This is a genomic window from Ruegeria sp. ABD4_443, from assembly GCF_056160865.1.
In genome coordinates, this window is the sequence record NZ_JBSWYA010000003.1 from 1 (window position 1) to 230686 (window position 230686).

Annotated in this window: 204 protein-coding genes and 2 pseudogenes (1 of these 206 cut by a window edge); 82 read left to right on the top strand and 124 right to left on the bottom strand. The window is 61.3% G+C overall.

What is annotated here, in order from left to right:
* Together ACXAG8_RS07170 and ACXAG8_RS07175 are read right to left on the bottom strand one after the other, a co-directional pair.
* Positions 1-403, bottom strand: a 403-nt coding sequence (locus ACXAG8_RS07170; protein WP_475223133.1) for an RNA polymerase sigma factor, incomplete at its 3' end; no start/stop codon positions are given.
* A 72-nt stretch (positions 404-475) separates the two neighbouring features.
* Entirely contained in the window at positions 476-2056 is a 1581-nt protein-coding gene (locus ACXAG8_RS07175; RefSeq protein WP_475223134.1) for an FMN-binding glutamate synthase family protein, read from the bottom strand.
* Between the two features lie 315 nt (positions 2057-2371).
* Between ACXAG8_RS07175 and ACXAG8_RS07180 the strand changes: the two genes are divergently transcribed.
* Both ACXAG8_RS07180 and crcB read left to right on the top strand, forming a co-directional pair.
* Positions 2372-2740 carry a fluoride efflux transporter FluC gene (locus tag ACXAG8_RS07180; RefSeq protein WP_475223135.1) on the top strand — a complete coding sequence of 123 codons (369 nt, stop codon included), beginning with the start codon at positions 2372-2374 and terminating at the stop codon, positions 2738-2740.
* Positions 2737-3099 carry a fluoride efflux transporter CrcB gene (crcB, locus tag ACXAG8_RS07185; RefSeq protein ID WP_475223136.1) on the top strand — a complete coding sequence of 121 codons (363 nt, stop codon included), beginning with the start codon at positions 2737-2739 and terminating at the stop codon, positions 3097-3099. The genes ACXAG8_RS07180 and crcB overlap by 4 nt, the downstream gene beginning before the upstream one ends.
* Here the strand turns inward: crcB and ACXAG8_RS07190 are convergent.
* The 6 genes from ACXAG8_RS07190 to ACXAG8_RS07215 are packed head-to-tail and all read right to left on the bottom strand — an operon-like array spanning position 3096 to position 9618.
* Positions 3096-4625, bottom strand: coding sequence for a DHA2 family efflux MFS transporter permease subunit (locus ACXAG8_RS07190; RefSeq protein ID WP_475223137.1), 1530 nt, complete (start codon positions 4623-4625; stop codon positions 3096-3098). The two genes, crcB and ACXAG8_RS07190, sit on opposite strands and share 4 nt — an antisense overlap.
* Positions 4622-5608: an HlyD family secretion protein gene (locus ACXAG8_RS07195; protein ID WP_475223138.1), complete on the bottom strand. Its 987-nt coding sequence runs from the start codon at positions 5606-5608 to the stop codon at positions 4622-4624. Before ACXAG8_RS07195 ends, ACXAG8_RS07190 begins: the two co-directional genes overlap by 4 nt.
* Positions 5609-5641: 33 nt before the next feature.
* The gene (locus tag ACXAG8_RS07200; protein ID WP_475223139.1) at positions 5642-5968 is read right to left on the bottom strand and encodes a cytochrome o ubiquinol oxidase subunit IV; all 327 of its coding nucleotides are present in this window, start codon (positions 5966-5968) and stop codon (positions 5642-5644) included.
* A complete protein-coding gene (locus ACXAG8_RS07205) occupies positions 5961-6593 on the bottom strand; it encodes a cytochrome c oxidase subunit 3 (protein WP_475223140.1) in 633 nt (210 codons plus the stop codon). The genes ACXAG8_RS07200 and ACXAG8_RS07205 overlap by 8 nt, the downstream gene beginning before the upstream one ends.
* A complete protein-coding gene (locus tag ACXAG8_RS07210; protein ID WP_475223141.1) occupies positions 6590-8680 on the bottom strand; it encodes a cbb3-type cytochrome c oxidase subunit I in 2091 nt (696 codons plus the stop codon). Before ACXAG8_RS07210 ends, ACXAG8_RS07205 begins: the two co-directional genes overlap by 4 nt.
* Entirely contained in the window at positions 8677-9618 is a 942-nt protein-coding gene (locus ACXAG8_RS07215) for a cytochrome ubiquinol oxidase subunit II family protein (RefSeq protein ID WP_475223142.1), read from the bottom strand. Before ACXAG8_RS07215 ends, ACXAG8_RS07210 begins: the two co-directional genes overlap by 4 nt.
* A gap of 163 nt (positions 9619-9781) precedes the next feature.
* On the opposite strand from ACXAG8_RS07215, the gene ACXAG8_RS07220 reads away from it, so the two are divergent.
* The 8 genes from ACXAG8_RS07220 (at position 9782) to ACXAG8_RS07255 (ending at position 20787) form a co-directional block, all read left to right on the top strand.
* A complete protein-coding gene (locus tag ACXAG8_RS07220; RefSeq protein WP_475223143.1) occupies positions 9782-11017 on the top strand; it encodes a lytic murein transglycosylase in 1236 nt (411 codons plus the stop codon).
* Between the two features lie 395 nt (positions 11018-11412).
* Complete coding sequence (locus ACXAG8_RS07225) at positions 11413-13041, top strand: peptide ABC transporter substrate-binding protein (protein ID WP_475223145.1); 1629 nt, start codon at positions 11413-11415, stop codon at positions 13039-13041.
* Positions 13042-13106: 65 nt separating this feature from the next.
* Complete coding sequence (gene oppB, locus ACXAG8_RS07230) at positions 13107-14030, top strand: oligopeptide ABC transporter permease OppB (protein WP_475223146.1); 924 nt, start codon at positions 13107-13109, stop codon at positions 14028-14030.
* An 11-nt stretch (positions 14031-14041) separates the two neighbouring features.
* Complete coding sequence (locus ACXAG8_RS07235) at positions 14042-14971, top strand: ABC transporter permease subunit (protein WP_475223147.1); 930 nt, start codon at positions 14042-14044, stop codon at positions 14969-14971.
* A 1-nt stretch (position 14972) separates the two neighbouring features.
* Complete coding sequence (locus tag ACXAG8_RS07240; protein ID WP_475223148.1) at positions 14973-16778, top strand: ABC transporter ATP-binding protein; 1806 nt, start codon at positions 14973-14975, stop codon at positions 16776-16778.
* A 304-nt stretch (positions 16779-17082) separates the two neighbouring features.
* Positions 17083-17976, top strand: a complete 894-nt coding sequence (galU, locus tag ACXAG8_RS07245) for a UTP--glucose-1-phosphate uridylyltransferase GalU (protein WP_475223149.1) — start codon at positions 17083-17085, stop codon at positions 17974-17976.
* Positions 17977-18047: 71 nt separating this feature from the next.
* The gene (locus tag ACXAG8_RS07250) at positions 18048-19484 is read left to right on the top strand and encodes a mannose-1-phosphate guanylyltransferase/mannose-6-phosphate isomerase (RefSeq protein WP_475223150.1); all 1437 of its coding nucleotides are present in this window, start codon (positions 18048-18050) and stop codon (positions 19482-19484) included.
* Positions 19485-19704: 220 nt separating this feature from the next.
* Positions 19705-20787: a DUF2793 domain-containing protein gene (locus ACXAG8_RS07255; RefSeq protein WP_475223151.1), complete on the top strand. Its 1083-nt coding sequence runs from the start codon at positions 19705-19707 to the stop codon at positions 20785-20787.
* A 35-nt stretch (positions 20788-20822) separates the two neighbouring features.
* Here the strand turns inward: ACXAG8_RS07255 and fcl are convergent, their stop codons facing one another.
* A complete protein-coding gene (fcl, locus tag ACXAG8_RS07260) occupies positions 20823-21800 on the bottom strand; it encodes a GDP-L-fucose synthase (protein WP_475223152.1) in 978 nt (325 codons plus the stop codon).
* Between the two features lie 10 nt (positions 21801-21810).
* Positions 21811-22935, bottom strand: a complete 1125-nt coding sequence (gene gmd / locus ACXAG8_RS07265; RefSeq protein ID WP_475223153.1) for a GDP-mannose 4,6-dehydratase — start codon at positions 22933-22935, stop codon at positions 21811-21813.
* A gap of 160 nt (positions 22936-23095) precedes the next feature.
* On the opposite strand from gmd, the gene ACXAG8_RS07270 reads away from it, so the two are divergent.
* Positions 23096-24400, top strand: a complete 1305-nt coding sequence (locus ACXAG8_RS07270; RefSeq protein WP_475223154.1) for a UDP-glucose dehydrogenase family protein — start codon at positions 23096-23098, stop codon at positions 24398-24400.
* Positions 24401-24422: 22 nt separating this feature from the next.
* On the opposite strand, the gene ACXAG8_RS07275 is transcribed toward ACXAG8_RS07270, so the two are convergent.
* Together ACXAG8_RS07275 and ACXAG8_RS07280 are read right to left on the bottom strand one after the other, a co-directional pair.
* Entirely contained in the window at positions 24423-25502 is a 1080-nt protein-coding gene (locus ACXAG8_RS07275; protein ID WP_475223520.1) for a helix-turn-helix domain-containing protein, read from the bottom strand.
* Positions 25503-25532: 30 nt separating this feature from the next.
* Entirely contained in the window at positions 25533-26213 is a 681-nt protein-coding gene (locus ACXAG8_RS07280) for a GntR family transcriptional regulator (RefSeq protein ID WP_475223521.1), read from the bottom strand.
* Positions 26214-26354: 141 nt separating this feature from the next.
* On the opposite strand from ACXAG8_RS07280, the gene ACXAG8_RS07285 reads away from it, so the two are divergent.
* Positions 26355-27371, top strand: a complete 1017-nt coding sequence (locus tag ACXAG8_RS07285; RefSeq protein WP_475223155.1) for an Ldh family oxidoreductase — start codon at positions 26355-26357, stop codon at positions 27369-27371.
* 19 nt (positions 27372-27390) lie between these two features.
* On the opposite strand, the gene ACXAG8_RS07290 is transcribed toward ACXAG8_RS07285, so the two are convergent.
* The 5 genes from ACXAG8_RS07290 to ACXAG8_RS07310 form a co-directional block, all read right to left on the bottom strand.
* The gene (locus ACXAG8_RS07290) at positions 27391-28629 is read right to left on the bottom strand and encodes an NAD(P)/FAD-dependent oxidoreductase (RefSeq protein WP_475223522.1); all 1239 of its coding nucleotides are present in this window, start codon (positions 28627-28629) and stop codon (positions 27391-27393) included.
* Positions 28629-29561 carry a 4-hydroxyproline epimerase gene (locus tag ACXAG8_RS07295; protein ID WP_475223156.1) on the bottom strand — a complete coding sequence of 311 codons (933 nt, stop codon included), beginning with the start codon at positions 29559-29561 and terminating at the stop codon, positions 28629-28631. The genes ACXAG8_RS07290 and ACXAG8_RS07295 overlap by 1 nt, the downstream gene beginning before the upstream one ends.
* Positions 29552-30511 carry a dihydrodipicolinate synthase family protein gene (locus tag ACXAG8_RS07300; protein ID WP_475223157.1) on the bottom strand — a complete coding sequence of 320 codons (960 nt, stop codon included), beginning with the start codon at positions 30509-30511 and terminating at the stop codon, positions 29552-29554. The genes ACXAG8_RS07295 and ACXAG8_RS07300 overlap by 10 nt, the downstream gene beginning before the upstream one ends.
* Before the next feature lie 152 nt (positions 30512-30663).
* Positions 30664-31722, bottom strand: coding sequence for an ABC transporter ATP-binding protein (locus ACXAG8_RS07305; protein ID WP_475223158.1), 1059 nt, complete (start codon positions 31720-31722; stop codon positions 30664-30666).
* Positions 31719-32513: an IclR family transcriptional regulator gene (locus tag ACXAG8_RS07310; protein ID WP_475223159.1), complete on the bottom strand. Its 795-nt coding sequence runs from the start codon at positions 32511-32513 to the stop codon at positions 31719-31721. Before ACXAG8_RS07310 ends, ACXAG8_RS07305 begins: the two co-directional genes overlap by 4 nt.
* Before the next feature lie 140 nt (positions 32514-32653).
* Between ACXAG8_RS07310 and ACXAG8_RS07315 the strand changes: the two genes are divergently transcribed.
* The 9 genes from ACXAG8_RS07315 to ACXAG8_RS07355 all read left to right on the top strand — a co-directional run bounded on the left by ACXAG8_RS07315 (position 32654) and on the right by ACXAG8_RS07355 (position 42256).
* The gene (locus ACXAG8_RS07315) at positions 32654-33913 is read left to right on the top strand and encodes an ABC transporter substrate-binding protein (protein WP_475223160.1); all 1260 of its coding nucleotides are present in this window, start codon (positions 32654-32656) and stop codon (positions 33911-33913) included.
* A 98-nt stretch (positions 33914-34011) separates the two neighbouring features.
* Complete coding sequence (locus tag ACXAG8_RS07320) at positions 34012-34935, top strand: carbohydrate ABC transporter permease (RefSeq protein WP_475223161.1); 924 nt, start codon at positions 34012-34014, stop codon at positions 34933-34935.
* Position 34936: 1 nt separating this feature from the next.
* Positions 34937-35785, top strand: a complete 849-nt coding sequence (locus tag ACXAG8_RS07325) for a carbohydrate ABC transporter permease (RefSeq protein ID WP_475223162.1) — start codon at positions 34937-34939, stop codon at positions 35783-35785.
* Positions 35786-35807: 22 nt separating this feature from the next.
* Positions 35808-37148 carry an alpha-galactosidase gene (gene melA, locus ACXAG8_RS07330; protein WP_475223163.1) on the top strand — a complete coding sequence of 447 codons (1341 nt, stop codon included), beginning with the start codon at positions 35808-35810 and terminating at the stop codon, positions 37146-37148.
* A 67-nt stretch (positions 37149-37215) separates the two neighbouring features.
* A complete protein-coding gene (locus tag ACXAG8_RS07335; RefSeq protein WP_475223523.1) occupies positions 37216-37983 on the top strand; it encodes an SDR family NAD(P)-dependent oxidoreductase in 768 nt (255 codons plus the stop codon).
* A gap of 4 nt (positions 37984-37987) precedes the next feature.
* A complete protein-coding gene (locus tag ACXAG8_RS07340) occupies positions 37988-38881 on the top strand; it encodes a 2-dehydro-3-deoxygalactonokinase (RefSeq protein WP_475223164.1) in 894 nt (297 codons plus the stop codon).
* Positions 38878-39483: a 2-dehydro-3-deoxy-6-phosphogalactonate aldolase gene (locus ACXAG8_RS07345; RefSeq protein WP_475223165.1), complete on the top strand. Its 606-nt coding sequence runs from the start codon at positions 38878-38880 to the stop codon at positions 39481-39483. The genes ACXAG8_RS07340 and ACXAG8_RS07345 overlap by 4 nt, the downstream gene beginning before the upstream one ends.
* On the top strand, positions 39480-40340 hold the full coding sequence (locus tag ACXAG8_RS07350) for an SMP-30/gluconolactonase/LRE family protein (protein ID WP_475223166.1): 861 nt from the start codon (positions 39480-39482) through the stop codon (positions 40338-40340). The genes ACXAG8_RS07345 and ACXAG8_RS07350 overlap by 4 nt, the downstream gene beginning before the upstream one ends.
* Positions 40337-42256 (top strand): beta-galactosidase, encoded by a 1920-nt coding sequence (locus tag ACXAG8_RS07355; protein WP_475223167.1) that lies wholly within the window; start codon positions 40337-40339, stop codon positions 42254-42256. Before ACXAG8_RS07350 ends, ACXAG8_RS07355 begins: the two co-directional genes overlap by 4 nt.
* A gap of 30 nt (positions 42257-42286) precedes the next feature.
* Here the strand turns inward: ACXAG8_RS07355 and ACXAG8_RS07360 are convergent, their stop codons facing one another.
* From ACXAG8_RS07360 to ACXAG8_RS07400, 9 genes are all read right to left on the bottom strand, one after another.
* Complete coding sequence (locus tag ACXAG8_RS07360; protein ID WP_475223168.1) at positions 42287-43561, bottom strand: ABC transporter permease; 1275 nt, start codon at positions 43559-43561, stop codon at positions 42287-42289.
* Positions 43558-44478: an ABC transporter permease gene (locus ACXAG8_RS07365; protein ID WP_475223169.1), complete on the bottom strand. Its 921-nt coding sequence runs from the start codon at positions 44476-44478 to the stop codon at positions 43558-43560. The genes ACXAG8_RS07360 and ACXAG8_RS07365 overlap by 4 nt, the downstream gene beginning before the upstream one ends.
* 11 nt (positions 44479-44489) lie before the next feature.
* Positions 44490-45602 carry an ABC transporter ATP-binding protein gene (locus ACXAG8_RS07370; RefSeq protein WP_475223170.1) on the bottom strand — a complete coding sequence of 371 codons (1113 nt, stop codon included), beginning with the start codon at positions 45600-45602 and terminating at the stop codon, positions 44490-44492.
* A gap of 117 nt (positions 45603-45719) precedes the next feature.
* Positions 45720-46724, bottom strand: coding sequence for an extracellular solute-binding protein (locus ACXAG8_RS07375; RefSeq protein ID WP_475223171.1), 1005 nt, complete (start codon positions 46722-46724; stop codon positions 45720-45722).
* Between the two features lie 327 nt (positions 46725-47051).
* Positions 47052-48140: an ABC transporter ATP-binding protein gene (locus tag ACXAG8_RS07380; RefSeq protein WP_475223172.1), complete on the bottom strand. Its 1089-nt coding sequence runs from the start codon at positions 48138-48140 to the stop codon at positions 47052-47054.
* A 3-nt stretch (positions 48141-48143) separates the two neighbouring features.
* Positions 48144-49799 (bottom strand): alpha-glucosidase, encoded by a 1656-nt coding sequence (locus ACXAG8_RS07385; protein ID WP_475223173.1) that lies wholly within the window; start codon positions 49797-49799, stop codon positions 48144-48146.
* Positions 49800-49808: 9 nt separating this feature from the next.
* Positions 49809-50957: a carbohydrate ABC transporter permease gene (locus ACXAG8_RS07390; protein WP_475223174.1), complete on the bottom strand. Its 1149-nt coding sequence runs from the start codon at positions 50955-50957 to the stop codon at positions 49809-49811.
* A gap of 4 nt (positions 50958-50961) precedes the next feature.
* Complete coding sequence (locus tag ACXAG8_RS07395; RefSeq protein WP_475223175.1) at positions 50962-51969, bottom strand: carbohydrate ABC transporter permease; 1008 nt, start codon at positions 51967-51969, stop codon at positions 50962-50964.
* Between the two features lie 64 nt (positions 51970-52033).
* Complete coding sequence (locus ACXAG8_RS07400) at positions 52034-53302, bottom strand: ABC transporter substrate-binding protein (RefSeq protein WP_475223176.1); 1269 nt, start codon at positions 53300-53302, stop codon at positions 52034-52036.
* 232 nt (positions 53303-53534) lie between these two features.
* On the opposite strand from ACXAG8_RS07400, the gene ACXAG8_RS07405 reads away from it, so the two are divergent.
* The 4 genes and pseudogenes from ACXAG8_RS07405 (at position 53535) to ACXAG8_RS07420 (ending at position 57864) form a co-directional block, all read left to right on the top strand.
* Complete coding sequence (locus tag ACXAG8_RS07405; protein ID WP_475223177.1) at positions 53535-54566, top strand: LacI family DNA-binding transcriptional regulator; 1032 nt, start codon at positions 53535-53537, stop codon at positions 54564-54566.
* Between the two features lie 2 nt (positions 54567-54568).
* Positions 54569-55867 (top strand): annotated as a pseudogene (locus ACXAG8_RS07410) (GH1 family beta-glucosidase); the annotation flags it as partial.
* A 48-nt stretch (positions 55868-55915) separates the two neighbouring features.
* Entirely contained in the window at positions 55916-56896 is a 981-nt protein-coding gene (locus tag ACXAG8_RS07415; protein WP_475223524.1) for a glucokinase, read from the top strand.
* A gap of 41 nt (positions 56897-56937) precedes the next feature.
* On the top strand, positions 56938-57864 hold the full coding sequence (locus ACXAG8_RS07420; protein WP_475223178.1) for a carbohydrate kinase family protein: 927 nt from the start codon (positions 56938-56940) through the stop codon (positions 57862-57864).
* Positions 57865-57879: 15 nt separating this feature from the next.
* Here ACXAG8_RS07420 and ACXAG8_RS07425 read toward each other — a convergent pair whose 3' ends face one another.
* From ACXAG8_RS07425 to ACXAG8_RS07485, 13 genes are all read right to left on the bottom strand, one after another.
* The gene (locus ACXAG8_RS07425) at positions 57880-59820 is read right to left on the bottom strand and encodes a vWA domain-containing protein (protein ID WP_475223180.1); all 1941 of its coding nucleotides are present in this window, start codon (positions 59818-59820) and stop codon (positions 57880-57882) included.
* A gap of 11 nt (positions 59821-59831) precedes the next feature.
* Positions 59832-61187, bottom strand: a complete 1356-nt coding sequence (locus ACXAG8_RS07430; RefSeq protein WP_475223182.1) for a serine/threonine-protein kinase — start codon at positions 61185-61187, stop codon at positions 59832-59834.
* An 8-nt stretch (positions 61188-61195) separates the two neighbouring features.
* Positions 61196-61456 (bottom strand): hypothetical protein, encoded by a 261-nt coding sequence (locus ACXAG8_RS07435; RefSeq protein WP_475223183.1) that lies wholly within the window; start codon positions 61454-61456, stop codon positions 61196-61198.
* Positions 61457-61473: 17 nt separating this feature from the next.
* Complete coding sequence (locus ACXAG8_RS07440; protein WP_475223184.1) at positions 61474-63108, bottom strand: formylglycine-generating enzyme family protein; 1635 nt, start codon at positions 63106-63108, stop codon at positions 61474-61476.
* Positions 63101-64294 (bottom strand): ABC transporter permease family protein, encoded by a 1194-nt coding sequence (locus ACXAG8_RS07445; protein WP_475223185.1) that lies wholly within the window; start codon positions 64292-64294, stop codon positions 63101-63103. The genes ACXAG8_RS07440 and ACXAG8_RS07445 overlap by 8 nt, the downstream gene beginning before the upstream one ends.
* Positions 64291-65031 carry an ATP-binding cassette domain-containing protein gene (locus tag ACXAG8_RS07450; protein WP_475223186.1) on the bottom strand — a complete coding sequence of 247 codons (741 nt, stop codon included), beginning with the start codon at positions 65029-65031 and terminating at the stop codon, positions 64291-64293. The genes ACXAG8_RS07445 and ACXAG8_RS07450 overlap by 4 nt, the downstream gene beginning before the upstream one ends.
* A complete protein-coding gene (locus tag ACXAG8_RS07455) occupies positions 65012-66181 on the bottom strand; it encodes a trypsin-like peptidase domain-containing protein (protein WP_475223187.1) in 1170 nt (389 codons plus the stop codon). The genes ACXAG8_RS07450 and ACXAG8_RS07455 overlap by 20 nt, the downstream gene beginning before the upstream one ends.
* A gap of 92 nt (positions 66182-66273) precedes the next feature.
* Positions 66274-67368, bottom strand: a complete 1095-nt coding sequence (locus tag ACXAG8_RS07460; protein ID WP_475223188.1) for a serine/threonine protein kinase — start codon at positions 67366-67368, stop codon at positions 66274-66276.
* Between the two features lie 8 nt (positions 67369-67376).
* A complete protein-coding gene (locus tag ACXAG8_RS07465; protein WP_475223189.1) occupies positions 67377-68576 on the bottom strand; it encodes a PP2C family protein-serine/threonine phosphatase in 1200 nt (399 codons plus the stop codon).
* Positions 68577-68583: 7 nt separating this feature from the next.
* Positions 68584-69201 (bottom strand): FHA domain-containing protein, encoded by a 618-nt coding sequence (locus ACXAG8_RS07470; protein WP_475223191.1) that lies wholly within the window; start codon positions 69199-69201, stop codon positions 68584-68586.
* 32 nt (positions 69202-69233) lie between these two features.
* On the bottom strand, positions 69234-70772 hold the full coding sequence (locus tag ACXAG8_RS07475) for an FHA domain-containing protein (protein WP_475223192.1): 1539 nt from the start codon (positions 70770-70772) through the stop codon (positions 69234-69236).
* 76 nt (positions 70773-70848) lie between these two features.
* Positions 70849-71316 carry a hypothetical protein gene (locus ACXAG8_RS07480; protein ID WP_475223193.1) on the bottom strand — a complete coding sequence of 156 codons (468 nt, stop codon included), beginning with the start codon at positions 71314-71316 and terminating at the stop codon, positions 70849-70851.
* Positions 71317-71374: 58 nt separating this feature from the next.
* Complete coding sequence (locus tag ACXAG8_RS07485) at positions 71375-72079, bottom strand: hypothetical protein (RefSeq protein WP_475223194.1); 705 nt, start codon at positions 72077-72079, stop codon at positions 71375-71377.
* A 349-nt stretch (positions 72080-72428) separates the two neighbouring features.
* On the opposite strand from ACXAG8_RS07485, the gene ACXAG8_RS07490 reads away from it, so the two are divergent.
* Positions 72429-72794, top strand: coding sequence for a hypothetical protein (locus ACXAG8_RS07490; RefSeq protein ID WP_475223195.1), 366 nt, complete (start codon positions 72429-72431; stop codon positions 72792-72794).
* On the top strand, positions 72791-73558 hold the full coding sequence (locus tag ACXAG8_RS07495; RefSeq protein ID WP_475223196.1) for an FHA domain-containing protein: 768 nt from the start codon (positions 72791-72793) through the stop codon (positions 73556-73558). The genes ACXAG8_RS07490 and ACXAG8_RS07495 overlap by 4 nt, the downstream gene beginning before the upstream one ends.
* Positions 73559-73639: 81 nt before the next feature.
* Here the strand turns inward: ACXAG8_RS07495 and ACXAG8_RS07500 are convergent, their stop codons facing one another.
* Entirely contained in the window at positions 73640-75253 is a 1614-nt protein-coding gene (locus ACXAG8_RS07500; RefSeq protein ID WP_475223197.1) for an arylsulfatase, read from the bottom strand.
* A 405-nt stretch (positions 75254-75658) separates the two neighbouring features.
* Between ACXAG8_RS07500 and ACXAG8_RS07505 the strand changes: the two genes are divergently transcribed.
* The gene (locus ACXAG8_RS07505; protein ID WP_475223198.1) at positions 75659-76582 is read left to right on the top strand and encodes an SMP-30/gluconolactonase/LRE family protein; all 924 of its coding nucleotides are present in this window, start codon (positions 75659-75661) and stop codon (positions 76580-76582) included.
* Positions 76583-76708: 126 nt separating this feature from the next.
* A complete protein-coding gene (locus ACXAG8_RS07510; protein WP_475223199.1) occupies positions 76709-79891 on the top strand; it encodes an ATP-binding protein in 3183 nt (1060 codons plus the stop codon).
* A 20-nt stretch (positions 79892-79911) separates the two neighbouring features.
* Here ACXAG8_RS07510 and ACXAG8_RS07515 read toward each other — a convergent pair whose 3' ends face one another.
* The 9 genes from ACXAG8_RS07515 to ACXAG8_RS07555 form a co-directional block, all read right to left on the bottom strand.
* Positions 79912-81309, bottom strand: coding sequence for a hypothetical protein (locus tag ACXAG8_RS07515; protein WP_475223200.1), 1398 nt, complete (start codon positions 81307-81309; stop codon positions 79912-79914).
* Positions 81306-82022 (bottom strand): hypothetical protein, encoded by a 717-nt coding sequence (locus ACXAG8_RS07520; RefSeq protein WP_475223201.1) that lies wholly within the window; start codon positions 82020-82022, stop codon positions 81306-81308. The genes ACXAG8_RS07515 and ACXAG8_RS07520 overlap by 4 nt, the downstream gene beginning before the upstream one ends.
* 4 nt (positions 82023-82026) lie before the next feature.
* Entirely contained in the window at positions 82027-83040 is a 1014-nt protein-coding gene (locus ACXAG8_RS07525) for a catalase (protein ID WP_475223202.1), read from the bottom strand.
* Positions 83041-83173: 133 nt separating this feature from the next.
* Positions 83174-84223 (bottom strand): patatin-like phospholipase family protein, encoded by a 1050-nt coding sequence (locus ACXAG8_RS07530; protein ID WP_475223203.1) that lies wholly within the window; start codon positions 84221-84223, stop codon positions 83174-83176.
* A gap of 168 nt (positions 84224-84391) precedes the next feature.
* Positions 84392-85327, bottom strand: a complete 936-nt coding sequence (locus tag ACXAG8_RS07535) for a sulfotransferase family protein (protein ID WP_475223204.1) — start codon at positions 85325-85327, stop codon at positions 84392-84394.
* A 66-nt stretch (positions 85328-85393) separates the two neighbouring features.
* Positions 85394-86569, bottom strand: coding sequence for a glycosyltransferase (locus ACXAG8_RS07540; protein WP_475223205.1), 1176 nt, complete (start codon positions 86567-86569; stop codon positions 85394-85396).
* Positions 86570-86596: 27 nt separating this feature from the next.
* Complete coding sequence (locus ACXAG8_RS07545; protein ID WP_475223206.1) at positions 86597-87685, bottom strand: glycosyltransferase; 1089 nt, start codon at positions 87683-87685, stop codon at positions 86597-86599.
* 2 nt (positions 87686-87687) lie between these two features.
* The gene (locus ACXAG8_RS07550) at positions 87688-88425 is read right to left on the bottom strand and encodes a sulfotransferase family 2 domain-containing protein (protein WP_475223207.1); all 738 of its coding nucleotides are present in this window, start codon (positions 88423-88425) and stop codon (positions 87688-87690) included.
* A 76-nt stretch (positions 88426-88501) separates the two neighbouring features.
* On the bottom strand, positions 88502-90016 hold the full coding sequence (locus ACXAG8_RS07555; protein WP_475223208.1) for a lipopolysaccharide biosynthesis protein: 1515 nt from the start codon (positions 90014-90016) through the stop codon (positions 88502-88504).
* Between the two features lie 420 nt (positions 90017-90436).
* Between ACXAG8_RS07555 and ACXAG8_RS07560 the strand changes: the two genes are divergently transcribed.
* The 3 genes from ACXAG8_RS07560 to ACXAG8_RS07570 all read left to right on the top strand — a co-directional run bounded on the left by ACXAG8_RS07560 (position 90437) and on the right by ACXAG8_RS07570 (position 95216).
* Positions 90437-93577, top strand: coding sequence for a glycosyltransferase (locus tag ACXAG8_RS07560; protein WP_475223209.1), 3141 nt, complete (start codon positions 90437-90439; stop codon positions 93575-93577).
* Between the two features lie 182 nt (positions 93578-93759).
* Positions 93760-94011, top strand: coding sequence for a hypothetical protein (locus tag ACXAG8_RS07565; protein WP_475223210.1), 252 nt, complete (start codon positions 93760-93762; stop codon positions 94009-94011).
* A 125-nt stretch (positions 94012-94136) separates the two neighbouring features.
* Positions 94137-95216 (top strand): glycosyltransferase family 2 protein, encoded by a 1080-nt coding sequence (locus ACXAG8_RS07570; protein ID WP_475223211.1) that lies wholly within the window; start codon positions 94137-94139, stop codon positions 95214-95216.
* Here ACXAG8_RS07570 and ACXAG8_RS07575 read toward each other — a convergent pair.
* The 3 genes from ACXAG8_RS07575 to ACXAG8_RS07585 form a co-directional block, all read right to left on the bottom strand.
* Complete coding sequence (locus ACXAG8_RS07575; RefSeq protein WP_475223212.1) at positions 95199-96458, bottom strand: glycosyltransferase family 2 protein; 1260 nt, start codon at positions 96456-96458, stop codon at positions 95199-95201. The two genes, ACXAG8_RS07570 and ACXAG8_RS07575, sit on opposite strands and share 18 nt — an antisense overlap.
* Before the next feature lie 129 nt (positions 96459-96587).
* Complete coding sequence (locus ACXAG8_RS07580; RefSeq protein ID WP_475223213.1) at positions 96588-97304, bottom strand: sugar transferase; 717 nt, start codon at positions 97302-97304, stop codon at positions 96588-96590.
* Positions 97305-97670: 366 nt separating this feature from the next.
* A complete protein-coding gene (locus ACXAG8_RS07585; protein WP_475223214.1) occupies positions 97671-97886 on the bottom strand; it encodes a hypothetical protein in 216 nt (71 codons plus the stop codon).
* A 57-nt stretch (positions 97887-97943) separates the two neighbouring features.
* Here ACXAG8_RS07585 and ACXAG8_RS07590 point away from each other — a divergent pair, with 57 nt between their 5' ends.
* Positions 97944-99005: a glycosyltransferase gene (locus ACXAG8_RS07590; protein WP_475223215.1), complete on the top strand. Its 1062-nt coding sequence runs from the start codon at positions 97944-97946 to the stop codon at positions 99003-99005.
* Here the strand turns inward: ACXAG8_RS07590 and ACXAG8_RS07595 are convergent, their stop codons facing one another.
* The 10 genes from ACXAG8_RS07595 to ACXAG8_RS07640 all read right to left on the bottom strand — a co-directional run bounded on the left by ACXAG8_RS07595 (position 99006) and on the right by ACXAG8_RS07640 (position 108864).
* Positions 99006-100382, bottom strand: a complete 1377-nt coding sequence (locus ACXAG8_RS07595) for a polysaccharide biosynthesis/export family protein (protein ID WP_475223216.1) — start codon at positions 100380-100382, stop codon at positions 99006-99008.
* On the bottom strand, positions 100375-102585 hold the full coding sequence (locus ACXAG8_RS07600; protein WP_475223217.1) for a Wzz/FepE/Etk N-terminal domain-containing protein: 2211 nt from the start codon (positions 102583-102585) through the stop codon (positions 100375-100377). Before ACXAG8_RS07600 ends, ACXAG8_RS07595 begins: the two co-directional genes overlap by 8 nt.
* Positions 102582-103877 carry an O-antigen ligase family protein gene (locus tag ACXAG8_RS07605; protein ID WP_475223218.1) on the bottom strand — a complete coding sequence of 432 codons (1296 nt, stop codon included), beginning with the start codon at positions 103875-103877 and terminating at the stop codon, positions 102582-102584. The genes ACXAG8_RS07600 and ACXAG8_RS07605 overlap by 4 nt, the downstream gene beginning before the upstream one ends.
* Positions 103878-104072: 195 nt before the next feature.
* Positions 104073-104804 carry a family 16 glycosylhydrolase gene (locus ACXAG8_RS07610; protein WP_475223219.1) on the bottom strand — a complete coding sequence of 244 codons (732 nt, stop codon included), beginning with the start codon at positions 104802-104804 and terminating at the stop codon, positions 104073-104075.
* Between the two features lie 211 nt (positions 104805-105015).
* On the bottom strand, positions 105016-106128 hold the full coding sequence (locus ACXAG8_RS07615; RefSeq protein WP_475223220.1) for an energy transducer TonB family protein: 1113 nt from the start codon (positions 106126-106128) through the stop codon (positions 105016-105018).
* Positions 106125-106502, bottom strand: coding sequence for an ExbD/TolR family protein (locus ACXAG8_RS07620; protein ID WP_475223221.1), 378 nt, complete (start codon positions 106500-106502; stop codon positions 106125-106127). The genes ACXAG8_RS07615 and ACXAG8_RS07620 overlap by 4 nt, the downstream gene beginning before the upstream one ends.
* 4 nt (positions 106503-106506) lie before the next feature.
* Positions 106507-106833 (bottom strand): ExbD/TolR family protein, encoded by a 327-nt coding sequence (locus ACXAG8_RS07625; protein WP_475223222.1) that lies wholly within the window; start codon positions 106831-106833, stop codon positions 106507-106509.
* Positions 106834-106864: 31 nt separating this feature from the next.
* Entirely contained in the window at positions 106865-107530 is a 666-nt protein-coding gene (locus ACXAG8_RS07630; RefSeq protein ID WP_475223223.1) for a MotA/TolQ/ExbB proton channel family protein, read from the bottom strand.
* Positions 107527-107961: a hypothetical protein gene (locus ACXAG8_RS07635; protein WP_475223224.1), complete on the bottom strand. Its 435-nt coding sequence runs from the start codon at positions 107959-107961 to the stop codon at positions 107527-107529. Before ACXAG8_RS07635 ends, ACXAG8_RS07630 begins: the two co-directional genes overlap by 4 nt.
* A 246-nt stretch (positions 107962-108207) precedes the next feature.
* Entirely contained in the window at positions 108208-108864 is a 657-nt protein-coding gene (locus ACXAG8_RS07640; RefSeq protein ID WP_475223225.1) for a GntR family transcriptional regulator, read from the bottom strand.
* Between the two features lie 138 nt (positions 108865-109002).
* Here ACXAG8_RS07640 and dctP point away from each other — a divergent pair, with 138 nt between their 5' ends.
* The 5 genes from dctP (at position 109003) to ACXAG8_RS07665 (ending at position 114711) form a co-directional block, all read left to right on the top strand.
* Positions 109003-109989, top strand: coding sequence for a TRAP transporter substrate-binding protein DctP (gene dctP, locus ACXAG8_RS07645; protein ID WP_475223226.1), 987 nt, complete (start codon positions 109003-109005; stop codon positions 109987-109989).
* Positions 109990-110071: 82 nt separating this feature from the next.
* Entirely contained in the window at positions 110072-110614 is a 543-nt protein-coding gene (locus ACXAG8_RS07650) for a TRAP transporter small permease (RefSeq protein WP_475223227.1), read from the top strand.
* A 5-nt stretch (positions 110615-110619) separates the two neighbouring features.
* Complete coding sequence (locus tag ACXAG8_RS07655) at positions 110620-111936, top strand: TRAP transporter large permease (protein WP_475223228.1); 1317 nt, start codon at positions 110620-110622, stop codon at positions 111934-111936.
* A complete protein-coding gene (locus ACXAG8_RS07660; protein WP_475223229.1) occupies positions 111933-113192 on the top strand; it encodes a malonyl-CoA decarboxylase in 1260 nt (419 codons plus the stop codon). Before ACXAG8_RS07655 ends, ACXAG8_RS07660 begins: the two co-directional genes overlap by 4 nt.
* 4 nt (positions 113193-113196) lie before the next feature.
* Complete coding sequence (locus tag ACXAG8_RS07665; protein WP_475223230.1) at positions 113197-114711, top strand: malonate--CoA ligase; 1515 nt, start codon at positions 113197-113199, stop codon at positions 114709-114711.
* 138 nt (positions 114712-114849) lie between these two features.
* Here the strand turns inward: ACXAG8_RS07665 and ACXAG8_RS07670 are convergent, their stop codons facing one another.
* From ACXAG8_RS07670 to ACXAG8_RS07690, 5 genes are all read right to left on the bottom strand, one after another.
* Entirely contained in the window at positions 114850-116358 is a 1509-nt protein-coding gene (locus ACXAG8_RS07670; RefSeq protein ID WP_475223231.1) for an aldehyde dehydrogenase (NADP(+)), read from the bottom strand.
* A 3-nt stretch (positions 116359-116361) separates the two neighbouring features.
* Positions 116362-117156: an NAD-dependent epimerase/dehydratase family protein gene (locus ACXAG8_RS07675; RefSeq protein ID WP_475223232.1), complete on the bottom strand. Its 795-nt coding sequence runs from the start codon at positions 117154-117156 to the stop codon at positions 116362-116364.
* A 12-nt stretch (positions 117157-117168) separates the two neighbouring features.
* Complete coding sequence (locus tag ACXAG8_RS07680; RefSeq protein WP_475223233.1) at positions 117169-118446, bottom strand: TRAP transporter large permease; 1278 nt, start codon at positions 118444-118446, stop codon at positions 117169-117171.
* On the bottom strand, positions 118447-118962 hold the full coding sequence (locus ACXAG8_RS07685; protein WP_475223234.1) for a TRAP transporter small permease: 516 nt from the start codon (positions 118960-118962) through the stop codon (positions 118447-118449).
* A 63-nt stretch (positions 118963-119025) separates the two neighbouring features.
* Entirely contained in the window at positions 119026-120000 is a 975-nt protein-coding gene (locus ACXAG8_RS07690) for a TRAP transporter substrate-binding protein (protein WP_475223235.1), read from the bottom strand.
* Positions 120001-120154: 154 nt separating this feature from the next.
* On the opposite strand from ACXAG8_RS07690, the gene ACXAG8_RS07695 reads away from it, so the two are divergent.
* The 4 genes from ACXAG8_RS07695 (at position 120155) to ACXAG8_RS07710 (ending at position 123863) form a co-directional block, all read left to right on the top strand.
* Positions 120155-120886, top strand: coding sequence for a FadR/GntR family transcriptional regulator (locus ACXAG8_RS07695; protein ID WP_475223237.1), 732 nt, complete (start codon positions 120155-120157; stop codon positions 120884-120886).
* A gap of 78 nt (positions 120887-120964) precedes the next feature.
* Positions 120965-121870, top strand: coding sequence for a 5-dehydro-4-deoxyglucarate dehydratase (gene kdgD / locus ACXAG8_RS07700; protein WP_475223238.1), 906 nt, complete (start codon positions 120965-120967; stop codon positions 121868-121870).
* Positions 121867-123003 (top strand): mandelate racemase/muconate lactonizing enzyme family protein, encoded by a 1137-nt coding sequence (locus ACXAG8_RS07705; protein WP_475223239.1) that lies wholly within the window; start codon positions 121867-121869, stop codon positions 123001-123003. The genes kdgD and ACXAG8_RS07705 overlap by 4 nt, the downstream gene beginning before the upstream one ends.
* Positions 123000-123863 carry an amidohydrolase family protein gene (locus ACXAG8_RS07710; protein WP_475223240.1) on the top strand — a complete coding sequence of 288 codons (864 nt, stop codon included), beginning with the start codon at positions 123000-123002 and terminating at the stop codon, positions 123861-123863. Before ACXAG8_RS07705 ends, ACXAG8_RS07710 begins: the two co-directional genes overlap by 4 nt.
* 24 nt (positions 123864-123887) lie before the next feature.
* On the opposite strand, the gene ACXAG8_RS07715 is transcribed toward ACXAG8_RS07710, so the two are convergent.
* The 5 genes from ACXAG8_RS07715 to ACXAG8_RS07735 form a co-directional block, all read right to left on the bottom strand.
* A complete protein-coding gene (locus ACXAG8_RS07715) occupies positions 123888-124916 on the bottom strand; it encodes an endonuclease/exonuclease/phosphatase family protein (protein ID WP_475223525.1) in 1029 nt (342 codons plus the stop codon).
* Positions 124916-125962 (bottom strand): ABC transporter ATP-binding protein, encoded by a 1047-nt coding sequence (locus ACXAG8_RS07720; protein ID WP_475223241.1) that lies wholly within the window; start codon positions 125960-125962, stop codon positions 124916-124918. Before ACXAG8_RS07720 ends, ACXAG8_RS07715 begins: the two co-directional genes overlap by 1 nt.
* Before the next feature lie 11 nt (positions 125963-125973).
* Entirely contained in the window at positions 125974-126867 is an 894-nt protein-coding gene (locus ACXAG8_RS07725) for an ABC transporter permease subunit (protein ID WP_475223242.1), read from the bottom strand.
* An 11-nt stretch (positions 126868-126878) separates the two neighbouring features.
* Positions 126879-127760 (bottom strand): ABC transporter permease subunit, encoded by an 882-nt coding sequence (locus ACXAG8_RS07730; protein WP_475223243.1) that lies wholly within the window; start codon positions 127758-127760, stop codon positions 126879-126881.
* Positions 127761-127831: 71 nt separating this feature from the next.
* Positions 127832-129136: an extracellular solute-binding protein gene (locus ACXAG8_RS07735; RefSeq protein ID WP_475223244.1), complete on the bottom strand. Its 1305-nt coding sequence runs from the start codon at positions 129134-129136 to the stop codon at positions 127832-127834.
* Positions 129137-129352: 216 nt separating this feature from the next.
* Between ACXAG8_RS07735 and ACXAG8_RS07740 the strand changes: the two genes are divergently transcribed.
* Entirely contained in the window at positions 129353-130366 is a 1014-nt protein-coding gene (locus ACXAG8_RS07740) for a LacI family DNA-binding transcriptional regulator (RefSeq protein WP_475223245.1), read from the top strand.
* Between the two features lie 74 nt (positions 130367-130440).
* Here the strand turns inward: ACXAG8_RS07740 and ACXAG8_RS07745 are convergent, their stop codons facing one another.
* Positions 130441-131475 carry an aldo/keto reductase gene (locus tag ACXAG8_RS07745; protein ID WP_475223246.1) on the bottom strand — a complete coding sequence of 345 codons (1035 nt, stop codon included), beginning with the start codon at positions 131473-131475 and terminating at the stop codon, positions 130441-130443.
* A 170-nt stretch (positions 131476-131645) separates the two neighbouring features.
* On the opposite strand from ACXAG8_RS07745, the gene ACXAG8_RS07750 reads away from it, so the two are divergent.
* Positions 131646-132551 carry an AraC family transcriptional regulator gene (locus tag ACXAG8_RS07750; protein WP_475223247.1) on the top strand — a complete coding sequence of 302 codons (906 nt, stop codon included), beginning with the start codon at positions 131646-131648 and terminating at the stop codon, positions 132549-132551.
* 185 nt (positions 132552-132736) lie between these two features.
* On the opposite strand, the gene ACXAG8_RS07755 is transcribed toward ACXAG8_RS07750, so the two are convergent.
* The 6 genes and pseudogenes from ACXAG8_RS07755 to chvE form a co-directional block, all read right to left on the bottom strand.
* Positions 132737-133654, bottom strand: coding sequence for a dihydrodipicolinate synthase family protein (locus ACXAG8_RS07755; RefSeq protein WP_475223248.1), 918 nt, complete (start codon positions 133652-133654; stop codon positions 132737-132739).
* Entirely contained in the window at positions 133647-134594 is a 948-nt protein-coding gene (locus ACXAG8_RS07760) for a Gfo/Idh/MocA family protein (RefSeq protein WP_475223249.1), read from the bottom strand. The genes ACXAG8_RS07755 and ACXAG8_RS07760 overlap by 8 nt, the downstream gene beginning before the upstream one ends.
* Positions 134594-136336, bottom strand: a complete 1743-nt coding sequence (gene araD, locus ACXAG8_RS07765) for an L-arabinonate dehydratase (RefSeq protein WP_475223250.1) — start codon at positions 136334-136336, stop codon at positions 134594-134596. The genes ACXAG8_RS07760 and araD overlap by 1 nt, the downstream gene beginning before the upstream one ends.
* Position 136337: 1 nt before the next feature.
* Positions 136338-137573, bottom strand: coding sequence for a multiple monosaccharide ABC transporter permease (gene mmsB, locus ACXAG8_RS07770; protein ID WP_475223251.1), 1236 nt, complete (start codon positions 137571-137573; stop codon positions 136338-136340).
* Positions 137573-139036 (bottom strand): annotated as a pseudogene (gene mmsA, locus ACXAG8_RS07775) (multiple monosaccharide ABC transporter ATP-binding protein); the annotation flags it as partial. The gene mmsB and the pseudogene mmsA, both read right to left, overlap by 1 nt.
* A gap of 146 nt (positions 139037-139182) precedes the next feature.
* Positions 139183-140229, bottom strand: coding sequence for a multiple monosaccharide ABC transporter substrate-binding protein (gene chvE / locus ACXAG8_RS07780; protein ID WP_475223252.1), 1047 nt, complete (start codon positions 140227-140229; stop codon positions 139183-139185).
* Between the two features lie 125 nt (positions 140230-140354).
* Between chvE and ACXAG8_RS07785 the strand changes: the two genes are divergently transcribed.
* On the top strand, positions 140355-141272 hold the full coding sequence (locus ACXAG8_RS07785) for a LysR family transcriptional regulator (RefSeq protein ID WP_475223253.1): 918 nt from the start codon (positions 140355-140357) through the stop codon (positions 141270-141272).
* A gap of 243 nt (positions 141273-141515) precedes the next feature.
* On the opposite strand, the gene ACXAG8_RS07790 is transcribed toward ACXAG8_RS07785, so the two are convergent.
* The gene (locus ACXAG8_RS07790) at positions 141516-142775 is read right to left on the bottom strand and encodes a replication initiation protein (RefSeq protein ID WP_475223254.1); all 1260 of its coding nucleotides are present in this window, start codon (positions 142773-142775) and stop codon (positions 141516-141518) included.
* 580 nt (positions 142776-143355) lie between these two features.
* Between ACXAG8_RS07790 and ACXAG8_RS07795 the strand changes: the two genes are divergently transcribed.
* On the top strand, positions 143356-144741 hold the full coding sequence (locus tag ACXAG8_RS07795) for an AAA family ATPase (protein ID WP_475223255.1): 1386 nt from the start codon (positions 143356-143358) through the stop codon (positions 144739-144741).
* Complete coding sequence (locus ACXAG8_RS07800; RefSeq protein ID WP_475223256.1) at positions 144734-145801, top strand: ParB/RepB/Spo0J family partition protein; 1068 nt, start codon at positions 144734-144736, stop codon at positions 145799-145801. The genes ACXAG8_RS07795 and ACXAG8_RS07800 overlap by 8 nt, the downstream gene beginning before the upstream one ends.
* 189 nt (positions 145802-145990) lie before the next feature.
* Here ACXAG8_RS07800 and ACXAG8_RS07805 read toward each other — a convergent pair whose 3' ends face one another.
* Together ACXAG8_RS07805 and ACXAG8_RS07810 are read right to left on the bottom strand one after the other, a co-directional pair.
* Positions 145991-146635 (bottom strand): carboxymuconolactone decarboxylase family protein, encoded by a 645-nt coding sequence (locus ACXAG8_RS07805; RefSeq protein ID WP_475223257.1) that lies wholly within the window; start codon positions 146633-146635, stop codon positions 145991-145993.
* Positions 146636-146683: 48 nt separating this feature from the next.
* Positions 146684-147463 (bottom strand): DeoR/GlpR family DNA-binding transcription regulator, encoded by a 780-nt coding sequence (locus ACXAG8_RS07810; RefSeq protein ID WP_475223258.1) that lies wholly within the window; start codon positions 147461-147463, stop codon positions 146684-146686.
* Between the two features lie 165 nt (positions 147464-147628).
* Between ACXAG8_RS07810 and ACXAG8_RS07815 the strand changes: the two genes are divergently transcribed.
* From ACXAG8_RS07815 to ACXAG8_RS07840, 6 genes are read left to right on the top strand one after another with little or no spacing between them, the layout of a single operon-like run.
* Entirely contained in the window at positions 147629-148597 is a 969-nt protein-coding gene (locus tag ACXAG8_RS07815; RefSeq protein ID WP_475223259.1) for an ABC transporter substrate-binding protein, read from the top strand.
* Positions 148594-150300 carry an ABC transporter permease gene (locus ACXAG8_RS07820; protein ID WP_475223261.1) on the top strand — a complete coding sequence of 569 codons (1707 nt, stop codon included), beginning with the start codon at positions 148594-148596 and terminating at the stop codon, positions 150298-150300. The genes ACXAG8_RS07815 and ACXAG8_RS07820 overlap by 4 nt, the downstream gene beginning before the upstream one ends.
* Entirely contained in the window at positions 150288-151331 is a 1044-nt protein-coding gene (locus ACXAG8_RS07825; protein ID WP_475223262.1) for an ABC transporter ATP-binding protein, read from the top strand. Before ACXAG8_RS07820 ends, ACXAG8_RS07825 begins: the two co-directional genes overlap by 13 nt.
* Before the next feature lie 15 nt (positions 151332-151346).
* Complete coding sequence (locus ACXAG8_RS07830) at positions 151347-152417, top strand: MBL fold metallo-hydrolase (protein WP_475223264.1); 1071 nt, start codon at positions 151347-151349, stop codon at positions 152415-152417.
* Positions 152414-152971, top strand: coding sequence for a histidine phosphatase family protein (locus tag ACXAG8_RS07835; protein ID WP_475223265.1), 558 nt, complete (start codon positions 152414-152416; stop codon positions 152969-152971). Before ACXAG8_RS07830 ends, ACXAG8_RS07835 begins: the two co-directional genes overlap by 4 nt.
* Positions 152964-153434 (top strand): phosphatase domain-containing protein, encoded by a 471-nt coding sequence (locus tag ACXAG8_RS07840; protein ID WP_475223267.1) that lies wholly within the window; start codon positions 152964-152966, stop codon positions 153432-153434. Before ACXAG8_RS07835 ends, ACXAG8_RS07840 begins: the two co-directional genes overlap by 8 nt.
* A gap of 98 nt (positions 153435-153532) precedes the next feature.
* Here ACXAG8_RS07840 and ACXAG8_RS07845 read toward each other — a convergent pair whose 3' ends face one another.
* The 5 genes from ACXAG8_RS07845 to ACXAG8_RS07865 form a co-directional block, all read right to left on the bottom strand.
* Positions 153533-154576 (bottom strand): L-idonate 5-dehydrogenase, encoded by a 1044-nt coding sequence (locus ACXAG8_RS07845; protein ID WP_475223268.1) that lies wholly within the window; start codon positions 154574-154576, stop codon positions 153533-153535.
* A 9-nt stretch (positions 154577-154585) separates the two neighbouring features.
* On the bottom strand, positions 154586-155863 hold the full coding sequence (locus tag ACXAG8_RS07850; protein WP_475223270.1) for a TRAP transporter large permease: 1278 nt from the start codon (positions 155861-155863) through the stop codon (positions 154586-154588).
* 3 nt (positions 155864-155866) lie between these two features.
* Positions 155867-156346: a TRAP transporter small permease gene (locus tag ACXAG8_RS07855; protein WP_475223272.1), complete on the bottom strand. Its 480-nt coding sequence runs from the start codon at positions 156344-156346 to the stop codon at positions 155867-155869.
* Positions 156347-156444: 98 nt separating this feature from the next.
* On the bottom strand, positions 156445-157416 hold the full coding sequence (locus ACXAG8_RS07860; protein WP_475223273.1) for a TRAP transporter substrate-binding protein: 972 nt from the start codon (positions 157414-157416) through the stop codon (positions 156445-156447).
* A complete protein-coding gene (locus tag ACXAG8_RS07865; protein WP_475223274.1) occupies positions 157413-158171 on the bottom strand; it encodes a GntR family transcriptional regulator in 759 nt (252 codons plus the stop codon). Before ACXAG8_RS07865 ends, ACXAG8_RS07860 begins: the two co-directional genes overlap by 4 nt.
* Positions 158172-158270: 99 nt before the next feature.
* Between ACXAG8_RS07865 and uxuA the strand changes: the two genes are divergently transcribed.
* Both uxuA and ACXAG8_RS07875 read left to right on the top strand, forming a co-directional pair.
* Positions 158271-159479: a mannonate dehydratase gene (gene uxuA / locus ACXAG8_RS07870; RefSeq protein WP_475223275.1), complete on the top strand. Its 1209-nt coding sequence runs from the start codon at positions 158271-158273 to the stop codon at positions 159477-159479.
* The gene (locus ACXAG8_RS07875) at positions 159476-160951 is read left to right on the top strand and encodes a mannitol dehydrogenase family protein (protein WP_475223276.1); all 1476 of its coding nucleotides are present in this window, start codon (positions 159476-159478) and stop codon (positions 160949-160951) included. Before uxuA ends, ACXAG8_RS07875 begins: the two co-directional genes overlap by 4 nt.
* Before the next feature lie 31 nt (positions 160952-160982).
* On the opposite strand, the gene ACXAG8_RS07880 is transcribed toward ACXAG8_RS07875, so the two are convergent.
* Positions 160983-161915, bottom strand: coding sequence for a LysR family transcriptional regulator (locus ACXAG8_RS07880; RefSeq protein ID WP_475223278.1), 933 nt, complete (start codon positions 161913-161915; stop codon positions 160983-160985).
* Between the two features lie 86 nt (positions 161916-162001).
* Here ACXAG8_RS07880 and ACXAG8_RS07885 point away from each other — a divergent pair, with 86 nt between their 5' ends.
* Positions 162002-162418 carry a RidA family protein gene (locus ACXAG8_RS07885; RefSeq protein WP_475223279.1) on the top strand — a complete coding sequence of 139 codons (417 nt, stop codon included), beginning with the start codon at positions 162002-162004 and terminating at the stop codon, positions 162416-162418.
* Between the two features lie 47 nt (positions 162419-162465).
* Here ACXAG8_RS07885 and ACXAG8_RS07890 read toward each other — a convergent pair whose 3' ends face one another.
* Positions 162466-163710 (bottom strand): ribulose-bisphosphate carboxylase large subunit family protein, encoded by a 1245-nt coding sequence (locus ACXAG8_RS07890; protein WP_475223281.1) that lies wholly within the window; start codon positions 163708-163710, stop codon positions 162466-162468.
* On the bottom strand, positions 163707-165056 hold the full coding sequence (locus ACXAG8_RS07895; RefSeq protein ID WP_475223282.1) for a four-carbon acid sugar kinase family protein: 1350 nt from the start codon (positions 165054-165056) through the stop codon (positions 163707-163709). Before ACXAG8_RS07895 ends, ACXAG8_RS07890 begins: the two co-directional genes overlap by 4 nt.
* 133 nt (positions 165057-165189) lie before the next feature.
* Between ACXAG8_RS07895 and nanR the strand changes: the two genes are divergently transcribed.
* A complete protein-coding gene (gene nanR / locus ACXAG8_RS07900) occupies positions 165190-165930 on the top strand; it encodes a transcriptional regulator NanR (RefSeq protein WP_475223283.1) in 741 nt (246 codons plus the stop codon).
* Between the two features lie 87 nt (positions 165931-166017).
* Positions 166018-167910: a D-apionate lactonase family protein gene (locus ACXAG8_RS07905; protein WP_475223284.1), complete on the top strand. Its 1893-nt coding sequence runs from the start codon at positions 166018-166020 to the stop codon at positions 167908-167910.
* A gap of 89 nt (positions 167911-167999) precedes the next feature.
* Here ACXAG8_RS07905 and ACXAG8_RS07910 read toward each other — a convergent pair whose 3' ends face one another.
* The 11 genes from ACXAG8_RS07910 to phnD all read right to left on the bottom strand — a co-directional run bounded on the left by ACXAG8_RS07910 (position 168000) and on the right by phnD (position 178913).
* The gene (locus ACXAG8_RS07910) at positions 168000-169052 is read right to left on the bottom strand and encodes an ABC transporter permease (protein WP_475223285.1); all 1053 of its coding nucleotides are present in this window, start codon (positions 169050-169052) and stop codon (positions 168000-168002) included.
* Positions 169049-170584: a sugar ABC transporter ATP-binding protein gene (locus ACXAG8_RS07915; RefSeq protein WP_475223286.1), complete on the bottom strand. Its 1536-nt coding sequence runs from the start codon at positions 170582-170584 to the stop codon at positions 169049-169051. Before ACXAG8_RS07915 ends, ACXAG8_RS07910 begins: the two co-directional genes overlap by 4 nt.
* Positions 170581-171225, bottom strand: coding sequence for a DUF2291 family protein (locus ACXAG8_RS07920; protein WP_475223287.1), 645 nt, complete (start codon positions 171223-171225; stop codon positions 170581-170583). Before ACXAG8_RS07920 ends, ACXAG8_RS07915 begins: the two co-directional genes overlap by 4 nt.
* Before the next feature lie 75 nt (positions 171226-171300).
* Positions 171301-172227, bottom strand: a complete 927-nt coding sequence (locus ACXAG8_RS07925; RefSeq protein ID WP_475223289.1) for a substrate-binding domain-containing protein — start codon at positions 172225-172227, stop codon at positions 171301-171303.
* Between the two features lie 84 nt (positions 172228-172311).
* Positions 172312-173334, bottom strand: coding sequence for a Gfo/Idh/MocA family protein (locus ACXAG8_RS07930; RefSeq protein WP_475223291.1), 1023 nt, complete (start codon positions 173332-173334; stop codon positions 172312-172314).
* 3 nt (positions 173335-173337) lie between these two features.
* Entirely contained in the window at positions 173338-174174 is an 837-nt protein-coding gene (locus ACXAG8_RS07935) for a phosphogluconate dehydrogenase C-terminal domain-containing protein (RefSeq protein WP_475223292.1), read from the bottom strand.
* Between the two features lie 304 nt (positions 174175-174478).
* A complete protein-coding gene (locus tag ACXAG8_RS07940; RefSeq protein WP_475223293.1) occupies positions 174479-175381 on the bottom strand; it encodes an HAD-IIA family hydrolase in 903 nt (300 codons plus the stop codon).
* A gap of 56 nt (positions 175382-175437) precedes the next feature.
* Positions 175438-176247 carry a phosphonate ABC transporter, permease protein PhnE gene (gene phnE, locus ACXAG8_RS07945; RefSeq protein WP_475223294.1) on the bottom strand — a complete coding sequence of 270 codons (810 nt, stop codon included), beginning with the start codon at positions 176245-176247 and terminating at the stop codon, positions 175438-175440.
* Entirely contained in the window at positions 176247-177041 is a 795-nt protein-coding gene (gene phnE, locus ACXAG8_RS07950) for a phosphonate ABC transporter, permease protein PhnE (RefSeq protein WP_475223296.1), read from the bottom strand. Before phnE (ACXAG8_RS07950) ends, phnE (ACXAG8_RS07945) begins: the two co-directional genes overlap by 1 nt.
* Positions 177038-177811 carry a phosphonate ABC transporter ATP-binding protein gene (phnC, locus tag ACXAG8_RS07955; RefSeq protein ID WP_475223298.1) on the bottom strand — a complete coding sequence of 258 codons (774 nt, stop codon included), beginning with the start codon at positions 177809-177811 and terminating at the stop codon, positions 177038-177040. Before phnC ends, phnE (ACXAG8_RS07950) begins: the two co-directional genes overlap by 4 nt.
* A 121-nt stretch (positions 177812-177932) precedes the next feature.
* Entirely contained in the window at positions 177933-178913 is a 981-nt protein-coding gene (gene phnD, locus ACXAG8_RS07960) for a phosphate/phosphite/phosphonate ABC transporter substrate-binding protein (protein ID WP_475223299.1), read from the bottom strand.
* 255 nt (positions 178914-179168) lie between these two features.
* Between phnD and ACXAG8_RS07965 the strand changes: the two genes are divergently transcribed.
* The gene (locus tag ACXAG8_RS07965; RefSeq protein WP_475223300.1) at positions 179169-179897 is read left to right on the top strand and encodes a response regulator transcription factor; all 729 of its coding nucleotides are present in this window, start codon (positions 179169-179171) and stop codon (positions 179895-179897) included.
* Positions 179897-182389, top strand: coding sequence for an ATP-binding protein (locus ACXAG8_RS07970; protein WP_475223301.1), 2493 nt, complete (start codon positions 179897-179899; stop codon positions 182387-182389). The genes ACXAG8_RS07965 and ACXAG8_RS07970 overlap by 1 nt, the downstream gene beginning before the upstream one ends.
* A 37-nt stretch (positions 182390-182426) precedes the next feature.
* Here ACXAG8_RS07970 and ACXAG8_RS07975 read toward each other — a convergent pair whose 3' ends face one another.
* On the bottom strand, positions 182427-183332 hold the full coding sequence (locus ACXAG8_RS07975; protein WP_475223302.1) for a LysR family transcriptional regulator: 906 nt from the start codon (positions 183330-183332) through the stop codon (positions 182427-182429).
* A 108-nt stretch (positions 183333-183440) separates the two neighbouring features.
* Between ACXAG8_RS07975 and ACXAG8_RS07980 the strand changes: the two genes are divergently transcribed.
* Positions 183441-184148, top strand: a complete 708-nt coding sequence (locus ACXAG8_RS07980) for an NAD(P)H-dependent oxidoreductase (protein ID WP_475223303.1) — start codon at positions 183441-183443, stop codon at positions 184146-184148.
* A gap of 113 nt (positions 184149-184261) precedes the next feature.
* Here ACXAG8_RS07980 and ACXAG8_RS07985 read toward each other — a convergent pair whose 3' ends face one another.
* Entirely contained in the window at positions 184262-185329 is a 1068-nt protein-coding gene (locus ACXAG8_RS07985; RefSeq protein ID WP_475223526.1) for an ABC transporter ATP-binding protein, read from the bottom strand.
* A 131-nt stretch (positions 185330-185460) separates the two neighbouring features.
* On the opposite strand from ACXAG8_RS07985, the gene ACXAG8_RS07990 reads away from it, so the two are divergent.
* From ACXAG8_RS07990 to ACXAG8_RS08030, 9 genes are all read left to right on the top strand, one after another.
* Positions 185461-186162 carry a GntR family transcriptional regulator gene (locus ACXAG8_RS07990; protein WP_475223304.1) on the top strand — a complete coding sequence of 234 codons (702 nt, stop codon included), beginning with the start codon at positions 185461-185463 and terminating at the stop codon, positions 186160-186162.
* Positions 186159-187076 carry an alpha/beta hydrolase gene (locus ACXAG8_RS07995; RefSeq protein WP_475223305.1) on the top strand — a complete coding sequence of 306 codons (918 nt, stop codon included), beginning with the start codon at positions 186159-186161 and terminating at the stop codon, positions 187074-187076. The genes ACXAG8_RS07990 and ACXAG8_RS07995 overlap by 4 nt, the downstream gene beginning before the upstream one ends.
* A gap of 19 nt (positions 187077-187095) precedes the next feature.
* A complete protein-coding gene (locus tag ACXAG8_RS08000) occupies positions 187096-188310 on the top strand; it encodes an ABC transporter substrate-binding protein (RefSeq protein WP_475223306.1) in 1215 nt (404 codons plus the stop codon).
* A gap of 69 nt (positions 188311-188379) precedes the next feature.
* Positions 188380-189297: a carbohydrate ABC transporter permease gene (locus ACXAG8_RS08005; protein WP_475223307.1), complete on the top strand. Its 918-nt coding sequence runs from the start codon at positions 188380-188382 to the stop codon at positions 189295-189297.
* Positions 189297-190130, top strand: a complete 834-nt coding sequence (locus tag ACXAG8_RS08010; protein WP_475223308.1) for a carbohydrate ABC transporter permease — start codon at positions 189297-189299, stop codon at positions 190128-190130. Before ACXAG8_RS08005 ends, ACXAG8_RS08010 begins: the two co-directional genes overlap by 1 nt.
* Before the next feature lie 16 nt (positions 190131-190146).
* Positions 190147-191034: a sugar phosphate isomerase/epimerase family protein gene (locus tag ACXAG8_RS08015; protein WP_475223309.1), complete on the top strand. Its 888-nt coding sequence runs from the start codon at positions 190147-190149 to the stop codon at positions 191032-191034.
* Positions 191031-192026, top strand: coding sequence for a Gfo/Idh/MocA family protein (locus ACXAG8_RS08020; RefSeq protein WP_475223310.1), 996 nt, complete (start codon positions 191031-191033; stop codon positions 192024-192026). The genes ACXAG8_RS08015 and ACXAG8_RS08020 overlap by 4 nt, the downstream gene beginning before the upstream one ends.
* A 14-nt stretch (positions 192027-192040) precedes the next feature.
* Positions 192041-193153: a mannitol dehydrogenase family protein gene (locus tag ACXAG8_RS08025; protein ID WP_475223311.1), complete on the top strand. Its 1113-nt coding sequence runs from the start codon at positions 192041-192043 to the stop codon at positions 193151-193153.
* An 89-nt stretch (positions 193154-193242) separates the two neighbouring features.
* Complete coding sequence (locus tag ACXAG8_RS08030; RefSeq protein WP_475223312.1) at positions 193243-193854, top strand: NAD(P)H-dependent oxidoreductase; 612 nt, start codon at positions 193243-193245, stop codon at positions 193852-193854.
* A 153-nt stretch (positions 193855-194007) separates the two neighbouring features.
* Here the strand turns inward: ACXAG8_RS08030 and ACXAG8_RS08035 are convergent, their stop codons facing one another.
* From ACXAG8_RS08035 to pobA, 7 genes are read right to left on the bottom strand one after another with little or no spacing between them, the layout of a single operon-like run.
* The gene (locus tag ACXAG8_RS08035) at positions 194008-195078 is read right to left on the bottom strand and encodes a 3-carboxy-cis,cis-muconate cycloisomerase (protein ID WP_475223313.1); all 1071 of its coding nucleotides are present in this window, start codon (positions 195076-195078) and stop codon (positions 194008-194010) included.
* A 32-nt stretch (positions 195079-195110) separates the two neighbouring features.
* Positions 195111-195950: a 3-oxoadipate:acetyl-CoA acetyltransferase gene (locus tag ACXAG8_RS08040; protein ID WP_475223314.1), complete on the bottom strand. Its 840-nt coding sequence runs from the start codon at positions 195948-195950 to the stop codon at positions 195111-195113.
* Positions 195951-196007: 57 nt separating this feature from the next.
* On the bottom strand, positions 196008-196628 hold the full coding sequence (gene pcaG, locus ACXAG8_RS08045) for a protocatechuate 3,4-dioxygenase subunit alpha (RefSeq protein ID WP_475223315.1): 621 nt from the start codon (positions 196626-196628) through the stop codon (positions 196008-196010).
* A 3-nt stretch (positions 196629-196631) separates the two neighbouring features.
* Positions 196632-197360: a protocatechuate 3,4-dioxygenase subunit beta gene (pcaH, locus tag ACXAG8_RS08050; RefSeq protein WP_475223316.1), complete on the bottom strand. Its 729-nt coding sequence runs from the start codon at positions 197358-197360 to the stop codon at positions 196632-196634.
* A gap of 50 nt (positions 197361-197410) precedes the next feature.
* Positions 197411-197788 (bottom strand): 4-carboxymuconolactone decarboxylase, encoded by a 378-nt coding sequence (gene pcaC, locus ACXAG8_RS08055; protein ID WP_475223317.1) that lies wholly within the window; start codon positions 197786-197788, stop codon positions 197411-197413.
* Positions 197788-198570 carry a 3-oxoadipate enol-lactonase gene (gene pcaD, locus ACXAG8_RS08060; RefSeq protein ID WP_475223318.1) on the bottom strand — a complete coding sequence of 261 codons (783 nt, stop codon included), beginning with the start codon at positions 198568-198570 and terminating at the stop codon, positions 197788-197790. Before pcaD ends, pcaC begins: the two co-directional genes overlap by 1 nt.
* Complete coding sequence (gene pobA, locus ACXAG8_RS08065) at positions 198570-199739, bottom strand: 4-hydroxybenzoate 3-monooxygenase (protein WP_475223319.1); 1170 nt, start codon at positions 199737-199739, stop codon at positions 198570-198572. The genes pcaD and pobA overlap by 1 nt, the downstream gene beginning before the upstream one ends.
* Before the next feature lie 99 nt (positions 199740-199838).
* On the opposite strand from pobA, the gene pcaQ reads away from it, so the two are divergent.
* Positions 199839-200759 (top strand): pca operon transcription factor PcaQ, encoded by a 921-nt coding sequence (pcaQ, locus tag ACXAG8_RS08070; protein WP_475223320.1) that lies wholly within the window; start codon positions 199839-199841, stop codon positions 200757-200759.
* On the opposite strand, the gene ACXAG8_RS08075 is transcribed toward pcaQ, so the two are convergent.
* The 12 genes from ACXAG8_RS08075 to ACXAG8_RS08130 all read right to left on the bottom strand — a co-directional run bounded on the left by ACXAG8_RS08075 (position 200756) and on the right by ACXAG8_RS08130 (position 212832).
* Positions 200756-202039 (bottom strand): flavin-dependent oxidoreductase, encoded by a 1284-nt coding sequence (locus tag ACXAG8_RS08075; RefSeq protein ID WP_475223321.1) that lies wholly within the window; start codon positions 202037-202039, stop codon positions 200756-200758. The genes pcaQ and ACXAG8_RS08075 overlap by 4 nt on opposite strands.
* A 71-nt stretch (positions 202040-202110) precedes the next feature.
* Positions 202111-203640 (bottom strand): acyl-CoA dehydrogenase family protein, encoded by a 1530-nt coding sequence (locus ACXAG8_RS08080; RefSeq protein WP_475223323.1) that lies wholly within the window; start codon positions 203638-203640, stop codon positions 202111-202113.
* A 50-nt stretch (positions 203641-203690) separates the two neighbouring features.
* Positions 203691-204560, bottom strand: coding sequence for an alpha/beta fold hydrolase (locus ACXAG8_RS08085; protein WP_475223326.1), 870 nt, complete (start codon positions 204558-204560; stop codon positions 203691-203693).
* A gap of 42 nt (positions 204561-204602) precedes the next feature.
* Positions 204603-205067, bottom strand: a complete 465-nt coding sequence (locus ACXAG8_RS08090) for a DUF3237 domain-containing protein (RefSeq protein WP_475223328.1) — start codon at positions 205065-205067, stop codon at positions 204603-204605.
* Positions 205067-205942, bottom strand: a complete 876-nt coding sequence (locus ACXAG8_RS08095; protein WP_475223332.1) for an amidohydrolase family protein — start codon at positions 205940-205942, stop codon at positions 205067-205069. Before ACXAG8_RS08095 ends, ACXAG8_RS08090 begins: the two co-directional genes overlap by 1 nt.
* Before the next feature lie 15 nt (positions 205943-205957).
* Complete coding sequence (locus ACXAG8_RS08100) at positions 205958-207775, bottom strand: feruloyl-CoA synthase (RefSeq protein WP_475223333.1); 1818 nt, start codon at positions 207773-207775, stop codon at positions 205958-205960.
* Between the two features lie 2 nt (positions 207776-207777).
* On the bottom strand, positions 207778-208260 hold the full coding sequence (locus ACXAG8_RS08105) for a MarR family winged helix-turn-helix transcriptional regulator (RefSeq protein WP_475223334.1): 483 nt from the start codon (positions 208258-208260) through the stop codon (positions 207778-207780).
* A gap of 4 nt (positions 208261-208264) precedes the next feature.
* Positions 208265-209032, bottom strand: a complete 768-nt coding sequence (locus ACXAG8_RS08110; RefSeq protein WP_475223335.1) for a crotonase/enoyl-CoA hydratase family protein — start codon at positions 209030-209032, stop codon at positions 208265-208267.
* Between the two features lie 10 nt (positions 209033-209042).
* On the bottom strand, positions 209043-209807 hold the full coding sequence (locus tag ACXAG8_RS08115; protein ID WP_475223336.1) for an SDR family NAD(P)-dependent oxidoreductase: 765 nt from the start codon (positions 209805-209807) through the stop codon (positions 209043-209045).
* A gap of 90 nt (positions 209808-209897) precedes the next feature.
* Complete coding sequence (locus tag ACXAG8_RS08120) at positions 209898-211211, bottom strand: TRAP transporter large permease (protein WP_475223337.1); 1314 nt, start codon at positions 211209-211211, stop codon at positions 209898-209900.
* Positions 211208-211792 carry a TRAP transporter small permease gene (locus tag ACXAG8_RS08125; RefSeq protein ID WP_475223338.1) on the bottom strand — a complete coding sequence of 195 codons (585 nt, stop codon included), beginning with the start codon at positions 211790-211792 and terminating at the stop codon, positions 211208-211210. Before ACXAG8_RS08125 ends, ACXAG8_RS08120 begins: the two co-directional genes overlap by 4 nt.
* Positions 211793-211851: 59 nt before the next feature.
* A complete protein-coding gene (locus tag ACXAG8_RS08130) occupies positions 211852-212832 on the bottom strand; it encodes a TRAP transporter substrate-binding protein (protein WP_475223339.1) in 981 nt (326 codons plus the stop codon).
* A 660-nt stretch (positions 212833-213492) separates the two neighbouring features.
* Between ACXAG8_RS08130 and ACXAG8_RS08135 the strand changes: the two genes are divergently transcribed.
* The 7 genes from ACXAG8_RS08135 (at position 213493) to ACXAG8_RS08165 (ending at position 221287) form a co-directional block, all read left to right on the top strand.
* The gene (locus tag ACXAG8_RS08135) at positions 213493-213822 is read left to right on the top strand and encodes a helix-turn-helix transcriptional regulator (RefSeq protein WP_475223340.1); all 330 of its coding nucleotides are present in this window, start codon (positions 213493-213495) and stop codon (positions 213820-213822) included.
* Between the two features lies 1 nt (position 213823).
* Positions 213824-215107, top strand: coding sequence for a HipA domain-containing protein (locus ACXAG8_RS08140; RefSeq protein ID WP_475223341.1), 1284 nt, complete (start codon positions 213824-213826; stop codon positions 215105-215107).
* A 160-nt stretch (positions 215108-215267) separates the two neighbouring features.
* Positions 215268-217211: a TonB-dependent receptor domain-containing protein gene (locus ACXAG8_RS08145; RefSeq protein WP_475223342.1), complete on the top strand. Its 1944-nt coding sequence runs from the start codon at positions 215268-215270 to the stop codon at positions 217209-217211.
* Between the two features lie 149 nt (positions 217212-217360).
* Positions 217361-218779, top strand: coding sequence for a circularly permuted type 2 ATP-grasp protein (locus ACXAG8_RS08150; protein ID WP_475223343.1), 1419 nt, complete (start codon positions 217361-217363; stop codon positions 218777-218779).
* 3 nt (positions 218780-218782) lie between these two features.
* Positions 218783-219724, top strand: a complete 942-nt coding sequence (locus ACXAG8_RS08155) for an alpha-E domain-containing protein (RefSeq protein WP_475223344.1) — start codon at positions 218783-218785, stop codon at positions 219722-219724.
* Between the two features lie 3 nt (positions 219725-219727).
* Positions 219728-220525 carry a transglutaminase family protein gene (locus tag ACXAG8_RS08160; protein WP_475223345.1) on the top strand — a complete coding sequence of 266 codons (798 nt, stop codon included), beginning with the start codon at positions 219728-219730 and terminating at the stop codon, positions 220523-220525.
* Between the two features lie 12 nt (positions 220526-220537).
* Positions 220538-221287, top strand: coding sequence for a proteasome-type protease (locus ACXAG8_RS08165; RefSeq protein WP_475223346.1), 750 nt, complete (start codon positions 220538-220540; stop codon positions 221285-221287).
* Positions 221288-221397: 110 nt separating this feature from the next.
* Here the strand turns inward: ACXAG8_RS08165 and ACXAG8_RS08170 are convergent, their stop codons facing one another.
* Positions 221398-223911, bottom strand: a complete 2514-nt coding sequence (locus ACXAG8_RS08170) for a cation:proton antiporter (protein ID WP_475223347.1) — start codon at positions 223909-223911, stop codon at positions 221398-221400.
* Positions 223912-224035: 124 nt separating this feature from the next.
* Positions 224036-226216 carry a Tex family protein gene (locus ACXAG8_RS08175; RefSeq protein WP_475223348.1) on the bottom strand — a complete coding sequence of 727 codons (2181 nt, stop codon included), beginning with the start codon at positions 226214-226216 and terminating at the stop codon, positions 224036-224038.
* 176 nt (positions 226217-226392) lie between these two features.
* Here ACXAG8_RS08175 and ACXAG8_RS08180 point away from each other — a divergent pair, with 176 nt between their 5' ends.
* The 4 genes from ACXAG8_RS08180 to ACXAG8_RS08195 form a co-directional block, all read left to right on the top strand.
* A complete protein-coding gene (locus ACXAG8_RS08180) occupies positions 226393-227859 on the top strand; it encodes a DUF4153 domain-containing protein (RefSeq protein ID WP_475223349.1) in 1467 nt (488 codons plus the stop codon).
* Positions 227837-228514, top strand: a complete 678-nt coding sequence (locus ACXAG8_RS08185) for a response regulator transcription factor (RefSeq protein ID WP_475223350.1) — start codon at positions 227837-227839, stop codon at positions 228512-228514. Before ACXAG8_RS08180 ends, ACXAG8_RS08185 begins: the two co-directional genes overlap by 23 nt.
* Positions 228502-229470: a HAMP domain-containing sensor histidine kinase gene (locus tag ACXAG8_RS08190; RefSeq protein WP_475223352.1), complete on the top strand. Its 969-nt coding sequence runs from the start codon at positions 228502-228504 to the stop codon at positions 229468-229470. The genes ACXAG8_RS08185 and ACXAG8_RS08190 overlap by 13 nt, the downstream gene beginning before the upstream one ends.
* A 211-nt stretch (positions 229471-229681) precedes the next feature.
* Positions 229682-230686 carry the 5' end (the start) of an NADP-dependent isocitrate dehydrogenase gene (locus ACXAG8_RS08195; protein ID WP_475223354.1) on the top strand. The gene runs 1209 nt beyond the window's last position, so 1005 of the gene's 2214 nt are visible here — the first part of the coding sequence; the start codon lies at positions 229682-229684; its stop codon lies off the right edge, out of view.

A 230686-nucleotide genomic window follows, 5' to 3' on the forward strand; every position in this document is an offset into this window, starting at 1 on the left:
CCAGGGTCTGGCGCAGGTCGTCCGGCAGATCATTCATGGCCTGTTGCAGCCAGTCCAAGGCCGCCGCCGCCTCGGCCTGTTCGGACCGGCGCATCAGCTCCACGTCGCCCCAGCCCCTGGCGGCACGGTCGTGACTGGCCTGCCGCCGCCGGGCATCCTCGGCGGCATTTACCACCACGCGGTACAGCCATGTGGTGAATTTCGACCGCGCCTGAAAGCCTGTGATCTTAGCCGGCAGGGCGGCACAGATATCCTGGGTCAGGTCCTCGGCCGCCTCGGCCCGCCCGGTCAGCCGGAAGGCAAGGCGAAACACACGGTCGTAATGCCGTGCCAACAGGGTTGCAAAGGCCTCTGCATCCCCGCCCGCGGCCGATCTGGCCAAATCTTCATCCGAAGTCGTCATTCGCATCTCGGTATATAAGACGCGAGCCACTTCCCGATCCTTGGCCGAACCAGAGAAAAATTATGCGCCCCGTCAGAAATGTTTCGCCGAGGCTGCTTGCCAATCGGCCGCAAAGGCCGCCGGGACGGCATCGCCCAGCAGCGATTTGTCGTCGATAAGGGTGTAGAGCTCGGCATAAGAATGCTCTTTCTCGTCCGACGTACGGCGGCGAATGTCGGCAGGTTCAAGCTTGGAAACCGCGTCCTTGCCCATCGCGCCCAGGATCTCGCGAAAGCTTTCAACCGTTGCGGCGTGATAGCGCGCCACGCGAACGCGTTTCCGCGGCACGTTCACGGCCCGGCCCCGGATCGGGTCCTGCGTGGCCACGCCCGAGGGGCACCGGTTGGTGTTGCAATGCAACGCCTGGATGCAGCCAACGGCAAACATCATCGCCCGCGCCGCGTTGCACATATCTGCCCCCAGCGCACATTTTTCGATCATGTCATACCCGGACGCCACCTTGCCCGCACAGATGATCCGTATCTTGTCGCGCAGCCCCACGCCGCGCAGGCAGTTGTTGACGAAAATCAGCGCCTCGTTCAGGGGCATGCCCAAACGGTTGGTGAATTCCACCGGCGCCGCACCAGTGCCGCCTTCGGCCCCGTCAATGGTTATGAAATCCGGCAGAATACCGGTTTCCAGCATGGCCTTGCAGATCGCCATAAACTCGGACGGGCGACCGATGCACAGTTTGAAACCGACAGGCTTGCCGTCGGACAAGCTGCGCAGGTGCTGGACGAAATGCATCAACCCGGTCGGGCCATCAAAGGCCGAATGGGTCGGTGGCGAGATCACATCCTCATGCACGGGCACGCCGCGAATTTCGGCTATTTCTTCATCAACCTTGGCGGCAGGCAGCACCCCGCCATGTGACGGCTTGGCCCCTTGCGAAAGCTTGATCTCGATTGCCTTGACCACATCCTTTTTTGCCTTTTCGGCAAACAGGGTCTCATCGAAACCGCCTTGGGCTGTCCGGCAGCCAAAATACCCGGTTCCGATTTGCCAGATGATATCTCCGCCTTCGGCCAGGTGGTGCGGGGACAGGCCGCCTTCGCCGGTGTTATGCGCAAAACCCCCATCCTTGGCCCCGCCGTTCAACGCCTTGATCGCATTGGCGCTGAGGGCGCCAAAGCTCATGGCCGAGACATTCAGCCGCGAGGCCAGGTAAGGTTGCTGGCATTGCGGCCCGCCCAGCAGAACGCGAATTTCTGAATCGGGGACATGTTTGGGCGCCAGTGAATGATTGACCCGGTGATACCCGCAGGCCGTGATGTCATACTGGGTTCCAAACGCCTGCGTATCCTGCTGGCCCTTTGCGCGCGAATAGACCAATGCCCGGATAATCCGGTTATAGGGCCTGCCGCTTTCGTTGGTTTCCACGAAATATTGCCGGATTTCAGGGCTGACAAATTCGAGCATGTACCGGAAATGGCCCAGCACAGGATAGTTGTTCAGCACGTTGTGCTTGGTGGTCAGCACATCATAAAGACCGATTACCGCGTAGGGCACCAGAACAACCAGCAACCAATAGGCCGGAGACCACAGGTAGCCAAGCAACAAGGTCAGCGGCAGGCCGATATATGTCACGATGTAATAAAGCCTGCGAACGATCATAGTCGGTCCCCCTGGGTTGCGCGGTTCCGCGCGGCCTTTGGTTCTGGTTTGCGCCCCCAATTCACCCCAAGACCGGTTTTGGGTCGGGCCAGCGCGCCGGTTGCCATGCAATCGTTGAATGGGTTGGCCTGGAATTGCAAGCTTTTGAACCGCTTAGACCGCGCACGCGCGGATATGTGAACCCCGGCCGATCTGCCAACAGGATGGCTGCGCGCTTGATCAGGGCCATCGCTGCCTGTATTCCAAGGGCGACACGGTCAACGCGGGATCAACACCTTGGCGATAACGGCACCGGCTTTTGCCAGAGGGTCCCTGATGTATCTGGCCGTTTTTGTCGGGGGCGCCGCCGGGTCACTGCTGCGCGAGGCCTTCTCGGTCCCGATCCCCGGGTTTGCGGTCCTGACCTCGACCTTTGGCATCAATGTCGTGGCCTGTTTCATCCTTGGCTGGCTTTATGCAATCCGGCACCGGGTGCATGCCCATGTCTTGCATTTTGGCGCGGTTGGGTTTTGCGGCGGGCTGTCCACCTTTTCGTCCTTTGTGGCCGAGCTGGAGCGCATTGCGGCCTCGGCGGATTGGATCGTGGTGGTTGCCCTGTTCGCCGAAATTGCCGTGGGACTGGGCGCGGCGATCATTGGCGAAGCCATCGGACGCCGCAATCACCGGCGGAATGCACCGCCATGACCGAGATGTATCTGCACGCTATGTTCGGCCTGGGCGGAGGGCTAGGCGCTGTCCTGCGGCATTGGCTGGCCCTGCGGGTCGTTCACGACCTGCCCTTTGCCACGTTGCTGGTGAACGTTTTGGGCAGCCTGGCGCTGGGGGTATGGATCGGCTATCTCGGCGGGTCGGCCGAGATGGGCGAAGAGGAAAAGCGCCTGGTCTTTGGCTTTTGCGGCGGCTTCACCACGTTTTCAAGTTTCGCCTACCAATCCCTGCAACTGCATCGCGAACGCACCATCGCGCTGGCTGCGGGGAACATCCTGCTCAGCCTTGTGCTGTGCTGGCTGGCCTTGTGGCTGGGGCTGTTCCTGACAGGCTAATGCGCCGGCACCCCTGCCTGCGTACCCGGTTCGGGGGCGCGGCAGAACAACAGCAGCGGAATGGTCGCCAGCGCCAAAAGCCCCAGGTTGTTGAACACGGTCAGATAGGAAATCAACTCTGCCTGCCTTGATATCTCTTGTGCCAGGATCGATGCACCCTCGGCGCTGTCCGGCGTCAGGCCCAACGGGCTGAGATAGCTTTGGGCGGCGGGGTTATAGGGCGTCACGTTCCGGGTCAGGTCGGCCGTGTTGATCTGTAACCCGCGCACGACCCAGGTGCCAACCACCGAAATCCCGATCGACGATCCCAGTTGGCGGGTCACGTTGAACAGGCCCGATGCCTCGTCCTGCCGGACCTTGCTGATACTTTCAAAAGCCAGGATGGACATCGGCACAAAGACCAGACCCATTCCCAACCCGCTGACGGCACCGGGCCAGGCAAGCTGCCAGAAACTGGCGTTCATGTTCAAGGTGCCCAGCATGAAATTGCTGACCGCGATCAGGAACAGGCCAATCCCCGCCAGCAAGCGGGGATCAAAACGCGACACCAGCACCGAACCCGTCAGGACCATGGACAGCCCGGCGGCAAACCCGCGCGGAATGAACAGGTGACCCGATGCAATGACCGGATAGTCCAGAAGGTTCTGCACAAAGGTCGGGAAAATCGCGATGGTTCCGAACAGGGACATCGCAAACCCGGCGATGATCAGATTCGACAGGGCAAAGTTGCGATCCGCGAACAGGCGCAGATCAACAACCGGGGATTTGGTCATCAGGCCGTGCACGACAAAGGCAAAGGCCCCAAGGACGGCGGCAATCACGGCAACCTGGATGACATGCGATGACAGCCAATCCATGGTTTCGCCCTGATCCAGAACGAATTGCAAACAGCCGATTCCGATGGCCAGAAAAGCCAGACCTTTCCAGTCGATGCGGATGTCTTCGGTCTTGTCATCCGGCAACTCTCCGGCCAGCAGCAGCAGGGCCAGCGCCGCGACGGGAATGTTGACGAAAAACACCATCCGCCACGAGAAATACTCGGTCAGGATCGCGCCCACGGTGGGGCCCAGCACCGGGGCCACCACCACACCCAGGCCGAAAATGGCCATCGCCTGCCCCCTCTTTTCGCGCGGAAAGGAATCAAACAGGATGGATTGCGACAGCGGAATGAGGAAAGCGCCGAACATGCCTTGCGCCAGCCGGAAGGCAACGATGGTCTCCAGGCTCCAGGACAGGCCGCACATGACCGACATGACGGCAAATCCGGTGACCGCCGTCAGGATCAGCCGCCGACGCCCGACCCGCCGGGCGACAAAGCCGGTCAGGGGCATGACCACCACAGCAGACACGATATAGCTGGTCAGAATCCAAGTGGCCTGATCCGTCGTCGCCCCAAAGGCCGCCTGAATATGCGGCAGCGCCACGTTGACGATGGTGCTGTCCAGAACCTCGAGAATGGCGCTGAGCACCACGGCAACCACGATGACCGGATTGACCCGGCCTGATGCGGCTGCGGCCTGCGTCATTGTCCGGCCTGCGGTGTCGCGGTCGTGTCCACGGTGACCTTGCTGCTGCCACCGACACGCAGCGCGGCATCCGTGGCATCAAGCCGGATGCGCACCGCAAAGCGGCGCGTGACCTTGACCCAGTTCCCGCTGGAATTCTCGGACGGCAGCAACGAGAACGTGTCCCCCGACCCCCGCCCGATCGATGCGACCTGCCCGGTCAGGGTCAGACCGGGCAGCATGTCCACATTGATCTTGACGGGTTGGCCCGGACGAATTCTGGGCAGCGCGGTTTCCTTGAAATTCGCATCGACCCACCAATCATCCGACTCGACGATGGAAAATTGCGGGGCATTGGCCGAGACCGACGAACCGGGGCGCAGCGTCAGGTTGGCGATCCAGCCATCGGCCGTCGCATAGACCTTGGTCCAGGCCAGATCCGCCTCGGCGATGCGCAGCTGCGCGCGGGACGACAGAACCGCATCCTGCTTGGCCGCAAGACCGCTTTGCAGGGCCAGCAGGTTGGATTGGTTCGTAATCAGCCGGGCCGAGGCCTCGGCGAAATCGGACGCGGTCTGGTCCAGCGAGGCCTGCGCCAAATCCCCGTCCGAGAACAGTGCGCGGGCACGTTCCAGGTTCGAATTGGCGGTGTCAAAGGCCGATTGCGCGCTGTCCACGGCCGCCTGGGCGGATGTTATCCCCGTCCCATAGGATTCGGCCTGTTGAATGGCGCTGTCCAGGTCAGCGCGTGCCTGATCAACGGCGGCGCTGAACTGCGTATCGTCGATGGTGAACAAAAGCTCTCCGGCTTTGACGGGCTGGTTCTCGGATACCAGAACCTGCGATACCTGCCCGGTCACCTGAGCGGCGACATAGATGATATTTGCACCGACATAGGCGTCCTTGGTCGACGGAAAGCGTTCCTCGTGCCGCCAACACAGGAACAGCGCGGCGCCAATACCGGCCAGCAGGGCGACAGCAGCAAGGCCTTTGAGCGATTTCATCCTAAACCTCGTATTTCTTCCCGCCGCGGGGCGTTACATGACGTGCATATGCATCCGGTGGGCCAGGTTGCCCAATATCCAAACGGTTCCGCAAATGATGATCAGCAGCACCAGCGTCGAGAACAGGACCAGGTCCAGGTCTTCACGGCTGCTGCGCCGCCGGTCGATATGCAGAAAATAAACCAGCTGCACCACAAGCTGCGCCAGACCCAACAGGCCGATGGCCAGGTAGACACCCGGCGTTTCGATCCCGAACCGATACGCAATCGCGAACACCGCCAGGGTCAGACCCAGCGAGCCGCCATAGCCGATCAGGTACCGGCGCCGTTCACGCCGGTGCATCTCGGACCGTCTATCCATAGGCCAAACCTCCGAAATAAACGATGGTGATGATACCGATCCAGATCAGATCGAGGAAATGCCAGAACAGCGCCAGCCGCACGACGCGCGAGAGGACCCGGTCCGTCATCCCCATGACCCGCAGTTGAATACCCAGAACAATCAGCCACAAACACCCGGCGGCCACGTGCAGCCCGTGCAACGGCACCAGCCCGAAAAAGGCCGAAAGAAAGCCGCTGCGTTGCGGCACGCCCCCCTTTTCGGCCATCGCCATGAAATCGCGCACCTCCAGCACAAGAAAGCTGAGCCCCAGAACAAGCGTCACCGCGAACCAGAACACGATGCGCGCACGCGGCAGGTTGTATTTCAACGCCAGCATTGCAAGCCCGACGGTCAGGCTGCTGGTCAGCAGGATAAGGGTCTGGGCAAAAACGCTGTGAAGATCGAACAGCTCATGCGGGCCCGGACCGCCCGCCTGGGCGTCGATCATGGTGATATAGATGGCAAACATCAGCCCGAAATAGACCAGGTCGCTCATCAGAAAGACCCAGAAGCCGAAGGTTACGACCTCGGTCGCCTTGTGCGCGCTGGCGTGGCGTTCGCCCAGGTTGATCCCCGGATAGCTGTGTGTCGGCGCCCGCTTCATGTCGCTGGCTCCAGGTCGGGGCGGGCCAGACCGCGGTTGCGCGACGTTGTTTCGTCGTCGCGGTCGATTGCTGGCGCCTGGTGAACCTGCTCAAGCCAGGCTTCGTGTGCCTTGCGTACCTCTTCGGCGGGGATGGTCAGTTCGGTACTGCTGTCAAAGCTCCAGAGTATGACCGCCAAAATGATCAGGACGCTGGCAAGGATGGCCAGCCACCAGATCCACCAGACCAGCGCGAACATCCAGACCCCGCTGAGAACGCACAGGATGAACCCGATGCCCGTATTGCGGGGAATGTCTATGTCCTCATAGGCGTCTGGGCTGGGATAGGCGACGCCGTGTTCCTTTGCCGCAGCGAAATCATCCCGGTCCGAAACGCGCGGAATGATCGCGAAATTATACGCAGGCGGCGGCGCCGGGATCGACCATTCCAGCGTTCTTCCGTCCCACGGGTCGCCGGCTGGCACGCGCGTCCGGTCCCGGTCCCGGATCGAGACCCACAGTTGCACCAGGACCGACAAGAGCGCCCCCAGAACCACCAGCGCACCGACCAGTGCGACAATCATATAGGGGTGAAAATCGGGGTCTTCCCAGCTGAACGACCGGCGCGGCATGCCCAGCAGCCCGACGAAATAAAGGGGCAGGAATGTCAGCATGAACCCCAAGGTCCACAGCGCCACGCTGACCCGGCCCCAGCCTTCGTTAAGGCGAAACCCAAAGGCCTTGGGAAACCAGTAATTATATGCGGCCAGCAGCCCGAACAGCACGCCGGGCAACAGGACATTGTGGAAATGCGCCACCAGGAACAACGTGTTGTGAACCTGGTAATCCACCGTCGGATTGGCCAGGATCACCCCGCTTAGCCCCCCGATGACAAACAGCATCAAAAAGGCCAACCCGTACAGCATCGGCACCGAGAACCGGATGCGCCCCCGCCAGAGCGTCGCCATCCAGTCATAGACCTTTACCCCTGTCGGGATTGCGATCAGCATCGTTGCGATGCCGAAAACCGCGTTGATCAGGGCGCTTTGGCCCATGGTAAAGAAATGGTGCAGCCAGACCGTAAAGGACAGGATGGCGATCGACATCGTCGCAATCACCAGCGAGTTGTAGCCGTAGAGGCGCTTGGCGGAAAAGGTCGCGAAGACCTCGGAATAGATGCCATAGGCCGGCAGGACCAACAAATAGACCTCGGGGTGGCCGAACAGCCAGAACAGGTTGGCATAATTCATCATATTGCCGCCCAGGTCATTGGTGAAAAAGTGGAAATCCAAATAGCGGTCGGCGGCCAGCAACAAGGCCGCAACCCCCAGAGGCGGCATCGCAAACACGATCAGGATCGAGCTGCAGATGATCGTCCAGCAATACATGGGCAACCGCATGAACGTCATGCCCGGCGCCCGCAGCTTATAGATCGTGACCGCAAAATTGATGCCGGTCAGCGTGGTGCCGATGCCCGACACCACGATGGCCCAGATCCAGTAATCAGGCCCCACACCGGGGTTGAACGCAGCCCCCGTATAGGGCGGATAGGCGGTCCAGCCGCCGGTCGAGAACTCGCCCACCACCAGCGACACCATCAGCATCATGCCAGCGGACACCGTCAGCCCCAGGCTGATCTGGTTCATGACGGGAAAGGCGACATCACGCGCGCCGATCATCAGCGGCACGACGTAATTGGCGATACCAAAGACAAAGGGGACGGCCACGAAAAAGATCATGATCGTACCATGCGTGCTGAACAGCTCGGCAAAATGTTCGGCGGCCAGGAAACCGTCGCCCGGCCCCGCGGCCTGTTGCGCGCGCATCACGACACCTTCCAGCACGCCCCGCGCCAGCATCACCACGGCAAAGACAACGTACATGATACCGATTTTCTTGTGATCCGCGCTGGTCAGCCAATCGCGCCACAGCGGCCCCCACAGGCGAAACCAGCTTAGCAACGCGACAACGACCACGACGCCGACAACGACCACTGCCGCCGCGGCATTGGCGACGATCTCATTTGCGCCCGGATGCCGGATCAACGCGGCGACCGGGAAGGCATCCCAGGTCAGACGGCCAAAGAAACCTTGGTCCTGGGGGATCATTCGCCCGCCTCCTGTCCGGTTGCCGTTTTGCCGAAACCCGCCGTGCCCGGCTGATCGTGAACGGCCAGAGCCGTGCCGCTGTGGTACCGGCCGAGGATCGTGTGAAACAGATCGCCGTCATCCAGCCTGAAATACAGGGCAGTGTCCGGCATCTTTTCTGTCCCCAAAGCGGCCTGAACCTCGGCCCGGTCGGTCCGCATGGCAAGGGTCCGATATGTGTCAGGGTCCAGAAGGATACCATTTGCCCGCACGGTATCGACCCAACCGTCGAAATCGTCCTGCGTCATGGCCCGTGTTTCGAATTTCTGTCCGGTAAACCCGCGCCCGTTATATTGCGTGTTCTCACCCTGCATCACACCCGGCGTGTCGGCCACAAGGTGCAATTGCGTGGTCATCCCCGGCATCGCATAGATCTGGCCCGCCAGTGCCGGGATCATGAATGACTGCATGACCGTATCGGTGGTCAGCGTCAGGGCAACCTGTCGGCCCACGGGCATGCCCATTTCACCGACACTGGCAATTCCCAGGTCCGGGTAAATGAACAGCCATTTCCAGTCCAACCCGACAACCTGCACCTGAACGGCAGGCCCTTCACCAAACGGCGCGGCATAGGGATCAAGTCGATGCGTGGCCTTCCACAGATAGAATGACAAAACCACCACGATCGCCACGGGCACACCCCACATCAGAAATTCCAGCGGGGCGGAAAAATCCCAGTTCGGCGCATATGTGGCGGCACTGTTCCTGCGGCGGCGATACCGCCACGCAATCAGCGGCACCAGCACAAGAACAGGGATAACGGCGATCAGGATCAGCCAGGTCGCCCGCAGCATATGGGTTTTCTGAACAGCCGCGATCGGGCCCTGCGGGTCCATAAAGCTGTCGCTGGCGCCCATGACCGGGCCTGACACGGCCAGCGCCACAAGCGCAGCCAGCATCGGCACTGACCATTTGGACCTGTGGTTTCTTGCCAAGGTTACCCGTCCTTCGATGCCATCTGTCTTATCCAACTATCAACAGTGCCTGAAAAACCTCAAGGCTTTTCCCACCCCCGGGTCGCACGCGGTTGACTTGGCCGCGCGGGCGCGTGACTTTGCAGCGATGCGTATGATCCTGATCACCCTTGGCCTGATCTTGATGGCCAACGCCGCGCCCGCGCAAAGCCGGGCAGATGTCGAACAGCAATTCCAGGACTGGCTGGCCCGCACGATCTGGCCGCAAGCCCGCGCCAGGGGCGTTTCGCGCGCGACCTTCGACAAGGCCTTTGCCGGGGTTTCCGTGAACTGGGACCTGCCGGATCTTGTCCCGCCCGGAAGCACAGCCAAAACACCCCGGAAACAACGCCAGGCCGAATTCGGTGCGCCGGGGCGGTATTTCAACGCAGGCTCTGTGCAAGGGGCGACATCGGTTGGCCGCAAGATGGCCAGCAAGCACGCCAAAACCCTGGCACGGGTCGAAACGGATACCGGTGTGCCTGGCCGCATCATCCTTGCCATCTGGGGCCGCGAAAGCGGTTACGGGCAGGTGCCGATCCGCCATGATGCATTCGAAGTATTGGCAACCAAGGGGTTCATGAGCACACGCGCCGCATATTTCCAGGATGAACTGATCGCCGCACTGGAAATCGCCGAGGCCGGTCACCTGGGTGGGCGCGCCATGAAAAGCAGCTGGGCCGGGGCCCTGGGCCAACCGCAATTCATGCCCTCAAGCTTTTTGTCCTTTGCCGCGGATGGCGACCGCGATGGCCGGGCGGATATCTGGAATTCCCAAGATGACACGATTGCCTCGATCGGGAACTACCTGGCCCGGCATGGCTGGGTCGCGGGGCGTGACTGGGGGTTCGAAGTGCGGGTGCCGGCCAATGTCTCTTGCGCGTTGGAAGGCCCCGACCAGGGCCGCCCGATCCGCGAATGGGCCGAAATGGGCCTTGCCCGCGTGTCCGGCAAACCCTTTCCTGCACATGAACGCAACGGCAAGGGGTTCCTGATGATGCCCGCCGGGCGGAACGGGCCCGCATTCGTGGTGACGCCCAATTTCTATGTCCTCAAGGAATATAACAAAAGCGACCTTTATGCCTTGTTCGTGGGTCATGTCGGCGACCGGATTCAGTATGGCGTCGGCGATTTCGCCGGGCGCTGGGGCAAGGTCGGCGGGCTGTACCGGTCGGACATCGCCGCGATGCAACGCGCGCTGGAACAGCAAGGGCATGACGTCGGCGGGGCCGATGGGCTGCCCGGCTTCAAGACCCGCCGCTCGATCGGGCGCTGGCAGGAAGCCACCGGCCAGCCGGCAACCTGCTTTCCCGAGGCGGCCATGAAAGCCCATCTGGTGCCCTGACGAAACAGCCGCTTTCAAGGGCGATTCGGGCCGCGACGCCCGACCCGACCTGGAAACCGTGCGCGTGCAGCATTGTAAAATTGTTACAGAGCGGCGGCCGGTCCTAACAAAATTTCGGTGACGTCGCGGCGCAAAGATCGAATCTACCTTTGGTTGCTAAAATGACAACCAAGCCTTTAACCGTAGACAAAATAGTGCCACGCTCGCTGCCAGTGAAAGACACCTTTCGCGACCACTTCACCGAATGCACTTTAAAAGGCTGCTCTGCAGTGTTCCGTCCAAATGGCAATTCCAGTCCCTGACCTCGCCGGTTTCCGGCGGGATTTCGGGCGCGTTGCCTTTGTGGCCTGACCCTTTCGATGTGCAGTTTCGGTGCAAAAAATGGGAGTAGAAAAATGAACACATATATTCGCAATACGCTGGCGGGGCTGTTGTCCTCGACCATGATCACCGGCGCGGCCTTCGCCGCCGGGACACATCCCGAAACCGGCGAGGCGCTGGCGGATGACCAGACCTTCACCTATCGCATCCTGGACGAACACAGCTCGGTCGACCCGCAGGTGGTCGAAGATGTTTCGGGCGCGGAGATTGTACGCGACCTGTTCGAAGGCCTGATGAACCAGGACGAAGACGGCAACCTGGTTCCCGGTGTCGCAACCGGCTTTACGACCAATGACGCCAAAAATGTCTATACGTTCACACTGCGCGATGACGCCAAATGGTCCAACGGTGACCCGGTGACCGCGGGCGATTTCGTCTTTGCCTGGAAACGCGCCGTCGATCCCGAACTGTCCTCGCCCTATGCCTGGTTCATGGAGTTGATGTCGATCGAGAACGCGGCCGACATCATTGCCGGAAACGCATCGGTTGACGATCTGGGCGTCAAGGCCATCGACGACAAGACGCTTGAGGTCACGCTCAGCGCGCCGCTGCCCTATTTTCCGCAGATGACCACCCATTCGACGACCTTCCCTGCCCCGCAGAAAGTGATCGAAGAATTTGGCGATGCCTGGACCAAGCCTGAGAACATCGTATCAAACGGTGCCTATGTATTGACCGAGCATCTGCCGCAGGAACGTTCGGTCCGCGAACGCAACGAAATGTACTGGGACAACGACAACACCATCGTCGACAAGGTCGTGGCGCTGGTCATCAACGATGAGAACGTCGCCCTGACCCGCTATCTGGCCGGCGAGCTTGACCGGACCGAAGTACCTGCCGGGCAGTACCCGCGCCTCAAGGAAGAACACCCCAACGAGGCGATCAGCTTCCCGCGGCTGTGCAACTATTACTATACGTTCAACCTGTCCGACGGCGGCCCCGAGGCGTTCAAGGACCCGAATGTCCGTCAGGCCCTGTCGCTGGCGGTTGACCGGGCGATCATCACCGAAAAGGTGATGGCAGGCGGCCAGCCCGAGGCCTATACCTTTGCCCCCGAGGCAACCGCTGGCTTTACCGTTCCGGATGTCGAAATGGCGTCGATGAGCCAGGCCGAGCGGGACGAGCTAGCCAAGGAACTGCTGGCCGAGGCCGGATATGGACCCGACAATCCGCTGAGCTTTGAAATGGTTTACAACACCTCGGAAAACCACAAGAAGGTTGCCGTGGCGCTGAGCCAGATGTGGAAACAGAAACTGGGCGTGCAGGCCGAACTGGCCAACATGGAATGGAAAGTGTTCCTGGAAGAACGCGGCAACCAGAACTTTGACCTGGCCCGTGGCGCATGGTGCGGCGACTATAACGAAGCCTCGACCTTCCTGGACCTGCTGCAATCGGACTCGGGCTATAACGACGGCAAATTCGCCAACCCCCGCGTCGACGAATTGCTGGCCGAAGCCAAGACGTCGGATGATCCCGCCCCGCTTTATACCGAGGTCGAGCGTATCATCGCGCAGGAAACCCCTGTGATCCCGATCTATCACTATGCCGGTGTCTATATGATGGACAGCGATGTGGGGAACTGGCCGGTGAACAATGTCGAGCAGAACTGGTACTCGAAGAACCTGTACAAGCTTGCCGAATAATCCACTTTGACACGCGCCCGCCCCAAGACCGTCTTGGGGCGGGCCAATAGACATGGGGGCATGTCATGCTTGCCTACAGTTTGCGGCGCTTGCTGGCCGCCATTCCGACGATCCTGTTGCTGATTGTCGCCTGCTTTTTTCTGATGCATTTTGCGCCCGGCGGGCCATTCACCTCGGAACGGCCCCTGCCGCCGCAGGTTCTGGCCAATATCGAGGCGCGGTACGGCCTGGACCAACCGCTGTGGAAACAGCTTTGGGACTACCTGTACAATATCGTGGTGCATTTCGATTTTGGCCCGTCCTTCAAGTTCAAGGACCGCGACGTCAATGACATCATCGCGCAAGGTTTCCCGATCTCACTGACCTATGGCTCTTTGTCGTTCCTATTCGCGACGGCTGTCGGTGTCAGCCTGGGGATCGCCGCAGCAATCCGCCACAATACCTGGATCGACTATTTTGCCGTCGGCCTGGGGATCGCCGCGCAGGCGCTGCCGAATTTCATCATGGGTCCGATCCTGATCCTGACTTTTACCCTGTGGCTGGGTTGGCTGCCGGGCGGCGGCTGGAACGGGGGGCAGTGGCAATACCTGGTCATGCCGGTGATCGCGCTTGCGACATCCTATATGGGGTCCATCGCGCGGATCACCCGGTCGTCGATGCTTGAGGTTCTGAACTCGAACTTCATCCGCACTGCACGCGCCAAGGGTCTGCCGACCAGAACCGTGATCTGGCGCCATGCGCTAAAGCCCACATTGCTGCCCGTTGTGTCCTATCTGGGTCCGGTTTTTGTCTACGTGCTGACCGGCTCGGTCTTTGTGGACATCTATTTTTCGACCGGCGGCCTGGGTCAGGCCTATGTCGGCTCGGCCCTGTCCCGAGACTATGCGGTGCTGCTGGGGGTCACGATCCTTTATGGCGTGCTGACCGTTCTGGTGAACCTGCTGACCGACCTGGCCTATGCCTGGTTCGATCCGAAAATCCGATACTGAGGGGCAGGCCAATGCTTGGAAAATCACAAAAAGCCGCCCATCTGGCCGAGGACATCACCGATTTCACGGTCATTCAGGGGCGTTCACTGTGGCAGGACGCGCGCATGCGTTTTGTCCGCAACAAGGCCGCGATGGCCAGCGTCTTTATCTTGGCGCTGATCGTTCTGTTCACCATCATCGGTCCGTATTTCGCGGCCTGGAGCAACGAAGAGATTGATTGGAACATCATGGGCGACGTGCGCGGAATGGGCATGCCCTCGGTGGAAACCGGGCATTATTTCGGCGTCGACGATCTGGGGCGCGACCTTTACAGCCGGGTTATACAGGCGACGACGACCTCGTTGTTGGTAGGCCTGATCGGGGCCGCAACGGCGCTGATCGTCGGCACCTGCTATGGCATCGCTGCCGGTTATATCGGCGGGCGCACCGACAGCGTCATGATGCGCTTTGTCGATATCCTGCTGGCGATTCCGGCAACGCTGGTGATCATCCTGCTGCTGGTCGTGGCGGGACGGTCCTTCTTCATGCTGTTCATCGCGCTTGGTGCGGTGGGCTGGCTGACCATGGCCCGGATCGTGCGCGGGCAGACCTTGACCCTGAAAAACCGCGAGTTCATCGAGGCCGCGCGCGCCGCGGGTGTCAGTGAGTTTACCATCATGTACCGCCACATCCTGCCCAACCTGCTGGGCGTTGTCATCGTCTATGCCTCGCTTCTGGTGCCCGAGATGATCCTGACTGAAAGCTTCATCTCGTTCCTCGGCCTCGGGATTTCCGAACCCTACACCTCGCTTGGTCGGCTGATCGCCGAAGGGGCCGGCACCATGAGCTATGGCACGCTGTGGCAGCTGCTGTTCCCGCTGTCATTCTATGTCACCATCATCATCACGATGTTCTTCATCGGCGATGGCTTGCGTGACGCTTTGGACCCGAAGGATCGCTGATATGAGTTTGTTCTCCGTCAAGGACCTGAGCGTCCAGTTCGACACCCCCGATGGCGTGGTCGAGGCCGTCAAGGGCATCAGTTTCGATATCAATCCCGGCGAATGCCTTGGTATCGTGGGCGAAAGCGGGTCAGGCAAAAGCCAGACCTTCATGGCCGCCATGGGCTTGCTGCCATCGGCGGGTCGCGCGTCTGGTTCGGCCATGCTGAACGGCAGGGAAATCCTGAACCTGCCTGTCGGCAAGCTGAACAAGATCCGCGGCTCGGATGTGGGCATGATCTTTCAGGACCCGCTGACCGCCCTGACCCCGCATCTGCGGATCGGGCAACAGATGCGCGAAGTGCTGCAGGTTCACGAAGGGCTGCAGGGTACGGCCGCGCGGGCGCGATGCCTGGACTGGCTGAACCGTGTGCGCATCCCCGAGGCCGCGCGTCGTCTGGATCAATACCCGCACGAACTGTCGGGCGGAATGCGCCAACGGGTGATGATCGCAATGTCGATGCTGTGCAACCCCAAGCTGCTGATTGCCGACGAACCCACGACCGCGCTGGACGTAACCGTTCAGGCCGACATCCTGGACCTGATGGTGACCCTGCAACAGGACGAAGGCACGGCGATTGCGCTGATCACCCATGACATGGGCGTTGTCGCCCGCATGTGCGACCGCATTCAGGTCATGCGCAAAGGCGCCTTTGTCGAAGCCGGTGACACGCGGGAGATCTTCCGCTCGCCGCAGCACGACTATACCCGGACGCTGCTGGATGCGATGCCGCGGATTGATGCGGGCGACGCGCCAAAGCCCGTGGATGCGGGCGACGAACCGCTGCTGAAGGTCGAAGACGTCAAGGTTCAGTTCCCCATCCATGTGCCGGGCGGGTTGTTCGGGCGCACGGTTCCGCTGCGGGCCGTGGATGGCGTCAGCTTTGACATCCGCAAGGGCGAAACGCTGGGCGTCGTGGGCGAATCCGGGTGCGGCAAGTCCACACTGGCCCGTGCCGTGCTGCAACTGATCGAACCCAGCGCGGGGAATGTCAGCTGGCTGGGCAACCCGATTGTCGGGCTGAAACGGGCCGAGCTGAACAAGTACCGCAAGGACTTGCAGATCGTGTTCCAGGACCCGTTGGCCAGCCTTGACCCACGCATGACCATCTCGGCCTCGATCGCGGAACCGCTCAAGACCTACCGCCCCGACCTGACCGAGCGCGAGCGCAAGGCGCAGGTGACCCAGATGATGGAAAGGGTCGGCCTGGATGCCGCAATGATCAACCGGTACCCGCATGAATTGTCGGGCGGCCAGAACCAGCGCGTCGGGATCGCCCGCGCGATGATCAACAAGCCGCGGCTGATCATCTGCGATGAGGCGGTTTCCGCCCTGGACGTGTCCATTCAGGCGCAGATCGTGGAATTGCTGCGCGAGCTTCAGCAGGAATTTGGGCTGTCGATGATCTTTATCAGCCACGACCTGTCGGTCGTTCGCGCCGTATCGAACCGGATCATGGTTCTGTACCTGGGCCGAATCGTCGAGCTGGGCGACGGTGAGGTGATCTGTTCCGACCCGGTTCATCCTTATACACGGTCGCTGATCTCGGCCGTTCCGATCCCGGACCCCGATGTCGAACGCAGCCGCCAGCGGCTGAAGCTGCCGGGCGAGTTGCCTTCGCCCATGGACCCAAAGGCGGCATTGCGGTTCCTGCCCAGCCGGCTGGCAGCCGGGCAGGACGATTATGTACCGCAACTGGATCAGGTCGCGCCCGGCCATTTTGTCGCCGAACACGACCCGCTGGACGAGATTCTGAATCGCCCCTGACCAAATGCCCCCGACCGCAGTCGCGGTTCGGGGGCCAGTTTGCCGCGACGTGGCCGACCCAGAATGACAGGCGCAAACCCGCCGACAGGTCGGCCCAACGCCGGAACCTGCCCGAAACCCGTGCAGGCTGGCGGATCATTGCCCCAAAGGGGCCGACGGGTTTTGACTTCACCCCGACAAAATGCCAATTTTCAATGCGTTCGGACCAGGGAAATTCTGTAACATTGATTGATGCGGCAACGCCGCATATGAAAAACCTGAAAGCACCGCAATTTCCGGACGAAATACGAATTTGAGAGGTCACATGTCACGCAAGGTCACCAAGGCAATTTTCCCGGTTGCGGGTTTGGGCACACGGTTCCTTCCAGCAACCAAATCGGTCCCCAAAGAGATCATGACCCTGGTCGACCGGCCATTGGTACAATACGCCATCGACGAGGCCCGCGCCGCCGGCATCACCGAGTTCATTTTTGTCACCTCGCGCGGGAAATCGGCGCTTGAGGATTATTTCGACCACAACCTGGTGCTGGAGCAGGAGCTCAAGAACAAGGGCAAGGACCAACTGCTTGAGACACTGAACGCGACGAATATGGAAAGCGGCGCCATTGCCTATATCCGCCAGCACAAGGCCCTGGGCCTGGGCCATGCGGTGTGGTGTGCGCGGCGCCTGATCGGCGACGAGCCATTTGCCGTCATGCTGCCTGACGATGTCATTGCCGCCGACAAGCCCTGCCTACAGCAGATGATCGAAGCCTATGAGGAAACCGGTGGCAACATGGTTGCCGCGATGGAGGTGCCCCCGGAAAAGACCAGCTCGTACGGGGTTCTGGACGTGGGCGACAATGTCGGCACCGTGGTCCGCACCAAGGGCATGGTCGAGAAACCTCAACCCGAGGATGCCCCGTCGAACCTGGCCGTTATCGGGCGCTATGTCCTGGGCCCGTCGGTCCTTTACAACCTTAATCAGATGAAAAAGGGCAGCGGCGGGGAAATCCAGCTGACCGACGCGATTGCCGAAGATATCGGAAACGGCGTGCCCGTATTCGGATACCGATTCAAGGGCCAACGCTTTGACTGCGGGTCGAAATCCGGATTCCTGCGCGCCACGGTCGCCTTTGCACTGGCCCGCGATGACCTGCGCGACGACCTGAAAGAGTACCTGCATGATATTGTTGCAACGGACCACGCCGCACAATGAGCGAAGGTGCTTCACCTTTCCGGTGATCATTGCGATATGCTGAGACAGGGCATCCAAAGAGCAAAAGCATAATGAGCAACATTTATCCTGTCATTCTCTGCGGTGGGTCGGGCACCCGCCTGTGGCCGCTGTCGCGCAAAAGCTATCCCAAGCAGTTCGTGCCGCTGATCGGTGAAACCAGCCTGTTGCAGGATTGCGCCGAGCGGATGCAGGGGCCGTCTGATGCGCCCTATGCCAAGCCGTTGATCCTGACCAATGAAGCGTTCCGGTTCATTGTTACGGAACAGCTGACTGCAATCGGTGTGAACCCCGGCCCGATCCTGATCGAGCCTGACGGGCGCAACACTGCGCCCGCCGTGCTGGCCGCCGCAGTATACCTGTCGGAGAAAGACCCTGACGCGATCATGCTGGTTGCGCCGTCCGATCACGTCGTGCCGGACAAATCCGCCTTTCACGACGCCGTGGCGCGCGGCAGCCAGGCTATCGCGGAACGGGGCGACCTTGTGACTTTCGGCATTACCCCGGATCGTCCCGAAACCGGGTACGGGTATCTCAAGCTGCGCCATGCACCGGATCAGACCGGAGCCGCCGTCCCGCTGGACCGGTTCGTCGAAAAGCCCGACCTGGACCACGCAAAATCCATGGTCGCCGACCAGAGCTATCTGTGGAATTCCGGCATCTTCCTTTTCGCCGTGCGCGACATCATCGCCGCGTTCAAGGCCCATGCCCAGCCGTTGATGGCTCCGGTCAGCGCAGCCGTTACCAAGGCCGAAGCCGACCTGGGGTTCTTGCGCCTGGACCCTGCCGCCTGGAACGATGTCGATGACATCTCGATCGACTACGCGGTGATGGAAAAGGCCGACAACCTTAGTGTCGTGCCCTATGCAGCGGGCTGGTCGGATGTGGGCAGTTGGTCCGCCGTCCAGGAGCTCAGCCATCCCGACGCCAACGGGGTCGCCGAAACCGGAGAGGTCACGACCATAGATTGCAGCAACGTGCTGGTGCGTTCGGAATCCCCCGCGCAAGAGGTCGTGGCGATGGGTCTGGAAAACGTCATTGCTGTGGCCATGCCGGACGCTGTGCTGGTGGCCAGCATGGACAAAGCGCAGGACGTCAAACAGGCCGTAACCGCGTTGAAAGCCAAGGGTGCAAAACAGGCTGAATCACTGCCTGTCGATCACCGTCCCTGGGGCTGGTTCGAAAGCCTGGTCGTCGGTGAACGGTTCCAGGTCAAGCGCATCCATGTCCATCCCGGCGCGTCACTGAGCCTGCAGTCGCACCACCACCGGTCCGAGCACTGGATCGTTGTGGAAGGCACCGCAAAAGTCACGATCGACGATGACGTCCGGCTGGTTTCGGAAAATCAATCCGTCTATATCCCGCTGGGCGCGGTGCACCGGATGGAAAACCCCGGCAAGGTTCCGATGGTCCTGATCGAGGTCCAGACCGGCACCTATCTGGGCGAGGATGACATCATCCGATACGAGGATATCTATGCCCGCAAGTGATGGCTGGATCAGGGCGCTGCCCTGACGCCCGAGAATCACTCTGCGCCCGATGGCGGTCCCAGATTTTATCCAATACCGGAACAAGCGGATCATTGTTGCCCGCTAGGAAACCATACCTTTCCAAAAAATTTATCGGGTGTTCTGCCTCTTCAGGCGGGATTCAGGGCCGTGACGGCAGGGTGGCGCGCAACGACATTGTCGGACCGACAGCCACAGGAGGATGCCCGTGTCACAAAGCTCACCCCGATTGAACCTGCCGTTTCTACAGCCTGCACAGGCCCAGAAACACGTCACCCATAACGAGGCTTTGCGCCAGATCGACCTGGTCACGCAGCTGAGCCTGTCCAGCCTGAACGCCACGACCCCACCCCCGGCACCGGAAGAGGGCGAGACCCACGCGCTTGGCGCCGCACCAACCGGCGATTGGGAAGGCCGGGCCGGTCACTTGGCGGCCTGGCTGGAAACCGCCTGGCATTTCGTGACGCCGGGCATTGGCTGGCGCGCCTGGGATCAGTCCTCGGGGCAGATGAAACTGTGGGATGGGGGGGCGTGGATCGACCCGCCGGTCGAAACCCAGAACCTGGACGGAATCGGCATCGCAACCAACCATGACAGCACCAATCGCCTGTCCGTGCGCAGCCCGGCCACGCTGCTGAGCCATGAGGGCGGCGGCCACCAGTTGAAGATCAACAAGGCCAATGATGCCGAAACCGCCGCGTTGCTGTTTCAATCCAACTGGACCGGGCATGCCGAAATGGGCCTGGCGGGTGGCACCGGGTTTTCCATCAAGGTTTCGCCGGATGGGGGCAACTGGACCGAGGCGCTGACCCTTGATCCCACAACCGGACATGCAGGCGGTGCGGCGGTTCAGGTCAGCGCCGACGACACCACGCCCGGCCGGTTGATGCGCGCCGATTACGGCTATGGCCCCGGCAATGTTTTGGGGGCGGTTTCTCAGTCCGGCGGCGTTCCAACGGGGGCCGTCATCGAACGCGGCACCAACAGTAACGGCGATTTCCTGCGCTTTGCCGATGGAACCCAGATCTGCATCGCTTCGCTGAGCGCAGTCACATGCACACTCACCGAAGGCGCGCTTTATGCAAGTTCTTCAATTTCTTGGAGTTTTCCTACCAGCTTTGCGCCCGGTTCGACCCCTTGCATCAGCGGCAATGGGGGTGGTCTGGCCCGTTTCCTAAGCGCAGGCACACCCACCGAAACAAGCGGCAGCCTCAAGGTGCTTTGCGCCACATCCGACGCAACCGCCCTGGCCCCTTCGGTGGTCGCGATTGGCCGCTGGTTCTGACCTTTTCGTGACCATCCGGGCCCGCGTCCGGGTGGTCACTTGGCGCGCAATGCGTCGTCCGCCTGTTCCAGGAACCACGCATAGGTCTGGCGAATCCCGTCCTCAAGCCCGATGCTTGCACGCCAGCCCATATCGGCCAGCCGGGACACATCCATCAGCTTGCGCATCGTGCCGTCCGGCTTGCTGGTGTCCTGCGTAATACGGCCCGTATACCCGGTCGCGGCTGCGACCATCGCGGCCAGTTCAGCAATTGAGACATCCGTACCGCAGCCAACATTGATATGGCTGAGCATCGGCTGCGTGTTCGCGTCATACACGTCCCGCGGCAGGTCCAGAACAAACAGCGACGCCTGGGCCATGTCGTCCACATGCAGAAATTCGCGGCGCGGTTTGCCAGTGCCCCAGATCACGACCTCGTCCAACCCGTCGCGCTTTGCCTCGTGGAACCGGCGGATCATCGCGGGCAGGACATGGCTGTTTTCGGGGTGGAAATTGTCACCCGGCCCGTACAGGTTGGTCGGCATGACCGAGCGGTAATCGACCCCATGTTGCCGGTTATAGCTTTCGCACAGCTTGATACCGGCGATCTTGGCAACCGCGTATGGCTCGTTTGTGGGCTCTAACACGCCGGTCAGCAAGGCGTCTTCGGACATCGGTTGCGCCACGGCGCGCGGATAGATGCAGGAACTGCCAAGCTGTAGCAGGTGCCGCACGCCCGCCTCGAACGCCTGATGGATAACGTTACATTCGATCATCAGGTTTTTGTAAATGAAATCCGCCGGGTAGGTGTTGTTTGCATGGATCCCGCCAACCTTTGCCGCCGCCAAGATGACGACATCGGGACGCTCGGCCTGAAGGAAGTCACGAACCGCGGATTGGTCGGTCAGGTCCAGTTCGGCATGGGTGCGGGTGATCAGTTGCAGCGCCTCGCCCTGATCCTTGCGGGCCTGCAACCGGCGCAGGATCGCCCCGCCGACCATGCCGCGATGCCCTGCAACGTAGATCTTGCGCATGTCGCTCTCCTCAGCCGTTTTCGAGACTGACGGGCAATTCAAAGCCATGCTCTTTGAGCAGCGCATGGCGTTTGGCGGTTTTAAGGTCTTCCAGAACCATTTCCGCGCACATTTCCTGCACGGTCAGTTCCGGCTCCCAGCCCAGCTTGGTCTTGGCGTTACTGGGGTCACCCAGCAAGGTTTCCACCTCGGCGGGGCGGAAATATTGCGGGTCGATCCGCATGATGACATCACCGGGCTTGAGCGCGGGCGCATTGTCGCCCTCTACCGCTGTCACGGTGGCGATTTCGTCCACGCCCTGGCCGGTGAATTCCAACGCGACCCCAAGTTCAGCAGCCGACCATTCGATGAACTGGCGGACCGAATATTGTTTTCCGGTGGCGATCACGAAATCTTCGGGATTGTCCTGCTGCAACATAAGCCATTGCATTCGCACGTAATCTTTCGCGTGACCCCAATCCCGAAGACTGTCGATATTACCCATGTACAGGCAGTCTTCCAACCCTTGCGCAATATTGGCCAGCCCGCGTGTGATCTTGCGGGTCACAAAGGTTTCGCCCCGGCGCGGGCTTTCGTGATTGAACAGGATACCGTTGCAGGCATACATCCCGTAGGCTTCGCGGTAATTCACGGTGATCCAGTAGGAATAGAGCTTGGCCACCGCATAGGGCGAGCGCGGATAGAACGGCGTGGTCTCGCGCTGTGGGGTTTCCTGAACCAGACCATACAATTCCGAGGTCGAGGCCTGGTAGAACCGTGTCTTTTTCTCAAGCCCCAGGAACCGGATCGCCTCAAGCAGGCGCAAGGTGCCGATCGCGTCCACATCCGCCGTGTATTCGGGCGACTCAAAGCTGACGGCAACATGCGACTGTGCACCCAGGTTGTAGACCTCGTCGGGCTGCACTTCCTGGATGATCCGGGTCAGGTTGGATGTGTCGCTGAGATCACCGTAATGCAGGCGCAGTTTCGGGTTGGGCTCGTGCGGGTCCTGATAGATGTGGTCGATCCGCTGCGTATTGAACGATGACGCGCGGCGTTTGATGCCATGAACCTCATAACCTTTTGCCAGCAGGAATTCCGCCAGGTACGATCCGTCCTGGCCTGTGATGCCGGTTATCAACGCTGTCTTGGTCATGAATGTGTTCCGTCAAATCCAAATTGCCCGTTTGTCGTCCCAAAAACAGCAAGAATCCATGGAATGCAACCCAAGGACACTCTGAGGCATTGAAACCGGCCGAAGTTTCTTCGAATGTATGCGCGCCACGGGCGGTAATTAGTAACAAGGATTTTGAAGTATGCGAATTGCAATGATCGGCACCGGATATGTGGGCCTGGTCTCGGGCGTTTGTTTTTCCGATTTCGGACATGACGTGGTCTGCGTCGACAAGGCTGCCAACAAGATCGAGATGCTGCAGGCCGGTGAGGTTCCGATTTACGAACCCGGCCTTGATGTTCTGATGGCCAAGAACGTGGCCGCGGGACGGTTGAGCTTTACCACTGACCTGGCCGGTGCTGTTGACGGGGCCGATGCGGTGTTCATCGCGGTGGGCACGCCGACGCGGCGCGGCGACGGGCATGCCGACCTGACCTATGTCATGGCCGCGGCCGAGGAAATCGCACGGGCCATCACCGGCTATACCGTGGTCGTGACCAAATCGACCGTTCCGGTCGGAACCAACCGCAAGGTGCACGCGGCCGTTGCCGGGGCCAACCCGCAGGCGGCGTTCGACGTTGCCTCGAACCCTGAATTCCTGCGCGAAGGTGCAGCGATTGACGATTTCATGCGCCCCGACCGGGTTGTCGTTGGCGTCGAAAGCGACCGCGCGGCCGAGGTGATGGCCGAAATCTATCGCCCGCTTTATTTGCGGGACTTCCCGATCCTGACCACGGATCTGGAAAGCGCCGAGATGATCAAATACGCCGCCAATGCATTTCTGGCCACTAAGATCACCTTCATCAACGAAATCGCGGGCCTGTGCGAACGGGTCGGCGGCGACGTCAAGGAAGTGGCCCGCGGCATCGGGCTGGACGGGCGCATCGGCAACAAGTTCCTGCATGCGGGCCCCGGCTATGGCGGATCGTGTTTCCCCAAGGACACCGCCGCCCTGGCCAGGATCGGGCAGGAACATGCCCATCCCATGCAGATCACCGAGACCGTCATCCGCGTGAATGATGCGGTCAAGACCCGGATGATCGAGAAAATCCGCGACGCCTGCGAGGACAGCTTCAACGGCAAGACCGTTGCGATCCTTGGGGTCACGTTCAAACCGAACACCGACGACATGCGCGACGCGCCATCCCTGACCATCGTTCCGGCGCTGGTGGGGGGCGGGGCAAAGGTCCGCGTCGTGGACCCGCAGGGCAAGTCCGAGGGCGAGGCGCTGTTGCCCGGCGTGGAATGGGCGCAAGACCCCTATTCTGCCGCCAAGGATGCCGATGTCGTCGTCCTGCTGACGGAATGGAACGAATTCCGGGCGCTGAACCTGGCCGATCTGGCCGAAGCGATGAAAGCCCCGCGGATGGTTGATTTGCGCAACGTCTATTCCGAAGGGGCCGTTCTGAAGGCGGGGTTCGAATCCTATGTGGGCGTCGGGCGCTGATCGCACCCGGCAGACCGCCGTGTCATAGCGCGGCGGTCCACACCCTGTAACGTCCCTGCCCCGTGACCTCGCGGATCAGGCCGCGCTGCGTGAAAAGATCAAGGTTTCTTTGAACAGCAGCGCGCGAGGCGCCTGTCAGGTCCTGCGCAAGCGGGGCCGACACCATTGGCCAGGCGGCCAGGACATCAATCAAAACCGGCGGCGTGCGCCCGCTTAGTCCGGCGGTTGCGGCGCGCGCCTGCCTGTCCCAGGCGCTGACCCGGTCAAGATGCAGCAAGGCCGACAGCGCCGCCTGCCCCGCGCCCTGCACCCAGGCCGCCAGCCTGTCGGACGGATCGCCCGTTCCGCGCAGCGCACCGGGCCCCGACAGGGCCAGCGGCATGAACAAGGCCCCGCCGCGACCCATGCTTGCGGCATGCCGCGCGGCGATGATGGCCGCTTCGGTATCCCGCCCGTCGCCCTGGGACACCGCCCGCCAGGCATGAAAGGCCATCGCAGCCTGTGTAACCGGATGGAGGGCCTCGCCATGGCCCATGACCTCGGCAAGATCGGCCACCGCTTCGGGGACATCTTCGATCCCTTGCGCCTGTCGGTCCAGAAACGCGGTCAGGCCCGTTGTCCACCCGCCAGCCGAGGGCGCGGCCCCCGTCGTCAACCTGCGCACGGCCCAGCCCGCCCGGAACAGGGCCTGCACATCATCGCTGGTGGCCCCGATACGCAGCCCGGTCCACAGGGCCAGACGATCGACACCGATCCGGTCACCGGTCCACCAGCCCAGATCGGACACGTCCATCAGCGCCAGCCTGTGCCGCCACCCTTCGGGACCTGCGCGCAATCGCTCGTCCAAGGCCCCGAACGTCACCGCCAGCTCAGCCAGTTCGCCCGACAGACCCGATTGCGCCGCGTGCCAGTCCCGCGGGTCGAACAGCACGCCGCGCTCGGCCCGCGGGCCGGGCGGAAGGTAGACATCGGCGGCGTCTTCATCCTCGGGCGGCAGGAACCACAGATCATCGTCTTCGGGCGGCTCGGCATCATAGATGCTTGGCGGTGTCGCCTCAAAGTCTTCGTGATCCGTATCCGGCGGTTCGCGCTTGGGTTTCATATCCGGCATTCTTCGGGCATTCGTGCCGGTTCACAAGCCCTTTCCCGCGCGGTTCGAGGAAACCAATTCCAGCAATTGTTCTTTCGTGCGACCGATATGACGTGCCAGCAAGTCACAGGCCTCATCCGCCAAGCCGGACCGCGCCAGGCGCAGCAATTCTTTGTGTTCTTCGCTGGCAGGCTGGCGCTGTTTCATCACGCTCAGGTGCATGCGCACATACCTGTCAGACAGAAGATTGACCCGATGCAGCAGATCATTAGTCAATCCGCGCCCCGCTGCCGCATAAAGCGCCATGTGAAAACGGTGGTTCAACGCCCCCCATTTGCCCACGTCGCCCGTTTCATACGAGCGTTCCATCTGGTGCAGGACCTTTTCGCACAGCGCGACATCCTCGGGTGTCATCACGGCGATGGACCGGCGGAACAGATCGACCTCGATCAGCGCGCGCAGGTCGAAAATCTCGGCGATTTCGGCCAGCGAATGTTCGGTGACCGTCGCGCCTCGGTGGTTGCTCAGCTGAACCAGACCTTCGGCGTCCAGCTTCCTGAGTGCCTCGCGCACCGGCATGCGCGACACATCGTATTCCTCGGCCAGGGCCTCTTGCCGGATCACCTCGCCCTCGGGCAGGTCGCCGCTTAGAATCCGTTCGCGCAGGTCGCTTGCGATGACGTCAGGAAGGCTCTGACGGGAAATTTTTCGGGGTGTTGCCAAGGTCGGGTCCGCCGTTTGTATCTTGGATACAAATATCCGCCACAGGGTGTATTTCCAACCCGTTTCGGCACGCACGGGGTTGCGTTTGGCGCGGGTTCCTCGCTAGGCATTGGCTGTGGCGGCACCCGACAGGAGCAAGGCATGAGCAAGACGGTCAGGTTGACACCAGACGAGATCAGGCAGTTGTGCCTGCAGGTCCTGGACCACTGCGGGTACGGCCAGGACCACGCCGCGGCAATTGCACAGATGCTGACCACCTGCCAGATGGATGATTGCCAGTCCCACGGCCTGTTTCGGTTGTTCATGTGCGCGCAGACCATGCAGGCGGGCCAGATTGACGGCCATGCCCGGCCGGTCCTGACCGCCTCTGACAATGCCGTTGTCCGGGTCGATGCGCAGGGCGGCATGTCCCTGCTGGCGGCCCGCATGGGTCTGCCGGTGCTGATCGAAAAGGCCCAAACCCACGGCATCGCTGCGCTGGCGATCAACCGCTGCTTCCACTTTTCGGCCCTGTGGCCCGAGGTCGAAAGCCTGGCCGCCGAAGGGCTGGCCGCAATGGCAATGGTGCCCAGCCACGCCTGGGTCGCCCCGGCCGGAGGCACCCGTGGCAGCCTTGGCACCAACCCGCTGGCCTTTAGCTGGCCCAGGAAGTCCGGCGACCCGTTCACCTTTGACTTTGCAACCAGCGCCTTCGCGCGCGGCGAAATCGAACTGTACCAACGCGCGGGCAAGCCCCTGCCCGACGGCGTGGCCATCGACCGGGACGGCAACCCGACGACGGACCCGCAGGCCGCCTTGGACGGAGCGATGCTGACCTTTGGCGGGTACAAGGGATCGGCGCTGTCGATCATGATCGAACTTATGGCCGGTCCGTTGATTGATGACCTGACCAGCCTTGAAAGCATGGAATTTGCCAAAGGCGCAGGCGGCGCGCCTTATCACGGTCAGATCATCCTTGCCTTTGATCCGCAGGCCCTTGGCGGTGGGCCGTCCGATGCCGGTGACGCGCGCGCCGAGCGGTTGTTTTCCGACATCCTGACCCAGGGCGCCCGCCTGCCATCGCAACGCCGCTATGTGGCCCGTGCGCGCAATGTTGAACGCGGCTATGCCGAGGTTTCGGCCCAATTGCACGCAGACCTGCTGGCGCTGCTCGGTTAGGCCACGCCACACAAAGGCGTCAGAAACGGCTTGCCGAAAAGGCCTCGGTCGGAATTGGCGGGGTTTCCCGGTCCATCAGGGCACCGACCAGTTCGGCTGTTCCCGCCGATTGGGTCAGCCCCACATGGCCGTGCCCAAAGGCATAAACGACATTCGACGTCTTGGGCGAGGCCCCGATCACCGGCATGCTGTCCGGCAGCGACGGCCGGAACCCCATCCACTGTGTCCCGCCGCCGGTGTCCAGACCGGGCAGGAACTGCGCGGCCTTGTCCAGCAACGTATCCGCCCGCTTGTAATTCGGGGGCAGATGCAGCCCGCCCAGCTCGACCGCGCCGCCGACACGAACGCCCCCGTTTATCCGGCTGATCACGAACCCATGGTTGGGAAGCGACAGGTGCAATTTCAGGTCGAACGCGCCTTGGGGAAGCGTGGTGTTGTAACCGCGCTCGGTCTCAAGCGGGATAGGGTCACCCAATGTCCGCGCCAGGTGGTGCGACCAGGCCCCGGCGCAGACGACGACCTTGGGCGCATGCGTGACCGTGCCCTGCATGTGGATGTCTACGCCGTCGCCGGATGGTTTCAGGCCCAGGATGTCCTGTTTTTCGATCTGGCCACCACGGTCGGTGAAGACCTGCGCCAAATGCCCCACCCACCGTTTCGGGTCTGTCGTGTTCAGCCAGTTGGGGGTGAAACCTGCATGGGTGAACCGGGGGCTGAGCCCGGGCTGAACCTCGGCAATCGCCTGCGGTGATTCGAGCAGGTCAAAGGCGATGCCATGGTCCTTGCGCACCTTCCAGGCCGGAAGGCTGGCGCGGTATTCGGCAGCGCCTTCGTAAAGCTGCAATTGCCCGTCCCGCTGCAACAACGCCTCGCCTTCGACCGAGGCCGCTTGCCGTTCAAGCGCGGCGCTCGTCAGCTGCATCAAGTCGGCTTGTGCAGTCAGGCTGCGCCGATACCTGTCGCTGCGGCTGGCCCGCCAGAACCGCAACATCCAGGGCGCGATCTTCAGCGCATAGGCCGGGGGAACCGACAGGGGCCCCAGCGGGTCCACCAACCATTTTGGCGCCTTGCGCATGATCCCGGGCGTCGCCAGCGGTTCGATCTCGGAAAAAGCAAAGGCCCCGGCATTTCCCGCCGAGGCCTGCGCCGCGACACCTTCGCGGTCCAGTATGCACACGTCATGCCCGCGGCGCTGCAACTCCAGCGCGACGCTGACACCGATCACTCCGGCGCCGATGACCACGATTTTGTCCTGCATCACAGCTCAATCCCCGTTCGGAAGGGATCATCGGGCCCAAATATCAATCGCGTATCCGCCATGACATGGGCCTGCCCGGTGATCGACGGGATCACCCCGCCGTTTCGCCCCGGACGATAGGACAAGCGATAGGAACTGCCAATAACACTATAGACGTCGATATCCGTATCCGGGTCCAGCCGCCCATCCGCCGCCAGACAGGCCAACCGTGCGGAGCTGCCTGTCCCACAGGGCGAGCGGTCATAGGTATCATCGGGGCACAGCACAAAGCTGCGGCCCTGTGCGCCGCTGATTGCGAGGGGGTCTTGTAAAATGATGTGATCCACCGGCGCTGCGCCGGTTTTGTCGCCCGCCTGCCCGATCACGGCCTTGCGCACTGCGATGGCCATTTCGGTCAGTGGCCGGATGTTTTCCGGCCTGACGGCAATCGGGCTGGGCTCGACGATAAAGAACCAGTTGCCGCCATAGGCGATGTCCCCGGTCACCTGTCCATAGCCCGGCACATCCACCGTCACCGCAGGCGCGATCCGCCGGCTTTCGATATTGGTAACCGTCACCGTGGTTGCGTCATGCAACCGAACCGTCACGACACCGGCCGGGGTTTCGATACGGTGCGCGCCGATGCCGATCCGCCCCAGATGCGCCAGGGTCACGGCCAAACCGATCGTGCCGTGACCGCACATCCCCAGCACCGCATCGGCGTCAAAATAGATCACCCCGGCCACGCAGCTTTGGTCTTGGGGTGTCACCAGCAGGGCCGCGACCATCGCCACCTGCCCGCGCGGCTCGCCCAGGACCGAGCGGCAGAAATCCTGGTGATCAGCCGCAAGGCGGGCGGCGCGATCCGCCAGCGACCCGCTGCCAAGGTTTGGAGCACCCTCCAGGATGACCCGCGTGGGCTCGCCCCCGGTGTGGCTGTCGATCACATGCATTCGGCAATCACCCCGCCTTGCTGTGACCAATCGGCGAACCAGTCCCGGAACAGGGCATATTGCTGTTCGCAATAGGTCCGCTGGGCCGCGGTCAGCGCGTCCGTTTCATTGAAATGCAACCGGTATTCCTGCTCTCCGTTCAGCACCAACAGGTGCTTGTAATACAGAACCAGATCCGGCCCCTCGTCAAAGCTGGAAAGGACATGGATTGCCTCGGTCAGTTCCTGCGCACGCAGGCGGGCCTCGGCATGGCCTTGCGCCGCTTTGCGCGACAGCGCAGCCAGCAACAGCGCCTGTTGCGGAAGCGCGGTTCCGATCCCCGTGATCGACCCCGTGGCACCGCAATTGACGATGCCGTGATAGACCTCGGTATCCACACCGACCATCAACGTGACCTGATCGTCCTGGCTGGTGATGTTCTCGGCGGCATAGCGCAGATCATCCTTGCCGCCGAATTCCTTGAACCCGATCAGGTTGGGATGCTCTGCCCGCAGCGCAAAGAACAGGTCAGCACGGGTCGAAAAGCCGTAATAGGGGCTGTTGTAAATAATCGCAGGCACATCGGGTGCCGCCGACAGGATCGCCTTGAAATGGTTGCGCTGCGCGATTGGCGACGCACCACGGGACAAAACGCGCGGGATCACCATCAGGCCAACGGCCCCGGCCCTTTGCGCATGTGCCGCATGGGCCACGGCAGAGGCAGTGTTGACCGCACCGGTTCCGACGACGACCGGTAGACCCGCGCCAATCAGCCGATCCACGCCTTCCATCCGCTGCGCATCGGTCAACAGCGGCCAATCGCCCATTGATCCGCAATAGACAACGGCCGACATGCCCGCATCCACCAATTCGCGCCCCTTGCGAACCAAGGCTTCGTAATCGGGTAGCCGATCTGCGGTGCATGGGGTCATGAGCGCGGGCATGGTGCCGGAAAAAACGCTTGTCTGCATCCTGTAAATCCTTCTGAAGCCACCGCTGTCCGGGGCGGTTGATGTCCCTGTGACAGGATTTATCGGATATTGGATACAAAATCCAGAACAAGTAACCACACCATAGCCCGCCGGGTCGCTGGCGGCTGGCACTTCCTTGCGGCGCCTCGGGCTTAGCGTAATCTTTGACCGGTTTCAGGGTCGAAAAGCAGCGCCCGTTCCGGAGCGAAGGCGACCCCGATCCTTTCACCCTGCCTGCTGCGCTGGTCGTCGCGCTCTTCGACGATCAGCTTCTCGCCACTTGGCGTCAGCAGATAGCTATAGGATACGCCCCCAAGCGCCTCGGTCAGATCTACCGTGCAGGTGTCTGCCGACCGGTCGACCTGAATATGCTCGGGCCGGATGCCCAGTGTCACCTTGGCCACTCCCGAGGGCACAGGGGCCGCTACCGTCATGGGCTGAGTGAACGCGGGATGCGACACCTTGCCATCGACGATGTCGCAGTCCAGAAAATTCATCGCAGGCGAGCCTATGAACCCGGCCACAAACCGGTTGTCCGGGTCGCGGTACAAGTCCATCGGGGCGCCGACCTGCTCGATCCGACCATCGCGCAGTACGACGATCTTGTCGGCCATGGTCATCGCCTCGACCTGATCGTGGGTCACATAGATCATCGTCGCGCCGATTTCCTGGTGCAGACGCGCGATTTCGACCCGCATTTCGACGCGCAGCTCTGCATCGAGGTTCGACAGGGGTTCGTCGAACAGGAAAACCTCGGGGCCCCTGACGATCGCCCGCCCGATGGCCACCCGCTGACGCTGACCGCCCGACAGGGCCTTGGGCTTGCGGCCCAGATAAGGGTCCAGTTTGAGGATGGCCGAAGCCTGCTGAACCTTGCTTTCGATCTCGGCCTTGGGCACGCCGTTCATCCGCAGGCCAAAACCCATGTTTTCCGCCACCGTCATATGCGGATACAGCGCGTAGGTCTGGAAAACCATCGCGACGCCACGCTTGGCCGGGTCCAGATGCGTCACCTCGCGCGGACCAATGTGGATTTCACCTTCCGAGGTTTCCTCGAGCCCGGCAATCATGCGCAGCAAGGTCGACTTGCCACAGCCCGAAGGGCCCACGAACACGCAGAATTCACCGTCTTCGATCTGAAGGTCGATCCCGTGTATGACTTGGGTCTGCGCATAGCGCTTGATCGCGCCGTCTAGGGTTACGCCTGTCATTGTGCCGTTGTCCTGTCCTTTTGGCCTTCGGGAAACCGCCATGCCTGGGCTTCGCCGCCGATGCGCTCTGCCGCGCGCTGAACCAGAGGCACCCATGCCTCCAACTGGTCAAAATCCATGCGACCCGTCGATCCGGTGACCGAGATTGCACCCAAAAGCCGCCCGCCTGCTGTCAGGATCGGGCAGGCAATGCAGATGATGCCCGGTTCATGTTCCTCGTTATCGACCGCATAGCCGCGCGCGCGGATGCGACCCAAATCCGCCATCAGCGCGTCCTGGCTGGCCAGCGTCCGGTCGGTAAAGCGGTGAAAGCTTTGCTGGGAAATCGCCTTTTGCAGGCTGGTTTCGTCCAGATGGGCCAGCATCGCCTTGCCCACCCCAGTGCAATAGGCCGGGCCGACCTTTCCGGCCTCGGAAAACATCTCGACAGGTTTGCGGGCGTTCCGTTTGTCTACGTAAAGGACCTGGCTGGCGTCCAGCTGTGCCAGGTGAACGGTTTCACCGGTTTCCATGCTGAGCATATCCAGAATCGGCCGCGCAACCGGCGCAAGCGAGCTTTGCGTCCAGGCAGAATGGGCCAGGCGCACCAATCGCAAGCCGGGCGCATAGGTCTGACGATCGGGGTCATAGCATAGCATCCCCTGGTTGGTCAGGGATTGCAGAAACCGGTACAGCGACGCCTTGGGAAAGCTGCTGCCATCCAGCAGCTCGCCAAAGCGCACGGGCCGACCGAACGCCGCGACCTGTTCAAGCACGTCGCATGCCTTGCCTATTGTTCCGTCACCAGCCACGGATGCGCGATCTCCTCCACTTACCCTGCGCCATTGGCACGAGGGTCTTGACAAGACTAACCGAGTCGATGTGTAGTTTTCAATATATAAAACTCAGTTTCATTATTTGGAACCTGAGATGGAAGCTAAGGGAGGAAACCATGCATTCCATGTTCAAGCGCACGGCGGCGGCGTTGGCTGCCAGTGTGGCACTTGCCGTTCCGGCCTCGGCCGAACTGACGGGCGAGCTGCGCATCTTTCTGGACACATCGAACCCCGCGCCCCGCGCGACGATGGAGGCGATGATCGAACGGTTCCAGGCCCAGCACCCGGACCTGGCCATAGAAACCACCGTGATCGACCGCGAGGCCTATAAGACCCAGATCCGCAACTTTCTGACGGCAGATACGCCCGATGTGGCCACCTGGTATGCCGCCAATCGCATGAAACCCTATGTCGAAGCGGGACTGTTCGAGGACGTATCGGACCTGTGGGCCGAACCCGAGATCGCCGAAAACCTGGCCTCGACCAAGGGCGCAATGACCATCGACGGCAAACAATGGGGCGTTCCCTATACCTACTACCAGTGGGGCGTTTACTATCGCAAAGACATCTTTGACGAGCTGGGCCTGACCGAACCGACCACCTGGGAAGAAGAGCTGGCGAACTGCCAGAAGATCGTCGATTCAGGCCGCGCCTGCTATACTATCGGGACCAAGTTCCTGTGGACCGCCGGTGGCTGGTTCGACTACCTGAACATGCGCACCAACGGGTTCGAGTTTCACAATCAACTCGCCAATGGCGAAATCAGCTGGGAAGACGACCGGGTCAAGCAGACCTTCGCCAACTGGAAACAGCTGATCGACATGGGCGCTTTCATCGACAACCACCAGACCTATAGCTGGCAAGAGGCGCTGCCCTTCATGGTAAAAGGCGACGCCGCGGCTTACCTGATGGGCAATTTCGCCGTTGCACCGCTGCGCGATGCCGGGCTGACCGACGACCAGCTGGATTTCTATCAGTTCGTGGCGATCAACCCCGATGTCGCATTGGCCGAAGACGCCCCGACCGACACGTTCCACATCCCGGCCAATGCCGCAAACAAGGAAGCGGCGCGCGAATTCCTGCGCTTTGTGGTCTCGGCGGATGAACAGACCGAGATCAACAATGGCGCAAATCTCGGCCAGTTGCCGGTCAACGCAAAATCGGCGGTAGATGACGACAAGTTCCTGCAACAGGGCTTTGCCATGTTGTCATCCAACAGCCCCGGAGGCGTCGCCCAGTTCTGGGACCGCGACGCCCCGGCAGAAATGGCCAAGGCATCGATGGAGGGGTTCCAGGAATTCATGGTCAAACCCGACAATCTGGACCGCATCCTGGCCAAGCTGGAACGCGCCCGCGAGCGCATCTACGACAACTGATCCGGTCAGGCCGGGCCCCTGCCCGGCCTGCACCTCAACCTGCGCAAGGCGGGTGCCAACCCGTCTTGCTCCTTTGACCCGAACCCCGAGTTTTACGCATGTCAGCCGTCGACACCCCCGATCACGAGAGCTGGTTCCACCGCAACCAACAGCGCATCGCCCCGTGGCTGTTTCTTGCGCCCGGCCTGCTGTTTTTCATGGTCTATGTGATCATCCCGGTGTTTCAGTCCTTCAACCTGTCGCTTTATGAATGGGACGGGCTGGGTACGGCCGAATATGTCGGCATGCGTAATTACGAAGACCTGTATTGGGAATGGGTCGACCGGGATGCCTTCTTTACCTCGCTCAAGAACAACCTGATCTGGCTGGTGCTCTATCTCGCCGCAATCCCCGCGGGCCTGTTCATCGCCCTGTTCCTGAACCAGACCGTCTGGGGCATTCGCCTTTATAAATCCCTGTTCTTCTTTCCCTTCGTCATCTCTCAGGTGGTGGTCGGCCTGGTCTTCACCTGGTTCTACGACCCCACATTCGGTCTGTTGAACGAGTTTCTGGGCCTGTTCGGGCTGGGCCCGCTGAACGTTTTGGGCGATGAACGCTTTGTGACCTATGGCATCATCTTTGCCGGCCTCTGGCCACAAACCGCCTATTGCATGATCCTGTACCTGACCGGCCTGAACGCCGTTGATCCCGAACAGATCGAGGCCGGACGGCTGGACGGTGCCAAGGGGGCGCGGATGCTGTGGCACATCATCCTGCCGCAACTGCGCCCGGCCACCTTTATCGCCTTTGTCGTCACCATCATCGGCGCGCTGCGGTCCTTTGACCTGATCTCGATCATGACGCAGGGCGGCCCGTTCGGATCGTCCCGCGTGCTGGCCTATTACATGTTCGAGGTTGCACTGTCCGAATACGGTTTCCGCATGGGATACGGCGCGGCCATTGCCGTGATCCTGTTCCTGATCATGCTGTGTTTCATCGCCTACTTCCTGTGGTCGATGTACCGCGAAGAACGGGGGCACTAAGATGTTTCCCAAACCCATCGAAAAACAACCGCGCGCGGCACAGATCACCTATCAGGCGATGCTGCCCATTGCCCTGCTGCTGTGGCTTGGCCCACTGCTGGCGGTTGCGCTGTTTTCGGTCAAACCCGAGGCCGATTTCACCAATGCGAACTATTGGGGGATGCCGTCCAGCTTTGAGGGTGCGTTCAACTATGGCCAGGTCTTCTTCAACTCGGACATGCCGCGATACCTGTTGAACTCATTCCTGATCACGGTCCCAACGGTGATCGGCGCAGTAGCGCTCAGCTGCATGACAGGCTTTGCCCTGGGCATCTACAAATTCAAATCGAACTTGTGGATCTTTTTCATGTTCGTCGCGGGCAATTTCGTGCCGTTCCAGATCCTGATGGTGCCCGTGCGCGACCTGACCCTGCACCTGGGCCTTTACAACACCAAGACCGGGCTGGTCCTGTTCCACATCGCCTTCCAGACCGGGTTTTGCACGCTGTTCATGCGCAACTTCATCCGTGCCCTGCCCTTTGAACTGATCGAGGCCGCCCGGGTCGAGGGCATCAGCGAATGGCGCATCTTCTGGTACGTGGTCCTGCCCCTGATGAAACCCGCAATCGCGGCGCTCAGCGTGCTGATCTTCACCTTCATCTGGAACGATTACTTCTGGGCCGTGGTCCTGACCCAGGGTGCCGAAAGCCAGCCCGTCACGGCAGGCATCACCAGCTTCAACGCCCAGTTCCGCGCCGCCTATCAATTGATGAGCGCCGGGTCCATCGTCGCCGCCCTGCCGCCGGTGGCCATGTTCTTCCTGATGCAGAAACACTTTATCGCGGGCCTGACGCTCGGAGCAGTCAAGTGACACCAAACCAGAGAACCACGACATGACCAAGATCACCTTCATCGGGGCGGGCTCCACGATCTTCATGCAGAACATCGTGGGGGATGCCTTGCTGACCCCCTCGCTGGCCAACAGCCATTTCGCCCTGATGGATATCGACCCCCAGCGGCTGGCCGAAAGCGAAACGGTTGCCCGCTCCATGATCCGCACCGTCGGAACCGGAGCATCAGTAACCACCCATACCGACCGCCGCGCAGCGTTGGACGGCGCGGATTTCGTGGTTACCGCCTTTCAGATCGGCGGGTACAAGCCCTGCACGGTCACCGATTTCGACATCCCCAAACAATACGGCCTGCGCCAGACCATCGCCGATACGCTTGGCGTGGGCGGTATCATGCGCGGCCTGCGCACGGTGCCGGTGCTGTGGGACGTGGCGCAGGACATGATGCAGCTCTGTCCGAACGCGACCCTGCTGCAATATGTCAACCCGATGGCCATAAACACCTGGTCCCTGGCCGAGCAATTTCCCGCCCTCAAGCAGGTTGGCCTGTGCCACTCGGTCCAGAATACGGTCCAGGAACTGGCCCATGATCTGGACCTGCCCAAAGGTGACATCCGATACAAGGTCGCGGGCGTGAACCACGTCGCCTTCTTTTTGCGACTGGAACACCAGGGCCGTGACCTCTACCCCGCGCTCCGGCAGGGCTATGCCAGCGGACAGCTTCCGAAACCGCCCCTGCTGATGCCGCGCTGCGCAAACAAAGTCCGGTACGAGGTGATGGATCACCTGGGCTATTTCTGCACCGAAAGCTCGGAACATCTGGCCGAATATGTCCCCTGGTTCATCAAAAACGGGCGCGACGACCTGATCGAACACTTCAGCATTCCGCTCGATGAATACCCCACCCGCTGCGAAGAACAGGTCGCTGGTTGGAAAGAACAGGCCAAAACCCTGACAGATGGCCGCAAGATCGACGTCACCCGCAGCCACGAATTTGCCGCCGACCTGATGAACGCCATCGTCACTGACACGCCCTATGTGGCCTATGGGAACCTGCCCAATACCGGGCAGATCCCGCAACTGCCCCTGGGTGCCGCGGTCGAAACGCCCTGCCTGGTTGATGCCAATGGCATCCAGCCTTCGGTCATCACCGACATTCCGCCGCAACTGGTCGCGCTGATGCGCAGCCAGATCAACGTGCAGGAACTGACCGTGCGCGCCCTGACCCAGCAGACCCCCGAACACATCTACCACGCCGCCATGATGGACCCCCACACCGCGGCCGAACTGGATTTGCGCCAGATCCAAAGCCTCGTCACCGACCTGCTGAATGCCCATTCCGACTGGCTGCCGGACTGGTGCCGCCCACCCCGCGCCGCCTGATCTTCATCTTTTCAAAAATACTCAAAAACGACCCCCAAAACCGCCCAAGACCGAGAAAGGCCCGATGATGGACCCGATTGCCAGATTTCCCGACCTCGACGGCGCCTCCGTCTATATCACCGGCGGAGGCTCGGGCGTCGGGGCCGCGCTGACCGACGGTTTCTTGGCGCAGGGCGCGCAGGTCGCCTTTATCGGGCGCTCGGACGCAAGCGGATTTGTCGAAGATATGCGCGAAAAACACGGGCGCGCGCCCCTGTTCCTGCAGGGCGACATGACCGATACCGATGTTTTGCACGCAACGATGACCAAGGCCGCCCAGACCCACGGCCCGCTGACCGTCCTGATCAACAATGCCGCCAACGACCAGCGCCACTCTCTGCAAGACACCACAACCGCATTCTGGGACCAGATGATCGAGGTCAACCTCAAGGCCTATTTCTTTGCCTGCCAGGAAGCCGCAAGGCAGATGGGCGGCACCGGCGGCGCGATCGTCAATTTCAGCTCGGTCAGCTACATGATGGGCAATGCGGGATACCCGGTCTATACAACCGCCAATGCGGGAATCACGGGCATGACCCGGTCGCTGGCCCGCGAACTGGGACCAAACAACATCCGGGTCAACGCGCTGGCGCCCGGCTGGGTCCTGACGCAAAAACAAATGGATAAATGGGCCACGCCCGAAGACCTGGCCGCGCATCTGGACCGGCAATGCCTCAAGGAACACCTGGCCCCTGCCGATATGGTCGAACCGACCCTGTTCCTGGCATCGCGCGCCAGCCGGGCAATGACGGGCCAGTGCATGGTGGTCGATGGCGGCGTCGTGGTGACGGGGTGACAAGATGAATACGGAATGGATCGCGGTTGACTGGGGCACGTCCCACCTGCGCGCATGGGCGATGCAGGGCGAAACCGTGTTGCACCACGCCCGGTCCGAGGCGGGCATGTCCCGCGTAAATCGCGACGGGTTCCAATCGGCGCTGCTGTCCCTGGTCGAAGACTGGCTTGGCCCGGCCCCGGTGGATGTGGTTGCCTGCGGCATGGTCGGCGCACGCCAGGGCTGGGTCGAGGCCCCCTATTCCGCCGTTCCCTGCACCGCGCTGCCCGTTTGCCCGGTCCGGGTCCCGGGTACCGACCCCCGCATTCGCGCCTTTGTCGTGCCCGGATTGAAACAGAACGACCCCGCCGATGTCATGCGCGGCGAGGAAACCCAGATCGCCGGGTTCCTTTCCCCGCGCCCGCATTGGGACGGGGTCATCTGCCTGCCCGGAACACATACCAAATGGGTTCAGGTCAGCGCGGGCGAGGTCATAAGCTTTCGAACCTTCATGACGGGCGAGATGTTCGACCTTTTGTGCGGGCAATCCGTGCTGAAACATTCCGTCGGCGAGGGCTGGGACGAGGCGGCCTTTGCCGAGGCGGTCGCCGACACGCTGTCGCGGCCCGAAAACCTTGCCGCGCGCCTGTTTGGTATCCGGGCCGCAGACCTGCTTCGGGGTCAGGATGCAGGCCATGCGCGGGCCCGGCTGTCCGGACTGCTGCTTGGCGCCGAACTGGCGGCCACGCGGCCCTATTGGCTGGGTCAGCAAATCGCCATCATCGGATCCCCTGACCTGTCGGCGGCCTATGCCGCGGCACTGAAACAACAGGGCGCGTTTTGCGAGATCGCCGACGCCACACAGACAACACTGGCGGGGTTGTCACAGGCCCGAAACCTGACGAGGCAAACCACATGAGCCGACCTGTAATTGCCATTCTGCGCGGCCTGCGCCCGACCGAGGCCGAACCGATTGGCCGCGTTCTGCTGGATGCAGGCATCGACCGGATCGAAGTTCCGCTGAATTCGCCTGATCCGCTGGACAGCATCGCGGCCCTGGCCTCGGCCTTTGGTGACCGCGCCCTGATCGGCGCGGGAACCGTCCTGTCCGCGCAACAGGTCGATCAGGTGGCCCAGGCAGGCGGCAGGCTGATCGTTTCGCCGAACTGCGATACAAAGGTCATCGGACGCTCGGTCGCGCTGAACCTGCAAAGCTGGCCCGGCATATTCACCCCGACCGAGGCCTTTACCGCCCTGTCTGCCGGGGCGACCGGCCTGAAGCTGTTTCCGGGGTCCATGGCCGGTCCGGCGGGGCTTGCCGCCCTTCGGGCGGTCCTGCCGCAGGGCACGCAGGTCTATGCGGTTGGCGGCGCGGGCCCCGAAAACTTTGACAGCTGGATCAAGGCGGGCGCGGACGGGTTCGGGATCGGCTCGGCCCTGTTCAAACCTGGCATGACCCCGCCCGAGGTGGCCGAGCGCGCCCGGCGGATCGTGGCGGCCTTTGACGCGGCGACAGCATGAGCCGGGTATTTGACAACCGCCCCTGTGCGTTGGGCGAAGGCCCGTTGTGGCATCCCGAACGCAATCAGCTGTTCTGGTTCGACATAATCGACAAACGCCTGATGACCCGCCAGGAGGACCAGCCGCATAGCTGGCAGTTCGACGAACATGTCTCGGCCGCCGGGTGGGTCGATCACGATACGCTTTTGATTGCCTCGGAAACCGCCCTGTGGCGGTTCGACCTGATCCACGGCAAGAAAGACCGCCTGGTCTTGCTTGAGGCGGACAATCCCGTCACCCGCTCGAATGACGGTCGCGCCGACCCTTGGGGCGGTTTCTGGATCGGAACAATGGGCAAACAGGCGGAACCGGGCGCCGGGGGCATTTATCGGTATTGGCGCGGCGAACTGCGGAAAATCGTGGCCGATGTCACGATCTCGAACGCGATCTGTTTTGCCCCGGACCGATCAACCGCCTTTTTCTGCGACACCGTTACCGGACAGGTCCGGCGGTGGGGCCTGAACGCCGACACCGGCTGGCCCGAAGGTGACAGCACTGTATTCCTGGACCTGCGCGGCGAGGGTCTTAACCCCGACGGCGCAGTGGTCGATGCCGCAGGCAACATCTGGATTGCGCAATGGGGCGCCGCCCGGGTCGCGGCCTATGGTCCGGACGGGCGTTTCCTGCACGCGGTGGAATTTGACGCGGCCCATACATCCTGCCCGGCCTTCGGCGGTGATGCGCTGACAACGCTGTTCTGCACCACCGCGCGTCAGGGGCTGGACACGGCCACGGTCGAAAAACATCCCACCAATGGCATGACCTTTGCTGCGGACAATGCAGGCCGGGGTCAGCCGGAACACAGGGTCATCCTATGAAACCCGCGCTTGGCGTCTGCTACTATCCCGAACACTGGCCCGAAACGATGTGGGCCGATGATGCCGCGCGCATGGTGCAGGCCGGCCTCAGCTGGGTGCGTATCGCCGAATTCAGCTGGAGCAGGATGGAACCCGCGCCCGGCGATCTGCAATTGGACTGGCTGGACCGCGCGATCCAGACATTGGGCGCCGCGGGGCTGAAGGTCGTGCTGGGCACGCCGACCGCGACGCCGCCGCGCTGGATGCTGGACAGGCATCCCGACATGCTGGCGGTGGACGAGCAGGGCCATGTCCGCAAATTCGGATCCCGCAGGCATTACTGTTTCAGCCATACCGGCTATGTTCAGGAATGTGTGCGCATCGCCGGGATCATGGCAAAACGCTATGGCCGCAATCCGCATGTTGCCGCATGGCAGATCGACAACGAATATGGTTGCCACGAAACCACCGTCAGTTACAGCGCACCGGCCTTGCAGGCCTTTCGCCAATGGCTGGCGGCACGGTATGGCAGCATCGGCGCGCTGAATGCCGCCTGGGGCAATGTTTTCTGGTCCATGGACTATGATGATTTTGACCAGATCGACCTGCCGAACCAGACCGTGACCGAACCGAACCCGGCCCATGTCCTGGCCTTTCGGCGTTTCAGTTCCGATCAGGTCGTGGCCTTCAACAAGGCACAAGCGGATGTCCTGCGCCCCCTGACCGACGCGCCTTTGCTGCACAATTACATGGGCCGCATCCTGGATTTCGACCATTTCGAGGTCGGTGCGGATCTGGATATCGCCACCTGGGACAGCTATCCGATTGGGTTCCTCTCGGACCGGCTCGAAGCGGACGAGGTCCACAAAACCGCCTTTCTACAACAGGGCGACCCGGACATGCAGGCGTTTCATCACGACCTGTACCGGGCTGTCGGCCGGGGCCGGTGGTGGGTGATGGAACAACAGCCCGGCCCGGTGAACTGGGCCCCCTATAACCCGGCCCCTCTTCCCGGCATGGTCCGGCTCTGGTCGATCGAGGCGGTGGCCCATGGGGCCGAGGTTGTCAGCTATTTCCGGTGGCGGCAGGCGCCCTTTGCGCAGGAACAGATGCATGCGGGGCTGTTGACGCCCGACAACCGGCCCGCCCCGGCGCTGTCCGAGGCGCGCCAGACGGCAGATGACCTGAAACAGCTGGGCGAGGTGAACCAGGCGCGCGCGCCGGTGGCAATCGTGTTCGACTATGCCTCGGACTGGGCCTGGGCGACACAGCCCCAGGGCGCAGGGTTTGACTATTTCCGGCTGGTATTTTCCGCCTATCGGGCCGTGCGGCGCGCCGGGCTTTCGGTGGATTTCATCCCGCCGGGCGACATTGCCACCTGCGGCCATGACCTGATCCTAGCGCCCGGATTGGCCACGATTGACCCCGCATGGAACGACCCGCTGGCGCAAGGGAACAAACTGGCCATCCTGGGCCCGCGCAGTGGCGCAATCACCAATGATTTCCAGATACCCGAACAGGGCCGTCCGGGTCTGACCGGGCTGGACTGCCATGTCGACCTGGTCGAGACCCTGCCCCCCCATATTTCCCGCCCGGTCAATGGCGGCGGTTCGGCGCGGCACTGGATCGACCGCATCTCTGGCAATGCGCCTGACCTGTTGACCTTTGACGATGGGGCAGCCGCCCTGAAAGGCGTCGACGGTCTTTGGTATCTGGCCGGGTTTCCCGATGACGACCTGTGGGACCGGGTCATCGCATTGGCGGCAGAGGCCACTGGCACCGAGGTGAACCCCATGCCGCCCGGACTGCGCCGACGCCAGACCGAACGCCATACGTTCCTGATCAATTACAATGCCGGTCCCGTTGACTGGAACGGGTACCGCATTGGCGGCTGTGATGCCGAAATCATCCGGCACGATCCAACCGATAATGGCTGAGGCCGCCGGGGGCCTGCGCAGGGTGCCGGGCTAGTCGCCACCCTGCAGGCTGTTGGGGTCGAATACGCCCCCGAAACCGCCATTCCCGGCGGGCGCGTCATCCGTCCCGGGCGTGGCGTCATCGCTTTCGTTACCGTCATTGCCCAGCGTGTTGGGCGCAAACACATTGCCAAAGCCGCTGTTGTTCGACGGTTTTGGGGTCGTGGGCTGTGTCGCGCCCTGTTCTGCCTCCTGGGCTTCGCGCTGCTTGCGCTGTTCTTCACGCTGCTTGCGCAATTCCTGAATGCGCTGCTCTGCCTCCAGTCGCTTTTGCTCTTTCACATTGGCGATGCATTGCTGTGGATTATAGGCGGTCGCCGTCCCAACCACGGTGATCGTGGCCACCGCGAACACTACCAGCAAAACAGCGGCCATGTTGCCCGCGAAAAAGCTGGGCAGGCGGACCTTTCCGGCCAGTTCCTCGACCGTTGCCTTTTGGCGGGCCGCCGCAACCAGTTCCTGCCGCTTGAGCTTGGCTTCGTTCAGCAGGGCAAAGAAGACGGTCAACGCAACGATGATGAAGGCCAGCGCCGAGATTGCGGGCGTGATGCCGTACCGAACCTTCTGCGCCAGCTCGATCGTCAGGGTTGGGTATTCGCCGAAGGTAAAGGTCGTGGTGTTGTAGTTCTCGAACGAAGCCAGAAAGGCCAGCACCGCGGCGCTTGCAATCGCCGGACGCATGAACGGCAGCAGGATCTTGCGGAAAGCCTGAGCATGGGTCGCACCCAGATCCAGTGCAGCTTCGGTCAGGGCGATGTCGTAACGCTGCAACCGGGCCACCAGGACCAGCATGCAATAGCTGGCGATAAAGGTGGATTGGCCGATCACCGTCAGGAATATACCGTTCGACAGCACGCTGTCCGCGCCCAGCCCCAGCATCCGGTTGATCCGGTCCCAGAAGACCAGTGTCGAGATCCCCAGCACCACGCCGGGGATCAGGATCGGCGCAATGATGATCGTGTAATAGGTCGCGCGCAGCCTGGGCCAGACCTGGGTCAGCATCAGCGCCCCCGCCAGCCCCATGGCCACCGACAGGACAACCGTCCCCGCGCCGATGATCAACGAGTTCTTGATACCGTTCAGGATGCGCTGATCCTGAAACAGCTCAGCAAACCACTGGAAGGTCAGGCATTCCCACGGCGTCATGCGCGGAAAGGCCGATGAGTTGAACGCGGTCACCGACATGATGACCAGCGGGCCCAGCAGATAGGCAAAGAATATCGCGAGATAGACCCAGATGCTCAGCCTGAGAAAGGACATGTTCATTTCCCGATGTCCCCCATGTTCACCTTGAACAGGCGCATCATGGCCAGCACGAACAGGATGCAGGTCACCAAAAGGACGATGGCGTAGGCGGCCCCCTGCGGCCAGTCGTTATTGTCGTTGAACTGCTGATAGATCAGCTGCGTGAACCACAAGGATGACGGACCGCCCAGGATCTGCGGTGCAGCCAGAGCGCCGGCCGACAGCATGAACACCATGGTACAGCCCGAACTGATCCCCGGCTTGGCATAGGGGATGACAACGCGCCAGTGAATCCGCCACCACGGCGCACCCAGATCCCGCGCGGCCTCGATCTGGTTGTGATCAAGGCTTTCGATCACGTTGTAGATCGGGAAGATCATCAGCAGGATATAGGCATAGCCCAGACCCGCATAAAGCGCGATGTCGTTGCGGATAAAGTCGAACGGCGTATCCCAGATACCCAGCCCGACGAAAATCGTGTTCAACACCCCTGTTTCACCAAAGATGATGCGCAACGCAAAGGCGCGCAGGATCTCATTGATCCAGTAAGGGATGATCAGCATCATCGCGAAAATGCGGATGTGGTTGCCCTTGGACTGACCCAGGTAATAGGCGATCGGGTAACACAGGATCAGGTTGAAGACCGTCACGCAGACCGCCGCGACCAGCGTGCGAAAGAAAACCCGCAGGTCGACGGAATTATAGTCCTGGCTGCCGCCTTCGGGGCCATAGACCAGGTATTGGTAATTCTCCAGAGTATAGACATCCTTGGGGCCCCCGATCTCGGGGGGCGGCAGGTTGGGGCGGAAAGAAAAATCCAGCATCGACAATTGCGGCAGGATGATCAGACCGATGGTCCAAAACAGGACCAAAAGCAGGATCGTCAGCCCCATGCCCGTGCCGTTGCGGTTGAAGAACTCTTTAAGGAAGCCTGGCATGTCCGGCCCCCCTATTCCGCCGCCAGCTCACCCGCAGGAACCGCGACCGCATTGCGGGTCTGGTATTCCAGCGTGATGGTCTGGCCGGTGTGATCCTGGAAGGACTGGCCGGTATTGGGCAGCGACACCTTGATCTCTTTGCCGCCCGCATCTTCGGTGAAGATATTGAACACGTTGCCTTCGAATTCTTCGTGTTTCACCCGCGCGTCGATGCAGTGATCGCCCGACATGCCATCCGTCGCGACCGTCAGCGCCTCGGGGCGGACGAACATCATCGCCTCGTCGCCTTCGCGCAGTTTGCCCTGGTTCGCCGTGGAAATGCGCGCGGCCAGGTCCCCGGACCGGCCGGTCGCGATCAGAACCTCTGACCCCGACACCCGCTTGACCGTACCGCGAAAGACGTTGTTTTCGCCCACAAACGAAGCCGCAAAGGCGGTTGCGGGGTCGTTATTGATTGTCTTGCCATCCGCAATCTGGTCGATCACCCCGGCCCGCATCACGGCAATGTTGTCCGAAATGGTCAGGGCCTCGCCCTGATCGTGGGGGATGTAGATAAAGGTGATCCCGACGCGTTGCTGAATTTCACGCAGTTCCGTCCGCATGTGCTGGCGCAGCTTGAGATCCAGCGCCGACAGCGGTTCATCCAGCAGCAGAACGTCCGGTTCGGCGCATAAGGCACGGGCAATTGCCACCCGCTGACGCTGACCGCCCGACAATTCGCTGGGCAGTTTGTCGCCCTGTCCCGGCAGGGCAATCATGTCCAGCAATTCATCCGCGCGTTTGCGTCGCTGAACCGCCGAGGTCCCCTTGATCTCCATCGAGAACGTGATGTTTTCCCAGACCTTCATCAATGGAAACAGCGCCAGGTTCTGGAATATCAGCGCCGTCGGGCGCTTGTTCGGCCCGATCCCCTTCATGTCCTTGCCGCCGATCAGGACGTTGCCTTCGCTGGGTTCCAGAAAACCCGAAACCGCGCGCAGGATGGTGGTCTTGCCACATCCGGACGGGCCAAGAAACGAAAAAAAATCGCCCCCGTTGATGTTCACATTGGCATCGCGCACGGCGACAAAATCACCAAAGCGAATCCAAAGGTTCTGAAGATCGACACCGATCCCTGCGCTCATGTCTGGTTCTCCCTGCGGTACGGTGGGAAACCGTACTCTTGTTCTATCCGTCGCACCGGGGATTGGCGCGCGGTGGCGTGACCCCCCGCGCCTTCGCGAGGGGTCGGTTCAAGGCGATCAGGCGCTTTTGAACTTGTTGACGAACTCTGTCCGGATCTCGGCATACCAGGGTGCCTCGGCCGGCCACGGGTTCAGGTTGGCCAGCGAGTCGCCCGGATAGGCCTCGGCAAAGTTCCTTTTGTAGGTGTCGCCGGAATACTGGTCGGCGCCCAGAACGGGCGAGTTGTACCCGTGGCTGTCGATCGCGACACCGGCCGGCTTGGCCTGATAGGCAAAATCGATAAAGGCATAGACCTGTTCGATATTGGTGGCACCAGTCGGCATCGACATGCCGTCCACCCAGGCCATCGCGCCTTCGACCGGGGCCTGGTAATGCACCGGCTCGCCCGCGGCTTTCAGCGCCAGCGGCGGGCCATCCCATGTCTGGCCCACGATAACGCCTTCGTTCAGCAGACCGTTCTTCTGCGTATCGGCGTCGTTCCAGATCAGCTTGATGCGGTCCTTGCGCGCGATGCACCAATCGGCAATCTGGCCCCAGACCTTGCGCATGGTGTCTTCGTCGCCATACGCGGCCCAGACCGAGCCCGCCTCCATCTCGCCCGCACGTTCCATATACAGACCCGCACCCAGCATCATCGAATGCGCGCGCCCCATGGTCTTGCCGGCGTTTGCCTCGGACCACACATCGCCATAGGACGGCGCGTCGCCTTCGGGCAGCCACAGGTCGGTGCGATAGGCGATCCCTTCGGTGCCCCAGATATGCGGCAGCCAATGCACGCCGCTGTCGCCAAAGTTCCACGCATCGGTGCCGATGGCGGCCATTGCCGGGTTCACCAGCTCAATCGGAACCTTGTTCATGTCAAACGGCTGCAACAGTTCCAGCGGGCCCCACTGAAGCGACCGGTTGTTGGTCGGCGAAACGATATCGAACCCCTGACCCTTGGTCGCCTTCATCTTGTTGATGATCTCTTCGTTCGACCCGATACCGGTATAGTTCACCTTGATCCCGGTCAGGGTCGTGAACTCTTCCAGGAAGCTGGGCGGCAGGTAATCCGACCACATCAGGATGTTGATCTCACCCGAGGACGCCAGGGCCGACTTGCTGTAAAGCGGCGCAGCCAGCGCGGCGGCACCCGCACCCTTGAGGACCGTTCGTCATGATAGAGTTTTACGGTTTAACATCTGACTTTCTCCCGATTCTGGACTGAGTAGGTCTTCTTTTTATGTGAATCAGAGTTTCACGACGGAAATATCCGCCCAATAGGGACAGTTTTCAGTTTTCTTGAGTCCAGTTTGAGAATTGTCTATGTTCAGAGACCGGCAAGGCCCTTGTTTTCAGGGCCGGCGCGACCGTGGCAGTGTCTGGCCCGAAAGAAGACAGCCCGAAAATCAGGGGCGCATGGATTGTCCATTGCTGAAAAGATGGACTTTTTCCGGTGCCGCAGCGACCGAAACGGTCTGCCCCCGCAGGTTTCGCTGAATGCCGGGCAGCTTGGCGATGACCGCCTCGGCCGCGTCGTCCTTTTCCTTGGCGAAATACAGCAGCGTGACCTCGCCCAGGGCTTCGGTGAAATCGACACATCCCTGAAAGACCGGGGCATCCTCGGTCAAAACGAAATCTTCGGGCCGAATGCCGACATTCACCGACCGGCCCTGATCCTCGGGCTTGGTGGGGATCGTTGAAACGGCAACCCCGCCCCCGTCCAGCTGGACAGTGGTCTGCGGCCCGGTCTGGGTGACCTTTCCGGGCAGCAGGTTCATGGACGGCGAGCCGATGAACTGCGCGACGAATTCGTTGTCGGGTGTCTCGTACAGCTCAAGCGGCGTGCCGACCTGGGCGATACCCTTGTTGGCCAGCACGACGATACGGCTGGCCAGGGTCATCGCTTCGACCTGATCATGCGTCACATAGATCATGGTGCTGTCTGGCATCGCCTCTTTCAGCCGCGCAATCTCGATCCGGGTGGCAACCCTGAGCGCCGCGTCCAGGTTCGAAAGCGGTTCGTCGAACAAATATACCTTGGGGTCGCGCACGATGGCCCGGCCAATGGCCACGCGCTGTCGCTGACCACCGGACAGCGCCTTGGGCAGGCGATCCAGAAACGGTTCAAGCTGCAGGATCTGCGCCGCCCGCTCGACCGCGGCATCAATCTCGGCCGCGGGGACCTTGGCGATCTTGAGCGCAAAGGCCATGTTTTCGCGCACGGTCATATGCGGGTACAGGGCGTAGGACTGGAAAACCATCGCAATGCCGCGCTGTGCAGGCGGAACATCGTTCATGACCTGCCCTTCGATTTCCAGCGTCCCGCCCGAGATCTTTTCAAGACCGGCAATCATGCGCAGCAACGTGGACTTGCCACATCCTGACGGGCCCACAAAGACGATCAGTTCCCCGGTTTTGATGTCCAGGTTGATATCCTTGAGAACCTTGACCGGCCCATAGGTCTTGGCGACATCCGTAAGCTTGAGTTCCGACATGTCTTACCCCTTTTCCGTGACCATCAGACAGAACCCGGCCCGCCCAAGCGTCACCGATCCGGTGCCCGCGACACCGCCCAATTCCAGACCCACAGGGCGCCAGTCCCCGTCGGGCAGCGTGATCTCGGCCGTGCCCGGACCCATGTTGAAGGCGCAGAATACCTGCTCGGCCCCGTCATCGCGAACAAAACTCAGGATCGGGCCGGTTTGTTCCATCTGCGTCTGCGTGCCGTGCCGCAACGCCCCATGCGCCCTGCGCAAGGCAATCGCGGCCCGATAGTGATGCAGAACAGATTGCGGGTCCGCTTCCAGCCGGTCCACCGCCTGTTCGGCCTGAACCGGACTGACCGGCAGCCATGATTCCGCAGTGCTAAAGCCCGATTGCGCGTCCTGGGTCGTCCAGACCATCGGTGTCCGGCAACCATCCCGGCCCTTGAACTCGGGCCAGAATTCAATGCCATAGGGGTCTTGCAGACGCTCGAAGGGGACTTCGGCCTCGGGCAGGCCCAGCTCCTCTCCCTGATACAGACAGGCAGACCCGCGCAGGCACATCATCAGCACCGCATGCAGACGGATCGCGGCGTCGTCCAGCCCCCAGCGGGAGGCGTGGCGCGGGACGTCGTGGTTGGAAAACGCCCAACAGGGCCAGGCATCGCCTGCCTTTTCCTCAAGCTGATCGAAAACCTGTTTGGCATATTGCGCAGTCAGGGCCCGCTTTTCCAGAAACTCGAACGCATAGCACATGTGCATGCGCTTATCGCCCGAGGTGTATTGGCCCATGATCTCGAGCCCGCGCTGTGCATCGCCGACCTCGCCCAAACAGGCACGACCTTCATATTGATCGGTCAGCGCGCGCAGGCGTTCAAGAAAGGCGATATTTTCAGGCTGGCTTTTGGAATACAGGTGGTCCTGATGGTTATACGGATTGACCATCGGCGCGATCGACGCATTGCGCCGATCCAGCGGAAGCGCCGGGTTGTCGCGCAGCTGCCGGTCGTGGAAGTAGAAATTGATCGTGTCCAGGCGGAACCCGTCCACACCCAAGTCCAGCCAGAACCGCGCTGCGTCCAGCAGGGCGTCCTGAACCTCGGGACAGTGAAAATTCAGGTCGGGCTGCGAGGTCAGGAAGTTGTGCAGGTAGTATTGCTGCCTGCGCGCGTCCCATTGCCAGGCCGAACCGCCGAAAATCGACAGCCAGTTATTGGGCGGCGTTCCATCGGGTTTCGGGTCGGCCCAGACATACCAGTCGGCCTTGGGGTTTTCGCGGTTGGCGCGGCTTTCGGCAAACCAGGGATGCTGGTCCGAGCTGTGAGACAGGACAAGGTCGATCATAACCTTGAGGCCCAGGTCATACGCCCGGTCCAGCAGCGCCTGGAAATCCGACATGTCCCCGAACATCGGATCGACCGCGCGGTAATCGCTGACGTCATATCCGAAGTCTTTCATCGGCGACTGAAAGAAGGGCGATATCCAGATCGCATCCACCCCAAGCGAGGCCACGTAGGGCAGCCGTTCGGTGATGCCGGCCAGATCGCCGATACCATCGCCGTTGCTGTCCTGAAAACTGCGCGGATAGATCTGATAGATCACGCCGCCATGCCACCAGTCAGCCGTTGCCCTGGTCGCACCTTTGAGGTCTGCGTTATGCTGCACGTTCATCGTACGCCTTTATTTTACCGATCCGGCCAGCAATCCGCGGACCAGATATTTCTGCATTGCAAAGAACACGGCCAGCGGCACCGCAATCGAAACGAAAGCGGCCGTGGCTAGGATTTCCCAATTGCCGCCGCGCGTTCCCAGCAACTCGACGATGCGGTTGGTCATCACGGTTGTCTGGCCGGATGCGTCGATCAGGAACACCTTGGCAACCAGCAGGTCGTTCCAGGTCCAGAGGAACTGAAAGATCGCAAAGGATGCCAGTGCCGGAAAGCTGAGCGGCAGGATCAGTTTGGTAAAGATCTGGAACTCGGTCGCGCCATCCACGCGCGCGTTCTCGATCAGGTCGCGGGGCAGCCCTGCCATATAGTTGCGCAACAGGTAGATGGCCAGCGGCATGCCAAAGCCGGTATGCGCCATCCAGACCCCGAGATAGCCTTTGCCGATCCCGATATTGAGGTGAAATTTGAGCAGCGGGATCAGGGCCAGTTGCAAGGGAACAACCAGCAGCCCGACCACCGCTGCAATCAGCAGGGCTCGGCCCGGGAAATCCATCCATGCCAGGGCATAGGCCGCGAATGCGGCGACAAGGATCGGAATGATCGTTGCCGGGACTGTTACCGTGAGTGTATTGAAAAAGGCCTTGCCCATGCTGTCGGTGCTGTCTTCGGCCAGCAGCACCTTGTGATAATTCGCCAACGTGAATTCTGGCGGCAGCTCTGCCGTCACAAACACGCGCGCGCCGCGCTTGCCCGTGAACTCTTCGGGGTTTTCCATCCGGTAATTGCCCTGCGCATCAACCGTGATCGTACCGCCCCGGCGCAGCTCGGCTGTCTGGCCCGGCTCGAACGCGTCAATGGCGCGCGAGTTGATCCCCCACTTGGAAATGATCGCGCTGGAATCCGCGTCGAAAAGGGTGCCTTCGATGACGTAGACCCCGTTTTCCAGCTGTTGCGTGTCCGGCGCGGCGCTGCGCAGGGTCAGGTTCTGTTCCGACGGGAACAGCGACCGCCACCAGCCGCTGGTCGCGATCTGGTCAGCCGTACGGAACGACGAGATCAGCAAGCCCAGCGTCGGCACGACCCACAGCACGACCAGAAAGATGACCGACGCATGGACGACCCATCGGAGGGCCGGTTTGGTTCCTGCGATATCACTCATGCCTCTACTCCATCTCCTTGCGCGCGTTGCGCACGTTCCAGACAAGGATCGGGGCCACCAGCAGCATGATGACCATGGCCGAGGCCGAACCCACGCCCCAGTCATTGGCGCGGAACAGCTTGTCATACATGTAGTTGGCAAGAACCTGGGTTTCCCATTGCCCGTTGGTCATGGCAAAAACGATATCGAACACCTTGAGAACGGTGATGGTGATTGTCGTCCAGACGACCAGAATGGTGGTCTTGATCTGCGGCACCTTGATCCTGAAGAAAATCTGGAACGGGTTGGCGCCGTCCAGCACGGCGGCCTCGATTGTCTCTTCGGGGATGCCGCGCAGGGCCGCCGAAAGGATCACCATGGCAAATCCCGTTTGAATCCAGACCAGCACGATCATCAGGAAAAAGTTGTTCCAGAAAGGAATCGTCAGCCAGGTCTGCGGATCGGTGCCGCCAAAAAAGATGTACAGCGCGTTCAGCATGCCGATCTGGTCCTGTTCGGCGGGGCGCGTGTCATAGACCAGCTTCCAGATCACCGACGCGCCCACGAACGAGATCGCCATCGGCATAAAGATCAGGGATTTGGCCAGATTGCCCCAGCGAATGCGGTCGGTCAGTTGCGCCACCAGCAGGCCAAAGGCGGTCGACATGGCGGGAACCACGATCAGCCACAGCATGTTGTTGCGCATTGCTTCCCAGAATTTCGGCTCGTTCGCCATCTGGATGTAATTGTCCAGACCGGCCCAGGTATATCCGCCACCCGGCACCCGATCTGTCAGCGACAGGCGCAGCGTTTCAACAACCGGATACGCCAGGTACAGCCCCAGCGCGGCCATAGCCGGAAACAGGAACAGCCAGGGCCGGATCATGTTCGCGCGGTTGATGTTGCGGCCCGCATTCGGCCCGCGGGGCGGGAACAGAACTTTGTCCAGTATCTGATTTGACAGGTAGAAATAGCCAACGCAGGCCGAAACGCCGATGGCGATGGTCAGCAGGCCCTGTATTGCCGGATGCATGCCGCTCTCCCTTGCGACGGTGTCGCGGGCAACCCGCCGAAGCGGATTGCCCTGCGATCAGTGATCAGTTCAGCGCATCCCAGGATGCCTGAATTTCGTCCGCGACGTCCTGGGCCGATTTGCCGCCCGAATAGTCGACCATGCCGGTCCAGAACGTGCCAGCACCAACGCCGCCCGGCATCAGGTCAGACCCGTCAAAGCGGAACGTCGTTGCACCCAGAAGGATGTCGTTCATCTTTTTCAGGGTCGGGTCCGAGAAGACCGATGTATCGACGCCCTTATGCGGTGTCAGGAAGCCGGTCAGCGCCATCCAGATTTCATGCGCCTCGGGGGTTTCCAGATAGGCAATCAGGTCATGCGCGGCGGGGCTGTCATTGGTGATCGCCCAGACCGTACCCGCGCCCAGAACCGGGCTTCCCAGATCCTTGCCTTCGTAAGCCGGAAAGTAAAAGAAATCGGCATCTTCGCCAACAACCGCGCCTTCGGGAAAGAAGGACGGAATGAACGATGCCTGACGGTGCATGTAGCATTGCGGAGGCGAGCTGAACATGCCCTTGGGGCTGTCGCGGAAATCGGTCGTCGCAACGGCACCGGCACCACCGGCCACGTAATCGTCATTGCGCGCAAAGGCGCCGAATTCCTCGATCGCGGCCACGACCTTGGGGTCGTTGAATTTCAGTTCATTGGCAACCCAGGCGTCATAATCCTGCGGCGATTGGGTGCGCAGCATCATGTCCTCGACCCAGTCGGTCGCGGGCCAGCCGGTTGCACCACCCGAACCCAGCCCGATGCACCAGGGCGTTTCGCCATCCGCGACGATCTGGTCGGTCAGCGCCTTCAGCTCTTCCATGGTGGTGGGAACTTCGTATCCGGCATCCTCGAAATTCTCGGGGACGTACCAGACCAGCGATTTCACATCGACCTTGTAGAAGAACCCGTACAGATTGTCCTGCCCGTCGGGGCCCGCAAAGGTGCCCAGATCAACCCAGGACTGCCCGGCCGCGTAATTGTCGCGCACCCAATCCGCCGTTCCGTCCGCCAGCGGCGTCAGGAAACCGCCCTTGGCCATGTCCGAAGCCAGACCCGGCTGCGGGAAGATCGCGATGTTGGGCGCGGACCCGGCCTCGGCATCAATGCGGATCTGCTGCTCGAAACTGTCGGACCCGACATAGGCATATTCATGGCCCGTCGCGGCGGCAAACCCATCCAGAACGGCCTCGACGTTTTCCTGGTCCGGACCAAGCCACGGTCCAAATACGGTCACCTTGTCGGCCTGCGCCGAGCCCGCCATCAGGGCGAACACCGCCGCACCTGCATAGAGCGAGTGTTTCATGAAATTTCCTCCCACTGTATCCGCGCCATCTGAGACTCAGTTTTCAAAGCGCTTTGAATAAGAGAATTTATCCGCTAACATCCACCCCCTGTCAACATCCAGTTTTCTGGATTAACAGAAAATGCCTATTTTTTATGACCAAGGCGATGATTTTCTAAAACGGGTTGACGGATTTCAAATTTGCCCACAAAACAAACATTATGACCAAGTTTGAAGGCGCTTTGAAAGCAGGATGAACCTAAAGCAGCTCTCTGAAACCCTTGGCCTGTCGCAAACCACGGTCAGCCGCGCCCTGAACGGCTATCCCGAGGTGAACGAGGCCACCCGTGAACGGGTGCAGGCCGCGGCGCGCAAGCACGGGTACCGCCCAAACAGCCGCGCCAAGGGGTTGGCGACGGGGCGTTCGATGGTGATCGGTCACGTGATTCCCAGCTCGTCCCAGCATGAAATGGTGAACCCGGTTTTTGGTGATTTCGTTGCAGGCGCGGCACGGACATATGCCGAAAACGGCTATGACATGATCTTTACCCGGTCCGATGATTCCTCGATCGCGGACGCCTATCGCAACCTGTTTCAGCGCGGCGCCGTTGACGGGGTGGTTCTGCAGGGCCCCAAGGTCGACGAGCCGCGAATCGAGGTCCTGAACCGCATGGGCGTGCCGTTCATCGTGCATGGACGCTCGACCAGGGCGCAGGTTCCCTATGACTGGGTCGATGTGAACAATACCCGGTCGTTCCTGCGCGCCACCCGGTTGCTGACGGAACTGGGGCACCGGCGCATCGCGCTGATCAACGGGCTGGAGGACATGGATTTTGCTCAGCGCCGCCGGGCCGGGTATGTCGAGGCCCTGCAACATGCAGGGCTGTCCCCGTCCACCGACCTGATGCGCAGCGATGAGATGACCGAGGTTTACGGCCATCACGCCACGCGCGACATGCTGCAACTGGACGACCCGCCCACGGCAATTCTGACGTCCTCCATGATCTCGGCCATCGGCGTGCGCCGTGCCATCGCCGAAGCCGGCCTGACGATGGGCCGGGATGTGTCGGTTATTGCCCATGACGACGACCTGTCTTACCTCAAGAACGGGCAGGATGTTCCGATTTTTACCGCAACACGGTCCTCGGTCCGCCAGGCCGGCGAGATCGCCGCCCAGATGCTGATCAACCGGATCAAGTCGCCGGACGCGCCCCCGCAAACTAGATTGCTTGAGGCGGAACTGGTAGTTGGCGGATCAACCGGCCCCGCGCCCAACAGGTTTTGAAAATGAAATATACCCGCGCTGATTTTCCCAAGGATTTCCTCTTTGGCGTTGCAACCTCTGCCTACCAGATCGAAGGCCACGCCCAGGGGGGGGCCGGGCAAACCCACTGGGACAGTTTTGCAGCCTCGCCCGGGAATGTCGTTCGAAACGAGAATGGCGACCTGGCCTGTGATCACCTGAACCGGTTCGAACAGGATTTCGACCTGGTCCGCTCGGCGGGGTTTGATTGCTACCGCTTCTCGACAAGCTGGGCCCGGGTCCTGCCCGAGGGCCGCGGACAGGTCAACCAAGAGGGGCTGGATTACTATGACCGCCTTGCGGACGCATTGCTGGACCGCGGCATCCGCCCCTGCGCGACCCTGTATCACTGGGAAATGCCGTCCCCGCTGGCCGATCTGGGCGGCTGGCGGAACCGCGACGTCGCCGATTGGTTTGCCGATTTCACCGAGATCGTCATGGGCCGGATCGGCGACAGGATGTACAGCGTCGCACCGATCAACGAGCCGTGGTGCGTCAGCTGGCTGAGCCATTTCGAAGGCCACCATGCGCCGGGGCTGCGCGATATCCGGGCAGCGGCACGGGCCATGCACCATGTCCTTTTGGCCCATGGCAGGGCCACGCAGGCGATGCGCGGGCTGGGCATGACAAACCTTGGCGCGGTGTTCAACCTGGAATGGTCCGAACCCGCCGATGACACCCCCGAGGCGCAGCAGGCGGCCGAACGGTATGATGGTATCTACAACCGGTTCTTTCTGGGCGGCGTGTTCAAGAAAGCCTACCCGGAAACCGTCCTGCAAGGGCTGGAAGAACACTTGCCGCAGGGTTGGCAGGATGATTTCGACACGATTGGCACACCGGTCGACTGGTGCGGGCTGAACTATTACACACGCAAGCTTATCGCTGCATCCGACACCGCGTGGCCCAGCCTGAAAGAGGTTCCCGGGCCGCTGCCCAAGACCCAGATGGGCTGGGAAATCGAACCCGGCGCCCTAACCCGGTTCCTGACCCGCACCGCGCAGGAATACACAGGCGATCTGCCGATCTTTGTCACCGAAAACGGCATGGCCAGCCCCGAGCGCCAGCAAGATGATGACCGGATCGATTATTTGAACCAGCATTTCGACGCGGTTCAAAAGGCGATGGCGCAGGGCGTTCCGGTCAGCGGTTATTTTATCTGGTCGCTGCTGGACAATTACGAATGGGCCTTTGGCTACGAAAAGCGTTTCGGGCTGGTCGATGTTGATTTCGACACGCTGGAACGGCGACCCAAAGCGTCGTTCAACGCGCTGAAATCCTCCCTGGCGCAGGGCGAAGCCGTGGCATTGCCGCTGGCCCAACCTGCGGGCGCCATGCATGACCATTGGAACCTTGTGGCCGATATCGGCGGAACCAATACACGTCTGGGCGTTGTCACCAACGGCGAACTGACCGAGCTGCGCAAACACCCCACGGGACAGCTGCACAATCTGCTGGACGCCTTCCACAGCCTGCGCGACGAGATCGGCACCGATCCCCGCGCGGTCGTTGTTGCTGGGGCAGGCCCGGTTCGACAGGGCACGATCCGGCTGACCAATGCTCAGCTTGATCTGTCCGAGACCGACATTGCCAAGGCCACCGGCGCAAGCCAAACCTTTGTGATCAACGACTTTACCGCCGCGGCCTGGTCTGTCGCCGAGATCACCGCAGCAGAGGTTGACGTCCTGCAAGGGGCCGCCGAACCGGGTGTCGGCACCCGCCTGGTGGTCGGGCCGGGAACCGGGCTTGGCGTTGGGGCGCTTTTGTATTCAGAGGGGCATTATCACACCGTTTCCGGCGAGGGCGGGCATCTGGGTCTGTCCCCCCGCAACCGCGACGAGGTCGACATTTTCGACGCCGCAAAACGGATCGCCCCCAAAGCGTTCTTTGGCGACAGCCTGACGCTTGAGGCCGAAATGTTCCTCAGCGGAACCGGCCTGCCTGTACTGTATCAGGCGGTTGGCTTGGCTGCCGGTCAATCCGATATTCAGCAGCGCTCGGCGCGCGACATCCTTCAGGACGCCCGCACCGGCACGGACGAAACGGCCATTCGAACCGCGCGTATCTTTGCAACGCATCTGGGTGCTGTCATGGGTGATCTGGCGGTGACGATCATGCCTGCTGGCGGGGTCTTCCTTGTGGGCGGCGTTGCCAAAAAGAACCCCTGGTTGTTCGATGACGGCTTTCTGGACGCCTTCAACAATGGGGGCCGGTTTTCCGATTTGCGCCGGTCAATGGACCTGTACATCTCGAAACAGGCAGAATTTGGCATTGTTGGCGCTAACAATTTCTGCAAAAATGCGCTCGAACGGTAGAATACCACCTGACGCGCATTTTTCGGATAAAGGAATCCGCGATGATCCTCTGCTGCGGAGAGGCCCTGATTGACATGATTGCCGCGCCCACGGTCACGGGGACCGAGGGGTTCGTACCCCATCCGGGCGGCGCGTTGTTGAACACGGCAATTGCACTGGGAAGGCTGGGCGCCCCGGTCGGCCTTCTGACCGGCATTTCCAGCGATATGTTCGGCCAGCAACTGGACAGCGCGTTGCAGGCCAGCCATGTTGATACCAGCCACGTCATCCGCTCTGACCGTCCGACCACGCTGGCCTTTGTCCAACTGCGCGACGGGCATGCCAGTTACAGCTTCGTTGACGAAAACTCGGCCGGGCGAATGCTGCAACCCGATGACATGCCGGACCAGTTGCCCGCGGTCTCTGCCCTGTATTTCGGCGGCATAAGCCTGGCTTGCGAACCCTGCGCCGACGCTTATGCCGCTCTTTTGGACCGGCACGGGCAGGATCGCGCGGTCATGCTGGACCCCAATATCCGGCCCGGTTTTATCAAGGACCAGGCCCGGTATCGCACCCGCCTGAACCGCATGATCGCACTGGCCGATATCGTCAAGGTTTCGGATGAAGATCTGGACTGGATCATTCCGGGCCCCGAGCCGCTGGAAGACAAGGTGCCCGCGCTGCTTCAGGCCGGGCCGTCCGTCGTGATCATCACCAAGGGCAGCAAGGGCGCCACGGGGTACATGGCCAGCGGCGAACAGGTTTCGATCGCGGTCCAACCGGTCACTGTTGTCGATACGGTTGGTGCCGGGGACACGTTCAACGCCGGCGTTCTGGCCGAACTGGAGCGCGCCGGGCATCTGACCAAGCCCGCGCTGCGCGCCCTGCCCGCCGACGGGTTGAGGGCCGCGCTTGAGATGGGCGCGCGCGTCGCCGCGGTTACCGTGTCACGCGCCGGGGCCAACCCGCCCTGGGCGCACGAGCTGTAACAGAGCGACCCGCCCCTAGGGCAGGTCGTCCAGCAACATCGGATACAGCAGGTTGGCCGCCTGCGGACCCGCCCCAAGGTAATCAACCCACTGATCGGTGGCCTCGTTATACCGCCGATAGCGTTCAATCTTGTCATACAGCCTGTTCACGATCGTCTGCTGCTCGGGGATGGGCAACCGGACCCAATCGTCTTCGGTAATCGACATGATCTGCGACTTGTAGGGCAATCCTGACAGGTATTCATCCAGAGCCACCGCGCTGGCCAGGCTGGGGTCCGATTGGCGGGACACCTTGTCGGGCCTGCGGCTCATATCTGCCGCCACGCCCAACACCTGGGCAAAGAACTGATCCGGGTTCACCACGTTGCGCTCGGCCTGTTCGACGATAATGCGCAATGCCTCTTCGAGGTTGCTGAGGTCAGCCTTTGAGATCAGCAGCCGAACCGACAAGGGTTTGAGCCCGGTCCGGTCGAAATCGCGGTCGGCGACATAGGCTTCGAACAGGTCGGGCGCGCGCGCGCCTTCGGTCTTGCCCAGATAGGCCAGCTGCATGGTTCGGCTGGCCGTGTTCAGCCCGCTGAACTGGTCGGCCTCTTCTTCGACGATGTCATCCTCGTTCAGCAATTCATCCCCGCCGCTGCCGCGATAATCCGAGGTCTGCTGTGCAATGAACTGCCCAAGCTTGCGCGCCGTTTCCCGGTAGATCGAGGGGTCGCCATTTTCGATGGGAAAATACAAGGGCGTCGAGTTCGGGAATTCGGTCAGCTTTCTGTATGCGCTCTCGGCCGAGGAATGATCCTTGGTCCCGCGCTGGGTGCGCAGGTGCATCACCGCCAGCGCCCCGCCGATGCGTTCGCGCACCAGGCGGTTCAGGCTTTCGGCGCTCAGCCCGGTGGCCGACAGCTCATCGTCGAATTCCCGTGGCCCGGCATCGGTGACAAGCACGATGAACCGGCTGCCGAAATCCGACCAATCCATGTTCTGCAACGCGTATTCGACACCCTTATAGGCATCTTCGCGGAAATTCTTGCTGGTGGTTTCAGCTTCTTGCATGTGGTCGATGCCGTTCAGGAACGCCTTGGCATCCAGCCCCTGTTGCAGGTCCACGAAAATGCGCGCGTCATATTCGAGGCCGGGCGCGGCTTCGAGGTTGTCGCGGTATCCCACCAGGCCAAAGCTGACGGCATTCGCGGCATCCGAACCAGCCGCTTCGCGATACACTTCCTCCAGCGCGTCGCGGGTGGCGCGGATATACGGCTCCATCGAAATGGTCGTGTCCACCACGAACACCACGGCCGTTTTCAGATCCGCCGGGTCCTGCCCTTTTGGCGGTTTCGGCAGGTTCGGCGCGTTGGCGCTGGCCACGGCAACCTGCAAAAGGTTGACGAAAGGACCGATGTCAAACACGGCCTCTTCGGTGGACAGGATCGGCATGACATAAAGGTTCTGGCGCTGGTCGATGGTTTCACGCGGGCCAAGCGCGATGACCGTTTCCGAGGTGCCGCCCTCTTGTTCCGCCCTCAGCGCCTCATCCCGCGCGGCCCTGGCCAGCTCAGAGGGGTTTTCGCTTTCGATGATGTCATAGATCGGGTCGATGTCGTTGAAAAACAGCACCCGCCCCACATTGTCGCTGCCTTCCAGCGTGGCAACGATGTTCTGGTTCCAGTCGACGGCGGCCGCTTCGGGTATCCACATCAGTGCCTCGCCCTGATCATCAGGTCCAATCTCCATCCAGCCATCGGCGCGATCATAGACAAAGAACACCTGCAGCGGAGACAGCGCCTGCACCGTGTCGCTGCCCTGGGCCTCGGATTTTGCTTCGGTTCGTTCGCGGATCAGGACCCTTTGAAACAGGCTCTGCTTGCCTTCGATGGGCATGGGCGACCGGGTTTGCGCCCAGGCCGGGGCCACAAGCGCCACCAATACGGCGATGACGGGTATAACACGCTGCAACATCTGCGGTCTCCTCACTCGTCCAAACGGTTCAGGGCGGTCCGGGCCGTGTCAGACCCAAGATCCGCCGCTTTCTGATAATACCGGCGCGCCGCCGAAGGGTCGGGCCGGTCGAACGGGGACCGCGCGGTGTCATGGGTTTCGGGGTCATACATCTCGGCGATCAGTATGTTGGCGTCCATCCGGTCCTGATCCGACATCGCCGGGTCGTTGCTGATGGCGATCAGCGCCCCAAGGGCCGCGCTCAGGTTCTTTGTGCCACCGGCCTGGATCTGCCCGCGGGCCGCGCCCAGCGGATCATCGGCGGCCAGGGTTTCGCGCGCGTCTGTCACCGACTGGTCAACCGGGACCGACGCACCACCCGCCTGGGTCAGGAAATACCAGGCGCCACCCGCGATGACCGCCAGCCCGACAACCCCGGCGGCAACCAGGGGCATCATGCCCGTGCCAGACCCCGTGTCCGTGCCCGGCTGCTGCGTCCCGCCCGGCTTGGGTGCCTTGGGTTCGGGCGCGCCCGGTTTCGCCTTGACCGGAGCCTTGGCCAGCGCGTCATGGAACAGCGCCGGCAGGTCGCGCGGGCGGTCCTTGGGATTGGCCTTGAGCAAAAGCTCCAATGCCATTTTCAAACCCGGCCCGATCTTGGGGTCAGTGATTTTGACATCCGATTTACGGTCCTCGACCGCGGCGAACCCTTTCCCCTCGCCCGGCAGTTCCAGACCGGCGGTGCGCATCAGGACCAGCCCCAGCGCATAGGCATCGGTTGCGGCGGAAACCTCGTTGCCGAACAGCCCCAGCTGTTCCGGCGCGCAATACCGCAGCTTGCCCGCGAAACTGTCGCCGATTATCGACTTGTCGGTGCCCACACTATCCGAGGCCAGGCCGAAATCGATGAACTTGGCCTGGTTGATGTCCTCGTGCGAAATCATCACGTTGTCGGGGGCGACGTCGCGATGGACAATGCCCAGTTTGTGAATGGCCTCAAGACCTTGGGACAGGCGCAGCCCCAGCTTCAGCACATCCTCGGACGACAACCGGGCACCTTTCTTGAGGTAATGCGCCAGCGAATGGCCCGGCACGAACTCCATCACCAGAAACAGGCGCCCGTCCTTGTCCAGCATCGAGGTTTCGAACCGCACAACAGCATCGCTGCGGACCGTGCGCAGCAGGTTGGCCTCGCGGCGGAACAGGTCAACGGCCTTTTTGTTCTTGGCAAAGGCCGGTGTCATCACCTTGATCGCCACGTCATGACCGCTGGCCCGGTTCAACCCGCGAAAGGTCGCGCCCATGCCGCCCTCGCCCAAAAGCGACTTGATCTCATAGGTGTCCTGCAAAACGCTGCCGGGACGCAGCCCAAGTACGGAATGTTCCATTGCCGCTGTCACCTCCGGCTTTTCAGGCTGATTGCGCTGTGTTTGGAAAAGGTCCGGATATCCATGATCTGGAAACAGATCCCGGCAAAGACCAGCGAAGACGCGATCCCGAACACAACTGTCAAAAACGCCGCGATGATGGTCATCGTATCCGGCCCCAGCGGCGGCAGACGCAGCATCGAAACGGCGGCGAAACAGAAGAAAATGATCGAGATAGCGGTGGTTATCCACACCAGCACCTCAAGCGACTTGTTCAACACTTCACGCATAACTCAACCTTTCCAACTCAATTCTCGGCAAACGACAGGGCGAGGTCCTGAAAATCGTCTGCAATCTCATCCAGATCCGAATACCCCGCCACGCTGCGGGCGCCGATATGGTCCTGCAACAGGGCCAGACAGGACGCGCGCTCGCGCCCGCGCCCGGATTCGGCGGGGTAGATAAAATCGATCTGCTTGCGCAGCAGAACGGGTGAATACTGATCGACCAGACCTTCGATCAGGTTGGCATATTCAACCACGTCGGCCTTGGCCTTTTCTTCGATCTCCTGCAACTTGGCGGCCGCTTCGCGCCGCGCCGCCAGCACCTCGTTCAGCAGGTCCTGGTCACCCGCCGCGCGGGCCTCTTGTTCCAGCAGGTCAAGGTCGTGCTGGATCGTCAGCATCGAGATCAGCGCGTTCAGATAGCGCCGCAACGCCTGCCCGCAGACCAGAACGCCCGAGGTCAGGATCAGGCGGATTGACTGGTCGCGCTGCGCGTTGCGTTCCACCATCCCGCGGTTCAGCGTTTCCTTGATCACGGCCAGCCGTGTGCGGGTCAGCTCCGACAGCGCCTCGTCTGACATGTCGTCCAGCAACGCCATGGCCTCTTGCTCGCTGGCGGCATTGGCCAGGGCGTCGTCCGGGCGCGCCAGCTGGTCCAGCCCATCCTTCAGCGCCTGGTCCTGGTCAGGCGAGGTGATCGCCAGCCCCTGAAGAACCAGCCGCGTGCCGGTGAACCTGTCTGCCGAAGACGTGTTGGACAGGATGTCAAAGGGGGGCACCTCGAACCGGGTCGAGGATGAAATGTCCTGCAACGGGGTGCGGGCATCACCGCCGCGCTTGACGAACCCGCCGGCCTGCCCATGCAGTCGGCCATGACGAACCAGCGCAAACGGGTCCCCGACGATTTCCGCCGCATTGCCAAGCATGTCGTGCAGCCCCAGCGGGTTGGGGCGCAATGACCCGATCACCTGCAGCTTGCCCCCGGTCGAAGAGGTGCCGCCATGGGCGATATATTCATCCTGCGGCGTGCCCTCGGGGACCGGCGGCAGGGGCGCCCGGAATAGCGCCTGATCGACGGCAAGGCCGCCACGCGCGGAATATTCCCACTCTTCCTCGGTTGGCAGGCGCAGATAGGACCGCGTGTCGCCAACCCGCGGCAGCGCGTCGGGTGCGTTCTGCATCAGCCACAACGTATAGGCCTCGGCAAACCGCTGGTAATCCAGCCGCGTCTGGCCAACCGCCGGCACAAAGGCGCGGCGGCGCGGTTCCTTTTCCGGGCAGGCATCGCCCATGACCACGTCCCATTGGGCCTGCGCCAACTCGTATTTGGCCATGTAGAAATAACCGCGCGCGCCGCCGTCCTCATCCGCGAAGGCGCCCGATACAAAGGCACGGCGCAAGCCATTCAGATAGGGTTGATCGCTTCCCTCCTGCCCCAGCACGACCGAAACGTCACCGATCACGCCGTCGGTATTGGGCGTGGCCACCTTGCGAAAGGTCATCCCCCCGCCGCAAGGCATCGGCAGGTTCAGATCGCCCTCTGCCGGTTGCGGGTTGAAATACTTCTCGCGCCACGAAATGTCCTGGGCCTGGGCCACAGCGCCCGTCACCAGCAGCCCCAGCAGGGGCACCGCCTTGAACCAGGTGTATCTAGGCATGGGTCAGCACCTCCTGAGGGTCAACATTTCGCACCGCAACCACCGCCCAAACAGCAGCCGTAACCGCCGTGACCGCCCCCAGAACCAGGGTGGCCAGAATGTCACCGGCATATAGCCGGGCAACCGATTCACCGGGGACCGAGTCGAACACGGCGTTGATCGCGACCAGAAACGGCAGGATCAGGATCACGGTTGCCGCGACCCCGACCAGAACCAGGGCCAGGCTCTGGACCACGGGTATCAGGCAGCGTTGCCGGTCGGGCATGGTCAGCATGGAATACAGGCTGAAAATCACGCGTTGCCGTTCGACCATGCCGCGCAGGTTCGCCGACATCGCGGCCCAGAACCCGAACATGGCCAACGCCGCGATTGCGGTGAACAGGATATTGAGGTTGCGCCGGAACGACAGCAACAGCGCCGCATTCTCGGCGCGCGGGCGTGACTGAACCCCCAGGTCCGACAGATGCGCCGCCAAGTTGCCGATATCGTCCAGAGACCGTGCATACAGCCGGAAACTGGCATAGCTTTCAGGTTCGGCCACGGGTTCGGTCCAGTTGGCAGGCGTCGCGGACAGGTCGTCCCGGAACCGTTCGACCGCCAGCAAGTCGGGGACCGACAGGAAAACAGCCGCGCGCGGCCAGATCTCGGCGGGAACGACACCGATCACCTGCAGGTCGCGGCGCGCATTTTCGCGCTGACCGTCCACTTCGCGCCCGATGATCATGTCAAGCGTATCCCCGGCCCCGGCAGACAGGTCCTGCGCCAGCGCATCCGAAATCCAGACCTGACCGGGTGCGACGGGCGCGCCACCTATCAGCGGGTCGCCTGCCGCGGACGGGATCAGCGGCACGGCGCGTTCCAGCTTGCGGCTGGCCTCGTTGCGCACCGCATTGGCCGAGGTATTGATGGACCGCGTCGCAGGGACGACAAAGCCGACATCCTGCCGAACGCCAAGCGCGGCAAAGAACGCAGCATCATGCGCCCCGGCCCCAATGGCCAGGATCTCTCGGTTCGAGGGGTCCTCGATCAGCCTGCCCACCATCGTTCCGATGACGCCGTTCTTAAGCGCCAGAACGATCAGCAACGGGCCCAACACGCCCGCCAGCGCCGCGATGAAACACAGCGCGGCCTGCCAGTCATGGCGCAGCTCCCGCAGGGCAAGAGTGACCGGAATGCGCATCATCATGCCACCCGCGCCGCGGCGCGGCCCTTGGTCGAAAAGATCGAATAGGATTGCCCCTGGTGGTTGAGGATGCGGTGATCCGCACGCGGCGTATGCGCAAATTCCCCCGATTGGGCCTGATGGCTGGCCAGAACCACGGCCGACCCGGCCTCGGCCGCCAGATGCACGATCAGGGCCTCGACCTCGACCACATTGGCCGGGTCCAGCGCCGAAACCGGTTCGTCCAGCAGCAAGACGGCGGGCCGCCCCAGCAAGGCCCGCGCAACCGACACGCGCTGACGCTGACCCACCGAAAGCTGGCCGGGTTTGCGCGCCCTGAAGTCCCCCAGACCCATGGCGCGGATCAGGTGATCCTGCCATTCGGCATCCACCTGTTGACCGGCAACACGCACTGGCAGTTCGATATTTTCCTGCAAGGACAGGTACGGCACCAGCGTATTGGTCTGCAGAACAAACCCCATCCGGTCCGGGCCCGCATAATCAGCGCGCGGCGTGTCCCCGGTAACGGCGACCCCGGCAATCTCGTGCCGGGTATCGGGAAACGCCGCCACGGGCAGCGCCCCGGCAATCAACCCCAGAGCGGTGCTTTTGCCGGCGCCGCTGACGGCGTCCAGAACGATGGTTTCCCCGGCATGCAGGTCCAGTTCCTCGATCACGACGAAAAAGCCCGGCGCCCGTTCAATGCCAAGGTTCCGGATCGCAATCACGTTGCGCGACCTGTCAGGGGCGGCTGAGGACAAGAGCAACCCCTCCCAATTCGACCTTCGACTTGGTGTTGATCTGCACCGGCACGTTCGGCTCGATCCGCTTGCCGTCGACTTTCGTGCCGTTCGACGACCCTAGATCCGTCAGCATGATCTTGCGATCCGTCAGGGACAGGCTGGCGTGGCGGCGGCTGAGATTGCGGTCCGTGACCGTCAGCGCGTTTTCCCCGGCCCGGCCGATGGTGACGCCCGATTGCAGCTGGGCGGCGCTGAACTGTGCCGAGACCGACCCCATGGACGCCGCTAGTATGGCGCGCCCCTTGGGCTTGGCAACGGCGGCACCGCCACCGGATTTGCGGACGCCATCGCCCCCGCGCGACCGGGACGCCACATAATACATCCCGCCAATCACCAACGCACCTGCCCCACACAGGACGGCCAAAATGACCCAGATCCCGCCATCTGACGGCTGCGGTGGCCCAGAGCCCGGATTCTCGGGGTCGCATGTTTCCTTGTGCGCGCTGAACGGCACGCCCGCATCCCGCAGGAACCCGGCAATCGGGTTGGCCGACGACGCCCAGAAGGTGTTGTTCGTAGGTGTCCGGCCATCCGAGCTCCAGACCGAGATGACGGTATTGATCCCCAGGACCGACCCGCAGAAATCAATCAGCGGCCCGCCCGAATTGCCCTGGTTGACCGAGGCCGTATGCTGCACGATCTCAAGCGTCCGCCCGGTTTCGTTGAAGGACCCCGGTGCGACCTTGCTGATCGCGCCCTGCGTCAGCGTGGTTTCGAAATAGGCAAGCTTGTCGCGCCGTTCGTTGATCTGGTCGGACGATCCCGGATAGCCAAGCGCCGCGACCTGCTCGCCCTTCAGCGGCTTGCCTTCGCGCAGAACCAGGATGCCCGGTTCGTGCCCATCCGCATCCAGCGGCTCGATCCGCAGCACCGCAAGGTCCAGTTCACGCGATGTATGCAGAACCTTGGCGGCATAAAAGAATATCTGGTTGTCGCGCTTGAACCCGACCTGGATTTCATGACCGCCGTCAATAACGTGATAGTTGGTTATATAGTAATATCCCCGCCCATCGGGCAGCGGCGACAGGACAAAACCCGACCCGGTGGCGAATCCGCCCCCCAGCTCGACCAGGGTGCGCCCCATGGCGCCATCGGCGCGTTCAACCACCTGCGGCTGAATCTGTGCCCAGGCGGCAGAGCCCCATGGCGACAACAGGCAAGCAAGAACAACAAAAAGGGATCGGATCAAACGCAAACTACTTACCTCACGGTTCCCAATGCAATTACGGACAGGGCGACGACCAGTATGAACAACAGGACAAGGATCACCGCCCCCGACTTTTTCCACGACCGCTGCTTGCGGCCACCGGTACGGCTGACGGGGCCTGCGGTCTTGCCGACAGCGCCCCCTGACGAGGGCTTTACCGTGGCCTGCAAGTCGATGCCGACCATGCGGGCGAAATCCCGCGCCGACTGTATCCGGTCGCGGGGCAGCAACCGGCATCCTTTGTCGATGGCGTTCAGCAAGGCATCGTCATATTCGGCCTGGACACGGTTACGCGCCAGATTCTGCCGGATCGGCACATAAGGGTCACGACCGGTGGACTTGTGTTCGTTCCAGCGTTCTTCCGCGTCCGGCGGTCGGCTTTGCGATACAAGTTCGTACAACACCACCGATAGCGCGAAAAGGTCGCTCCAGGGCCCCATGCGGACACCGGCGGGCAAGCGCAGCCTGTCGGGCGGGAATTGTTCGATCGCCGCCCATTGTCGGGAATAGGCGACCGGCAGCCCCTTGGACTTGCCCATCAGGCGCGCGGCACCGAAATCAATCAGGATCGGCTGGCCGTCCTTGCGGATCATGATATTCGCCGGTTTCATGTCGCAGTGGACAATGCCGACCTCATGCACCGCTTTCAGCGCGCTGAGCATGGATTGCAGAAGGGTCATGACCAGGTCCTGCGGCACATGCCCCCGTGCGTCGATCATCCGCCCCATCATCCGGTTCAACGGATCGCCATGGATGTATTCCATGACACAATAGGCCGTCTTGTGCTTGCGAAACGCCGCGCGCACCTTGATCAGACCCTGCTGGCGCGGCAGGTCACACAGCAGATTGGCCTCGGTCAGAAACGCTTCGAGACCTGTATGGAACAGGTTCTTTCCCTCGGGCGATGCGACCACCGTATTGTCGTCGTGACGGTTGGCATACCCAGACGGGAAATACTCTTTTATCGCAAAAACCTCGCCCGATTTCTTGTGCCGGGACCGATAGGTTATCCCGAAACCGCCCTGTCCCAGCACATCGCCAAGAACGTAGCCGGCAAAGGTCTCTCCTTTGGGCAGTTGGTCGGTCACGGGCGGGCTTACCTTTCCTCTTCCAATTGTTCCGGGGGCGTTTCCCCGGTGGGTTCTTCAGGTTCGACCGGGTCTTGTGGTTGTTCGGGTTCGGTGGCGGGCGGTTCCGAAACCTCCGGCTCCGGGGCCGGTTCCTCGCCGGTTTCGGGCGGGGTCACGGGGTCCTCTTCGGGGGTTACGGGCTGATCCCCGTCGTCCTGCGGTTCGGGCTGGACCGGTTCGTCGACAGTGCTGTCGCCGATACTTTGTTCGGCCTGCGGCTGGGGCGCGGGGGCGGTCTGCGCCTGCGCGTCGGGCTGTTCCGGCGGCGGATCATCGGGCTTGAACGACGCAAAGGCCGCCGCAACCGCAGCCAGCCCGCCAAGCGCGACTGCCACGTATTTCAGCGTCTTCTTTCCATTCCCGGCTTCGGTAAACGCCCACTGGCTGCCGCGCATAAGACTGCTCATGCCGTCCTGCATATGGGCGTAGACGATAACCGTGGTGTTGTCCTGCCGGGGCTTGCCCTTTGCCTCGACCGCGTTCAGCAGGTCCGATGCGACGCCCCGCATATCGCGGGTCTTGCCGCTTTGCAGAATGGCCGCGATCTCGGATTGCGACAGGGTATCCAGACCGTCCGAACATGACAGCACCAGGTCGCCGGGCTTGAGGCTGACAGAGTTGACATCGACCAGCGACAGGGCCTCGCCCATCAAAGCCGAACGCAATGCGTTGCGCCGCGGGTTGTTGTCTGCCTCTTCCTGCGTGATCTTTCCGGCGGCAACCATCTGCAGCAACTCGCCATAAAGCGAGTGATCCGCATTCAGACGCCTGATCCGGCCTTCGCGCAGCAGGAACAGGCTGCTGTCACCGACAGAGACCCAAACCAGCCGGTCACCCAGTTTCAGCGCGGCAACAAGCGTACAGCCCATGCCCTTGAGGTCGGGCTGGGTCGAGATACGCTGCCGCAACGCGTCATTCGCCGCGGCCAGTGCCTCTTGCAGCCGGTCGCGGGGGCGCGGCGCTGTCGAGCCGCTGACGAAATGTTCCTTGAACGCCGCAAGGGCAAGGTTCGATGCAACCTCGCCTCCGGCATGACCGCCCATCCCATCCGCCAGCAGCATCAGAATATCGGATTTCGGGTCCCGCTCATTCTGATAAACGATCTCAAGCGCGTCTTCCTGGTTATCACGTTGACCCTGGCTTTGTTTGCCACTGATGATTGTCATCTTGGTTTCAGTCGCCCGAGCTTTCGGCCAGTTCAGACCAGTCGAAATCTTCGTTGCAGAACGCAACGAAACGTACGTGCGTCTGCTTTGACAGCTCGATCAGCGCATAGTTTTCCAGCGGCATCGTGGTCGCCACGATCTGCCCATTTATGCGGCTGATATTGCGGCCCGTTCCCGGAGCGGCAAAAAACACGCGGTTGGCGTCGTCAAAGATGATCCGCAAATGATCCTTGCCGGACACCATCTTGTCGCCGAAATCCAGCGAAACACGTTCATCCGCATCACGGCCCAGCGTGTTCATCCCCGACCCCAGGTTGACGGACTGACCCAGGCCCGGCCCCTTGACCACAACAAGCCAACCGGTGATCGGGTCAACCATCGGGTCGAACTCGGCCTTGTCAGTAAAGTTCTTGGACATGCCGCCGTGATAGATCTGGGTCTTTTCGGTTTCGACATATTCCGTCGGTGCCTCACTGAAAGACGAACCACCCATGGCATGGGTCGCCTCATTGTCCGACGGAGAGATGCTTTCGGTGAAACCTTCATCCGCACCAAAATCCAGATCATCGTTCAGCTCTTCTTCGTCCTTGTCGAACAGCCAGCTTGTCTTGTTGTCATTGCCCATGTCGTTACCTTTCCTGTCGTTACGGTCGCGGGTCAGGCCCGGACCAGTTTCAGGCGTACGGACCCAAGGCCCAAAGTGTCACCCACGTTGATCTTCTGCGCGCCCTTGATCTTGCGATCATTGACCAGTGTTCCGTTCAGACTGTCCAGGTCAGTCACCGTGAAGCGGCCATCGGGCGTTCCGTTCAGTTCGGCGTGAACCCGCGATACACCGCCATCCGGGATCACCACCGCATTCGTACCAGACCGTCCCAGCGTCGCCGTCCCGGCCGGGACCGCAAAACGGTGCCCGTTATCCACCCGTACAAGGTAAGCCAAAGGCGGCGCTGCGCTGACCTGCGTATGGATGTCGTCATCCTGACGCAGCACCGATTCAGGCGACCCCGGTTCATCGTCGAACAGATCCTGGTCACCGTCCAGTTCATCACCATCCGAACGTCCGCCCCGCCGCGACAGCAGCAGAACCAACAGCAACAGCAGCAAAGCCGCAACACCGGCGCCGATGTAAACATACATCGCCGGCAGACCCAGGATCATGTTTTCGGCATCTTCTTCCGGCTCCGCCGCATCCTGCGGATCTTCCTCGGCCGGGGGCACATTGGCCGGTTGGAACTCGGCCACATAGCTTTCGGTTTGGGTCCGGCCCGGCTGACCGATAACCGGTTCGATCATGTCAATCGTGATACGCGCAGGCGCCGGATCACCAACCGGAACGATCAGGCCCGACCCCTTGACCGACTTGGCATAGGAGCTGATGAATTCCGAAACCACCGAAGACGCGGTGGTCGGGCTTTGAAGATAGACCTCTTCCATCAACCCCTTTTGCGGGTCGGTCAGCCGTTTCAGCACGTCAATGCCGCGGGTCGTCCGCGCATTGCCCTGCGCCCGCCAGAACATGCCAAGCGCGGAAACCGACACGCCGGCCTCTTCCGCGGCGGCGGTGATTTCCTCGACAGTGGCCAGACCTTCTTCGTCACCATCGGTAATCAGGATCAGGTTCTTCAGCAGCGCATCATCCTGCTGGCTCAGCAACTCGATCGCACGGGTCGCGTTGGCAACCAGGCGCGTGTTGCGTTCCTTGATGTCCAGCGATTTCACCACATCCTGCGCCGCGGCATGGTTGGTCGAAAATGGCGAAAGCTCGACAATGTCGTTGCCAAACCCATAGATGGCGACCTTTTCCTCCGATGGCAGGTTCGACACAACCTGGCTGATCAGGTCGCGTTCACGGGTCCAGCTGCGCTTGCGGCCGCTGGCATCGCCCACCGACAGATCGATCAGAACCATGGTCGCCGACAGGGTCACGTCACCGGGCAGTTCATCCACCGATTTGACGAAATCGAAATCGGCCTTTTTCTCGCCCAGCGGGCGGAACCGCATGTCACCGCGTTCATTCCCCGAAGGGACACGCACCAGACAGCTGTCTTCGGGGGCTGGGGCCGGCGGGGCACAATCCAGAATGGCAAGCCCCGTCGCCGGGGCGCGGGTTGCCGAATCCTGTGCCTGTGCGCCGGTGGCAACAAGCAACGCGGCCGCCACCGCAATTATTCTGCGTGAAATACGATTGGTCACGATCCCAAGACCCCCCTCAGGCTGGACGTCCCGGCCGCCGCATGCGTCGACAGGCGCCGACCGGACGTAAAGTTACTTAGATTGACAGGGCGCGATATGCGGCCTTGATCCGGTTCAGCTCGGACCGGGCGACCGACGGATCGGTGCCGCTGGCCACGTCGCTTTCAAGCGCGCCAAGCTGCTTGTCCAGGGCATTGACCTGCGCCAGCTTGGCCGGGTCGGATGCCGAAGCGGCCCGCGCCTTGGCGCCCTGGGCCTTGACCTCGGCGATCTGCGAGCGCAGCGCATTGATCTGCTGCTGATTGGCGTTCTTCTGCGCCGCCAACTGGGCGTTGCGCTGTTCCGCCGCCTGGTTCTGGGCGATGATGGCGTTGGCCTGGGCCTTGTTGTTGGCAATCTGGCGGTCGTATTCGCCCGAATTCAGGTTGTTGATATTGTCGAACAGGGTCGCCGTCGTCGGGTCTGTCGACCCGGTACAGGCGGCCACGGCCACAAGGGCTGCAAAAGCGACGGGTTTGGAAAAACGCGTAAGATCATAAGTCATTGGCACACACTATATTTAGAAAACCCGCACTGTCGGAAACAGCGCGGGTCGAGGAAAATCAAAGCAGGTTAATCGAGGCGCGGGTCCTGGCCAGGCGGTTCTTGTTGCTGACCGCGGCCTGGGTTGCGCCACCAAGACCGGGCTGGCCCTTGCCGGATGCGGTCTTCAACTCGCCAATGGTCTTGTCCATGTTCTGTTCGCTGCGCTTGAGCTCGCCCGAAACAACCTGACGGTTCGATTTGATGGCCTTGACCCGCGTATTATAGGCCGATTGCGAGATCTGCTGACCGTCAAGCTGACGGCGCAGCGATTTCAGTTCGGCATCCTGCGAACGCAGAACCGAACGCAGATTGGCCTCGACCGAGTTCAGCTGTTTGCTGACATTGGACAGGTTGGCCAGAACCGCCTTGCTGTTGACGATTTCAACATTCTTGGCGGCCGCTTTCTTGCCGACCTGGTTGCCGCCGATCCCACCGATCAGGCCACCCGCGGCGGCACCAGCAGCACAATCGCTGCCCCCACCGCCCAGCAACAGGGCAACGCCGCATCCAACAGCTGCACCGGCCAGCGCACCCTGCACGGTGTTGTTGACGATGATGTCTTTGGAAACCTGGTCCAGACTGCGGACCTGTTTTTCAAGCTGCTTTTCCTGTTGGGTCTTCCCGGCAACCGAGGACGTAGAGGCAGATGAAAAGGATTCTTCGGTACATGCCGACAAAACCAGGGTAAAAATTGCGAACAAAGAAAGCGCGGCAGAACGCATTAAACTACTCCGTAATAACAAATGTTCTTCGTGTTTGATTATTGATTCACATACTTTTTATTTTCAATCAACGATTCGCATTGGTCCGAATGTACTGAAAATTTCGCCGGGCATCCGCCTTAAAGCCCGATTTTACGATTTAGTCCTCATGTCGGGAGGAGTTATGAAAATACCTTTTGAATTCAGAGACAAACTGTCCCTGGCCAATGACCTTATGCAATTTGCAGCCCATATTGCGGCAGGTTTCGGCGCCCTAATGGCTTTCCTTGGGCTTTCGTCGAACCTGGTAAACAATTCTCGCAGTTCCGTCCTGAATGTTGACGTAAATTCACTATCTCTTCCGATGCGGATGACCCTGCTGATGCTGATTGCCGCAGCATTGGGTTGGGGGATGGGCGCGCTGGTTGCGTGGCTCAGCCGGTCCCGGAACGAGGCCAAGGGGTTTGCCGCCTATGTCATCGCGATCATGTGGGGCGGATTGATGGTCGGCGCGGCGGATTGGCTGGCCGTCGACCCCCGCAGGCAGATCCTGTCAGAGGTCATGCTGTACACGATTGCGGGCACGGGTTTTGCGCTTTGGGTGGCCGGTATCCACCTGCGTGGCGCCCGGTCGGACGGGCCGCGCGCATTACGCATTCGGTGCGATGCGCTTTTGTTTTTCACAGGTGGCTGCGGCCTGTTCATGGTCCTGACACTGCTGGGGGCAAGCCAATGAAGATCGGAGGACCCCTGGGCGAACAGAACGCCGCCCGGCTGCTGAGCGCCGCGGCGCTGCTGGACCTGATGTTCATCGGGTTTTTGCAATCGGCCATCCAACCCACGCTTAAGCTGGAACTGGGTTTGCGCCAAACCGGGCTGGCGCTGCCTGCCGCGCTGTATCTGCTGCTGCTGCTGTGTTACTGGCTGCTGTGCGAGGGCCTTTTGGGCGGGCACAGCTTTGGCCGTTTCGTGATGCGGCTGCAAATGCGCGACAAGCAGGGGCGCCCGGTTTCCGCGGTGCGGCGGTCGACACGGGCCTTGAAAAAGGTGCTGTCGCTGGGCCTGACCGGCCTGAACCCAAATGCGGCCGCGCCGTATGACAAGGCTGCCGGTGTCGTCTGGTACAGCCCGATTGCCCCCGGCCGGGCCAAACCGATCGGGATGTGGCGGCTTGCCGTGATGACCGGCGCCGACAAGGGTAAATTCGTCGAGTTTGGCAAGGTGCCGGGCCTCCAATCCTCGCAGCAGATCAGGATCGGCCGGGAACAGGGATGGGCGGACCTGGTACTGAGCCGCAGCGAAAAGGCATCGGGACGCCATTGTGTCCTGCGGGTTGAACGAAACGGCGACCTGATGATCCGCGATACGGGCACCGATGGCAAAGGATCCTCGAACGGGACCTCGGTCGGGCGCAAACGCGTGAAACCAGGGCAATGGGTGCCGCTTGGCCCCGAAGGCCGCTTTGAAGTGGCCGGAACGACCCTGAAAGTCCTGCGATGACCCCGTCAACGCCAACCGTCGCATGAAAACGGGGCCCGCAAGGGCCCCGCCATGGGATTGGTCACGTTTTGACGGAACGGATCAGGGATTGCCCGGCGTCGCCGTCAGCTTCTCCATCACCTTGTCCAGGCTGAACGAGGCCGCCTCTTGCCGGGGCGGGTATTCCTGGAAGGTTTGCAGGAACTGACCCACATATTGCTGGGCAGGAACCAGCATATAGGCCCGGTCCAGCAGCCAGTCGTAATAGGTGTTCGACGTGCGATACGCGCGCTCATAAGGATCGCGACGCAGGTTAAAGATCAGCGGCACGCGCAACGGTGTCAGCGGCTCCATCCACGCGCGGAACGTACCCCAGGCTTTCTGTTCCAGGAACGTGATTTTCCAGTCGTTGAACCGAAGCGCGGCAAGGTCCCCGTCATCGGTGAAATAGAAGATTTCGTTGCGGGGGCTTTCCGCCGTTTCGCCGGTCAGCATCGGCAGAATGTTGTAGCCGTCCAGATGCACCTTGTAATCACGGCCGCCGCCAACCTCGGCAACGGAAACACCGGTCAGCAGGTCTTCTTTGACCGTGTCGTTCCCGGCAACCGCCAGGAAGGTCGGGAACCAGTCCATATGGTGCACGATCTCGTTCGACACGGTATCTTCCGCGATCTTGCCGGGCCAGCGGACCATGGCCGGAACACGCCACGCGCCTTCCCATTGGGTGTTCTTTTCACCCCAGAACGGGGTCATGGCGGCATCTGGCCAGGTGTTCATATGCGGGCCATTATCGGTCGAGTAGAAGACCAGCGTGTTGTCGGCGATCCCCAGTTCGTCAAGCACGGCAAGGAATTCGCCGATATGCAGGTCATGTTCGACCATACCGGCAGAATATTCGTCCAGGTGACGGCCCGCGATTTCGTCCGCCTGGGTCCGCATTTCATCCTTGACGTGGGTGCGGAAATGCATCCGGGTCCCGGACCACCAGACAAACCACGGATTGCCCTCCTCTTCCTGGCGCTTGATGAAATCAATCGCCGCGGCAACCGTTTCGTCATCGACGGTTTCCATGCGCTTCTTGGTCAGGGGGCCGGTATCTTCGATCTCGCCACCGGCAAAAGACTTGATCACGCCGCGCGGTCCAAAGTTCTCGCGAAATTCCGGGCTGGCCGGATAATCCTCATTCTCGGGCTCTTCCTCGGCGTTCAGGTGGTAGAGATTGCCAAAGAATTCATCGAAACCGTGATTGGTCGGCAGGTGTTCATCCCGGTCGCCCAGGTGGTTCTTGCCGAACTGACCGGTTGCATAGCCCTGCGCCTTGAGCATGCCCGCAATGGTCGGGTCCTCGACCTGCATGCCTTCTTCGGCTCCGGGCAGTCCCACCTTGCTGAGGCCGGTCCGGAACACCGATTGGCCGGTGATAAAGGACGACCGTCCCGCGGTACAGGATTGTTCGCCGTAATAATCGGTGAAAATCATGCCTTCATCGGCGATCCGGTCGATATTGGGCGTTTCATACCCCATCAGACCCATCGTATAGGCCGAGATGTTGGACTGGCCGATATCATCGCCCCAGATCACAAGGATGTTCGGCTTGTCAGCGCCATCCCCGTCGGTCTGTGCAACGGCCGGTGCGGCCAGCGCGACGACGGCGGACACCGTGGCGATGCGGCGCAAATTGCGCCCCAGATCACCAAGCGTTCGGTATTTGGACATTATCATTCCCTCCTAGTTGCTTTCTTCAAATATTCTGGTGTGGCGGCGGCAGGCGTCTATGCGCCGGGTTCGTGGCCAAGTACCGCTGTCAGCTTCTTCGTGGCAGACGACACTGATGTGACGCGCCTCTGGCTGGGGTCGAAATTTGCAACCCGTTCGCTAAAAACCTGTGAACACAAAAACACTTCAACCGGCAGAAATCAAATCGTTTAACGTTAATCCCGCCCGACCATTGCCGTGGGGGCAAGACAGCATGTTTGCCCATGGCCCGCACACAGACGAGTGTTGCCCGATGGCGCGATAGGAACTAGTTTCGCGCGCAGGCTCGGCCCGCATGTCGAGAGGCCGGGTCACACGTTTCGATACTGAAACCAAGAAATTTTCATCACGCAGGGGGACACCGAAATGTCATTGGAGCTTAACGAAGTCTGTAACGGCCTGGGGTTCCCCGAAGGTCCGGTGGCAATGGATGACGGATCGGTCCTGTTTGTCGACATCAAGGAACAGACCCTTGCACGGCTGGGCACGGACGGCCAGGTCGCGGTTGTGGCGCATATCCCCGGTGGGCCGAACGGCGTGGCCATCGGACCGGACGGGGCGGCCTATGTCTGCAACAATGGCGGTGTCTACAGCTTTGTTCCCTATGGGCCGGACGGCATCATCGTCCCCGCGCCGATCAGGCCCAATTACAAGGGCGGTTCCGTGCACCGTGTCGACCTGTCGACCGGCGCGGTCACGCAGCTTTTCGACAGCTATGACGGCAAGCGGCTGATTGCGCCCGACGATATCGTTTTCGATGCGGATGGCGGGTTCTGGTTTACCGATACCGGCATCGAAGACGAGGAATCCACGCGCTATGGCGGTCTCTACTATGCCACGATCGACGGGCAGACGCTGAAAAAGGCGGCCACGATCCCGATGCCGAACGGTGTCGGCCTGTCGCCGGATGGCAAGACCGTCTATGTGTCCGACACCGTCTATGGCCGTCTGTGGGCGATGGAGATCACGGCCCCCGGCGAGGTCAAGCCCGGCCCGATCCCCGGCATGCCCGGAAACGTGGTGCAAACCCTGCCCGGCTATCAATGGCTGGACAGCCTGAAGGTCGAACAGGACGGGCGCATCTGCGTGGGCACGATCTTTAACGGCGGGATCACGGTATTCAGCCCGGACGGAACCGTCGAACATGTCGAGGTCCCGGACCTGTTTACCACCAACATGTGCTTTGGCGGCGATGATATGCGCGACCTGTGGATCACGGCATCCAGCACCGGCAAAATCTACAAGACCCGGTGGCCCCGGCCCGGCCTGAAACTGGAATTCACCGCCTGACCGGGCGCGGGTTCAACCCATGCGGGAAAATGGCGTGACATTTTGGTTGCCTTTTGATCAAACTATTGCAGCCCCTTGCCTGCCAGAGGTGGCGGGGCAAATCTCGGTCATGTAAAACTGCTGAAAATGGGGGAAAATCGGGATATCACCACGCACCAACCGTCACATCTGGGGCAACGGCGCCAGGTGGCGGTTCTGTTTGCGGATATGGTCGATTACACCGCGATCGTTTCCGAGCTTGGCGAGGAAAAATCTCTCGACTTCATCCGAATGGTCTATGACACGCTGACCCGAACGGTCGAGGCCCATGGCGGCACGGTGCGTGACTTTGCCGGTGACAGCATCATGGCCCTGTTCGGCATCCCCGAAGCGCTGGAGGACCCGGCCCTGCGGGCCTGTCGCGCCGCGCTGGCAATTCACGCCGCCTTTGCCGAGGCCGCAGACGAGATCGACGCCCGGTTCGGCGTCCGCCCGCAAGTGCGGATCGGGATAAGTTCGGGCACGGTTCTGATGGCCGCCGTTCAGGGCGAAGGCAGCCCCGCCACCGCCGTGGGCAGCACGGTGAACCTGGCCTCGCGGATCGAAAGCCTGGCGCAGGCGGGCAGCACGTTGATCTGCGACACCACCCGGCGGCTTGTCGAATGGGTGACCGACCTGCGCTTTTTCGGCGAACACCAGATCAAGGGCCTGACCAAGCCACACAAGCTGTGGCAATTGCAATCCATCCGCAATGCCGCCACCCGGTTCGACGCCTCGCTTGCCCGTGGGCTGAGCAGCTATGTGGGCCGGGTGCCGGAACTCAGGCTGATGTCCGACACGCTGCACCAGCCGCGGGACCTGTCGGTCATCGACCTGGTGGCAGAGCCGGGGCTGGGCAAGACGCGCCTGGTGTTCGAGTTCCTGCAAAGGGTGACGCCCGAGGATGCCGACGTCCTGTCGGGCTATTGTTTCGCCGACAGGCAACAGGTGCCCTTTTTGCCATTCCTCGAAATCGTCCGCGCCGCGTTTCGCATCCGCGAGGATGACGATCCGGCGGAAATCTCGCGCAAACTGGGCAAGGGCCTGCATGGCGCGGGGCTGGGATCGGTCGAAAACCTTGGCCTGTTGCACAACCTTCTGGGGCTGGCACCACCCGACGGCGCGCTGGACGGTATGGACGGTGTTCTGATCGGCCTGCACACGCGCGAATTGCTGCCCGCCCTGCTAAAGGCCAAGTGCAGCCAGGACAAGGTGATCCTGCTGATCGAAGACGCCCATTGGCTGGACCGCGCCTCGGAAGATCTGTTGCGCAGCATCATCGAAAGCGGTGAACACGCGAACCTGCTGATCATCCAGACCCGCCGCCCCGAATACGTTCCGGCCTGGCTGGACGCCCCGTGCGTGACGACGATTGCGCTTAACCCGCTGGGGCCGGATGACATCGGCTATCTTGCGCAGACGCGGCTGGGGGTCGATGCCCTGCCCGACGCGCTGTTGGACCAGTTGACCGAACGGGCCGGGGGCAACCCGCTTTTTGGCGAGGAAATCCTGAGTTTCCTGCTGGATCAGGGCGCCCTGCGGGTCGATGCGGGCCAGGTCGCATACGACGCGGAAATTGCGGGCCGCGAATTGCCCGTCAGCATGCAGGGTTTGCTGGCCTCAAGACTGGAACGGCTGCTGCCCGAAGACCGCCGCATCCTGCAGGCCGCCGCCGTGATCGGGCGTCGGTTTGATCCGGGCCTGCTGTCCCATCTGGTCGAAGACGCCGATCAGACCGGCGCAGCGCTGGACCGGTTGCAATCGCAGGATGTCATCTACCGCGAGCCCAACACGTCGGACTATCTGTTCAAGCATGTTCTGCTGCGCGATTCGGTCTATCAAAGCCTTGTGTCCTCGCAACGGGAAAAGCTGCACCTGGACATTGCCGAGACCCTTGAGAACCGAAACGCAAACCGCCTGCAGGAAGCCGCGGAAACGCTGGCCTATCACTATGGGCACACCGATCGCACCGACAAGGCGTTTGCCTATAACACGATGGCCGGTGAACGCAGCCTGGGCATCTATTCCCTGGACGAGGCCAACAGGTATTTCGAAACCGCGCTTGACCTGTACCAAGGCGCACCCGACTGCGCGACAAACACGCAATTCACGGCGTTTCTGTCCAACTATGCGCTGTGTTCGAACCTGTCGCTGCGCGTGCTGAAGCTGATCGCGCTTGCCGATACGGTTCGCCCCATTCTGGACGAGGTCGGCGACAGCCGCCACCATGCGCTGTACCTGCATCACTATGTGTCCTGCCTAGTGTGCAACGGCAAATACCGCGAGGCCGACCGGGTGCAGACCCGGCTGACCGAGATGGCCGAACGGCTTGGCGACCCCGAGGCGCTGGCCTATGCCATGATCAATGAACTGTCGGTGTCGATCTATTATTCCCCGATCACCAACGAAGCCTTCGAAGCCAAGAAGATCAAGATCGAGGCCGCCCTGAGCAAGATCGACGACGCCTATATCCAGAATTTCTATCACGCCACCGTCGGCTGGAACGAACTGACGCGCGGCCGGGTGGCCAATGCGCACAAAGCCTCGGACCGCATGATTGCCATCGGCACCACCAATAATGATGCCCGTTCGCTGGGCTATGGCACCGCGATGAAGGCGCTTATCGCGATGGTGACCGACGACCACGAACTTGCGCTGAAGATGGCCCAGGAGGCACAGCGCGCGTCGCGGGTCGAGTTCGAGCTGGCCATCGCCGAAGCCGCCCGTGTCGGGTCGCTTGTGCCGCTGGGCAAGCCCGGCGCGCTTGAGACCGTGAAACGGCATGTGCAAAGCTGCGATGCAAAGGGCTGGACCCTGTTCACCATCGGGCCGGAAACGATGCTGGGCGTGGCCTATGCCATGAACGGGCAGATCGCCGAAGGATTGCAGCAGATCCGCACCGTGATCGAACGACGTGACGCCGAAGGCACGCAGGTGTCTGCGGATTGGGGCCGGCTGTTCCTGTGCGAGATGCATCTTGCCATTCTCTCGGGCGAGGGCGGCGGCTCGGTCGCTGTGCTGCTGCGCAATTTACGTTCCATCCTGCGGATCATGATCTCTGGTGAAAAAGAGCTGGTGGCGATGCTGGAGCAGGTGCGGGAAAACCCGCAATTCGACTCGGACGGGCATTACAACGCGCGCTGCGACATGATCATGGGCCTGCTGTGCAAAGCCCGCAAACGCAATGACCAGGCGGTCGAATACCTGACCAAGGCGCGCACGGTTGTCGAAATGGCTGGCCATTCGCCGATGCTGGCGCGGATCGATTCCGCGTTGTCCGAACTGCGCTGAACCCGGTCCCGCCGCGCGGGTCAGGTGGTCAGCCCGGACAGGTACCTGATCGCGGCGATACTGGGCAGGAACGTATACGCCCCGCCCCGCGCCCGTATCAGCCGCGGCAAACCATCCAGCCGGATTTCACGCCCGTCGGGCAGGTTCAACTCGAACCAGCTGGTTTCCGGCGTATTCGCCCCCAAAAGCGGATCGTTCGATCCGGTGATCCGCGGATCATGCAGGCCGAGGTTGATCCAGTCGCACATCACCGCTTCGAACTGCGCCCCGATATTGGCGCCGATAAAGCTTCCCAGCAATCCGCGTTCCTGATCATCGGGGTTTGCCGGGTCGAAATCCGGCCCATAGGACATCCCCCGCCGCACCAGCCTGCGGGTATAATTCGCGATCCGCTGCACAATCGGCCCGCCACGCGGGTTTCCCCGCCGCAGATGAGACCCCGCCGGACAGCGGGAACTGTGGGTGTAATCGAAATTGGTCAGCGAAACCGGTTCGTCGGGAAATTGCGCATCCGGCGACAGCTCGTATGGCACGCCGTTGCGCCAACGCCCGCACATCTGCGCGGCCACCACTTCACGCAGGGCACCGCGCATGTCCAGCCCCGGGCCGATGCGGTCCAGCCTTGCCGGGTCAGCCAGCAAGTCCCGGTCGGGATGCCCCAGCAACAGGTCGGCAGACCGGTCCAGGTACGCCTCGAAACCCGCCGCGTCCTGCGCCAGCACACGAAACGCATTGAACGATCCGTTGAACCCCAGGTCATGCGGCGACGGCACACGAAACGTCACCCCTTCTTGCCGGGTCGGATAGCCCAGCAAAGCGGTGCCCAGCGGGTCCATCGGTTCGTCGACACCGGCCTGGTCCGGGTCGATGATATGTTTGAACCGGGGCTGGGAAATCCCGTCAACATAGCCGAAAAACACCTTGCCATCCGGCAGGTTGCGCCCGTTGCGCACGCCCAGAACGGTAAAGGCCCGCGCCACCTGCTCCTGGGCCCGGTCCAGCGGCGCCTCGGTATCGGAATGGACCGAGGCGATCAGGTGCACGCGCTCGGGGCGGTCAAAGGGGGCGGGCCATGTTTCAGGGGCGCTGTCGCCGAAATCCCCGATCTTCATCGCGCGGGCCGTCATGCCCTGCACGAATTCCGTCGGAAAGGTCGCAAGATGTTCGGCTGGCGTCCCAAGGGCGCGCAGACCCTGAAACGTGATGCCTATGTTGAAACAGACCTCGGGCCGGATCGACCATGTCACATCCCGCGTGATGGCCGGGACATCCGCGCCGGTGCCGTCGACCGCAGCGGCCAGGAACGCGCGCGCGGCGGTCCGGTCGCTGACCTCAAGCACCAGGTGCCGGACAAAGTTGCGGCGATACCCCCGCAGGATATTCCCCTGAATGTCGGAAAGATTGAATTCTGTACTCACCAGCCCTGCCCGAATTTGCGGCGCACCTGCGCGGCCGAGACCCCCGGATAGGCGCGATAACCCCCACCCAATGAAATATTGCGATTGGCATGCAGCTGCAGGATGAACTCGCGCGGCAACGACCCCAGCATATGTGGCGGATCGTTCGGCGCGCGCCCCTTGGCGGCATCCTGCAACCCAAACAGATCGGTCGGGAAATCAGGCGCCTGAAACAGGTCATGCGCATGCACCCAGTCGATGAATTCCTCGACGTTTTGTTCCGTCGGAATCAGATGTTCCGCGTCGTCCACCAGCGAGATCACATCGTTGAAAACGCTGCCGATGGTGGTGATGAAGTCCCTGATATAATTGCTGAAATCCCCATCATAGACCGAAATCATGCAGATATTGTTGTCGATCAGCAAAAACCGCGCGAAATGCACGGTGCCGACATTGTCGAGCCCCGCAAAGATCTCGTCGACATTCTGGGCGATTGCCAGCGTCGCCCGCGCGCGCCCCGCCGGCGACGGATCCTTGAGAGGCATGATCAGGTTCATCATGCGCTGAACGTTCTCGCTGGGCTGCGGTGACGGCCGCGGCCCGCCGGGCAGTTTCGGTTTCGGGTCGCGCCATATCCAGTAGGGCACGACGATGTAACGCGACAAGAAAATGAACCAGCCTCGTTCCTGCAGGCTGTTCACATAGCGGTTGAGCCAACTGTCCCTGTTTGTCATCTTCTCATTCCTGCGAGAACGGGCACGGCGTACCGCCCCGCCAAGTACTTGAAACCTTGTACACATCGGTGCGGATCTGCAGCACCGGATCGTCTGACGCCTCGATCCCGTCGGTCAGCAGCCCGGGGTTGAAGCTCAGCTTTTCGGACTGGGCGTCCTGGTCTGCGGGCACGGCATCCAGCGTCAGGGTGCCCATCATGATGCGCTTGCGATGCGGTGGCCAGGGGCGGGTTGAATCGTTGAAGTCGTCGCCCACCTCGCCAATCATCATCATCAGCGAAAAGCGCGCGGGCTCGGATGCCAGGCGGGTCTTCAACTCGTCCTGCAAAAAGTCATCCTCGGGCGGGGCCGCAGGGTCGGTGCGCAGAACCCCGGCAATGGGCTGCCAGCTGAACCGCACCCAGCGGCGCATGCCGTCCGGGTCGGTCACGATGAACGTATGCACCGCATGATAGGCCGCCCGCACATAGCTGACCGGAGCCCCGATCGTGGCCGCCTGCAACACGCCCAGCTGGGCAAAGGGATTGCGATCCGCGAATTCGATGGCCCCGTCATCGGGGCTGATGGTTTCATTGGGATAGGGGTCGCGCTTGGGCAGGATCAACTGCAACAGGTTCACGATCTTTTGCCAGGGCGTTTCACCGGTATAAAGCTTGGGCTTGGCCGCATGGGCAAAGTCCAGAAAGGCCTCGGGCGTCGGGGCAAAGAACTCGGGCAGGGTCATGGCGATCAGGTCGGTGTCACGGTCCGGGGACAGGTGAAACCGTACCGCCAGCCCGCGCACGTCAGACCACCCGTCATGCACCGCCGCACAGCCCGACCCGTTCGAGAACCGGACAATGACATCGGTGCGCGCGGCGCTGAAATGTTCGGCCACGCAGAAATTCGCGGCAATCGGCGACGGCTCGAAATAGCCGGTCGCACTGATCCCTATGGTATGTACGGGACGTCGGTTTATGTCGCCGTCCGGGCGGCGCAGCACATCCACCAGCTTCTCGGCCATGCCGGGCTTACCCATGCCACCCCCTCGTCTGCGTTAACAGTTTGTTAATAACTTTTAAAACAACCTTAAGCACTTGGGCAACAAAGGCAACAAAGACCTTACATGGGGTCGGGTTGGTCGTGATTTTTCCCGGCGCCTGCCGCCATGGTTACCATTTGGTCAGCAAGTCGATTGCGCGCGCCCATTCGCCACTGTCACGGGTGGTCACGAACGCCTCGTCCATCAGGTCGTATGAGGCCGGTTTATGCGTCGCAAGGCCCACGACCTTGGGCAGGGGCGGGTTCAGGCGCACCAGCCTGTCCTTGAGGACCAGACGCGCCATCCAATACTGGTTCTCCGCCGATGTGGTCAGCAACAGCTCGATCAGCGCGCCCTTGGTGGCCGCCGACGTGATGCCAAACCATTTCAGCAGCCCCCAGTCATCGGGATCGCGGATCATTTCTTCGGAAATATCGGTCGGCTGCTGGCCGGTGCCGATGGAAATCGCTTCGACCTGATCCAGCCCCGCCGCCCGTTTCGAGGCAATCGCCACATTGATCCCGTTCAGGACCGGGTTGTTGGCAAAGGTACCGCCATCGGCAAAATACCCGTAATCGACACCGTCCGCGACAACGAGATGCGGCGGGAAATAGGTCGGTGCGGCCGAGCTTGCCATGGCCACGTCCAGCAGTTTAACCGCGCTCATGTCCAGCCACGCCTCGTGGCCCAGGTCCTGGTTCGTAATGGTAAAGGGGGCCCAGCCCTGCCCGTCATTGCGATGCAGGCAGACGGTGTTCACCGCCAGAACCAGATCAGGTGACAACGACCCGACCCTGCGGTCACCGACGATGGAATGGCCGATCTCGGCCAGACCCGAGGCATTATATTGCGACGCGGTAATGCCCGGACCGCCGCCCAGCTTGAATTTGCGCAGCACCCCGTCAAGGGCTCGGTCGACGACCGTCCGCTCGTTTTCGCGGAAAATCCGGTCGGCATCATCGCGGTAATTGGCGACCAGACCATCGATCAAGGCGCCCATATCCTTGCCCTGAGACCGCCCATCGGCCATGGCAACCGCAATCAGCCCACCGGTGGATGTGCCGGCGAAACCATCGGCCTTGTCCAGCATCCCGGTTTCCTGATGAAGGTGCTGAAGGATCAGACACGTGAGATATCCCCTGATCCCGCCCCCATCGCAGGACACCAGTTTGAAGGTCATCCGACAATTCCCATTCCGTTGCAATCCGTGACGGCACTGCCGTCTGCTTGGCCTTCACATATACAGATTCCATGCGCCAAGGGAACGCGGCCCGGTGTTCGAATTCAGGATCGTTGCCGATCTGCTGACCCCGTTCAGAACAAGGGCGAAAACCGCCCGGCAGGGCCGTTATTGGGTAAACCCCGGCCAGATCCGGGCAAGGTCCTTGCCAAGCAGGTCAGACAGGCCCGCATTGCGGTCGGAAAGGTGCCGGTTGAGAAATTCCCGCGTGCCCGCGCGCATGTCCGAAGGTGGCCGGTCCTGCGTCAGAACACGGTTCTGGACAAGCCGGTACCAGCGTTCATAGGCCGCGTTGGCTGCCCTGGCCCACCGCCCGGCCTGACCGCCGAAATGGTATGAATACCGATGCCGCGCCAGCACCCGCCCGACCCGGTTCAAGGCAAGCAACGTCTTTTCGCGGGATGGATAGGTCGTCCGGTTATGCCAGGTTTCGACCGTTTCCAACGGCAATGGCGGCACCCCGAGAAAGGCGGTGACGTGGTCCACCGTCTGTTGCTGACGCGACCGGAACTCTTCGAACAGAACCACATGCACCCGGTCGGGCCCAAGCGCGGACAGGTATTGCCGCAGCGGCGGCGCATAGGTCGATCCCAGCATGATCGACGGCTCAGAACTCAGCGCCTGTTCGAACGGCACGCAGGTGCGCCCGCTGCGCACCAGGTGCCAATATTGCGAAAAGGCTCTTTCGACCGGGTCGCGCAGAACAAAGATCATCCTGGCCTCGGGCGCCAGGGCCCGGATGCGGAACGCAGCCACATCCGACATCAGGTAGGTGGTCGTATCCTCGCCGACCAGACAGCCCGGCGGCGCCTCTGCAAACCGGTCGCCATACCACGCCTGAAACGCCGGGTCCGCCGGATCACGCCAGACCAGGTCCGCGTCATTCATCGTCAGGAAATCGGCATGCGCCACCGGATCATCGGCGTCAAAGAAATAGACCTCGTTCCTGGCCATCCAGACCTGGGGATGCTGGTCCAGAACCTGGTGCAGCGATGTCGTCCCGCATTTGGGGGCTCCGCCGATGATGAAATCGGGCACCTTCATCCGTTGAATGCTCCTTTGTCCTGCATAGGGGCGCTGCGGCCCCGAACCGGGCCCCGCCGTCGTGGATCAGCCCGCTGACCGGGTGTCAGGCTGGGCTGCGATCTCAGCACAGCGCGCCAAAAAGGCCACGTTCTGTGTGTCCTCGTTGAACTCTTGCTCGACCTTTTCGCGCGCCGCCCGCACCAGCCGCGCGGTCCGGTCCGGGTCCTGCAGCAAGGTGCGCAAATTGTGATACAGCCCTTCGGCATCCCGCTCGTCGCTCAGCATTCCGGTCTTTGCGTGGGTCACAAGCTCGGGTATCCCCGAATGCCGCGTGGTGCAGACCGGAGTGCCAAGCGCCATCGCCTCCATCAGGGTCACGGGAATGCCTTCCTGATCCCCATCCTGCGCGGTCTGGCTGGGCGCAAGAACCACATCTGCCTGCTGCATCCGGGCCAGCGCATCATGATGCGGCAAGGCGCCCAGAAACTGCACCCGGTCCTGCAACCCTGACCGGCGCACTTTGTCCCTCAGGTCATCTGCAAGCGGGCCATCACCGCCGATGTCATACCGCCAATCGACCTCGGGCGCACGGTCGCGCAACAGGGCCAGGGCCGCAAGCGCGCAATCCAGCCCCTTTTTCTCGACCAGTCGGCACACGCTGAACATCTGTACCGGCGCGCCGACAGGGGACGGTGAAAACGGATAGTCGGCAACCGGAATCCCCAGGTGGCGCGTTTCGACACGGGCCGCCGGTGCGCCACATTCGACAAGCTGCCGCGCGAATTGGGCATTGACGGTGACATGCAGATCGCCCTCGGCAAACAGGTCGCGATACAAGGCCATCGCGTTATTCTGATACTCTACACTGACATCGCGACCATGGAACACAGTCACCAGCGGCTGACGCCGGGCCCAGCCCGTCTTGGCCCGTGCCACCTCGACCGCACGATACCCGAAATGGGTGACAACCACATCGGCATCAATCTGGCGGCGCCATGACCGGCGGTCCAGCCGAGACCCAAGGCGATGCGACAGGCGGTATGGCAGAGTATTCAGAATTGGCGGCCGGGGCGGTGGCCAGGTCACGACGCGCAGGTCCTTCAGTGCCTCAGCCTGGCGCGCCGACAGGGGCACATCGCGGTCAAAGGTTTTGCAGGCCACTGTTACCTCGTGACCTTGCCCAATGGCATGGACCACCTGAGTGGTCACAAAGGTCTGGGACAGGGTCGGAAAGGTGGATACACAAAAGCAGATCTTCACGGGTAGGGGCTCCTCAATAGGTCTGCGTCAGGCCGAAGGCTGGCCATTGAACCGGGCCCGCGCCCGATCAAGCACTGCGAGGAAGTCCGCGTGCTGGCGCCCGAAATCCAGCGCGGGCCGCCGGGCATATTCCAGCGCCTGCCTGCTGAGCGTGTCATAGGCCATGGCATCCGACCACAAGCCCCGCAGCGCCGCGACCCAATCACCGATGGGCGCATCATGGGCCAGCACAATCCCGCCCGGCCCGATTGCCTGTGGCAGACCACCGCGGTCGGACCCGATCACCGGGATGCCGCTGCAATGCGCCTCGGATGCGACGCGGCCCCAGGCCTCTTGCCACTGGCTGGGGGCCAGCAACACCTTGGTCCGCCCATAGACCAATGACATATCGGTCGTGCGGCGCATGAACGTGACATTGGGCAGCGCCTTGATCTCGTCCGTGGTGCGGGCCAAAAGATCGTCCGGCAGCGTCCAGGCCTCGACAAAAAGAAACGGAATATCCGGGCAGGCCCGCGCCATCTCGCGGGCGATTTCGTATCCCTTGACGGGATGGATGTTGATCAGCGTGGCGTATTCGCGGGTGGACTGAAAGCTGTAGGCGTCGAATTGGATTGTTGGGGTGATCACGGCGCAGTCGATACCATAGGCCGCGCGATAGGTTTCGGCGGTAAAGTCGGAATTGGCGATGAAACTGGCGCCCGGAATGGCGCTGACATCGCCTTCGTTTTCCTCGAACTCGACATTGCGCAGATACAGGACCACCGGATAGCCCAACCGGGAAAACGCCTGCCCCAAAGCGGCGGACTTGCGGGTCTGGATGACGACAACATCGGGGCGAAACCGCGCGGCGGCGGCGGCCACCCGGTCCGGGTCGGCCGGGTCCCAGCTGCGCATGACTTCGTAGCCCTGGCTGCGGTCCACACTGAACGGCCTGCCCGTCAGCTTACGCTGCGCCCTCATGCGCAGGCCAAAGACACCACGGCCCGACAGCCCGCAATAGACCGCGCACTCATGCCCCTGACGGATGCTCTGCCGTATCAGATGGTCGGTGCTGTTCTGGGTGCCGCCGCTCGCCTCGGGCAGCCAGCCATTTCCGCCGGCAAACAGGATACGCATCTTCACCCCCTTACCACATGGGGCGTTTGCACGGCCTTGCGGGCAGGTGCCGGGTCCCAGCTTTTGCAGACCTGGTCGAACAGAACCGTATCAGAGGCATATAGTCCGCGGATCTGGTCCTGCTGCGCCTGCGTCAGGTCGGACCGCCTTGTGCGCGGCCCCGTGGTCCGGTTTGCGTGCACCAGGGCACCGGGTGCAAGGCCCGCCACCCGGGTCAGCCCTTCAGCCATGCGTTGAAACGGGATAAGCGTGTCGACCATCACCTTGTCGCGGTCGCAGATATAGTCCGACTGGCGGCGAAAGTGGAAAAACCGCATCACCGTATGCCGATAGGCGTCATCGGCGCCCATCCGCCCGACGAAGGCGTCAATCGGCTGAACCCCGATCATCCGGGCGGCGAACCTGCGGTCGGTTTCATTACGCCCCCCGGCCTTCAGATAGTCGAAGGCCGACAGGAAGCGGTCCACCGGGTCACGCAGGATCGCGATTTTGGGAAGCTTTTGCCAGGCCTGCGGGCAGGCTGTGCTGATCTCGTGCCAGGTCCGATGCCGAACACGGTAGCCAAACAGCGCATCTTCGACCGAGGTGCCCGCGTTCTTGGGAATATGCACCAGCACGAGGCCCCGCCGCAGGTACACCTGTTCAAGACCCGGATCGGTCCGCGGGCCGGACCGCGCGATCATCAGGTCCGGCGCAAGCCACCAGCCGACCGAAGTGCCGATCTGTCTTACCTGGCGCATGGCGACTCCTCGGGGGGTTGGGCCTCGGCGCAACGGCCGAGGGGATGGGCGAGGCGGGAAAGGCAACCGCGTTCGATCATGCCGCCCCCTTCGTTCTGCCCCGGCGCAGGGTTTCGACCCCCTGCACACAAAGCTGCCATGCGGTCGCCAGGACCGCGCGCCCAAAGGGGCAAAGCGCCAGAACCCCGGCGAAAACCGCATAGCTGAGGCTGAGACCGCCCAGCAGTTGCACTGCCGCGGGGCCAGACAGGATCGGCCGCAGGATCACCACCGCCCCATAGGCGACAAGACCCGCACAGAACAGCGGCAGGATACGGCTGCGAACGGTCCCCGGCCCGACCGGCCCTTTTCGGCTGACGAGAAACCACAGGGGAAACAGTTTGAGCATCGTGACACCGGCATAGGTCAGGGCCAGCTCGCGGACCCCGAACCGAACGCCCCAGACAAAGGCCGCGCAGGTCACGATGGCGGAAGCCAACCCCCACCACGCCATTTCGGTCGTACGTCCCTGGCTGACGAACAGCCACCCGGTCGGATTGGCCAGCGGCTGCGCCAGCGCCGCAAGTCCCAGCGCGGCAAATATCGGCGCGCTGTCGGCCCATTGCTGGCCCAGCAGAAACGGAACCGCCGTATCCGCCAGCCCCGTCATCGCGGCCACACCGGGCAGGATCGCCAGTTGCATCAGGCCGAAGACGCGGAAAAACGCATGCGCATAGCGGTGCGGTTCATCCTGCAATCGGGACAGCACCGGCACCATGACCTGCGACAAGGGCTGCGCCACCCGGTTCAGCGGAAACAGGATCAGCTTATAGGCGCGGTCATAAAACCCCAACGCCGCACCGCCCCAGAACCGGCCGATCAGGATGTTGTCCAGGTTGCGCGACAGGAAATTGGCCAGCTTGAACCCGGTCACCCCGGCGCCAAACCCCAGCAGATCGCCGGTACCGACTGCGATTTCGGGGCGCGCGGGTCTCCAGTCGATCCATGTCCAGACCATCACGGTACCCACACCTGCGCCCACCAGCGTTCCGGCGACCAGCGCCCACGGCGTAGGCGAGATCAGCGCCCACAGGATCGACCCGCCCAGCGTGCAAACGGCAACGGCCCCCGCATAGATGGCGATTTTGCCAAACGCCATCCGGCGGTTGAGCAGCGCAAAATGCTGCGCCCCGAGGGCCGTCAGGATCATGTTCAGGGCCAATGCCCTGACCAGCCAGGTCAGGCTTGGCTGATGGTAGAACAGGGCAATCAGCGGCGCCGCCAGAAACAGGACAAGCGTCAGGGCGGCGGCAAGTCCCAGGTTGATCCAGAACAGGGTGTTAAGCTGTCCATATGTCAGCGTCTTTCGCTGGATAACCGCCTGCAACAGCCCCATTTCCTGGAAAATCGTCAGAAAGGCGATAACCGGGCCGATCATGGCAACCATGCCGAAATCGGCCGGAACAAGCAGGCGCGACAGGATCAGGACCGAGCCGATCTGGCAGGCCACCGCAACGGCCTGGCCAAGCCCCGCATAAAGGCTGCCGCGCATGGCGCTGCCGCCATAGCTTGCGCGGGCCACGCTTTCGACCAGTTCTTGAGAGTCGCGCATTGTCATGATGTCCGGATTCCAGGTCATTCGACAAAGTGAAGAATACATAGAGTACAGCCATCCACCCGCGCTTAGCAGTTGCAGCATCCATTTCAGCAACTTCCCGCCACACGTGTATGGGTCCAAGCGGCAAAAATCCTCTCGTTGCACGTAAATGATGCAAAACCTGATCGTGAACGCCGCGCATGACAGAGTTTTGAAACCGCCGCGATTTTCCCCGGATCGACGGATTTTTGCTCATTTGCCATTTCGGTACGGCTTGGTTCCGCCGGTTGTGCCGCGCGCATTTTGACAACCGGTGGTGTCGCGTCCTAGCTGCTGACGACAGGCGCCTCTGCAACGGGATGTCCGGGATATGACCACATATGCGACGCGAGCCGAAGGGCCAAACGGACGCACCCAGAACTGCGGTTCAGGGCGATGACGCATATCCTGTACCTTGCCCATGATCTGGACGACAGCGCCATCTGGCGGCGGGTCACCATGTTGCAAACCGGCAAAGCGACGGTTTCTGTCGCGGGGTTCCGGCGCCGCTCCGGCCCGCTGCCGGGACCGGCACGGGTGCTTGGGCAGACCCATAACGCACAGATGACGCAACGCGCGCTTTCGGTTCTGAAACAGAGGTTTCGCCTGCGCCCCGCCGCCTTTGACGCGCCTGCCCCGGATGTGATCCTGTGCCGCAACCTTGAGATGCTGGCCCTTGCCGTCCCGCTTTACCGTACGCTGTCACGGGACCGTCCGGTCTCGCTTGTTTACGAGGTTCTGGACATTCATCGCCTGATGGTCGGACCCTCGCCCATATCGCGGGCCTTGCGTGGATTAGAACGCCGGTTGTGCCGGAATGTCGACCGGCTTGTCCTGTCCTCACCCGCGTTTCAAACGGAATATTTCGACGCTTATGGGCAATGCGACGCGCCGGTTCTGTTGCTGGAAAACAAGGTTGTCATCCCTGATGCGGAACAGCCGGGCGCGGGCGGCCCGTCCCGGCAGGTTGCGGCCCATTTCCCCTTGCGCATCGGCTGGTTCGGAATTCTCAGGTGCCGCTTTTCGCTGCGGTGCCTGGACAGGCTGACACGGGCACGGCCGGGGCGCTACCTGGTTGATCTGCGCGGGCGACCGGCGCTTGACGAAATGCCGGATTTTCACCGGATCGTCGAGGTCAATCCCGACATGACGTTCGGCGGGCCCTATACCTATCCGGACGATCTGCCGGACCTCTATGGCGGCGTTGATCTGGCCTGGCTGGTGGATCAGTATGACACGGGCCGCAACTCGACCTGGCTGCTGCCCAACCGATTGTACGAAAGCGGGCTGAACCGGGTACCCCCGGTCGCGCTGGCGGGAACGGAAACTGCCCGGCGGCTGCACGCGCTTGGGATCGGGCTGATCCTGGATGCGGCGGACGAGGCCCATGTGCAAAAGGCGCTGGACCAGGTGTCGGCCAGCAAGCTGGAACAGTTGCGCCAGGCCCAGGACGCGATCCCGCAGGACGTATGGGCCGCAACCCCGCAGGAGGCCCGCGCCCTTGTCGACACGCTTGGCCCGGCACGTCCCGCGACCCAACCCGCACCGCACCGTGACACGTCACGGGACGGGGTGCTGATCGTGGTGCCCACATTGAACGAGGCCGATCATATCGGCGCTGTGATCGACGGATTGGCCCCGTTTCTGCAACGCCGCCGGGATGCGCAAGCCCCGGCCCGCCTTGTGGTCGCGGACGGCGGGTCGACAGATGGCACACAAGCCATCGTGGCGCGCAAAATTGCCGATCTGCCCCAGTACGACATCAGGTTGATGCACAATCCCGCCCGCATCCAAAGCGCGGGGATCAACGCGGCATGCGCGGAGCATGGCGCGGGCATGGGCTGGCTGGCGCGGCTGGATGCCCATTCAATCTATCCCACCGATTTCGTGGGTATCCTGCTGGCCGAGGCCACCCGCACCGACGCCGCCAGCATCGTGGTCGCGATGCACGCCATCGGCACCACGCCCCTGCAACAGGCGATTGCGACGACCCAGAATTCCCGGTTGGGCAATGGCGGGGCGGCGCACCGGACCGGAGGGTCTGGCCGCTATGTCGATCATGGGCATCATGCGGTGATGCGGCTGGACGCCTTTCAATCCGTGGGCGGTTATGATGACAGCTTTTCGCATAACGAGGATGCGGAGCTGGATTATCGCCTGGCGCAGGCCGGGCATCACATCTGGCTGACCGCGCGCACCGGGCTGGAGTACCTGCCGCGCGGATCCGTTCCGGCGCTGGCCCGGCAGTATTTCAACTTTGGGCGCGGGCGTGCGCGCACAACGCTGAAGCACCGGTTGAAACCCCGGCTTCGGCAGCTTGCCATGATCGCGGTCGCGCCGATATGCGCCCTTGCGCTGCTGGCCCCTGTGGCATGGCTGTTTGCCCTGCCCGCCGCCACCTGGCTTGCCGCCTGCCTGGGCGCGGGAGCGACCCTGGCAATCGGGCGGCGCGACTTGGCCGCGCTGGCATCGGGGCCGATCGCCGCGACCATGCATCTTGCGTGGTCCGCCGGGTTCTGGCGGCACATGCTCTGGCCCGGCACACCCGCACGCCATCCGGCCCCAATGCCTGTCACGGGCAAACCCGACAAGCCCGCGCCGGACCATGTGGCGGTGGGCATCTGCACGTATCAACGCGCCTCGCTAGGCGACACGTTGCGGAGTCTGGACCAGCAGGACCTGCCCGACGGCACGCGCCTGTCGATCATTGTGGTCGACAATGACGACACCCCCAGCGCCCAACCTGTCGTCGATCGTTTTGCGGCCCAATCGCGCCATCAGGTGATCTATCGGTTTGCCCCGCAGGGCAATATCTCGATCGCCCGGAACGCGGCCCTGGCCGAGGCCGAGCAGCGCGGATTTCGCACCTTTGCCTTCATCGACGATGACGAAATAGCGCCCGCCAGCTGGCTGGCATCGCTTGTGTCGCGACTGGTCGAAACCGGCGCGGCGGCGGTTGTCGGCCCGGTCCGGGCCGTCTATGCCCCGGATGCGCCGCGCTGGATGCTGCACGCCCGCCCGCATGACACCAATCCCGAATTGCTGGAAAATGGCCAACCGATCGCCGGGCACAGCTGCAATGTCATCATGGACCTGTCCCATGACGCCCTTGCCGGACGTCGCTTTGATCTGGCGCGCGGCGTTTCCGGCGGTGAAGACACTGCGTTTTTTCACGCCGCCATGGCGCAGGGCGCGCAGCTTGGCTTTGCCCCGTCGGCGGTTCTGACCGAGCCGGTCCCGGCGGCCCGCGCAACCCTTACGTGGCTGCTGAAACGCAGGTTCCGCATGGGGCAGACCCATGGCGGCCTGCTGCGCAGCCATGGCGGCCCCGGCAGCCGATTGCGCGCGGTGTTTCCAGCCAGCGCCAAGGTCGCCTTTTGCCTGGGTGCTGCGGTGCTTTGCGCCCCCTTTCCCGGCCCCCGAAATGCGCATCTGCTGCGCGGCGCGCTCCATGTCGGAACCCTGGCCGCGCTGATCGGCCTCCGTACTGTCGAAATCTATGGAACGGCGGGCGAAAAAACACGGGCCGCGCCCTGAAACACGCAGCTGCCACGGCGCTGATTGCGGCGACTGTTTCGCAGACCCGATCACTCTGTCAGCCCGATTGCCACAAATGTAACCAATTTTGAGTGGTGGCACGCATCGGTTTTGCTGTAGGGTTCATCAAATTGTGGGACGATTTGAGGCTTCGTTCGAGGTTCGCGCCCACTGGGGATGAAATGCGACTGCCGGTCTTTATCGTTGGGTTATTCCTGTCTGTCGCCGTGGCGGCGGCGATTGGCTATGCTGCGGGCTTTGGCCCGCTCAAGCTGATCCTGTTCTGCGTCGCGGTCGCCGTGGTGCTGCAGCTTGCCTATGTTCTGGTTGTCGCCCTGCTGGCCGCTGAACGCAGCCGCAAGACCCGACCAAGCCGCGACGCCGAGGCAGCTGACCCCCCCGCGCCCCACGCAACCGGCAAGACCGACGCCTGACGCGCACCCCGCCTTTCGAATAGCCCGGCAACCGCCCAAAGTTTTGGCAAGGCCGGCAAAGGTGCGCCGGTCGGAAACCCCGGGCAAACGCATCCCTTGGTCCGACCGCCCGGATGGGTTAGGCCTTGGGCACCCCAGCGCGGGCGCGCACCGCCTGCCTGACGCATCCCAGCCAGAGCCCGCAGATGTCCGCCTGTGTCACCGTCATCATTGCCGCCTATAATGCCGCCGACACCCTGTCGCGCGCCATCCGGTCGGCGCTTGTCCAACCGGAAACCGAGCGGGTGATCGTCGTTGACGATGCCTCGGACGACGCCACCTGCAACGTCGCCCAAGTGGCCGCAGACCAAGACCCGCGCGTCCACCTGATCCGGCAAGCGGTCAACCAGGGCCCCGCCGCGGCGCGCAACAGGGCGCTGGACATGGCCACCTCGGACTTTGTCGCGGTGCTGGATTCCGATGACGTGTTCCTGCCGGGGCGGCTTGGGCGTCTGCTGGACGGTCCGCCCGCCGAGTTGATTGCAGACAATATCGCCTTTGCCCTGCCGCAAAACCTGGCAGAGGTCCGCGCGCGCAACTGGTCCGGCATTGCGCCCGGATTTACCCGGATCGGGGCGGCTGAATTCGTGCAGGGCAATCTGCGTCAAAAAGGCGTTTCGCGCGGCGAGCTTGGGTTTCTCAAACCGGTCCTGTCGCGCAAGTTTCTTGACCGTCATGCGCTGCGCTATGACCCGGTGCTGCGTTTGGGCGAAGATTATGACCTTTATGTCAGGATGCTGCTGGCCGGGGCCCGCATGTACCTGACCCGTCAGCCCGGCTATGCGGCGGTTGTTCGCCCCGATTCGCTCAGCGCGCGGCATGGCACCGACGCGCTGGCCCAATTGCAATCCGTTCTCCAATCGCATCTGACGCTGGCCGAGAAAGACGGACAGATGGCTGACGAGCTGTCGGATGCCTTGCAGGCCCATCTGGCCGATACTCGGCACAAACACGACCATCGGCAGTTTCTGGACATGCGCCGCGCACGGGGCGCCTGGCCTGCGCTTGGATTTCTGTTCGGCGCGCGTGACCGGGCCTGGCCGGTGGCCTGCCAGATCGTACGCGACAAGCTTGGGCTTGCGGCCTCGGCTGCGGATGCCGCCCCGGATCAGGGGGCCCGGCTGTTGCTGCCGCCGCAGCCCGCAGCGTCAGGCCCCGGCGCCTGACAGCGCGCCAAGCGCGCCATCCCTTGCGGTTGCGCCATCGGCGCTGTCCTTGTCCGGCACCTGTCGCAGCGACCGCCACGCGGGAAGATAGCCCAGCCCATCCAGCCCGGCGTCGCCAGCGGCGATCACGTCAACCGGGCCCTTACCGGCCAGCGCGGCCAGCTGCCACGCCATGGCACGCCGGAATCGCCAGTTCTGCGCCCCTGCATCCGGGGCCGGACCAACCGGGACGCGGGCGGCGCCCGCCGGGGCCGAAACCGAACCCACCCGATCCGCCGCCGCGATTACGACGGTTCGGGGTTGCGCCGATGGGCCACCTTGCGCCGCGCCAATGCGACGACGCCACCGGTCCGTCACGCTGTGGGCCAGATCGGTCATCAGCGCCGGGGATCGGCAGATTTTCCGCAAACCCGGCCACAGCCTGCCTGCGGTGATGTCGGCGACAAGATGTTGATACCTCAACGCCCGCTTCAGCCGCATCCCGCGCCGGGTCAGCTCGGCCGCAAGGTCCCCGTCGTCGGGACATGCGGCCTGGGCCTGTTTCGCCAGTTTGTCATGCGCTGCCGCAAGATTGGCCAGTATCACAGGCGACAACCGGTGCGATACCGACGCGCTGTGACGCCGGTACAGATAGGTCGGGTCGGGGACCACCAGCATGCGCATCCCGCGCATCATCAGGCGGCAATACAGATCAAAATCCTCTCCGACACGCAGCGTTTCGTCATAGCGCAGCGTCCCCAGAACATCCCTGCGGATCATCGGCTTGAGATAGCCCAGCGAGGACAGGCCAGAGGATACGCTGTCGCTGCGGATCAGGTCGGCAAGCCCAAGAAAGCCCGACCCCTGTTCCAGCCTGCTGCCCTGCAACAGCATCTGCCCGGCGGTTCCTGCGTTGCCGAAACTCAAAAGATCATCGGCAACTGCCGTGGCCTGCGCCCTGTCGGCTGCGGACAGCAGCCGGGCCAAGCGGTGCGGATGCAGCAGGTCATCAGCGTCGACGATCGCGACCCAATCGCCCTGCGCGGCTTCCAGACCCGCATTGCGCGCAGCGGCCGGGCCTTTGTTGGCATCCAGAAGAATCGGCCGCAGCCTGTGATCGGCCGCAGCCAACCGCCCGAGAATATCACGGCTGCCATCCTTTGAGGCGTCATCGATCACGATCAGCTCCAGCCGGGAATGGCTCTGCCCCAGCACCGAGCGGATTGCGGGTTCAAGACAGGCCGCGCCGTTGAAATTTGACATGATCACAGACACCAGCGGCGCGTCTGCCCGCCTCTGGTCAGGCGATGCGCCCGGTCCGGGCCGCAAGGTCACGCCGCCGCCCCCGCAGTCAGCGCCGGTTTGCGGCTTTGGGCAATCCGGCTGGCACCGTCACGAGGTTTCATCAGACCGCATCGCCGCCGGCAGGGTCTGGGCCAGAATGGCGATATCGACAACCGGGTTGACGCGGGACACATAGGCGCGGTCACAGGCCACCCGGCGCCGATAGGTCGTGCTGTTGCGTCCATTGACCTGCCACAGGCCGGTGATACCCGGACGCGCCCGCAGATAGTACCGGCTGGACGCCCCGTACCGGCGCAATTCGTCGCTCAGCACCGGGCGCGGTCCGACCAGGCTCATCTCGCCGCGCAAAACGTTGTAAAGCTGCGGCAGCTCATCCAGGCTGAACTTGCGCAGGACATGACCGACAGATGTGACACGGGGATCTTCCCGCAGTTTCTGGTTCTGCTCCCATTCGCGGCGCGCATCGGGGCATTGCTGCAGGTGCCGCTGAAGCAGCTCGTCGCCGTTGACCGCCATGGTTCGGAACTTGAGACAGGCAAAGGACCGTTTGCCGTATCCGACCCGATTGTGCCGATAGAAAACCGGCCCGGTCGATGTCGACCAGATCAACACGGCCAGCCCTGCCATCAATGGCGACAGGATGACCAGCAGAACCACCGCGACCGCCACGTCAAAGCCGCGCTTTGCAGCGCCGCCAACCGGAACCCTGCGCGGCGCGGGACGCACCCAGATCACATGGCGTGCGCGTCCGGCGGACGCCATCAAACCCTCGGCAGGGGCGGTTTCTGTCCCTAGTGGTTTCATCGCAGTCCATCCTTCTGTCTCGGGCGGCGAACACCGACGCCCGGTGCGCGTGCCGCCTATGGTTGCAAAGACGCTCGCCGGGATGCACCACCATGCACCGGCGAAACTGACCAGATACCGATTGTCATCGCTACGACTTCAATTCTTTCACTTCGACTTAAGAAGGGTATGACAAATGCTGCGATTGCAAACTTCAAAATGAAACCAAGCGAAGCGCCGCCTATTTTTTGACACTTTTTGCCAGATTTCCGCGCATCGCGCCCGTAACACCCATGATATTTTGACTTTGCCCGCCCCAAGTGCCCGAATCACAGGCAGATTTCGTGAACAGTTTCAGCACCTGAAACCCAGAGAATCAGCGGCAGATCACATGCCACAAGGCCCCAGAGGACGCATGATGGCCAATTCATCCACAGGCGCAAAGGTCGGTTCAGGCCGTTCGGGCGGGCCCTGCCCGGCCGCGCCCCGATCGCGTTTGCCGTATTGCACCGGCATGATTACGGGGTTTTCCTGCGGCCGAAACAGGGTGATTTCGCGCAACGTTCCCGTGTCATCCTTGCAAGCTATGAGTGTTCCGCACATCCCTGCCGCATTGGGCAAATACATGCCCCATTGGGCCGAAGAAAGGTGAATGAACCGATGCGAATCCTGTTCGGAAGCGCCCACCCCCACTTGCCGCAGATGTATGGCGGCGCACAGGCCAGCACGCATGAGCTTGTGCAGCGCCTTAGGGCCCGCGGCCACCATGTCGGGGTCCTGTCCGGGTTGACGGGCAAGGGCTGGCTCGGGCTGCGCGGCCGGGTCATGCTAAAGGTGGGCAGGCGCGGATATGTACGGGACGACGGGCTTGGCTATCCGGTGTTTCGCACCTGGTTTGCGCCGCAGGCGGCGCGCCGGGTCGTCAGCGATTTCGGGGCCGATGTCGCGGTTTTTCAATCCATGCAACCGGTGCCGCTGGCCCATGCCATCGACCGCGACGCCACGCGCACGTTCATCTATCTGCGCAATGTCGAAACCGAAGACCTGGGCGGTTCTCCGGCGGGGCTGTCGAATTGCGGCTATATCGCCAATTCGCAGTTTACGGCAGAGCGGTTTGCCGACACCCATGGCCTGCGGGCCGATGTGATCTATCCGATGATCGAGCCGGAAACCTATCGGGTGGACCCGGTGGGGCGAAACGTGACCTTCATCAACCCGCATCCCAACAAGGGCGTTGAAATTGCGCTGAAGGCCGCGGCGGCCTGCCCCGACATTCCCTTTGTCTTTGTCCGGGGTTGGGGATTGAGCCCCCAGCAAGAGGCGCATCTGCAAGACAGCCTGTCGCGGCTGCCCAACGTGTCATTGCGCCCGTCGACCGACGACATGCGCACCGTTTACCGGGATGCGCGCATCGTTCTGGCCCCCAGCCAATGGGAGGAAGCCTTTGGCCGCATCGCCGCCGAAGCGCAGGTCAGCGGTATACCCGTCGTGGCCTCGCGGGTGGGCGGATTGCCCGAGGCGGTCGGCCCCGGCGGCATCCTGCTGGATCGCGATGCGCCGACAGATGACTGGGCCAATGCCATCACAAAGCTCTGGTCGGACGATCAGGCCCATGCTGACCTGTCGCGCGCGGCGCTGGCCCATGCGGCCCGTCCCGAGATGTCCCCCGACAAACAGATCGACCGCTTGGTTGAAATATTGGGCGGCCCCGTGGAACCCTGATCAATCCTGCACGGGGCGGGATGCCTGCGCTGCATTCGCGTCCGGCGCAGGCAGCGCGGCACCGTCAGGTGTCAACCTGTGCACAGGGATCGCATCGCCCGGCGCTGGTCGCGACAATACCACCTCAACCACATCGCCGCCTTGAACCGGGTCGTCGCGGTTGACGGCAAAGGTCTCGGTTCCCTGTGGGCTGGTTCTGGTGATCTGCAGGACCGGGGTCATCGCTTCGGACAGCGCGACCAGCCCGTTGCCGATCTGGGTGGATTCGGCAAACAATGCGGCCTCGGTCTCCATGCGGACAGACAGTTCGGCAATCGCGGCACGCTGGTCCTGCACCCCCTGCACACGCTCGCGGTCGCGTTCATTGGTCAGGTCCAAGCGGTCGCGGCGGGTTTCATTCAGCTGTTGTTGTGCTGTCAGCCGGGCCGTTTCAACCTCAAGCAGGCGCACCTGTTGATCCGTCACGGCCCGTTGCAGGTTGCTTTCGCGCGCAACTGTGGACAGGCCCCGTTCCACAAGGCTGGCAGCGTTTTCCAGCTCTTCGTTCAGCAGCGCCAACTGTCGTTGACGCAACCCGGCCTGCTGTTCCAGCCGTGCGATCTGTTCCTGCAACAGGGCTTCCAGCTCTTCTATCTGGGCCATGCTCGACTCAAAGGCGGATGTCTGGGCCACCATGATCAGGCGTTCCTGTTCGATCAGCTCGGCCGCCAGCGGCGAGGCCGCCAGATCGGGCGGCACCACGATCGGGTTTCCGGTTTCCTCGGCCTCAAGCCGGGCAAGCCGCGCCAGTCGCCGCATCCGTTCCAGTTCGAATACCCGGTAATTGCCCATCGCCCCAAGCGCATTGCGTTCGCCCCGCAGCAAGGCCGTCGCAGGCTGTTCCAACCCACCCGCAAGGCTGAGCGCCTGCAAGACGGTCATCCCCGGCACATGTGGATAGGCACCGGGCGCGCGCACGTCGCCCAGAACATAGATCGGTGCAAACTCGGAAATGGTGACAACGGCCTGAATGTCGCTGCTCAGGCCCAGCCGGTTCTGAAAACGTTGTGCCAATTCGCGGCCCAGCTTGTCCGGGGTCAGCCCTGCTGCCTGAACCGAGCCGACAAGCGGCAGCGCGATGGTTCCCGTGGCGCTGATCTTATAGGCCCCTCCGATCGTATCCCAGGGCACGAATGCCTCGGCCACGGGGTCCCAGCGGCCAATACGTATATCGACGGTCTGTTGCGGGCCAAGCGCCTGAACGTCGCGCGCTGCGGGCCCCGCCTGTTGCTGCGCCCGCACCGCATCACCCGCCGACAAGGACAGTGCCAGCGCTAAAGCGCCGAAAACACGGCACAAAACGGCCATCAGGGGCCCGGATCGCATGGTGTCAGGCATTGATGCGGACCTCTTCATAACTGCCGCGGCTGACATAGCGCCGGGCCCTGGCAAGATCGGCCTCTTCCAGGACCGTCGTCGCAAGGGCCGCGCTGAACCGCGGGTGATCGCGCAGCACATCGGCAACGAATTCAGGCAGGACCCGGCCCCAGGCGATACGCAACACCGTCACATCATAAGCCCAGGGATTGGGATCGGATTGATCCGACTGCCCCAAGGGCGGCAAATCCACCAGAACAAAGCTGTAGCGGCCCCGCAAGTCCTGCGCCAAACGGGACAGATCGCCCTGCCCCGGATCCGGGCTGTCGGCGCTGGCCATCGTATCGACCGCGTGGTGCAGGCTGACCGTTTCGATCCCGTTTGGCAGGGTATGCGGCCAGGACCCCGCCTGCCCGTCTTCATGCACGATCAGGACTTCGCCTGCCCCGTTGGCAATCAGCTGACTGGCCAACCCGACCAGCACCTCGTGGGATGCGGTTGCCCCCGGCGATACCGGCGCGATGCCGACCAGAGCCCCTTGCGATGGGTTGCGGGCGGCCTCGCACGCCTGTGCAAGGCGCGCAAATGTGCGGGCGCGGGTGCGGTTGGCACCCTCATCGCGCTGGCTTTTGCGCCCCGGCAGCATACCGGCGCAATTCAGCCCGACTTCCTGCCGCAACTCGGTCACGGTGCGCACCGGTTTCGGCGCCAGTTCCCGCAATGTGCCCAGCAATGCCCCCAACAGGCCGCCCAGGAACAACCCGCCCAGCAAGATGGCCTTTTTCCGCGGGCTGGACGGGCTTTTGGGGATTTCCGCCGGAGAGATGACCTTGACCGATGCAATCGGGAAATTCTGCTGCTGCATCGCAACCTCAAGCCGGGCCAGGTAATCGCGGTAAACCTGGGCATAGGTCTCTGAAATCGCTTCAAGCTGTTGCAGCCGCCCGCGCAGGGCGACATTCCAGTCGGATGTATCGGTTGTCGCAGCAAGCCCCGCGCGCAGCGACTGTTCGCGCCCCAGGGCGATGTTATAGGCCACGCGGGCGGCTTCGGTCGCTTGCTGCAATTCGCGCATCAGGGCGCTTTTCATGGACTGAATGCTTTCGTCCAGTTGCAGGGCCTGCGGGTGGTCGGCGCCGTGCCTGCTGACGATCCGGGCATAATTCTGGCTGGCCTTCAGATAGGTGCGACGCAAGTCCTGGCTGTCGCCTTCGACCAGTCCTTCGACAAAGGGCACGGCAACAATCTCGGGGTCGCTTTCGGCCCGCTGCAACAGCGACTCGATGCTGGCCAGATAGGCTTCGGCCTCGGCCGTGGCCGCCGAGGCGGTGACAAGTTCGCTGGCCAGTTCCGATTGCTGCTGTTCCGTCAACAGATCGCCCCGCACCTGCACCAGGTCATTTTCAGTTCGGAATTCCTGCAACGCGGCGGCGGCCTCGATGCTTTTCTGTTCAAGAACGACAAGGCGCTCGCGCAACCATTGCTCGGCCTTGGCGGCAACCTCGTTTGTCGTCACCAGCTGAAACCCTTCGTATGCGGCACCATAACCGCGCGCGATCATCGCGGCGCGGGTCGGATCGAAATCCGCGAACCCGATCTCGATCACCAGGCTGCGCCCCGACCGCGACACCGTAAGGCGGTCGCGCAGAATCCCTGCTGCGCGGTCACGTTCCGTCACGGCCAGGTCAAAGCCCAGATCCGCGGGCAAAGTCCCTCCGGTTTCGGTCACCGGGTCCGGGTTCTGCCTGTCGGGTGGCGCTGGTGTCAGGACCGCGGCCAGCGGACGGGTCAGGGCGGACACCGCGCGGGCGGCTTTGTCCGTCGCACCCAAAGGCGGAGACAGGAAATCGGCATCCTGATCCAGCCGCAGAAGGTCCACCACCTGATAGGCCAGGGCCCGCGACTTGATGATCTCGATCTCGCTTTGCACGGCGGTGTCCGAACGCACCGCATTGGGCAGAGGCGATACCTGGTCCAGCAACTCGCCACGCTCTTCGTCCAGCAAGACGGTTTCGACCGCCGTATAACGCGGCACCGATCCAAGGATCATCAGAATGGCACAGGCCGCGCCAAGCCCGGCAAACGCCATGGCCAGCGGCACCTGCCGCCGGATGGCCCGCATCATGGCCCCCATGTCGACACGCGGTTCATCACGATACCCGGCCAGCGGGTGGGCATTGTCCCGGGTCCAGTGGATGCGCCTGTCTTTCACCGGTTCACTCATCTGAAACTCTCTGCTGTTCTGGTCGGGGACGGGGGCGGCAACACACGGTCCGGCAGCGACAGCCGCATGGCGTGACGGACGCTGCGGTTATGGTCGAACAGGCGCAGCAGGACATAGGCAACCAGAAAAGACCCCACGGTGTGCGGCGTGACAAAGTCGACCTCGGCCACGGAGCGCACGACAAACAAGACCCCCAGCCCGGAAAACAGCATCAGCGACCCGACACTGCCCCGACCCAGCGCCGCACCAACCGGCATGACGATCAAAAGCAACGACAAGGCCAGCACCAGCGCCAGACCCAGCATCCCGGTGCCCACATAGGTTTCGATCAGAAGGTTGTGAAAATGAAACCCCGATCGTGCGGTGATATAGAACTGGTCCCACAGGATTTCTGCGTCGGGCCGACCATGAACCCAGAACGCGTTGTAACCCAGGCCCAGCGTCGGTTGCTGCGACCCGATCTCGAACGCTCGGTTCCACAGATAGGTCCGCCCGGTCAGGGTCGAATCCTTGCCAAAGACCCCCAACAGCCGGTCAAATGTGCTGAGCTGATAGGCCAGCAACACGACAGCACCACATGCGGTCGCGGCCAAGAACACCGTCGCGCGTCGCAACCATGGCGCAAGCAACATCACGAATCCGACAAAGACGATCGCCGCAAAGGCCGCAATCCCGGACAGCAGCGAGGTCGCGGAATCCGACATCCACAGCATGACCAGGCCCAGTATCCCGGTGCCTGCCGCCAGCGCGACCCAAGCGCCGCGCGACCGGAAAATCCAGCCCAGCGAAAAGGAAAACAGGATGGCAAGGGTCGCGAAATATCCAAGCTGGTTCTTGGATGAAAACGCACCGTTAAAGGCATAGGACCCGTCGATATAGTCATAGGAATAGCCCCCGTTCACCGCCGAAAAAACCAGCACGACAAGGCCACCGATGACCCCACCCGTCACCAGGTTGGCAACCGAAACGATCCGGGCAGCAACCAACCCGGCAAAGACCGTGATACCGTATTGAACAGAGGCGCGCAGCGTGACGAAAGGCGCATCGCTCCATAAGGTGGACAGGGCAAAAAAGGCCGGAACCACCAGCAACAGGGCCACCGGCCCCGGACGCGCCAGAACGATGCGCGGCGCCAGCGCGACAGGCACCATCCAGATCAGATAAAACGCAAGCACCGACAGCGGGCCAAACCGCACCGAATAGGCGAAAACGACCATCGAAAACGCGATGGCCGGAACCGCAAAACCCGCATTGCGCTCGGGGTCGATGATCGAGGACAGCTTGATATTCATCCGGTCAAAACCCACCGTCTTGCCCTGCCGAGTGTTGCGGCTGGTTCATCCTATCCGGTCGCGCCAATAGGGGGTGCGCGGATGGGTGTTGCGTGTCCAAAACAAAAGGCTCTGACCCGCGATGCACCTGCCGCAGGCAAGGTGATGAATTTTTGGGCAGACCAGGGACAGGCCCGCCGGTTTTCCCCGGCCCTGTCATGGTGCGTCAATCCCATCCCGGCAAAGCACGGATTGTTCAAAGGCACAGCCCGATCCGGCGGGCGTAAAGCCAACCCAGTCGACCGCCAGAACCTGTGGGGCAGAGGCGGGATCGAACCGCCCCATCCATGCAACCAGACTGTCGGTCGACCACAGGCTAAGGTACAGTTTCTGCGCCTCGTCCGGCAGCGCCCCGCCCTGCTGGTCCCTGATCAGCGTGCCGTCGATATACCACCGCAGGCGCCCCGGCTCCCAGATAAAGGCATAGTCGTGAAACGCCCCGTCATCCGGGCGGGGGTGCAATTCGGTATGCGCGCTGTTGCCTCCGAAATGGTAATTGGTTTGCAGAACCGGCCCCTGGGGGGCGATGAATTCGAAATCAATCTCGTTATGCGGCCGATCCTGTGGCGCCCCGATAAAGGTGAACATGTTGGCATTCATGCCCCGCGCATAGGGTACTTTCATACGGGCCTCGAATGTGCCGTATCCCAGCCTGTCGCGGGTCTGAACCTCGGCGCAGCTCAGGTCGCGGTCGCCTTGGGCGTCAGCCGTCAGCGACAGGAGCAACACGCTTCGGTCGACGCTGACCCGGTCGCTATGCCACAAACAGCTTTGGTGATCACCGTTGGCCCAACCGCCAGAGACATACCACCGGTCCCGGTCCAGCACTTCGAAATCGTCGAAAAAGGCAGCCCCCTGCTGGCACAGCGCGCCAATTGGCCAAGACAAGAGCCCCACCAGTGCAGATGCAGAAAAACACGCTCTGACGCATTTGGTTTTCATACCCTGCGGACCCTTTGCCAAAGGAACGATTCGTCAGGACAAGGCTAAATCCCCTAAGGAAAACAGACCAACACCATTCCGCGGACACGCGGTGTTCCGCCGAAACCGCACCGGTTTGGGCCGGTTTTCGCACCTGCAACACAGGCAGGAAAGCCGGTCAGTTGATCTGATACAGAAACGAGAGTTTGCGGCTTTTGCCGCTGGGCGGGCGCGGAAACGGCGCGGCGTTGCGCACCTGCTGCTTGGCAGCGCGGTCCACCTCGCGCGAGCCTGAACTGTCGGTCACATCAACCCAGGCCAGGCTGCCATCGGGGTTAATCTCGAAAAACACGCGGGCAAATCCGTGGGCCGCGACATAGACCGGCGGTGTTCGGTTCAGGTGCACCAGAACCCGGCCCGCATAATTGGTGACATCAGAATTTCCCGGCCCGCGCGAGGCCGACTGCGTGCCGTTGTTGCCGCTGGATATCCTGTCCACGCCATCCCGCCTGTACGCGGTCAGGGGCGACTCGATCGTTTGCGAGGGAAAGCGCAGGACGCTGAATTCATCCGATCCGTCCTGCGTGCCGCTGCGGTCGGCCGATACGGGGCTATCAGGCAGCCGTGGGCGCAACGAGGCGGTCACGGCGGTGTCAGAGCCTTCGGCCTCTTGGGCTTTGGTCTCGGATGGGGTCAGGTCGACCTCTGCCGTATCGGTTGGGGCCGTGACGGGGGGCGTCGGCACGGCGGCAAAGACCTGCGGCGTGTCCGGTGACGTGTCGGGCGCATCGGCCGGGGCGGGCTCGGGGTCTTCCTCGGTGGTCGGCGATGACTGGGCCGGGGCAACAGGCGCGCCCAGCGGGGTCTGAACCACAGCGTCCGGCTCGACCGGGGTGGCCGTCTGGTCGGGTTGCGCGGCGGTGGTGTCCTGGGTCTCGGGCTGGCCCGCCGGATCGGATTGCACGAAATTCGCCGAACCGGTGTCGGGGGCTGCCACCGCCTGCGGATCGACCGAGGCCACCAGCGCGTGGCTGGTCGGCAGATCGGCAGGGTCAGGCGGCGGGGTTTCTTCGACCGGCGTTTCGGGCGGCGGGGCCTGTTCCGGTTCGACCGGGGGGGTCACCGTGTCGGCGATGTCCTCAAAGGCATTGCCAACGGCCAGGGTTTCGCTTTGCGTCGCACCCGCGGTCTGTTCCGGCTGGATGTCGGCGCTGAACCCCAGGCCCAAAAGATGCACGACCAGCGACACCAGGATCGCGATGGCCGCAATGGTCGTTGACCGCCGGATCATTCGAACGCCCGTTCGGTCACCACGATCACCGAGGGTGCCCCCAGCGCCCGCAATTGGCCCGAAACCGCGATCAGGCGCGAGCCCAAGGCGTTGCGGTCGGGCACGATACGCACCGGCCCCGCGTCGTGGCCGACCATATAGGTCTCAGGATCAATGCCCTGCCCCTGAAAGCTGAGCGATCCATCCCGATGCAACACCAGCGCGTTCGGGGGTTCGCGGCCTTCCAGCCCGGCTGTGTCCACAAGCTCAAGATCTGGGTCCATCGGCGGTGCCACCGTCCCGGCAATCAAAAAGAAGATCAGCATCAGGAAAACGACGTTGATCAACGGTATGGTCGAGTCCCGCAACCTGCGGGGGGACGGAGCGCGGATCATCGGGTCACTCCAGCACAAGGACGGACAAACCGTCCTTGAGGCGCAACTGCACCAGCAGGTCCACCAGCCGTTGCGCGGTTGTGTCCGGGTCAAGGCTGACCAGAACCTGCCCGGCCTCAAGCTGCGCCAGCAACGCGTCCAGCGTGACAGAGTCACCGTTCAGGGTCAGACGATCCGGCCCCAATTGCACGAACATCCGATCTGACGGCGTGTCGGGTGCCGACGACCCCGACCGGGCCTGGCTCAGCTCGATTTCGCCAAAGGTCGAAAAGGTCGAAGACAGCATGAAGAACAGCAACAACAGGAATATGACGTCGATGAGCGGTGTCATCGACATCGGCCGGCGCCGGAAAGGGGCCGGGTTATGCATGCCGGGGCTCTGCGGTGACGACCGCTGCCCCTGTAGCCGACGACAGCGCCTGATCGGGCATCAGCACCGTGCGCAACGCCTTGTCGGCGAACACACGCTCGCGCGCGGTCCGGCTTTCAAGCCAGGCCAGGATCATCGAGGTCGGCATCGCCACCGCTAGGCCCACCGCAGTGGTCATCAGGGCAACCCAGATCCCTCCCGCCAGCAACGCTGGGTCAACCGATGACCCCGCTGTCTGAAGGCTCTGGAACGCTTCGATCATGCCCAGGACTGTCCCGAACAGACCCAAAAGCGGCGCCAGCTGTGCAATCGTGTCCAGCAGCCGGAACCCGCGTTCCAGCCCCGCCAGCGCCAGACCCGCTTCGGCGTCCAGCCGGTTGCTCATGCCTTGCGCACCGGGTGTGTTCATTGCCGCAGCGACCAGGGGGGCCAGATAGCTGCGGCTGTCGTTCAGCCGCGTCCGCGCACCCGCGTGATCGCCCATATCCCAGGCCAGCAGCGCCTGGGACAGGATCTTGTGCCGCCCGACGCCCGAGGCCGAGAACTGCCATAGCTTATAGAGCGTGACGGCCACGGTCAGCACCGACATGACCAGCAAAACCGCAACAACCGGCCCGCCAAGGGCGAGAATCTCGCGCAAACTACCCAAGGGGCTCATCCCAGCAACTCCACTTCTATTCGGCTGCCAAGCGACAGCGTGTCATTACAAACCTTGCTTTCGGCCCCGTCGACCAGGCAGGTGTTGGACCCGTTGATCAATGCCTGCCCCACGTCGCTGCACGCCAGACCCTGCAAATCGAACTGACGCACCCGCGGCCGGTCAGCCGGCAGATCGCGGAAATCGAAAAGCGACAGGGTGACAACACCCCCCGAGGCGTCAAATATCACTGTCTCGAACACCGCCTTTTCGATGTCTGCCCCGGTGCCGTTGCGCGCCAGAAAGGTCAACCGGCAGGCACCGCCGACATCCTGAAGCGCGTTCAGCTCAAGCGAAAGCACCGGCGCAGCCTGCGCATCCGACTGCGCAGCCCCCGCAACCGGGACGGCACCGGCCAGAACGGCGGCAAGGGCGAAAAGGCGTATGATCATCGGTAACGTCCAGAATTTCATGTGCGCGGACAAGCGTAAAAGAACACGACCCCCGCTCGGTTTCATGGCTTGCGCTTCTTCTATCCCACCGGCAATCGCGGTGAAAGAGCTTCACACGGCGTTGTGCATATAGGTGCAGGCGAATTGCCGCCCAATGGTCGATGCAAAAAAACTCGGGCGCAGGGCCTGGTGCCCTGCCGAAACGGGCGAAAATCCGCACTCACCCCCTTTGACCGGATGGCGGGTCTATTCGGCCGCGTCCTTGAGGTTGGCCATAAGGCGATGAAATTTCTCGCCCTGAATGGCCACATGCCCGCGCAGCTCGTCCGCGGCGGCATCGGGCGCGCCTTGCTCAAGCGCTGTGACGATGGCCTCATGCTCGGCCATGGATTGCGCCATACGTCCGCGCAGGCGCAATTGCTGCCGCCTGAACGGTTGCAGACGACGGTGCAGCGCCTGCGCCTGTGCCGCCAGAAACCCGTTGCCGGACTGCTGATAGATCACGCCGTGAAACCTTTCGTTTTCACGGTAATAGGCGTCCGGGTCATTGGCGGTGACCGCCGCCTGGCATTTCCGGTTCGCGTCATGCAGCTCGGCCAGGGCCGCGTCGGATATGCGGCTTGCCGCCAGACGCCCGCACACGGCCTCGATCTCGGCCATGGCTTCGAAAAGTTCAAGCAGTTCCACCGGGCCGGGTTGCCGGACAAAGGCACCGCGACGCGGGATCAATTCAACCAGACCGGACCGGGCCAGACGTTGCAGGGCTTCGCGAAAAGGCGTGCGCGATACGCCGAACTGCTCGGCCAGCCGCACTTCATCCAGACGGTCCCCGTCGGAAAACGTGCCGTCAAAGATCCGCTCTTCAAGGGCTTCGGCAATGGTATCGGCGCGTCGCTGCTCCATGATTATTGTATAGCCTTGCCGTGAACGGGAACTCAAGAAGTCAATTCTTGTATACAAAATAATTGACTCGGAAAACAAGCTGTGATTGGCTCACGCAACAGCCTGGGTGCGCCGGGCTGGATTCTTTGGGAGGAATACATGAACGCCATTCTAAAAACCGCGGTTGCAGCCCTTGCGCTGACCGCTGCCGGTTCGGTTGCGTCTGCAACGGAACTGCGCCTGTCGCATCAATGGTCGAACAAGGACATCCGGCACCAGGTTGCACAAATCGTGGCTGACGAAGTCGCCGCGGCGGATGTGGATCTGGAAATCAAGATCTTCGGCTCGAAATCTCTGTTCAAACCGCGCGAACAATACAAGCCGCTCAGCCGGGGCCAGTTGGATATGACGGTTCTGCCTCTGTCTTATGCCGGGGGGCAGCAGCCCGCCTATAACCTGACATTGATGCCGGGCCTGGTTAAAAACCACGACCATGCCGCGCGTCTGGCCAATTCGCCGTTCATGGACGCGCTGGAAGAAAAGATGGCCGAAGATGACGTGATGGTCCTGGTGCATGGTTACCTGGCGGGCGGCTTCGCCGGCAAGGACAAGTGCATCACCAAACCCGAAGACGTGCAGGGCCTGCAAACCCGCGCGGCGGGCAAGTCCTTTGAACAGATGCTTGCAGGGGCCGGGGCCTCGATCGCATCCATGGCTTCGTCCGAGATCTATAACGCGATGCAGACCGGCGTGCTTCAGGCGGCCAATACCTCGTCGTCGTCTTTCGTGTCCTATCGCATCTATGAACAGGTCGCCTGCTATACCCCCGCCGGGGACGTGGCGCTGTGGTTCATGTACCAGCCTCTGCTGATGAACAAATCCACCTTTGATGGCCTGACCGAAGAACAGCAGGCCGCCCTCTTGGCCGCGTCGGAAAAGGCCGAGGCCTATTATCTGGAAGAAGCCAAGAAACAGGACGCCGCGTCCGAACAGGTGTTCCGTGACGCCGGTGTGGAAATCGCCCAGATGAGCCCCGAGGATTTCGACGCCTGGCTGGCACTGGCCAAGGAAACCTCGTTGAAGGCCTTTGTCGACGAAGTGCCCGACGGGCAGGACCTGCTGGACAAGGCGCTTGCCGTCGAATGACCTGACAGGGGCGGCCGCGATGGCCGCCCCCACTGACCTCACTGCCCCCAACGCCCCTTGCTGAACACTATTGGAGTCGCACATGGCCGGCCATAGCTCCGCCATCGCTTCCCATACCGGGAACAATCCTTTTCTGCGCGCCGTTGCGGCCCTGTCGACACTGGCGGGCTGGTGCTCTGCCGCCATGATCGTCGCCGCCGTCGCCATAACCTGCCAGATGATTTTCATCCGGTTCGTGCTGAACGGTTCGACCATCTGGCAGACCGAAGCGGTCATCTATCTGGTCATTGCGGCCACCCTGATTGGCCTGCCCTATGTCCAACGCTTGCGCGGGCATGTGAATGTCGACCTGATACCGCTGGCGCTGGCCCCAAGGGCGCGGTTCTGTCTGGCTCTGCTGACCTCGGTCCTGTCAATCGCGATCGTTTCGGTCATGCTGTTTCACGGCTATGAATACTGGCATTTCGCCTGGGAACGCGGCTGGAAATCCGACACGGTCTGGGGCGTCCGGCTGTGGATACCCTATCTGGCGATCCCGGTCGGGTTTGCCCTTCTGTTGCTGCAGCTTGTCGCCGATCTGGTGGCCGTGCTGCTCGGCGTCGACAAACCCTTTGGACTGGAGTAACCGCGATGGATCCGCTTCTTCTGGGTGGCCTCGTCGCCATCGCCACCATCCTGGTCCTGTTTTCCGGGGTTTCCGTCGCCATCGGACTGCTGATCGTTTCGGCCGGGTTCCTGACAATCTTCGATGGCGCGCGTTCGCTGGAACTGATGCCCGAGATCCTGTTCGGAAAGCTGGATAATTTCGCCCTTCTGTCCATTCCGATGTTCATTATCATGGGGGCCTCGATCGCCTCGACCCGGGCCGGGGCGGACCTTTACGAGGCGCTCGAACGGTGGTTGACCCGCGTTCCGGGCGGGCTTGTGGTGTCCAACCTTGGGGCCTGCGCCCTGTTTGCGGCGATGTCGGGGTCGTCCCCGGCGACCTGCGCGGCCATCGGCAAAATGGGTATCCCCGAAATGCGCAAACGCGGCTATCCCGATGGCGTCGCCGCCGGGTCGATTGCCGCGGGCGGCACCCTGGGTATCCTTATCCCGCCATCGGTCACCATGATCGTCTATGGCATCGCCACCGAAACCTCGATCGGTCGGCTTTTCCTGGCCGGTGTCATTCCGGGCCTGCTGCTGGTCGGGCTGTTCATGGCCTGGTCGCTGTATTCGACCTGGCGGTCCGGCGACGCGACGCGGCTGGGATCGGGCAGCTATACCTGGGCGGAACGGTTCGAGATCCTGCCCCGTGTGCTGCCGTTCCTCGCCATCATCCTGGGTGTGCTCTACGCCATGTATGGCGGCATCGCGACGCCTTCGGAGACCGCGGCGGTCGGCGCTCTGTTGTGCCTGTTGATTGCCGTCGTCATCTACAAGCTCTGGCACCCGCGGGCGATCTGGATGGTTCTGCGCGACAGCACCAAGGAAAGCGTGATGATCCTGTTCATCATCGCCGCCGCCGGGGTGTTTTCCTATATGCTGTCATCGCTGTTCATCACCCAGTCGATTGCCGAATGGATCGGCACGCTGGATGTGAACCGCTGGGTCTTGATGGGCGCGGTCAACGTGTTCCTTCTGATTGCGGGGTTCTTTCTGCCCCCTGTTGCCGTGATCCTGATGGCCGCGCCCATCCTGCTGCCGATCATCACCACGGCCGGGTTCGACCCCATCTGGTTCGCAGTCGTACTGACCATCAACATGGAAATCGGCCTGATCTCACCCCCGGTCGGCCTGAACCTGTACGTCATCAACGGTATCGCGCCGGACATTTCGCTGAGGACAATCCTGACCGGGTCGTTGCCTTTCGTGGCCTGCATGGTTCTGGCGATTGTCCTGCTGTGCCTGTTTCCCGGCCTTGCCACCTGGTTGCCCAATCTCGTCATGGGAACGGCGATATGACCCTGCTGGCCGATCTGCTGTCGACGGTGTTCGAACGGCGCTATCGCCGCGACCCGCACAAGGGCGCGCCCGATGGCCGACCGCTGAGCGAACTTGCCACCGCGCTTGTCGGATCGGCGGGCGAAACCTCGGGGCTGGCCCTGGCCAAGGATATCCTGGCCCGGTTCGAGGCGCTGGACGATGCGGGCAAGCTTGCGTTCTTTCACTTTGTCGCCAGCGCGATGGATATCGACCCCGAAACGGTGCGCACGACCCTTGATGAATACGAGCGCAGCCCCTCCAAAACCAGCTATCGCGCCTTTGCCGAAGCTGCCGAGCCGCGCAGGCAAGAGCTGATCCGGCGTCTGAACCGCGTGCCGGGCGCAACCGGCGCATTGGTGGACATGCGGGCCGACCTGCTGCGCCTAGGCGGCCGCGACCCCGAACTGGCCGCGCTGGATCTGGATTTCCGGCACCTCTTTGCCTCGTGGTTCAATCGCGGGTTCCTGGTCTTGCGCCCAATCAGTTGGGAAAGCCCCGCGCATATCCTTGAAAAGATCATCGCCTATGAGGCGGTGCATGCCATCGACAGCTGGTCCGACCTGCGCAGGCGGCTGGAACCCGCAGATCGCCGCTGCTTTGCCTTCTTCCACCCTTCGATGCCGGATGAGCCGCTGATCTTTGTCGAAGTGGCGCTGACCAAGGGCATTCCCGGCTCGGTCCAGGCGCTTTTGGCGCAGGACCGCGCGGCCATGCCCGCCGAAGATGCCGATACGGCGGTGTTCTACTCGATTTCGAACTGTCAGGATGGTCTGGCCAGCATCTCGTTCGGGAATTCCCTAATCAAGCAGGTCGCCGCCGACCTGGCCGCCGAATTGCCCGCACTCAAGACCTTTGTCACGCTGTCCCCGATCCCGGGTCTGACACGTTGGCTGGAACAGGAAGGGTTGCGCTGGAACCCCGACGATGCCGACGGGATAAAGGCACTGGCCGCGCATTACCTGCTGAATGCAAAGTCACGCGGAACCCTGCCCTTTGACCCGGTGGCCCGCTTCCACCTGGGCAACGGCGCCATCATACACGCGGTCCATGCTGAGGCCGACACATCGGAAAAAGGCCGCGACCAATCCGGCGGAACGATGGTGAATTACCTTTACGAACTGGCGCGCGTTGCGCAAAACCACGAAACCTTTGCCACCACCCGCGAGGTTGCCGCCACAGCGCAAGTCAAATCGCTGGCGCAGGCAGCCGAACTTTGCCCGACCGAAGAAAGGTAAACCCATGGCGAACCCCCTATTCGACAGCCTTTTTGGTATCCATGCCGGGAAAACCACACCCTTTCTGACCCTGCCTGATGACCAGATCGTCACCCATGCAGAGTTTCTGGCCACCAGCGCTCAGATCGCCAATGTCATGGCGCAGGCGGGGCTGAAACCGGGCGACCGCGTCGCCGTGCAGGTCGAAAAATCACCCCAGGCGCTTGCGATCTATGCCGCCTGTGCCCAGTCGGGGTTGGTATTCTTGCCCCTGAACACCGCCTATACGGCGGATGAGCTGCGCTATTTCATCGAAAACAGCGGTGCGGCGCTGATCGTCTGCGATGGGCGCAACGAAAAAAGCCTGTCCGCGATGGCCAAGGATCTGGGCGCAAACGTGGAAACGTTGGATGCCGATGGCGGCGGCAGCCTGTTGGCCAAGGCCGCGACCCAGCCCGACAGTTTCGCGACCGTCCCGCGCAGGGGCGACGATCTGGCGGCATTCCTTTATACCTCGGGGACAACGGGGCGCTCCAAGGGCGCCATGTTGACCCAGGACAATCTTTTGTCCAATGCACGCACATTGGTGCAGGAATGGCGGTTTACCGATCAGGACGTTCTGCTGCATGCGCTGCCGATTTTTCACACCCATGGTCTGTTTGTGGCAACCAATATTGCGCTGACCGCCGGGTGCAGCATGATTTTCCTGCCGAAGTTTGACCTTGACCAGATCATTGCGCGGATGCCTGCCGCCACCACGATGATGGGCGTGCCAACCTTTTATACGCGGCTGTTGGATGACCCCCGTTTCACCCAGGACCTGGTGGCGCATATGCGGCTGTTCGTGTCCGGCTCTGCGCCGCTGTTGGCGGAAACCCATATCCAGTTCGAAACCCGCACCGGGCACCGGATCCTTGAGCGCTATGGCATGACAGAAACCAACATGAACACGTCCAACCCCTATGATGGCGAGCGCCGCGCCGGGACGGTGGGCTTTCCCCTGCCCGGGGTCGAGCTGAGGATCACCAACCCCGAGGACGGCACGGAACTGCCGCAGGGCGACATTGGCCAGATCGAGATACGCGGCCCGAATGTCTTTCAGGGCTATTGGCAGATGCCCGAAAAAACCGCCGCCGAGCTGCGCGACAACGGGTTCTTCATCACCGGCGATCTGGGGCGGGTCGATGCCGATGGCTATGTCCACATCGTTGGCCGCAACAAAGACCTGATCATCTCTGGCGGCTACAACATCTATCCCAAGGAAATCGAACTGGTGCTGGACGACCAGCCAGCCGTGCTTGAAAGCGCGGTCATCGGCGTTCCGCACCCGGATTTCGGGGAAACCGTGCTGGGCGTGATCGTGCCGGAAAAAGGAGCCTCGCCCGATACCGGCGCGATGATGGAGGCGATACAAAAGTCGCTGGCCCGGTTCAAACACCCGCGCAAACTGGTCGTGGTTGATGCATTGCCGCGCAACACGATGGGCAAGGTGCAAAAGAACATCCTGCGGGATCAGTACAAAGAGATGTTCGCCTCGTAAACGACCCGGACCCATGGGCTGCGCCTGGCGCGCCCAGGTTCCAGGTCTTTGACCGCGCAAGCCCCCCGCGGCGACCGGATCGGGCCTGCGATGCAATCCGCAGGCGCTTTTGACCCGGCCGCTTTGGTTTCACAGACCTCAGGCGGGCGGGGTCAGATCCTGCGGAAAGTTCTGATAGCAAACCGGGCGCAGGAACCGGCGGATCGACAACGTGCCGACCGATGTGGCGCCAAAGTTGGTCGACGCAGGGTAAGGCCCGCCATGGACCATGCTGTCGGCCACTTCGACCCCGGTTGGAAAGCCATTGACCAGGATGCGACCAGCCTTGCGTTCAAGCACGGGGACCAGGCCGCGCGCCGCCGCCATGTCACCGTCATCCATATGCAGCGTCGCGGTCAGCTGCCCTTCAAAACCTTTTGCAAGCTCAACCATCTGCCCGGCATCGCGCACGCGAATCGCAAGGCCCACGGGGCCGAATACCTCATCCCGCAGGCTGTGATCGGCCAAAAAGCTGTCGGCATCGGTTTCATACAGGTTTGGCAAGGCCTGCCGCCCCGAATCCGTGGTCGTGAAAACCGGGCGCACTGTGTTTTGTTCATCAAAACGGGCTTTGCCCCGCCGATAGGCCGCGGCGATCCCGTCGCTCAGCATCGGTTGCGCGTCTACGTTTGCCAGCCCTTCGGCGGCGGCCTTAATCACCGCATCTCCGTCCGGTCCGGCGGGAATGATGGCTATCCCCGGATTGGTGCAGAACTGCCCCGCCCCCATGGTCAGCGACGCGGCCCAGCCCGCGCCAATTTCGGCGCCACGGGCGGCAGCGGCGGCCGGCAGGATGAACATCGGGTTTACCGACCCCAGTTCACCGAAAAACGGAATGGGTTCCGGGCGCGAAGCACAAAGATCAAAAAGCGCCCGGCCCGCGCCCAGCGAACCGGTGAACCCAACCGCCGTGATCAGCGGATGCTGAACCAGCGCCTGCGCATATTCGACCTGATCCCCCTGAACCAGGGAAAAGACACCGGGGTCAAGCTTGCACCGCGCAATGGCCGCGTGGACCGCCTCGGCCACGATTTCGCCGGTTCCGGGATGCGCCGGGTGACCTTTGACCACAACCGGGCACCCTGCGGCCAATGCGGCGGCCGTGTCGCCCCCTGCGGTCGAAAATGCCAGGGGAAAGTTCGATGCCCCGAAAACCGCGACCGGCCCAATCGGGCGTTGCACCATGCTGAGATCAGGGCGCGGCAAGGGCTGCCGGTCAGGCAGAGCCGGATCGTGGCGCAGATCAAGATAGGCGTCATCGCGGATATAGTCTGCAAACAACCGCAGCTGTCCCGTCGTCCGGCCACGTTCCCCTTGCAGCCTTGCAGCAGGCAGCCCGGTTTCAGCGGACCCGACCGCCGTGATATCCTCGGCGCGGGCCTCGATCTCGTCCGCGATCGCCTCAAGAAAGGCGGCGCGGTCTTCGCGCGAGGAATGGCCGTAGGTCCAGAAAGCGTCCTCGGCCGCGCGAACCGCGCGGTCCACATCTGCGACGGTTCCGCGTGACACATCGAACCCTTCGCCCGCAAAAGGTGACGAGCGAAAAGTCTCGTCGCCCGCGACCCATTCGCCCGCAATCAGGTGTTTTCCGTGAAGCTTCAAAGTCATCGTTTATGTCCTGTAAATCGGTTCTGCGGTGAACTTGCCACCCTGATAGATGCTTTCCGGCGCATCCTTCGCCGGTCTGGGCGCCGCGGCCTCGACCTCGGCCCGGTAGGCTTCGGAATTATCCTTGGGGCGCCAGCCGATCAACCGGGCCGTTTCCGTGTTCCACCATCCTTCGTCATTGTCGGACACGCCCCAGATCACCGGGCAGCCCAACATCGGAACGCGAAACACGCATTCGACAAGGCTTATGAAATCGTCCGGCGACATCCAGGTGCCCAGCATCCTTCGGTCGCGCGGCTTGTCGAAACACGATCCGATCCGGATCAGCGCGGTCTCTTGCCCGAATTTGGAATGATATAGCGCGGCAATCGCTTCGCCGAAACACTTGGATACCCCGTACAGGCCGTCGGGCTTGTGCGGCGCCGACGTGTCAATCACCTCGTCCTGGCGGTAATACCCGATGGTATGGTTGGATGACGCAAAAAAGATGCGCGGCATGCCGTGGGCACGGGCGGCTTCGAACAAGTTGTAGACCCCGGTGATATTGCCTCGTTGGATCGCGTCCCAGGGCCGCTCCACCGACACTCCGCCCAGGTGCAGGATACCGTCGCAATCCTTGACCAGGTCGAAAACCGCCGCCTCGTCGCCAAGGTCACATTTCACGACCTCTTCATTCGGCCCTGCCGGATCCATGTCGGAAATATCCGACAGGCGCAGGACTTCTGCCATATGCCCCAAGCGCGCCCGCGCCAGTTTTCCAAGGTTTCCGGCAGCGCCGGTGATGAGCAGTCGTTTCAAAGCGTCAGCTCCTTATTGCAACAGATTGGGTAGAGTCATCGAAAACGCCGGGACATAGGTAACAAGCATCAGCGCGACGAGAATTGCCAGATAAAAAGGCCAGATCGTTCGAACGGCCCGGTCGATACGAATACCGCCCACCACACAGCCGACGAACAGACAGGCACCCACAGGCGGCGTGCACAGCCCCAGGCCAAGGTTCATCATCATGATGACACCAAACTGCACCGGATCCATACCCAGCCCGACGACGACCGGCAGGAAAATCGGGGTGCAGATCAGGATCAGCGCGGCCATATCCATGACCATCCCCAATACCAGCAGCGTCAGGTTCAGCAACAGCAGGATGACCAGCGGGTTTGACGAAATAGACGTGACAAAGGTGGCAAGGTTGTCTGGCACGCGGTACAGCGCCAGCAGATAGGCAAAGGACGAGGCCGTCGCCACCAGGATCATCACCAATGCCGTCGTGCGAACGGCAGACAGAACCGCCGTCTTGAACCCCGACCATGAAAGCTCACGGTAGACAAAGATCGTGACGACCAGCGCCCAGATCGCGCCAAAGGCACCGGATTCGGTCACCGTCATGACACCGGACAGGACACCGCCAACGATGATGACCGCCGTCAGCAAACCGGGCACCGCCGCCGCAAAGCTGATCAGCAGGGCATGCCAGCCCGGAAACTCTTCCGAGGGATAGTTGCGTTTCACGGCGATGTACCAGGCAACGAAACCAAGGCACAGGCACATCAGCAAACCGGGTATGATTCCCGCCAGAAAAAGCTGCGATACCGAAACGCCACCCGCCGCAACCGCATACAGGATCATGTTGTGCGACGGAGGGATCACGACCCCCGCGACCGAAGACGTCACCGTTACATTGACCGCGTAATCGGCGTCATAGCCCTTTTCTTTCATCACCGGCATCAGAATTGATCCAAGCGCCGAGGTGTCGGCAACGGCCGACCCGGAAATGCCGCCAAACAGCATCGACGACGCGACATTGACAACGCCAAGCCCGCCGCGCGACTTGCCGACCGCGGATGCCGCCAGCCGGACCAGCCGACCGGCGATGCCGCCCTGCATCATCAGTTCACCCGCGAAGATGAAAAAGGGAATGGCCAAAAGCGAAAAGACGGAAATCCCCGACATGATACGCTGGAAACCGATGAACATCGGCAGACCTTCGTAGAGGAAACCGCCAACCGTGGCGAGACCCAGCGCAAAGGCGACCGGCATGCCCGAAAGCAGGCCAAGGGCAAACAGGCCAAAAAGAATATACAGTCCCATTCAGTATTCCGCCGGGTCTTGGCCACGCACAAGCATGGCGAGGTGATAAAGTGAAAACAGAACGCTCAGGATGCCGCAAACCGCCATCGGCACGGCGCGCCATCCTTCGGCAATTGCCAGCATCGGGATACGGCGTTTCCAGGTTTTCTCTGCCAATTCCCACCCGTACCAGGCCAGGTACGCGGCAAAGACAAGGACCCCCAGAATCGCAATCCAACGCAGCGGGATGCGCAAGAATGGCGGCATCATTTCACGGACAAATTCGATCGACAGATGGGCCTTGTTCCAGACACCGGCAGCAGCCCCCAGGAAGGTGATCCAGACGACCAGCATCAGGGCGGCCTGCTCGACCCAGGTCGGCGTGTCATTCAGAACGTAGCGGCCAAAAACCAGCCATCCGAAAATTGCGATCAGGGTCACAAGCTGGATACCGGCGATGGTCATGCAGATCTTGGCAGTCAGGTCCAGCACCCTGTAAATCGGGCCACGGGTCCCGGTGGATTGGTCAGAGGTCATCTGGTTCTCCGGCGCGAAGATACCCCAGCCATCGTCTGGCCGGGGCACCGAGTTTCTAGACGATCAGCTGCTGGCCTGGATGTCCTTGATCAGGCTTTCCAGATCGGGATTGGCCTTGATGAAGCCCTCGTAAACGGGTGTCATCGCATCCTGGAACGCCTTGGGGTCTTTCACCTCGTTGATCTGAACGCCAGCCGCTTCGACTTTTTCGCGGCTCTGCAATTCGCGTTTCGCCCACAGCTCGCGCTGAATATTCGCGGCATTGACCGCGGCGGCCTTTACGATGGCCTTGTCGTCATCCGACAGCGCATCCCACGTCGCCGTGGACACGCACAGGCATTCCGGAATGATCAGGTGGTTGGTGATCGAATAGTATTGCGCCACCTCGAAATGGTTCGAGCTGTCATAGGACGGATAGTTGTTCTCGGCCCCGTCAATGACACCGGTCTTCAGCGATTGATACACCTCGCCATAAGCCATGGGTGTGGCGTTGCCGCCCAGCTGATCGACCATCTGAACATACAGGTCATTGTTCATGACGCGAAACTTCATGCCCTTGACATCGTCCGGGGTCTCGATCGCCTGCTTGGTGTTGTAGAATGACCGCGAACCGCTGTCGAACCAGGACAGGGCAACCAGGCCCTCTTCGGCCAGGGCGTCCGAAAAGCGCTGACCAATCTCGCCGTCCATGACCACATGCATCTGGTCAACATCCTTGAAGATGAAAGGCAGCGACAGAACATTGGTCGCCGGAACGATTTGCCCCATGGGGCCCATATTGAAATTCGCAAAGTCCAGGCCACCGTTGCGTACCTGTTCGATCGCGTCCGGCTGATCGCCCAGTACCGCGTTGTGGTACACCTGAGGCGCAACGCGGCCTTCGGTATTCTCGGTCACTTCGGTCGCAAAGCTTTCGAGCGCGACAGAGTTCGGGTAATCCTCGGGGTGGATGTTCCAACCGCGCCATTCATTGGCCATCGCGGGAACCGCAACCAGCGCCGCCAGGGCGCCTGTCAGTGCAATCCGGGTAAATGTCATCTGATTTTCCTCCCAATTGGTATGGCGGATTTGACCGCCGATGCCGGATGTATGGCCATTCATCATACAAATTGTCAATAGGTATGATACTTACCGAGAATATTTGACAAGCCCGCCCCCATTCAGCTTATGTTTCGGAACGGAAGGATGTGACATGGCTGAATCCCTGAAAAACAAGAAGTCCCCGAACGCCAGGCGCAACCTGGTGGCCGAAGTGGTGGCCCAGTTGCGTGCCCGAATCGTGAATGGCGAGGTGAAAACCGGCGACCGGCTGCCATCCGAGGCACAACTGACCGAGGCCTATTCCGTGTCCCGCACCGTGATTCGCGAGGCGATTGCCGCATTGCGCGCCGACGGGCTGGTCGAGGCCAGACAGGGCGCCGGTGTCTTTGTGCTGGAACCAAAAGAGGTTGCGCAACGGCCGTTTCAAATCGTGGATGTCGACAAGATATCCTCGATTATCGAAATGCTTGAGCTGCGTTCAGCGGTCGAGATGGAGGCCGCAGCCCTTGCGGCAACACGCCGGTCCCCGGCGCAGGAAGAAGAGATTTACGAAGCCGAATCGGAAATCAGGGCGCTTGCGCAAAAGGGGCTGCCAACCACCGAGGCCGATTTCCGGTTTCATAAATCCATCGCCAATGCGGCGAACAACCCCCGGTTTGTCGAGTTTCTGGATGTTCTCGGACAACCGGTCATTCCGCGATCGGCCCTTCAATCCGGCAACGGGCCGCGCAGCCCCGAGGCATATATCGCGCTGATTTCAGAGGAACACCGGGCCATTGCCGACGCAATTGCAGCCGGCGACCCCGACGCGGCCCGCGACGCAATGCGCCTGCACCTTCAGGGCAGTCAGCAAAGATATCGCAACATGTTGCGCGGCTCGTGAGAATTTATCATACAAATTCTTGACACATAGCTGTCAGATACGGTAGGCCTGCCCTCAATCGGAACACCGGAGCACGCTATGGACCCCCAACACCTAAAGACATCCCTGGGCTCAGGGCTTCTTTCCTTTCCCGTCACCCCTTTCGGGGAAGATGGCCAGTTCAACCGGTCCGCGTATGAAGACCATGTCGGATGGCTTTCAAGCTATCCCGCGGCGACGCTGTTTGCGGCTGGCGGGACGGGCGAGTTCTTTTCGCTGAAGCCTTCGGAAATCCCTGCCATCGTCGAAGCGGCCAAAGCTGCGGCCGGGGACGTCCCCATTGTTTCGGGCTGCGGTTACGGCACCGAAATCGCGGTTGAAATTGCCCAATCTGCGGAAAAGGCGGGCGCAGATGGCATCTTGCTGATCCCGCATTATCTGATCGACGCGCCACAGGACGGATTGTTCGCCCATATTAAGCGGGTCTGCGATTCCGTTGGGATCGGTGTGATGGTCTACAACCGGGACAACTCGATCCTTCAGCCCGACACATTGGCCCGCCTGTGCGATGTTTGCCCCAACCTTGTGGGGTTCAAGGATGGCTCGGGCGATATCGGCCTGGTCCGGCAGATCACCGCCAAGATGGGCGACCGGCTGATGTACCTGGGCGGTATGCCCACGGCAGAATTGTTCGCCGAGGCCTATCTGGGCGCAGGGTTCACCACCTATTCATCGGCGGTGTTCAATTTCGTACCCGGCCTTGCCATCGAATTTTACGATGCCCTGCGCAGCGACAACCGGGCCCGGTGCGAAGAAATCCTGAACGGGTTCTTCTATCCCTTCATGGCCATCCGCGACCGGTCCAAGGGCTATGCCGTGTCGGCCATCAAGGCCGGTGTGCGCCTTCAGGGCTTTGATACCGGGCCGGTTCGCCCGCCACTCACGGATCTTACCGAGGAAGAGATGGGGATGATGGCCGACCTGATTGCCCCTTACAAACGATGAAGATCACGGCGGTTCATACCCACCTTCTGGAACATCGTCTGGATACGGCGTTTGAAAGCGCATCCATGCGCTTTGACCGGCGCCAGCATCTTTTGGTCGAGGTCATTTGCGATGACGGGACCACCGGTTGGGGCGAATGTCTGGGTCCGGCCAGGGCAAATCGCGCCGTGGTGGAAACCTATGCCAACTGGCTGGTGGGGATGGACCCGCTTGAGACCGAAAAGATCTGGGCGGTGCTGTACAACGCGCTGCGCGACCAGGGTCAGCGCGGGCTGGCGGTCACGGCGCTGTCGGGGATTGATGTCGCCCTCTGGGACATCAAGGGCAAACATTTCGGCGTTCCGGTATCCACCCTTTTGGGCGGGCGGTTCCGCGATACTGTCAAGGCCTATGCCACCGGCGCCTTCAAGCGCGACGGTGTTGACCGCGTGGCGGATAACGCAGCCGAGGCCGAGATACACGCGGCGGCCGGGTTCCACGCGATGAAGATCAAGATCGGGTTCGGCTTTGACGAGGACATGGCCGTCATCGCCGCCGTGCGTCAGGCCATGGGCCCCGATATGCGGCTTATGATCGACGGCAACCACGGCTATGACACGATCGAAGCGATCCGTGTTGGCAACGCTGCGGCAGATTACGGGGTCGACTGGTTCGAAGAACCCGTAACGCCCGAGCATCTTGCCGCCTATCGCGAGGTTCGGGCGAAACAGCCCATCCCCGTTGCCGGAGGCGAGACCTGGCACGCACGGTGGGGGATGCGTGAACCCATTGAAAGCCGCTGCGTGGATATCCTTCAGCCTGACCTGTGTGGCTGTGGCGGGTTCACCGAGATGAAGCGCATCGCGGATCTGGCGGCCTTGCACAATATTCGCGTGGTTCCACATGTCTGGGGAACCGCCGTGCAAATCGCGGCCTCGCTTCAGTTCCTGGCGGCGATGGTGCCGAACCCGATACGGTTGAACCCGGTGGAACCGATCCTGGAATTCGACCGCACCGCAAACCCGTTCAGACAAGCGGTCATCACCCGCCCCATCGAACATGAAAACGGCATTGTCACCATTCCCGATGGCCCCGGCCTTGGGATCGAGATTGACCGCCAAACGCTAAAAGATTTTGCGCCAAAGGACCAATGATGCTGGACCGCAAGCTTACCGGAACCCCGCCTTCGATTCGCCTGCCTGCGGGCGCGATCGACACCCAGTGCCACATCTACATGCCGGGCTACCCTGCCCTGCCCGGCGGCCCCGGAAACCCGCCGGACCCGTTGCCGACGCCTGACATGTACCGACAGATGGCCGATTGGATCGGAATTTCCCGCGTCGTGGTCACGCAGGGCAATGCCCAGCAAGGTGACAATTCCTGTCTGCTGGCCAGCCTGGCAGAGCTTGGCGATATTGCGCGCGGTGTCGCGGTTATCGACGGCCAAACCTCGGACCAAGAGATGGACCGGCTCAGCGCGGCGGGCATTGTGGGAACCCGGATCATGGATCTGCCGGGCGGCGCCGTTGGCCTGTCAGAGCTTGAAGCCGTCGACGCCAAAGCCGCCGACCATGGCTGGGTGATGGCGGTACAGTTCGACGGCTCGGACATTCTGGAGCACGAAGACCGCCTTGCGGGCTTGAAAAGCAACTGGATCCTGGACCACCACGGAAAATTCTTTCGCGGCGCCACGGCGGACGGGCCGGAAATCAACGCAGTCAAACGGCTGATCGACGGCGGACGGTGCTGGTACAAACTGGCGGGCTGTTACGAAAGCTCGCAGACAGGCGCCCCGGATTTCGCCGATATTGCCGCGACGACCCGCGCAATTGCCGCCTATGCGCCGGACCGGTTGGTCTGGGGCACGAACTGGCCGCATAACCTTGCCAAGACGGCGGACGAATATCCCGACGATGGGGCGCTGGCCGATACCGTGCTTGGCTGGCTTGACGAGAAAACGCGCGAGATGACCCTTGTGGACACGCCTGCCCGGCTGTTTGGGTTCGACACCTAAAGGCGCACGACCCGGACCCGCGGATTACGCGCGCGTGTCCGGTGACGGTGCGGGGCTGACCTCAAGCGTGCTCCAGACACAGTCATGATCGGACAAGGGCGTTCCGGCGGCCGAAACCGAGGTCAGAATCCCCGATTCTACCGGCGCGAAGCCCCGCCCGGCCAGCCAGTCCAGCTTCATCTGCCGATCCGGGTGCGGCGTGATCAGGCTGGGCCGCGTCGTGTCGCCTGCGGCAGTGAACGCCCAGGAATAACCTTGGTTTTCGGCCAGTCCGAACAGCGTTTCCCGCCGCCAGTCGAAATCGGGGGACATGTGGTTTCCGGTATTCAAATCACCGCCGATCAGCACCGGTAATCCGGGGGCGAACCGGTCGATAGCCTGCAGCAGGCGCGCGAATTGCTGGTGTCGATGGTCGGCACCCGCGTTGCTTTCCAGATGCGTAGACACCACACAGACCGAACCTGCGATGGTGGGAACGACCGCAGCAATGGCCATGCGGCCCCCGACCCTGGGTTGCTGGGGATCTGCGGCGCCGCCATCCGATGCAAACCAATGTCCATGGTCGTCCAGGCGGATCAGGGCCGTTCGCTGAAAAGGAACCGAAGACAGGATCGCGTTGCCGTGCCACCCCAATGCGTTGAAATCATCAACACAAAACGCCCGTTCGGTCGGGCCGCCCAGGTCCAGCTCGTGAAACTCGATCCCAAAGGCATAGACCATACCCAGGGCGCGGGCCATATCTTGGGTTGTGTGGCGTTGCGCGGTGCGGGCCATGCCGTGATCAACCTCGGACAGCAGGACGACATCCGGGCCGATCTGACCCAGGTGATCCGCCGTGTCCTGTGGGAACAGGCAGCGTTCCACGTTCCAGGCCGCGACCGTGAACCGCGCGGGCAACTGAACCGAACCGGCCTCGCCCCCCAATTGCAGCGCGTTCATGGCCGCAAGCCCCGACAACAGGTCGCGATGGGCCTGCGCGGTGCGCGGCGCGGACAGGATGTCCTGCCGTTGGGCTGGCGTTACGGCCGCAAGCGCGTTCACCGTTTCGGTAATCACAGCGTTCTTCCCGTTTCCGTATCGAACAGGCGCAGCGCCTCGGGCTTGAGCGTGATCCGGTTTTCACCCATCTGCGCGGCGTGATCCTTGTTGACCAGAACGGTAAAGGGTTGACCGGCAAGCTGGCCGTGCAACAGCCGGTGCGCGCCCAGTTCCTCCAGGATATCGACCTGAAACGGAACCGAACCCTGACCATCCAGTTCGATATCTTCGGGTCGGATGCCCAAGGTCACCGGCCCGTTGGCCGATGTCGGTGCGGTCATGATCCCGTCATAGCCGTTGATCCGAACCTGACCCCGATCCACCTGCGCCGCGATCAGGTTCATCGGTGGCGCCCCCATGAACGAGGCCACAAAGGTCGAGGCCGGGTTGTGATAGATTTCCGACGGGGTCCCGATCTGTTCAATCCGGCCTGCGTTCAGAACGATGATGCGATCGGCCATGGTCATCGCTTCGACCTGATCATGGGTGACATAGACCGCCGTCGTGCCCAGGCGGCGTTGCAGGGCCTTGATTTCGATCCGCATCTGGTTGCGCAGCTTGGCATCCAGGTTCGACAGCGGTTCGTCAAACAGAAACAGTGCCGGGTCGCGGACCACCGCGCGGCCCATGGCGACGCGCTGACGCTGGCCGCCAGACAATTGCGCCGGCTTTCGGTCCAGGTAATCCGTCAGGTTCAGCATCCTGGCAGCGTCTTCCACCTTGGCGGCAATCTCAGACGCCGGGGTGCCGCGGTTTTTCAGGCCATAGCCGATATTCCTGCGCACCGTCATATGCGGATACAAGGCATAGTTCTGGAACACCATCGCGATGTCCCGGTCCGCAGGGTCCACGTCATTGACCACGCGGTCGCCGATTTTCAACGTGCCTTCGGTGATGTCCTCAAGCCCCGCGATCATCCGCAGCAAGGTGGATTTCCCGCAGCCGGACGGGCCGACCAGAACGACGAACTCGCCATCCCGAATGGTGAAATCTGTCGCCTCAACAGCCTGAAAACCGTTGGGATAAACCTTGCGGATGCCTTCCAAAGAAACCTGAGCCATGCGCGTATTCCTTATTTGTCGGATTCTGTAAGGCCCTTGACGAACCAGTTCTGGAAAAAGATCACGATGGCCACGGGCGGGATCATCGCAACGATGGCCAGCGCCAGGGCCTGCCCATGTTCGGGGATCTGGCCGTCGGTATAGGACAGCACGATCTGCTTGATGCCCCGGACCAGCGTGAAAAAGCTCTCATCCGTGGTGATCAGCGTCGGCCACAGATACTGGTTCCAGCCAAAGACGAACATGATGATGAAAATCGCCGCGATCATCGTTCGGCTGAGCGGCACGAGGATATCGACAAAGAATTTCCACGGCCCTGCCCCGTCGATCCGGGCGGCTTCGGCCAGTTCCTCGGGGACGGACATAAAGAACTGCCGAAAGAAGAACGTGCCTGTGGCGGACGCGATCAGCGGTACGATCAGGCCGGTATAGGTGTTGGTCAGCCCAAGTTTCTGGATCGCCTCGTAAGACGGCAGGATGCGCACCTCAAGCGGCAGCAACAGGGTGGTGAAGATCACCCAGAAGGCCAGCGTGGCGAACCGCAGGCGGAAATAGACAATCGCATAGGCGGCCATCATCGAGATGACGATTTTTCCCACCGCAAAACCGATGCCCAGTATCAGTGAATTCATCAGCATCAGCGTGCCATCGACGGTCTGGGTGAAACCGCCCTTTTCGAACATGGCGGCGTGGAAATTCTTGCCCAGATCATCGCCCAGCGTCAGTTGCAGCCCTTCGCGATGGATCGTCACCGCATCATGGCTGGCCGTTGTCAGCGCCAGAAGCGGCGGCAGGATCATCAGCAAGGACCCAAGGATCAGAACAAGATGATCGCCAATCGCCTGCCATCGAATTTTGCGCGGGCGGCGCGTGACGGCGGGTGTTTCAAGAGTTGTATCAGCCATGGCGCGCCTCCTCAGGTATAATGGATCCGGCGTTCGACCAGCCGGAACTGAAAGACGGTCAGGATCAGGACCAGCACCATCAGCACGACGGATTGTGCCGATGAACCGCCCAGATCATTGCCGCGGAACCCATCCAGATAGACCTTGTAGACCAGCGTCATTGGGTTGTTGCCCGGCTCGCCCTTCATCAACGCATCGATGATGCCGAACGTGTCGAACAGGGCATAGGTGATGTTGATGATCAGCAGGAAAAACGCCGTCGGTGCAAGCAAGGGAAAGGTCACCTGCCAGAACCGCCCCGTGGCCGAGCGATTGTCGATCATCGCTGCCTCGCGCACGGAACGCGGAATGGATTGCAGACCGGACAGGAAAAAGATGAAGTTCACCGGGATCTGTTTCCAGACGGATACGATGATCATCGTCGTGGCGGTCGCGTTATAATCGACGCCCAGCTTGAAATCCCAGCCGAACATCTGGAAAAACCGGGTCATCGGACCGGTGCTTTGATCAAAGAACAAAATGCCCAGAAACCCGGCCACGGGGGGCGCAATCGCATAGACCCACATCAGCAGTGTGCGATAGGATTTGGCCCCCCGGATGACCTTGTCGGCCTTTACCGCCAGCAACAAGGCGATGGCCAGCGAGAAAAAGGTGACGAGAACCGAGAACACGATCGTGAACCAGGCGACGCGCATATATTGGGCATTGCCCAGCAGGGTTGTGTAATTGTCGCCGCCCACAAAAGTCGAACCGAACCCGAACGGGTCCTGCAAATAAAATGACGACTGCAGCGCCCAGCCCGCGGGCCAATAAAAGAAGATGGCGATAATCATCAATTGCGGCAGCAGCAGCGCCACAGGAAGCCAGATAGAGTCAAAGCCCGCGCGTTTCATGAGGTGTCCGTTGCGAAAAGAGCGATGGCCGCGCCGTGACGACGCGACCATCCCGGGGGTGATCCCAGGGTTTAACCCTGGGTCTTGGCGAAGCGGGCCAGCAGGTCGTTGGCTTCTGCTTCAATGGTCTCAAAGGCGGTTTCCACGTCGGTCTCGCCGGTCAGGATACGGCCATATTCGCGGTTCATGATGTCGCGGATCTGGACGTAGAACCCCATGCGATAGCCCTTGGTGTTGTCTCCGGCCTTGGCTTGCAGCTGATTCACACCAACTTCGGCAGCCGGAAAGCGGTCATAGTGGCCATCTGTCTTGGCGGCTTCATAGGCGGCCTCGGTGATCGGCACGTACCCGGTTTCCTGATGCCAGAAATACTGGGTTTCCGGCGCGGTCAGAAAGCGGAAGAATTCGGCGGTTGCCTTGTTCTCTTCGGCCGATTTTCCGGACATTGCAAACAGTGCGGCACCACCGATGAAGGTTTGCGTGGGCTCGGCCGTCACCGCTTCCCAATAGGGCAGCTCGACCGCGCTGAATTCAAAACCCAGGTCTTTCTGCAGCAGCCCGCCGAAGGAACCGGATGACCCCAGCCACATGGCAACCTTGCCTTCCTCAAACGGCTTGGCATTGTCGCCCCAACCGGTGCCGTACCATTCGAACAAACCGTCATTCTTCCATTCCGACACGGCGGTGAAATGCGCCTTGATCGCGTCGTTGTTCACGAGAATCTTCGTGTCGGTGCCGTCATAGCCATTGTTGTTGGTCGCAAATGGCAGGTTGTGGCGCGACATGAAGTTTTCGGTGAAAATCCACGGCAGGTGCGACTGGCTGAGCGCGATATAGCCCGCGTCCTTAAGTGCCGGAGCGGTGGTCGACTGGAATTCTTCCCAGGTTTTCGGCGGCGTCACGCCAGCCGCTTCCAACGCGTCGACATTGTAATACAGGATCGGCGTGGACGAGTTGAAGGGCATGCCGATCATCTTGCCGTCGCTGTCGGCATAGAAATAGCGCACACCGGCGATATAATCATTGATGTCGAAATCAACGCCATTGTCGGCCAGCAGGTCCTGAACCGGGATGGTTGCGCCCTTGGCGCCGATCACGGTGGCGGCCCCGGCGTCAAACACCTGCATCACATTGGGCTGCTCGCCCGCGCGGAAGGCCGCAATACCGGCGGTCAGGGTCTCTTCGTAGCTGCCCTTGTAGACCGGGGTGATCTTGTATTCGTCTTGCGAGGCGTTGAAATCCTCGGCGATCTTGTTGACGGTCTCACCCAGTTGGCCGCCCATCGCGTGCCACCAGGTGATTTCTGTTTCGGCAAAAGCTGCGGTCGCGGTCAGGGCGAAAGCAGCAGCCGTTACGCTGAGCTTGAAGTTGGTCATTTCGATCCTCCGGTTCGGGAATCATCCCGAGTATTGGCGGGTACGCCGTGCCGAGGGGCGGCCCCTCGTCGTGAAAAGTCAGGTGCAAACGGGAAAAATCCCGAGCGCATTGCACAGGGTGTGCACACGTGCTCAGCTACGGGGATCGTGTGACAGTTCGATGAAAGATTTATTGCATTATTGACAAATTACGCGGAAACAGAGGACCACAGGGCCGTGGTTGAAAACAGCACAAAATCGCCCCAAAGGCCCCGCCGTGTCACGGCGCAAGCCGTCGCCGACGCGGCCGGTGTGTCACGTTCCGCCGTATCGCGCGCGTTTACGCAAGGGGCCTATCTTGATGCCGGAAAGCGCAAGATAATCAAGGAAATGGCCGCGCGGATGGGCTATCAGCCAAATGCCCTGGCCGCAGGTCTCAAGGGGGGGCGCTCGCACCTTGTGGCGGTGTTTGTCGGCGACATGCGCAGCACCTATGACACCGAATTCATGAACCGCTTGGTGGGCCGGCTGAACGCGCTGAACAAATGGCCGATCCTGATTGACGGTGGCGACAAACAGGCCGAGGCCGCGATGGATCAGGTTCTGCGCTATCCGCTGGATGCATTGATCCTGCGCGGCGGCAGCATGCCCGAAGCGCTGGTAACCCAGTGCAGCAAGCTGAAAATCCCCATGATCTCGTCCGGTCGCATCGTCAAGGCACCGGGTGTGGACAATGTGTGTTGCAAGAACGCAGATGGAACACGGATTGCGGCGCAAGTTCTTCTGGATCGTGGGCGCAAACGGTTCGGTTTTGTCGCGGGCCCGCCCCATTTCGCATCCTCTGCCGATCGAAGGGCGGGTCTGGTGGAAACACTGGCCGGGGTCGGCCTGCCGCTGATCGCCGAAGCGGCGGGGAATTTCACGGTCGACATAGGGTACGAAGCCGCCCGGAAACTGCTGACCGAGCATGACCTGGACGCGCTTGTCTGCGCCAATGACGCCAGCGCAATCGGCGCACTGACCGCGGCGCGTGACCTGGGCGTCGACGTGCCGGACCGGATGTCGGTGGTTGGCTTCGATGATATCGAGATGGCCGCCTGGCCGACCTTCAATCTCAGCACCGTCAGAAACCCGATTGGTCTGTCGGTCGAACATGTGATCACGTTGCTTGAACGGCGGCTTGCCGACCCGACGGCCGAAAGCGAAACCTTTCTGATCGACCCATTCTTCGTACCACGCGGCACGCATTGAACATCCGCGGCAAAGTTACCCCCATGGGGCCATGATACGTGGCGGCGGGCTGCCGTGACAGCCCGCCTTGATGGTCATTTCGACAGCAGCATATGCGACCGATACTCACCTTGCCGCTCGATCATCCAGCCTGGGTATTCCGCGGGCAGTTGCGTTACGGCATTAAGCGCTGCAAGTTCCTCGGGCGACAGGGCAATCTCGGCGGCGCCGATATTGTCAGCCAGTTGGTCCGGGCGCTTTGCCCCCAGAATGATGCTGGTGACGGCTTTCTGGTGAAGCAGCCAGGCCAGTGCAACCTGCGGTATCGTACACCCCTTTTCCGTTGCGATTGTCCGCATCACGTCGATCGCGTCATAGGCCCGGTCTTTGTCGATCGGCGGGAAATCGAAATTCACCCGACGCCCTTCGGCGGTCTTTCCGTCCCGGTCAAACTTGCCGGTCAGGAAGCCACCGGCCAGCGGGCTCCAGACCATCAGGCCGATCTGCTCGGCTTGCAGCATGGGCGCCAGTTCGCGTTCCAGATCGCGGCCGCCGACGCTGTAATAGGCCTGCAAGGATACGATCGGCGCCAGTTGTCTGGCCTCGGTTATCCCGACCGCCTTGACAACCTGCCAGGCCGCCCAGTTCGAAAGGCCAAGATACCGGACATGGCCTTGCCGAACCAGCGTATCCAGCGCCTCAAGCGTTTCGACCATCGGCGTGGCCGGGTCAAAACCATGAATCTGATAAAGGTCAATGTGATCAAGCTGCAACCGTTTCAGGCTGGCCTTGGCCTGATCCAGAACGTGGCCGCGGGACGATCCGCGCGCATTCGGCCCCGCACCCATGGGGCCATGCACCTTGGTTGCGATCACCACGTCTTGGCGGGCGACACCAAGGTTCTTGAGAGATTGGCCCAGGATCTCTTCGCTTTTGCCTGTCGCATAGATATTGGCGGTGTCGATGAAGTTGATGCCGGCATCCAACGCCGTTTTCAGCAGGCCGTCCGCTTCGTCCTGCTGAAGTTTGCCGATCTGGCCCCACATATCATCCGATCCACCAAACGTCATGGTCCCGAGGCAAAGCTCTGAGACAAAGAGACCGCTGTGACCGAGCCGATTGTAACGCATGAATTCTATCCTTCGCTGAGATTGCCTAGGCCAATGCGGCCGGGGCTTGGCTATGATATGCGACCCGACGACCGCCCCGTGCCACGCCGATCCTCGCGAAACCTTGCACGATCCTCTCAAACCGCCAGGATTGTTCTGGTCACCAAGGGGCGAACAGGTAAAGTGGCAACATGGCTGAACAGCATCTTGAAGCTTTGACGGACCGCGCGCTCGACCTTTGGCATGGCCATGGGCGCGAAACACCGATTCCGGGCGTTTTCCTGGCTGTATCCGATGAACCCACAGGCCCCCTGCATGGTGTTTATCAACCATCGCTCTGCGTGGTTCTTCAGGGGGCCAAGATAAGCCGGGTCGGACACAGGACGTATCACTACGATGCCGGGAAATGCCTGATCGCCTCATTGGATGTGCCGGTACGGGCGGAAATCGTCACCGCATCAAAAGCACATCCCTATGCGGCCATGATCGTCAATATCGATCCGGTGATTGTCGCCGAGTTGCTGCTTGAACACCCGACACATGAAATGGATTTTGCGGGCACGCCGGAAACCCTTGCGGTGCAACCTCTTTCCCGTGAACTGATCGACCCGCTCGAACGGCTTTTGAATTTGGCGGGGCGTCCCCGTGACATCCCCGTGTTGGCACCAATGATACAGCGCGAGATCATCTGGCATCTTCTGAATGGGCCGCAGGCCGGCATGCTGTGCCAGGTCGGTTTGGCCGACAGCCGCGTCGCCCGCATTGGCAAATCCATTGCCTGGGTCCGCGAGAACTTTGCAGAAGTTCTGAGCGTGCCGCATTTGGCGACGCTCGCCGGGATGAGCCCGGCGACGTTTCACCGCCAGTTCAAGGCGGCAACGGCCATGACACCTGTTCAGTACCAAAAAAGCCTGCGCCTTCAGGAAGCGCGCCGGATGCTGCTGTCAGAAGGGGTAGATGTGGCCCAGGTCGGGTTCGCCATCGGGTATGAAAGCCCCTCGCAGTTCAGCCGCGAATACCGCCGGATGTTCGGCGCCCCACCCGGCCGCGACGGGGCCCAACTGCGCAGTGCCGTTACGGCTGACAGTCACAGTTAAAGGCCAATGGCGGGACCCGCCGCAAAGCGTTGTCTGGCCGGGTGGATGCAATCTGCCGCCGGAACAGGCGGCCAATTCGCCCACCGTTGCCGCATTGTGATCGTCAGTGTCGCACGCGGTCAGCTATGCGCACTGCCTGATGGGAATGTGGCGGGGATAAGGTGGCCCCTGCGCATCCTGTTTGCCTAAAGCCCCCATTTTCCGGCGACAAGATCCAGATCATTGGCAAGCTGAAGCAGCCGCTTGCGCGTTCGTTCACTCATTGGTTTCAATGGGTGGCGCACATGGTCACTGGCGATAACGCCGCCAGCTTTCATTACGGTCTTGCAGGCACGCAGCCCGCACTGGCGGTTTTCATGATTGATCAGCGGCAAACTTCGCGTCCACCCGTCAAGCGCTGCCTGTTCGTTTCCAGCCAGAAAGTTCCGGACAATTGGCCCGATCCGTTCGCATTGCAGGCCCGAGGTCATGGTCCCCGTGCAGCCCGCATCCAGATCAGCCAGCAGAGTAACGGCTTCTTCGCCATCAAATGGCCCCTTGATGGCGTCACCGCCAGCCTCGATCAAAGCGGCAAGTTTATCCGCCGCAAACGGCATCTCCATTTTGAAATAGCTGACCTGCTCAAGCTCGTTTGCCATCCGTACAAGAAGCGGAACGGACAGCTGGCAGCCCGAAAGTGGCGCATCCTGAACCATGATCGGAATATCGATTGCCTCTGAGACCGCTTGGAAATGTTCGAAAATCCCGGCTTCGGATGGCACCAGGCCCACGCCGTGATAGGGCGGCATCATCATGACCATTGCGGCCCCCATGGACTGGGCCGCGCGCGCGCGTTCTACGACAAGACCGGTGTGGAAATGACTGATGGTGACAATCACAGGAACGCGCCCTGACACATGTTCAAGACAGATACGCATCAATTGCCCGCGTTCATCATCGGACAAAACAAACTGTTCCGAGTAATTGGCCAGGATGCAGATCGCATCAACCCCCTGGTCAATGATGCAATCAAGGACGCGACGCATGCCTTCTTGGTCTATGCGGCCATCATCGTGGAACGGGGTGGGGGCGACCGGCAGAATACCGGAAAGCGGGTTACGCATGTGTCACGTCCTGTTCGTCAAAAAATGCGGCTGTCGTTTTGCGGTGGCCCAATAGAAAGGCATCCGCGACGAGTTGTAGCGGCTCAAAATCTGCGTCGCTGCCGCCCGCGGCCAAAAGTCCCGCCATTCGGGCGTAAAGCCGCGGGTATTCGCCTGACAGCGCCTCTTCGGTGGGGCCATGAGGTACGCCGTTCACGCTCATCCGCGCGCCGCCATCCTCAAGCACCAATGTCCCTGCGTCGGTTTCTGCCGTGATCTGCCACAGCTGCGGGCCCTTTTGTCGCCAATCAAACGTGGCCCGCACATCGGCACCGCCCGGATAATGAAATGCCAAACGCGCGGCGATCGGACCTTGCTTGTTTTCAGGAATCTCCAGGACCGCGCCGGTCACGTGCAACCGTTCCGGCAGAATCTCGGTTACAATGGAAAGCGCATTGATGCCGGGATCAAAAACACCCAAACCTCCGGCATCCCAAATCCAGTCCTGCCCGGGATGCCACAGCTGTACATCCTCTTTCCAGACAACCTCCAGCCGCTTAAGCTCCTTGTCCGCCAACCAAGCCTTGGCCGGGGCGACCATCGCGGCCTCGCGGGAATGCCACGTGGCGAACAAAGATACCCGCTGAGCCTGCGCCATTGCCGCCAGTTTCTTGCATTCGGCCAAAGTCGCGCCCGGAGGTTTTTCAAGCATCACATGTCGACCGGACCGGATTGCGGCCTCGGCGTATTCATACCGCGGCACCGGCGGCAGGCACAGCGAAACGATCCGTATATCAGCGCGTGCGGCCAGGAACTCTTGGAAGCCGGTGAACGCCTCAACGCCGTCAACCGACCCGGCCCGCGAAACCGTCGCCGCAAGTTCCCAATCCGGCGAATTTGCGATGGCCGGCACATGTTGGTCGAGGGCGATCTTGCCGATACCCACCAATGCAATATCCATCAATGGCTGTCCTTTCCGACCGCGCTGCCACGGCACCCTTTCAGGAAATCCAGATCGGCGCCGGTATCCGCCCCTTCGACATGCTGCTGGTGCAACCAGGCGTAACCCGACGCAACCCGTTCATGACCCGGAGACCACCGGGCCAGCCTTGCAGCAAGATCCTCGTCCGAAATCTCAAGCTCGAGGCGGCGCGCGGGGATGTCGACTTGGATCATGTCACCGTCGCGAACCACGGCCAGCGGCCCGCCCGCCGCCGCTTCGGGCGAGGTATGCAGGATGACGGTACCGTAAGCCGTACCCGACATTCTGGCATCGGAAATACGGATCATATCCGTTATCCCCTTTTTCAGAACCTTCGGCGGCAGGCCCATATTCCCCACCTCGGCCATGCCGGGATAGCCTTTGGGACCACAGTTCTTGAGAACAAGAATGCAGGTTTCGTCGACATCCAGATTGTCATCCGAAATCCGGGCCTTGTAGTCGTCGATATCTTCAAAAACGACCGCGCGTCCACGATGCTGCATCAGATGAGGCGACGCGGCAGATGGCTTGAGGACCGCACCGTTGGGGGCCAAGTTCCCCCGAAGTACCGCCATGCCTCCTTGTTTGGTCAGGGCTTTTTCCGCCGGGCGAATGACATCCGTGTTCCAGTTTCTGGCGTCTTTGACTTCACCCCAGATCGGGCCGCCGGACACGGTCAGGGCATCCTTGTGCAGCAGCCCTGCCTCACCAAGATGGCGCAGCACCACGGGCAGCCCGCCGGCATAAAAGAACTCTTCCATCAGATAGTCGCCGGATGGCATCAGGTTGACGATGGTTGGAACATCGCGTCCGCAGCGATCCCAGTCCTCCAAAGTAAAGTCCACCTCCATCCGGCCTGCAATGGCAAGCAGATGCACGACCGCATTGGTCGATCCGCCGATGGCACCATTGGTTCGCACCGCATTCTCGAACGCCTGCCGGGTCAGAATGTCCGATGGCTTTAGGTCGTCTTTGACCATCTGAACGATCCGGCGACCCGAAAGCTGGGCCATGACCCGGCGGCGGCTGTCCACGGCCGGGATTGCGGCATTGCCCGACAGCGCCATCCCCAGCGCTTCGGTCATCGAGGCCATCGAGGACGCGGTTCCCATCGTGTTGCAGGTTCCCGTCGAACGGGACATGGATTGCTCGGCCTCCAGGAAATCATCCTGCGTCATCTCGCCTGCTTTGACGGCTTCCGAGAACTTCCACAAATGGGTTCCCGACCCGACCCGTTCGCCCTGAAAATAGCCATTCAGCATCGGGCCGCCGGTCACGACGATCGAGGGCATGTCACAAGACGCCGCCGCCATCAGCAAGGACGGCGTGGTCTTGTCGCAGCCAACCATCAGAACGCACCCGTCGATGGGCTGCCCGCGTATCTGCTCTTCTATGCTCATGGCGGCCAGATTGCGGAACATCATGGCCGTTGGCCTGAACGTATTCTCCGAAGCGGAGAAAACCGGGACTTCGACGGGAAAACCTCCGGCCTCCCAGATGCCGGCCTTCACCTTTTCGGCAAGCTCACGCAGGTGCCCGTTACAGGGGGTAAGCTCGGACCAGGTGTTCATGATGCCAATCACGGGACGCCCGTCAAAGAGATCATCCGGGTATCCCTGGTTCTTTAGCCAGCCGCGGTGGTAAATCGTATCGCGCGAGGTTCCACCGTACCATTCCTGACTGCGCAGACGTCTGGGCCATTTCGCTGGTTTGAATTCCATATCAGGCCTGCTTGGATTTGTTGTAGACGTCAAAGATGACTGCGGCCAGCAAGACCAGACCCTTGATCATCTGCTGATAGTCGATACCGATGCCCAGGATCGACATGCCATTGTTGAGAACACCCATCAGGAACGCGCCAACAACCGCACCCACGATCTTGCCGACACCGCCGGACATTGACGCGCCGCCGATGAACACGGCCGCAATCACGTCCAGTTCCAACGCAAAACCCGCTTTGGGCGTTGCAGAATTCAGGCGCGCGGCAAAAACCATTCCAGCGATGGCGGCCAGGATACCCATGTTCACAAATGCCAGGAACGTAAGGCGCGCGGTTTTCACACCGGAAAGTTTCGCGGCTTTCTCGTTTCCCCCCAGCGCATAGATACGGCGACCGGTCACTGTCCGCTCGGTGAAGAATGCATAGAGGATCGTCAAGACGCCCATGGTGATCAACACGTTGGGCAATCCCCGGAATGTCGACAATTTGAACAGGATGAAGATCAGCGCAAAAGCGATGATACCCACGCGCGCCCAAAAGAATGCCGGGGGTTCAACATCCATGCCATAGGCGCGGTTCTGTGCCCGTTTCTTCAGCTCAAGATAGACAATCGACCCTGCCGCGATAATTCCGCATGACAAAGCCAGCAGGTTGACGCGCTTTTGGTCCAGCAGATTGGCGACGGTTTCGGACAGGCCCGCAGGAAAGATGTCGGGGACGAACCCATTGGCGATCATCTGGAACTCGCGCGGGAACGGCCCCAGCGACTGGCCCTCGAGCAGCCACAGGGACGCGCCCCGAAACACAAGCATCCCGGCCAGTGTCACGATGAAGGACGGGATGCTCCAATAAGCGATCCAGTAACCCTGTGCCGCACCAATCAGACCGCCCGCGACGATGCAGACCAGCATCGTCACACCGGTGGATTGTTCGAACTCGACCATCATTACGGCGGCCAGCGCCCCGACAAAGCCCATGACCGATCCGACGGACAGGTCGATATGCCCGGACACGATGACGATCAACATGCCAAGCGCCATGATCACGATATAAGAGTTTTGCAACAGCAGGTTAGTGACGTTGACCGGCTTCAGCAGCGTGCCGTTCGTGACAATCTGGAAAAAGACCATAATGGCGATCAACGCAAACAGCAGACCGAATTCGCGCATGTGCTGAGCCAGGTATGCGCCTATGCCAGCTTTTTGCGGCGCGGTGCCATCCTGATTGGCAATTTCCATCATCCTCTCCCATCGTCCGTTACAATCATGGACATGATCGCTTCCTGGTCGGCTTCTTCGGCCGACAGTTCCCCCACGAATTCGCCCTCGTTCATCACGTAGATCCGATCACACATGCCAAGAAGCTCGGGCATTTCAGAGGAAATCATCAATACGCCTTTTCCCTGCGCGCTGAGTTCATTGATGATCCCGTAAATCTCGAACTTGGCGCCGACGTCGATGCCGCGCGTCGGCTCGTCCAGGATCAGAACTTCGGGCCCGGCAAACAGCCATTTTGACAACACGACTTTCTGCTGGTTGCCACCGGACAGGTTAACCACCCGCTGAAAGACGCCGGGACAACGAATGTTCAACGATTTCCTGTATTTTTCAGCGACCCGCGTTTCGGCAGCGTCCTGAAGCACCTGCCCACGGGCCACTTCTTCGAGATTGGCCAGCGTGATATTGCGCTGGATTGTCTCATCAAGGACAAGACCCAGTTCTTTGCGATCCTCGGTGACATATGCAAGGCCAGCCTTGATTGCCTTGCTGACCGTCGACACATCTACGGGCTGGCCGCGGATTTCCAACTGCCCGGATATCTTTTGTCCGTATGATTTCCCGAACAGGCTCATCGCGAGTTCAGTGCGCCCTGCCCCCATCAGGCCAGCGATGCCGACCACCTCGCCTGCGTTAACGGACAGATTGATATTCTTTAAGATCTGGCGGTCCGTGTGCAGCGGATGAAAGGCGTTCCAATCGCGAATGCGCAGCAGCTCGCCGCCGGAACGCCGCGCGCGTTCTGGGTATCTCGCTTCCATATCCCGGCCGACCATGTCGCGAACGATGCGATCTTCGGTCACAACTTCGGTTGTCGCATCCATCGACGAAACAGACGCCCCATCGCGAATTACGGTAATCTTGTCGGCAACCCGGCGCACTTCGTTCAGTTTGTGGCTGATTATGATCTGGGTGACGCCCTGCTCTTTCAGTTCAAGCATCAGATCCAACAAAGCCTGGCTGTCTGCTTCGGACAGGGCCGCGGTTGGCTCGTCAAGGATCAGCAGCCGGACTTCCTTGGCCAGCGCCTTGGCTATTTCCACCAGTTGCTGCTTGCCGACCCCCAGCTTGTCGACCAATGTGCCTGGCGCTTCGCTCAGGCCGACCTTGCGCAAAAGCGCGACCGTCCGCCTGTCGGTTTCCCGCCAGTTGATCACGCCGCCAGTTGCGCGCTCGTTTCCCAGAAAAATATTCTCTGCGATCGACAGCAATGGAACCAGCGCCAGTTCCTGATGGATGATGATGATCCCGCGCTCTTCGCTGTCCGAGGTATCCGCGAATTCGGCCAGGCCGCCATCATAGTGAATTTCGCCATCATAGCTGCCCGCGGGGTAAACCCCGGACAGAACCTTCATCAACGTGGACTTGCCAGCGCCGTTTTCACCCACAAGAGCCAGAATTTCACCGGATTCGACAGTTAGGCTCACTTGGTCCAGCGCCTTCACACCGGGGAATTCCTTAGTGATCCCGCGCATTTCCAACAGCGCCGACATTTCCCGCCCTCATACATTAAAGATCGCCACGGCGCGCCCGCCAGAAACCGACGGACGCGCACGGGGAGGAACCAAACCTATTGAAGCTGGTCTTTCGTGTAATAGCCCGATCCGATCAGGACCTCTTCCCAGTTCGACGTATCAACCGAGACCGGTTCCAGCAGGTAGGACGGCACGACTTTCACCCCATTGTCGTAGGTGCTGGTGTCGTTGATTTCCGGCTCGCCACCCTTAAGCAACGCATCCACCATCCCGACAGTGACGCGCGCCAGTTCACGGGTGTCCTTGAAGACGGTGGAATACTGTTCGCCGTCCAGCATCGACTTGACCGAGCGCACCTCGGCATCCTGGCCGCTGACAATCGGCATCTGCTGATCCCCAGAGCCATACCCGACGCCTTTCAGCGAAGAAATGATCCCGATCGACAGACCGTCATAGGGCGAAAGCACGCCGTGAATCGTTGCGTCTGTGTAATGAGCGGACAGCAGGTTATCCATGCGCGCCTGCGCCACGGCGCCGTCCCAGCGCAGGGTGCCGACGGTATCCATGCCCATCTGGCCGGACACGATGGTAACGGTGCCGTCATCAATCAACGGCTGCAGGACAGACATCGCGCCATCATAAAAGAAATAGGCGTTGTTATCATCCGGCGAACCACCAAACAGTTCAACATTGTATGGGCCGTCGCCAAAGCGTGCTTTCAGGCCATCCACCAGGCTTGTGGCCTGCTGGACACCAACCTTGAAGTTGTCAAACGTCGCATAGTAATCGACATATTCGCTGTCTCGGATCAGGCGGTCATAGGCGATGGTCTTGATGTCGGCGAAATGGGCATTCTCCAGCGCGTTCGACAATGTTGTCCCATCGATTGCTGCGATCACCAGAACATCAACGCCGTTTGTGATCATGTTCTCGATCTGCGCCAACTGGTTTGGAATGTCGTCCTCGGCATATTGAAGAATTGTCTCGTATCCTGCCGCTTCAAACTGTTCGACCATCGAGTTGCCGTCCGAAATCCAACGCGACGACGATTGTGTCGGCATTGCGATTCCAACTGTTTCGGCAATTGCGGCATAGCCGGTCAGGGCCAGCGCCGTGCTGGCCAACAAGACTTTCAGCTTCATTTCGTGTCCTCCCAAAAACGCGGCCCAGCCTCCTTGGGCTTTGGCCTGAGAATACACTAGCGACTTGGTGACATTACTGTAAAATTCAAAAAAACCTCATTCACATATCCAAAATGGTATACGCCATGAATATCGCAAGCCGTCTGAAATCAAAACACCTGGAACTTGTCCTCAAGATTGCAGAGACCGGGCAATTGCAATTGGCGGCGCAATCAATCGCAATATCGCAACCCGCCGCCTCGCGCATACTCGCGGATATAGAGACCACAATTGGCAGTTCACTATTCGAACGCCATCCAACCGGAATGGTTCCGACGCCGTCGGGTCAGGTCTTTATTCGCCATGCCCGCATTGTCTTTACCGAGCTTGGAACGATGGACGAAGAGCTTGCACAGATCACGCAGGGCGCTTCGGGAAACGTGCGCGTGGGCGCGGTCACCGGACCGTTGATCGGGTATGTCATGCCGGCGGTGCAGGCGATGCTCAGGCAAAACCCGGATCTACGCATTTCAGTAGACGTGGCCCCCTCGGCCAGTTTGTTCCGCGGATTGGAAGAGGCAAAGTATGACTTTATCCTTGGCCGCACCTCTCCTCATAGCAACAAAAGAGACTACAGATTTCACCCGGCCCCATCCGAAATCGTGTCCTTGGTTGTTCATGAAACCCACCCGCTGGCGGGGAAAGAACATCTGAACTTGGCGGAAACATCACAGTTCTTCTGGACTATGCAAGAAGAAGGCAGCCCGATCCGAGAGGCCGTTGAAACCGCGTTCCTGCGACAGAAACTACAGGTGCCCTCGCGCGTTCTGAACAGTTCATCACTGTTGGTCGCGCTCTCTCAATTGGCTGGGGCTGATACTATTTCGCCGCAAACCGAAGAAGTCGCCAATCTGCTGACCTCTGCCCAGATTGGTGCGCGGTTGGTTTCGCTCAAGCTTGATAAACCGATACTTGTGGCACCGTATTTCATTATCCAAAACGCGCATCGGGAATTGGGCAGAGCCGCCGCCAAATTACTGGACGGTGTCCTGTCCAGAATTTGAAGCCCAACGTCGCTGGGGCCAAGATGCGGAACGGCGGATGGTCTGTTTGCCACGGTTACCGTGGTTCGGTCCGGCGCTCGTGCACCAAAGTTTTCATTGGCAAACCTGCGCAACACGGTCCTTTGGCCGCACCGACGATCCCAAGGCGCACATATCACAATGCGCATTATTTGACGAAAATGCGCACAACCTAAGCAATCACGAATTGAACGATTTGCGCCCACCCTCGCCGCGTAGCGGCCGTCATTGAAAGGCGTCTGGCTCCAGCTCTTGCCAAAAGGCAAAGATCGCAGCCGCGTTCAGACCGGACCGCCATCCATGCGCGCGGAAATGTTCGCGGTCCAGCTCATCCTCCAACCCGGCCAGGAACAGGCGCTTGTCGGCATCTCTCTGGGTTGGGTTTCGCCGCGAAACCAGCTCTTCGACGACCGCAAGTTTGCGGCTTCGCTCGCTGCGTTCCGCCACCCGTTCGGCATAGGCCATATCCTCGGCGGCCTTTGCCGCGGCGCGGTCTTTGGCGGCGGCCAGCGCCTCGGGGCTGGGCGCGGCCGGGGCGGGTTCTGACGGCTGAACGTAATCGTCGCGCAAGGCTGCGGACAGATACCCGACGGTGGATTTCACACCCCCCTGCCCTTTCACATAGTCCAGCTTTTGCTGAACATAATCCTCGCCATGTTCGGCGATCCATTGACGCGCCAGCCGGTCAGACACGCCTTGTTCGCGCAGGGTTTTGTAAACCGCAAGGTTGCGAACGCCGTCGCTGTCGTCGATCTCGAACATAGCCATTTGCGGATTGGCCTTGATCCGAAACCGAATATCCGTGACCGACCGACCCTTTTTCCGGAACTCCGGCTCGATCATGATGTCCGAGCTTTTGTTCACCTCGGTCACCGCAGGTTTAATGATCTTGGCATTCAAATGCTTGAAGCTTGCGTAATAATCGCTGCCGTCCACGCCCATCAATTTGCGAAACACGTCAATTGCCAGCCATCCGGTCGACCCGGTACGCACAAACCGATAACAGTTTTCATACAGGGCCAACCCGTGCCCCGAGCTGAAGTTGCGTTGAATATGAACATTGATCAGCGCATATATCTTGGGGTCATACAGTTTTTGCGCCAGGGCCGGCGAATAGGCGTATTCGCACACCCCGTTCTTGAGCTTGGCAAAGCTTAGCAAGGACGAGACACCCCATTCCTGGCGCCCCTGCTCGTCCAGCATGTCCCATTCCGCGACGGTTTCTGCCAGGGCGCGCAAACTGGCGCGCAATGTGTCAAAATCGTTGGAGTTGTAACCGACCATCATCGCCAAGGTGCGCGCATCAATCGTGTGCGTCGCGGCCGAAGTCAGCGCGTCATAGGCATTGAGGAGCAATACGTTCGACAACTTGCGCTGCAACAAGGTCAGCTTGCCGCTGATGTGAATCGCGGCAACGTTCTTTTTCACCGTCTCGCGGCGCAATGACCCCGACAGGGTATCCATGTCCAATTGTGTATCCGGCATGATTCTGCCTGGCTGCTCTTTTGCGTGTTTGTGCCACAAAAGGTACCCAAGGATCAATCTGTTTTGGGTCCCCAAATACAGGATCACGGGAATCCCGCAAACAGGTACCTATTGAATCAGAACCTTGAGTTATCCCCAGACCATCTGAGAAATTTCCCTGTTTCGACATGGACCGCCCCGTGGGGGGCTTCGAAAACCATCATTTTAGACCCTGATTTTGTGGAAAATGCCCAGTCCTGCGAATCGGCACCCTGGATACTGGAATCAGACACCTGTGAACCCGTATTTGGGTCCCTATTGACCTGTAAACAGGTGCCCTAGATACTGGAAACTGGCACCCATAAGCACGTATCATCTTGTTTATATTGCTGAATAAGTCCGCAAAGATTCTAAACTATCTAAAGATAATAAACCCTTTGTCGGCTTGTGTTCTTTCATTTTTTGACAGTTTCGTCGCGAAACCAGGGGTCCGGTCCTTCTTCTGTGGAAAACCCGGTAATCAACGATAGCCTTGGTGGAAAATGTTCGCTACATTGCCGGATATACGCCGGTAAGGCGAACATTATCCGAGGCATCGACAGTGAACAAAACAAACCAACCTCCTCTGCCGCCCTATTTGAATCTGGATCCGGCAGCAGCTGCTGGAAAGCTACCTGATCCTATCGGCACTGCGCGATTCGCAAAAGCGGCGGCATTCTGTGCGAAAGGACGCGAAGATCTCGCCCGCCGTGGTTACGCCCCTGATGGTGAAAAGCGACTGCGCAGGTTCTCGATCTGGGAGATCACGAAATACCTGATCCCGGTTGCCCCAGCGCATCTGCGGCGCGTTCTAAAGGCCAACCCGGACTTGCCGCAAGGCGAAGGCGGTGCCGGGTCAAAATGGTTTACCCTCGAAGAGGTCCTGACGCTCAGGCATCACTTTGCAGCCGAAGGCGTCAGCACCAAAGAGTACCTGCCCTATCGTCCCGAAGGGCTTCCTGCCAAGGTGGTGGCCGTGGCCAATTTCAAGGGCGGTGTTGGCAAAACGTCAACTGCGGCGCATCTGGCAATGTCCGCGGCGTTGGATGGGTATAAGGTTCTGGTTATTGATCTGGACAGCCAAGGGTCAATGACGTCGATTCTGGGCGGCCAGATTGCTGACGAATGGCAAACGGTGTTTCCGCTGATTGCCAAGGATTATGCCCGTTCGGTTCAGCGTGAAAACACGGTCCGTACCGCTGCGGATCAGCCTGAAATCCCATTGGATGAAACGCTGCGCGAGGCGTTGAAGACCCAGCCCCGCGATGTCATTCAAAAGACGCACTGGCCCAATATTGACCTGATTGGCGCGCAGCTGAACCTCTATTGGGCCGAGTTTCAAATACCGGTCTGGCGCATGGGGTTGCGCAGCTGGCCGCTTTGGGATGGTCTGACCAACTTCCTGCATGATGACGGCGTGCTGGATGATTATGACATCGTGTTCCTGGATACGCCTCCTGCACTTGGGTACCTAACCATCAATGCGCTGGCGGCTGCGGATATTCTGCTGGTACCGCTGGGGGCGTCCTTCCTGGAATTCGATTCGACGGGGCGGTTTTTTGACATGCTCTACACCACATTCGCCAGTATCGAAGATGGCGAGAATGCCGCGCAACGGGCTGCTGGTTTACCAGAACTTAAGTTTGAATGGGATGTAGTGCGGGCAATCATCACCCGATTTGACGCCAGTCAACAGACGGACATGGCCAACGTGATTCAGGCGTATTTTGGGGATTTCATGAATGCTTACCGGCAGGATTATACCGCGCTTGTCGGTCAGGCTGGCGAGCAGGTGAACGGGATCTACGAGGCCGATTACCGCGATTTCAACCGCGACACCTATGTGCGCGGTCGCGAAACCTTTGACCGGACCTATGCCGAGTTCAAAGAGGTTTTGATCGGTTGCTGGTGGCGCGACGCGCAAATGGGAGGAATGGCAGATGGCTAAACGCAGAAGGTTGACCGCACCCGACGCGGCAGAGATCGAACAGCTCGAGGCCGGTTTCGCCACGAAACCTGCGCTTGGCCCGTTTGACACCAAGACCGCAACGCCACCGATTGCCCAGGTCGCGGCCGAGGCGGCAACGCTGAACGGTATGGCCGGCGTGACGGATCGGGTGGCTTTGGCCAAAGATCAGGGCGATGCCGCCCGGTGGCGCGACGCGCAGGACGCAGGGCTTGTGGCCGAGATGGTGCCGCTGGGCGAGATCGACGCTGATTACATTCGCCGCGACCGGATGGTCGAAGACGCAGAGGCCATGGCCGAACTTCTTGAATCTTTGCGCGTAAACGGTCTGCGCACTCCGATCGAGATCACGCGGACGCAAGATGGGTTTGGCCTGATATCCGGCTATCGGCGCCTCGAAGCCTTCAGGCGTTTGTCCGATACTGACCCTCGTTTTGCTGAAATTCCGGCCTTTGTGCGGGATGCCAAAACGGGGCAGGGGGCTTATGTCTCGATGGTCGAAGAGAACGAGCTTCGCGCCAATCTCAGCCCCTATGAGCGGGGACGCATCGCCGCGTTGGCAGCCGGGCAGGGGGTCTTTGCGTCGACCGAAGAGGCGGTTGATGCCTTGTTCGCAGCCGCTTCAAAGGCCAAGCGATCCAAGGTCCGCGGCTTTGCCGTTGTGCACGAGGCATTGGGCGATTTGCTGCAATTTCCGGTGGCCCTGTCCGAAAAGGCGGGCTTGAAACTGGCCGCAGCATTGCGCGACGGGGCGCAGGCGAAATTGCGCGATGCGTTGGCGCAAGGTGAGGTGACGGACCCGAAATCCGAATGGACCTTGTTGGAATCTGCGCTGGCTGTAGCCCCGGCGCCAACGACGGACAAGTCCAAGGGCGGGCGCCCCAAGCAGGTGATGCGGATTGGTCCGCTTGCGCTGAATGGCGGTGGTGAAGTGCGGGCGGAAGTCACCGAAGAAGAGCTTCGTATTCGGCTAAAGGGACGGTCGATAAGCGTGGACCAAGCCGAGCGGATCGTCGCGGAACTTGCCAGGCTGGTCACGTAGTTTCGCCGCGAAACCCAGAAGGGCAGGCGCCCGATTTCATCCCGTAAACGGGTGCCTGATGCGGATCGTTAGGTGGTGCGCAAAAGCCGGTAAAAATGCACATTACACAAATGGGCGCGGTCTCTTCCTTTAACTGAAACTTCGCGACAGAACCGTCGGCCGACCTTGTGTCGACGCATTTGAGACACGTCAGACGTTCACACCGTTCTGCCTGCCAAAGTCCGTATAGAACGTATCCTTTCGACATCTTTCCAAAGTCGCCTCGTCGGCTTCTCTGGGGTCGGTCCCAGGGCTTTGGACGCCGGTTCCTTCGATGAAACGATTTATCAGGTTGAACACAGCGCAAACCTGGATCGCATCGAACAAGGCACGTTCCGACCAGCCGGCCGCATAGACCGCGCGCGCATCCGCTTCTGTCATCCGCGATGGCGAGACCGTGAGTTTTTCAATATACGCAAGTATCGGTTTCAGGCTTTCCTGGACCGGGGCGGTTTCACGGTCTTCCATCAGGGCTTCAATGATTTCGACGTCAATTCCATAGGCCTTGGCGAAAACGATATGGGCGTCATGGCAATATGCACAGGCGTTCAAACCCGATACATAGGCCGCAATCAGTTCCCGTTCTGCCACCGAAAGATCGCTTTCGCCCCTCATCACCAGACTTTCATAGGCGCATAGCGGCGCAAGTTTTTCCGGGAACGCCTGGTATACGTTGCCGAGCGTCGCGTTGTCCGGCAACGAGGGGAATAGTCGCTTCATCTGGTGCTCCCTTACGTCCGCAGAATGAGCTTGCGCCTTAATCCCAAGAATACCATGCGTTGAATCCTGCGGCAAAAGCGGAAAAAGGCGGCTGCCCCTGACCCTTTGGGCAGGTCGATGACCTTATCCGTCGACGGCCACTTTGATCACCTGGCACCCTGCATCTTGGCACGCGGCGCGAAGCGGCTCGGACAGGTCCTGTCCGGTTACGATGACGTCATAATCCCAAATAACACGGTTTCGACATGGCAGATCACGTCCGAATTTCGTGCTGTCTACGACAAGGACTTTTTGGTTTGCGCAATCGGCGATTGCCGTTCTGGCCGCTACTTCTTCGAGGTTGTAGTCCAAGACCTCACCGCTGTCCGAAATGCCGCCGCAGCTGAAAATCGCCTGTTCCACCCGATAGCCGGCAAAGAACCCGGTGCTTGCAGTGCCGATCAGGTCAAGGTCGCGCAACCGTACGACGCCCCCCGCCAGACTTACCTGCGCCTCTGGCGCCTGTTGCAACGCAATCACCGCGTGAAGGTTGTTTGTCGCAACAAACAACCTTTTTCGAACTGCCAAAAATTGCGCGCAGTTTTCAACAGTGGTTCCGGTGCCCAAGGCAATGCGCGCGCCATCCGGGACCAATTCCTTGACGGCAAGGGCAATGCGACGCTTTTCACTCCGGGCAACACTGACCCGAGGGGTATAGCCGACATTCTCGGATTGCTGCCGTAGCCGGACCAGACCGTTTCGGCGCTGCACCAGCAACGCCTCGTCCAAATCACGCAAATCGGCACGAATGGTTTGAACCGAGACCTGCAGCCGCTCTGCCAGCTCTGCTGCGGACATCTCAGGGTGGTCACACAAAAGACCGATGATCTGGTCTCTGCGTCGGGTCATCTCGTGCCGCCTCATTCGCTTTCCTTCGAAAGGGAAGTGTCGTTGGCATTCGGAATAACAACCGGGGGTGGAAGTTGGCAAGGTAATAAAACTTTGCCGAAACCGTCACAAAACAGTTTCATACCCATCCCATAAGGGCGCCACTCACCTTTCGTACGAAAGCCAATCTGGAGAGCTCGGATGAAAACCCTTCTGTCTGCCGCCGCCGTTGTTGTTGCCGCAACTGCGTCTTACGCGGAAACCCTGACCCTTTACACCTCGCAGCCCAATGCCGACGCGCAAAAGACCGTCGATGCATTCACCGCCGCCCATCCCGGCGTCGAGGTCGACTGGGTCCGCGACGGCACGACCAAGCTGATGGCCCGTCTGCGCGCCGAGATCGAGGCCGGCAATCCGCAACCCGACGTATTGCTGATCGCCGATACGGTGACACTGGAAGGCATGGCGCAAGAGGGGCTTCTGAAAGCCTACAAATCGCCCGAGGCCGAGGCTTATGACCCCGCGCTTTACAGCGCGGATGGCTATTACCATTCGACCAAGCTGATCACCAGCGGCATCGTCTACAACACCGGTGCGGCGGCGCAGCCCGAAAGCTGGTCCGATCTGGCGGACCCGGCCCTGAAAGGTCAGATTGCGATGCCCTCGCCGCTGTATTCCGGTGCGGCGCTGATCCATCTGGCGACCCTGACCGGCGATGCGGACCTGGGCTGGGACTATTACGGCCAACTGGCTTCGAACGAGGCGCGCGCCAAGGGCGGCAACGGGGGCACGTTCAAGGCCGTCGCGTCGGGTGAAAAACCTTATGGCGTCGTTGTTGATTTTCTGGCCATCCGAAACAAGGCCGACGGCTCGCCGGTCGAGTTCGTGTTCCCGAAAGAAGGCGTTTCTTACGTGACCGAGCCGGTCGCGATTTTGGACAGCGCCAAAAACGTCGAAACCGCGCAGAAATTCGTTGATTTCGTATTGTCGCAGCCAGGTCAGGATCTGGTGCTTGAGATGGGCTATATCCCGGCGCGTAACGGAATGGGCATGCCCGAAGGCTTTCCGGCCCGTGACGAGGTCAAGCTGATGGCGTTCGATCCGGCCCAGGCTCTGTCGGATGCCGAAACCAACAAGGCGAAATTCGCTGACCTTTTCGGTGCTGAATGACATACCTGCCGCTACATGCGGGACGCAGCCGGTCCGAGGGCCGGCTGCTGTCCTTTGTGCTGCTGGTCGCGATTTTCCTGACCCTCGCGCCCGTAGCGCGATTGTTCGTCGAAGGCATTATTGTCGGGGGCGGGCTGAACCTTGTCTTTCTGCACGACGTTCTGACGCGTAACGCGACCCAATCCGCGCTGCGTCATTCTCTGGTAACGGCAGGGTTCGGCACGCTGATCTCGGTGATCATCGGCAGCATCTTCGCCTTTCTGGTCGCGCTGACCGATCTGCGGCGCAAGGCGGCGCTGGTTTTCTGCCTGATGATCCCGATGATGATCCCGCCACAGATTACCGCCCTGTCATGGACACAGCTTATGGGGCCATCCTCGGTTCTGCTGAAAACGCTGGGTCTGGCACCGCCGCTTGGCGCGCCCCAGCCGCTGTATTCGCCCGGCGGCATCATCCTGTTGCTGGGCATTCAACACAGCTCGATCATATTTCTGACCCTGCGCGCAGGTCTGCGTTCGATCCCGCAGGACGTGGTCGAGGCGGCGCGGATTTCCGGAGCGCACGGGTTGCGCGTCTGGTGGCAGATCGTGTTGCCACTGAGCCTGCCCAGCCTTGCCGCCGGTATCGCCATCACCTTTGTCACGGCGCTTGGAAACTTTGGCATTCCCGCCATGCTGGGGATACCGGCGGGGTATTCCACCTTGCCCACATTGATCTATCAGCGCCTTGCGGGACTGGGCACAACCGTTCTGGCCGAGGTCGCCGTCTTGGCGATCTTGATCGGCGCTGTCGCCGTCGCGGGCATCCTGCTGCAACGGCTGATCCAGCGCCGCCAAAAGGTGCATCTGGTCGGCAGTGCATCACGGGCATTGTCGATCCCGCTGGGCCGCGCCCGACTGCCAATCGAGATCGCGCTGTGGTTCGTTATCCTTGCCATTCTGGTGCTTCCGCTGTTGGGCTTGCTGGCCACCTCGCTGGTGCCTGCCTATGGCGTGCCTCTGCGCTGGGACACGCTGTCGCTGACCGGCTGGTACGAGGCGCTGTTCCGCCAGCCCGCCACCACGCGGGCCTTTGTCAATTCGTTCAGCCTGTCGATCGGCGCGGCGGTTCTGCTGATGGCCCTGTGCCTGCCTCTGGCATGGCTGATGGAGCGGCATCCAACCCGGCTGGGCCGCCTGTTCGACAACCTTCTGGACCTGCCTTATGCCCTGCCTGGCGTGGTTCTGGCCATCGCCATGATCCTGCTGCTGATCAACCTGCCGTTCACGGATTTCACATTCTACGGCACCATCTGGATCATCTTTCTGGCCTATCTGGCCCGCTTTTTCGCCGTGATGTTCCGGCCTGTGCAATCCAGCCTGAAACAGCTTGATCCAGCGATGAACGAGGCGGCGCAATCGGTCGGCGCCTCGCTGCCGCGCCGCCTGAGGGACATCATCCTGCCGCTGACCGCGCCATCCGCCGCTGCCGGGGCCATTTTGGTGTTTCTGACGGCGTTCAACGAACTGACCGTCTCGGCGCTGCTGTGGTCTTCGGGGACTGAAACGCTGGGCGTCGTGATCTTCAACCTGGACGACAGCGGCGAAACGGTGATGGCCTCGGCCGTCGCGATGGCCGTTGTCGTGGTGGTGATCGCCTTGATGGGTGTGATCCAGCTGACCTCTGGCCGCCTGCCCAAAGGAGTTGTTCCATGGCAAAACTGACGCTTGATACTGTCGGCAAAAGCTTTGACGGCACGCCCGCGCTTGCAGACATCACCGCCGAGATTGCCGATGGCGAATTCGTCGCGCTGCTGGGTCCGTCGGGCTGTGGCAAATCCACCCTTCTGCGCCTGCTGGCCGGGTTCGAACATCCCAGCACCGGGCAAATCCACATTGGCCCGCAAGAGGTTGCTAATGCCGATACCGGCCACATGCAGCCCCCCGAGGCGCGCAATATCGGGTTCGTCTTCCAGTCCTACGCGCTTTGGCCGCATATGAACGTGCGGCGCAATGTAGGCTATCCGCTCGAGGTGCGGGGCGTGCCCAGGGCCGAGCGTTCGCGCCGGATCGATGCCGCGCTAGAGGCGACCGCGCTGGGGCCTTATGCGGATCGGATGCCCTCGGACCTGTCCGGCGGTCAACGTCAGCGCGTCGCCCTGGCCCGCTGTCTGGTCACGGACCCGACGGCGGTGTTGCTGGACGAACCACTTGCAAATCTGGACGTGGCCCTGCGCGCGTCGATGCAGGCCGTATTCTCGGATTTTCATCAGCGCACCGGCGCCACCATGGTCTATGTCACCCACGATCAGGCCGAGGCCATGGCGATGGCCGATCGCATCGCGGTGATGGAGGCCGGTCGCATCGTGCAATTCGACACGCCCGAACGGCTTTATGCCCGTCCGCAAAACCGCTTTGTCGCGGGGTTCATTGGCGAAGGCTGCGTTGTGCCCGTCAGCGATCCGAAACCCACCGAGGACGGCGCCGAGGTCACCTTGCTGGATCGGCGCATCCGCGTCAAAAGCGACTGCGCCGCCCCGACGCTCAGCTGTCTGCGGCCGGAAAACATCACGCTGGGCGAGGCGGGCGTGCTGCGGGCACGGGTGGAACGCTGCACCTATCTGGGTGGGCAGTACCGCCTTGGGTTGCGCACGGCGGGTGGCGCAGAGCTGATGGCGCGATCACCCGCACGGCACGCGCCGGGCGAGCAGCTGGGTCTGACCCTGTCGACCCCCTGGGCCTTTGCCGAAACCTGAAGTCACGAGGAAACCATGCATTATGTAACGGTCCTGTCCGGGATCGGCGACAAAGGTCCGGCCTGCATGCTGCTGGAAACCGGCGGCCATCGCTGGCTGCTTGATTGCGGCTTTGGCCCCGAAGCCAACGCGAATTTTGATCCCGTCTGGCTGGACGGGGTCGATGCTGTCTTTATCACCCATGACCACATCGACCATATCGGCGGTGCTGCCCACGCGGTCGAGGCGGGGCTTCCCATCCATGCCACCCGGCGCACGGCGAACGCGCTGCCGCCCTCGACCGACCTGCGCCCGCTGCCGGAACAGGGCACCACCCTGATCGGTGGTGTGGCGGTGACGACCGGGCGCAACGGTCACGCGCTGGGTGGGTGCTGGCTGCATTTCAATCTGGGCGAGGGGCTGTTCTATTCCGGTGACTGGTCCGAGGAATCCCAGTGGTTTGCCTTTGACCCGCCGCCGCCCGCCGCCACGGCGATCCTTGATTGCAGCTATCATCTGGATGATGTGACCCAGGCCATGCGGCTGACGGCGCTGGACGCGCTTCTTGACTCCCTGCCCGGCCAGGTCCTGTTTCCGGTGCCCCCGTCCGGGCGGGCTGGCGAGCTGGCTTTGCACTTGCTGCGTCGCTACGGACCCGACAGCGTGATGCTTGACCCCGAATGCCGCACGGCGCTGCGGGCTGCATTGGCAACCAACGGTGTCAGTGCGAACGCACAGGAAGTTGCGCCATTGCTCAGCCGTGGCGATCTGGACGAGGCGCGGTTTCTGGTCTGCGACACCCCCAACGCCGATGGCGGCGCGGCTTGGGGCTATGTGCGGGCCTGGCGCGAAGGCGGACGTCTTGGCCGTGATGCGCATGTGGTTTTCACTGGCCACATGACGGCCCATGCCCGCGGCATCGAAAAGGTCGACGGTGGGTATTTTCGGCGCTGGAACGTGCATCCGCCGCTGTCGGATCAGATCCGCATGCTGCGCCGTCTGGGCGCGCGCCGGTTTGCGCCGGCCTTTTGCACCCTGCCAGAGGAGTATTTCCTGGAAGCAGGCTTTGACACCGAAGTTTTCCTGCATGAAAGGATCGCGTTATGACCCCGGCAGATCTACCGCCATTGCCTGCGCGCAGTTTCACCGTGATCCGTCATGGCGAAACAACCGCCAACCGCGACGGCATCATCGCCGGCTGTCTGGACGTCGACCTGACGGAAACGGGGCGTGCGCAGGCCGCAGGGCTTTCCCGATATGCCTGGCCCGATGATGTCGCTCTGTTCGCCAGCCCGATGCGCCGCGCGACCGAGACCGCGCAGATCGGATTTCCGAACCTGCCGATCAATCCGCACCCCGACCTCGTTGAGCGTAACTGGGGGCGCTACGAAGGGTTGCCCCTGGACCAATTGCCCCCAAGGGACAGCCACCCCGAACACGGCGAAGACTGGGCCGCCATGATCCGCCGGGTTCACCGTGCGATACGGGATTGCCTGCTGCTGGCTGGCGATCGTCCGGCGGTGATCGTGTGTCACTCGGGTGTGATCCGGGCCACGCGCCTGCTGACCGGACAGGCAAGCGTCGGCGCGCGCGCCGAAAATGCGGTTCCACATGCGTTTCTCTGGACCGGAACCCACCACAAGGAGCACATAGATGCGTGACATTCCCCCAACCAGCCGCCGCTGCGTGATTTTCGACATCGACGGAACGCTTGCGGAATTCGATGCGGCCAGATTGGGTCATCTCGTCCATGGCCAGAACAAGCACTGGCAGCATTTTCACGAAGCCATGGCCTCGGCCCCGGTGATCGAGCCGGTGGCGCGTGTCTACCGGCAGTTGGTGGCAGGGGGCGAAGCGGTTGTGCTGTGCTCGGGGCGCCCCGAGGGATGGGCGGACTACACCAGGGCATGGCTGGATCAAAACGATCTGCCATATGAGGGGATTTACCTGCGCCCCTCGGACGCCGACGGTCTGAGCGACCCTGAGGTCAAGAAATTGTTGCTGGACCGGATGCGCAACGACGGGTTCGACCCCTGGATCGTGTTCGACGACCGCAGTTCTGTCGTTGAATTCTGGCGCGCACAGGGGTTGGTTTGCCTGCAATGCGCCCCGGGGGATTTTTGATGGGTTTCGACCCGGTCGCGTGAACCGCCCCGAGGGGGTTTCAACACAGTCGCGACCTCAGCAGCCAAAGCCACTGCGTGGTTTGAGCTGCGGTCGGGTCAATCCGAAAATGCGATGTGAACCTTGACCGATTTCGACCGGTCCGCTGCCGCCTCAAATGCGTCGGCGGCGTCTTCCAGCTGGTATTGCCCGGTGACGATCGGGCGCGTGTCGATGCGGCCAGAAGTGATGGCCGCGACCGCGTCGGCAAACTCCTCGTGGAAGCGGTGCGTGCCTTGCAGGTGGATTTCCTTGGCGACCAGCATGTTCACGGGCATCGGCGTGTCGCCCGTCACGCCGACCTGAACAAGAACGCCGCGGGGGCGCAAGGCGGCAACGGCGGATTTGATGGCCGGACCCGCGGCAGAACATTCGAAGGCGATATGAAAATATCCCTTTTCTTCCGCATAACGTTCCATCTCGACACCGTCGCGTGCGACGTTGATGGTGCGGGTGGCGCCCATTTGCTGGGCCACCTCAAGCACCGCGTCCTGCAGGTCGGTGACCACCACTTCGGCCGCGCCTGCCTCGGCGGCAGCGGCTGCGCAAAGGATGCCGATGGGCCCGGCGCCGGTGACCAGAACGCGTTTGCCGGTGACATCTCCGGCCATGCGCAGGGCGTGCAGACAGACGGCCAAGGGTTCGGCGCAGGCCACTGCGCCCAGGTCGGCGTCTTCGGGCAGCTTGATGCATTGTGCGGCATTCACCACGATCCGGTCGCGAAACAGCCCCTGTTCATGGGGCAGGCGCATGGCCGAGCCGTTAAAGCGCATGTTCAGGCAATGCATCGGCAAACCTTCGGTGCAATAGCTGCATGTGCCGCAAGCCTGCGAGGGGTTGATCGCCACCCCGTCACCCGGTGCAAGCGCGGTTACGCCCGGCCCGACTTTGACCACCCGGCCCGAAGCCTCGTGGCCAAGGATGATCGGCTCGCGCACGCGGATCGTGCCGATGCCGCCATCCGACAGGTAATGCATGTCCGATCCGCAGATACCGCCCCTGGCAATGGCCAGTAGGACCTGACCCTCGCCGGGTGTCGCCACCTCTTCGGTTTCGATGCGAAGGTCGTTTTGGCCGTACAGACGGCAGACGCGGGTTTTCATGTCGGGGCCTCAGTTGGTCAGGAGCGAGGGCAGCCAGGTCGCCAGCGGCGGGAAATAGCTGACGGCCAGCAGCACAAGGATATTGGTCAGAAGGAACGGCAAGATGGCGATCACCACCGGCATCAGGGGCAGCCGGGCGATGCCGGCGCAGACAAACAGGCAGACGCCCACCGGCGGAGTGGTCAGGCCGATCATCAGGTTCAACACCGCGAAGGTGGCAAAATGCAGCGGCTCGATGCCCACTGCCTGTGCCAGCGACAGCAGAGGCACGAAGAGGATGATCAGCGCGGCGATTGTCTCCATGAACATGCCAACGAACAGCAGAAGCAAATTGATCAGCAAGATCACCAGGAACTTGTTGTCAGTGATGCCAAGCACGCCGTCGGCAATGGCCTGCGGGATGCGTTCCGAGACCAGGATCCAGCCAAAGACATTGGCAAAGCCCACCAAAGCCAGGATGCCAGCAGCAGAGGTCGCGCTTTCGACAAGGATGCCGGGGATCTTGTGCAACGGCAATTCGCGATAGATGAAGGCACCGACGACAAGGGCATAGACGCTGGCCACGACGGCGGTTTCGGTCGGCGTGGCAAGGCCCGAAAGCAGCCCGTATATGATCAGAAAGGTCATCGCCAGCGCCCAGAAGGCCCCCGCAAAGGACCGGCCGACTTCGCTCACGCCCTGCCATTCCTGACGCGGAAAATTGCGCCGGGCCGAAATCACATAGGCCGTGCCCATCATCGCCAGCCCCATCAGTATGCCGGGGATGGCGCCCGCCAGAAACATCTGGCCCACCGAAATGCCCGACAGCGCGCCGACGATGATCATCGGCACCGAGGGCGGGATGATCGGCCCCACGGTCGAGGATGCGGCGGTGACAGCGGCCGAGAAATCCGCCGGGTAGCCCGCCTTTTTCATGCCGGGGATCATCACGCCGCCGATCGAAGCGGCATCAGCCACCGCCGTGCCGGTAATCCCGCCAAACAGCATCGAGGCCGCGATATTGGTCAGACCCAACCCGCCCTTGATCCAGCCGACCAGCGCGTTGGCAAAGCGGATGATGCGCCCGGTGATGCCACCCTGGTTCATCAGGTTGCCGGCAAGGATGAAACCGGGGATCGAAAGCAGGACAAAGACATCCATCCCCGCATACATTTTCTGCGGCATGACCACGGGCGGAATCCCGGCCAACAGCAGGTAGGCCAGCGACGACAGGCCAAGCGTGATCGCCACCGGAATTCCCAGGGTCAGCCCACCGACGAAGACGGAAAACAGAACGACAACGTCCATGGCTCAGAGATCCTCTTCGGGTTTGACGGGCTTGCCGTCTTCGGCGCCGGTCACCATTCCCAGCACGCGCAGGGCCGCGAAAACCGCCAGAAAGACCAGCATCAGGAAGACGGTAAAATGGATGATATCCATGCGCACGCCCAGGGCGGGCGATGTTTGCATCTTGCCGATTTCGACATAGCGCCAGGCGTGGGGCAGCAGGTAAACCGCCAGCGCGCCCGTGGCGATGGCCGAGAACAGCCGCAAAAGCCAAGGCAATCGACCGGGCAGATATTCACAGACCACGTCGACATTCACCAGATCGCCGGACCGGAACGCCAGCCCGGCCCCGAAGGCCACGGCAAAAAGCAGCGCATAGCGGGTCAGCTCTTCGGTCCAGACCGGGGCGAAGCCGGTCAACCGGCCGATGACCTGCAACAGCACGGCCCCGATCAAGAGCGCAAAGGACAGCCCGGTGCCCCATTGGGCAACGCGGGTGATCAAGTGGATTATTCTGTCGGCACGTGGCACGGGCGGGGACCTGAAATCGGAAAAGGGGTCTCCGGCGCCGGGAAGCGGCAGCGCCGGAGAGCGGTGCGGTCTCAGTTCGAGAACAGGTCTTCGACGATCGGTTTGATCTCGTCGTTGACGTTGGCCAGCACCGCGTCCTTCGCGGCGGCCTGGAAGGCGGCGGCGTCGACCTCGACAAAGGTCATGCCTTTTTCCTCCAGAAAGGCGCGGTCGGCGGCGAGGCTCTGGTCGAACAGCTCGCGCTCATAGGCCTGGGCGCGGGCGGCGGCCTCCATTACGGCGGCCTGGTCGTCTTCGCTCAGCTTGTTCCAGGTGGATTCGGCGATGGTCAGGTAAATCCAGGACCGCACGTGGTCGGTCAGGTTCACGTGGCTTTGCACCTCGTAGAAGCTGGCCGAACGGATCAGCGCCAGCGGGTTTTCCTGTGACTCGATTGTGCCGTTCTGCAAGCTGGTGAAGACTTCCGAGAACGCCATCGGACCGGGGCTTGCGCCAAGCGCCGACCAGACGTCGACAAACAGCGGCACGTTCGGCACGCGCATCTTCAGGCCTTGCAAATCATCGGGATGGGCAATCGGACGGTTCGAGGTCAGGTCGCGCGCACCGCGGGCGAAATAGGCGATCGGGCGGATTTGCACCTTTTCGACGATCTGCTGCTTGATCTCTTCCCCGGTCTCACCCGAGGCAAAGGCGTCCATGTCCTCGATGGATTTGAAAGCATAGGGAACCGCCAAAAGCGCAGCCTTGGGCGCCCAGTTTTGCAGGCTTTCGCCGGTGATCGTCATGTCGACGGTGCCCAGCTGCATGCCGTTGATCAGGTCAATCTCTTTGCCGAGCGACTCGTTGGGGAAGACCTCGACGGCGATGCGCCCGTCGGTCAATGCGGAAAGCTCCTCGCCAAACTTGACCGAGGCTAGGTGCCACGGGTTTTCTTCGTTGGCCAGGTGGCCCAGCTTTAGCGTCATGTCCTGCGCCTGAACCGTGCCGCCCACCAGCGCAACCATAGCCGCCGCAGCCGCTGTCAGTTTCCACTTGATTGTCATTTGTCCACTCCTCCTTGGATAGGTGCATTGACCGGATCGGGATAATCCCCGTCCGACAGGTCGAAAAATTCCGGGTTGGCCGCACTGATTTGCGGCAGGTCGCTCAGCACTTCGCGCAGATGGCCGCGCATGGCCGAGTTGGCCCCTGCGATGTCTCCTGCCGCGATGCAATCGACAACGGCGGTGTGCTGGTCGATCAGCTTCTTGACCGGGAAATGGCCGAGCGACAGAAAGCGCACCCGGTCCATTTGCGATTTCAGCCCCTCGATCAGGCGCCAGGTGCCGCGCTTTCCGGCGGCATCGGCCAGGGTCCGGTGAAAGCGTTCGTCCAGCCCGATGAAATCAAGCGGATCGGACCGCGCCACTTTTGACTGGGCTTTCAACTGGTCGCGCAATTCCCGGATCAACGTGGGGTCGGGGGATTGCGCCAGGATCTTTGCGATATCGGCTTCGATGGCTTCGCGCAGAAAGCGCGCGTCAAGCACCGCAGAATAGCCGATCTTGGTCACGCTGGTGCCACGTTGCGGCAGGATTGCCAGCAAATCCTCGCTGGCCAGCTTGATGAAAGCCTCGCGCACCGGTTGACGGCTGACGCCGTAGCTGCGGGCGATCTCGGCCTCGGACAGGCGTTCGCCGGGGGGGAAGGCATTGCGGATGATGGCGTCGCGCAGACGGGCATAGATCTGCGGCGCGATGGCCGACATCGGGTCGATTTCCTTCGATTCAGTCTCACTGGGTGCAAGCCGGTATGCCATCGCGATTCGTCTCCTCCGCATGTCTCGTACCATACTGCCATACTAGCAATCAATCCTGAAAGATGCTAGAAAGCGGCAAGCGACTCAGGAGATCGACAGATGAAGCAGACTTGGCGGTGGTTCGGACCAAAGGACCTGGTGTCCATCGACGACACATTGCAGGCCGGGGTAGAAGGCATCGTATCAGCCCTGCACCATGTGCCCACCGGCGCGGTCTGGACCCCGGAAGAGATTGCGCAGCGCCAGCGCGAGATCGGCACGATGAAGGACGGCAACGCCTCGGGCCTGAACTGGGACGTGGTGGAAAGCCTGCCGGTGTCAGAGGATATCAAGAAACAGCAGGGCGACTGGCGGGCGCATATCGACAATTACAAGGCAAGCCTGAAGCACCTCGCCGAAGCCGGGATCGAAGTGATCTGCTACAACTTCATGCCGGTCCTCGACTGGACTCGCACCGATCTGGCCTGGCGCCGCCCGTCCGGGGCCACGTGCATGCGCTTTGACCTGACAGACTTTGCCGCCTTTGACCTGCATATCCTTGCCCGTCCGGGCGCCAAAGAGGATTTCGACGATGCCCTGCGCGCAGCCGCCGCCGAACGCTTTGCCACGATGAACGAGGCGCGGCGCGCGGAACTGGCCAAGAACGTCGTCTTTGGCCTGCCCGGTGCCGCGGAAAACTTCTCGCTCGAAGATGTGCGCCAGCACATCGCCGAATATGCCCAGATCCGCGAAGATACCCTGCGCCAGCATCTGGTAGACTTCCTGTCCGAAGTGGTGCCCACCGCTGAGGAACTGGGCCTGCGCCTGTGCTGCCATCCCGACGATCCGCCCGTGCCGCTGCTTGGATTGCCGCGGATCATGTCGACCGAGGCGCATTACGCTGCCGTCATGAACGCCGTCGACAGGCCCGCCAATGGCATCACGCTCTGTTCCGGTTCACTGGGCGCGCGGCCTGACAATGACCTGCCCGGCATGATGGATCGCTGGGGCTCGCGCGTTCACTTCTTGCATCTGCGCAATGTCCGGCGCGAAACCGACGCTATTCGCGGCTCGTTCTTCGAAGACGAGCATCTGGACGGCAATACCGACATGGTGGCGCTGATCGCCGCCTGCCTGCGCGAAGAAACGCGCCGCAAGGAAGCCGGGCGCGCCGATTGGTCAATCCCTTTCCGCCCTGATCACGGGCAGGACATTCTGGATGATCTGGGCCGCAAGGCGCAACCGGGATACCCCTCGATCGGGCGCTTGAAGGGTCTGGCAGAGCTGCGCGGTGTGATCGCTGGTTTGCAGCACGGAGCGACCGCATGAGCGAGCGTCTGACCTCGGCCGACGACCTGCACGATACGGCCCTTTGCCCGGCCTATGACCGTGACGCACACGGTCCCGGCATCGTGCATATCGGTCTTGGCGCGTTCCACAAGGCGCACCAGGCCGTCTATACCGACGATGCACTGGCGGCCTCGGGCGGCGACTGGCGGATCATAGGTGTCAGCCTCAGGAGTACGACCCCGGCTGAAGAACTTGCCCCGCAAGATGGGCTTTACACAGTTATCGAACGCAGTGCCGAAGGCACAAACGCGCAGGTGATTGGCGCAATGGCTGCGGCCTATGGCCTTAGATCCGACCGGCAGGCAGTGCTTGAGGCGCTGGTTGCGCCCGCCACGCGGATCGTGTCGATCACCGTCACCGAAAAAGGGTACGGCATCGACCGGGCCACCGGCGGCATCGACCGGGCCCATCCCGCGATCGCCGCCGATCTGGCCGACCCGGACAACCCGCAGGGCCTTGCCGGTCTGCTGGTCTGGGCCCTGGGCCAGCGCCACGCCGCCGGGGTTCCGCCGTTCACGGTACTGTCCTGTGACAACCTGCCAGAGAACGGCCCATTGATGCGCGGATTGCTGGTGGATTTCGCCCGCCACGCCGCGCCCGATCTGGTGGACTTGATTGCGGGCGAGGTGGCCTTTCCCGCCACCATGGTCGACCGCATCACACCCGCACGGGGGGCCGGGACGCTTTCGCTTGCCAAAGACCTGATCGGCCACCGTGACGAGGCCGCAATCGAGTGCGAGGCCTTCCGCCAGTGGGTTATCGAAGACCATTTCCCGACAGGCCGCCCAAACTGGGAGGCCGGGGGCGCAATTTTTGTGAATGACGTCAAACCCTATGAGGACATGAAGCTCAGGATGTTGAATGGCAGCCATTCCATGCTGGCCTATTCCGGCTTTCTGGCGGGGCACGAATATGTCCGCGACGTCATGGCTGACCCGGCGCTTTCGACGCTGGTCCGGCGTCATCTCGGTGCGGCTGCGGCCACGATTGACCCGTTGCCGGGCGTCGATTTCGCCGATTATGCCCACGAATTGGAGGACCGTTTCCGAAACCCGCATCTGGGGCACCAAACCTATCAGATTGCCATGGACGGGACCGAGAAAATGCCGCAGCGCATCTTTGCGCCGGCCGTGGACGCGTTGGAGCGGGACCTGCCGTTGGAGGCTTTCGCCTTCGCCACAGCGGCCTGGATGCGGTACACGCTTGGCAAGACCGACACCGGCGAAGCCTTTGCGCTGCGCGATCCCAGAGAGGCCGAGTTGACGGCTCTGAACGGGGTGGAATCGGCGCGCGACATCGTAACCCGCCTGTTGGCGTTGCCCGGCTTCTGTCCGGCGCCCTTGCGCGACAGCGCGCCCTGGCGGCAGGCTGTTACCGGTCTTTTGGACCTGATCCTGGCCGAAGGGGTTCAGGCGGCGATCCTGAAAGCCGCAGCCCGGCGCCCGTGCTGATGCCGTTCGCAGACGAAAGGGGCATCAGCCTTCAGCTTTGCCTCTGTCCCGGTTGCGGCTGGCTGCCGATGTTTCCGATTTGACCGGCAAGCATGTTGATAAAGTGCCGGACCCGCGGTTCCAGAAGGCGTTTATGCGGATACAGCGCATAGATGTTGAGCGTGCCGCAATCCACGTTTGGCAAGACCTGTTCCAACCGCTCGGATGCGAGGTCATCGCGGATCAGAATATGAGGGAGGAGCGCGATCCCGCCGCCATCCAGAGCCACTTGCCGAATTGCCTCGCCATTGTCGAGACTGAGTTTTGACTGACCGGCGGCGCGCACCCAATCGCTTCCATGCTCGCGAAGCAGCCAGTTTTCGCGCCTTCCTTTGTTCATGAAATGCAACAAGGAATGGGTGGTCAGATGCTCGATGCGGGTGGGGCGATCGCGCTGCGCGAAATACGAGGGTGAGGCACATAGAACAGGTCTGTCCGTCCAGACTTTGCGCGAGATAAGGGCGCTGTCTGGTTGCTCGGCGCCAATCCGGATGGCCAGATCAAACCCGCTGTCCAGCAGGTCGTCGACCCGGTCAGAGAGGCTGATCATGACATGCACGCCGGGCCAACGTTCCTGAAAGGCCCGAACGACCTTTAGAACAAGCCGCCGCCCCAGCGCATCCGGCGCCGTGATCCGTAATGTCCCGCTGGGAATACCTGCGTCGCTGGACAGTTCGGCCTCGGTTTCGTCCAGAACCTGCCTGAGCTTTTGACCCTGTTCGTAAAGCTTGTGACCCTCTTGCGTCAAACTCATCGCTCTGGTCGAGCGGTTCAGAAGGCGTTTGCCATAGCTTTCCTCCAGCCGCGCGATCGCCTTGCCGGCGGTAGAGCGCGATAACCCAAAGGCCTTGCCGCCGGCAACAAAGCTGCCCGCATCAACAACAGACATGAAGATCAATATGTCGTTCACTTTGGAGTTTTGCATTCTGGCCCTTTTGTTCGCCACAGAAGCGAAAGCACATCGTCAATATAGCCGGTTACAAAATGACAAAACAATGCAGGAAAAGAAGAATGGCTGATACGATTTTACGCCTGAACCCAGCGGGTTTGCCTGATGCAAGCGGACTTGGATATGCCCAAATCACCGTCGCGAAACCAGGGCCTGTTGCCTTTGTCTCTGGTCAGGTGGCGCTGAGTGCCCAAGGAGAGGCAACGCCACCAACACTTGCCGGGCAAACCGAGATGGTCATCTCGAACCTTGAAACAGCGTTGCAAAGCCTCGGCGCGTCACCGTCCGATATCCTGCAAATGCGGATTTATGTGCTGGACCTTGATGAAGGTGCGCTTGAGATTATCATGGGGCGGGTCACCGCGTTTTTGGACGGGGCGCTGCCTGCCCTGACCGGTGTGGCGGTTGCGGCCCTTGCGGCCCCGGAGTTTCTGATCGAGATCGAAATGACGGTCCAGATGCCGACCCAATCGGCATAGCACGTCAGGTCTTGGAAACCGGGCCGGGAAACAACCCGGCCCGGGCTTTAGCCAAAGGTTTCCAACGCCGCGGCCAATTCGTCGTGGTCTTTCGCATAGTGTTCCAGTGACTGCCCGGCCTGCGCGGCATCGGCCGCTTGCCGCAATGAGGTAACGCCGGCGCCCGGCCCCTGCGGGTGGCTCATGATGCCGCCACCGGCGCAATACAGAAAATCGGCATTTCCAAGAAACGCCATGCTTTGCCCGATTTGCCGAATGGTCTGCCCGGACGAGAAAACCGGAAGCGCCCTGTGGCGGGTTCCCGGCAGTTCGGACTGAACGGCCCGTGCCGATGCCATGACGACCTCATCGGGTTCGGTAAACTTGTTGGCCAGACCGTTGACATGCAGATGGTCTGCGCCTGCCAGTCGCCAGATGACCTGTTGGACCGCATAGGTCATTCCGATATCCGGTGACCGCGACATGAGCCCCCAGCCATTGCGGTGACCGTGAATGGGCAGGCGTGTCCTGTCGCGCAGGAACCGAAGGCCGCTTAGCCCGATCCAGTTGAGTGAGACCATCGCGCAGGTTGCCCCTAACCTCTCAAGCATTTCGGCGCGACGCGCCATCTCGTCGATCTCACCGGTGATGTTGAAGGCGTACATGACCTTTCGCCCGGCTTTGTCCGCGTGGCGGTTCAGAACGTCCATCGCGCCTTTGGCGCGCTTTTCCAAAGGGTTTCCGGGGCCATCGGATTGCAGTTCGTCATCCTTGATGAAATCGACCCCCGCATCGGCCAGTGTTGCCACCAGTTTCACGGTATCGTCTACGTTCAGGCCGATACTTGGCTTGATGATGGTTCCGATCATCGGACCGCCTGGAACGCCCATCATGTCGCGCGTCCCCGCGATGCCATGGGCGGGGCCGGGAAAAGCGGCTGCAAAACTTTCTGGTATGGTCAGATCGATCAGGCGAAGGGCTGAAATTTCCGCCAGTTCAAACAGATTGCCCGCAATCGTTGCCATCAGGTTGGGCAGGGACGGGCCAATATTGGCAACCGGCCAGCTTAGCCGCACGATGCCGCGCTCGTAGGTGTCACCGTGCAACCGGCAGGGCAGGGCAGGCGTTGTCGATCTTGAAACGATTTCGATTGCTTCGACCCGCGCGGCCGCTCGGGCTCTCAGGTCGTCTGTTTCGGTCGCGAGCCGAATAAATGTGCCTGTGGATTGCTCGCCCGCGATTACCTCGGCGGCGCGGGTCAGCCCGACCGGGCTTTCGATTTCATACGTCGCCTGGAACCGATCGGAATTCATGCGCGTGCTCCTCCTCCGTCGCGAACCCAGCCAAAATAGTCGGGCGAACCCATCTGGCCGCCTTTCAGCGCAATTTCCAGGCCGTCCATCGGCCCGTTGGCTTTTGCCCTGCAAATCGCGGCGCCTGGAATTGTCGGTGATACAGCCTTGAGCGCATAGATATCCAACGCCTCGCAGACGCGTCCCGAAGTGTCGCCGCCCGAGACCGCGACGCGACGCAGCCCCATGCGGTCCACAAGCGTGCGCAAGATATGGCCAAGGGATCGCCCGATCCTGTCATTGGCTTGATCCATATCGCCCTTGGCCGCCTTTTGGACCGCGGCAAATGCGGGGTCGCCGGGACCTTCGGCCGTAAAAACGATAACGGGTCGATCTTTGCCAAGCGCTTGACTTGCCTGATCGATCACGTCGGCTTCTGCGGTGTTGTCGTCCCCTTGCAACAGGCGTTCCGCATCAAGGCGGATCGTGACAAATCCGTTGTGCCTGGCCCAATCAATCTGGGCCGCGCTTGTGGGCGAAACAGAGCCAGAGACAACGGCGAAGCGATCATCGCGGCTCAACCCGCCGATGGCGGGGGGATCGGCCACAGGATTTGCCGCACGCAGATGGGACACCAGCGCGTATTCGACGCCTTGCGACCCGGCGACCAGCCGGCTGTCCTTGCGCCTTTGCCACAATAATCTGCCGACCTCTGCCTGTTGGTCCTTGGAAATCAGATCGATGGTCCAGATATGCGGGTCCTGGTCAAGCTTGCTTTGCGCGGTTCGGTTTTCCAGGTCTTCCAGGTTGATGCAGTCCACGGGCGTTTCGGTCTGTCGGGCCAGGTGCCGCGCGACATCGGCCTCGGTCATGGGCGTGACCGGGTGTCGGGCCATCACAGGATGTCGATCCAATCGGTGCACGCCGTCGGGGGCCGAACAAAACAGCGTTCCAAACGCCTGATAGCGGCGCATCTCGGGTGCGGCGGTCACGACGGGCACGGATGCCTTGCCGAATATGTCCCGTCCGATGTCGATGGCTTTGCCGATTGACCCGACATGTGGGGCCGAATCCAGCGTCGAACAGGTTTTATAGTGAATGAGGGCGGCGCCTGTCTGGTCCAGGAACCTGAACAGACCGGGCAGGGTGTCATCCATCCAAGCTGGCGGTTTTGACCGCGCAAGCGTTGCAATGCCGATCCCCGCCAGACCCTGGGCCTCATCCAGCGATTGAGGTTGCGAGAGATACAGGATTGATGGCAAGCCGTTGAACGTCAGCACTTCCATGACCGCCGCGGCCCCGGTGAAGTCATCCCCGAGCCAGCCAACAAGCGGGTGTTCAAAAAAGCTGGAAGTCGGGCCGCCCATGGTATATATCACCTCATTATACCAGTTCGGTTTAGAGCGGATTTCCTGCCGGGTCAACGCATTTGGCGGTCAAGTACATTGACATTTTGTCTGCTATTTTGGATTTCGCTTAAAAGGACGGATCTTGATAACCATGCCCAGCGACACACCTTCAAAGACCCAGGACAAGATCATCAGGCTCAAACTTTCGGACCAGGTGCTGGATCGATTGCGAGAGATGATACGCAACGGTGAATTGGGCCCCGGCGATTTCATGCCATCGGAACGTGTTTTGATGGAAAGGTTCAGCGTTGGGCGTCCGGCCGTTCGCGAAGCGTTGCAGGCGATGCACACCCAGGGGCTGATTACGATCAGCCACGGGGAACGCAGCCGGGTAAACGAACTGTCGGCCAATCTTGTTCTGCAACAAAGCGACAAGGTGGCCAACATCCTTTTGGACGCGGTTCCGGCCAATCTTGAGCATCTCAAAGAGGCGCGGCGCATGTTTGAGCTGGGCATCGTTCGATCTGCCGCAGCCAAGGCGACGTCGGAGGATGTGAAAAAGCTCAGGCAGTTGCTGTCCGATCAACAGGCGTTTCTGACCGGGCAATTGGATGTTCGGCACTTTATCGAAGCCGATATGGCCTTTCACACCGGAATTGCGGATATTCTGGAAAACCCGGTGATCAGCGCGGCATCCGGGGCCATGCTCAGGTGGCTGCAGGAATACCACGTCAATGTCCTGCACTGGTCGGGCAATGAACAATTGACGCTGGATGAACACGCAAAGATCATCGACCGGATAGAAGCAAATGACGCAGACGGTGCCGTTGAGGAAATGCAGCGCCACCTGGATCGTTCGCGCGATATGTTTGCCCCGCGCCGCGGCGGCTGACACGGCTTCCTTTGATCATTGGGTTTGATCGCCCTGGTCCACTGGTATAATGAGTATGTATCAGTAGTTTTGGAAGTGGGGCAGTCGGTGGAACGGGCCAGCGCACGGATACGCAAATATGGGACGGATGAAACCGTCGACGGCCTCAGGCGGGCAGAGGTCGGCGCGCTTTCCTTCCTTTATTCCTCGGACGGGTTGCGCCGGATTTCCTGGAACAACGTGGAACTTGTGCGTGCGATTGCCTGGCCCATCCGGGATGAAAACTGGGGAACCTATCCGGTTTCGGTCATAAGCGAAAGCGTGGCCGGGGATGACGGCTTTGCCCTTGATATTGCCTTTACCGTCGGTGACGGGCGCCTGCGGTGTGACCTGGGAATTCGGGCCGATGCCACCGGGGTCTTGCAAGCCGACCTTGATATGACACCTGTGAACGGGGTGTTTTCCACAAACCGGGCGGGTTTCACCGTCCTGCACCCGATCAACCCGATTGCAGGGTCGGCGCTGACGATCCTGCATTCCGATGGCAGCAGCGAACGGTCCTCATTTCCCGAACTGATCCGGCCGGATCAACCCGCCAGGGACATCCGGTCCCTTTCCTATGGTGTCGATGGGCAATCCGTCGAGATCGCCTTTGCAGGCGAGACCTTTGAAATGGAGGATCAGAGAAACTGGTCGGATGCGTCTTTCAAAACCTACTGCGTCCCTCTTGTGCATCCCTTCACCTACGAAATCGCGCAAACGACCCGGCAATCCATTACGGTCCGATTGACCGGAAAACCGATGCAACAAGGCGCCGCCGCGCGCCGAACGGGTCTTGCGTTTGAAAAGACGTCAGGCGTGGCGCCAGACATTGGGGTCGCGCTTGAATCCGGGTGGCTGCCCCGTCGCGAAGCACCAGAAATTCCGGGGTCATATTGCGTTTTGCGCACGGCGCCGGGTGCGGAGGACGCCGCCGCGCTTGCGGAACATGCTTCGCGTTATCCGTCGTTCGATTTGGAAATCAGGCTGCCCGATGACGGTGTGGTCGAGGATGGCCTGCGCGCCACGGCCGAGCTTCTGTCCGAACAGGGTTTGGTTCCCGCACGCGTTATTGCCCTGCCCGAAAGCTATCTTGGCAGCCATCAGCCGGTTGGGCCCTGGCCGGATGGTCCGACGCCCAACGATGTCCTGGCCCGCGTGCGCGAGGTTTTCCCCGCATCTTCGGGGGGGGGCGGAATGCTGACCAATTTTACCGAGGTGAACCGATGCCGCCCCGACCCGTTGCGCTGTGACTATGTCACCCACGGGCTTACGGCGATTGTTCATGCAGGCGACGACATGTCGGTATTGGAAACGCTGGAGACTTTGCCACATATTTTTGCAAGTGCCGCGGCACTGTCGGATGGGTTGCCGTATCGCCTGGGGCTGTGCGCGATCGGGATGCGGTCCAACCCTTACGGCGCTGCGGTTGCAGCAAACCCCGACCAGGTCAGGCGCACGATGGCCCGGATCGACCCTCGCCATCGCGGGGTGTTTGGGGCCTGTTTCGCCGTCGGGTTGCTGGCCGCGACACAAGGGACGCCGGTCAGGTCAATGTGCCTGGGTGCGCCGGTTGGGCCGTTTGGTCTTGTTTACGATCCGATGGGGTATCCGCAAGTCGGCTATGATGGTTCTGATCGCGCTGTCTATCCCATCTATCATGTTGCCCAAGCGGCATCAGTGATGGCGGGACGCAGGCGTTTGGACCTGCAAGGGCTGCCCGACGGGGTCATCGGCTATGGTGTCGAGACCGAGGGGCGCAGGCGCATGATGATTGCCAATATCGGCGATAAAGCCTCTGACCTTGGGCTGCCCGGCACCGGTCATGTGCTTTGTCTGGACGTCGAAAGCTTTGATGCGGCCACCAGGAATGCGGATTGGCTGGTCACATCGGACAGGGTTCAAACCAAAACGCTGGACCTGCCGCCGCTTTCGATCGCGTTTGTCGATTTTCCGCGGTGACCATAACCGTTCCAGCCGGTGCCTTGCGCGCGGCGGGGCAGGGGGCCGGGCACCGCTTCCCGAAAACGGCCAAACAGGCCCTGGATGTCTTAGGAGCCGGCTTCTTGCGTCAGCGCCACGCGGGCCTGCAGGCGGCTTTGAGCCTGGTCGATGACCACGGCGGTGACGATGACAAGCCCTTTGATCACCATTTGCCAGAATGACGACACGCCCATCATGATCAGGCCGTCCGACAGGATGCCGATGACAAATGCGCCGATGATCGTGCCCATGATGCGGCCGCGCCCGCCGGACATGGAGGTGCCGCCCAGAACTGCGGCTGCAATGGCGTTCAGCTCAAAGAACTCGCCAGTTGCGGGATGTGCGGCTTTCAGCTGAGAGGCGATGATCAGCCCGACCAAAGCGGCCATCAGCCCCGAGAACATATAGACGAACATCTTGACCCGCCGCACCCGAACACCGGACAGCGCCGCGCCTCTTTCATTGCCGCCCGTGGCATAGATATGCCGCCCCAGCGGTGTCCGCCGCGCGATGTAGACCGAGGCGAGCGTGACGATGATCAACATCCAGATCATGACCGGAATACCCAGGAAAGACCCCGCCCCGATCAGGGGAAAGCTGGCTGACCCGTATTCGGGGGTGCCGTTCAGGTTGGGGAAGGTACGCCCGCCCGACATCAGCAACGCCGCGCCGCGGGCCATGTAAAGCATCCCGAGGGTTGCGATAAAGGGCGCTACGTTCAATCGCGTGATCAGTATCCCGTTGATCCACCCGACGAACACGCCGACAAAACAGACCATCACCATGATTTCGACGGTGTTGAACTGAATGGACCAGCCAAAACCCGGATCGATTCCGTTCAACACAAGGTAACCGGCGATCATGCTGGTCAACCCGACCACAGAGCCAACCGACAGGTCAATTCCCCCGGTGATGATCACAAACGTCATGCCGATTGCCAAAAACGCGTTGATTGCCACATGTTTGGAAATAAGCACCGCATTTGCGACGCTTAAGAAATTTGGTGCGGCGAAGGCAAAATATGTAAACACAAGGATCAGCGCCACAAAGGTGCGTGCTTTCAGCAGCAACAGTAACCAGTTGATATTCGCGCTTGGGCTGTGGGCGGTCGTCGTGGTCATGCGGCGGATCCCTCTACGGAAGACGTTCCCGGCGACGCGGCAGCAACGACCTGCGCGACCGGGGTGGATTTATCAAAAACTCCGGTGATACGGCCATCGGCCATAACGATGATGCGATCGCTCAGGGCCATCGCCTCTTCGATTTCCGATGTGGCAAAAACGATGCCTATGCCTTGTGCCGACAATTCGCGCATCACGCGGTAGATCTCGGCCTTTGCGCCAACGTCTATCCCGCGGGACGGTTCATCCAGAAGCAGGACGCTGGGTTTGGTCATCAAGGCTTTGCCAATTGCGACTTTCTGCTGATTGCCCCCCGACAAGGACGAAACCGGGTTTTCGGCACTTGCGACCTTGATCGTGAGGCGAGAAATGAATTCGGCTGCGCGTTGCGCTTCGCGCGACAGGCTCAGATGCATGAACCGGGTGAATTCTTTCAGCGACGAAAGGGTCAGGTTTTCACGAATGGCCATCATCTGGATCAGACCGTCAACTTTGCGATCCTCGGGGACCAGGGCAATGCCATGCGAAATGCGGTCGGCGATGCTGGTGCTGCGCAATTCCTCGCCCTTGATGAAATAGCGACCCAGGGCTTCGGGATGACGGCCGATGATACATTCCAAAAGCTCGGTCCGGCCCGCCCCCATCAGCCCGTAAATCCCCAGGATTTCACCGGCATTTGCGCTGAGCGAAACATGATCGACGCTGTACCCGCCGCCCATTTTGGCCAGGGCGACGTCTTCGGCGCGAAACACCTCACTTCCGATCTGGTGGTCGATGGGGGCCGCGAAATCCTTGGCTTCGCCGCCGATCATCGCTTCGACGATCCAGGGGACATCAACCCCGTCCATGCTGCGGGTTCCGGTCACTTCGCCGTCGCGCAATACGGTGATGTAGTCGCCGATCCGGATCAGCTCTTCCAGGCGGTGCGAGATGTAGACGATCCCGACACCTTGCGACCTGAGTTCGGCGATGACGCGGAACAGAACCTCGACTTCGACCGCCGACAAGGCCGAGGTGGGTTCGTCGAGGATCAATATCTTGGCGTCCTGCGCCAGCGCCTTGGCGATTTCGACGACTTGCTGCTGGCCCAGGCGCAAATAGCCAAGCGGCGTGTCGGGGTCGATGTCTTGTTCAAGGCGGGTCAGGATATCGCGGCTTTTGGTTGCCTGGCCGCGCATATCTATGTGCAGGCCCAATCGCGTCGGTTCGCGCCCGATAAATATATTTTCGCTGACCGAGAGATCGGGGAACAGGTTCAGTTCCTGAAACACGATGCCTATCCCGGCGCGAACGGCATCATCCTTGTTGCGAAACTGCACGGGCGTGCCATCAACGGCAATTTCACCCTCGGTCAGGGTTTCGACGCCCGAGATGACCTTCATCAAGGTCGACTTGCCCGCGCCGTTTTCGCCCACCAATACGTTGACCGCGCCCATTCGGATGTCAAAATTCACGTTCTTAAGAGCGCGGGTGCCCGGATAGACCTTTACCGCGTTGCGGATGGTCAGACCGATAGGGTGCTTGTCGGTCATTGTGAAAACCGCACTTCTATCGGGGTCACGATCAGGGGGTCGCTGGCGGATTTCAACGGTGTCACACCGACAAAGTCGACGGTTGATCCGATGACATCGGTGTCGGGGACAACCAGTTCCCCGGTGACCTTGTCGTTTAGCGCGCGCGCCAGCTTGGCAAATTCGATCTGGTCGCGGAAATCGTCGAAATCATAGAATGGAGCGGCGTCGCGAAGGGCCGTGCCGCGCACGACCGGGCCCAATTGCAATGTGACGTCAGCCTTGCCATTGCCGTTGATGTCAACGGAAACGCTCCGCGCACGGGATTCAAGATTGGCCTCGATAATCCGGCCTTGACCAGAGACCGGGAAATTCCAGGCCGACCCTTGCCCGGACCCCCGGTTGGCATGCTCTGCGCCAGCCGCAGCAATGTCCTTGGCGATCTTGCTCTGCAATATGTCGACCGGCAGCGCCTTGCTTTTGACCAGAGCCGTCAACTTGGCATCAAAGGTTTCGTCAATCCGTGCCTGATTGCGCGCATCGTCGCCGTCAGGACCATCGGGGATTGCCGCTGTATCCTTGTCTTCGTCGAACACGATTTTGCAACCTGATACGGTCAGGCTGACAATCAGCAGCATGACAAGCGACAGCAATCTGGTCATCGGGTCCTACTTTGTCCGAGTGGGGTTGTGCGCGCAGCCGGTCATTGACTGCGCGCAGCGAATACGCCGTTGAGTTTACTTCAGCGCAAAGGTTTCCAGCGAGGATGCATTGTCACCATTGACCAGGACGCAGTCCATCAGCTGTTTCTCGTCCAGCCCGGTCGACCCGGTTTTCAGGTACTGATCCGCTTGCGACACGGCAAGCTGCGCCTGCTGGTAAGCCGGTTGCAGAACCGTCGCCTTGATGCCGCCCGCAAGGATCGAGTCGCGCACGTCGTTCGAGCCGTCAAAGCCAACAACGATGACATCCGTCCTGCCTGCCGCCTCCAGTGCGGCCCAGGCACCCATGGCCATCGTGTCATTGCCCGAGATCACGCCCTTGATATCGGGGTTCGCCTGCAGGATGGATTCCATGACCGAGAACGCCTCGGTCTGGGACCAGTTCGCTGTCTGCTGCGCGACCATTTTCAGGTCGGGGAACTGGTCAATGACATCGTGGTAACCCTGGCTGCGAATTCCGGCATTGGTGTCGGATTCCTTGCCCAGAAGTTCGACATAGTTTCCGGCTTCGCCCATCAGGCTGACGAATTCCTCGGCGCCCAGCTGCGCTCCCTGGTAATTGTTCGACACGATCTGGCTGACCGCGACGCCCGTTGCGGTGATTTCGCGGTCAATCAGGAAAGACGGGATGCCTGCATCCTTGGCCTTCTGAACCGCGGCGACCGAGGCATCCGCACCGGCATTGTCCAGAATGATCGCGCTGGCACCGGCTGCAATCACCGTGTCAAAAAGTTCGGATTGCTTGTTGGCATCATCGTCATGCACCAGCACCATGGTGTCATATCCCAGCGCCTCGGCCTGGGCCTTTGCGCCGTCGGCTTCCGCTTTGAAAAACGGGTTGTCATGGCTGGGCGTTATGATCGCGATTGTATCCGCAAGCAGCGCCGCGGGTGCAACGGCCATGGCCAGTGCGGCACCCAGTAGATGTTTCTTCAGTGTCATGGTTTTCCTCCCAATTCGGCCTTTAGTCTTCTCAGGTTCTGACTGCCCTGCTGTTCAATCCGCGCTTCTGCGGCGCGATTTCGGTCATAGATCCTTGGTGTTGATCCTCTTTCCTTGCGCGGCCGAGCGGTACGCGGCTTCTACAAGTGTAAGTGTCTTGAGGTTGTCCGCCCCCGACGTTTCCGGGGATAGGCCCGCCTTCAGGCAGTCCACGAAGTGGTTTTGGATGATATGAACGCTTTCCTGAATGTTGTGCCAGGGGCGTTCGGCCCAACTCAGCAATTCTGGCGAGACATCGCGCTGTTCAACCGACCCGTTCGTATGGATTTCCATCTGGTATCCCGCCTTCAGGTACAACGCGCCCTTGTCGCCGTCGATTTCCAGCAGTGTTTCCGGGAAGGTTTCCGGCGTGCGTTGCGTTGCATAGGAACAGTCAACGACGCTTGCCATGCCCGAGTCGTGGGCCAGCAGGATCGTGGCGACATCCTCGCCCTTTATGTCTGGATTGATCCGGTTTGTGTGTGCTGTGACGGCCGAGACATCCCCCATCAGTGCCCGCACGATATCCAGGACATGAATGCCCAGGTCTTCGATGATAAAACGCTGCCCCTCGGCCAGATAGGGCTGGCCCGAGAATACGTCATAGCCTGACCGAAAGCTGGCGCGACAGAAAAATGGCGACCCGATCCGGCCGCTGCGAAGCGTGTCGATCACAGCCCGAACCGGCGATTGCCACCGGAAATTTTCGTGCACCATGAGCGTCTTTCCCGCACCCTCGGCGGCGTGGACCATGGCCCGCGCGTCATCAAGGTTTTCGGCAAACGGTTTTTGGCAGATGACGTGAACCTGCTTGGACAGGGCAAGCAGGACCAGGGCCCGGTGGCTGGGTGCGGTGGTGATAATGTCGACGAAATCCAGTTCGACATCGTCCAGCATCCTGGCGGCATCATCGAACCTGGCACGGATGCCAAACCGGTCGCCCATAAGGGCCAGCTGATCGGGGTTAGTGTCGCAAAGGGCGACGATTTCCGCACCGTCGACCATGTTCCAGCCGTTCAGGTGGTTCGCGGCAAAGAAACCGGCGCCGATGATCCCCCCCTTCAGCATGGGTCAGGTGATCCGCTCGATGCTTGCTGCGATCTCGTCGGGTTCAAAGACGCGCCGCCAGTCATCGCGCATCAACATCGGCTTGCCGAACTCAATGGCCTTGTAACAGGCGTCGGAAAAGACCCCGTCGATATGGCCGAATGTAACGGCGGCCAGGATGTTCATGTGACCCAGCAGAAAGTCGCGCGCGGCCTCTTCGGGCACACCGCGGGCGACAACTTCGTCCATGGCTTCTTTCATCGCCAACAGCAGCGACGCGCAGACTGTTTCGCTCAGGCCCGGTTCAAGCAGGGCCATCTGGTCCACCGTGACACGATGCGAACGGACCACCGGGGCGTAAATCGCTTTTCCGACTTTTTCACCAAGCGCGTAATGTTCTTCGGGGCCTTGCATCAAGGCATTCACGATCCCTTGTTTCGCCGCGATACCGCCAAATCGGTCATCGCGTCCTTCGGGTGTGGTTTCGTCGTTGAAGATGGGTGGATGGCAGGGATGTGTCACGAAATAGGTGACGTCATCGCGTTTGGGTAGATGCCCGGCGAAGGGGCCCGCCGCGTCCAGGCAAATGATGATGGCACCAGGTTCGACCATGTCGATGATGGCGTGCGACACGGGCTTGATGGCCGTATCCGGAACCGCCAGCAAGACGACCTTGGCACCGCTAAGCGCGTCTTTGGCCGGAACGCAGTCTTTGCCGATTTCGTCCTTCAGACGTTTCTGCGCCTGTTCAGAGACCTCGACATGCGCCACGTCGAAATCGGAATCCAGCAGATTCCGCGCGCTGCGCACACCCATTTTTCCGCCGGCACCAAAGAGGGCAATCTTGGTCAATTGATTCACTCCACTGTACTGGTATGATGACTACAGGTGTTTACCTGTTCCCGTCAATATGGAATTCTGGCGCCGGGCATAAATGGTCGGAAAACAAGCCCTTTGCCGGGGCGAAAGCTAAGGCCAATGGGAATTCGATTGGTGAAAACAGCCGCTTTGCTTTGGGCGCTTGCGCCGTTCCAGATCAGGCGGACAAAGCCCGAGGGCCCTGTTGCGACCGGGATCAGCGGATAACAATCATCGGCATGAAAACGCTGGTTTCGGTCAGGCCCGAGCCGCCATCCCGATGCATCCTGCATCTGTGCCGGGGGCGTTACGTTGTTGCTACAATCCAGTTGGGGCGGATCGCGCTTTTTGCGATAAAGGGCGCGATATCGTGGCCGCGAAACAGGCCATGATCGGTGACAAGAACGGTGCCTATCCCCGCGGCCGCACCCCCCAGAACATCGGTGTGCAACGTATCGCCCACCATGGCAATGCGGTGAAGGGGAATACCTGCCAGCCGCTCAAGCGCAGCCTTGAAGGCGTTGCCATAAGGCTTGCCGTAGAACGCGGCCTCGGCACCTGTTTGCGCGATGATGGTATGTGCAATCAGACCCGGTTCCACGGACAGGCCGCGCTCGCGCGGGGCGACCAGATCGGGGTTGGCGACAACAAGCGGTCTTGGATTGTCTCTGAGTGCCCGGGCCAGAACGGCGGTGTCCTGGTCGTTCCAGCGGGCCGAAGACAACAGCAAAATTCCACCTGCGGTGTCCAGAACGCCGGGGTCCTCTGCCAAATGTACGATCCGCGCCGTTGCTGGCGCATCGCCGAAGTCATCGCCGCGCGCAGCCACCGCAGCCCAGACTTTGGATGGCGGCAATTGGGGAAGGCCGGCAAATGCGACATCCCGGCTTGAAACAACTTCGGACCGGTCGAAGTCAAACCCAAGCCGATGGTATTTCGCCAGGATTTCGCGTTTCGTATAGCTTGCCGCGTTGGTGAGGACGATCAGACGTTTCCCCGCAGCGCGCAGTTCGGCCATGCGCAGGACGGCACCGTCGATGGCGGTTTCGCCCCTGTTCAATACGCCGAAAGCATCCAGGATATAGGCGTCAAAGTCATCGGTTGTGTCGCGCAGGTCCGCCCCGGATCGGGATTTTTGAGGGAACTCTGCCCTGGGCAATGTGGCCCGGATGTTTTCATATTCCTGAAAGGCAGAGCGCGTGTCCATCATGGCAATCGGTCTTTCGGAAAAGCGTGGCGGCCAGCCTGTGCCGGCCGCCAAATGCCTTACAGGATCTTCCTGCGCAAGTAGGAAGAGACCACTTCGCCAATCACCACCAGCGCAAGGATAGTGATCAGAACCATGGATACTTCGGGCCAGTTGAACGTGTCGATGGCCCCCTGCAGGATCATGCCGATGCCACCGGCACCCACAAGGCCCAGCACGGTCGATTCACGCAGGTTGATATCCCAGCGCAGAATGGCGACGGCGAAAAAGGCGGGCAGGACCTGCGGTACGATGGCATAAAGCACGATCTTGAAGCGTGATGCGCCGCAGGCCTCAAGCGCTTCGACCGGTTTCTGGTCGATCTCTTCGATCGCCTCGCCAAGCAGTTTGCCCAGAAAGCCGATAGAGCGGAACATGATTGCCACGATGCCAGCGACGATTCCGGGGCCAAAGATGGCCACGAACAACAGTGCCCAGATTATGGTGTTGACCGACCGGGACGACACCAGGATGAAGCGGCCGATCCAGAGCGTCACCGCGTTTGGTGTCGTGTTCTGCGCCGAGATATAGGCGACCGGCAGTGAAACCACGACGGCAAACATCGTGGCCAGGGTGGCGATGTTCACGGTTTGCCAGATGGCTTCGAGGATCGACGGCAGGTTGCTGGGATCGGGCGGCATCATGCGCCCAAAGAGGTCGCCCATTTGCGACGGCGCGTCCCAGACCCATTCCCAGATGACATCGATACTGGACAAAGCCCAGGCCACGACCAGAAGGACAAGCATCATGCCGCCATAGCGCATCACCCGCTGGCGCAGGGTAAAGCGGGACCAGTGATCAAGTGTTTGGTGCAAGGGTTGAGTGCTCATCATGCAATCCGTTTCCTGATAAACCCGCTCACGGCCTCGGAAACGAGGATGACACCGACGATGACCATTGTGATGGCCAGGGCAAAGTCATAATCGTACCGGCCAAAGGCGTTGGCCAGGGTGGCGCCGATGCCGCCCGCGCCGACAATGCCCACCACGGCCGAGGCCCGCAGGTTGCTGTCCAACTGATAGATGCCCAGCCCGACGAGGCGTGGCATGATTTGCGGAAAGACGGCATAGGCAAGTGTCGGGATGAACCCCGCACCAACCGAGCGCATGGCCTCGACTTGGCCAAAGTCGATCTCTTCGATCCGTTCGGCCAACAGTTTGGCGACAAAACCGACCGAGTAGACGATCAGGGTCAGCGCGCCCGCAAAGGGGCCAAAGCCCACGGCCTTTACAAAGATGATGGCGACGATCACCGGATGAAAACTGCGCGCGACGATGATGATGGCGCGACCCAGAAAATAGATCGGCTTGACCGAGATGTTGCGCGCCGCCATGAAGGCCAGCGGAACCGACAGGGCAATGCCCCCCACAGTTGCGAGGATGGCAATTTTCAGGCTTTCAAGAAAGCCGTCGATCAGCAGGCCCGAGCGTTCGAAATTGGGCGGGAACGCCCCGCTGAAGATCCGCTGAGCGCGGCGCATCCCGTCCGAAACACGATCCCAGTCGATCGGCAGGGTGGCAAGGGTCAGCACGACGTAAATGGCAACTGCTGCATACAGCCCATAGCGCAGCGCCGGATTTTTGATAAAGGGCGGTTTGTGCCAGGTGTCCTTGACCGCGCTCATGCGACTGCCCCGACTTCGGCGCGATCCATGGCGGGAACCCCGGCATAGATTTCGTCCATTTCAGCTTTTTCCAGCTTGCCCGGCTTGTCGTCAAAGATGATCCGCCCATAGCGCATGCCGACAATGCGGTCGCTGTATTCCTTGGCCTCGGTGACGTTGTGGATATTGATGATCACCGGCAGCTTCAGCTCGGATGCCAGGTCGCGCAACAGCGACATGATCTGCTCGGATGTCTTGGGGTCCAGCGATGCCGTGGGTTCATCGGCCAAAAGGATTTCCGGGCGTTGCATCAGCGCGCGCACCACGCCGACGCGCTGGCGTTCGCCACCCGAAAGCTCATCCGCGCGGCGGTCCGCGTAATGGGCGATGCCCACGCGTTCCATCAATTCATAGGCGTGGCGAATGTCCTCGCGCGGGTAGCGACGGGTCAGGGCCGCCCAGGTCGAGATGTACCCCAACCGGCCCGACTGGACGTTTTCCATCACGGTTAGGCGGTCGATCAGGTTGAAGCTTTGAAAAACCATACCAATACGGCGGCGCGCGTTGCGCAGTTCGCGGCGGTGCAGCGCCGTAAAATCCGTGCCGTTCAGATCGACAGAGCCCGACGTGGGTTCGACCAGCCGATTGATACAGCGCAAAAGTGTGCTTTTCCCCGCCCCGGAAGAGCCGATAACAGAGGTCAGCTGATCGCCCTCGACGGTCAGATCAAGCTCTTTTAGCACCGGATCACCAGATCCATAGCGTTTTGTCAGTTTGGTGATTTTTAGCATCGGGTCTCTCGGACAAAGCGTGGCCTTGCCTGTTGCGGCTTGCCCGTGGCGGGCATGGGCGCAAGGCCAAAAAAGGACCCGGACAGCGCTGGAACGCTGACCGGGTTGGTTTGGGCACAGGTTACTTCCCGGCGAGGCCTTGGGGCGTATATTCCACACCGTTTGATTTTTGGATCTGACGGATAACCGCCCATTGATCCTTGTAGGTGATTGGAATGAACTTGCTGACGCCTGCGAATTCGTCACCCAGCTTGGTGCCGGAGAATTCAAAGGTAAAGAAGGCCTGTTTGATCTTTTCGACCAGGGCCGGATCAAGGTTGTGGGCCACGTTGAACGACGTGGTCGGGAACGGGTCGCTTTCCCAGATCATGCGCACATCGCTGGCGTCGTAAAGGCCACGTTCCGCCATGCGCTCGACCACTTCGGATGCCACGGGTGCGGCGTCATAATCGCCCGCAACAACGCCCAGCATGGACTGGTCATGCGAGCCGGAATAGGTCACTTCGTAATCTTTGTCGGGCTCGACACCCAGGGTCGGGAACAACGCGCGGGGCGCCTGGTTGCCCGAGTTGGACGTGGGCGAGGTATGCGCGACGCGGCGACCGGCCAGGTCCTTGACTTCTTTGATGTCGCTGTCGGCCTGGGTGAAAACCTGCAGCTTGTATCCGAACTGGCCATCCTCGGCGCCCATGATGGCAAAGGGCACGGCCCCGGCCAGGTTCACCGCAAACGGGGTCGGACCGGTGGAAAAGCCCGCCACGTGCAAGCGGCCCGAGCGCATGGCTTCGACTTCTGCCGAGTTCGACTGCACCGCAAAGAACTGCACGTCTTTGCCGGTCACTTCTTCCATATGCGCGATGAAGGGGGCCCAGATATCTGCGTATACGGCCGGGTCTTCCACGGGTGTGTAGGCAAAAACCAAAGTATCCGGGTTGCGCAGCTCTGCCGGGTCTGTCGGCGTGTCGGCAACCAGGTCGCCATTGGCGTCACAATACAGCTCGTCCAGTGCGCCGCGGTCGGCGCAGTCTTCGGCGACAGCGGCAAATGCGCTCGTCGACAGGATGCCCAGTGCCGTAACGGCGCGGGTGAAAAATGGTGTCATGGTATCCTCCCTTGAAACGCTTGCCCTTTTTGAGTTTACCAAAAGGCAATGCGCTGACCCGCCCACGATAGGTAAGCGCGGCGCGCCGAGGCGAGGCCCGTTCTGTTAACGAAACAGACGGAAAACCGGTTAAGTGTTAACAATGTTACAGAGTTGATCGCGAAGGCTCGAATTCTGGCATGATCAGCGGCACAAACGGTAACAACGGCGTTTGGTGGGTCATTGATGCCGCTGGAAGTCAGGGGAAGAGGTTGCATGCAAACAGGCAAAGCCGAGCCGCTCATCGCGATTGTGGATGACGATGAGAATGTGCGCGAAACGCTTTCCGCCCTGATGCGCGAAAGCGGGTTTGATGCCGTGTGTTGCCCCAACATCGCTTCTTTTGTGGCTCTTGGCGATCCGCCGCCGGTGGATCTGGCGCTGGTTGACCTGCGTCTGCGCGGAGAGTCCGGCCTGACGCTGGCGATCCACATTCGCGAACGCTATGAGATTCCGATTGTGATGTTGACCGGTGTGGGGGATGAAATCGACAAGATCATCGGGTTGGAGACCGGCGCGGATGATTATCTGATCAAGCCCTTCAATCCGCGAGAGCTGGTTGCGCGCATTCGCGCGGTTCTGCGGCGTTATGGGCATGGTGTCGCCAAGTCCGGCGCACCATCAGGGCAGTGGATTGTCTTTGGCGCGAACCGCATTGACGTTCAGACCCGTCGCCTGCTTGACGCCGAGGGCGCAGAGATTCCGCTGACCAATGCCGAGTACCGGCTTTTGGAGTATTTTGCGCGCAATCCCAACCGGGTCATTCCGCGGCCGGAACTGTTGGAGGAATTGGGGTCCGACATGCAACGCTATGTGGACCGCACAATTGACGTGCTGATCCTGCGATTGCGCCGCAAGATCGAACCCGTCCCCTCGAAGCCGGTGCACCTGCAGACGCGCCGGGGACAGGGGTATTTCTTTCACCTGTCTCCGGCTGGTCAGTAATGCCGGCGCTGTCGAACCTGACTGTCCGGTTCCGCCTGTCAGCGGCTATTGCGGTCCTGTTTGGCCTGATCGTGCTGGTCAGCCTGATTGGCATGCTGGTGCTGGCCCGCACCGAGCTGTGGATGAATGTGCTGCACAAAGACACGTTGGCCGAAGTGTCCGATGCGTTGGATTTGTCGAGGGAATCCGCCGATCTGGCCACCTCGGCGCCTTTTCTACACGCGCTTTTTCCCCCGTTTCAGTTGGAACAGGAACGGGAAAAGGTGCTGGATAACCTGGACCGGCTCTCGGCGCTTTCGGCGGGCGATCAGGAACTGGACCTGCCGGTTGCCCGTCTTCGCTTTGCCATTGATGACCTGACAACCGCGCTTGCACCGCAGGCCGCCCGACAGCTTGAGTTGGACGCGATTGACCGCGACATGGTGCGGCTGAACCTGCGGCTGCGCCGTCTGGCCGGGGACACGGCCTTGCCATTGGACGAACGCGAGGTTTGGTCCGGTCTACAGCAACTTACCGAAAGCGCGATCGGGGCGGGGCGCGCGAATGCACTTATTGAGCTGGGGGAATTCAGCCGCCGGTATACCCGGCAGCGCGATGCGCTGGTGCCGCGGCTTTTGCCGCCCCAGGCTGAGACCTTGGCCGAAATAGAGCAGGCAAAATCGCGCAGCGAAAACCTGTTCGTGCTCAAACATCGAAACCTTGCGGCGCAACTGGATGCGGAAAACGCCTTGTTTCGTATCCGTCAGGAGGCCAACCGTATCAGCACCTTTGCCGAGGCAAAGGTGGCGCAGGCTGAAAAGCGTCTGTCGCAGGCGCGGGCCGAGACATCCGGCAACCTTGAAATCGCCAAGAACGCATTCCTTGCCCTGACCGCCGCAAGCCTGCTGGTGGCGATTACATCGTCGCTTTATGTGTCGCGTTACGTGGCGCGCAACCTGCATCTCATTGCGGCGGCTATGCGCAGGCTTGCGGCCGGGAACCACCGGACCGATCTGCCTCGGGGGCCCGAGTCAGAGGACGAGATCGGGCAGCTTTACGCCGCGTTTCACGTGTTTCGCGAAAGCGCCCGCAAACTGGAACGCAGAACCCGGCAGATTGGCCATCAGAACGCGCTGTTTTCCCGCGTGTTTCGCAACATCAAGGACGGTGTCGCGATTGCCTCGGCCAATGGCTGGATCGAAGCGGAAAACGACAACTTGCGGCAGCTTCTGAGATTGCCGCCCGCGGACGAGGGCGCGCGCGCGCGGGTTCAGGACCTGATTGCGCAATCAAGTTTCTCGCGGCGGACCTCGGCCAGCGAACATGGTGGGTTCGAAGAATATGCCGATCCTGCGGGCAATGTTCTGGAACTGCGGCGCTCGCCCTTGCCAAACGGAGAGGAAGTTTGGCTTTTGTCAGAAACCACCGAGCGGAAAAAGGTTGAACACCGGCTTGAAGAAATTCGCCGGGTCGAGGCGCTGGGTAAGGTTTCGGGCGAGGTCGCCCATGATTTTGGCAATATCCTGTCGAGCATCTCGGGCAATCTGCACCTGCTTGAAGGCGCGGATGCCGATAAGGCCCGGCATCTTCACACGCGCATAAGATCCGCGCTGGACCTGGGTGTGTCGCTGATCGAAAGATTGCTGGCCTTTGCCCGCAAGCAGCATCTTGAGCCGCAGGTAACCGACATCGGAATGCTGGTCGAGGGCATGGCCGATCTGTTGGAAATCGCCGTGCCCAGCTCGGTGTCGATGACGTTTGACGTGCCACCTGAGCCTGTTCTGGTGAAGGTCGATCCGGGGCAACTGGAAAGCGCTGTGCTGAACCTGTGTGTCAATGCCGGGCAGGCAATCGGCGGCGAGGGCTGCATCCATGTCACCGTAACCGGTGAGGACAAAGCGACACTGACAGTCCGCGACAATGGCCCCGGCATGTCCCCCGAGGTGCTGCGCCACGCAACCGAGCCATTCTATTCGAACCGGGACGACGGCAGCGGTACGGGTCTGGGCCTGTCAATGGTTGATGGTTTTGTCCACCAATCTGGTGGCGATCTCATCCTCACCTCGCGGACCGAGCAACCGAACCGGGGCACGACGGTGACCCTTTGTTTCCCCGCGCTGGCAGACGAGACCGCACCAGCGGCGAACATGTCTCAGCCGGGATGCGCCTTGGTGGTTGATGATGATCCCGCCTATCTGGTTTCGGCATCAGAAATCCTGGAACGCCTGGGTTATGAGGTCATCCGGGCTGCGAGTTTTGCCGAAGGTAGTGCGCAATTGCGGTGTCAGCCTCGGTTGGACCTGGTGCTGAGCGACCTGAAACTGGACAGCGGGGCGTCCGGCTGGGACATTCTGCAACTTGGGCACAGTCTGTTTCCTGAGTGCCGCCTTGTCCTCATGTCGACCCGCGAAACATCCCGTATCCCAAAGGCACTGGAAAACGTGCCTGGGCTGGAAATCCTGACAAAGCCGGTTACCGAAGCGAGAATGCAGAGACTGTTCATGCCATCGTGATGGTCTGAAACACGGGTCTTCCACGGGCTTTGGGCTTTCACTCCGCCCAGCCAGCGCGGTTTCCCAAACGGTCGATCAGAAAGTCCAGGAATACCCGTGTCTTTGGCGTCAGGACATTTGATCGCGGATACACAAGCCACAGAACCGCCCGGTCATTCTGTTTCCAATCCGGAAGGACACGCACAAGCCGACCTGCCGCGATTTCGCGTTCGACATTCCACAGCGAATTGACCGAAATGCCCACCCCGGCAAGGGTTGCCTCGCGCTGCGCATCGCCGTCGTCGAAAATTGTCCGGCAGGTCATGGCCTTGGGGTCCAACATGGCGGTATCGCCGTTGGAATTGATCAATTCGCGCGCCTCCAAGCTGCCCCAGGATATGATGTCGTGGTCGGCAAGGTCATGCGGCCCCGCCGGGGTGCCCCTGTCGGCCAGATAACCGGGCGCGGCACACAGGACACGGACATCGTCGGACAATTTGCGCCCCTTCAGGCTGCTATCCGTCAGCGGCGCGCTTCTGAGCGCAAGATCAAAGCTGCCTTCTATTGCGTCGAAGCGGGTATCCGACAATCGCAGGTCCAGGATGAGGTCGGGGTAAAGGGATTGAAACTCTGGCAACAAAGGCATGATGTGCAGTTGCGCGAAACTGCTTGGCGCGGCAAAGCGCAAGGTTCCTTTCAGCCCGACATCTTTTCCGCCAAGCGCTGCCTGCGCGGCGTCGGATTGCGCAAGAATTTCGCGCGCATAAGGAAGAAAGTCCGACCCTTCCAGCGACAAGGAAACCTTGCGCGTCGTGCGGTGCAGCAGTTCGACACCAAGCTCGCCTTCAAGCTTGGCAAGCCGCGCGCTGGCAACTGCGGGGGCAAGTCCAAGCGCGCGTCCGGCGGCGCTGATATTCAGCCGCTCGGCGGCCATCACGAAAAGGCGCAGACTGTCTGTGTCCACCTGATTATATCCAAAATGTGAAAACTGAAATCTATTTCAGGCTGATTTTATAGGAAAAGACAAGTGATATCTGTGCGTCAGACATGACAACGCCAGACGGAGCGCCCCATGAATGTGATCACCAACGTTACCTCGGATCTGCAATCGCAGATCCTTGACGCTTTCAACTTTCGCCATGCGACCAAGGTTTTTGACCCGGACCGCAAGATCAAGGACGAGGAATTCGAGACAATTCTTGAGGCTGCGCGCTTGTCGCCCACGTCCTTTGGGCATGAGCCGTTCAAGATCGTCATGGTTCAGGCCCAGGAAAAACGCGAGCTTTTCCGGCCGTTTTCGTGGGGCGCGAACGGCATGATGAACGGCTCTGCGGGGCAGTTGGGCACAGCGAGCCATTTTGGCATAATCCTTGCAAGTACGGCCCAGACGATGACAGCGGGGTCTCAGTACCTTGTGGATCACTATCGGAAGGTCAAACACCTGCCCGACGATGTGATCGACATGTTCAACGACGCCTATGGCAAGTTCCAGACCACCGATCACAACGTCACTACCGAACGCGAGATCACCGACTGGTCCGGCAAACAGGCCTATATCGTCCTGGCCAACATGATGACGACCGGTGCGCTGATGGGTATCGACAGCTGCCCGATGGAAGGGTTCGATATGGCCCGCACGACCGAAACGCTGGCCGAACATTTCGGTATAGACACCGGCAAGTGGAAACCGGCCGTCATGTTCGCTTTTGGCTATCGCGCCAAGGACCCCGAATATCCCAAAACCCGCCGAGCGATGGCGGATACCGTAAGCTGGTTCTGACCCGCTGCCGGTCGGCCCTGGGAACCAGGGCGTCAGGATTGGCCAGGTGTGCCAATCCTGACGCCCCGCCCGTGTCTGGGCGGCGCGTTCCATTCCAACCTGTTCACCGATTCCTAAAGGCGAATGCCGCTGACGGGATCGAAAAAGTGCAAATTCGAGGCCGCAAATCCAAGGCGGATTTCCTGGCCTGCGGCCAGCGGCATTTTTGAATCCAGCCGTGCGGTCAGTTCGTGCTCTCCGACCCGGCAGATCGCCATTGTGTCAGAACCGAGCGGTTCGATGACATCGATTTTCGCGACGATCATTTCTTCGCCCGGATTGGCCGGCTCAAGGTGTTCTGGTCGGATTCCCGCATCCACGGACGCACCATCGGCAATTTCTACATTACCCAGGTCAATCTCTGATCCTGGTATGACAAGTTTGACTGTCCCGGCCGTGCGTTTGATCTGCCCCGAAAACACGTTCATCTGGGGCGATCCGATGAACTCGCCGACAAACCGGCAATTGGGCCGGTCGTAAAGCGTCATCGGCGGGCCTTCCTGAATGATGTGCCCATCTTTGAGGACCACAACCTTGTCCGCCAGGGTCATCGCCTCGGTCTGGTCATGGGTTACATAGACCATTGTTGTTCCAAGCATGGCGTGAAGACGCTTGATCTGCGTTCTCATCTCGACGCGCAACTTGGCATCAAGATTGGACAGCGGCTCGTCAAAAAGAAAGACCGAGGGTTCTCGTACGATGGCCCGCCCCATCGCCACCCGCTGACGCTGGCCCCCGGACAATTGTCCTGGTTTGCGATCAAGATAGGCGCTGATCTGAAGGATGTTGGCAGAATGCTCGACCCGCGGCGCGATTTCGTCTGATTTCCACCCGCGCATCTTCAGACCGAATCCAATGTTTTCGCGGATGCTCATGTGCGGATACAGGGCATAGTCCTGGAACACCATCGCCACGTCCCGGTCTTTTGGCTCCATGTCGTTGACCTTGGCGTCACCGATACGCAGCACGCCGTCGGTGATTTCTTCCAGACCTGCGATCATGCGCAACATGGTCGATTTTCCGCAGCCGGATGGCCCCACGAACGCAACGAATTGCCCGTCGCCTATCTGTAAATCCACACCGTGAATGGCCCTGTGCGCACCGTAATCTTTTACGATCTCTTGTAGTTCGATACTCGCCAATTTCTTCCTCCCACAGGGGCCTTCGACATTTTTCAGTTGTATTATCGATATCGATAATGGTAGCAATATCGATAATGACGAGCAAGCACAAAAGCCAGGCTCGAAACACACGATGCAAGACGGGGCTGACTATGGCTTTGGAATCTTTTGATAATGTCGGATATGCAAGCTTGCTTCCCAAGCAGCCCAAACGCCGGAGCAGCGTGCTGTTTGAAAAGCTGCAAAGAGAAATCGTTTTGGGCGCGTTGAGCCCAAAGCAGGTCTTGACCGAGATGGAGCTTGCCGGGCGCTTTGGTTGCAGCCAGGGAACGGTGCGCGAAGCGTTGATGCAGCTGAGCGAGGTTGGCCTGGTCGAACGCCAACCCAATAACGGGACCTTTGTTTCGCCCTGCGAATCGAAAGACGCCCAGGCGCTGTTGCATATCCGCAGCGAGATTGAATGCCGCTTTCTTGACCGTGTCATCGCGAATGCCGATCAGGATCTGGATCGTGATTTGCACGACCTTCTGAATGCCATGCGCAACGCGGCGCGGGACAATGACGAATATATGCTGTCCGTCTGTGATCGGGCATTTCACTTGCGCCTGTTCCAGGTCGCGGACCTGCCGCTGGTGTCGCCGATGTTGGCGCGTTGCCTGATCCACAACCACCGCTTCAAAATTCTGAACTCGTCCGGCAGCCGGGATTTGGAGGCGACCGCTGAACGGCATCTGCCAATCGTCCGCGCGGTTCAGGCGCGTGACGCGGAACAGCTGGACCAATTGTTGTCGCATCACATCGCGACTATCGTGGATATTGGCCCAGTGATTACGGGTGGTTCGTCTTTGTCATGACCCGCCTGAGCCCCAACATGGCCGCCGTCGTCGAATGGCTTGCCAAAGAGGATGCCGGGGTCGGTGATCCGACGCTCATGGCGCCCGGTCAGGCCCGCGCGGTGGCTGAATTGACCAATAGGCGGTGGAATTCGGACCTGCCTGAAATGGCCGACGCGCAATCCGTTGTTCATGCCGGAATGGCCGCGCGTTGGGTCGTGCCCGAAAACGACAGGGGGACCGACGCGATTTTGCATGTTCATGGCGGCGGCTGGGCTCTTTGTTCAGCGGCCACGCATGAAGGCGCGGCCCGTCAGCTGGCCGTCGCCTGTGCCTGCCCGGTCCTGACAATCGAATACCGGCTTGCGCCCGAGGATCAGTTTCCGGCGGGCCTGGACGATGTTCTGTCGGCGTGGCGCGCCCGTTCGCCTGATCGTCGTTGGAGCATTGCAGGCGACAGCGCCGGGGCAAATCTTGGTCTGGCCGCCATGCTGGCGATGATCGCGGCGGGCGACGAGCTGCCCGCCTGCGGTCTGTTGTTCTATGGCGTCTATGGGGCCGATTTTGAAACGGATAGTTATATCCGCAACGCCAACGGGCCGGGGCTGACCCGTGACAAGATGATGCGATACTGGGACTGGTACGCACCCGAAGCGGCGCGAAATGACCCCCTTGTTGCGCCTTTGACGTCAGATGACGAAATGCTGCGCGCACTGCCGCCGCTTTATTTGAACGCGGCCGAACTGGACCCTTTGCTGTTTGATTCAGAGGAACTGTCCCGGCGGCTGCTTGCTCTTGGACGAGAGGATGTCTTTGACCGCGTTCCGGGCGTTGTCCACGGGTTCATGCAAATGAGTTCTGTCCTGCCAGAAGCGCGGGAGGCGTTTGAGCAGGCAGGAAAGGTGTTTTCAAAAATCACCGTCGAAAATCGGTGAACCAACGGAGGAGGAAAAAATGAAACCATTCAACATAGTAGGGGTCGCGTCGGCGCTCGCTTTGATGACCAGCGCAGCATATGCGGATTCCACGGTACGGTTCTGGTACCATTTCGACAATGCGGACAACCCGATGGACGCTTTGGTTGCCGAGTTCGAGGCCGAAAACCCCGGTATCAAGGTGGATGCGGAAAACGTTCCATGGAACAGCTATTACGACCAGCTCTATACCTCGATCGTTGGCGGCAACGCGCCGGACGCGGCCATGGTCAAACTGTTCGCGCAACCGCGTTTGATCGAACTGGGGGCCTTGCACCCGATCGATGACGACATTGCCAATTGGGACGGTGCCGCCAATATCGAAGATGGGCTGATCGACCTGGTCAAAGGCGGGGACGGTTCGCAATACTATCTTCCGGTGCAATATGTTGCGCTGTACCTATATTACCGCGCCGACATGCTGGCAGAGCTTGGCCTTGAGGTTCCCACGACATGCGACGAATTCCGGGATGTTGCCAAAGCGCTGACGCGTGACACTGATGGCGACGGACAGACCGACGTGTACGGGTTTGGCTTTCGCGGTGCAAAAGGCGGGCACGACCACTGGGGAACCTTTGTTCTGGGCGCACAGGATGTCAGCCTGACGGATGGCATCACCTCTGAGGCGGGTGTCGCCGGCACCCAGTTTGTCGCTGACCTGTTCCAGAAAGATCAGGTTTTCCCGCCGTCTGCGCCAAATGACGGGTTCCAGGAGATCATCGGGGCGTTCAAGGCTGGCCGTACGGCCATGACCATCCACCATATCGGATCGGCAAACGGTATGGTCGAGGCGCTTGGCGACAAGGTTTCCGCGGCTCCGGTGCCCGCCTGCGGTGGCGGGTCCTGGACAGCCTTTGGTGACGAAAGCACAGCCGTCCTGTCCAATGCGGAAGATCCAGAAGCGGCCTTCAAATGGATCTCGTTTCTGTCGTCCGAGGGGCATAACACGACGTTCAACCAGGCAACGGGCCAGCTTCCTGTTGTAAAGGCGGACGCGTCGAACTGGACCATGCACCCGGAACGGTTTGTTGCAGCAACACAAGCCAGCGTCCCGGCGGCCCAGCTTTTGCCTTCAAGCTCGGCGACCTCTGACTTTGTCAACACGGTCTGGCCGACGAACATGCAGCGCGTTCTGATCGGCGAAATATCGGCCGAAGAAATGAACGCAAACATCGACGCATTGTTCTCTGAATAGTGCCTTCAAAGGGCTGAATGCTTGCTTCCAACATTCAGCCCTACACTTATTTACTGAAGTTGGCCGCCCATGACGACTGCAATTCAAGACCCCGATATTTCGGCGCGCCGTTCCGCCCTTGGGCGTCGAATACTGCCCTATGCAATGCTGTCACCGGCCGTTTTGGTGACCCTGGCCATTGTCTTTTTCCCGATGGTCCAGACGGCCTGGATGAGCTTGCACGAATACGTGCTTTTTCGTCCGAATGATTTCAACTGGGTGGGCCTCGACAACTTTCGCGCGGCCCTGGCCGATGAGGTGTTTTGGATCTCGCTCAAACACACGGCGATTTGGATGTGCACCACGATCCCGGCGCAGCTTTTGCTTGGATTGATCACCGCCCTTTTGTTGAACCAGGATTTTTGGTGGCGCCCGCTTGCGCGCGCCCTGATCATCATTCCGTGGGCCTTGCCGTCCGTCGTGATCGCGCTGATGTGGACGTGGATTTACGACAGCAACTATGGTGTCGCCAATGAATTCCTGCTGCGCCTTGGCGTCATACAGCAGGCGGTGCCCTGGCTTGCAAATCCGGATACCGCGCTGGCATCCATTATCCTGACGCTGACCTGGCAGGGCTTTCCGTTCTTTGCGGTCATGATCCTGGCTGGTTTGCAATCTATCCCCGCCAGCTATTACGAGGCGGCATCCATCGACGGCGCAAGCGCGTGGCGTCAGTTCTGGCATATCACGCTGCCGGGAATTGCAGGCGTGATGATGACGGCTGTCCTGCTTCGAATGATCTGGGTGGCCAACAGTTTTGACGTCATCTTCGTGATGACCGGCGGCGGACCCGGCTATTCGACCCATACGCTTCCGCTTTATGCCTTCATCAAGGCGCGGACAAATCTCGATTTCGGCTATGGCTCGTCCATTGCCGTCCTGTTCACGATCATGCTGATGGTCGTGGTTGTCTTTTACCTCCGTCGTACCGGAAAGGCGGTGGACTAATGGCCATTCGAAAAACACCCAAGCTCAAGCGGTTTCTGACCATCGAAGTTCCGATGCTGGCGATCCTCGTGTTTACCTTGGGGCCCTACCTTTGGATGTTCATCACTTCGGTAAGCCCCGAGGAAACGCTTTTTACCTCCGGGCCTTCGCTGCTGAATGCGACATTCGAAAACTATGCGAGACTGTTCGATACTGTCGGGTTCTCCGACAACCTGATGGACAGTTTGATTGTGGCGGTTGGCACGGTGATCGTCGGCCTCTCGCTCAGTGTGACTGCAGCATATTCGTTTTCGAGGTTCAATTTCAAAGGCAAGCGGGTATTGATGCTGCAGTTCCTGCTGATCAACATGTTTCCGCTGGTCCTGTTGATCCTGCCGCTTTTCGTTCTGATGCGGATGTTGGGTCTTTTGGACACGCATGTTGCGCTGATCATTGCGAATTCGACCGTCGCGATCCCGTTCTCGATCTGGATGATGGTCAGCTACATAAACGGCATTCCGCGCTCGCTTGATGAGGCGGCAATGACAGATGGGTGCACACGTCTGCAGGCGCTTCGCCGCGTTGTTCTTCCACTTTGCATGCCGGGCATCATCGCGACGGGGATCTATATCTTTATCACCTCGTGGAACGAATATCTTTACGCCCTGACGCTTGGCGGGCGTGACGTCCGGACCATCACGGTCGCCGTACAGACACTTATCGGCGAGTACGAGGTTCAATGGGGTTTGCTGACCGCTGGCGGCATCGTTGGCGCCATGCCGGCGACCGTATTGTTTCTGATCGTCCAAAAGCGGTTGATCTCGGGTCTGACCCAGGGCGCGGTCAAGGGCTGAATTAAAGGAACTGGAAATGAAAAATCCAATCGGCATCATTTCGATGCAATTCATCCGGCCATTTACCGGCGCCGATCTCCACTATTTTCAGGCCGCCGCAGACCTGGGCTTTGACTTTGTCGAATTGCTGGTGCCCGAACCAGAGGACGATCTTGAAATCAGCGCGGTGAAACAGGCCGCCGATGATGCGGGGATCTCTTTGGTTCTGGCGGCGCGGGTCAACCAACAGCGCTCGGTCGCATCGGACAACAGGTCCGACCAGATCGGTGGCATGGACTATCTGAAGCTGTGCATCGACGTGGCGGCCCAACTTGGCTGTGGCGTCGTTGGTGGGCCGCTTTACGGCGAGCCGATGGTTTTTGCCGGGCGCCCGCCCGTTCCACGCAGCGACGCAGACATTGCGCAACGCGCCGACCGCACGATTTCGGCCTTCAGCACCATCGCGCCTTTGGCGCAATCCGCGGGTGTGGTCCTGGCAGTGGAAGCCCTTAACCGATTTGAAACAGACATTCTGTCCACGACGCGCCAGGCCTGCGAGGTTGTCGATGCGGTCGACAATCCGGCCTTCAAGCTGATGCTGGATACGTTCCACATGAATATGGAAGAACGTTCAATTCCGGATGCAATCCGGATGGCCGGGGATCGGATCGCGCATTTCCAGGCCAACGAAAACCATCGGGGCCATCCTGGAACCGGCCACATAGACTGGACCGCCGTGATGAGGGCATTGGCGCAGGTCGACTATTCCGGTCCGATTTCGCTTGAACCGTTCCGGCGCGCGGATGACCGGATTGCATTGCCAATCGCCCATTGGCGTGCGCCCCGCGAAAACGAAGACGACAAACTGCGCGCAGGTTTGGGCGTAATCCGAAACGCGCTGGCGCTTGCAGAGGTGGATCAATGATCAATATTGGGTGGATAGGCTGCGGAACACATGCACGGCAGATGTTGTTGCCGCAATTGGGGCGCAACGGATTTCGCATTGCGGCACTTTGTGACCGCGACGGCGCGGCCCTGGGCCAAACCGCCGCAGAATATGGTGTCACGTCCCTGACGGACGATTTTCAGGATCTGATCAAAACCCCGGGTCTTGATGCGATTGGAATGGCGGTTGGCCCCGAATTGCACCGGGTGGCGACCTTGGCCGCGCTTGAGGCCGGATTGCCGGTCTTTATGGAAAAGCCACCGGCCGCGGACGCGGCAGGCGCGCGCGAGATCGCAAAAGCGTCCCGAAAAGCCGGCAAACCCGTTCTGGTTGGCTTCATGAAGCGCTATTCCACGGGCAACAAGATCGCGATGAACGTGCTGAAGCAAGGCGAATTTGGGCAAGTCTTGGGTGTAACCGGCGCGTATATGACCGCGCCGACCTATTTCAGGGGCGAGCCGGACTATACCGGGTTCTACCTTCATCACTGTGTCCATTACATGGACCTTATCCCCTGGTTTCTGGCCGAAGACTTTGGCGACATGCAGGTGCGCAGCATATCCCCGCAACCGGGAAAGCTGCTTTTGCATCTGAATTTCACCACCGAAATGGGCAAAATCGGCAATATCGTCATGGGTACCGTCCAGTCCCGCGGCACGCCGATGGAAGAAATTCGGATCATGGGGGATCATGCGCGCCTGCATGTGGACAACATAATCAACGTATCGCTGTATCGTGATCCGCCATTCAAGGCTCAGGATCCGCACGCTTTGCTGTCGCCCGATTGCGACACGCTAAGCTGGACGCCCAACTTTACGGCAGCAGCCAATGAAGACCACAAGGGCTATGACGCTTTGCTGGCGGATGTTGCCGCCGTGCTGCGCGGAGAATCCAGAAATGTTCCGGACATCGAAGACGGGGTTCGCGCAATGGAACGGCTAGAGCGCATGATCAAGTTGATAGATGTTTGAAAGGCGGCTGTCCCGTGAAGCCAAGGTTTGAGACCCCGGTTGTCCAATTCGGAACCTCGCGGTTCCTGCAGGCGCATGCGGATTTGTTTTTCTCGGAAGGGCACCCGGTCCGGGCCGTTACAGTTGTCCAAAGCTCTGGCGATCCGGCCCGCGCGCGCCGTCTTGCCGCCCTTGCGTCGGATGACGGGTTCCCGGTGCGCATTCGCGGGGTGTTTGGTGGCAGGCAGATCGACGAAGAGCGCCGCGTAACCAGTGTAAAACGTACCCTGTCAACGGAACATGACTGGCCGGAACTGGTCCGGGTTGTTTCGCACGAAGCAAAGATGATCATCTCAAACACCGGTGATCGTGGTTTTGAACCAAGGCCAGCCGACCGGCACAGGGCGCCGTCCCAGGATCAAAGCTATCCGGCCAAACTGTATCATCTGCTTGCGGCGCGCCATTCTGCGGGGCGGCCTCCTTTGACGATCTTTCCGATGGAGCTTGTCGCGGAAAACGGCACCGTCTTGCGCGCACGGGTCATGGCAATCGCCCATGAGCAGGGTGCAAGCGATGCGCTGACGGATTGGCTGGCAAGGTGTATCTGGGCAAACAGCCTGGTGGACCGGATCGTATCAAAGCCCATCGAACCCGCAGGCGCGGTTGCCGAACCCTATGCTTTGTGGGCCATCCAAGCGCAAGACGGCCTTGCCGCGCCCGTCCGTCACCCGTTGGTAAAGATCGTCGACGACCTGGAGGCGATCGAGAGATTGAAGCTCCATATCCTGAACCTGGGGCACACGGCCCTGGTCGCGTTTTGGATGGCCGGGGACAACAGGCCCATGGCAACTGTTCGCGACCTTATGGCAGGCCCGATCGGGCAACAGCTTAGGGTCCTGATGCAGGACGAAGTCATCCCCGGTTTTGCCCTGCGCGGCAAAGAGGGTTCTGCCCAGAGCTATTTGGCCGATACGTTGGAGAGGTTTGAAAACCCCTTTCTGGACCATCTCATCCGTGACATCGCGGAAAATCACGCGGTGAAGGTTCAGCGTAGAATAGCCGCCTTCCTTGATTGGGTGCGCGAAATTGACCCGGATTTCGCCGCGCCCGAACTTGACGGGATCGTTCTGCGGCAAATGTCAAATTAGGTAACAAAAAAGTATGCTGGTTGAATTTCGTTTCCGAGTGAGCAGATAGGAGCCCGATGGCGATCCGCTGCAAACCCAAGGACGAAACCATGAGCAAGATTTTGATTTTGAATGGCCACCAGCCCTATCCCTTTTCCAAGGGCGAGTTGAACGCGGCGTTGGTCGAACGCGCCTCTGGCTTTTTGATGGCCGCCGGTCACGACGTGCGCGTGACCAAGGTCGCCGACGGCTATGATGTCGAACAAGAAGTTGCCAACCACCAATGGGCCGACACCGTTATCATGCAGTTCCCGGTAAACTGGATGGGTGTGCCGTGGCCGTTCAAGAAGTACATGGACGACGTTTATACCGCCGGTATGGATGGCCGCCTGACCGCTGGCGATGGCCGCGTCGCCGAGGCGCCAAAGAAAAACTATGGCACCGGTGGCGCTTTGCACGGCACCACCTACATGCTGTCCGTTACGCTGAACGCGCCTGCCGAAGCTTTCGATGACCCGGCCGAGCCGTTGTTTGAGGGCGCGTCGCTGGACGATCTGCTGCGCCCGGTTCACCTGAATGCCAAGTTCTTTGGCATGTCGCCGCTGCCGACCTATGGCGCGTTTGACGTGATGAAGAACCCGGATGTGGATGCGGATTTTGCACGGTTTGACAAGCATCTGGCCCGTGTCTTCGGCTCCAACGCCATCTCGGAAGTCGCCTGACCGGCGCTTGGGGACCGCAATCCGGCGTCGATAGGATGATCTGCCCCTGGGCGCAGTCGCAATTCCGGGACGAATACGCGGCGCGCTTTGCGTCGGACGTAAAAAAAGCGCCAGCCAAAGGCCGTATTCCTGCCCCACCGGGGCCGGGTCGGCTTAACCTTGCGGGTCTTTCGCGCCGAGTGACTGGATCTGACCCAGCAATGCGGCGGTGGCGGTCAGGGCGCGTCCGGTGGTCAGGGCTGATTGGGGCAGGATCATCCACTCCAGCGCCCAAGCCGCGCCCGAGCGTTCCTGTTCATGCACAAGCGCATGATGCATTCCCGGCAGCAAAGTCGCGTTGTAACGGGCCAGGGTGACCAGCAATTCGGCCAGAACGGGGTTCTGTTTATGCGGCATGGCCGACGAGCCGCCGCCGCCGCTCAGGCGGATTTCGTCGATGCCCTGCTGCGCCATCAGGGCGATGTCCTGCCCGATCTTGCCCAAGGACCCGGTGACAAGCGACAGCCAGCCCGCGAATTCGGCCATGGCGCTGCGGTCGGTGTGCCAGCAGGGGGATGCGGTTTTCAGGCCAAGCTCTTGCGCCATCAGGGCGGCGATTTCTTCGCCATGCCCGCCCATGGCGTGCCGGGTTCCCACGGCGCCGCCCAATTGCAGGCGCAATAACCCGTCCGTCAGCCGGTCCAACCGGTCAAGGTGATCCGCAAGGGGGCGCGTCCAGCTATCCATCCGGTCGGCGACAGTGATCGGCAGGGCGGCCTGCATCCGGGTGCGGCCCATCAGGAAATGGCCGCCTTGCGCCGCCTTTAATTCGGTGAGCGACGAGATCAGCGATTGCAGCCGCCCCGAAAACAAGGCGCAGACCGGTTTCAGGGCCAGAATGGTCGCCGTGTCGGTAACGTCCTGCGAGGTCATTCCGCTGTGCAGGGCCGGGTGGCACTGTTCTGGCAAAGCGGCGCGCAGGCAGCGCACCAGCGCGGGGACGACAACGCCGTCGCTGGCCATGCCTTGCCTGAGAGCCTCGGCATCGACCGTGACTGCCGCGATCTGATCCGCGGTTTGCGCGGCGATGTCGGGGTCGACCACACCGGTATCACCCAGGGCCCTGGCATAGGCGGCCTCGACAGCCAGCATATGGGCCAGCATCCGCTCTGGCGACAGCAGCTCTTGGGTCTGCGGGTCGCCGAACAGGCCGCCGAGCCAGGGATGGGTAAACACATCGGTCATGCGGTTCTCGTATCTTGTGCGCGTGGCAATGATCACATGGCGGGCGCGGACTTCAACCCCAGTATGTCGCGCGCCTGCTGCCATGTGGCCACGGGGCGTTCGTATTTCTCGCACAGCTCGGCGGTGCGGCGGACCAATGCCGCGTTGGACGGGGCCAGCGTGTCGCGGTCAATGCGCACGTTGTCTTCAAGCCCGGTGCGGGTGTGCCCCCCTGCCGCAATCGCCCATTCGTTGATGACGATCTGGTTCGCGCCAATGCCTGCGGCGCACCATTCGGCCTCGGGCGCGCGGTCCTCCATCACCTTTCGGTAAAAGTCGAAAACCTCGCGGTCGACGGGCATGGCGTTTTTCACGCCCATGACGAACTGCACATAGAGCTTGCCAAAAAGCTTGCCGTCGCGATGCAGGCGAATGGCCTGCAGTATATGGCTGAGGTCAAAGGCTTCGACCTCTGGCGTGACGCCGTTCTCGCGCATGGTGGCCGCCAGCCAGTCGACCAGATCGGGCGGGTTTTCGTAAACGCGCGACGGAAAATTGTTCGACCCTACGGACAACGAGGCCATGTCGGGGGCCAGCGGCAGCATGCCGCCGCGTTCCTGCCCGGCGCCGGACCGGCCGCCGGTCGAAAACTGGATGATCATGCCCGGACAGTGCTTTTCCAGCCCTTCCTTGAGGCGGGCAAAGCGGTCCGGGTCGGAACTGGGCGTTTGATCGTCGTTGCGCACATGGGCATGCACGATGCTTGCGCCCGCCTCGAACGCGGCCTGCGTGCTTTCGATTTGTTCGTCTACGGTGGTCGGCACCGCGGGATTGTTTTCCTTGCGGGCCACGGAACCGGTGATGGCGCAGCAGATGATGCAGGGTTTGGTCATGTTTTGGGTCCGGGATTGGGCCCTGCCGGTCCGGGCCGGACCGGCAGGGCGTTTGGGTCAGATGTCAAAGAAGACGGTTTCGTCCTGTCCTTGCAACCTGATTTCAAAGCGATAGACAACTTGGCCATCGCGTTCGCTGCGCTTGGCCAGCAGCGTGGCGCGTCTGCGCTCCCATTCGATGATGTTCAGAACGGGGTCTTCGGCATTTGCCTGCGCCTCGTCATCGAAATAAAGCCGTGTGTTCAGGCCGATATTGATGCCGCGCGCCACGATCCACAGGTTGATATGCGGCGCTTGCAGGCCGATATTGCGCCCCTGCGTGCGGCCCGGTTTTACCGTGTCAAAACCCCATTCGCCGGTTTCGAAATCGGTGATGACGCGGCCCCAGCCGCGAAAGCCGTCCTCGACATCGCCGCCGCCCTCGGGATGGGCGTAATTGCCTTGGGAATTGGCTTGCCAGGCTTCCAGCATCACGTCCTTGATGGGCGACCCGGTGCCGTCGATCACAATCCCTTCGACCCGAATGCGTTCGCCCTTGGCGTTGGGGCCGGCGATGTCCCAGCCCAGTTCCTGGTCATAGATGTCGAACCCGGCCGCGCCCGGCGCAAGGCCGATATGGACATAAGGTCCGGCTGTCTGGGACGGGGTTTCTTTCAGGTAATTCAGTGGCTGAACCATGGATCAATTCCCCTCCAGACGGTTTTCGAACAGGGTCGAACGGCGACCCCGCAGGATGATGTCGAACTTGTAGGCGATCGAGTCGAGCGGAACCGAGGAATTCAAGTCCAGGGCCGCCACCAATTGCCCCTGCGCCGCCTTGTCGGGGATGGTTTTGACAATCGGGCACTTGTCAATCAGCGGGTCACCTTCGAAATAGCACTGCGTAATCAGGCGCTGTGCAAAGGCGGTGCCGAAGATCGACATGTGAATATGCGCCGGGCGCCAGTCGTTCACCCAGTTCCGCCAGGGATAGGCACCGGGTTTGACCGTGCGAAAGAAGTAATACCCGTTCTCGTCCGTCAGTGTCCGCCCGCAGCCGCCAAAATTCGGGTCGATCGGGGCAAGGTAGGTGTCCTTCTTGTGGCGATAGCGCCCACCGGCATTGGCCTGCCACGCCTCGACAAGGGTGTTGGGGACGGGTCTGCCGTTTTCATCCAGCACCCGGCCATGCACGATGATCCGCTCACCTATCGCCGCCTCACCGGGCTGGGCGTAGTTGTGGATCATGTCATTGTCCAGCGCGTCGATGTCATTGTGGCCAAAGACGGGGCCGGTGATTTCGCTGACAGAGTTCTGCAGAGAGATCAGCGAATATTGCGGCGAGCGCGCGACGCTGGTCTTGTAATCCTTGGCAAAAGCGGGCGGGTGCCAGGTTCGGTCTCTTTGGTAGAATTCGCCGGGTTTGGTCATTGGGCGGTTCTCCTTCAATGTGGTTGGGATCGGTTGCGCGTTTCCCAGAATTATTCGTTTTCCATTTCGGCATAGGCCTGTTTGGCCAGTTTCAGCGCATGGTTGGCACGCGGCACACCGGCATAAATGGCCACATGCTGAAACGCCTCGAGCACGTCGCGTTTGCTGGCCCCGGTGCGCGCGGTGGCGCGGATATGCATCGGAATCTCTTCAAAATTCCCCAAGGCGGCCAGCAGAGCAAGCGTCAGCATCGACCGTTCCCGGTCGCTGATCCCGTCCGAGGCCCAGACAGTGCCCCATGCGCCTTCGGTGATCAGCGCCTGGAACGGGGCATCCAGATCGGTCGTGTTGCTGTCGGCGCGGTTGACATGATCATCGCCCAGAATGGTGCGCCGCACATGGGTGCCGGTCTGAAATCGGTCGCTCATCAACATGTCTCCTTCAGGAACTCGGCCAGCAGGCCTGCGTATTCATCGGGTTTTTCCACACAAGGAAGATGCCCCGCACCTGAGATCACCGTAAAGCGGGAGCCAGGGATCAGGTTGGTGGTGTCTTCGACCAGCGCGGGCGGGCTGGCGCCGTCGGCGCTGCCGGCGATGCCAAGGGTTGGCAATTGCAATTTGGCGGTCGAGGGGCGCAGATCGGTGCCTGCGATGGCCTGGCAGCAACCGACATATCCTTGGACCGGGGTGCGCGTCAGCATCGTTCGCCACAAGGCGGCCTCGTCCGTGTTTCGGAAATCGGGGCCGAACCAGCGGTCGAGGATCGCGTCGGCCACGCTTTCGATCCCGTCGGCGCGGATAGCGGAAACCCGGTTTTGCCACATCGCTGCATCGCCCATTTTCGCCGCTGTGTTCGACAGAACCAGCGCCCGGATCAGATCAGGGCGGCGCGCGGCCAGCGCCTGGCCAATCATGCCGCCGATCGACAGGCCAACGAAAACGCAGTCACGGACGCCGATCTGGTCCAGCAGCGCCTCGGTATCCGCGACCAGATCGTCCATCGCATAGGGCGCATCGGGACAGGACGACAGCCCATGGCCGCGCTTGTCAAACCGGATCAGGCGCAACCCTTTGGGCAGCAGGGGCACAATCTTGTCCCACAGGCGCAGGTCGGTGCCCAGCGAGTTGGCAAATACCACCGCGGGACCATCGGCCGATCCATCCTCGTGCCAATGCAGCTGAACGGTATCCAGATCGGCCATCCGCATCAGTAGGGCAGCCCGACATAGTTTTGGGCAAAGACCGATTGCGCCTCGCGGTTTTCGCGCAGGAAATCGACATCGGCCTGTTGGATTTTCAGATCGAACGCGTTTTGATCAGGGAACCGGTGCAACAGATTTGTGGTGGCCCAGCTGAACCGCTCGGCCTTCCAGATCCGGGTCAGGGCCTTTTCTGAATACCGGTCGATCCCTTCGCTGTCGCCTTCGGCATAATATTGCAGCAACCCGTTATACAGGTAGTGGATATCGCTTGCCGCCGTATTCAATCCCTTGGCACCGGTGGGCGGCACGATATGGGCTGCGTCGCCACACAGAAACAGCCGCCCCCAGCGCATCGGTTCGGTCACGAATGACCGCAGGGGTGCGATGGATTTCTCGATCGAGGGTCCCGTGACCAGCCGGTCGGCATATTCCTCGGGGATACGGCGCTTGAGCTCTGTCCAAAAGGCGGCATCGGTCCAGTCCTCGGGCGTGTCGGACAGCGAACATTGGATGTAATACCGGCTGAGGTTTTCATTGCGCATCGAACACAGCGCAAAACCGCGATCCGACCCGGAATAGATCAGCTCGTGGTGTACGGGCGGGGTCTGGGACAGAATCCCCAGCCACCCGAATGGGTAAAGCTTTTCGTATTCGCGGCGCACTGTCAGCGGGATGGTCTGGCGGCTTACTCCGTGAAACCCGTCGCATCCGGCGACGAAATCGCAGTCGATTCGGTGCTCGGTTCCGTCCACGGTATAGGTGACATGGGGCGCGTCGCTGTCGGCATCGTGGATTGTCACGCCTTCCGTATTGAAGACGATCTTGCCACCCGCCGCTTCGCGCGCCTCATACAGGTCGCGGGTTACTTCGGTCTGGCCATAGACCACGACGTGGCTGCCGGTCAGGTCCTTGAAGTCGACGCCAAACAGGGTGTCGCCATACGAAATCACGGTGCCGTCGTGAATGATGCATTCGGCATCCATCCGGTTGGCCACACCGGCCTCGCGCATCAGGTCGACGAACCCGGTTTCCAGTATCCCGGCCCGGATGCGCCCCAGGACATAGTCCTTGGTCTTGCGTTCCAGAACGATGGAATCAATGCCCTTGCGATCAAGAAGCTGGCTGAGCAGAAGGCCCGATGGGCCACCGCCGATGATGGCGACTTGGGTGCGCATTGATGTCTCCTCCTGAACTCCTCAATTGCATATTGCTTGCACGAAAAAGGAAAGTAAAATGAGTTTAAATCCGTTTTAATTTCAGAAACGAGAAAGTAAATGATCGACCGCCGTATCAAGTTCCGTCATATCCAGTGCTTTGTCGAAATCTGCCGGGAACAAAGCCTGAAGGTTGCGGCGGAAAAGCTGTTTCTGACCCAGCCTGCGATTTCGAAAACGCTCAAGGAGCTGGAAGAGATCATGGGCGCGACCCTGCTTTTGCGCAACCGCGCGGGCGTTTCCCTGACCAAGCAGGGTGAGGTGTTCCTGCATTTCGCCGAAATGTCGCTGGCCGCCATTCAGCAGGGGCTGACCGGGGTGGAACAGGTTGGCACGCAAGGCCGGACCCGCCTGTCGGTGGGGGCCCTGCCTTCCGTCGCGGCGCGGCTGATGCCAAGCGTTTTCGCCGAGTTCATGGAGCTTGCCCCGCAGACCAACCTGCGGATCATGGACGGGCCGCACGGATACCTGGTCGAAAGGTTGCGGTTGGGCGAGCTGGACCTGGTCATCGGGCGGCTGGGGCAGCCGGACACGATGCAGGGGATTACCTTTACCCAGCTATACGAGGAACGGGTTGAATTCGTGGTGCGCGCGGGGCATCCGCTGCTGAACAAGCCCGACCTCAAGCGGATTGGCGAATGGCAGGTGATCTACCCGCCCGAAGGGTCCGCGATCCGGCCCCTGGTGGACCGATACCTGATCGCCCACGGGGTTGGGGATATCGAACACAGGCTGGAAAGCGTATCTGGCGCGTTCGGGCGCGTATACACCCGGCAGTCGGACGCGATCTGGATCATCTCGGCAGGGGTTGTCGCCAATGAAATCGCCGATGGCCGGATGGTTGCGCTGCCGTTCGATACGACGATCACGCGGGGCCCTGTCGGGCTGATGCACCGGCCCGATGAAATCCTGTCGCCGCAGGCGCAGGTGTTCAGTCTTGCGGTCAATACCGCGCTCAGGCGGCTGGGCCTGCAATCCTAGCCGCCCAGACGGGCATCCGGTGCAATCGTCGGCGGTGCGTCGTTCAGCGCATCGCGGGCGAACCCGGCGGCGGCCTTGTACCGGGCCATGAACTCGGCCCGTTCCGCGGCGGGAATGACGGCATCAATATCGTCGAACGTGCCGCCACAGCGGTCGTTGACCATGTTCAACAGGCCAAACGGCCCGGCCCCCCGGTTGCGCAGGATGAGTTCGGACACAGGTTCGCGCAAGGCGGCGTCAAAGGCGCTCAGCGCCGCTGCACCCACACCGTGTTCCAGCAGCTTTGCGCCCAGGATGCGGGCGTCGATGATGGCCTGGCTGGCGCCGTTCGAACCGGTGGGATACATTGCGTGTGCCGCGTCTCCGATCAGGCCCACGGGGCCGTCGACCCAGGTGTCGATCGGGTCACGGTCGATCATCGGGTTTTCATAGGTGACATCCGCCCCGCCAATCAGCGCGGGAACATCCAGCCAGTCGTAATCCCAGCCGTCGAAATGATGGGCAAAGTCACTGGTATCGACCTGCCGGAACCATCCCGTTGTCTCATGCGCGGCGGGATCGTCATAGGTAACCTCGGCGATCCAGTTCACCAGCGCCAGGCCGGTTTGGGGGTCGGGGTGCGAGATCGGATAGATCACCATCCGGTGCTTATGCGTGCCCAGCCCGACAAAGGACGACCCCGTGCGGACCGGTTTGGCCAGCGTTGTACCGCGCCACATGACGGCACCGCCCCAATGGATCGGGGGCTGGTCGGGATGCATCTGGGCGCGAATGGCCGAATGGATGCCGTCGGCCCCGATCAAAAGCGTTCCGGTTTCGCGCGCGGGCCCGTCCTCGGTCTGCAACTGAACCGAAACCGTGCCGTCGGGGTTCACCTCGTACCCGGTCGCCCGCGTGCCAAGGCGCACGGCATCCTGTCCGGCGCGCTGCACAAACCTGTGGTAGAGCGCCATGTGGAACGCGCCGCGATGTACCGCGTATTGCGGCCAGTTATACCCGGCATGGGTGCCGCGCGGTTCTGCATAGATCTCTTGCCCGTTCAACCCGACCAGCGCCCATTCCTGTGCGGGCACCCCGAACGTATCAAGGTCATCTGCGGTAAAGCCCAGGTCGAACAATTCGCGCACGGCATTGGGTTGCAGGTTGATCCCGACGCCGAGGGGGCGCAGGTTGCGGACGCTTTCGAACACAACACAGTCCACGCCGATCTGATGCAGGGTCAGCGCCAGGGACAGCCCGCCAATTCCTCCGCCGGCGATCAGCACTTTGTGTTCGGACATGATAGGCGCCTTTCCGGCTGTTCAGACTAGGGTTCACTGGCCGCGCATTCTTGCCCCGTTCGGGCGAAGCCTCAACCGCAAATGCGCCTGATCCTGTCTGGCGCGTCGTGATGATCGGCGGCGGCGCGCAGCCGGGCGCCGATGCAGGTCAGGACAGTGTCGATCGTGGTTTGCATGAATGCATGCGCCTGCGCCGCGCCGTCCTGATCTGCCAGTTGAGCGCGTGCCGATTGCCATATGTCCAGCGCCCGGGAAATCTCGGCACCCCCCCAGCGCGCGCTTTCCTGTGCGACGAAACCTGCAAAGGCGTCACCCGCCGGTCCCGGCGCAAGCCGGGTCGCCAGCATGCGCGCATGGATGCCATTGGCACCTTCATAGATCGAGGTGATCCGCGCGTCGCGATAGGTCTGTTCCAGCCGGTATTCGCGCAGATAGCCATAGCCGCCCAGAACCTGCATGCCCAGTTCCGCCGCCTTGATCCCGGCCTCGGTGCAATAGACCTTGGCGACCGGGGTCAGGAAATCGACCAGGTCGGGGGCCGTTTCCGATTCCATGGTGACAAAGGCCAGATGCGCCAGGCCGCGGCCACTGATCGCCAGCCAGTCGATCTGATCCAGCATGCGGCGCACGTCGGCATGTTGGTCCAAGGTCACGGCGCTGCCGTCCGGGCCGCGCCCCTGCACGCGCTCGGCGGCATAGGCGCAGGCGATGTCGTAAGACCGCGCCGCGTGGGCAACGCCCTGCAGGGCCACGTCAAGCCGGGCGTGGTTCATCATGGTGAACATGGCCATCAGCCCCTGGCCTTCGGCGCCGATCAGCTCGGCCTCGGCCCCGTCAAAGGCCAGCTGGCAGGTGGGCGAGGCGTGCAGCCCCATCTTTTCCTCGATCCGCGTCACGGCAATTGAATTGCGGCTGCCATCGGCACGGGTGCAGGGGCACAGGAACAGCGACAGGCCCTTGATCCCGTCATCCGAGGTGCGCGCCAACACCAGATGCAGGATGCGGTCGCTCATGTTCTGGTCGCCGCCCGAGATGAATATCTTTTCACCCGAGATGACCCAGCCATCGCCCGCAGGCGTGGCCTTGCAGCGCACGCGCGACAGGTCTGACCCGGCCTCGGGTTCGGTCAGGCACATGGTGGCCAGCGTGTCACCCGACGCCAGCGGGGGAATAAACCGCGCTTTTTGATCCGCCGTGCCGAACCGCAGCAGGGTGCGCACGGCGCCGGGAACCAGCCCGGCCACCATCTGCAGGCTGTGGTTTGCACCCGAAAACACCTCGGACGTGATCGCCAGCATCAGCGCACCCAGACCCTGCCCGCCGAATTCCTCGGGCGCGGTCAGCGACGGCCAACCCTGTTCGGAATAGGCCGCATATGCCGTGTCAAACCCATCGGGCATCATGACCCGACCGTTTTCCAGCCTGCATCCCTGCATGTCGCCGGGTTCGTCCAGCGGCGCGATTTCGCCCTGGGCGAAGGCCGCGAAATGCGCGCCTATTTCCCCGGCAAGGTCTGTGTCCCAATCCGGCAGATCGGTTGCCTGGGCCACATGGTCGAGCGAGAACAGGATATCCCCAAGCGGGGCTTCGAACGGTTTCATTCAATCTCTCCGAAACAGGTGAACGCGGTGCCGAAAGGGTCGGTCTTCAGCTATTTGTCGCTTGCGAACGCGGCCTTGAGAAACGCGATGACCGGGGCAACCTCGGTGTTGAACCCGTCACCGCCGTGGCTGGCGCCCTCGACCCGGCGCAGGTCGACCTGGCTTGCGCCCGGGCGCGCCTGCATCGCCGCAAACAGGCGTTCCGTCTGCAAGGGCGAGACCACGAAATCCTCGGTGCCATGCACCAAAAGGGTTGGCGGCAGCGGCGTATCCCCGGCCAGGGTGTCCAGAAAGAACACCGGGCTTGCCGCGTCGGCCAGGGCCTTGTTTTCAGCCACAGGTGCCCCGATCAGCAGGGATTCAGGCGTTGGTTCCTCGGCAAGGTTGCCCTTGTCGGTCACGTCATCGGCGCTGCGGTCGGGGATGAGAGCATACAGGTCAGACGGCGCATACCACGACACCAGCGCGTCCAGCCGGGTATCGGGCGATTGCGCCTGATCAAACGCGGCCCATAGGGCCAGATGCGCCCCCGAGGACTGACCCCAGACGGCAACTTCGGACGCGTCATAGCCATAGGTTTCGCCATTTTCGCGGACAAAGTCGAAGGCCTTGCGCAAATCATCCAGCTGCGCCGGCCATATGGCTTCGTCGGTGAAGGTATAGTTGATCGAGGCGATGGCGATCCCGGCATCCAGCAAAAGGTTCACCCGGTCGTGCAGCTCGATTTGGGTCTTGTCGTTGCGAAACCAGCGGCCGCCGTGAATGAAAACGACGATGGGCGGGTTGCTCACCTCGTCGGGCACATAGATGTCCAATTGGTTGCGCGCCTTGTCGCCATAAGCGACATCGGAAAACGTCGCGGCCGATACTCCGGTCGCGAACAGAGCAGACAGCGCGGCGGCCAAGATATAGCTTTTCATGGTTCTGTTCCTTTGCGTTTGTGCTGTGTTGGTGACCGCGTCCTAGCGGACCCGGTAATAGTCGATTTCGACAGCCGACGCGCGGCGAATGCCCGAGCAGATGAACAGGGCGTGATTGACCCAGGCGTACCGGTCGTCCCCGGTTTCCAGGCGCGCGGCCGTGCGCATGTAATAGTGCGACGGGTCCACATCCTGGCCCGCCGCCAGCTTGGTCATGACCTCGGGCGGGCCGTGGCGGGTTCCGATATTCACGATCTCGATGACAGCGCCATCATGGGTCTTCACGGCATAGCGTGTGTCCAGATGCGCGGCCCCGTCGGCAAAAATCGTCTGCCAGTCCGCCCCGAGGTTCATCACCTCGCCCGTTATGTCCGGCCCCAGCGCGGCCCCGCCGATGATCGGGATGATCCGCCGCTGCCCCGCGCGGCCCTGACCCATCTCGATCGGGGCGGCCAGTTCGACCCGTAAGGTAAAGGCGTGGGTCAGCGACGGGGCAGGGGGCTGCATCAGTCCGCCAGCCCCAGCAGGCGGGCGGCATTGCCCTTGATGATGTCCGGGCGCAGCTCGTCCTTGATGTTGATCTTTTCGAAATCCGACAGCCAGCGTTCGGGTGTGATCATCGGCCAGTCCGACCCGAACAACACCTTTTTCTTGAGGATCGAGTTGCAGTATTTCACCAGGATTTCCGGGAAATACTTGGGAGACCAGCCGGACAGGTCGATATAGACGTTGGGCTTGTGCTGGGCCACGGCCAGCGCCTCTTCCTGCCAGGGGAAGGACGGGTGCGCGAGGATGATTTTCATGTCGGGAAAGTCGACCGCGACATCATCCATATACATCGGGTTCGAGTATTTCAGGCGCATCCCGTTGCCAGCCCGCATGCCCGACCCGACGCCGGTCTGGCCGGTATGAAACAGCGCGATGCCGCCTTCTTCGGCGATTGCCTCATACAGGCCGTATGCCATGCGGTCATTGGGGTAAAAGCCCTGCATCGTGGGGTGAAACTTGAACCCTTTGATGCCGAAATCCCGGATCAGGCGGCGCGCTTCGCGGGCGCCCATCTTGCCCTTGTGCGGGTCGATCGAGGCAAACGGGATCAGCACGTCGTCGTTTTCTGCCGCAAGCTCGGCCACTTCTTCGTTCTTGTAGCGCCGGTACCCGGTTTCGCGCTCGGCATCGACCGGAAAGATCACCGCGGCGATGTTCTGGTCGCGGTAATGCTGCGCGGTTTGCGGCACGGTCGGCGGGTGGCTCCAGGGCGCGCCGAAATAGCTGGCCATGGTCGCCTGCAGATCGTCATACCCGTCATCCGAATGGCATCCGCAGGGTTCTTCGGCGTGGGTATGAATATCGATCGCGCGAACCTTGGTAATATCGACCATCTGTCCGTTCCTTTCTCAGATCGTGACTGTTGCCGGGTCGGCGTCGTCATAAAGCCGTTCCAGCAATTTCTGGCGCCGTGTCAGCACCTTGCGGAAATTCAGGTTGCCCTTGGCCGTCATTTCACCCTCGGGCATCGAGGCCGGTTCGCTCAGGACGATGGCGCGCCCGACCCGCGTAGAGCTGCCCGAAATCTCGCGCGCGCGCTCGGCCAGGCGGCGTTGGATCTCGCCCTGCAACAGCTTGCAGCGATAGGCCCCTTCGTCGTCGGTCAGGTCAAAGCCCTCGCGTTTCAGCTCGCCCACATCGGGGAAGACCATGACGCCGATCTCGTTGCGGTCGGCGCCGGTGATGACCAGGTCGGCCGCAAGCGGGGCAAGGCAGGTCAGCATGTCCATACGCAGCTGCGCGGCCCGCACCCATGTCCCGGTCAAAAGCTTGAAATCCTCGGAAATCCGGCCGTCGAATTTCATGCCCTTGTTCACATCGTCCCGGTCGATGAACTGCATCGCGTCGCCGGTGATGAAAAAGCCTTCGTCGTCGAACGCATCCGCCGTCTTTTCGGGATCGTTGAAATATCCGGGCATCAGGTTGGGCCCCTTGATGCGCATTTCACAGCGCATGTCCTCGTCCGGGATCAGCTTGAGCGTGACGCCGTTCATTGGCACGCCAACAACACCCGAGCGGTCGATCGGTTCGCTTTGCATCATGGTGGCAGGCGCGGTTTCGGTCAGCCCCCAGGACGAGGTCATCAGGGGGATTTCGCCTTTGACCTCCATCGCCATCTGTTCGAACCCCGACCAGATATCCTGTGGCAGGGACGCGCCGGCATAAAAGACCAGGTCAAGGTCCTGAAAGAACCGCTGGCGCAGCGCGGTGTCCTGCTGCAATGCACCCAGCAGCATGCCGTACCCCACGGGGACGTTGAAGCTGAGCGTGCCGGTAACCATCGAGAGGTTTTCCAGCGTGCGGTCGAACAGGCCCTTCACCGGTTTGCCGTCGTCGATGTAGAAACTGCCGCCATTGGCCAGCATCATGTTGAAATTGTGCGATCCGCCAAAAACGTGGTTCCACGGCAGCCAGTCAACCACGCGTGGCGGGCGGGCGCGCAGAAACGGCAGGGCGTCGGCCAGCATGGTCTGGTTCACGCACATCATCCGCTGGGTCGTGACCACACCCTTTGGGGCAGAGGTCGATCCGCTGGTCATCAGGATCTTGGCGACCGAATCCGGGCCGACCTTGGCATAGGCGGCGTCCAGGTCAACACTGGCATCCCCCTTGAGCAGCGTGTCAAAGGGTGTCACGGCCGTGTTGCTGCCGGTCCGGCTGGCCACGATCTCGATCCCGTCCAGCGCGTCCAGCGCCAGCGCCTCGCCATACTGATCCGCATCAACCACATAGGCCATTTTCGGGCCCACCAGTTCGATGGCATGGCGCAGGCGGCCATGGGCGCCATGGATCAACGCGTATTGTTCGGCCACGGGGGCGGTGGGCACGCCAACATATTGCGCCGCCAGGCTGAGCAGCCCGTGATCGACACCGTTGCCGGACATGATGATGATCGGTGTATCCGGCCCCATCCCGCGCGCCAGCAGCGCGCTGGCAATGGCGCGGACCTTTTGCAGCGTGGCCGCATAGCTTTCCTCGCGCCAGCCCGCACCGCTGCGTTCGGCGATAAAGGTCCGGTCCGGAGCCTCTTTGGCCCAGCGGTGCAGCCAGTCGCCGGTCTTGTCGGCAACCGGCCCCAGGTCATAGTTGGATTTCAGCAAGATGGTGCCGTCTGCGCGGTCTTCGCGGGACACGGAATGCGCAAGGTATTCAGAAGTGCGTTGCATGTTCAACTCCTTTGCCTGGCCTTTTCGATCACCCTGAGGGCGTCCAGAACGGTTGCGACGGTTGCATCATCCAGCCCGGCCAGCAATTCGACCTCGTGGGCGGTGACGGCGGCGACGGCCTTGTCATAAAGTTGCCGGCCGACCAGCGTCGCCCTGAGAGCATAGGCACGCCGGTCGGTCGGCACGCGGTCGCGAACGATCAGTTCGCGGCGTTCCAACTCGTCGATGATGACAACAAGATTGGGGCGCTCGATGTCCATCGCATCCGCAAGCTGCGATTGCCGCAGGCCGGGATTGTCGACGATAAGAACCAGGGCCGTATAGGTCAGCATACGCAGGTCAAAGGGCCGCAAGGTTGCGGTCAGGTCGTCCTGAACCACGTTGAAGGCGCGTTTCATGCGGTAGCCGACAAAGCTGCGCAGCGTGGTGTCGCTGACGGTTGGCTTGTCCGGTGATGGCTGTTTGCGAGAGTGTTCCCGTGTCATGGGATCACCTGAAATTCGGGGCGCGTTTTTCAAGAAAGGCCCGCAGCCCCTCTTGCGCATCCGGTGTCGTTTGCGACAGGGCAGCGGCCAGCGATTCCGTGAACAGACCGTCGCCTTGTGACATCTCGTTGATCCGGGCGATGGCCTGGATCATCAGATAGTTCGACAACGGTGCGTTGCGGGAAATCTTGCCCGCCAGTTTTTGCGCCAGCGCCAGGGCCTCGCCTTCGCCCACGGCGTAATGCGCCAGACCCAGCGCGACGCCTTCTTCGGCGCCGTATTTGCGGCCCGTCAGCATCATTTCGGTCATCCGGTCAGCGCCCAACAGACGGCCAACCCGCGCGGTGGCACCGCCGCCGACAAAGATGCCGCGACGGCCTTCGGGCAGCTGGAACATGGTCGATGGTTCTGCAATCCGCACATGGGTTGCCGATGCAAGTTCAAGCCCGCCGCCGATCACTGCGCCGAACATGGCGGAAACCACGACCAGCCCGCCCAGCTGGATCTTGTCCATGACGCTGTGCCAGTGGCGGGAATGGTGCAGGTTCTCTTCGGCCGAGCGGTGGACATGTTCCGACAGGTCCAGCCCCGAGCAATAGTGCCCCGCCGTGCCGGTCAGGATCACAACGCGCACGTCCTTGGGGGGTGCGGAAAAGAAACCGTCCAGCGCGACCAGCAGTTCCTCGCACATTGCGTTCCGCTTGTCGGGGCGATTCATGGTCAGGGTCGCGATGGGGCCGTCGACGGCGACGTTCAGGATGTCAGTTGCCATTGTGATCTCCTTAGCGGGGGGGCAGGCGCACGGCGCCGTCCAGACGAATGGTGGTGCCGTTCAGGAACGGGTTCTCTGCGATCTGCCCGGCCAGCAAGGCGAACTCATGCGCTTCGCCAAGGCGGGCGGGAAAGGGGATGTTGGCCGTGATCTTGGCGGCGACCTCTTCCGGCAGACCTTCCATCATCGGGGTGTGGAACAGGCCCGGCGCAATCGCCATGACCCGGATGCCCGTTTGTGCGAATTCACGCGCAGCAGGCAGGCACATCGAGGCGATGGCCCCCTTGGATGCGGCATAAGCGGCCTGACCCAACTGCCCGTCCTGCCAGGCGACCGACGCGGTGTTGATGATCACGCCGCGTTCGCCATCCTTCAGCGGGTCCAGCTGCGCCATGCGCATGGCTGCGTGGCTCATGACGTTGTAGGTGCCAAAAAGGTTCACGCGCAGGGTTCGTTCGAACACGTCAAAGGACAGCTTGTTTTCACGCCCCACGATCCGCGCGGCCATGCCGACACCGGCACAGCTGATCGACACACGGGGCGCTGACCCGAAATGCGCGGTTGCGGCGTCAAAGGCGTCGCCGACGGCGGCTTGGTCGCTGACATCGGCCTGCAGGGCCAGGCCACCGATCTCGTCCGCGACGGTCTTGGCGCCGTCTGCGTTGAAATCCAGAACGGCAACCTTTGCGCCCTGGGCGGCAAAGTGCCGGGCGGTTGCAGCACCCAATCCGCTGCCGCCACCGGTGACCAGCACGACGCTTTCACTTATCTGCATGACGAAACCTCGGTTTTGGTATGATCAATCATTGGTATGCCTCATATCTAAATTCCTGCGGATCGGGCGGGACCCGCAGCAACCGGTTTGCTAGGGGATAAGGAACAGGGTGATGGCCGGGAACAGAACCAGGATGATGACGCGGACGATGTCCGAAGTGACAAACCACATCACCGCCTTATAGGTCTGAACCATCGGGGTGGACCGATCCATGGCGTTGATGATGAACAGGTTCATGCCAACAGGCGGCGTGATCAGCCCGACCTCGACCACGATCAGCACCAATATGCCGAACCAGATCGCCACATGCTCGGGGCTCATCCCGAAATCCAGCGCGCTGATGACCGGAAAGAAGATCGGAATTGTCAGCAGGATCATCGAGAGACTGTCCATCAAGCAGCCGAAGATCAGGTAGAACACCAGGATCAGGCTCAGGACCATCCACGGGCTGAGACCCAGGCTGACGACCCAGCCGGACAGTTCCTGCGGCACCTGGGTCAGGGCCAGGAAGCTGTTGTAAAGCCCCGCGCCCAGCACGATGAAGAAGATCATCGCGGTGCTGGTGGCCGTGGCAATGATGCTTTCGACAAATACCTGCCAGTTCAGGTTCCCCGACACCAGAGCGATGACGCCGGTGCCCGCGGCACCCACGGCCGCGCCTTCGGTTGGGGTGAACCATCCCAGGTAGATCCCGCCGACGACCAGCCCAAAGACCAGCAGAACCGGCCATACATCCAGCAGCGCCCGCATGCGCTCGGCGTATGGGATCGCTTCACGCGTTCCGGCAGCATCGGGGTACATGCGCACATAGATCGAGATGGTGATGATATAGCCAAGTGCCGCCAGCAGGCCGGGCACGAAGGCGGCCAGAAACAGTTTGGCGATGTTCTGTTCGGTCAGGATCGCATAGATCACCAGGATCACCGAAGGTGGGATCAGGATCCCCAGCGTCCCGCCTGCGGCCAGTGTCGCGGTGGAAAACCCGCCGGAATAACCATAGCGGCGCAGCTCGGGCAGGGCGACGCGGCTCATCGTGGCGGCGGTGGCCAGCGACGACCCGCAAATGGCGCCGAACCCCGCGCAGGCCCCGACCGCGGCCATCGCGACACCGCCCTTGCGGTGGCCCAGCCAGCTTTCGGCGGCTTTGAACAGGGCCGAGGACATGCCCGACAGGGTGGCGAACTGCCCCATCAGCAGGAACATCGGGATGATGGTCAGCGAATAGCTGGAAAAGGTCGAATAGGTCTCGGTTTTGAGCTTGGCCATGAACATGTTGGGGCCGCCCATGGCGAAATACAGCCCACCGATCCCGCACAGCAGCATGGCCAGGCCAATCGGCGCACGCAGGAAAATCATGATCAGCAGGACGGGGAAGGACATGTAGCCCATTTCAAGCATGGTCAATGTGCGGCCTCCCCGCGATAGGGCAGGATGTGCCGCCCGGTGATAAGTTCGATGACCTGTGCAATCGCGCAATAGATGGCGACAAGCGATGCGACCAGAGCGGCAACAAAGCTCAGCCCATAGGCCCACCAGACAGGAAATTGCAGCAGGAACGTGGTCTCGCCATAGTCGAGCTTGCTTTGCAGGCCGACATACAGACGCCAGGTGATCAACAGGATGACCAGCGACAGGATGATTTCCCAGAACGTGACGATCACCTTGTTTGCCTTGTCAGGCAGGACATTGGTGAACACGTCGACCGTGGCGTGCGACCCGTAAAGCTGACAGATCGGCAGGAACGAGAATATGGCAAAGGCAACACCGGCTTCGACCAGTTCAAAGTCACCGGTGACCGGGCCGACACCTGTCGCAATCAGGACGTGCGCGGCAGACTCGGACAGGGCGGTCAGGAACTCTGAATGCCCCAGAGTGTTCAGGCCACGCCCCAGGACGCTGATACAGGTCAGCACGACCAGGGCCGTCAGGACCAGACCACCGAGAATGGCCATGAAACGCGCGATGCGTTCTACCATCTTGTTCATGATACTCTCCGGAAAAAGGGGCGCCCCGGCCGGTCAGTCCCGGCCGGGGCGACGTCGGATCAGTTGCTCGAATACTGCTCGATCAGTTCAAGAGCACGGGCACGCAGGCCGGTGCCGTCCAGTCCGTTTTCATCCATCTCGGCAACCCAGGCCTCGGTGGTGGGCTGCGACGCGGCCTTCCATTCCTCGACCTGTTCGGGGCTGAGCGTGATGATGTTGTTGCCGCGCTCCATCGCCTGCTTGTGGGGCCCGGCGTCATCCGCCTGCATCTGCTTGCCGGCAAAGGCCGAGAATTCAGCACCCGAGTTGGCGTCGATAATCGCTTTCAGATCATCGGGCAGCGCATCCCAGCGATCCTTGTTCATCGCAAAGATGAAAGTGGTGGTGTAAAGCGTGTCATCGCCAAAGGTGGTGTGGTTGTCGACCAGTTCGGTGACTTTCAGCGCGCCGGTCACTTCCCACGGAATGACGGTGGCGTCGATCACGCCCTTTGACAGCGCTTCGGGGACTGCCGGGACCGGCATGCCGACCGGCGTTGCGCCAAGCGAGCTGAACAGGCCGTTGGTCACCCGCGTGGGTGCGCGCAGTTTCACGCCATTCAGGTCGTCGATGCTTTGGATGGGGGTTTTGGAATGGATCAGACCCGGACCATGCACCCAAAGCCCAAGGACTTTGAACTGCTTGAAGTCGTCATCCATCATGGTTTCTTCGGCCAGATCCCAATACGCGCGCGAGACCGCTTCGGCATTGGTCATGGTGAAGGGCAGTTCAAACACCTCGGTCCGCGGAAAGCGGCCGGGGGTGTAACCCGAAACGGTCCAGACGATATCGGCAACACCGTCAATGGCCTGGTCGATCAGCTGGGGCGGCTTGCCGCCCAGTTGCATCGCCGGAAAGCGCTGGATCTCGATCCGGCCATCGGATTCCGCCTCGATCTTGTCAGCCCAGACATCCAGGATGTTCTTTGGCACGTTGGCCTGTGCTGGCAGGAACTGATGCATCCGCAGCGTCACCTCGGCCGCCAGGGCTCCGGTTGTCATGGCGCCGAATGCAATCGCCGCCACTGCAGACTTCAGTAGGTTTCTGCGCAAGTTGGTCATGGTCTCCTCCCTTGATGACCTATGAGGATCACTCGTGAGATTAGTGATTGCTCATAATGATTATAGATTATAACTATTTTCGTCCAGCGTTTTTATCCGTTAGGTTTCAGAGGCTTCGCGGCCGGACGCTGTTTGGCATGCGCGGGGCTGGGTGATTCTGACCCCTTGGATACTGTTGCGTTTTGGTGATGTGCGGGTCGCCGGGTCACGCCGGTTGCCGCCTGGATCCGCTTTATGCGCATGAAAAACTCCTCCCGCGTCTACACTGCCTTGCGTGGGGGCAAAGGTAAATTGATCAATCATCGGAGATAGTTTCGGGATTCGGAAACTAACGAGGGAAAATTTCGCGGTTTCTTTCCCTTTTGGCCAAAACCCGCCCCGGCGGTACAGGTTGTGCCGCTGTATGTGGTCCCAGCGGGTTCGGGGGCGATCTGTTTGGTTGGGTGCGTCGGTGTTCCCGATCGGTAACAATCTGGGGCATTTGGGCCGCGGGCTTCGAAAAGTGCCCGATCGGGAACATTTTGGCTTGATTTTGGATTCTTGCACCGTATGTTCCCGATCAGGAACATTTACGTGACCCAGCTAGGCAGAGGTGCCGTCATGCAACGTGACAATCCACCGACCCATCCGACCGACGCGGCGGCATCGGGGGCCGAGGACGCGCGCCGTTTCGGGCAGATGGTGCGCGCGCGCAGAAAGGCGCAGGGGTTGCGGCAGGAAGACGTGGCCAGCGCCACCGGCGTTGGGCGGCGCTATATCGTCGACATGGAAAACGGCAAGCCAACCCTGCGGATCGGTCCGGCGCTGAGGATTGCGCGGTATCTGGGGATTGTCCCAACGGTTCAGGCGTCCGCCTCGGCGGTGCCGGGCGATGACCTGCCTGACGGGATCGCGGATGACGCGGCCGGTCTGCCGCCGCTGGAAGACTGAGATGAAGATCTATTACGAAAACCGCGAGGTTGCGGAAATCGAGGCCACGGCCCTGGGCGCGCGGCTGACCTATGCCCAAAGCTGGCAGAGCTTGCAGGGGGCCTTTCCGGTTTCGACCCGCATGCCGCTGGACAGCCCGAACCATGCCGAAACCGAGGTTCTGCCCTGGGTGGCCAACCTGTTGCCCGAAGACCGACAGCTTGAGATGGTGGCGCGCGCCACCGGGGCGTCACAGGCCGACCCGCTGGCCCTGCTGGCCAGTATCGGGCGTGACACTTCGGGGGCAATGTCCTTTGCGGCGCGGGGTCTGACGCATATGGCAAGCCGGCCCGTTCCGGACGAGGACGCGCTGGAACGGATCATCGAAGAACTGCCGAAAAAGCCGTTTCTGGTCGGGGACGAGGGCGTTTCGATGTCGCTGGCCGGTGTGCAGACCAAGATCGGTGTGCATCTGGACGACACGGGCGCGGTCTGTATCCCGATCGATGGGGCGCCTTCGACCTGGATTCTGAAACCTGATGCCGCCGCATTGCCGGGCGGGGTGTATAACGAGGCGCTGTGCCTGCGCCTGGCCCGGCTGGTCGGCATTCCCGCCCCGGATATCCGGCTGGGCCGCGCTGGCGCGCGCCGGTTCCTTCTGGTGCAACGGTATGACCGGTTGCACCAGAACGGCACCTGGCGGCGCCTGCACCAAGAGGACATGTGCCAGGCCCTGGGCCAGTTGCCCAGTGCGAAATACGAGCATAACGGCACCGGCCAGCGCGGCCCGCGGGTCCGCGATATCGTCGGCGTGATGCGCAATTTCGACCCGCTGCGCGGGGTCCTGTCGATCTTTGACTACGTGATCTTCAATGCGATCACCTGCAACACGGATGCCCATGCCAAGAACTATTCGGTCATGGTGCTGCCGACCGGGGTGCGGATGGCGCCGATCTATGACGTCATGTGCGCCAAGCTGTGGGCGGGCATCACCAGGAAACAGGCCATGTCAATCGCGACCAAGCGGGACGGGGATTATTTCAAGGGGCGCCATTGGCAACGCGAGGCCGCGCTGTGCGGTCTGAGCCAAAGCGCGGTTCTGAAACGTGTGAACGAGCTGTGTTCGGCCGTTATCAGCCACTTGCCGCAGGCCGTCAGCGACATAACGGCGATGGACGGCGATGCTGCCCCCTGGGTGGCCCAGGTCAGTGGCTTTGTCGAAGAACGGGCGCAGTTCCTGGTGAACGGTCTGGACGAGCAGGACCCGAATGCCGCCGCCTGGGCGCAGGAGCGGCTGGAGGCCTGACCTGCCCACAGCGCGCATGGCCGGATTGCAGGCCTGTCCGCTAACTTGACTCAAACAGTCGGGTTCTATACCGCCAACCGCGTCAGCCAGCTGTGCGGTCCCTGGACCCTTTCGCCCGCAAATCTCAGAAAACCAAAAAATACCGAGAGGGACAGACCATATGGTTCTGACAAAGAAAGCCGCGCTGTTGGCGTCGGCGGCGATCCTTGGTGCGACCGCATCGGCCGCGCAGGAAGTGATCGACCTGGCACCGATCCGGGTCGAGGATACGAGCGCGCAGGAAACGCTGGGCAACCGGGTCATCACGCGCGAGGAAATCGAGGAGCGCAACCCGTCATCGATGGCCGATGTCTTTGACGGCGAATCCGAGGTTGTGTCGACAGGGGGCGCGGCCATTGCGCAAAAAGTGCTGGTCAACGGGATCGAGGAAAGCCTGCTGTCGGTCACCATTGACGGCGCGCGCCAGAACAAGTCGGCCTTTCACCATACCGGAAACGTGCTGATGGACCCGACATTGCTGCGGCAAGTCGATATCAGCTCGGGGATTTCGCCCGCCGATGCGGGGCCGGGTGCGGTGGCAGGTTACATCGCTTATGAAACGATGGATGCGCGCGATCTGCTTGAGGACGGTCAGACCTTTGGCGGCAACGCCTTGCTCAGCTATGGCGATAACGGCGACAGTTTCCGCCGGACCTTGTCCCTGTTTGGTGCCAGCCAGGGGTTCGAGTTCCTGTTAAGCGGCAGCCGGATGACCGGTGACGATTACGAAAGCGGTTCGGGCGAGGTTGTGCCGGGGACGGAACCCGATCTGTCGTCGATTACCGGCAAGATTGCCTATACCACGGATACCGGAAAGCGGTTCGAGTTCTCGGCCAACCAGACCGAAGACAATGGCGACCGCGCGATGCAGGCCGGGCCTGGCGGGTTGTATTTCGCCCGCCCGGACTTTGCCGGTGTCGTCGGGCGCGACAGTGTTTACCTGCCGGCACTGGCGCAGCGCACATCCTATACGTTCACCTATACCGACGAAGCGCCCGCCACGGGGTTCTCGCCGATGGTGCAACTGTCCTATAACAAGCAGCGCGTCGAAGCAGGGGCCGCGATCGGGACGAATGCCAGCCTCAGCGGCAAGATCGAGAACGATTTCAATTTCGGGTCGGGCGTTCTGACCGCGGGGGTTGATTTCTTTCACGATACCGCCACGCCAGACGGGCCGCTTACGACCCCGTTTGCCAAGGAAACGCTGGACAATATCGGCCTTTATGCGCAGATGCGCCAGGATATCGGCTCGCGGGTTTCACTGTCCTACGGGGGTCGGATCGACAGCCAGAAATTCGAACTGGCCGACGGGTCCGATTACAGCGAAACCGGCATCAGCGGCAATGCGCAGCTTGACGTGGTGTTGACCGACACGCTGACCTTCAACATCGGCGCGGCCTCGACCTGGGGCGGGTACGAGCTGAGCGAGGCGTCGCTGATCAACCTGTTTGGTCCGTGGACCTATGGCACACCCACAACATCGCGCGGCGAAAGCGCGCGGATGGGTCTGCGGTATGCCAACGGCCCGTGGGAGGCCAGCGGCGCGCTGTTCTACACCAAGGTCCATGACGTGAACGACATTCTTGGCTCTAGCCGCGATACCGCTGACCTGACCTCCAAAGGGATCGACGCATCGCTGGCCTATGTGGCGCAGCGCGGCTTTATCCGCCTGAACTTCACCGATGCGGATGTCACGGTGGACGGCGACACGATAAGCTCGACCGCGTATTACTATGGGCGCCCGGTGGGCCAGATCTTTGGCCTTTCGGCGGGCTATGCGGTGACGCCGCAACTGACGGTCGGCGGCACGGCTGAGATCGCACTGAAGAACGAGGACACCGAAGGTGTTGGCGGCATGACGACCTTGCCTGCCTACGAAGTGTTCAACGTCTTTGCGTCATATACGCCAAAGCAGTTTGACAATGTCGAGTTCCGCGTCGACGTCCGCAACCTGTTCAACGAGACCTACGTGTCGCGTGCCTCGGACGGGAATGGCCTGTCGAACGTGGTCGCGCTGGATGAACCCGGCCGCAGCGTCTTTGTGACGGCCTCGGTCAAGTTCTGACAAAAAATTGCCGGGCGCGACCCGTTGCGCCCGGCACCCGGCCCCTGGGGCCGCCCAAACCGCCCGAAAATCAGACATTGACCGCCGTGCGGACCCGGCGTGGGCCCTGACGGGGTTGCAAACCTGAACGGGTTCGTCAAACTCGGCCAATGGACCAGTACTTTGACGAAATGTATCACGCCGACGGGTCGCTGCGGGGACCGTACCGCGAAATCGGAAGCTGGCTGGATACCGAGGATGCCGCAAGACTGCGAAAAAAGCAGCGCGAGGCAGAAGAAGTTTTCCGGCTGACCGGGATCACCTTCAATGTCTATGGAAAGGCCGAGGCCGAAGAACGGCTGATCCCGTTCGATATCGTGCCGCGCGTGATATCGGGCCGCGAGTGGAAGCGCCTTGAACGGGGCATCGACCAGCGGGTGCGCGCGATCAACGCTTTTCTGCACGACATCTATCACCGGCAGGAAATCGTGCGGGCCGGGCGTGTCCCGGCCGAGATGATTGCCGAGAACGAGGCATTCCTGCCGCAGATGATCGGTGTTTCACCGCCAGGGCAGATCTATACCCATATCGTCGGGATCGACCTTGTGCGCACGGGGCCGGACGAGTTCTATGTTCTCGAAGACAACGCGCGCACACCGTCGGGTGTCAGCTATATGCTGGAAAACCGCGAAACCATGCTGCGGATGTTCCCGGAGCTTTTCAGCGCCTCGAATGTCCGCAGCGTTTCTGATTATCCGCGCAACCTGCGCCGGTCACTGGCGGCCTGCGCCCCGACCTGTGCCGCCGCCGAACCGACAGTCGCGGTGCTGACGCCGGGCATTTACAACTCGGCCTATTTCGAACATGCGTTTCTTGCCGACCAGATGGCGGTTGAACTGGTCGAAGGTCACGATCTGCGCGTGACGGATGGGCGGGTTTGCATGCGCACGACGCGCGGCTACAAGCCAATCGATGTTCTGTATCGCCGCGTCGATGACGAATTTCTTGACCCGCTGAATTTCAACCCCGAAAGCGCGTTGGGGGTTCCGGGTATTCTGGATGTCTACCGCGCTGGCGGCATCACGATTGCCAATGCGCCCGGCACCGGAATTGCCGATGACAAGGCGATTTATTCCTATATGCCTGAAATCGTCGAATTCTATACGGGCGAAAAACCCATATTGAAGAACGTGCCGACCTGGCGCTGTTCCGATCCGCAATCGCTGGCCTATGTTCTGGACAACCTGTCCGAGCTTGTCGTCAAGGAAGTTCACGGGTCCGGCGGCTATGGCATGCTGATCGGGCCTGCAGCAAGCAAGCGCGAACTGGCGGCGTTTCGCAAAAAGCTCAAGGCGCGGCCTGCCAATTACATTGCCCAGCCCACTCTGTCGCTGTCGACGGTTCCGATCTTTGCGCGTTCCGGGCTGGCGCCGCGCCATGTGGATTTGCGCCCCTTCGTTCTGGTCTCGCCCGACGGGGTTAAAATTACGCCCGGCGGGCTGACGCGGGTGGCGCTGAAAAAGGGGTCTTTGGTGGTGAATTCCAGCCAGGGAGGCGGAACCAAGGACACCTGGGTTCTGGAGGACTGAGCCATGCTTGGAAAAACTGCGGGCGGGCTTTTCTGGATGAGCCGGATGCTGGAACGGGCCGAAAACACGGCGCGTCTGCTGGAAACCGGACAACGCATGGCCCTGACCCGGTCAAAGGACGCGGACGAGGAATGGGGATCGGTTCTGCAGACCGCAGGCGTGCTGGACAGTTTTCTGCACCAGAACGGCGAAGTCACCAAGTCAGCCGCCATCGACTGGATGTTGCGCGACCTGGACAACCCGTCTTCGGTCCGCTCGGCGGTCAAGCAGGCGCGTGACAATGCCCGGCTGGTCCGAACGGCACTGACCAACGATGTCTGGAGCGCGGTCAACGCGACATGGATGCGGGTTGATGCGCAGCTCAAGCGCAAGGTCAGCGAACGCGACCTGCCCGGCCTGTTGGAAATGGTGCGCCAGCAATCCGCGCTGGTGCGCGGGGCCTATCTGGGAACGATGCTGCGCAATGATATCCACGACTTTGCCCAGCTGGGCACGTTCATCGAACGGGCCGACAATACCGCGCGCATCCTGGACGTAAAGTATTACGTTCTGCTGCCCACGGCGTTTTCGGTGGGGTCCTCGCTGGACAATGTGCAATGGGAAAGCATCTTGCGCTCGGTCGGGGCCGGGGGCGGTTACCGCATGACCCACGGCCAGAAAACGACGCCATCCGAGATTGCCGAGTTTCTTATCCTGGACAAGCGCGTACCGCGCAGCCTCAGCTATTGCTGCCGCCATATCCGCGAAAGCCTGGGCCTGCTGGAACAGGAATACGGCGCTCAGGCGCCCTCAGGCGCGGCGGCGCAGGCCCTGCACGCCAAGGTTTGCGGGCAAGAGATCGGGTATATTTTCGATTTCGGCCTGCATGAATACATTCAGGACATCCTAAGAGACCTGGCCGGGCTGAGCCGCCAGATCGAGGTCGATTACCGGTTTTACGAGTGAGCCATGAAACTGCATATCAAGCATGAAACCCGATATGATTTCGACGCGCCGGTGCCCTTCGGTCTGCAACAGCTGCGCAAGACGCCGAAATCCTTTCGAAATCAGAACGTCCTGCATTGGGACACGGTCGTTTCTGGCGGCTCGAAAGAGCTGAGTTTCGAGGATTTTCACCGCAACACGGTCGAACTTATCAGTTTCGAGCCGAACACCTCGCATATCGAGCTGGTCTCGGAAGGCGTGGTCGAGATCTCGGATACGCATGGTATCCTTGGACGGCACGAAGGCTCTGCGCCGCTGTGGCTGTTCAAGCGTGAAACAAACCGGACCCGCCCGCAGGCCGGGATCGCCGAGCTGATCCGCACCGTTGATCAGGGCGCGCCGCTGGACAGGCTGCACGCGCTGTCGGACCTGATACGTGACCGTGTGGGATACCGCGTCGGCAGCTCGCAACCGGACTGGACCGCCGAAGACGCCATCAGCGCGGGATGCGGCGTATGTCAGGATCACACCCATATCTTCCTGGCCTGCGCCAGAAAGCTTGACCTGCCCGCGCGTTATGTCTCGGGTTATCTTATGTTGAACGAAACAGAATTGCAGGACGCCACGCATGCCTGGGCCGAAGTCCATGTGGACGGGATCGGCTGGGTGGGGTTCGACGTGTCAAACGGAATATCCCCCGACAACCGCTATGTTCGGGTTGCAACCGGTCTGGACTATGCGCAGGCGGCTCCGATAATAGGAAGCAGGTTTGGAGCAGCAGGCGAACGACTGACGGTGCAGGTGCAGGTCGCGCAGCAGTAGCGGGGGACAGGAATGACCTATGCGGTGGGGATGCGGCTGGACCGCGGTCTGGTTTTCATGTCGGACACGCGGACCAATGCCGGTGTCGACAACATCTCGACATTTGAAAAGATGTTCAACTGGACGGTCGAGGGCGAGCGGTCGATCACGCTGTTGACGGCGGGAAATCTGGCCACGACCCAGGCGACCGTCAGCGTGTTGGAAGAAAGAACCAAAGCCCATGCCGAGCGGTCCCCGTCATTGCTGGAAGTGCCGACGATGTTCCAGGCCGCCCAATTGGTTGCCGACACGTTGAAAGATGTGATCGAGATGCACGGCACCCAAGGTCAGCAGGCCGACAGCGCCTTTCACGCCACGCTGATACTGGGCGGCCAGATCAAGGGCGGCCCGTCGCGCCTGTTTCTGATCTACCCCGAGGGCAATTTCATCGAGGCCGGTGTCGATACCCCGTTTTTCCAGATTGGCGAGACCAAGTACGGCCGTCCCATCCTGGTGCGTGCTTATGATCCGGCGATGTCATTTGCCGATGCGGTCAAGCTGTTGCTGGTCAGTTTCGATTCGACCATCAAGGCAAACCTCTCGGTGGGTGCTCCGCTGGATCTGTTCCTGTATGGTGAGGACAGTTTTGAGACCGGACAGCGTTCGCGGTTTGAACTTGATGACCCCTATTTCCGAACCATTTCCGACGGCTGGGGCGATGCGCTGAAATCGGCTTTGGCCCGGTTGCCCGAATACGCGCCCGACGCCGCCGACGGGGACTGAACCACAGGCCCGCAACGCGGTCTGGCATTTTCGCCGGCTGCTGGCGATACTCCGGCGAAATTCGATACTTGGGGACTTGCCTCCGTTGCCGGTCTTGTCCGGCGGCGCCCCTATTCTTCGGGCGTGGAGCCCGGCAGCAGCTGCCGGTCCTGCACCCCCAGCTTTTCGGCGCTGGTGCGGACCGCGGCGCGCAAGGCCCGGCTGCGTTTGAGCAGCCGCAGAAACCGGGTTTCATCCAGAACCAGCAGGGTGGACGGCGCGATGGCCCGCACCTCGGTCCTGCGGGGGCGTTTCATCAGGATCGCCATTTGACCGAACATTTCGCCACGCCCCAACCGCCAGGTCTGACCGGCATTTTCCATCTCGATGGCGCCCGAGGCGATGAAGAAAACGCGCCCAGCCGTGCTGTCCTTGCGCAGCAGGACCTCGCCTGCATTGGCATGCCGTGTCTTCAGTACCCGCCCCAACCGCCTGAGCGAACCGGCATCAAGGTCCCGGAACGGCGGGAACTGCCGTATCAGCTCGGTCCGTTGCAGCGCGATATCCAGGGGCGGGCGCTGTTCGGCGGTTGCGCGCCGCTGCGACAGGTCCTGCATCAGCGCGGTATAGACCTCGGCCCCGATCAGCCCGTCCTGCCGCAAGGTGTTGTATTCAAATTCCTCAAGGCGCAGGGCCGTCCGGCGGATGAACCGGCGTTCAAGTTTCTCGGCATAGCCGGGATATTGCAGTTGCAGCCCGTCAAGCGCGGTTTCGACCGTGTCGATGCGCCGGGACAGAAGCCCGTGCAGCAAATCGGCGACCCGGCGGCCGTGGATGCGGCGGATACGGCCGTCGATAAAGCCATCCAGATCGCGCAGGATCAGCCGATGAATAAGCAGGTGTTCGAACCGGTCGGCGGTCAGCCGCGCCAGCGGCAGGGATATGCGCAGGCGGTTGTGCAGAAACACGGCGGCCCTAAACCGCGGGCCAAAGGCGACCGAGCGTCGGGCCGCGCGCTGGTACCCGCTGCGTCCACTGGTCCTTGCCGCTTCGATCAGGCGGTCCGCATCCGACAGCACCTGTTCGGCCATACGGGACGAAATCGACCGTTCGCGCAACCGCTCCAGGATCGTTTCGCGCTCTTGCCCGGCCAGGGCGATCAACCCCAGCGTGATCCGGTCGCGGTCATGGATATCGGCGCTGTCCTCGGCGGTTTTCACGGCGCTTTGCAGGCGGTCGCCAAAGCGTATGGCCTCGGACCGGACGATATCGCGGTTCAGCTCGTAGTTGTCGGTGCTCTTGGCCACGTCTTCGCGCACGCTTTGCAAGGCGACGGCGACGACCTGCCGCGACAGGGCCTGGTCCAGCGGCGAAAGACGGTCCAGGCCCAGGCGGGTCACGACCCAGCGCAACGTGGTGCCCTGTACGATCAGGGTGAACAGGGTGAACCCGGTGGCCAGAATGCCGACCACGCGCTGAATGCCATCGGGCACGCGAAAGCTCTCGGTGACCGCCAGCGCCAGCGCAAGGGTCAGCGCCCCGCGCAGGCCACCCCACAGGATTGCCATCTGGTAAGGTGGTTCGACCGCCGGTGACAGCCTGAGAAGGCTCAGCAGTGGCAAAAGCCCGAACAGAACGACCGCGCGCGCGGCGATTGCCGCCAGGATGACAATGCAGACCAGTCCGAAATCTTCCAGCCGGGCCTGACCCAAAAGGCGCGGGATCAGCAGCGCGGCGAGGATAAAGATCAATGCCCCGGCCCAATGCGCCAGCACATCCCACAGATCTCGGAGGTTCACCCAAACCTGCGGCGGCAACCGTCCCGGCCCGACCAGGTTCAGCGTCATCCCCGCCGTTACCACGGCAATCACGCCGGATGCACCGATGCTTTGTTCGGCGCCGATGAACGCCAGATAGGGCAGGGCGACAGACACCGAAAGCTGGGCCAGTTCATGGCGGCTGAACAGTGCCATGATCCAAACGCCGATCCGGGCCGTCAGCCAGCCGGTAAAGGCCCCGCCCGCGATCAGCACCGGAAACCGGGCCAGTGCGTCAGACAGTTTCGGGTCGGGCACGCCCAGCATGACAAACCCCATGAACAGGCCAAACAGGGCAATGGCCGCCGCATCGTTCAAGAGGCTTTCGCCTTCGATAATCCGTACCAACCGGCGCGGCGCCGAGATGGACCGGAATATCGAGACAACGGCCGAAGGGTCGGTTGTGGACACGATCGCGCCCAGCAGAAGACACGCCGCTAGCGGCAGGGCGCTGACCCAGTACAGCGCATATCCCACGCTGAGTGTCGCCACCACCACCGCGACAACCGCCAGAACCAGGATGGGAACCCAGTCGTCCAGCATGCGCCGCAGGTTCATGCCCAGTGTCGCCTGGAACAGCAGCATGGGCAGGAAGATATAAAGAAACACATTGGACCGGATCGGCAGGTCCAGCACCGCCTTTGCCATCGGGTTCAGCGCGTCCGTCAACTCGGTATTGAGAAAGAAGGTCGCAGTGGCCGCGATCAGGATGCCCAGGGCGGCAAGGATCACGCTGTAGGGCAGGCGCAAACGTGCCGCCAGCGGCTCGGCCGCGCCGATGACAAGGAACAATGAGGCAATCACCGAAGTGACAAGAACGACATCCATGGCCCCGCAATAACCGGAATTTCCGGCAAGGGAAATCAGCGGCCCGTGAAAACCGGCAAGAACGGGCCTGCCGCCGGTGCGGCGGTGCAAAATCCGGGCGGTGCCGGGTCTGTGTCCCTGACCGCTAGGACGTGCGTCCGCCGGATGCACCGCCCCGTTTGCGCATGGACAGCCCGATCCGCTTGCGCGGGACGTCGACCTCAAGCACGCGGACCTTGACGACCTGTCCGGCCTTGACCACCTCATGCGGGTCTTTGACGAACCGGTCGGCAAGCTGGCTGACGTGAACCAGCCCGTCCTGGTGGACACCCACATCGACAAAGGCCCCGAAGGCGGCGACATTGGTTACCGTTCCCTCCAACACCATGCCGGGCTTGAGGTCGGTTATCTCTTCGACCCCGTCGGCAAAGGTCGCGGTCACAAAGCTGGGCCTGGGGTCGCGCCCCGGCTTTTCCAGTTCGGCCAGAATATCGCGCACGGTCGGCAAGCCGAACCTGTCATCGACGAACTGTTCGGCCCGCAGGCCGCGCAGGGCACCGTCATGCCCCATGATCTGCCGGATGTCCCGGCCACAGGCCGCCACGATGCGGCGGGCCACGTCATAGGCCTCGGGGTGAACCGAGGACGCGTCCAGCGGCTCGGACCCGTTGGGGATGCGCAGAAAGCCCGCGCATTGTTCATAGGCCCGCGGCCCAAGTCGCGGAACCGCAAGCAGATCGGCGCGGGATTGGAACGCCCCGGCGCTGTCGCGTTGCTGGACGATCGCCTCGGCCAACCCCGGCCCAAGCCCCGAGACATGCGACAGCAGCGGGGCCGAGGCGGTGTTCAGGTCGACGCCGACGGCGTTCACCACATCCTCGATCACGGCCTCAAGGGATTGCGTCAGGCGGTGCTGGTCCACGTCATGTTGGTATTGTCCGACCCCGATGCTGCGGGGTTCGATCTTGACCAGTTCGGCCAGCGGGTCCTGCAGGCGGCGCGCAATCGACACCGCACCCCGCAGCGAAACGTCCAGGTCCGGGAACTCTCGTGCCGCCAGTTCGGACGCCGAATAGACCGACGCCCCCGCCTCGGAGACCACGACCCTGGTCGGGGCTTTCTGGTCCTTTGGCAGCAGGTCCAGCGTGTCGGCGACCAGCCTTTCGGTTTCGCGGCTGGCGGTCCCGTTGCCAATCGCGACAAGTTCAATCCCATGGCGCGAGATCAGGTTCAGGATCGCGGCTTGCGCGCCGCGCAGGTCGTTCTTGGGCTGGAACGGGTACAGGGTTTCGGTCGCGACCAGCTTGCCAGTGGCATCGACAACAGCGGCCTTCACACCCGTCCGGATACCGGGGTCCAGCCCCAATGTCGCGCGGGGGCCGGCAGGGGCTGCAAAAAGAAGATCCTTGAGGTTGCGCGCAAAAACCCCGATCGCCTCGTCCTGCGCACGGCTGCGCAGGTCGGCCATCAGCTCGACCATCATGGTCAGCGACAGCTTGACCCGCCAGGTCCAGCCCGCCACCTTGCGCAGCCAGGCATCGCCGGGCCCCGATCCGCGGGTGTGCAGATGCCGGGCGACGATGGCCTCGGCCCGCGCCACGCCGGTGTCCGGATCGGGCGTGATGTCCAGCGTCACGATCCCCTCTTTCGAGGCGCGCAGCATCGCCAGCGCGCGGTGTGACGGGGTGCGCGACCACGATTCAGTGTGGTCGAAATAGTCGCTGAACTTGGCACCGTCGCGGTCCTTGCCATCAATCAGTTTCGAGGTCAGCAGCGCCTCGGCCTGCATGAATTTGCGCAATTCGCCCAGCAATACGGCGTTTTCCGTCAAACCTTCGGCGATGATGTCGCGCGCGCCGTTCAAGGCATCCCGTTGCGTCGCCACATCCGCCGACAGGTAACCGGCGGCGAGCGTTTCGGGGTCGGCGGACCTGTCCGACAGAATGGCGTTGGCCAGTGGCTCAAGACCGTTTTCGCGCGCGATCATGGCCTTGGTGCGGCGTTTGGGCTTGTAAGGCAGATAGATATCTTCGAGCTGCGCCTTGGTCTCGGCCCCGGCAATGGCACCGGCCAGATCGTCGGTCAGTTTGCCCTGTTCGCGTATCGATTTCAGGATCGTGTCGCGCCGCGCGTCCAGTTCCCGCAAATATGTCAGGCGGTTGGACAGAACCCGCAACTGGCTGTCATCCAGCCCGCCGGTGGCCTCTTTTCGATAACGCGCGACAAAAGGCACCGTGGCGCCATCGTCAAGCAGCCGAATGGCCGCGCCCGCCTGTTCGGGCCGCGCGTTGATTTCCGTGGCGATGGTGCGGGCGATACGGTCCAAGCGGGCCTCCTTGCAGTCGGTTGGAGGCCCGTTCTAGCCAGCCGCGCAGCCAAGGGAAAGGGGGTCAGGCACGGGTCCGGGAAAATTCGGATCTGCACAATTCCTGCACATCCCGTGCGCGGTGAACTGCACCGGTTTCGACCAGAAATGCCGGGACAGAAAACAAGGAGCAGATCATGGGACAGTTTATCGTAAGGGGCATTCCGCAGTCGGTCCTGCAAGACAGCTGGTGGCTGGACATGCCCGAGAACCCGCCAAGCCCCAGGCAGGGCGGGTTCAGCCGCAATGGGCGACGGGGCATCGGGGCCTTGGCGGTGTTGGTTGCGCTGGCGGATGTTTTGTTTCTGGACCACGCGCCGGGCATTTCACTTGCGGTGTTTGCCCTGGCTGTGGCCGTGGCGGTTTGGGCGCTGTCAGCGCGTCGCGGGCGCAGCCAGGGGCCTGCGCTGTTGCTGGTGCTCAGCCTTTTGCCGGTGGTTGAATATGTTCAGGCCCTGTCGGTGGCGTTCCTGCTTGCGGGTTCGCTTGCCGCGTTGTGCTGGGCCTTGTCCGACGGGCCCGGCAGTGTCGGCGCCGCGATGCGCCGGTTTCTGGGGCTGTTCCCCACATTGACCCTGTTTCAGGTCATAAATGCGACCCGCAATATCCGCATGGAAAACCGGGCCGGGGTCAGGGTTCTGCACGCCTGGGCATTTCCCGTTGGCGGTGGCCTTGTTCTGGCGGGGTTGATGATTTCGGCCAACCCGGTCCTGTCCGACTGGGTCGACAGCCTGTGGCGGGTCGATCTGAGGCTGGACCGGGTTTTGTTCTGGTTTGGTGCGGCGATGATGATCTGGCCGATCCTGGCCGTCGCGCTTGAGCCCGGCTTGCTGGCGCCAAAAGCAGGGCCGCGCCGCGCCGCCCGGCCCGTGACCCTGGGGCTGAACGCGCAATCGGTTGCCAATGCGCTGATCCTGTTCAACCTGTTGCTGGCCGTTCAGACGGGGATGGACGTAGTCTTTCTTTGGAGTGGGGCTGATCTGCCCGCCGGGATGAGCCATGCCGAATATGCGCATCGCGGGGCCTATCCGCTGCTTGTTACCGCGCTGTTGGCGGGGGCATTTGCGCTGGCCGCGCGGCCATATCTGGACGAGCGCACGGGGCTGACCGGATGGATGATGCTGTGGCTTGGGCAGAACGTGCTTTTGGTGATCTCTTCCCTGTTGCGCCTGTCGTTGTATGTCCAGGCCTATGGCCTGACCTACCTGCGGGTGCATGCGGCAATCTGGTTGGGGCTGGTCGCGCTCGGCCTGTGCCTGATCGCCTGGCAAATCATACAGGGCAAATCGAACCGGTGGCTGCTGCTGCGGGTCGCGGCGCTGGGGGGTTTGGTGCTGTATGCCTGCTGTTTCGTGAATTTCGCGGCCCTGATCGCGCGCGAAAACCTGGTGCACCCGGCGCGCTATGACGCATATTATGTCTGCCAACTGGGCGAAATGGCGGCCGCCGAGATTGCGCAGGCCCCGCGCGCGGCAGGGTGCAGCCCGTCCGCACCGCATATCGGCAGTTGGCGGGAATGGGGGTTTCGTTCCGACCGGGTGATCCGTAACCTTGATGCGCAATGGCAATCGGAGGTCGGGCATGAAGATACTCGTCGTGGATGACGACCCGCGTCTGCGCGAGCTGGTCTCGATCACGCTGGAACGCGCGGGCCATCAGGTCGTGACCGCCCGCGACGGTCAGATGGCCCTGACCCATGCCCTGCGCGAAACGCCTGACCTGGTCGTTCTGGATGTGGGTCTGCCCGAATTGGATGGCCTGGAGGTCTGTCGCCGGTTGCGGGCGCGGTCGGATGTGCCGATCCTGTTCCTGACCGCCCGCGATGACGAGATCGACCGGATTCTGGGGTTGGAACTGGGGGCCGACGACTATGTCACCAAGCCCTTCAGCCCGCGCGAATTGGTGGCGCGGATCAAGGCCATTCTCAAACGCAGCGGGGCAGGGGGCGCGGCGAAGGTTCTGCGCCACGGCCCGCTCGAGCTGGATCCGGCGGGGCATGTGGTGCATGTAAAGGGCGCGCCCCTTGCGCTGACCGCGACCGAGCTGTCGATACTGCGTCGGTTGATGCAAACGCCGCAGTCGGTGGTGCCGCGCCCGCAACTGATCGACGCGATTTATGGCAGCGGCAGCCCGGTGTCGGATCGCACCCTGGACAGCCATCTGCGCAACCTGAGGCGCAAGCTGGGCGAACAGGGGTGCGAGAGCGCGATCCAGACGGTCCATGGCATCGGGTTGCGGATGGGGCCATGGCAGGACTGAAACGCAAATGGCGACCGTCGCTGGGTTTTGTCCTGGGCGGAGCGCTGGCGGGGACGCTGGTCCTGTCATTGCTGGGGCTGATCGCGTTGCGCTATCTTGGGCCGGAATTGGGGTTTCGGGGCGCCGCAATCCTGTTGGCCGCTGCAATCGGGCTGGCGACCGGCGTTTTGGGGGCGCTCCTGGTGCGTCTGCTGGTGCGGCCGATTTCGGCGCTGGCGGCCTATTCCGGGGCGGTGCGCGCAGGCGAGCCCGCCCAGCCGCCCGCCCATTACGGAACGCGCGAGCTTTCTCGGCTGGCAGGGTCAGTTCTGGATATGGCCGCCACTTTGCAGCGACGCGAAGCCTCGATCCGCAGCTTTTCCGATCATGTGACGCATGAACTGAAAACGCCGGTCACCGCGATCCGCGCGGCGGCGGAACTGATGCAGGACACACGTGATCTGACGGATGCAGATCAAAGGTTGCTGGCCCAGATCCTGGGCGCCAGCGATCAAATGCAAACGCAGCTGCGCGCCCTGGCGCAGGTGACCGCCGCGCGGACCCCGGACCATCACGGATCGACAACGCTGACGGCTCTGGCGCCGGAATTGCGCCAAGCCTTTCCCGAACTGGACCTGGAATTCGAAAACCCCGATCAGGACCTTCCGCTGGCGGCATCGGGGGTCAAGATCGTGCTGCTTCAGCTGCTGGACAATGCCGGGCGTCACGGGGCATCGCGCGTGACCCTGTCGGCCACGGCCAGCGGGCTGCAGGTGCAAGATGACGGGCCGGGCGTTTCTCCGGGCAACCGCGACCGGATATTTGCCCCCTTTTTCACCACCGCCCGCGAGGCCGGGGGGACAGGTATGGGGCTGACCATCGCCGCCAACCTTTTGGGGGCGCATGGCGCGGCGATCAGGCTGGCCCCGGACGCGCCGCCCGGCGCGCGGTTCGAAATTTCCTTTCCAACTGCCTGAAATCGCGCCGAACAGGTTTTTTTGTGCAAACTGGGTCAAAATGCGCGGCCCGACATGATTGATCCCAAGCCATTCGTGATTTAAGGGAGGCCTTGTCAAATCAGAGTCACCTGCGAAGCGGTAGAACCGTACTGCTTGTGACGTGCCGCAGCCCCGTGGCACATGCTCTTGGATCGCACGCCCCTGAAAGGCTTAAAAAAGGTAAGGGAACATGGCAGAAAAATCGAACTTCGACATATTGTATACCATTGTAGACGAAGCACCGGAGCTGGCCAGCGCCTCGTTCCTGCCCATCATTCGCAAATTCGCCGCGGCGGCAGGTGTCAGCGTCGGGACCAAGGACATTTCGCTGGCCGGACGCATCATTGCGACCTTCCCGGAAAACCTGACCGATGCGCAGCGTATTACCGATGATCTGGCCGCGCTGGGTGATCTGGTGAAAACCCCGGACGCCAATGTCATCAAACTGCCCAACATCTCGGCCTCGGTTCCGCAGCTGGTTGCGGCGGTCGAAGAACTGCAATCGCAGGGCTATGACATCCCGAACTATCCCGAAGAACCTTCGACCGACGAGGAAAAGGCGATCCGCGCGCGGTTCGATGCCATCAAGGGCTCGGCCGTGAACCCGGTTCTGCGCGAAGGCAACAGTGACCGTCGCGCGGCGCGGGCGGTCAAGAACTTTGCCCAGAAGAACCCGCATTCGATGGGGGAATGGTCCGCCGACAGCAAGACCAAGGTTTCGTCGATGCCGGGCAACGATTTCTATGCCAACGAGAAATCGGCAACCATCACCGCCGCTCAGGCCGGTGACGCCAAGATCGAATTCGTCGGCAAGGATGGCAGCGTTACCGTTCTGAAAGACGGCTGGCCGCTGGCCGAGGGCACCGTGGCCGATGCGACATTCATGTCGGTCAAGGCGCTGTCTTCTTTCCTGGCGGATGCGATCGAAGACACCCAAAAAGACGGCACCATGTTCTCGCTGCACATGAAGGCGACGATGATGAAGGTCAGCGACCCGATCATCTTTGGCTTTGCCGTCAAGGCATGGCTGGCCCCTGTGTTCGAGAAATTCGGCGCGGAACTGGATGCGCTGGGTGTGAACCCGAATTCCGGCCTGGGTGACCTGCTTGAGCGGGTCAAGGGCAATGCCGACATCGTCGCGGCCATCGATGCGATCAAGGGCGACCGTCCGGCAATGTACATGGTCGACAGCGAT

What these genes read in the sequence shown, in the direction of transcription:
- ACXAG8_RS07175 (WP_475223134.1), bottom strand. Translation starts at nt 2,056, where the DNA reads ATGATCGTTCGCAGGCTTTATTACATCGTGACATATATCGGCCTGCCG.
- ACXAG8_RS07180 (WP_475223135.1), top strand. Translation starts at nt 2,372, where the DNA reads ATGTATCTGGCCGTTTTTGTCGGGGGCGCCGCCGGGTCACTGCTGCGC.
- crcB (WP_475223136.1), top strand. Translation starts at nt 2,737, where the DNA reads ATGACCGAGATGTATCTGCACGCTATGTTCGGCCTGGGCGGAGGGCTA.
- ACXAG8_RS07190 (WP_475223137.1), bottom strand. Translation starts at nt 4,625, where the DNA reads ATGACGCAGGCCGCAGCCGCATCAGGCCGGGTCAATCCGGTCATCGTG.
- ACXAG8_RS07195 (WP_475223138.1), bottom strand. Translation starts at nt 5,608, where the DNA reads ATGAAATCGCTCAAAGGCCTTGCTGCTGTCGCCCTGCTGGCCGGTATT.
- ACXAG8_RS07200 (WP_475223139.1), bottom strand. Translation starts at nt 5,968, where the DNA reads ATGGATAGACGGTCCGAGATGCACCGGCGTGAACGGCGCCGGTACCTG.
- ACXAG8_RS07205 (WP_475223140.1), bottom strand. Translation starts at nt 6,593, where the DNA reads ATGAAGCGGGCGCCGACACACAGCTATCCGGGGATCAACCTGGGCGAA.
- ACXAG8_RS07210 (WP_475223141.1), bottom strand. Translation starts at nt 8,680, where the DNA reads ATGATCCCCCAGGACCAAGGTTTCTTTGGCCGTCTGACCTGGGATGCC.
- ACXAG8_RS07215 (WP_475223142.1), bottom strand. Translation starts at nt 9,618, where the DNA reads ATGCTGGCTGCGCTTGTGGCGCTGGCCGTGTCAGGCCCGGTCATGGGC.
- ACXAG8_RS07220 (WP_475223143.1), top strand. Translation starts at nt 9,782, where the DNA reads ATGCGTATGATCCTGATCACCCTTGGCCTGATCTTGATGGCCAACGCC.
- ACXAG8_RS07225 (WP_475223145.1), top strand. Translation starts at nt 11,413, where the DNA reads ATGAACACATATATTCGCAATACGCTGGCGGGGCTGTTGTCCTCGACC.
- oppB (WP_475223146.1), top strand. Translation starts at nt 13,107, where the DNA reads ATGCTTGCCTACAGTTTGCGGCGCTTGCTGGCCGCCATTCCGACGATC.
- ACXAG8_RS07235 (WP_475223147.1), top strand. Translation starts at nt 14,042, where the DNA reads ATGCTTGGAAAATCACAAAAAGCCGCCCATCTGGCCGAGGACATCACC.
- ACXAG8_RS07240 (WP_475223148.1), top strand. Translation starts at nt 14,973, where the DNA reads ATGAGTTTGTTCTCCGTCAAGGACCTGAGCGTCCAGTTCGACACCCCC.
- galU (WP_475223149.1), top strand. Translation starts at nt 17,083, where the DNA reads ATGTCACGCAAGGTCACCAAGGCAATTTTCCCGGTTGCGGGTTTGGGC.
- ACXAG8_RS07250 (WP_475223150.1), top strand. Translation starts at nt 18,048, where the DNA reads ATGAGCAACATTTATCCTGTCATTCTCTGCGGTGGGTCGGGCACCCGC.
- ACXAG8_RS07255 (WP_475223151.1), top strand. Translation starts at nt 19,705, where the DNA reads ATGCCCGTGTCACAAAGCTCACCCCGATTGAACCTGCCGTTTCTACAG.
- fcl (WP_475223152.1), bottom strand. Translation starts at nt 21,800, where the DNA reads ATGCGCAAGATCTACGTTGCAGGGCATCGCGGCATGGTCGGCGGGGCG.
- gmd (WP_475223153.1), bottom strand. Translation starts at nt 22,935, where the DNA reads ATGACCAAGACAGCGTTGATAACCGGCATCACAGGCCAGGACGGATCG.
- ACXAG8_RS07270 (WP_475223154.1), top strand. Translation starts at nt 23,096, where the DNA reads ATGCGAATTGCAATGATCGGCACCGGATATGTGGGCCTGGTCTCGGGC.
- ACXAG8_RS07275 (WP_475223520.1), bottom strand. Translation starts at nt 25,502, where the DNA reads ATGAAACCCAAGCGCGAACCGCCGGATACGGATCACGAAGACTTTGAG.
- ACXAG8_RS07285 (WP_475223155.1), top strand. Translation starts at nt 26,355, where the DNA reads ATGAGCAAGACGGTCAGGTTGACACCAGACGAGATCAGGCAGTTGTGC.
- ACXAG8_RS07290 (WP_475223522.1), bottom strand. Translation starts at nt 28,629, where the DNA reads ATGCAGGACAAAATCGTGGTCATCGGCGCCGGAGTGATCGGTGTCAGC.
- ACXAG8_RS07295 (WP_475223156.1), bottom strand. Translation starts at nt 29,561, where the DNA reads ATGCATGTGATCGACAGCCACACCGGGGGCGAGCCCACGCGGGTCATC.
- ACXAG8_RS07300 (WP_475223157.1), bottom strand. Translation starts at nt 30,511, where the DNA reads ATGCAGACAAGCGTTTTTTCCGGCACCATGCCCGCGCTCATGACCCCA.
- ACXAG8_RS07305 (WP_475223158.1), bottom strand. Translation starts at nt 31,722, where the DNA reads ATGACAGGCGTAACCCTAGACGGCGCGATCAAGCGCTATGCGCAGACC.
- ACXAG8_RS07315 (WP_475223160.1), top strand. Translation starts at nt 32,654, where the DNA reads ATGCATTCCATGTTCAAGCGCACGGCGGCGGCGTTGGCTGCCAGTGTG.
- ACXAG8_RS07320 (WP_475223161.1), top strand. Translation starts at nt 34,012, where the DNA reads ATGTCAGCCGTCGACACCCCCGATCACGAGAGCTGGTTCCACCGCAAC.
- ACXAG8_RS07325 (WP_475223162.1), top strand. Translation starts at nt 34,937, where the DNA reads ATGTTTCCCAAACCCATCGAAAAACAACCGCGCGCGGCACAGATCACC.
- melA (WP_475223163.1), top strand. Translation starts at nt 35,808, where the DNA reads ATGACCAAGATCACCTTCATCGGGGCGGGCTCCACGATCTTCATGCAG.
- ACXAG8_RS07335 (WP_475223523.1), top strand. Translation starts at nt 37,216, where the DNA reads ATGGACCCGATTGCCAGATTTCCCGACCTCGACGGCGCCTCCGTCTAT.
- ACXAG8_RS07340 (WP_475223164.1), top strand. Translation starts at nt 37,988, where the DNA reads ATGAATACGGAATGGATCGCGGTTGACTGGGGCACGTCCCACCTGCGC.
- ACXAG8_RS07345 (WP_475223165.1), top strand. Translation starts at nt 38,878, where the DNA reads ATGAGCCGACCTGTAATTGCCATTCTGCGCGGCCTGCGCCCGACCGAG.
- ACXAG8_RS07350 (WP_475223166.1), top strand. Translation starts at nt 39,480, where the DNA reads ATGAGCCGGGTATTTGACAACCGCCCCTGTGCGTTGGGCGAAGGCCCG.
- ACXAG8_RS07355 (WP_475223167.1), top strand. Translation starts at nt 40,337, where the DNA reads ATGAAACCCGCGCTTGGCGTCTGCTACTATCCCGAACACTGGCCCGAA.
- ACXAG8_RS07360 (WP_475223168.1), bottom strand. Translation starts at nt 43,561, where the DNA reads ATGAACATGTCCTTTCTCAGGCTGAGCATCTGGGTCTATCTCGCGATA.
- ACXAG8_RS07365 (WP_475223169.1), bottom strand. Translation starts at nt 44,478, where the DNA reads ATGCCAGGCTTCCTTAAAGAGTTCTTCAACCGCAACGGCACGGGCATG.
- ACXAG8_RS07370 (WP_475223170.1), bottom strand. Translation starts at nt 45,602, where the DNA reads ATGAGCGCAGGGATCGGTGTCGATCTTCAGAACCTTTGGATTCGCTTT.
- ACXAG8_RS07375 (WP_475223171.1), bottom strand. Translation starts at nt 46,724, where the DNA reads ATGTGGTCGGATTACCTGCCGCCCAGCTTCCTGGAAGAGTTCACGACC.
- ACXAG8_RS07380 (WP_475223172.1), bottom strand. Translation starts at nt 48,140, where the DNA reads ATGTCGGAACTCAAGCTTACGGATGTCGCCAAGACCTATGGGCCGGTC.
- ACXAG8_RS07385 (WP_475223173.1), bottom strand. Translation starts at nt 49,799, where the DNA reads ATGAACGTGCAGCATAACGCAGACCTCAAAGGTGCGACCAGGGCAACG.
- ACXAG8_RS07390 (WP_475223174.1), bottom strand. Translation starts at nt 50,957, where the DNA reads ATGAGTGATATCGCAGGAACCAAACCGGCCCTCCGATGGGTCGTCCAT.
- ACXAG8_RS07395 (WP_475223175.1), bottom strand. Translation starts at nt 51,969, where the DNA reads ATGCATCCGGCAATACAGGGCCTGCTGACCATCGCCATCGGCGTTTCG.
- ACXAG8_RS07400 (WP_475223176.1), bottom strand. Translation starts at nt 53,302, where the DNA reads ATGAAACACTCGCTCTATGCAGGTGCGGCGGTGTTCGCCCTGATGGCG.
- ACXAG8_RS07405 (WP_475223177.1), top strand. Translation starts at nt 53,535, where the DNA reads ATGAACCTAAAGCAGCTCTCTGAAACCCTTGGCCTGTCGCAAACCACG.
- ACXAG8_RS07415 (WP_475223524.1), top strand. Translation starts at nt 55,916, where the DNA reads ATGCATGACCATTGGAACCTTGTGGCCGATATCGGCGGAACCAATACA.
- ACXAG8_RS07420 (WP_475223178.1), top strand. Translation starts at nt 56,938, where the DNA reads ATGATCCTCTGCTGCGGAGAGGCCCTGATTGACATGATTGCCGCGCCC.
- ACXAG8_RS07425 (WP_475223180.1), bottom strand. Translation starts at nt 59,820, where the DNA reads ATGTTGCAGCGTGTTATACCCGTCATCGCCGTATTGGTGGCGCTTGTG.
- ACXAG8_RS07430 (WP_475223182.1), bottom strand. Translation starts at nt 61,187, where the DNA reads ATGGAACATTCCGTACTTGGGCTGCGTCCCGGCAGCGTTTTGCAGGAC.
- ACXAG8_RS07435 (WP_475223183.1), bottom strand. Translation starts at nt 61,456, where the DNA reads ATGCGTGAAGTGTTGAACAAGTCGCTTGAGGTGCTGGTGTGGATAACC.
- ACXAG8_RS07440 (WP_475223184.1), bottom strand. Translation starts at nt 63,108, where the DNA reads ATGCCTAGATACACCTGGTTCAAGGCGGTGCCCCTGCTGGGGCTGCTG.
- ACXAG8_RS07445 (WP_475223185.1), bottom strand. Translation starts at nt 64,294, where the DNA reads ATGATGATGCGCATTCCGGTCACTCTTGCCCTGCGGGAGCTGCGCCAT.
- ACXAG8_RS07465 (WP_475223189.1), bottom strand. Translation starts at nt 68,576, where the DNA reads ATGACAATCATCAGTGGCAAACAAAGCCAGGGTCAACGTGATAACCAG.
- ACXAG8_RS07470 (WP_475223191.1), bottom strand. Translation starts at nt 69,201, where the DNA reads ATGGGCAATGACAACAAGACAAGCTGGCTGTTCGACAAGGACGAAGAA.
- ACXAG8_RS07480 (WP_475223193.1), bottom strand. Translation starts at nt 71,316, where the DNA reads ATGACTTATGATCTTACGCGTTTTTCCAAACCCGTCGCTTTTGCAGCC.
- ACXAG8_RS07485 (WP_475223194.1), bottom strand. Translation starts at nt 72,079, where the DNA reads ATGCGTTCTGCCGCGCTTTCTTTGTTCGCAATTTTTACCCTGGTTTTG.
- ACXAG8_RS07490 (WP_475223195.1), top strand. Translation starts at nt 72,429, where the DNA reads ATGACCCTGCTGATGCTGATTGCCGCAGCATTGGGTTGGGGGATGGGC.
- ACXAG8_RS07495 (WP_475223196.1), top strand. Translation starts at nt 72,791, where the DNA reads ATGAAGATCGGAGGACCCCTGGGCGAACAGAACGCCGCCCGGCTGCTG.
- ACXAG8_RS07500 (WP_475223197.1), bottom strand. Translation starts at nt 75,253, where the DNA reads ATGTCCAAATACCGAACGCTTGGTGATCTGGGGCGCAATTTGCGCCGC.
- ACXAG8_RS07505 (WP_475223198.1), top strand. Translation starts at nt 75,659, where the DNA reads ATGTCATTGGAGCTTAACGAAGTCTGTAACGGCCTGGGGTTCCCCGAA.
- ACXAG8_RS07510 (WP_475223199.1), top strand. Translation starts at nt 76,709, where the DNA reads ATGGGGGAAAATCGGGATATCACCACGCACCAACCGTCACATCTGGGG.
- ACXAG8_RS07520 (WP_475223201.1), bottom strand. Translation starts at nt 82,022, where the DNA reads ATGACAAACAGGGACAGTTGGCTCAACCGCTATGTGAACAGCCTGCAG.
- ACXAG8_RS07525 (WP_475223202.1), bottom strand. Translation starts at nt 83,040, where the DNA reads ATGGGTAAGCCCGGCATGGCCGAGAAGCTGGTGGATGTGCTGCGCCGC.
- ACXAG8_RS07530 (WP_475223203.1), bottom strand. Translation starts at nt 84,223, where the DNA reads ATGACCTTCAAACTGGTGTCCTGCGATGGGGGCGGGATCAGGGGATAT.
- ACXAG8_RS07535 (WP_475223204.1), bottom strand. Translation starts at nt 85,327, where the DNA reads ATGAAGGTGCCCGATTTCATCATCGGCGGAGCCCCCAAATGCGGGACG.
- ACXAG8_RS07545 (WP_475223206.1), bottom strand. Translation starts at nt 87,685, where the DNA reads ATGCGTATCCTGTTTGCCGGCGGAAATGGCTGGCTGCCCGAGGCGAGC.
- ACXAG8_RS07550 (WP_475223207.1), bottom strand. Translation starts at nt 88,425, where the DNA reads ATGCGCCAGGTAAGACAGATCGGCACTTCGGTCGGCTGGTGGCTTGCG.
- ACXAG8_RS07555 (WP_475223208.1), bottom strand. Translation starts at nt 90,016, where the DNA reads ATGCGCGACTCTCAAGAACTGGTCGAAAGCGTGGCCCGCGCAAGCTAT.
- ACXAG8_RS07560 (WP_475223209.1), top strand. Translation starts at nt 90,437, where the DNA reads ATGACGCATATCCTGTACCTTGCCCATGATCTGGACGACAGCGCCATC.
- ACXAG8_RS07565 (WP_475223210.1), top strand. Translation starts at nt 93,760, where the DNA reads ATGCGACTGCCGGTCTTTATCGTTGGGTTATTCCTGTCTGTCGCCGTG.
- ACXAG8_RS07575 (WP_475223212.1), bottom strand. Translation starts at nt 96,458, where the DNA reads ATGTCAAATTTCAACGGCGCGGCCTGTCTTGAACCCGCAATCCGCTCG.
- ACXAG8_RS07580 (WP_475223213.1), bottom strand. Translation starts at nt 97,304, where the DNA reads ATGAAACCACTAGGGACAGAAACCGCCCCTGCCGAGGGTTTGATGGCG.
- ACXAG8_RS07585 (WP_475223214.1), bottom strand. Translation starts at nt 97,886, where the DNA reads ATGTGCGGAACACTCATAGCTTGCAAGGATGACACGGGAACGTTGCGC.
- ACXAG8_RS07590 (WP_475223215.1), top strand. Translation starts at nt 97,944, where the DNA reads ATGCGAATCCTGTTCGGAAGCGCCCACCCCCACTTGCCGCAGATGTAT.
- ACXAG8_RS07595 (WP_475223216.1), bottom strand. Translation starts at nt 100,382, where the DNA reads ATGCCTGACACCATGCGATCCGGGCCCCTGATGGCCGTTTTGTGCCGT.
- ACXAG8_RS07600 (WP_475223217.1), bottom strand. Translation starts at nt 102,585, where the DNA reads ATGAGTGAACCGGTGAAAGACAGGCGCATCCACTGGACCCGGGACAAT.
- ACXAG8_RS07605 (WP_475223218.1), bottom strand. Translation starts at nt 103,877, where the DNA reads ATGAATATCAAGCTGTCCTCGATCATCGACCCCGAGCGCAATGCGGGT.
- ACXAG8_RS07615 (WP_475223220.1), bottom strand. Translation starts at nt 106,128, where the DNA reads ATGATCCGGCGGTCAACGACCATTGCGGCCATCGCGATCCTGGTGTCG.
- ACXAG8_RS07620 (WP_475223221.1), bottom strand. Translation starts at nt 106,502, where the DNA reads ATGATCCGCGCTCCGTCCCCCCGCAGGTTGCGGGACTCGACCATACCG.
- ACXAG8_RS07625 (WP_475223222.1), bottom strand. Translation starts at nt 106,833, where the DNA reads ATGACACCGCTCATCGACGTCATATTCCTGTTGTTGCTGTTCTTCATG.
- ACXAG8_RS07630 (WP_475223223.1), bottom strand. Translation starts at nt 107,530, where the DNA reads ATGAGCCCCTTGGGTAGTTTGCGCGAGATTCTCGCCCTTGGCGGGCCG.
- ACXAG8_RS07635 (WP_475223224.1), bottom strand. Translation starts at nt 107,961, where the DNA reads ATGATCATACGCCTTTTCGCCCTTGCCGCCGTTCTGGCCGGTGCCGTC.
- ACXAG8_RS07640 (WP_475223225.1), bottom strand. Translation starts at nt 108,864, where the DNA reads ATGGAGCAGCGACGCGCCGATACCATTGCCGAAGCCCTTGAAGAGCGG.
- dctP (WP_475223226.1), top strand. Translation starts at nt 109,003, where the DNA reads ATGAACGCCATTCTAAAAACCGCGGTTGCAGCCCTTGCGCTGACCGCT.
- ACXAG8_RS07650 (WP_475223227.1), top strand. Translation starts at nt 110,072, where the DNA reads ATGGCCGGCCATAGCTCCGCCATCGCTTCCCATACCGGGAACAATCCT.
- ACXAG8_RS07655 (WP_475223228.1), top strand. Translation starts at nt 110,620, where the DNA reads ATGGATCCGCTTCTTCTGGGTGGCCTCGTCGCCATCGCCACCATCCTG.
- ACXAG8_RS07660 (WP_475223229.1), top strand. Translation starts at nt 111,933, where the DNA reads ATGACCCTGCTGGCCGATCTGCTGTCGACGGTGTTCGAACGGCGCTAT.
- ACXAG8_RS07665 (WP_475223230.1), top strand. Translation starts at nt 113,197, where the DNA reads ATGGCGAACCCCCTATTCGACAGCCTTTTTGGTATCCATGCCGGGAAA.
- ACXAG8_RS07670 (WP_475223231.1), bottom strand. Translation starts at nt 116,358, where the DNA reads ATGACTTTGAAGCTTCACGGAAAACACCTGATTGCGGGCGAATGGGTC.
- ACXAG8_RS07680 (WP_475223233.1), bottom strand. Translation starts at nt 118,446, where the DNA reads ATGGGACTGTATATTCTTTTTGGCCTGTTTGCCCTTGGCCTGCTTTCG.
- ACXAG8_RS07685 (WP_475223234.1), bottom strand. Translation starts at nt 118,962, where the DNA reads ATGACCTCTGACCAATCCACCGGGACCCGTGGCCCGATTTACAGGGTG.
- ACXAG8_RS07690 (WP_475223235.1), bottom strand. Translation starts at nt 120,000, where the DNA reads ATGACATTTACCCGGATTGCACTGACAGGCGCCCTGGCGGCGCTGGTT.
- ACXAG8_RS07695 (WP_475223237.1), top strand. Translation starts at nt 120,155, where the DNA reads ATGGCTGAATCCCTGAAAAACAAGAAGTCCCCGAACGCCAGGCGCAAC.
- kdgD (WP_475223238.1), top strand. Translation starts at nt 120,965, where the DNA reads ATGGACCCCCAACACCTAAAGACATCCCTGGGCTCAGGGCTTCTTTCC.
- ACXAG8_RS07705 (WP_475223239.1), top strand. Translation starts at nt 121,867, where the DNA reads ATGAAGATCACGGCGGTTCATACCCACCTTCTGGAACATCGTCTGGAT.
- ACXAG8_RS07710 (WP_475223240.1), top strand. Translation starts at nt 123,000, where the DNA reads ATGATGCTGGACCGCAAGCTTACCGGAACCCCGCCTTCGATTCGCCTG.
- ACXAG8_RS07720 (WP_475223241.1), bottom strand. Translation starts at nt 125,962, where the DNA reads ATGGCTCAGGTTTCTTTGGAAGGCATCCGCAAGGTTTATCCCAACGGT.
- ACXAG8_RS07725 (WP_475223242.1), bottom strand. Translation starts at nt 126,867, where the DNA reads ATGGCTGATACAACTCTTGAAACACCCGCCGTCACGCGCCGCCCGCGC.
- ACXAG8_RS07730 (WP_475223243.1), bottom strand. Translation starts at nt 127,760, where the DNA reads ATGAAACGCGCGGGCTTTGACTCTATCTGGCTTCCTGTGGCGCTGCTG.
- ACXAG8_RS07735 (WP_475223244.1), bottom strand. Translation starts at nt 129,136, where the DNA reads ATGACCAACTTCAAGCTCAGCGTAACGGCTGCTGCTTTCGCCCTGACC.
- ACXAG8_RS07745 (WP_475223246.1), bottom strand. Translation starts at nt 131,475, where the DNA reads ATGCGTTACAATCGGCTCGGTCACAGCGGTCTCTTTGTCTCAGAGCTT.
- ACXAG8_RS07750 (WP_475223247.1), top strand. Translation starts at nt 131,646, where the DNA reads ATGGCTGAACAGCATCTTGAAGCTTTGACGGACCGCGCGCTCGACCTT.
- ACXAG8_RS07755 (WP_475223248.1), bottom strand. Translation starts at nt 133,654, where the DNA reads ATGCGTAACCCGCTTTCCGGTATTCTGCCGGTCGCCCCCACCCCGTTC.
- ACXAG8_RS07760 (WP_475223249.1), bottom strand. Translation starts at nt 134,594, where the DNA reads ATGGATATTGCATTGGTGGGTATCGGCAAGATCGCCCTCGACCAACAT.
- araD (WP_475223250.1), bottom strand. Translation starts at nt 136,336, where the DNA reads ATGGAATTCAAACCAGCGAAATGGCCCAGACGTCTGCGCAGTCAGGAA.
- mmsB (WP_475223251.1), bottom strand. Translation starts at nt 137,573, where the DNA reads ATGGAAATTGCCAATCAGGATGGCACCGCGCCGCAAAAAGCTGGCATA.
- chvE (WP_475223252.1), bottom strand. Translation starts at nt 140,229, where the DNA reads ATGAAGCTGAAAGTCTTGTTGGCCAGCACGGCGCTGGCCCTGACCGGC.
- ACXAG8_RS07785 (WP_475223253.1), top strand. Translation starts at nt 140,355, where the DNA reads ATGAATATCGCAAGCCGTCTGAAATCAAAACACCTGGAACTTGTCCTC.
- ACXAG8_RS07790 (WP_475223254.1), bottom strand. Translation starts at nt 142,775, where the DNA reads ATGCCGGATACACAATTGGACATGGATACCCTGTCGGGGTCATTGCGC.
- ACXAG8_RS07800 (WP_475223256.1), top strand. Translation starts at nt 144,734, where the DNA reads ATGGCTAAACGCAGAAGGTTGACCGCACCCGACGCGGCAGAGATCGAA.
- ACXAG8_RS07810 (WP_475223258.1), bottom strand. Translation starts at nt 147,463, where the DNA reads ATGAGGCGGCACGAGATGACCCGACGCAGAGACCAGATCATCGGTCTT.
- ACXAG8_RS07815 (WP_475223259.1), top strand. Translation starts at nt 147,629, where the DNA reads ATGAAAACCCTTCTGTCTGCCGCCGCCGTTGTTGTTGCCGCAACTGCG.
- ACXAG8_RS07820 (WP_475223261.1), top strand. Translation starts at nt 148,594, where the DNA reads ATGACATACCTGCCGCTACATGCGGGACGCAGCCGGTCCGAGGGCCGG.
- ACXAG8_RS07825 (WP_475223262.1), top strand. Translation starts at nt 150,288, where the DNA reads ATGGCAAAACTGACGCTTGATACTGTCGGCAAAAGCTTTGACGGCACG.
- ACXAG8_RS07830 (WP_475223264.1), top strand. Translation starts at nt 151,347, where the DNA reads ATGCATTATGTAACGGTCCTGTCCGGGATCGGCGACAAAGGTCCGGCC.
- ACXAG8_RS07835 (WP_475223265.1), top strand. Translation starts at nt 152,414, where the DNA reads ATGACCCCGGCAGATCTACCGCCATTGCCTGCGCGCAGTTTCACCGTG.
- ACXAG8_RS07840 (WP_475223267.1), top strand. Translation starts at nt 152,964, where the DNA reads ATGCGTGACATTCCCCCAACCAGCCGCCGCTGCGTGATTTTCGACATC.
- ACXAG8_RS07845 (WP_475223268.1), bottom strand. Translation starts at nt 154,576, where the DNA reads ATGAAAACCCGCGTCTGCCGTCTGTACGGCCAAAACGACCTTCGCATC.
- ACXAG8_RS07850 (WP_475223270.1), bottom strand. Translation starts at nt 155,863, where the DNA reads ATGGACGTTGTCGTTCTGTTTTCCGTCTTCGTCGGTGGGCTGACCCTG.
- ACXAG8_RS07860 (WP_475223273.1), bottom strand. Translation starts at nt 157,416, where the DNA reads ATGACAATCAAGTGGAAACTGACAGCGGCTGCGGCGGCTATGGTTGCG.
- ACXAG8_RS07865 (WP_475223274.1), bottom strand. Translation starts at nt 158,171, where the DNA reads ATGGCATACCGGCTTGCACCCAGTGAGACTGAATCGAAGGAAATCGAC.
- uxuA (WP_475223275.1), top strand. Translation starts at nt 158,271, where the DNA reads ATGAAGCAGACTTGGCGGTGGTTCGGACCAAAGGACCTGGTGTCCATC.
- ACXAG8_RS07875 (WP_475223276.1), top strand. Translation starts at nt 159,476, where the DNA reads ATGAGCGAGCGTCTGACCTCGGCCGACGACCTGCACGATACGGCCCTT.
- ACXAG8_RS07880 (WP_475223278.1), bottom strand. Translation starts at nt 161,915, where the DNA reads ATGCAAAACTCCAAAGTGAACGACATATTGATCTTCATGTCTGTTGTT.
- ACXAG8_RS07885 (WP_475223279.1), top strand. Translation starts at nt 162,002, where the DNA reads ATGGCTGATACGATTTTACGCCTGAACCCAGCGGGTTTGCCTGATGCA.
- ACXAG8_RS07890 (WP_475223281.1), bottom strand. Translation starts at nt 163,710, where the DNA reads ATGAATTCCGATCGGTTCCAGGCGACGTATGAAATCGAAAGCCCGGTC.
- ACXAG8_RS07895 (WP_475223282.1), bottom strand. Translation starts at nt 165,056, where the DNA reads ATGGGCGGCCCGACTTCCAGCTTTTTTGAACACCCGCTTGTTGGCTGG.
- nanR (WP_475223283.1), top strand. Translation starts at nt 165,190, where the DNA reads ATGCCCAGCGACACACCTTCAAAGACCCAGGACAAGATCATCAGGCTC.
- ACXAG8_RS07910 (WP_475223285.1), bottom strand. Translation starts at nt 169,052, where the DNA reads ATGACCACGACGACCGCCCACAGCCCAAGCGCGAATATCAACTGGTTA.
- ACXAG8_RS07915 (WP_475223286.1), bottom strand. Translation starts at nt 170,584, where the DNA reads ATGACCGACAAGCACCCTATCGGTCTGACCATCCGCAACGCGGTAAAG.
- ACXAG8_RS07920 (WP_475223287.1), bottom strand. Translation starts at nt 171,225, where the DNA reads ATGACCAGATTGCTGTCGCTTGTCATGCTGCTGATTGTCAGCCTGACC.
- ACXAG8_RS07925 (WP_475223289.1), bottom strand. Translation starts at nt 172,227, where the DNA reads ATGACACTGAAGAAACATCTACTGGGTGCCGCACTGGCCATGGCCGTT.
- ACXAG8_RS07930 (WP_475223291.1), bottom strand. Translation starts at nt 173,334, where the DNA reads ATGCTGAAGGGGGGGATCATCGGCGCCGGTTTCTTTGCCGCGAACCAC.
- ACXAG8_RS07940 (WP_475223293.1), bottom strand. Translation starts at nt 175,381, where the DNA reads ATGATGGACACGCGCTCTGCCTTTCAGGAATATGAAAACATCCGGGCC.
- phnE (WP_475223294.1), bottom strand. Translation starts at nt 176,247, where the DNA reads ATGAGCACTCAACCCTTGCACCAAACACTTGATCACTGGTCCCGCTTT.
- phnE (WP_475223296.1), bottom strand. Translation starts at nt 177,041, where the DNA reads ATGAGCGCGGTCAAGGACACCTGGCACAAACCGCCCTTTATCAAAAAT.
- phnC (WP_475223298.1), bottom strand. Translation starts at nt 177,811, where the DNA reads ATGCTAAAAATCACCAAACTGACAAAACGCTATGGATCTGGTGATCCG.
- phnD (WP_475223299.1), bottom strand. Translation starts at nt 178,913, where the DNA reads ATGACACCATTTTTCACCCGCGCCGTTACGGCACTGGGCATCCTGTCG.
- ACXAG8_RS07965 (WP_475223300.1), top strand. Translation starts at nt 179,169, where the DNA reads ATGCAAACAGGCAAAGCCGAGCCGCTCATCGCGATTGTGGATGACGAT.
- ACXAG8_RS07970 (WP_475223301.1), top strand. Translation starts at nt 179,897, where the DNA reads ATGCCGGCGCTGTCGAACCTGACTGTCCGGTTCCGCCTGTCAGCGGCT.
- ACXAG8_RS07980 (WP_475223303.1), top strand. Translation starts at nt 183,441, where the DNA reads ATGAATGTGATCACCAACGTTACCTCGGATCTGCAATCGCAGATCCTT.
- ACXAG8_RS07990 (WP_475223304.1), top strand. Translation starts at nt 185,461, where the DNA reads ATGGCTTTGGAATCTTTTGATAATGTCGGATATGCAAGCTTGCTTCCC.
- ACXAG8_RS07995 (WP_475223305.1), top strand. Translation starts at nt 186,159, where the DNA reads ATGACCCGCCTGAGCCCCAACATGGCCGCCGTCGTCGAATGGCTTGCC.
- ACXAG8_RS08000 (WP_475223306.1), top strand. Translation starts at nt 187,096, where the DNA reads ATGAAACCATTCAACATAGTAGGGGTCGCGTCGGCGCTCGCTTTGATG.
- ACXAG8_RS08005 (WP_475223307.1), top strand. Translation starts at nt 188,380, where the DNA reads ATGACGACTGCAATTCAAGACCCCGATATTTCGGCGCGCCGTTCCGCC.
- ACXAG8_RS08010 (WP_475223308.1), top strand. Translation starts at nt 189,297, where the DNA reads ATGGCCATTCGAAAAACACCCAAGCTCAAGCGGTTTCTGACCATCGAA.
- ACXAG8_RS08015 (WP_475223309.1), top strand. Translation starts at nt 190,147, where the DNA reads ATGAAAAATCCAATCGGCATCATTTCGATGCAATTCATCCGGCCATTT.
- ACXAG8_RS08020 (WP_475223310.1), top strand. Translation starts at nt 191,031, where the DNA reads ATGATCAATATTGGGTGGATAGGCTGCGGAACACATGCACGGCAGATG.
- ACXAG8_RS08030 (WP_475223312.1), top strand. Translation starts at nt 193,243, where the DNA reads ATGAGCAAGATTTTGATTTTGAATGGCCACCAGCCCTATCCCTTTTCC.
- ACXAG8_RS08035 (WP_475223313.1), bottom strand. Translation starts at nt 195,078, where the DNA reads ATGACCGATGTGTTTACCCATCCCTGGCTCGGCGGCCTGTTCGGCGAC.
- ACXAG8_RS08040 (WP_475223314.1), bottom strand. Translation starts at nt 195,950, where the DNA reads ATGACCAAACCCTGCATCATCTGCTGCGCCATCACCGGTTCCGTGGCC.
- pcaG (WP_475223315.1), bottom strand. Translation starts at nt 196,628, where the DNA reads ATGGTTCAGCCACTGAATTACCTGAAAGAAACCCCGTCCCAGACAGCC.
- pcaH (WP_475223316.1), bottom strand. Translation starts at nt 197,360, where the DNA reads ATGACCAAACCCGGCGAATTCTACCAAAGAGACCGAACCTGGCACCCG.
- pcaC (WP_475223317.1), bottom strand. Translation starts at nt 197,788, where the DNA reads ATGAGCGACCGATTTCAGACCGGCACCCATGTGCGGCGCACCATTCTG.
- pcaD (WP_475223318.1), bottom strand. Translation starts at nt 198,570, where the DNA reads ATGCGGATGGCCGATCTGGATACCGTTCAGCTGCATTGGCACGAGGAT.
- pobA (WP_475223319.1), bottom strand. Translation starts at nt 199,739, where the DNA reads ATGCGCACCCAAGTCGCCATCATCGGCGGTGGCCCATCGGGCCTTCTG.
- pcaQ (WP_475223320.1), top strand. Translation starts at nt 199,839, where the DNA reads ATGATCGACCGCCGTATCAAGTTCCGTCATATCCAGTGCTTTGTCGAA.
- ACXAG8_RS08075 (WP_475223321.1), bottom strand. Translation starts at nt 202,039, where the DNA reads ATGTCCGAACACAAAGTGCTGATCGCCGGCGGAGGAATTGGCGGGCTG.
- ACXAG8_RS08080 (WP_475223323.1), bottom strand. Translation starts at nt 203,640, where the DNA reads ATGAAACCGTTCGAAGCCCCGCTTGGGGATATCCTGTTCTCGCTCGAC.
- ACXAG8_RS08085 (WP_475223326.1), bottom strand. Translation starts at nt 204,560, where the DNA reads ATGAAAAGCTATATCTTGGCCGCCGCGCTGTCTGCTCTGTTCGCGACC.
- ACXAG8_RS08090 (WP_475223328.1), bottom strand. Translation starts at nt 205,067, where the DNA reads ATGCAGCCCCCTGCCCCGTCGCTGACCCACGCCTTTACCTTACGGGTC.
- ACXAG8_RS08095 (WP_475223332.1), bottom strand. Translation starts at nt 205,942, where the DNA reads ATGGTCGATATTACCAAGGTTCGCGCGATCGATATTCATACCCACGCC.
- ACXAG8_RS08100 (WP_475223333.1), bottom strand. Translation starts at nt 207,775, where the DNA reads ATGCAACGCACTTCTGAATACCTTGCGCATTCCGTGTCCCGCGAAGAC.
- ACXAG8_RS08105 (WP_475223334.1), bottom strand. Translation starts at nt 208,260, where the DNA reads ATGACACGGGAACACTCTCGCAAACAGCCATCACCGGACAAGCCAACC.
- ACXAG8_RS08110 (WP_475223335.1), bottom strand. Translation starts at nt 209,032, where the DNA reads ATGGCAACTGACATCCTGAACGTCGCCGTCGACGGCCCCATCGCGACC.
- ACXAG8_RS08115 (WP_475223336.1), bottom strand. Translation starts at nt 209,807, where the DNA reads ATGCAGATAAGTGAAAGCGTCGTGCTGGTCACCGGTGGCGGCAGCGGA.
- ACXAG8_RS08125 (WP_475223338.1), bottom strand. Translation starts at nt 211,792, where the DNA reads ATGAACAAGATGGTAGAACGCATCGCGCGTTTCATGGCCATTCTCGGT.
- ACXAG8_RS08130 (WP_475223339.1), bottom strand. Translation starts at nt 212,832, where the DNA reads ATGACAACCGGAGCCCTGGCGGCCGAGGTGACGCTGCGGATGCATCAG.
- ACXAG8_RS08135 (WP_475223340.1), top strand. Translation starts at nt 213,493, where the DNA reads ATGCAACGTGACAATCCACCGACCCATCCGACCGACGCGGCGGCATCG.
- ACXAG8_RS08140 (WP_475223341.1), top strand. Translation starts at nt 213,824, where the DNA reads ATGAAGATCTATTACGAAAACCGCGAGGTTGCGGAAATCGAGGCCACG.
- ACXAG8_RS08145 (WP_475223342.1), top strand. Translation starts at nt 215,268, where the DNA reads ATGGTTCTGACAAAGAAAGCCGCGCTGTTGGCGTCGGCGGCGATCCTT.
- ACXAG8_RS08150 (WP_475223343.1), top strand. Translation starts at nt 217,361, where the DNA reads ATGGACCAGTACTTTGACGAAATGTATCACGCCGACGGGTCGCTGCGG.
- ACXAG8_RS08155 (WP_475223344.1), top strand. Translation starts at nt 218,783, where the DNA reads ATGCTTGGAAAAACTGCGGGCGGGCTTTTCTGGATGAGCCGGATGCTG.
- ACXAG8_RS08160 (WP_475223345.1), top strand. Translation starts at nt 219,728, where the DNA reads ATGAAACTGCATATCAAGCATGAAACCCGATATGATTTCGACGCGCCG.
- ACXAG8_RS08165 (WP_475223346.1), top strand. Translation starts at nt 220,538, where the DNA reads ATGACCTATGCGGTGGGGATGCGGCTGGACCGCGGTCTGGTTTTCATG.
- ACXAG8_RS08170 (WP_475223347.1), bottom strand. Translation starts at nt 223,911, where the DNA reads ATGGATGTCGTTCTTGTCACTTCGGTGATTGCCTCATTGTTCCTTGTC.
- ACXAG8_RS08180 (WP_475223349.1), top strand. Translation starts at nt 226,393, where the DNA reads ATGGGACAGTTTATCGTAAGGGGCATTCCGCAGTCGGTCCTGCAAGAC.
- ACXAG8_RS08185 (WP_475223350.1), top strand. Translation starts at nt 227,837, where the DNA reads ATGAAGATACTCGTCGTGGATGACGACCCGCGTCTGCGCGAGCTGGTC.
- ACXAG8_RS08190 (WP_475223352.1), top strand. Translation starts at nt 228,502, where the DNA reads ATGGCAGGACTGAAACGCAAATGGCGACCGTCGCTGGGTTTTGTCCTG.